Raw genomic sequence first — 230,686 nt, 5'->3', positions numbered from 1 at the left:
AATCCATCAGCAATAATAAAATATGGAGCCTGCTTACTGATAGCAGGGGCAAGGTTTGGGTAGGTACTGATGATGGTTTTAACCAGTATGTAGAAGGTACCCGTAAATTTATAGTTTATCAGCCTGATGCCTCGTCGGCAACGGCCATGAAGGGTAAATCAGTTAACGCAATTGTTGAGGATAAACAGGGTAACCTATGGCTTGGCAACTGGAGCAGCGGGCTGAACAAGTTTGATGTTAAAACCCGCCGGTTTACCAGTTATAACCAGCCCTATACGCCCGGCGATAAAAATCCGAACGATGTATGGTCGTTATGTTATGATGATGAAGGTCGTATATGGATAGGTACCTATTGGAAAGGGCTTTTTAGTTTTGATCCGCTGACTAAAAAGTTTACGCATTACGCATCTACCTCGGGCAATAATCCATCGGTATTCAGTATTATGGCGGCCGGTAAAAACAGTTTGCTGATAGGTGGTACCGAGCATTATTACTGGTTTAACACCGCTAATAAAACCTGGCAGGTACTGCCTGATGTCACTAATTTTTCAAATGGGAGTAGTTATACTGATCGGAATGGCATTATCTGGATATGCTCAAACAGTGGGCTAACCAAAATTGATCGCGGACAATATAAATTTAGTTTGTTTAAACTGGGCCTTGGCGGGCGCCCGGTAAAAGCCATGCTGGTTAGCGATTCGTGTTTGTGGATAGGAACCAGCAGCGGGCTGTTTAAGTATGATTACCGCACCGGTAAAAATCAAATATACCTCAGTTCACAAGCTAATGGCGCTTTGCACAGCGATGATATCATTAAGCTTTACCGTGATACCAAAGGTGATGTATGGGTACTAACCGAAAATGGGTTTGACCGTTACGATCAGCAAGCTAACAAATTCATCCACCACGAACACCATTCGGCCATTGGCAGTTTGTTTAATGAGGATGTTTACCGCGACATTATCGAGGTTGATCCCGGCGAATACTGGCTGGCTACCGATGCGGGCCTTAAAATTTATAACAGCCATACCGGTAAGTTTACACACTATTTTAACAACAAAAACGATAAATATTCCATCAGCAATAACCACCTGTACACCTTGTTTAAGGATGGCGATAATACCGTATGGATTGGTACCTACGGCGGCGGCCTTAACCGGTTTGACAGGCGGACGCACAGGTTTTATTCATATACTACTAACAACAATGTAAAAGGCAACATCAGCAACAATATTGTTAAAACCATATTGGCTGATTCGGGCGGAAACTTGTGGGTATGTACGCCCGACGGTTTAAATAAGCTCAACAAAAAGAAAGGCACTTTTGAGGTATACTCCCGCAGTAATGGCTTTGCCAGCAATGTGTTCAATGATATAACTACAGATAAGGCGGGCAATATATGGGTACTTACCGAAAAAGGCGCATCGGTGTTAGACCCTGTGAAAAAGGTGGTCAGGAATTTTGATGAGGCCGATGGCTTGTTTGTGAACAGCGTTATGTTTAATGACCGCCGCACCGGTATATACCTTGCCGGTACTGATGGCGTGATATTTTTTGATCCGCTTAAAATACGGTACAATAAGCATGTGCCGCCGGTCTATTTTTCAGATTTTCAGGTATTCAACAAAACGGTGATTCCAGGTGCCGATGCTCCGCTAAAAGAGAATCTTAACCTGGCGCGCGAGGTAACGCTGAACTACAGGCAAAGCGTATTTTCGGTTGATTTTGTGGGACTGAGTTTTACGCATCCCGAAAAAAATGAATATGCGTACAAGCTATCCGGCTTTGATAAAAAATGGAACTATGTGGGCAGGCAACGTAAAGCCACTTATACCAACCTTAACCCCGGTACCTATAAACTTTTGGTAATCGGCTCCAATAACGATGGCGTTTGGAATAAAAAAGGCAGCCAGTTAATTATTACCATTTTACCACCCTGGTACCTTACCTGGTGGGCTTACACCTTATACGGTTTGGCTGCGGTGGGTATAATTTATGCCTATATATTATACCGTGAAAGACAGGCCAGGCTGGAATACGAGATCCGGATATCGCATATAGAAAATGAGAAGGAGAAGGAATTGAACGAGAAAAAGCTGTCGTTCTTTACCAACGTTTCGCATGAGTTTCGTACCCCTTTAACGCTTATCATCAACCCGGTAAAGGAGCTCTTATATCGTGATGACAAGAATGTGGACACTACCAACCTTAACGTGGTATACCGCAATGCCAGGCGCTTACTGGGTTTGGTTGATCAGCTATTGCTCTTCCGCAAGGCCGACCTGAAAGCCGACAGCCTGAAAGTAGCCCGTTTAAATGCCGTAAACCTGAGTAAAGAGGTGTTTTTGTGTTTCAGCCACCAGGCACGCTCCAAAAAAATTCAGTTTGATTTTGATGCTAATACCGATAACGTTGAACTGTATGCCGATCGCGAAAAATTGGAGATCGTGTTGTTCAACCTACTGTCAAACGCTATAAAATTTACGCCGGAAGGGGGTAGGGTGAGTTTTGCTATTAAAGATCAGAGTGATGAAGTGCTGATCGGCATTGCCGATACCGGTTGCGGCATACCCGAAACAACCGGCGAAAAACTTTACGACCGCTTTTACCAGGAGCCGGGCATCAACAATTCGTTAAAAGGCGGCTTTGGTATAGGCTTGTATTTAGTGCGAACCTTTATTGAAAAGCACAAAGGCACCATTACCTACCAAAGTAAGGTAAACAAGGGTACAACATTTACTATTGTATTGCCAAAAGGCAAGGAGCAGTTAACTGATTGTGAGATTATTGAAGACGTTGATACACGCTCAGAGTTTTTAAAGGAACTGATTGAGGACGAAATAACCGCCAACGCCAAAGTGGAGGCTGCCGAGGAGTTGCTGTTTGATGATAAACTGGCATCAGATGTAAAGGCGTTGTTGCTGATTGATGATAACGATGATGTGCGCGAATACCTAAAACAGATATTTAAACTGGAGTACCGTATTTACGAAGCGGATAACGGGGAGGATGGCTTGCGGTTGGTTAAAGAATACCTGCCGGATCTGGTGGTGAGCGATGTAATGATGCAGGGCATGAGCGGTATTGAGCTTTGCAGCGTAATGAAGGAGGATGTATCCATATCGCACATACCTATTATACTGCTTACGGCCAGTTCATCGCACGAAATTAAGCTGAAAGGCATTGAGGGAGGTGCCGACGATTATATCAGCAAGCCATTTGAAAAGGAAATATTAAAAGCACGGGTAGCCAGCATCCTGAAAAGTAAAAACAACCTGCAAAAGTATTTTTACAACGAGGTAACGCTTAATTCCAACAACCTGCGCATATCCGCCGAGTACAAGGAGTTTCTGGATAACTGTATCAGCGTGGTTGATAAGCATATTACCGACCCTGACTTTAATATACAGGTACTGGCTGATGAGATCGGCATGTCGCGATCTAATCTGTATAAAAAAATAAAGTCGGTCTCGGGGCAGTCGTCAAACAGCTTTATCAGGTTTATTCGCTTGCGTAAGGCTGCCGAGATATTCATCAATACCGATAACACCATTCTGGAAACCTCGTACCTGGTTGGTATTAATGATCCGAAGTACTTTCGGGAGCAGTTTAACAAGCTGTTTAACATGAACCCATCGCAGTATATTAAAAAGTATCGCAAAAATTTCTCAAACAAACTGGTTGTTAATCCCGATTTGATGAAATACAGGTAAGTGTTTGATTGTTAATACATAAGATAGAATTTTAATAAATACAGCAGGGGGTAAATTATCAGTTTACCCCCTGTTTTTTGCCTATTGCCCCCTTTGGCGTACACCTTTTTACCCTCAAATTAGCTCCATAAACCTGAAGTAACCGCTTTGATTTTACAGCACATTGTTTAGTGCAGGCCATTGCCTCACTGGTGCCTACTATCGCGGATATTTTACCAATTAGTAATTTTTAATAACCATTTATGAGCATGAGAAAAAATCTACAAAAAGAATTGTCGCCTCCATGTTTATCGTCAAAAGCCGTATTGGCCGCAGCATTCTTTTCGCTGGCGGTAATGGCGGTAAGGCCGGTACATGCGGCTGTAGTTAACCCTTTACACAAGGTTAGCGCGGTGATGAACAAGTTTCCCGTTAGCGGTGTGGTAACTGATGAAAAGGGAGCACCGCTGCCGGGCGTAAGCGTTATGGTTAAAGGCACCACGGTTGGTGTAGTTACCGACGCAGATGGCAAGTACACCATACAGGCCAACAGCGAGAGCGATGTGCTGGTATTTTCATTCATCGGCTTCCAAACCATTGAAAAACCTATTGGTGGAAGCGGCAAGGTGAATATTCAATTAGCAGCAGATAACAAAGCATTGAACGAGGTAGTGGTAGTAGGTTACGGTACGCAAAAAAAGGCAACTTTAACCGGTTCCATATCGCAGGTTAAAGGCTCGGATCTGGTAAAGAGCCCGCAGCCCAACTTATCAAACTCATTGGCCGGCCGTTTTTCGGGTGTGGTAATTAATAACCGCAGCGGTGAGCCGGGTTACGATGGTTCAAACATCAATATTCGTGGTTTGGCAACAACAGGCAGCAACAATGTGTTGGTGGTTGTTGATGGTATACCAGGCCAGATAGGTGGTTTGGAGCGTTTAGACCCGAATGATGTGGAGAGCGTATCGGTACTAAAAGATGCATCTGCGGCTATTTACGGTAATCGTGCAGCTAACGGTGTAATTTTAGTAACCACTAAAAAAGGTAAAACAGGTAAGCCAACCATAAACTATAGCTTTAATCAAGGCTTTAGCTCACCTACCAGGTTGCCAAAAATGGCTGATGCAGCTACTTATGCACAGATCATGAATGAGATCAATTATGATTCAAACCCGGCAGGTGGCTTAAATCAATCTTTTTCTGAGGAGCAACTGCAAAAATTCAGAGATGGGTCTGATCCGTTATTGTATCCTAATACTGACTGGATAGATCAAACTTTGAAAAAGGTTGCCTTACAAAATCAGCAAAACTTATCGGTAAGTGGTGGTAGTGAAAATGTAAAATACTACACCTCATTGGGTACTATCTATCAGGATGGTTTATACAAAGATGGGGTTACCAAATATAAGCAATATAACTTCCGTTCAAACATTGATGCCAATGTGTCAAGCCGCCTAAAAGTAGGCCTATCATTAGCGGGCAGGCAGGAGAACAGGATGTTCCCGCAAACAGGTGCTGGTGATGTATTTCGCTCTGTATACCGCGCTAAACCTACAATTGCGGCCTTTTATCCAAACGGGTTACCTACAACCGGTATTGAATTTAATAATCCTGCAGTACAGGTTACCGATGCCGGTGGCACAGTTAATAATACAACTCAGGTATTTAACGGTATCTTGAGGGGTAGTTTTCTATTACCTGGTGTAGAGGGTTTATCTTTAGATGGTTTTTTCTCAGTTGATAATTCAGCTGCCTTTAATAAAAGCTATTCAAAACCTTACAACTTGTATACTTACGATAGCGGTACTAATATTTATTCACCCGTAGTAACGGGAGGAAATAACTCAAAAGCTACCTTGTCAGAAAGTCAAACCAATCAGTCGCTTATTACTTCAAACATCAAATTGAACTATGCGCGCAAGTTTGGCAAGCATGATATTAATGCTTTTGTAGGATACGAGCAAAGCAAAAACCATCTGGAATATTTTGATGCGCAACGTTTTAACTTCCTTTCAACACAGTTGCCGGAGTTATCACAAGGTGGTGTGGCTGCTACTGATTACCTGAACTCAGGTTACAGCACTAATTATACCCGTCAAAGTGTGATCAGCCGTTTGGCCTACAATTATGATGAAAAGTATTTATTTGAAGGCCAGTTACGTGTTGATGGTTCATCTATATTTCCGGAAGGAAAACGTTGGGGTTACTTTCCTTCAGCATCTGCCGCATGGCGCATATCTAAGGAGGGATGGTTCCAGGATAATGTAAAAGCGATAAACGATCTGAAGATACGTGCATCTTACGGTTCATTAGGTAATGATAATGTTAATGGTTTCCAGTTCTATGATAATTATGTATTGGTAAACAATGGCTTTGTTGCCATACCTGCAAATTCTACCACTGCAACCATACAACCGGGTGTAAACCTAGTAAAATTGGCTAACCCCAATATTACTTGGGAGGTGGCACGTAAGCTTGATATAGGTATCAATGCTACGGTTTTTAACAATTTCACTATTGAAGCTATATACTTCCAGCAAAAGCGTTCGTCTATTTTAACACAGCGTAATGCATCGCTTCCGGGTTCATCTGGTATTGTAAACCCTTATGGCAGCGATCCGCTGGTACCTTCAGAGAATATTGGTAAAGTAAACAGCACCGGTTTTGAAGGTACTTTAGGTTACAACTCCAATAATAAAGATTTTAACTGGGGTATATCAGGTAACTTTACTTATGCTAAAAGTAAGATCATATTTATTGACGAGGCAAGCGGTACGCTTGATTACCAACGTCAAACCGGATTGCCTTTAAATACTTACCTGCTGTATAATTCAATAGGGATATTCCGTACACAGGCTGATCTGGATGCAAATCCTCATGTAACCGGTGCCAAGGTGGGCGATTTGATTTACGAGGATTATAATAAAGACGGTAAAATTACTGCTGACGATCAAACACGTACTAAATACGGTAATATTCCACAAATCACTTATGGTTTTACCATGAATGCATCATACAAAAACTTTGATCTGTCGTTATTATTTTCAGGTCAGGCACAGGTTAGCCAATACGTATTGCCTGAAGCAGGTAGCGTAGGTAACTTTTACAGTACCTGGGCTGATAACAGGTTTAGCCCAACTAACACTAACGGTACCTACCCACGTGTAACAGAGCGTGCCTCAAACGCTATTAGCGGCGGCCAGTTTAATAATACTTTTTGGTTAAACAATGCATCATTCCTGCGCCTAAAAAATGTGGAGTTAGGTTACAATGTGCAGGCGTCATTCTTGTCTAAGCTTAGTATTTCAAATCTGAGATTATATGCGAGCGGATTCAATTTATTCACTATAACTAAGGTGAAAGATTATGATCCGGAAGGCTCAAGCGGCAGCGGGCAGTTTTATCCGCAGCAGCGTATTATAAACATAGGTGCAAGTGTTAAATTCTAACTACAAAGTAAATAAGTTATGAAATCGAGATATATAAAGCCGTTTTACTTTGCGTTATGTACTGTAGCGCTGGCGGCCTGCAAAAAAGATTATTTAGATATTAAACCAACAAATATAATATTAACCGAGAATGTTGAAACGGATACGGCAGTTTTTGAAGCCTATGTAACCAATAGATATATAGGGGCTAAATTGCAGGATAAAGAAGGAGAAGGTACCAATCCTGGCTTTGGCCGTGCCTTTGAATATAGTATGATGAGTTCATTCACTGACGAATCTATCTACAATAATGATGATGGTAGCTGGTTGATACAACGCGGGCAGCTTGCTCCCGAAAACCTGGGCAGCGTGGGTACATTTTGGGCACGTAGCTACCGTAGCATAAGGGAATGTAATTACGCGCTTAGTGTTTTAAGCCGTATAACCATGAGTGCGGGCCACAAAAAGCGCCTGGATGGTGAGCTTAAATTTATACGTGCATACCGGTACCATGATTTGCTGCGTAATTACGGTAAAGTAGTACTTATGGGTAACCGCATATTAAACCTGACCGATAATTTACAGGACCCGACACTATTTGAAAGGGCTACAATTAAAGCAGGTATGGATTATGCCATTGCACAGCTTGACTCGGCCGCGGCTGAATTACCGGTTAACAATGGCGATCAATGGTTGCCTGGCAGGGCTACAAAGGGTGCGGCTCTTGCACTTAAAGCTCGTCTTGCCCTTTATGCAGCAAGCCCGCTATATAATGCTGGTACCTGGGCTGATGCTGCAAAAGCGGCACAAGAGGTTATAGCACTTAACAAGTATAATATCTATAATGGGGGGTATGCCAATATGTTTTTGGTTGATCAAACGGATGAAGTTATCTTTCAACGCCTGTATACCAAAAATGCCAACCACGTGCATTTAGAAATAGCTAACGGCCCTAATGGTTATGGTGGCTGGGCTGGTAATACACCATTACAAAACCTGGTTGATGATTATGAGATGGCTAATGGTAAACCTATTACTGATAACACATCAGGCTATGATGAGGATAACCCTTACGCTAATCGCGACCCGCGTTTTTATGCAACTATATCATATAACGGTGGTGCCTATCGTGAACGTAATATTGAAACCTTTATTCCGGGAGGTAAGGATAGCCGTGATGGTGATAGCAACTGGAATACCACTAAAACAGGTTACTATCTCAAAAAATTCATGAATGACGCTTATCCGCTGCAAAATCCTTGGGGTAACGCGGGCTTTCAGCCGTGGATTTATATACGTTACGCCGAAGTGTTGTTAAACTTTGCTGAGGCTGCTAACGAGGTTGGCGGGCCGGATGCGGTACCAACAGGTGCCACCATGTCGGCAAGGCAGGCGGTAAACATGATCCGCAAACGTGCGGGTGTAAATATGCCTGATGTTATTGCCAGTGGTAAAGACGATATGCGTGAGGCAATTCGCCGTGAACGCCGCGTTGAGTTGGCATTTGAGGAACATCGCTTTTATGATGTGAGGCGCTGGATGATAGCTAATGTTACTGAAAATAAACCTGCGGCCGGTGTAATTATCACCAAAACCGCTACGGGATTTACTTACACGCCTAAAGTTGCTCTTGATGGACGCCACTTTGAAACCAAACATTATTGGTTGCCAATACCGAGATCTGAAATTCAGGCTTCGGGCGGTAAATTGGATCAAAACGATGGGTATTAGTAAGTGATTGGTTGGATGAGGGCCGGGGCATGCTCCGGCCCTTTGTTTATAAGCATTCAGCCGATGTTAATCAATGCAAAAAAAACCAATTAAATATTTATCATTCTCAAATTAACATTATGAAGCAATTTTCCTGCTCATTAATTATTTGCCTGCTTGCCGCCTCGCTGCTTGGCGGATGCTCGTCTGAAAAAAAGCAGCTCCATACTTTCGCGCTGGGCGATAGCACTTTTGTGCTTGATGGTAAGCCATTCCAGATCATATCCGGCGAGATGCATTACCCGCGTGTACCGCGCGAAGCCTGGCGTTCACGTATGAAAATGGCTAAGGCTATGGGCCTGAATACCATTGGCACTTATGTATTCTGGAACCTGCACGAACCTAATAAAGATCAGTACGATTTTACCGGCAATAATGATGTAGCCGAATTTGTGCGTATTGCCCAACAGGAAGGCTTGTGGGTAGTATTACGCCCAAGCCCTTACGTATGCGCCGAATGGGAGTTTGGCGGGTACCCTTACTGGCTGCAAACTGAAAAGGGCCTTGAAGTGCGCAGTAAAGAAAAACAATATTTAAAAGAATACCGCGAGTATATCAATGAGATAGGCAAGCAACTTGCGCCGTTACAAATAAACCATGGCGGTAACATTTTAATGGTACAGGTTGAAAATGAGTATGGCTCATACGGCAGCGATAAGGAGTACCTTAAAATTAACGAGCAAATGTTTCGTGAAGCGGGTTTTGACGGCATACTTTCAACCTGCGACCCGGTGCCGGCGCTTGAGGCTGGACATTTACCCGGCTTGCTGCCCGGCGTAAACGGTATTGATAACCCAAAACAGGTTAAAGAGCTGGTTAACAAATACAATAAAGGCAAAGGCCCGTATTTTGTTGCCGAGTGGTATCCGGCCTGGTTTGACTGGTGGGGCACGCCGCACCATACCGTACCGGCTAAAGATTATGTAAATCGTTTAGATTCAGCCTTGAAGGGTGGCATATCCATCAACATGTATATGTTTCATGGCGGTACAACACGTGGTTTTATGAACGGGGCTAACTATAAAGATACTACGCCTTACGAGCCGCAGATCAGCAGCTATGATTATGATGCCCCGCTTGATGAGGCCGGTAACGCTACCGATAAGTTTATGCAGTTTAGGGCCGTAATTCAAAAAAACCTGCCTGCCGGGCAGCAGATACCTGATGTGCCAGCGGCTAAGCCATCCGGTGCAATGCCTGCTATCAAAGTTCAAAAGCAGATTAGTGTGTTTAATGTATTAGGAACGCCTAAAGAAAGCAAATCGCCCCTTACTTTTGAGGATATGAACCAGGCTTATGGTTACGTGCTTTACCGTACTACCATAAAAGGCGGCAAAAGCGGCCTGCTTAAAATTAAGGACTTGCGTGATTATGGCGTAGTATTCATCAACGGCAAAAAAGTGGGTACACTTGACCGTCGCTTAAATCAGGACAGTATGCAGGTAAGCCTGCCCGCAGGTGACGTAACGCTTGATTTACTGGTTGAAAACATGGGGCGTATTAACTTTGGCCCATACCTGCTAAAAAACAAAAAAGGTATAACCGAAGCCGTAATGCTTAATGGTGCACCGGTTTATGGCTGGAAAATGTTCCAGCTACCATTTGATAAGGTTGAAACCGAAAAAATAAGCGGTAACGATGTTGTTAAAGATCAGCCGGTATTAAAATACGCGGAGTTTGAGTTAAGCAAAGCACAGGATACTTATCTGGATATGCGCAAGTGGGGTAAAGGCGTGGTATGGATCAACGGGCATAACCTTGGCCGTTACTGGAGCATTGGCCCACAGCAAACTATATATGTACCTGCTGAATGGCTAAAACAAGGCAAAAACGAAGTGGTGGTTTTTGAAATGATCAAACCCGATCAAACCGAAATTACCAGTTTAGCCAAACCGATACTTAACGATTTAAAATAAATATCCCCCTATATTAAGCGTGGTCTGTTTACAGGCCGCGCTTTTTTGTGAATAGTAATTTGCTAAATACGGATGATTAATTGCTTTTTGAATGTATAGGCTGGGGCTGGCTTTTGATAATGATATTATGAATAACCTCATCCAACTCATTTGCCGAGATGGTAAGGTATTCCAGCATTAGTTTTCTGTCATTGTCGCAATGGCCATTGTTCAACAGGTCAAGCAGGCCGAGTATACGGGCAAGCGGAGCCCGTACTACATGCGATTGTGTCCAGGCTATTTCCTGTAACATGGCGTTGTGCTTTTCAATGGCGTGAATGTAATTCGTCCTCTCTGTAATATCCTGTATAGCGCCGATCATCCGCACCGGGCTACCATCATCATCAAATATTAAAAAAGCACGGTCTAAAACGGTTTTATAGCTATTATCGGCACAGCGAAAACGGTATTCGCTCGTCCACCTCGAAAAACGGTTGATGATGCTGCGGTTAACAACGGCTGTAGCTTTTTCAATATCATCCGGGTGTACATGGTTATACCACCACTGGTAATCATTCTTCAGTTCCTTATGCCCGAATATGCCGATGATGCCATGGTTCCAGGTGATCTCGCCGCTAACAATGTCCAAATCCCAGATCGCGTCACTGGTTGCTTTAGATACACTGTTGAACCGTTCCAGGTGTTCTTTAATAACACTGTCCTGCTGCACACGTTGTGTAACATCGCGCGAGTTAAGCACAATACCATCTACAGCCGGGTCGTCACGCAGGTCAGTGATAACAGTTTGCAGCCAGCGGCTTTCGCTTTTATTGTTATTAAATAAAAAAGGCGGCAGTTCTACACGCTGGTGCACTTTAATTTTTGACAGTTCAGCAGCCAGTAGCTCAGCATCAGCCGCGAGTAAATAATTGCCAATTTTGTTACCGGTCAATTCATCAGCATCAATGCCTGCTACAAAGGCGGCATTAGGACTTACGTATTTGCATACTCCCTCCTTATCAGTAATGCATATCAGGTCAGACCCTTCCTGTATCAACGCCCTGAAACGGCGCTCACTCGCTTTCAGCGCATCCTCCGCTTTCAGTTTATCCGTATAATCAATAGCTATGGCTATCCGGGCGGCCTTGCCATCGTAATTAATAGAATTGCCGCGCGTCATCACCGTTATTATTTCGCCGTTGCGTTTTACATGCCTGGAGAGTCCGGTATGTTGTACGCCCTCTTTGATGTCTTTATTTAGCATATCCCTAAATAAAGGGATATCTTCCTGCGGCCTTATCTCAAACAAAGTCATGGCCCTGAACTCCTCTTTGCTGTAGCCATATATTTCAATGGCGGCATCATTTACGTCCAGATATTCCAGGGTATTTACATCGTAAACAAACATAGGGTGCGGGCTTAGCTGAAAAAGATCGCTATAACGGTTCTTTAACGCTTCCAGATCCTGATGCACCAGTTTGCTTTCGGTAATATCAAGGCAGGCACCAATCATTTTAAGTGGCGCGCCGTTACTGTCACTTTTAAGCGATCCCCATGATCTGAGGTACCTTATCTCGCCGTTTGGCCTTATAATACGTTCTTCAAACGTAACATCCTGCTTGTTGGCAAGTACGCCGGATATGATATTATAAACACGCTCCCTATCCTCGGCGTGCAGGAGTTCCTGGTAACCTTCAAACGTGGCCTTAAATTCATCCTTATTAAGCCCGTATATTTTATACAAGGTTTCTGACCAGCTTACTTTATTTTCCCTAACATCCCAGGCCCAGTTGCCAAAACGTGCCAGTTCCTGCCCCAGCGTCATTAAATGCATGGTATCCTGTAGGGTGGCGGCGTATTGCCTGTTCTCAATAATTACTTTGAGCAAGGCCGCGGCACGTTCAATTATCTTTACTTCGTGCTCTTCTGGTAATCGTACTTTATTATAATAAAGGCCAAATGTAGCTATAGCCTCATTTGCACTGTTGAGTATAGGGTATGACCAGCAGGCAAGCAGGTTATTGGCAAGCGCGATATCCCTATACTTTACCCAGTGTATATTAGTAGCGATATCACCGGCTATCACCGGCTTTTTTAAGTAAGCGCTTGTTCCGCATGAGCCGGCATTATTACCTATTGGTGAAGCCTCAATGCCGTCTACATAATTTTGCGGCAGGGTAGATGTAGCCCAGTTATAAACTTTGTTATCATGCACACTCATTACCGAGCAGGTCATCTCCGGGAAAATAGATTCAATGCCTGTATTGTAACTGTTAAGCACCTCTAAAATTGGTGTACCGGGTTGTGAACTTAACTCGAGTATGCTTCTTTCAAGACGTTCAAGTTTATGTAATAGTTCGGCACTTTGTGTTGATCTTACTTGTTCTGTAACATCATTGGCCATAAAAATACGCGTATGCGGCCCCCATGATGGTAAAGGGGCTGATGTAACGTGTGTATTGAGTAGTTGGCCATGCTTGTTAACCAGGCGCATTGCCTGGCTGTTTGGTAACCCTTTGAGTACAATGTTATCCAAAGCCTGCTGCAATAGCTCTGCATCCTCGGTATACCATAGATCTTTAACAGTAAGTGTAAGGTATTCGTCAAGCGTGTAACCAAAGGTGTTTTGTGCCGCCTGGTTAGCCGCCAAAAATTTAAGTGATTGTGTATCATAAGCCCAGGTGGGTAGTGGACTATAGTTAAACAAGTCAAAGCTTTTTTGCCACTCCAGTTTTTTGATAACATTTAGCGGCTGCGGCGTAAAGTTTTGCGCCAGGCATACTATTTCGCCGGCCGCGTTTAACATTGGGTAAGTATCAACAGCCAGTATCGTGTTGCCGGTATTTAGGGTAGTTATTAACTTTTCGGGATGGGGTTGTAACGTATTACCAGCGGCCTCCAGCGCGTTTTGCAATGTGCCGGCTGATCCGGATGCAAAATACCGTGTCGCGAAATCAGCGTAAGGCAAGCCTGTTAATGCCTCTTGAGCAATATTAACAATATCTAAAAATGCCTTATTAGCAAATTTTATAGCATATTGCCGGTTTGTATTAATAAGCAAACACGGTACGGGCTGTGCATCAACAATAACCTCGATTTCCCTCAACGTCATAATTTAATTAGGTTGTATGAAGTTAATGCTTTTAATTTCAAAAGATAACTAAAAATAAACTGACTTTTACAAAGTTAGTTCAGAGCTTTTTTAATGGCCTCGTCGGTAACCTTCGCCATAATTTCATAACCTTTATGATTGGGATGAACGCCATCAAGCGTTAACTCCGCTTTTTGCCCGTTTTTGTCATTAACCAGTGGGGTAAAATAATCTAATATTACAAGTTTGTTTTGCTGTGCATACAGCTTAATGGCTTTGTTCAAATTTATAATTGGCTCGGCAGCGGGGTAACCCTTACGCCATGGGTATTCGTTAACGGGCAAATAGGCGCAAAGTATCGGCTTTATATTATGCGTTTTTGCCAGCTCCACCATGGAGCGTATGTTGTTCATGATTGTTTCAATAGTTACATGCCCGGTTGAGCCGGCCAGGTCATTACTGCCCGCAAGTATAATTACGGCTTTTGGTTTTAGGTCGATCACATCCTGCCTGAAACGTATGAGTAACTGCGGTGATATCTGTCCGCTTATGCCGCGGTCGATGTAGTTTTTATTACGGGCAAAGTATTCGGGCATCCGTGTTTTCCAGAATTCAAATATGGAGCTGCCCAAAAACACCACTCGTTTTTCGTTAGCGGCGGGCGGGGGTAAAGCACTATTTTCAGCAGCGTAATGGCGCAGGTCAGCCCAGTCATCCTTAAAATCTTCAGCGGCCGGCTTATCCTGTGCAAACAGAGCCGACGAGCACATGACGAATGCGATGAGAGTCAATTTTATTTTCATATCAGTACAGGTATTTAAATGGTTGGTAAAAGGTAGTAAAATATTTATTACTTGTAAAAGCAAAATCCGCTCAACTTTGTAACTATTAGATAAACTACAACTTCAAGCTGCATTTAGCTAACCAATTTTGTAACCTATAGCACGCTAATGCGTACACCCATGCATAAGCGTATTTATTGATATTGTGTATGAGGCATGGTGCTGTAAAAATAGCCCTGATTTTTGTGGTAATAAGCCTGTTATGGATCACCTTTAGCGACCGTTTACTTGTTTATTTATTAAATGATACTAACAGCAGGTTCATTTTAACGGTGAGTACCGTTAAGGGGTATGTATTTATTATCTGTACAGGCTTATTTTTATATATTTTAATACGTGCTGATGATAAGGCGCTCAAAAGGAGTGAAAGCCAATACCGGGACATGTATGAAACCAACCATACACCCATGTGTATCTACGATGCCGAAACAGGCCGCATAGTTTCGGTGAACAAAGCAGCCATAACGGTTTACGGCTATCCGCATGAGGCTTTTTTAAAGAAAAAAATAACCGACCTTATTTTTAATGATGACCGGGAAAAGCTACCCGAACGACAGGCTAATGCCTTAGCTGAAGCTGATTTGCAACATATTAAAACAGATGGGTCATTATTTTATGTGAACCAATCTTTACATAAAATACAGTTTAACGGAAAGCCGCACATGCTGGCCATGATGCGTGACATGACCGAGCAGATACGTTACCAGCAATCGCTGGATAAATTTAACAGCGACCTGCAAGCCGAAAAGAAAAAACTGAGCGAAACCCAATTGATGGCTAAAGTAGCCGGTTGGGAGTTTTACCCCGTAACGAGTAAGCTCATCTGGTCTGACGAGTTTTATGAGATATTCAGTTTAAACAAGGCCGATACCCGCCCTGCTTTTGAAATTTATGTAAGCCACATATTTACAGAGGACAGGCCGATGATGCTTAAAGCTTTGCAGGAACTGGTGACCCAGGGAAAACCATTTGATGTTACCCACCGCATAAACGCCCTTGATGGCAGCATACGTTATGTGCGCCAGTTGGCACGGCTCGAAACAACAGAGCCGGAAGTGAAAGTTGTAGGATCGGCACAGGATATTACCGAGCTAAAGCTGCTCGAAATGGAGCGCAATAAGTATCAATACAATTTTGAAGATACGCTGAACAGCATATCCGATGCGTTTTTTGCATTAAATGATGATATGCGTGTGTTGCGCATCAATGAGGCCTTCAGGCAGATGACCAGGCAACCAACGGATTCGGTTTTGGGCGAAAGTATTTTTAAGATCTTCCCGAAAGAGCGAAACCGCTTTTATGAGTATTACGGAAGAGCGTTACGCGAAAGGGTGATCGTTAAACACGATGATTACTCAGAAGTGCTGAACAAATGGATACGCATGGCAGCCTTCCCTACAAACGATGGCGTTTCGGTTTACTTTTCGGATATAACTGAAGACAGGCTTAAAGACATCAAATTAAAAGAAGCGGTTGAGCGTTACGAGCTTGTAGCCCAGGCCACAAAAGATGTGATTTATGACCTGGATATATTAAACGACACTATTATTTACAATACCAGTTTAACCCACCTGGTAAATATTCCGTTTGATGAGATCCGGTATAACCTGGCCTGGTGGCGCGGGCTGATCCACCCTGCTGATGTGGAAGAAGTGGTATCAAGCCAGGAAAGGGTAAAAAATCTGCGAAAACCTAACTGGGAGTGTGAATATCGTATTTATTGCGGTAACGGCGAGTATAAGTACATTATGGATCAGGGCTATTTTGTATTTAACGAGCAGCACGAGCCTGTAAGGTTGATAGGTGCCATGCGGGATATTGATGCCCTTAAACGGTCAACTCAGGAAAATAAGCGCCTTGCCGATATTATAACCCGGGTAAATAACATGATACTGGTTACTGACCGTGATGATAAAATTGCCTGGGTTAACAATGCCTTTGAGCACATAACAGGTTATCAGCTTAGCCATATCCGGGGTAAAAAGCCACGGGAGGTACTGGGCAGACCCGGTGAGGATGAAACAATGCACGAAGAACTGGGTAAACTAGTACAGCAGCGTGAGCCTTTTACAACCGATCTGATCATGTACACGGTTGATAAGCAGGTGGTTTGGGTTTCGGCGGAGTTTGCCCCTTTTTACGATGATGATAACAGCTACAATGGGTACATAGCCGTATTGCAGAACATCACTTCGCGTAAGGAGAAAGAGTTTGAAATACAACGGCAGAATAACTTTTTACGCGAACTGGCCTGGATGAGTTCGCACCAGATGCGCAGGCCGGTGGCCACCATGCTTGGGCTCATGAATTTAATTGACATAGCCGAAAAGGACGAGGATAAAGAAGAGATACTACCCATGCTGGATGCCAGTATTAAGGAAATGGACAGTATCGTGCACAACATCCACCTGAAAATTAATGATGCCCTGCAAAACGAGCCTATTAATACGAACGATGGTATTGATAAGATAGATTAGAACACTGATTTTGCGCCTGGTAACAAAATCTTTAGGTTAAATATGGGCATTTCTATTGCTTACTAAAAAAGGCATGGCTATCATTGCTTAATAAATGCTTTTAGCTGACCGTCAATTATCATAAGCTGCAATGAAAAAAATTAACTATGTCCTTTGGGCTGCCTATGCTTTGTCGCAATTTTTTATCGCTACAGCAAGCGCGCAGTACGGGAGCGCTAACTCAGATCCTGCAAATTCAGTAAATGTGTTTCTGGGTACATCGGGAGATCACGGGCAGTTATCGCCCGCGGCATCGTATCCATTCGGGATGTTGAGCATCGCGCCGCAAACTTACCCTAACCTGCATGCGGGTTATGAGCATAACGCTAAAAAGGTGCTTGGCTTTACCCATAACCGTTTTGAGGGTGTGGGCTGTATGGGCAGCGGTGGCAGTATCCTCGTTAAACCTTTCACTGGCGATAATGCGGATGATACCGAACTGCTTAAATCATCAGAAGCTGCCGGTCCGGGCTTTTACCGTATCGGCTTTGAGAATGGCATCAGCGTAAACATCGCGGTAAATAAAAACTCTGGTACCGAGGCTTATACTTTTCCGGCCGGGGGCAAGCATGGCTTTTACATCAACCTGAGCCACACATTAGCCAATGGCTTTGTGGCCGAGGAGCATACTGCCGTTAATAACAGTTTAAGCGGTTGGGTTGATGCGCATACTACCTGTGGCGCGGGTGTGTACCGATTATATTATTACATTATTTTTAGCGCACCGGTAAAGTTTGAAGAGGGTGCCGATCATCAACTGATCGCGCGGGTTGCAGGGGCTGATAGAACGGTGATGCTGAATGTCGGCATATCATCAGTTGATGTGGCTCACGCACAGGCATCATCCAAAACCAATGGTACCGATGCTTTGCAAACCGCCAGTCATGCCGACTGGAACAAAACTCTTGGCGCGGTTGAGGTAAGCGGCGATGCCGAAACACAAAAGCTGTTTTACTCGCTGCTGTATCGTACGGTACAGTCACCATACATAATTTCAGAAGCGGATGGCGCATATAGGGGTACTGATGGCTCGCTGCAAAAAACCAATAGAACGGTGTATAACGGCTGGTCGATATGGGATAATTACCGTACGCAGTTGCCGCTGATGTCCTTACTTTATCCGGATAAATATGCTGATATGGTTACGTCCATCGCATCCATGTATAAATACGGCAAAAAGGATTACGCCACACAGCACGAGCCATCCAATACCGTACGCACTGAACATGCCATGGTGGTATTGCTTGATGCCTGGCGTAAAGGCTTTAAGTTTGATGTTAAAGGCATTGCCGATTCGCTGATAGCCGAGGGCAACAGCTTGGATTTTGCCAAGCCGGATAAAGCGTTGGAGTCGAGCTATGATGCCTGGGCGCTATCGCACTTGATGGAGATTGCCGGCCGTAAAGCGGAGAGCGCTAAATTCCGTGAGATCGCCCTGAAGTATAAGGAATACTGGGAAAAGGACTTTAAGGACGTTACCAAACGCGATGTCGACCGTATGCAGGCACGCGGGCTATACCAGGGTACTATATGGCAATACCGCTGGTTTGTTCCGTTTGATGTTAAGGGTTTAATTAACATGGTTGGGGGGGAGCAGAAATATGTCGAACAGTTGGATTACTTTTTTGCCAACGACTTATACAACCATGCCAACGAGCCCGACATACAAGCGCCGTTTATGTACAACATGACCTTGCAGCCCTGGAAATCGCAGCAGATGGCCCATAAATACGCGGCTGATACCGTGGTGCAGTATTATTTTAATGATAACAGCCGGGGTATTGATCCGTTTGTGAACCGCATATACCGCAACCAACCTGATACTTATGTACGTACTATGGATGATGATGGCGGCGCAATGTCCGCTTGGTATGTGTTTACGGCCTGCGGTATTATGCCCGCCTGCGTTGGCGAACCGGTGTTTTACCTGAACGCGCCATTGTTTTCAGGTGTAAAATTCAATTTTCCGGATGGAAAGAAATTCAATATCACGACCACGAATTTTACCGGGAAAAACATTTACATCACCTCGGCCACGTTGAACGGCAAACCACTTGAACGTAACTGGTTAACCTACGCCGAGCTCCGCAAAGGCGGAACGCTCAACCTGACATTGAGCAGCCAGCCCGATAAAACCTGGGGCACAAAAAACCAGTACATCACTGATATAAAAGCCAAATAACACCAAAGGCGCTGTTTATCAAAACAGCGCCTTTGGTGTAAATTCTAAGCTCTTAACTCTAAATCCTAATTTCTAAAATTTAAAACTCATCTCAATCTTCTATTACTATTCACCAATCTCTGGCTACTAAACCCTCTACTCACCACTCACCACCTCACTGTATCACTTTAACCGTGCGTCCGCCACGGCCATCGGCGTTGAATACCCTGAGGTTAAGTAGCGGGGAATAGGTCACACTGTCGGTAAATAGGCTGCTGTTTACATCAGGCTCGGTACCATCGGTAGTGTAACGGATGGTAAAGCCGGGTAGCTGCACGTTGGCTTTAACCAGTCCGTTCTCAATAATAAAACCAGGTGTTGGTATGCGATAGGCAAACCCACCCGCGTAATGGTCGAGCTTAGGCAATTCAGTTTTGGCTATTTTATTGGCAAATGCTGCCCAAGCCTGGTTGTATAAGGCTTCGCTTTTAGCGATCTCAGGCTCGGTAGCCCATTGCGGATCTACAGCCCAGGCACGTTCGGCTACGCCTAATAATTTAGGCAATAACAGGTATTCTTGTTTTTCGGGAGAGGTGATCACCTCGGCCCAGAGCGGCGCTTGTATACCTACAATATTTTTACGGCCGGCATCAGTTAATTGCTCCTTGCCATCAAAGTAGCCGGCTTTAAGCGGCTGGCCCTGCTCATTCTCTTTCTGGTTTTTATAATAATTGTAAGGTATCAGCGAAAATGGTTTGTTTACATCCACATAGCCGCCCCAATACTGGCCACGCTCATAAAAGCTGGTGTTATAAGCCAGGTCGAGGTACAGGTTGGTAACATTGGTTAAAACAACTTTATAGCCCGCGTTAGCCAGCTTGTAGGCTAAATCCTCATTACCGGCAAGGTTATTCCAAACATCGGTATGAAAGTTCTCGTTAGCGAAGCGGGGGTCGATCACCAAACGTTTGCGGCCGTTAACTACACCACTGGTCAGGCCGATCTCTTCCCAGCCCGATAGGTAAAGGCCCTTACTTTTCAGTATGGTGTTTAGCTTGCCAAAATAGTAAAACCATACGTCAGATGTATTTTTAATGCTCGAATCCTTTTTCATCAGGTCGTCAATAACCGGCGATTTTTCCCAAACGCCGCCGGGTACTTCATCACCTCCAAAGTGAATGGTTTGCAGCGGGGCACCCGCTTCTTTGTACATGGCTATCAATTCATCAGATACCTTTTCTAAAAAAGTATATACTGACGGTAGCCCGGCATTGATCACATTATCACTAAAACCCTGTACCGAACGGTAGCTTGATCTGTCGTTCAGGTCGCGCAGCAAATACTGTTCAGCTTCGGCTTTTTTGCCCAACTTATTCAGGCGCTCGTAACGGGCGTTCATGGCCTTAATGACGGCGCGTGCATGGCCAGGTGTCTCGATCTCGGGTATTACTTTAATGTGGCGGTCATTAGCATAACGCAGTATATCTAAAAACTCCTGCCTGCTGTAGTAGCCGCTGCCTGCCTGGTTGGTAGTATCAGGGCCTGAACCGTAAGCCGGGTTAATGCTATTTAACTCATTACTGCTATGGCTGCGGGTTGCGCCGGTTTGCGTAAGCTCGGGCAGGCCGGGTATTTCAATGCGCCAGCCTTCATCATCCGTAAGGTGCAGGTGCAGTACATTGAATTTATATAACGATAGCAGATCGATCACCTTCAAAACCTGTGCTTTGGGCTGAAAGTTACGGGCCATATCAAACAGAAAGGCGCGGTGCTCAAAGCGCGGCGCATCGGTTATGCTGATGCAGGGGATATCAAAATTCTTTTGCGTACCTGCCCATGCCGTAGCCGGCAGCAAGTTTTTTAGCGATTGCAAGCCGTAAAATATACCCGAACCATTGGTAGCCGTAATGGTGATACGGCCGGGAGCTACCTGTAGCTGGTAACCTTCGGGGCCGTTGTTGCCGCCTTTTTGCAATACAATAACATTGTATTTTTCGGTAAAGCCGGTTTGTGGCTTGCTGCCAAATACTTTGGCCAGTTCGTCCTTAAAATAAGTGGCTTCTTTAATAAAAGCCGGGTCGTTGATGATCTTAACCTGTGGGGTTAGCTTAAAATTACCGGCGGTACGCTTATACGTAACCGGGGTAGGCAATACCGGCGATAAATTAGCCGCGGGTATATCGGTAATTACCTGGTTTTGGCGATAGATCTTTTCGGCCAGTGCTTTTTCACTCTTATCAATATTTACCTGGTTGCTTATATCGGTAAGCAGGGGATAGCCTTTTTCCGGATCAGTATCAAATACGATATAGAAGCCTTTGGGGAAATCTGTCACATCCTTTACATGGCTCTGTAGTACGCTTGATGAGATGGAATCGCCGGCGGCAACGCTCCTGAAACCACTGCCCGGATATAAAATGAAAAGGTCGCCATTAACACGGTCAACCAGCAGGTTTTTATCCAGTCCGCCGCTGCGGGTGGTGGTAGCGTTAAAGTATATTTTCCAGCCTTTTGCAGGTACGGGTTTATCACCTTTATTAACCAAAGTAACCTTTGCCCTGGCTTGTGTGGTGTTGGCATACGGGTTCTCCACAATTTGCCAGGTAAGCCTTACATCAGCGGCATTGAACGGGGTTTTGGTTTGAGCCATTGCCGTAGCAGCCATTATCGTCGCCAAAAAAAATACTAAAGCCGTTTTTCTCATAAATAGATGTTTAGGGGCAAGCCCCATGATTTTTAAATATATGCTACAGGCGCAAAAAACCTGCCGATAAAAAAGTAAAAGCCAGTTTTGCCTTATGCCGAAGCTTCATTCACGCCGCCCGGCGGCTGAACGGTCGCTTTGGAATGGTAATTTATCAAGCCTTCGATAGGTGCCTTAATAATGTTACCGGTACGCATACCATAGCCTTTAGCCACATCGGTCAGTATCGCCGAAAACATATAGCCTATTGATCCGACACAATTTAGCGAGTATAGTTTAAAATCAGGGTATAATGAGATCATATTTTCAAAGCAATCCGTAAATGCTTTTCTGATGATCCCGGCGATGTAAGGATGTTCCATGCGCGGTGCCATAAAGCGTACAAAACTCGCGCAAAACCGGTTAGGTAAGGGTTTGGAGTGGGCATGTTCCACAATATCATCAGGTGTAAGCCCGTATTCGTTCCAAAAGGCTATGCGCAGATCTTCGGGTAACTGGCCGCGGCCGTAGCTTACCAGCAGTTGCTTGCCAATATACGCGCCGCTACCTTCATCGCCCAGCATAAAACCCAGCGAATCTATTTGATGGGTGATGGTTTTGCCATTGTAAATACAACTGTTTGCTCCCGTACCCAATATGGCCACAAAGCCGGTATCGTTACCCAGTACAGCCCTTGCCGCAGCCAGCAGATCGTGCTGTACTTCGATATGCGCATGAGAGAATATGCGGCTTAGCGCAGTTTCAATAATGTAGTTTTTATCGCCACTGCACCCTGCGCCGTAAAAATATATTTCGCTTACCTTATGGCTATCAACAGTTGCAGGCAGTTTTGATAATATGGTGTTGTGTACATAATCGCTATCAACATAGTAAGGGTTAAAGCCTTCCGTATCAAAATAAGTGATCGAGTTGTTGTCGCCCAACAGGCACCAGTCGGTTTTTGTAGAGCCACTGTCTGCAATAAGTTTCATTTAATGATTAGTTTAATTTTGCAAATGCCTTTGCCATAGCAGTGATGCCGGCTAAAGCTACGTATCATGCTACACAATCTCTGAGGTGAAGGGAAACAACTTAGTTTATGGTAGGCAATAAACCAAAACTAATAAAAAGCTGCATAAACTTTAAAATAATTTTAAAAAGATTTTTTATGTTTTATAATATTTGAATGGCTTTAATAAATATTGTAACGGCTGTACGTATATTAGCGTCATATATATATTTATAGTTAATAGCTGATGTTTTGCCGGTAATTGTGAACCAGGCAGAATAATAGCTAAGTATTGAGTATTTAAGCCCATATGTTTAACGCTAACAAAAAAACCGCTAAGCTTTATGCCGAAATAATACAGCAATTGTATTATGGTGAACAATTATCAAGCGCTGAGCTTAGCGCCCGTATTGATAAAAGTATTCCGCTGGTTACCAAAGCGGTTAACCATCTTATTGAGGCCGGTTTTGTGGTTGAACAGGGATATGCCCCATCAAGCGGTGGGCGCAGGCCGCTAATGTACTCGGTACGGCATGACAGGTTGTATATTGTTACCGTGGCTATGGATCAGCTTTCAACCCGCATCGGTATAGTTGACCTGCTTAATAATTTTGTTTCCCCCATCGAGATCATCAGCCTTAAATTACAGGATAATACCCAGGCGCTCGATTCGCTTGTAGACCTGATCAACAAGCACATCGAACAATCGGGCGTTGATAAGGAGAAGGTGATAGGCGTAGGTATAGGCATGCCGGGTTTTGTGAACGTAAACGAGGGCATTAATTACACTTACCTTGATGCGGGCAAAAAAACGCTTACCGAATACCTTTCGGACGCGGTTGAACTCCCCGTTTATATTGATAACGACTCCAGTTTGATCGCACTGTCTGAACTTAAATTCGGTATAGCTAAATCAATAAAGGATGTAATGGTGATCAACATAGGCTGGGGAATAGGCCTGGGCATGATCATTAACGGGCAGATATTTCGTGGTGAAAATGGTTTTGCCGGTGAGTTTAGCCATATACCCATTGCCGAAGAGGGGGCATTATGCGCCTGTGGCAAGCAAGGCTGCCTGGAAGCAGAAGCTTCGCTGATGGCGGTAGCTCAAAAAGCGATAGAGGGGGTTGAAAGCGGCCAGAAATCAAGCCTGCAACAATATATTACCGACGATCATTCAAACCTCACAGTAGGTAGTGCCCTGATGGATGCCGCTAATAAAGGCGACCAGTACGCGATTGAATTACTATCAAACGCGGCTTATAAAATAGGGCGTGCGCTTTCCATATTGATACACATACTCAACCCTAAAGCTATTGTATTAAGCGGCAGGGGAGTTAAGGTGGGCAAATTGCTGCTGGCACCCATCCAGCAAGCACTTAACAAATACTGTATACCAAGGCTTGCCCAAGGCACCGAACTTTTTATATCAGAGATAGGGTTTGATGCCGAACTGATTGGCGCGGCCATATTGGTGATGGAAAGCTTTAACAAGGTACGTGATGTAAGTACAAAGGCTTCCGCCTTAACTTTATAATTATTGAAACATAGTAAATTCTGCTGCGTTTAAATAAAATATCACCGCTTGGTACTTTGTAAAAAATTTAATAAGTTTTATTTTATATTTAAAAAATATAAGTAAGTTTGTTTAATTTGCACAGTAACCAACAACAACCCCATATATGTCACGACTCAATCTGCTTGAAGAAACCCGTTACGAAAAACTCCCGGTTACGGTATTTTCTGATTCAACAGCCGCCTCAAATAGTGTTGCCGCACGCATAGCCGCACTGATACGCGACAAACAAAGTCGTAAAGAAACCACAGTTTTAGGTTTGGCAACAGGTGCAACCCCCGTTAAGGTTTATAAAGAACTGATACGCCTGCACAAAGAGGAAGGATTGAGTTTTAGCAATGTGGTGACCTTTAATCTGGATGAATACTTCCCGATGCAGCCTGATGCCGAACAGAGCTATGTTACTTTTATGAAGCAACAACTGTTCGATCATATCGATATTGATCCGGCTAACATCAATATACCTGACGGTACTTTGGCCGAAGATGAAGTAGCACAGTTTTGCATCAACTACGAACAAAAAATAAACTCATACGGCGGGCTCGATCTGCAAATACTGGGTATAGGCCGTACCGGTCACATCGGTTTTAACGAGCCGGGCTCGGCACCAAACTCCGGTACCCGCCTGGTAACCCTGGATGATCTGACACGCCGCGATGCTTCGCGTGATTTTGGCGGTAAGGAGAATGTGCCAACTAAAGCCATCACTATGGGGGTGGGCACCATATTCAAGGCCCGCGAGATAATTTTGATGGCCTGGAACCTTAAAAAGGCCAGCATTATTAAAAAAGCGGTTGAAGGTTCGGTATCAGCCGAAGTGCCGGCTACTTACCTGCAACTGTCAGACAAAGTAGAGTTCATCCTCGATCAGGATGCCGCTGCGGAGCTGACCCGTTTTGATACGCCATGGTTGGTGCGCGATTGTGTTTGGGACATACAACTGATAAAAAAGGCCGTTGTCTGGCTTTCAAAAATAACCGGTAAGCCAATATTAAAACTTACTGAAGAAGATTACAACAATAATGGTATGGCGCAACTGGCTACCGAAAAAGGGCCGGTTTACAATATCAACATTGATATATTTAACAAGCTGCAGCATACCATTACCGGCTGGCCGGGTGGTAAGCCAAATGCTGACGACAGCCAGCGGCCTGAACGTAAGGACCCGGCTAAAAAGCGCTCTATCATATTCTCTCCGCATCCTGATGATGATGTGATCTCGATGGGGGGTACTTTCATCCGCCTGGCCGACCAGGGGCATGAGGTACACGTAGCCTACCAAACATCGGGCAATACCGCCGTTTGGGATGATGATGTGCTGCGTTTTATGGAATTTGCCATTGATTTTAACAAAGCGCAGGGGCTTGATACCAGCGTACTTGAAAATACTTATCGGGTAAGCCGCGAGTTTGCCAGCAAAAAGCTGCCAAACCAGCCCGATCAGTTAGCCATACGTGAGGTTAAAGGGTTGATCCGCAAAGGCGAGGCTATTGCCGGAGCCCGATTTGCCGGTTTGCCTGACGAAAATATCCACTTCCAGAATCTGCCGTTTTACGACAGGCAGAAAACCAGCAACAAGGTAAGTTTTGAGGATGACATACAGCAAACCGTAGAGCTGCTGCAAAAAGTAAAACCACACCAGGTGTTTGCCGCCGGTGACTTTGCTGACCCGCATGGCACGCACAAAGTTTGCTTTGATGTAATACTGGCCGCTTTAAAACGCCTTAAAGGCACAGAAGCCTGGGTTGATGATTGCTGGCTGTGGTTGTACCGCGGTGCATGGCACGAGTTTGAGATACATGAAATACAAATGGCCGTTCCGCTTTCTCCGCAGGAGGTAATGCGTAAACGTTTGGCTATATATAAACACCAGTCGCAAAAGGATCTGCCGGTATTTCCGGGTGATGATGCACGCGAGTTTTGGGTACGTGCCGAACAGCGCACTGCCGAAACAGCCCGTGTGTACGATGAACTTGGCCTTGCCGAGTACGAAGCCATTGAGGCTTTTGTTCGCTGGGATTTTTAAAGAGCTTTTTTTAGTTAAGGGGTTAATTAAAAAAGAAGCCTGGTGTTCCGCTTAATTGCAGAACCCAGGCTTAATTGTTAATTAGGGTGGGTAAATCTTAAAGGTACTTTTAGTGCCTTTTTGTATTTTTTTATTATTGTGAAAGTGTCATCTCGCGCGGTAGCGAGAGATCTGTCCGCGTTCATAGCAAAGCGACAGATTTCTCTTCGTACCTCATCGAAATGACACTTAGGGATAACTCATTATTAATTAACTAATAGCACCTATCTTCTTTAACAACTTCCTGTTCTCCCGGCGGTGAATCAGCCTGTACACTATGGCATAAATAACAGGCAGTATCAGCAGGGTAAGTATGGTTGAGGTAACCAGGCCGCCAATTACTACAATGGCCAGTGGCTTTTGCGTTTCAGAACCGATGCCGGTTGATATGGCCGCGGGCATCAGGCCAATGGCTGCCATCAGGGCGGTCATTACCACGGGGCGTACCCTTGATATTACGCCATCAAGTAGTGCCTGATCAAGGTGCATACCCGCCTGTAGGTTTTTGCGGAAAACCGATATGAGGATAACTCCATTCTGTATACATACACCAAACAAGGCGATAAAGCCAATACCTGCCGATATACTAAAGTTAATATCGGTAATATGCAGCGCCAGTATACCGCCAATTAAAGCGAATGGTACGTTCAAAATAACCAGCAGGGCATCTTTAGCATTGCCGAATGTGATGTACAATATCAAAAATATAACCAGCAAACAAACAGGAACTACACGGGCAAGCGTATTCGATGCACGTATCTGGTTCTCAAATTCACCATTCCAGGTAAATGAGTAGCCATGCTGTAGTTTTACATCAGCATTTACTTTTTGCTGCGCTTCGGCTATAGTACTGCCCAAATCGCGCCCGCGGACAGAAAATTTTACAGCGATGTAACGGGTGTTGTTATCGCGAAAAATAAATGCCGGGCCGGTTATTTCCCTGATGTTGGATATTTCTTTAATAGATATTTTGGAGCCGTTAAGCGTTGGCACCATCAGGTTTTGAATTTTATCCTGTGTATCCCGATACTGTTTCTGGTAACGTACCCTTATATCAAATTTGCGCTCGCCCTCATACAATTGGGTTGCCGCTTTACCGCCTATCGCCATCTCGATCACAGAGTTGGCATCGGCGGTGGATACGCCGTACAGTGCCATCTTGCGCTGGTCAAGCTCTATCCTGAATTCGGGCTGGCCAAGGTTGCGCAGTACGCCCAGGTCATCAACACCTTTTACGTTTTTTAAAATATTCATTACCTGGTCGGCTTTGGCATCAAGCTCATTGAAATCCGGCCCGAATATTTTAACAGCCATACTGGCGTTAACACCGGCAACGGCCTCGTCAACATTATCACGTATTGGTTGCGAGTAATTAAATACGATGCCCGGCAACTTGCGGAGCTCCTGGTCCATGTGGTCAATCAGAGCTTCTTCTGTCAGTCCTTTTGGCCAGTCTTTTTTATTTTTCAGGTCAACCTGTATCTGTACGTTAAAAAAACCTTTGGGGTCAGTACCATCATTTGTGCGGCCAACCTGTGCAAGTGTCTGCTTAACTTCGGGGAATTTTTCCAGTATCTGCATCATTTTCTGGTTAATCTCCTCAGCCTGGTTAAGCGATACGCTCATAGGCAATTCCGCTTCAACCCATAGCGCGCCTTCATTAAGGTCGGGTAAAAACTCTGTACCTAAAAATTTAGCCGATACAAAAGTGAGCAGCATAAAAATAAGCGCCGCGGCAAGGCTCAGTTTTTGATTACGATAGGTAAAGCTGAATAGCTTGCGTATGCCCCGCTCAAAAAATAACACTACCGGATTATGCTTTTCACGCACATTCTTTTTAAGCAATATGCTGGATAAGGCAGGCACAAGGGTAAGCGTAAAAAGTAAAGCCCCTAATAAGGCAAAGCCCAAGGTATAAGCCAGCGGCGAAAACATTTTACCCTCAACTTTTTGAAAGGCAAAAATTGGTATAAGGCAGGTAATGATGATGAGTTTGGAGAAGAAGATGGCCTTACCCATTTCGGCACCTACGTTTTTAAACAGGCCCAGTTTGGCAAGCCCGTTAAACTTTTGCATGCCAACTTCCTTCGCCTTATGGTCAAGGGCAACAAATATACCTTCAACCATTACCACCGCGCCATCTATAATAATACCAAAATCAACCGCGCCCATGGAGAGCAGATTGGCCGTCATGCCCTTTATGCGCATACAAATAAACGCGAACAACAGTGCCAGCGGAATAATTATGGCTACGGTAAGCGTGGTACGCCAATCGGCCATAAATAAAAATACAATTACAGTTACCAGTACAATGCCCTCCAGCAAATTGTGTATAACCGTTTCTGTACAAAAGTCCATCAGGTTGGTACGGTCATAAAAAGTATCGATCTTTACGTCGCTTGGTAAAACGTTAGCGTTCAGGTCAGTCACTTTATCGCGTATGCGCTGTAATACTTCGGCCGGGTTTTCGCCTTTACGCATCACAATAATGCCCTCAATAACATCCTTCTGTCGGTCGCGGCTTACCTGGCCAAGGCGTGGCAGGCCGCTCTCCTTAATATCGGCAACGTTGCGGGTTAAAATGGGTACATTGTTTACGTTTTTAATAATGATGTTTTCCATCTCGCTGATGTTGTTGATCAGCCCGATACCCCGTACAACAAACGCCTGGTTATTTTTCTCTATCACATCGCCGCCTACATTGATGTTGCTGCGGTTTATCGCGTTATAAACATCCAGCGAGGTAAGGCCATACTTTTGCAGCAGCGATGGGTTAACGCTCACTTCATAAGCTTTTTCTTCGCCGCCAAAGCTGTTCACATCAGCTACGCCGGGTATGGCCTTAAACTGGCGGTCAAGCACCCAATCTTGTATGGCGGTAAGCTCATGCAGCGATTTGGTGCGGCTTTTCAGGGTGTAGCGGTAAATTTCGCCGGTTGGGCCATAAGGTGGTTCAACCTCGGGTTTTACTCCGTCGGGCAGTTCGGCATTGCTTAAACGGCTTAGTACCTGCTGGCGTGCAAAGGCATCATCTACATCATCATCAAATATTATACGCACATACGATAAGCCAAAAGCCGATGTTGTACGCAGGTTAGCCTTTTTTTGCACCGAGTTTAAAACGGTTTCCATGGGTATGGTTACCATTTTTTCAACTTCCTCGGCACTGCGGCCGGGCCATTGCGCTATAATGATGATCTGGGTATTGGTAACATCCGGAAAGGTTTCAATAGGGGTATTAGTGTAGCTCCATATACCTACTACGGCAAGTACCGCTGTTAAAAAAAACACAAACGCGCGGTGCCGTAACGAAAAATATATAATGCCTTTAATGAAGTTATTCATTGTATATAGTATTAAAGGGGGATAAACCCGTAGTAATTATGTTATTTGTTGGCTATTACCTTATTCTTCAGTAAGCGCGTTATAAAGCATCAACTGGTTTTTGGTTATTACCCTTTCGCCTGCTTTTATGCCACCCGCCACATAGGTTATGGTATCAACCGTTTTTACAGGGTTTACCTGGCGTACCTCCATGTTGCATTTATTATTATATACTACCACAAAGTTTTTACTGTTATCAAATATGATAGCCGATGCGGGGAGCGCGACAGCCTTGGCCGCTTCGTTATTGGTAATAATTACATTGGTAAACATTTCGGGCTTTAACAGCAGATCAGTGTTGGGTAGCGAGATGCGTACGTTCATCACCTTGCTGTCCGGGTCGAGCACGGAGTTCACCAGGTCTATCTTACCGGTAAATACCTTGTCGGGATAGGCAATTGTGGTTACTTTGGCCGTGTAACCCTGTTTTACTTTGGCAATATCGCTTTCAAAAACGTTGGCGTTTATCCAAACATCCTTCATGTCTGATATGGTGAACAAGCTCTCATTATTATCAGGCCTGATAAAGTTGCCTGCCGATATGTTCTTTTCAACTACATACCCCTCCCGCGGGGCGCGGATAACCAATGTACCGTTCGCGCTAGTATTGCCGCCGCCGTTAATGGCTATCTGCTGTTTTACCTTATCATTAGCGGCCAGGGCTTTGGCATAATTCTCTTTAGCTTCGGTATAGTCACGCTCGCTTGATATGCCGTTTTTGTACAGGTATTCGGCCTGTTGTAACTGGCGTTTGCTGATGGCCACATCGGCGCGGGTTGATTGCTGATCGGTATAATTACCGGCCACATCGGCGCTGCGCAGTACGGCAAGCACTTGTCCCTTAGTTACTTTATCACCTAATGATACCTTAACATCCGTAACCTGCCCGCCTGCAAAGGGGAATACCTTTACTACTTTATTTTCATCAAATGATACCTCGCCGGTAAGCGAAAGCTCATCCTTAACCTGCGATACCTTAACGGTGTCTATTTTGATCATGCGTGCCATGGAATCACTTACGCAAACCTTTTTGGTTTCCATGGTGCCGGTTTTATGCTGCTCGCAGGCGCTGAGTGCCAAAACCAGGGCGATGGCGCCATATGCAAATTGCTTTTTCATTGTGTTTTTATGTTGTTTATAGAGGATCAACTACTGTGGTGCCCACCGCGAAATTCAGATCGGCAATGGCTTTATTGAGGTTAAATTGTTGCTGTAATATTTTGAGCTTGGTGTCTTTGTACGAGTCAAAAAAATCCACAAACTCGGGCAGGCTGATCTGCCTTTGCTTAAAGCTCTTGAGCATACTGGTGTACAACTGGTCATAACGGTCGTAAAAATCAGTTTCGCTTTGGCCAAGCAACTGGTTGCTGAGGCGGTATTGGTTTACAGCCGAATACACATCGTTTTGTAGTTGCAACGCATTGTTCTGTACTATAAACTGCTGGCCCTGCGCGCTGAGTTTGGCTGCTTTAATATTGCCCTGATTGCGGTTAAAAAGGGGTAGCGGAACGCTGATCTGTAAGCCTACATATTGCGGCGCGTAGCTGCTGTTCTGGTCATAGGCCACGCCAACGGTAACGTCGGGTTTGGCTAAGGCTTTTTGCAGCGCTACATTATCATTGTTTTGTTGTAGGGTAAACTGGCCGGCCAGGTAATCGCCACGCAGGGTTTTTGCCTTTTCGGCAAGCTCTGCGGCGTTAAGCGGTGTATCTGTTATTTTAAAATTAATAACGGGCGCTACAAACTTATCAGCGGGTACGCCAAGCAACGTTTTAAGTTCGCTTTGCAGTTGGGTAAGCTGGCGGTTATTCTCCACCAAATCATTCTGCAAACTAAAAAGCAACGCCTTTAAACGCACCACATCTTTAAGGGAATTATTACCCGCCTCGTACGATTTTTGAATGGCATTCACCAGGTTCTGTGCCGATGCTATTTCGGTTTGGTAAACCTTGCCCTGTTCAATCAGGTTTGATGCCTGTGCAAAATCAAGCAGCAGGTTGTAGCGCAGGTTGCGCAGCAGGTCGTCAAATTCGGCTTGTTGTATGCTGGCATCATCCTTGGCTACCTGTACCTGTTTGCCACGCTTACCGGCAGTGGTAAACACCTGGCTGAGTTGTAAAAATATCTGCCCGTTGTTTTTACTGTGATCAAAAAACTTGCCCGACTTATCGGTAATGTTCTGATCGGTGCTTAATACCGGGTTATCCCACAAACCGGCCTGTTTAATGAGCGCCTTTGAGGCATCTACATTATACTTTTGGGCCAGTAAGGTGAGGTTGTTTTGTAAAAAAAGTTTTTCACTGTCCTTAAAGTTCAGCTTAAGGGTGTCTGTCTGACTGTAGGCCTTCGGGGCGCTGCATATTGCCAGTACGGGCAGCAGTAGTTTGAATAAATTTTTATAAGGTGCCATTTTTTGTTCTGATCTTTCGATAGATCAAAACTATAATGGCCGAATTGGAAGCGAATTAAACCTGCATTAAAATGCCATTAGAATTTATAACGCGCCATTTTTAGCGAATTGAACTATAAATGTACTCCCTTTTTCAGCGGCAGGCAGAATTTGTATGCTGCCGTGGCACAACTGGATTATTTTATCGGTAATGTAAAGGCCGAGCCCGCTGCCGGGCAGTTTTTTAACATTACCCGCGCGGTAAAAGGGGCGAAGAATTTTCTGGCGGTCAGCCTCCGCTATGCCCGGCCCCTGATCGGTGATGGCTATACTCACCCGGGTTGGCAAGGCTTCAAACTTAATACTCACGTGCTCACCGCCTGAGTATTTAAAGGCGTTATCAATAATATTATTCAGAGCGATGTAGAGCAGGGGCTTGTTGCCCTGAATTTCAAGTTCGGTATCATCATCGGGCATATTGCCTAAAGTAAGATGCACTTTGCCGGGGCCTTTCTTTTCTGTCCAGCTTTCGTGCAATTCCCAAAGTAATTCATCAACCCTGATTGGTGATATTTTGGCCTGGGTATAATTCATATCTACCTGGGCCAGCTCCATCAGGCTGGTGATGGTTTCCTGCAGGCGCAACGCATCAGCAGATATGGATGCCAGGATGCGCTCATATTCATCGGTATTACGTATCTTGGTTAAGGCTACTTCTACCTCGCCCATAATACTGGTAAGCGGGGTGCGCAACTCGTGCGAGGCATTGGCTACAAAGGTTTGCTGTAGCTCAAATGCGTTTTCAAGCCGCTCCAGCAGGCTGTTAAAGTTGCTGATCAGTTCATCGATCTCATCTTTGTTTTTAGCACCCTCTACCCGCATGTGCAGGTTGCTTGAGCGTATCTGCCCCATTTGGGTGATCACCTTTTTAATTGGGGCGAGGGCGCGGTTAGCGAATATCTGCCCGGCAAAAAACAATACCGCTGTAAATACGATAAACAGCACCACAGCCGCCTGGCTCAGCATGGTAACGCGGCGCGCGAAACTTCGGTCAACGGCTGATACCAGTATCACAAAATCGCCCTGGTTATCATGATAGAGTTTACCTACCACCTGGCGGCTGCCATCCTGGTATTTGAGGTACTTATCCTTACGTACCTGTTCAATAATGGTATCCGTCCAAAAAATATTATTGTGGGTATTAAATGCCGACCGGTTATCATCATCATACACTTTTATTACCTCGCCGTTCAGCTTGTCAAGGTACTGTTGCTGTACCTGCACCAGCGAGTCGGCATTGATCTCGTCGGCCTTTAAATAAAGTTGCGAGGCTACGTTGGCGCGGTCGGTAAGGCGGTCATAAAAGTCCTCGCGGGAGAATGAATACACCGCCAGGTACAGCGCCACCAGTACCAGCAGCAAAGCCCCCGAACTAATGAGCGTAAAGTATAACGACAGGCGGGTTTTGATCTTCATGGGCTGTTATTGCTCCTTTAAAATGTAGCCCATGCCAATAACGGTATGTATCAGCTTTTTATCAAACCCTTTTTGAATTTTGTTGCGCAGGTAGTTCACGTATACGTCAACCATGTTGGTTTGCGTATCAAAATTGATCCCCCAAACCTTTTCGGTGATGTACTCACGTGATAACAGCTTGTTGGCATTGCGGATAAAAAGCTCAAGCAGGGCGTACTCCTTGGCGGTCAGGGCTATCTGTTTACCCGCACGCTCAGCGGTTTTATTCCAGATGTTCAGTTTCAGATCGCTAAAATTAAGGTAGTGGCTGCCTGCCGCATCAGCAGGTTGCCTGCGGCGCATCAGGGCCTCAATACGGGCCAGCAACTCCTTAAAGTGAAAGGGTTTTACCAGGTAATCGTCAGCACCGGCGTGCAGGCCGTTCACCTTATCGTCAATAGTACCAAGGGCGCTTAGTATCAGTATAGGGGCATCCTGTTGTTTTTGACGTATCTGCCGGCAAAGCTCCATGCCGCTAAGCAGGGGCAGCATCATATCCAGAATAAAAAGGTCGTACTGTTTTTGCAGCATCATGGTAAGCCCGGCCACACCATCGGCGGCAACATCAACGCTGTAGTTATGCTCTTCCAATCCTTTTTTTATAAAGGATGAAACCTTTTCTTCGTCTTCAACTAAACAAATACGCGTCATATAAATTAATGCAGGTAGCGGTTTGCAATTTTAAGCAATTATAGCCTACTATAATAACCCGCTGTAAATTATAACGTAAGGTTTAATTTTTGGTGCTAAGTTTGATACTAATAAGAAAAACTACCATTATGAATACAGCCGATTTTGAGATCAAAACCAATATACAGATCAGCAAACCCGCCGCTGAGGTGTTCGAGGCGATTATCGATCCCGAAAAAATGTCGAATTACTTTATCTCGAAAGGCAGTGCCCGTTTAGAACAAGGCAAGCAGGTGATGTGGAGCTTCCCTGAATTTGAGGGTGAATACCCGGTGAATGTAAAGGAGATCGAAGCTGATAAACGAATAGCCCTTACCTGGGATGTTGAAGGCACGCCATTTTTAGTGGAGATGCTATTAACCCCACAGGGCGATAGTGCTACCAAACTTACCGTTACCGAGAAGAGTTCAGCAGAACAGGAACCTTCACTACAATGGCTGAAAAATAATACCGAGGGCTGGGCTAATTTTTTAGCTTGCTTAAAGGCTTACTTGGAGTATGGCATCAACCTGCGTAAAGGCGCGTTTGATTTTATGAAGAATGGTAAATAGATCACGGGAGAAATTTATCTATCAGCCTCAATAAAAATAGGATAGTTGCTATACAAAGCACTATTTTTAACGCGCTATGAGTATACAAGTTATCGCGTTTGATGCCGATGATACCCTTTGGGTGAATGAACCCTATTTCAGGCGTACCGAAGAGGCGTTTTATATACTGCTTAATGAGTATTTGCAGCAGCACTCGCTTGAACGTGAGCTGCTGAAAACCGAAATAGGCAACCTTAAATTATACGGTTACGGTGTAAAGGGTTTTATCCTCTCCATGATCGAAACGGCCCTTGAGGTTACCAATAATACCATCCCTGCTCAAATTATCGGGCAGATTATCAACCTGGGCAAAGGCTTGCTTGATGAGCCTATTGAACTGCTGGATGGTGTGGAAGATGTATTGAGCGCGCTTAAAGGGCGCTACCGCTTAGTGGTTGCAACCAAAGGCGACCTGCTGGATCAGGAACGTAAACTCAAAAAATCAGGACTGAGCCATTACTTTCATCATATCGAGATCATGTCTGAAAAGGATGATGCCAATTACCTTAAACTGGTAAAGCACCTGGATATTCAGCCTGATGAGTTACTGATGATCGGTAATTCCCTGAAATCGGACATTATGCCGGTGCTCAACATCGGCGGCTCGGCCATTCACGTGCCTTACCATATTACCTGGGCGCATGAGCAGATTGAGGGCGTTATTGATAATGAGAAGTTTGAAAGTATAACCAGTATCAGGGAGATATTGGAAATGGTGTAAAGCCTATCTTTTTATGTAAAAAAAGTGTCATTTCGAACGAGGTACGAGGAGGAATCTGTCGTCCGGCTATGAACGCGTACAGATTTCTCGCTAACGCTTCGAAATGACAAATAGAAAAAACGAATAAAACCCGCAAGTACGAGGGGCCAATCTCCGAGCAACTTATCCATAAGCTTATTCCGAAGAGATTTCTCCGGGCATTCTAATGCGGATATTAAGTGTTATTTACAGATTGTGCGTACAAGATTGTTATTCCGAACGAGGTACGAGGAGGAATCTGTCACCCGGCGATGAACGCTTGCAGATTTCTCGCTAACGCTTCGAAACGGCAGAAAAAAAGAGTTCAAACAAAAAAGCCCCTCTCCTTTGGAGAGGGGTTGGGGTGAGGTATCAATCGTGCCGGTACAAAACCATACCTGCATGATACAATATTCCGTTCCTGAAGTCGCCGTCGGCGGTAAAACCGGTATCGTCTACATACTCAATATGGTCGCCTTCAATGGTGTAGTTGCCCTGGTAAGCGCTTTCGCGGTCGCCGCGGGCTTCGTCATAACGGCCGTTGGGTAATAGTTCATGGCGTATATAGCCATCTTTGGTTACCCACATGCCTGCATACTTATTATCCATGTTAATTTGATTATTTAGATCAGGCATCAAAACCGGTTGATACGGTAACTTCTTTCCAGGCTTCCAGCTCTTTTTTTACATTCTCCATTTTTTTGTAAGCCATGTTGTAAGCATCCTCACCTAAAAACAAATGTACCGGCGGATTTTCTGCTTCGCTTACCTTGATCATACCAAGGGCCGCTTTTTCAGGATCGCCACCCTGGTTGCCGTTCATGTCGTTCTCGTGAAAGTTTTGTGAATCACGAACGCTTTTATATTCAGCTATCGGATTTTCAGGAACAGCCATTGAGCCCGCGGTTAAAAAGTCGGTACGAAAATAACCCGGAGATACTACCGTAGCATGTACGCCAAACTCTTTAATTTCGGCAGCCAGCGATTCGGTAAAGCCATGCACCGCGAACTTGGTAGCGCAGTAAATACCAAAGCCGGGGAAGTCGCCGGTAAAGCCACCGATAGAGGCAATGTTGAATATATGGCCTGAACCCTGCGTACGCAGATGCGGCATTGCTTTGCGGATCACATTCAGCGAACCAAATACATTTACCGCGAAGTTATCATAAGCCTCGTTTTCGCTCAATTCTTCTAAACTGCCCAGCATACCGTAACCGGCGTTGTTTACCACAACATCAATTTTACCAAAGTGCTTTACAGCTACATTGATAGCTTCGGCTACGCTTTGCTCGCTTTTGATGTTCATTTCAAGCGGCAAAAATTCATCATTAGGGTTGCCTACTGCCTGGTTAAGCTCGGCAGCGTTGCGTGAGGTAGCAGCTACATTGTAACCTGCCGCCAGTAATTGTTTTACCAGTGATAGCCCCAAACCTTTTGAAGCCCCGGTTACAAACCATGTTTTTTGCTTGTTCATTTTTTATAGTTTATTTAGTGATTACTTAATAGTCGGTTGATTTGGTTAACGTTTCGTGTTCTTTAAACTCGGCGTTCATTCTTTCAACCTTTTCGTTAGCGCGGGCGTAAGCATCGCTGCCCAGCAACAGGTAGAGTGGCGGGTTTTCCATGGCTGCCAGCTCGATCATGGCGGTGGCTGCCTTGTCGGGATCGCCGGCTTGGGCACCGCTCATTTTCAAATACCTTTCGTGTGTGGCACGCACCGCGGTATAGTCGGCTATCGGGTTTTGGCCGATGTAGATAGAATCAGGCTCCAGGAAATTGGTGCGGAAGCCACCCGGCGCTACTACGGTAGCCTTAATATCAAACTCTTTAATGTCAGCGGCTAATGATTCTGTTAGCCCTACAATGGCATATTTTGTGGCGGCATAAATAGCCCAGCCGGTATTGGCGGTTATACCTGCTATGGATGATATATTGATGATATGCCCTGACCGCTGTGCACGCAAATAAGGCATGGCCTGGCGGATTACATTCAGCGTGCCGAATACATTAATGTCGAAGTTTGCACGGGTTTCCTCATCGCTTAACTCTTCAATGCTGCCGCCTATGCCATAACCGGCATTGTTAACGATTACATCTACGCGGCCAAATTTTTCAACTGTGCTTTTTAGGGCTGTCGCAATGGCTGTTTCATGCTTAACATCGGCCTGTAGCGGTAAAAAATTATCGTGAATGCCAACTGCGGTAACCAGTTCGGCCAGCTTGCGCGATGTTGCGGCTACAGCATGGCCCGCATTTAAAAGGTTCTTTACAAGTGAAAGGCCTAAACCTTTTGAGGCCCCGGTTATAAACCATATTTGTTTGTTTTCCATTGTGCTGTTATTTTTATTAACAGTACAAAGGTAATATGGTATTAAAGGGGGGCGATAGCGTTAATCAAACCAAAAATTGCAAAATTCACACATTGCGATAGGCTGATGGCGTAAGCTGGGTTTGTTTTTTAAAGAAGTTGTTAAAATGCGCGGGCTCATCAAAGCCGAGGGTATAGCTGATTTCGGAAATGTTCCAGTTGGTGTGTTTAAGCAGCACGCGGGCTTCGTTAGCCAGCCGCTCAAATATATGACTGCTGGTAGTGCGCCCCGTAGTTTGGCGGATGGCCCGGTTGAGGTGGTTAACGTGTACCGATAGCTTGTCGGCAAAATCATTGGCAGAGCGTAGGGTAAAGCGCTGTGAGGTAGACTCGATAGGGAATTGCCGCTCCAGCAATTCGGTGAATATGGATGTGATGCGCGAGTTGGCATCTGGATGACTATATAATGTTTCGGTAGGTTGCAGCTTTAACGCGTAGTGAATCACCTCGTTGGTGTAACTGTTAAGCAGATCATACTTAAAGCGATAGTCGGAGCTGATCTCTTTAAGCATCTTTTCAAAAATAGTGGATAGCTCCTGATACTGCTCACTGTTAAGGGTATACAATGGTTTGCCACCGGGTGTAAACATAAACAGATCGTAGATATTGGTACGCAGGCGCTCGGTAAAAAAACCTTCCTTAAATATGCAGAAGTAACCCTCCATATCTTCAGACAGTAATTCAAAGGTATAAGGCACATTTGGGTTGAAGAACATGAGTGCCATGCCGTCAACATCTACACTTTTATCGGCATAATGATAGCGGCTTTTGCCTGTGTACAGGGTGATCTTATAATAATCCCGACGGCTATATTTTACCGGTGTTTTGTTTGGCCCATGGCAATCCTCCAGTCGAAAAACATTAAAATGCCCTATGTCCTGGCTCAGGTTATCGGGTAGCCAGTTAAACTTTTGCTGATAAAAATCTTCTAATGATTCTGTTGCGGCTATCATAGTGCAAACTTACGTAATTCAAACTATTAAATGCAAATGTCTGTTTGTGCTGGTCATGGTAATATGTAACAACATTGCAATAAGCCTTAATTAGTAACATGCAGTTAAACATACGCTTAATATAAATTGTTAAGTTAGCATTGTTTAAATCATAATTCATACATCATGGAAAACAACAGCCGTCGTAAATTTATACAAACCTCGCTTGCTGCCACTGCCGCGGTAACCGTAGGTAACTCATTTATTACTAATGCTATAGCAGGTGAGCCGAAACCAGCCGCTTTTGCTTTTAAACAAGTGCCGCTGCCTTTTAAATATGCCGACCTTGAGCCGAGCATTGACGCGCTTACCAATGAGATACATTACACCAAGCACCATGCTTCGTACATAAAAACGATCAATGAGCTAATAGTAAGCGAAAAAATACCATATACAACCGAAAAGGAATTTTTTGCCAATGCTTCCAAATTATCTGCTAAGGCACGTAACAACGCCGGTGGGGCCTGGAACCATAACTTTTTTTGGGAGACCCTGAAAGCGCCATCAACGTCGGCCGCGCCAACAGGTAAGGTTGCTGATGCGATCAATGCCTCATTCGGCTCGTTCGATAAGTTTAAAACTGAATTTGCTGATGCCGCTACCAAACGCTTCGGCTCCGGCTGGGCATGGCTGGTTAAGGATGGTGCTAAATTGAAAATAGGTTCAACCGCAAACCAGGACAATCCTTTATTTGATAACTCAGAGATTAAAGGTACCCCGCTTTTAGGCCTTGATGTTTGGGAACATGCCTACTACCTCAAATACCAAAACAAACGCCCCGACTACATCAACGCCTGGTGGAACGTAGTAAACTGGGACGCGGTTGCTAAAAGGATGGTTTAGTCATTCACTGCGTTGTCATTGATCATTCGCTTCGCTGTCATTGGTCATTCGCTTCGCTGTCATTAGTCGCTGTCATTGGTCATTCGCTTCGCTGTCATTAGTCATTGGATTAATTATTTTCCAATGACTAATGACTATTGACCAATGACTAAATGGTCGTCGGCTTATCTGAAACATTCTTCTTTTTGCGAAAAACCGGGAAATTCATCGGACTAAGATTCGGCCTTTCGTCGCCAAGTAGCACGCCCCATTGTTTAAACTGTTCCGATCTGTCGAACATGATCTTTAATACCGCTATGATCGGCAGCGCCAAAAACATTGCAGATATGCCACCCATTGTGCCCGCCAAAATTACCCCGACGATAGCTGCCAGGGCATTTATCTTTACTTTTGAGCCTACAATGCGTGGCATCAGTATATTGTTATCCAAAAACTGAACTACGGCTATTGCACCTAACACGATAAAAATAGGCAGTATTTCCTGTGAGGAGGCCAGCGTGATCAGCACACCCAATACATTGCCGATCAAGGCTCCCAGGTAGGGGATGAGGTTTAAAAAAGCGAATATTACCCCGATCAGCAGCGCATGTTTTATACCGAATAAAAACAATATCAACCCTAATAGCACGGTGATATAAGTGATCTGTATCAGCAGACCTATCAGGTAGCTTTTAATGATGCTCTCGGTAGCGCGCATGCCTTCTTCTACTTTGGTATGCTGCTCAGGTTCAAACCACATAAATACAAAGCGTACCAGCAGGTTTTTGTAAAGCAATATCAGGTAGATGTAAATAGGCAACAAGCCAAAAAATAACAATATGTTACCTACCGAACCAGCCGCGCCGCCTAAAATATTACCTAAAGAACCAAGCAGTTTGTTGCTTTGCTCGTCAATAAATTTCAATTGTTCTTTGGCAGAATAGTCAAACTTTTGCGCTATCCATAAGCTGAGAGAGCTGAGGTGCTTGGCCACATTTTTTTCAATCTGCGGAAAATCAGCAACCAGCGACCCGATCTGCGCGGAGAAGAACCATACAATCAGGCCAAGAAAAATAAATAGTAATAGGATAGGTAAAAATATGGCTATCACTTCGGGCACCTTTAACCGCCGGAAAAACCGGAGCACGGGCAACAGCATCAGGCTGATAAAAAATGCCATCAGCAAGGGCATAATAAGGTTTTGACCGATGATGAACAGCGCACCTAACAGCGCCAGCCCAAGCAACTCGATTGACCGTTTAACGGTGATCGGAAGTTCTTTCATGATTGAAGTAAAAAGTTACTGTGATAAGCATAATACCTGCCATTTTGTTTAGTATATGGCATTAATAATTAGCGCTTTTACAAACGTTTATTACACCAGTGTAACGTTGCGTGCAAAAACATTATTTAACTTTGCTGATGATGGCAGCAGATAAGGATATATTTAACCTGGGCGATATAAAAAATCTGGTGGATACCTTTTATGGCAAGGTGCAGCAAAACCCCTTAATCGGCCCTGTTTTTAATGAGCGCATTCAGGACCGATGGCCGCAGCATCTGGAAAAAATGTACAGCTTTTGGCAAACCATATTGTTAGAGGAGTACACTTATTTTGGCCGCCCGTTTCCGCCACATGCTCAACTACCAGTTGAGCGCGAACATTTTGAAACCTGGCTCGGCATCTTTAATGATACCGTTGACGAACTTTTTACCGGCGATAAAGCCACCGAAGCCAAATGGCGGGCAGGCAAAATGGCCGAGATGTTCCAGATCAAGATCACTCACTTCCGCAATTCAGGTCATAACATCCTGTAACAATCAGGCGATTTGCAAAAACGTTTTTTCAATAATTTTTATCTAAAAGTTTTTTATCTGTATGTTTAACAGCTAACCAATGCTAATTAAACATGTCTCTTAATTTCCGCTTACGCGAGTTTCTTTGTCTCATTGTTTTATCCCACATTTCTGCATTCGCCGTTTTTGCGCAGCAAAGGCAAATAATTGAGGTTGCGCCGGGGGTGAAAAAGATAACCATAGGACAAACAGACCCGTTAACACCCTATAGTTTTTGCGATGAAAAACCGCAGTTAGCTGCCATGCAAAAGCTACCAGCCGGTAAGCTACCGTTTGATATCAATAATATTGGTATCAACATCAACGAAAGGGGCGTACTGGTTGAAGTGCCATTGGATGATAAGGAACAACTTTATGGCTTCGGCTTGCAGATAGGCTCATTTAACCAGCGCGGCTTACGTAAAAAGCCAATCGTTAATGATAATCCGTCCACCAATTTAGGCTATACACATGCGCCGACAACCTTTTACGTATCAAACAAAGGGTATGGCATACTGGTAAACACCGCCCGCTACACTACTTTTTATTGCGGCACTACCGCTAAAAATATTAACGAGGTAAAGACAACCACGCAAAGCAATGGCGGCAATTCGGTAAATGAGTTGTATGCTAACAAAGGCGGTTCGGCAGGCTATGTATCGGCTGATGTACCGGGAGCCAAAGGCATTGAGATCTACATTTTTGAAGGGCCGGATATGCTGAGCGTTATGCAGCGTTATAACCTTTTTTCGGGCGGCGGTGCCTTGCCTGCCATTTGGGGCTTAGGCGTAAAATACCGCGTTAAGGCTGATTTTAAGCAGGATCAGGTTAAAAAAATGGCCACGTATTTTCGGGATAATCATATTCCCTGCGATGTGCTGGGGCTTGAACCCCGCTGGCAAACGGCATCGTACTCATGCTCGTACGTTTGGAACAACGAGTTTTTCCCTCATCCGCAAAACCTGATCGATAGCATGAAACGGCAGGGTTTTCATATCAATTTATGGGAGCACGCCTTTGTTAATCCTAAATCGCCGCTGTATACGCAGTTAAAAAATAAATCAGGCAATTATTTGGTATGGAACGGTTTGGTACCTGACTTTGCTGATAAGCAGGCTACTAAATTATTTGCCGATTACCATCAAAACACCTTTGTAAAACAGGGTATATCCGGTTTTAAGATGGACGAGTGCGATAACTCCAACATTACCATGGGCGATGCCACCTGGAGTTTCCCCGAGCATAGCCGTTTCCCTTCGGGGCTGGATGGCGAGCAAATGCACCAGGTATTTGGTGTGCTGTATCAAAAGGCTATTTACAATATCTACAAGCAAAACAACATTCGTACTTATCTTGATGTGAGGGCTTCAAGCTCGTTCGCGTCATCATATCCGGCAGCTTTATACAGCGATACTTACGATCATAACGAATACATTGATATGGTGGTCAACTCCGGTTTTTCCGGGCTGATCTGGTCGCCTGAGGTGCGGGAGTCAAACACCGTGAAAGATCTGATGCGTCGCAGTCAAACGGCCGTATTATCAGCACAGGCGTTGTATAACTCCTGGTACCTGCAAAACCCGCCCTGGTTACAAATCAACATCAAGCAAAATAACAACAACGAGCTGATGGCCAATGCCAAAGAGGTAGAGGCCGATGTGCGCAAGCTGCTGAACTTCCGCATGAGTTTGGTGCCATATCTGTATAATGCCTTTTCCGATTATCATTTTAAAGGCATCCCACCGTTCAGAGCTTTGGTGATGGATTATCCGGATGATGAAAAGGTGTATAACATACCCGATGAGTATATGATAGGGCAGGGCATTTTAGCCGCCCCGCTTACCGAGAAGCAAAACGAACGCAAGGTTTACCTGCCTGCCGGTATCTGGTATGATTATAATACCGGTAAAAAAATGGAAGGCGGTAGGGAATACACCATCAATACCTCGTTTACTGATTTGCCCATCTTTATAAAAGAGGGCACCGTTTTGCCGATGGCTAAACCGGTTGAATATGTAGCGCCCAATACCAAATTTGAAATAACCTGCTATGTATACGGCGAAAAAGCCACAGGTAGCTTATTTGAAGATGACGGCGTTACCTTTAATTACGATAAAGGCAATTACAACAACATCAGCCTGAACTATGAGGGTGCAAAGGGAAAAGCGGAACGTAAAGGCAGCTTTAAAAACAAACGGTTCATTATTAAAAAATGGGAAGTAATTAAATAACGGTCCACCGATACTAAATACATCACTTAATATAAGCACATGAAGAAACAAATTCTACTCACCACGTTACTGCTCTCGGCAGGTGTGAGGCTGATGGCGCAAACCATTGATCTGACCTCGCCCGATAACAAGATCAAGCTGACGGTTGATCTTAAAGACCGGATCAATTACTCAGTTAGCGTCAACGGCGATGCCTTGTTGAGCAACTCGTACCTGCAACTTGACCTGGGCAAGCAAAAGCTTGGCGAAAAACCAAAGCTGATTAAAAAAGCGGTTACTACAGTCAATACGGTTTTACACCCGGTGGTATCCTTAAAAAACAGTTCGGTGCCTAATAATTATAACCAGTTAAGGCTTGATTTAAAGGGCGATTACAGCGTGGAGTTCCGTGCTTATAATGATGGGGTGGCGTATCGTTTTGTTACCAATAAAAAGGATTCTATCGCTATCAATAACGAGGATGTTCATCTGAACTTCGCGGATAACGTGGAGGCATCGTACCTGGAAACCGGGGGCTTTAAAACTTCATACGAGATATTATATCAGCGTAAACCTTTAGCCGATGTAAATAAGGGTAAAATGAGCGTGCTGCCTATTTTGTTCGACAATAAAAAGTACAAGGTGCTGCTATCTGAGGCTGATCTGTATGATTACCCTTGTCTTTTCGTAAAATCAACCGGTGATAAAAGTGTTGATGCCATTTTCCCTAAAGCGCCGCTGGCCTTTGGTCCGGATGGCGACCGTAGTTTGAAGATTGAGAAAGAAGCGCCTTACATTGCTAAAACCGCGGGCAAGCGCAACTTTCCCTGGCGCTTTGTGGTGATCACCGATCAGGATAAGGAGTTAGTTGCGAACCAGATGGTGGCACGCCTTTCAACCCAAAACCAGTTAAAAGATACCAAGTGGATAAAACCCGGCCAGGTAACTTGGGAGTGGTGGCACAATGCGTATGTATATGGTGTCGATTTTAAGTCAGGCTATAACCAGGATACTTATAAATACTATATCGATTTTGCTTCAAAATATGGCATCCCATATATTATTATGGACGAAGGCTGGGCCAAAACTACCGAGAACCCTTTTGAGCCTAACCCAACCATTAACCTGCACGAGTTGATTGATTATGGTAAAAAAAAGAACGTGAAGATCATTCTTTGGTTTACCTGGCTATCGGTTGAAAACCATTTCGACATATTTGAAACCCTGAAAAAGTGGGGCATCGCCGGCATGAAGATCGACTTTATGGATCGCAGCGACCAGTGGATGGTTAACTATTATACCCGCGTTGCTAAAGAAGCCGCCAAGCACCAGATATTGGTTGATTTTCACGGCGCGTTCAAGCCTGCCGGTTTGGAGTATGCGTATCCTAACGTATTGTCGTACGAGGGTGTTATCGGTATGGAGCAAAACATCGGCGGCGGTTTAGCTACGCCGGACAATAATTTGTACCTGCCTTTTCTGCGTAATGCTGTTGGTCCGATGGATTACACGCCGGGTGCCATGCGCTCAGCCCATAAAAAAGATTATAAACCAACCTGGGTAAATACCATGAGTATTGGTACACGCGCGCATCAGTTAGCGATGTATATAGTGTTTGAAAGTGGCCTGCAAATGCTGGCAGATAACCCGTATAACTACTACCGCGAGCCCGAAGCCATCAAGTTTATCACCAGCGTACCTGTTACCTGGGATGAAACGAAGGTGCTTGATGCTTCATTAGGCGAATATGTGGTTACTGCCCGCCGCAAAGGCGGCAACTGGTTTATAGGCGCTATGGGCAACAGTAAACCGCACGAGCTAACCATCAACACCAGCTTTTTAAAGCCGGGCGTTACCTACAACATCACACTGATTAAGGATGGCATCAATGCCGATTTTCAGGCGATGGATTTTAAACAGGTGGTTAAAACTATTAAAGCCGGTGAAGCTATTGATATTAAGATGGAAGCTGATGGCGGTTGGGTTGCACGTATTGAACCGGCCAATTAAACCATTTACATCTAACACATCTAAGAAGAGGATAGGCGAAAGCTCATCCTCTTTTTTATTTATTTTTGTCAGTTAGACATTTATTATAACTTTACGGCTTACAGTTAAACCAAATTAAATTAATTCTATACTTTACAAGCAATGAAAAAAATTAGTTTTCGTTCTATTGCGCTCGCCTGCCTTTTATCGGCGGGTGTGGCACATGCCCAGGACAGAAAGGCACCTTCGTACCCCTTAGTAACACACAATCCGTATTTCAGTATCTGGTCAAACACCGATAAGCTGACTGAATCATCAACCAACCATTGGACCGGCGCAACGCAATCATTATTAGGCGTTATCAGCGTTGATGGTAAGTTTTACCGCTTTTTAGGCCAGGCTGCTGATAAGTACAAAACCATATTGCCGGCATCTGATGAAAAAGGTTACAGCGTAAAATATACTGAAACCAAGCCTGCCGATGATTGGAACAGCGCGAACTTTAACGATGTTTCATGGAAAACAGGCGCAGCACCATTTGGTGATAACGACCAGGTGAAAACCAGTTGGAAAAGTCATGACCTGTGGGTGCGCCGTACATTCAGCTATACCAAAACTGATCTGAATGAGCTGTATCTGAAGATAAACCACGATGATAATGTTGAGGTATATTTAAATGGTGATAAGATATTTGACCGCGAAGGCTGGACTAATGATTTTAAAATGATCAAGCTGAGCAATAACGTTAAAGGCAAACTTAAAGACGGCGAAAACGTGCTGGCCATCCACGTAGCCAATACCGCCGGTGGCCGTTACCTTGATGCAGGCTTGGTTGAAAAGGTAAAAGATAACAGCAGCGATAAACTGGCCGTAGCTAAGCAAAACGCGGTTGCCGTTAACGCTACCCAAACCATTTATAATTTTACAGCAGGCGGTGTTAACTTGGATGTTACCTTTACCTCGCCGCTATTAATGAGCGATCTGAATCTGATTGCAAGGCCGGTAAGCTATATAGCCTACAAAGCCAAAGCTAATGATGGCAAGAGCCATGCGGTTAAAGTGTTGTTCAGCGCGTCAACAGATGTAGCAGTTAATACGCCGGTGCAGGAGGTTAAAGCTACCAAATACGCTACGCCAAAACTATCCATCCTGAAAGCCGGTACCACCGCGCAGCCGGTGTTGAAGAAAAGTGGCGACGATTTACGTATCGACTGGGGATACATGTATGTTGCAGCCCCTAAGGCGGAGAACGTATCACAATTTATCACTGCCGAAAGCGAAGCAGCTACCGCATTTGTTAGTGGCAGCCGTACATCAACAGCACAGCAAGGCCGTTCGCTGGCGCTTAATACGGTTATCCCATTTGGTACAGTAGGTGCAACCGCTGTCGAAAAATATGTTGAGCTGGGTTATGATGAGGTATATGCTATCCAGTACTTCAAACAAAACCTGCGCCCCTGGTGGAACAATTCAGGCAAGCAAACCATTGAAGGCCAGTTGGCTTTAGCTGCCGATCAGTATAAATCGGTGATCAGTAAATGCCAGGCGTTCGATAAAAGTTTATATGCCGACACTAAGAAATCAGGTGGTGCAAAGTATGCCGACCTTTGTGTGCTGGCTTACCGACAAAGCATCGCGGCGCATAACCTGGTAAAAAGCCCGCAGGGCGATCTGCTTTGGTTATCAAAAGAGAACTTCAGTAACGGATCAATCAACACCGTTGATATTACCTATCCATCAGCGCCAATGTACCTCATTTACAATACCGGTTTACTTAAAGGTATGATGAACGGGATATTCTACTACAGCGAAAGCGGCAAATTCCCTAAAGATTGGGCAGCGCACGATTTGGGTACCTATCCGCTGGCTAACGGCCAAACCTATGGTGAGGATATGCCGGTTGAAGAATCAGGCAACATGATCATCCTTACGGATGCTATTGTAAAAGCAGATGGTAACGCGGCTTATGCTAAAAAACATTGGGATGTATTAAGCAAATGGGTTAATTATCTTGTTCAGGATGGTTTTGATCCTAAAACACAACTATGTACGGATGACTTTGCAGGTCACCTGGCGCGTAATGCCAACTTATCAGCAAAAGCTATTGTAGGTATTGCCTGCTATGCCGATATGGCCCAGCGTTTAGGTGATACTAAAACTGCCGATAAATACCGCGGAATAGCTAAAGGCATGGTAAGCAAATGGATGGAGCTTGCCGGTGATGGCGACCACTACACCCTTACCTTTGAAAATAAAGGCACCTGGAGCCAGAAATATAACATTGTTTGGGATAAGGTATTAGGCCTGAACCTGTTTCCGCAGGAAGTGTATAACAAGGAAATTAAATTCTATCTTACCAAACAAAACGAGTTCGGTTTACCGTTAGATAGCCGTAAAACCTACACAAAATCTGACTGGATATTATGGACAGCAACCCTGGCCAACAATCAAAAGGATTTTGAAGCATTGGTAAACCCGATATGGAAATTCGCTATGGAAACCCCATCACGCGTTCCGTTGAACGACTGGCACGAAACTACCGATGGCAAAATGGTAGGTTTTCAGGCACGTAGTGTGGTAAGCGGTTACTACATGAAGATGCTTTACGATAAGATGAAATCAAAAAAATAAACCGGTTATGTGTTTACCTGAATTGAGAAGAACCTGGCTTTTAGCACTGCTGGCATTGCAGGGGGGCAGCCTGATGGCGCAAACCGCAACGGCCATTAAGCAGGTTGATAACAGCAAGGTTAATAGTTACTACACATCAAACAAGGCCCCGTTACGGCAGCAATACTTTGTAAAGCTGCCGGTAACGGCCATTAAACCCGGCGGCTGGCTGTTAAAGCAACTCGAGTTGCAGCGCGATGGCCTGACGGGTAACCTCGGCGAGATCAGTATATGGTTGTCAAAAAAGGATAATGCCTGGTTAAGCAAGGATGGCAAGGGCAAGTACGGTTGGGAAGAACTGCCGTACTGGTTAAAAGGATACGGCGATATGGCCTATGTGCTTAAAGACCCGAAGATGCTGAAAGAAACCAAATTCTGGATAGAGGCGGTGCTTACCAACCAGCGCGATAATGGTGATTTTGGTCCGGATGTAGAAAAAGGTCCCGGCAAGCGCGACTTGTGGACGAACATGCCGATGCTTTGGTGCCTGCAATCATATTACGATTATTCAAAAGATCCGCGTGTGCTTGATGTAATGACCAAGTACTTCAAATGGCAGCTAAGCATTCCGGATGATAAATTTTTAGAGGATTACTGGGAGAAAAGCCGCGGCGGCGATAACATGCTGAGCGTTTACTGGCTGTATAACCGTACCGGCAATAAGTTTTTGCTTGACCTGGCTACCAAGCTGGATAAAAACACATCCGACTGGCGGCAAAAGGGCAACCTGCCCAACTGGCATAACGTGAACATAGCGCAATGCTTTCGCGAGCCGGCTACTTATTACCTGCAAAGTAATAACCCTGCCGACCTGCAGGCTACTTATGATGTATTTAAACTGACACGTGATATTTATGGGCAGGTGCCCGGCGGTATGTTCGGTGCGGACGAAAATGCCCGTAAAGGTTATGATGACCCGCGCCAGGCCGTTGAAACCTGCGGACTGGTAGAGCAAATGACATCAGACCAATACCTGCTGCAATTTACCGGCGATACCTTTTGGGCCGATAACTGTGAGGACGTAGCCTTCAATACCTTCCCGGCGGCATTTACGTCGGATTATAAGGCCTTGCGATACCTTACCGCGCCAAACATGGTCGTAAGCGATAGCAAGAACCATTCGCCTGGTATTGACAACACCGGTCCGTTTTTGGCCATGAACCCTTTCAGCAGCCGTTGCTGCCAACATAACCACTCGGCGGGGTGGGTGTATTATAACGAGAATAGCTGGATGGCTACGCCTGATAATGGTGTCGCGGCGCTGCTTTACGCTCCTGGCGAAGTTACCGCCAAGGTAGGTACGGGTGGCTTAACCAAGATCATCACCACAACGCAGTACCCTTTCAATGATGTGATCGACATGAAAGTGATCACCTTTGATAAAAACGCTTTCCCGGTTTATTTGCGTGTACCTGCCTGGTGCAGCGCTCCTGTAGTAAAGGTTAACGGCAAGGTAGTAAAGGTTACCGCGCAGGGCGGCGAATACATTAAGTTGGATAACACCTGGAAAAACGGCGACAAGATAAGCCTGCAACTGCCTATGAAGATAGCGGTTAGGCAATGGGCTAAAAATAAGAACAGCGCCAGCGTAAATTATGGGCCGCTTACTTACTCGCTTAAAATAGATGAGCGTTACGAGAAAAAGGACAGCAAGCAAACCGCCATTGGCGATTCGCAATGGCAGGAGAATGCCGATCCGGTGAAATGGCCAAGCTGGGAGATCTACCCCGCATCACCCTGGAACTATGGGTTGTTGCTGAACAGTCAAAAGCCGGAGCAATCATTCACGGTAGTAAAAGGCACTTGGCCCGCGGATAATAATCCGTTCACCAACAAATCCGCCCCCCTTATGCTAAAGGCAAGCGGTAAGCAAATACCGGGCTGGCAGATAGATCAGTATGGTTTATGCGGTGTATTGCCGCAAAGCCCGGTTAAAACCGAGCAGCCGCAAACCAATCTTACATTGGTGCCTATGGGCGGAGCAAGGTTACGTATCTCATCCTTCCCGGTGGTGGTACAATAATCTGCAAATAGTAGGATAATTCATTTCAGCAAGGCGTGAAAGTACATACTTTCACGCCTTGCTTGTTTATGCACGGTTTATCAGTAACAAATAAAGTACAACATAAATCGGTACTAAAAAATACATACATTAGCGCAAACCCAATTATAACCGTTACCTTTTTTATGGATCAAAAACCCAAACTAACCGACAAAAAATATCTTGTTGTTTTTGCTTTTGTAACCTCATTATTTATGCTGTGGGGTATAGCCATCACCATGGGCGATGTACTGAACAAGCATTTTCAAACTGTACTAAGTTTGAGCAAATCACAATCGGCCTATGTGCAGGTTTCTATATTCGGTGCCTATTTTATTATGGGTATACCGGCAGGTATCTTCATGAAAAAATTCGGGTATAAAAATGGGGTATTGCTGGGGTTATTTTTATACGCTTTAGGGGCGTTTTTATTTGTACCTGCTGCAGGTGCCGTATCCTTTACGTTTTTTAGGGTGGCCTTATTTGTTTTAGCCTGCGGCCTGGCTACATTGGAAACTGTTGCTCACCCGTTTGTTGCCGCCCTGGGCGATCAGCGTACGAGTGACCAGCGTATAAACTTCGCGCAATCTTTTAACGGTGTTGGCGCCATATTAGGCCCATCAATAGGTAGTTACTTTATATTGAGGGGAGTGGATGCCGGTTCGGTAGATTTAACATCGGTAAAGGTTTTATATGTAGTAATTGGCGCTGTTATAGCACTGATAGGTATTATCTTTTCTTTTGTAAAGGTACCTGTGTTGAATGATCCTCATGTTATAGCTACAGATACCTACGCGATAGACGCGAACGAAAATGTAAAGGAAGGTTTTTGGCAGGAGTTAAGCTGGTTGTCAAAAAGAAAGCATTATGTTTTCGCGGTAATAGCGCAGTTGTTCAATGTTGCGGCACAGGGTGGTACCTGGGCATTCTTTATAAACTACGGCGAAGAGGTGATGGGTTTTGATTCTGAAAAAGCCGGTTATTTTTTGTCGTTAAGTATGGTGATGCTCATGGCTGGCCGGTTCATCGGTACCTTGTTAATGAGTTACATTGCTCCAAATAAGCTGCTGGCCATATTTGCAACCGGCGCTATTGTAATGTGTGTGGTAGCCGCGCAGGGTTACGGCTGGGCATCATACGTGGCATTGATACTAATCAATTTCTTCTTCAGCATCATGTTCCCAACCATATTTAGCCTTGGGCTGAAGGATCTGGGTAAGCATACTGAGCAGGCTTCTTCATTCATTGTAATGGGTGTTGTTGGTGGTGCGCTGTTCCCGCCAATTATGGGTTTAATTGCCAATACCGATGTTGCAAAAGCTTACTATCTGCCTATAATATGTTACACGGTTATCGGCCTTTTCGGGTTTCTGTATCCAAAGCTGAACAAGAATGTTAAGGGTGCTTAATAATTGTATTTGTTACAGTTGATGTAAATATTTATAATTACACCTTTATTAACCTACAGTTCATAATTCATGCATAAGTATACGGGTGAAACTCCGGTTTTGGTAGCTGCCGATTGTATCATTTTCGGTTTCGACGGATGGAACATCAAGCTGCTGCTGGTTCAGCGTAACCTCGATCCCGAAAAAGGTAAATGGAGTTTAATGGGCGGTTTTATGCAGCCCGGCGAATCGCCCGATGATGCCGCTAACCGTGTGCTTGAGCAGCGTACCGGCCTCAAAAATGTTTACATGGATCAGTTGCGCGTATTCGGCAAGCCCGACCGTGACCCCGGCGAACGTGCCTTGTCAATTGCCTACTACGCGCTGATCGACATCAACGAGTACGAAAAGCAACTGAACGATGAGCACCATGCCGAGTGGTTTTTACCCGAGGAAATGCCAGAACTGATATTCGACCATACCGAAATGGTGAAGCTGGCCCGCAGGCAGTTAATGTATAAGGCGGCACTGCATCCCATATTGTTCCAGCTACTGCCCGAAAAGTTTACCATCCCCCAGTTGCAGGCTTTGTATGAGGGTGTTTATCAAACCAAGTTTGACGACCGCAACTTCAGCCGTAAGCTGCTTTCAACAGGTTTGCTTATCAAACTGAGCGAAAAGGACAAGCAATCCTCCAAAAAGGGCGCGTTCTATTATACCTTAGATCAATCGCACTACGAGGAAAACTTTGAATCATTCCTGAACCTGGTACCTAATCCGAATAAATTTTTTCTGTAAACGTAATATTCACTATATTTATTAACCAAGCAATTATAACCGGTTAATAAACTTACGTGCGTTTTCTTCATTACACTTTCTTGTTGTGCCTGCTGATAGCCTGCACCCAGTTAGCCGGTGCGCAGAGCTATACTACCAGCAGGGGCACCAAATTCTGGGTGGCCTACACCGAGCATATATCCGCTACGAGTACGCGAGCGAGGGATAGCCGGATGGTATTGTATATCGCTTCCGACGTTGGGACGTCAGGCAAGGTAAGCATTGCCGACGGTGGCTTCAGTACAAACTTTACCGTGCCCGCCAACGGGGTAGCTGAGGTAGAGATACCGGCTTATGCACAGTTAATAGGCACGGGTACAAAACTAAAGGGGATATATGTGGAGGCTAAAAAGCCTGTAGCGGTTTACGCGCATATCTTCGCCTTATCGGTATCAGGGGCTACGCTGGTGTTGCCTGTTAACACGCTTGGTAAGGATTACTATACCATTAATTACACCCAAAAATCCAATTCGTTAGATAAGGATCAGGATGAAAGTGTAAGCTATTCGCAATTCGCCGTTATTGCAACCGAGGATAATACAACCGTAGAAATTACGCCCAGCCAGACACTCAGGGATGGTAACGCCGCCCGTGTGCCCTTTTCAAAAAAACTTAAAAAGGGCGAGGTTTACCAGGGCCAATCAGAAACGGACCTGACCGGTACCCGCATACGTTCGATAAGTACTAACAACGAGGGGTGTAAAAAAATAGCCGTATTTGCAGGCAGTACCAAATTGGCTATAGGGTGCGAACGGACAAATTATTCATCAGACAACGTAATTCAGCAGGTTTACCCAACAGCAACATGGGGTAAAAGTTATATTACCGTACCGCTTAAAGGCAGGGCATATGATATTTTCAGGGTGGTACTTAGTGAGCGGAACACGGCTATAACCCTTAACGGCACGCTCATGAACCCGCCGCCGACAGGCGTTAATTACATTGAATTTTCATCATCCCGAACTAATGTGATTAGTGCCGATAAACCCATACAGGTGGTGCAATACGCGGTTACACAAACACAAACCGAAAATTGCATACCCAATAACGAGCGGCTTGGCGACCCGGAGATGATCTACCTGAACCCGCTTGAGCAAACGCTTGACAAGGTTATACTGTACTCCGCAAGAAACTATAATATACAAGCCAATACCATCAATGTTGTTATAAAAACTGCTTATGTGCCTACATTTAAGCTGGATGGTCAGCCTTACACGAGTTTTACTACGGTACCCGCCAATACCGCTTATTCCTACGCGCAGATAGGTGTATTTAGCGGGGTGCATAATCTGTCGGCAGCAAGCGGCTTCAATGCCACGGCCTATGGTTTCGGGCAGTTTGAATCCTACGGTTATGCGGCGGGTGCCAATGTTGAAAATTTAAATGAGCGGATAGTACTGACCTCGCCAGCAGGTACTGATACGCGTTTGGCGGGCTGCTCAAAAGTTGATTATGGTTTACAGCTAACATTACCCTATCCAACCAATGCCATCAAGTGGATTTTGCATGATAGTACCGAGGTAAATCAAAATAACCCGGCTTTTACTATAGCCAATGTTAACGGCAATACAGTTTATAATTACCGTTTTACTGATGTTGTGCAGTATAAGCCGGGTGATTATGTAGTTAAAGCCCTGGTAAACCCCGCCCTGGATGATGATTGCGGCTCAACCCGCGAAGTGGAGTTTTCATTTAATATATCCGATCCGCCTAAGGCTGATTTTAAGGCACCAAACGTATGCCTTAAAAACGAGATGCTTTTTGCGGATAGCAGCAAGGCTCCCGGCAATGCCATAAAAACCTGGTACTGGGATTTTGGTGATGGCAGTACTTCTGATGTTCAGTCGCCCACGCATTTATATACCACGCCCGGTACCTTTAAGGTAAGGCTGATGGTGACTAACGAAAACGGTTGCAGTGACGAGCTTACAAAACCCGTTACGGTATTGCCTTTACCTGTAGCCGATTTTACCTATCCCGCGTTATTATGCTCGGCAGGGCAAACAGTTCGGTTAACAGGTACATCGCCAACATTGAATGATATTGCCGAGTGGCAGGTTGATTTCGGCGACGGAGCGCCCTTGGTTTCATTTGTTGATAATAAGCTCGCTCATCAATACAGCAGGGGTGGGGTGTATAAAGTAACGCTGTGGGTGCGTTCAAAGTTGACAGGCTGTTATAGTGATGCTGTTACCCGCAACTTAATCATCAATACATCGCCGATACCGGCTTTTACCGTGCCCGAGGTTTGTATTGCCGATATAGCAAAGTTTGAAAATACCACCTTGCTGGCCGATGGTACAGCCGGGCAAATTACCTATTTATGGAATTTCGGCGATCCTGCATCGGGTACAAATAATAGCAGTGCCGCTAAAAACGGCGAACATAGATATGCCGTACCGGGGCGTTACAAAGTTACGCTTACGGCTATGAACGATAATGGCTGCATGTTGAGCCACGAGGACGAAATAATAGTAAACGGCAATACTTTTGGCGGCGGTATCGATGTAGATAACCGTAACAATCTCTGCGTAATTGAACCAGTAGCGTTTATCAATAAAGCCACCCTTAACAGCGGCGAAATATTAAAGGTAGAATGGTATTTTGATGTGCTGAATAAGCCCAATGAAAAGGTAACTTATACAAAAGATAATATGCCTGCCAATGATAGGGTAACCTACTTATATGAGGCATTTTCGGCACCTGCTACTAAAACGGTACGTGTTAAAATGGTAACTTATTCGGGGCAGGATTGCCGGGAGGAGTACATAACGGATATAACCCTTTACGCCCAGCCGCAAATAACTATCTCCTCATCCGCGGGGTTTGCCGTATGTGAAGATGCCGCGCCGGTGCAGTTTACAGCAGATTTTAACGGACTAAACGGCACAGGTACATTCACAGGAGCCGGTATTACAGCGGCAGGTACGTTTAACCCGGCCGGTGCGGGTGCCGGTACGCACAGCCTCACCTATACCTTTCAATCCGTAAATGGGTGCCCGGCTATCAAAACTTTTGAGGTAGTGGTTAGTAAATTGCCTGTAGTTACTGTACCTGATGCGGTGAATGTATTTTACAATCGCCCGATGCAGGCTAATTTGCAAGCCTCAGGCGATAACTTAACCTACAAATGGATGCCATCCATCGGTCTGGACAGGGATGACGTGCTGAATCCCCGCATTACACTTAATGGCGATATGAGCTACAGGCTTACCGTAACCTCGGCAACTTGCAGTATTACCAAAACCGTTAATGTAAAAGTTCACCAGGAACTAACCATACCCAATACCTTTACACCTAATGGTGATGGTATAAACGATACCTGGAATATCGACCTGTTAAAAAGCTTTCCGGATTGTGTGCTCACGGTAGTTAACCGCAACGGCGTTAAGGTATTTGCCTCCAAAGGATACCCAACACCGTGGAATGGCACCATCAATGGCAACCAGTTACCGGCAGGCACTTACTACTATACACTCGATCTGAAAGATGGTACCAGGCCTTACAGCGGTTACCTTACCCTGCTTAAATAGTATTACAACTCCTTACGCAACCGGGCTACGGGTATGTTCATCTGCTCGCGGTATTTGGCTACGGTACGTCGTGCAATGTTGTAACCGGCCTCTTTAAGTATATCGGTCAGCTTTTCATCGGCCAGCGGGTGGCGTTTATCTTCCCGGCCAATGTGTTCTTCCAATATTTTTTTAACCTCTTTGTTTGATACTTCTTCGCCGCTTTCGGTTTGTATCGCCTCAGAGAAGAACGATTTTAGCAAAAAGGTGCCATGCTCGGTTTGTACATATTTTGAGTTAGCCACCCGCGATACGGTTGAAATATCCATGCCGATCTTATCCGCGATATCTTTCAATATCATGGGGCGCAGGTTTTTATCATCACCCGTTAAAAAAAAGTCGTACTGGTATTGCATTATGGCATTCATGGTTTTAAGCAGGGTTTGCTGGCGCTGCTTAATGGCATCAATAAACCATTTGGCCGAGTCGAGCTTTTGCTTAACAAACTGCACCGCCTCTTTCATTTTTTTATCCTTTTGGGATGCCTTGTCATAATGCTGAAACATCTCCTGGTAAGATCGGCTTACCTTTAGTTCAGGCGCGTTTTTAGCATTCAGCGTAAGTATCAGCACCCCATCATTATTGCTGATGTGAAAATCAGGTATTACCTGCATCTGCTTGGTATTCACCTCGCTCGAGTCGCCCGGTTTGGGGTTAAGTTTCAGTATCTCATTTACAACGGCCCGCAACTCGTTCGAGTTCATGTTTAGCGAACGCTCCAGTTTATCGTAATGCTTGCGTGTAAACTCGGCAAGGTAGTTTTCAACAACCAGGATAGCCTTTTTTACGATAGGATCATTCGCGTCTTTTTTTCGCAATTGTATCAGCAGGCACTCCTGCAAGGTACGCGCGGCTACGCCCGGGGGGTCAAAGCTTTGTATTACCTTCAGCATGTCCTCAACCTCTTCGTCCTCGGCCATCACGTTTGCCGAGAAGGCCAGGTCGTCGGTAAGCGACATGATAGGCCTGCGCAGGTAGCCATCATCATCAAGGCTGCCGATGATCTGCTTTCCTATTAAAAAATCCTTGTCTGACAGCAGGAGCAGGTCCAGTTGTGCCTGCAGGTTTTCAATAAACGAGCTTTGAATGGCGATAGGCATCTCCTTCTTATCTTCCTCATCATCCCCATTCTGGTCATAGCGCGATCCGTAATCGTTTACGCTGTCGTCCTGCAAATAATCATCTATATTAAACTCATCAGCCTCACCGCCTTCGTGGTCCGAACTGCTAAAGTCGTCGTCCGGGTCGCGGTCAGGGTATTGTTCTTCAGGTTCACTCAGTGTCAGGCTAAAATCTTCAAGTGCCGGGTTATCTTCCAGTTCCTCTTTAATACGGGTATCTAATGAAACAGTAGGCACCTGCAACAACTTTATAAATTGTATTTGCTGCGGCGAGAGCTTTTGTAATAGCTTTTGTTGAAGGTTTTGTTTTAACATAATCAGTAAGGCCAAAATTACATCAATTAGGCATAACTTTATAAAAAGTTACATTATTGACCGGGTAATGATGTAAAAGGTTAAAACGAATACATTTGTTTTAACATGATATTATTTTTTACCTTAGTTAAAACTTAAATTATTTGAAATATGGGCTTTGCAAAGGAATTTAAAGAATTTGCCATGCGTGGCAACGTGGTTGACCTTGCAGTAGGTGTTATTATTGGTGCCGCTTTTGGCAAAATTGTAACCTCGCTGGTTAACGATGTAATTATGCCGCCAATAGGTTACGTAACCGGCGGAGTTGATTTTTCTGATAAGAAGATCCTGCTCAAGGCGGCTGATCCGCTTACAAAAACAGCCGAAGTTTCTATACTGTATGGTAACTTCATCAATACCATAATTCAGTTTCTGATTGTTGCTTTTTGTATTTTTATTGTGGTTAAAGGCATCAATTCCCTTAAAAAGAAAGAGGAGGCTGCCCCCTCAGCGCCATCTGCGCCAAGCAAAGAAGAAGTTTTATTGGCAGAGATACGCGATATTTTGGCCAGCAAATCAGCATAATACGGTATATGTTGATAAATACCTAAGTATACTACAATTATTAGTCGGCAGAGTGTTTGATAAAAACAAAAAAAGCACTACATTTGCGCTCTTGTTTTAAAAACGATATAACGACGAATAACAATATACAGCGATGAAAAGAACGTTTCAGCCATCTCAAAGAAAAAGAAGAAATAAACACGGTTTCCGTGAGCGTATGTCAACTGCTAACGGCAGAAGGGTTTTAGCTTCAAGAAGAGCTAAAGGCAGAAAAAGATTAAGCGTGTCTGACGAGCGTCGTCACAAAGCTTAATTCCGCTTACACCAGTTGCGGTTATCCGGGGCTTAGCCGTTTATTATTTATTTGGTTAAACCGCTGCAACTACAACTATGTATACTTTTAAAAAAGAAGAACGGTTATGTAATAAACGGCTTATTGTCGGTTTGTACCATAACGGTTCTTCTTTTTTATGTTACCCCTTCAAGGTATCATGGATGCCATTACCTACTGATGAGCAACCGGTTGCGCCTGTACAAATACTTTTCTCGGTACCTAAAAAGCGTTTTAAAAGGGCGGTAGACCGTAACATGCTTAAACGCCGCTCGCGCGAGGCATACCGCCTGCACAAGCAGCAGCTTCTTTACAGCCAGCTATCCGGCAAACAGATCATACTTTCATTAACCTATATAGGTAAGGAAATTGCCGAATATACGTTTATTGAAAAAAAGATGGTTAAGTTGCTTGCACAGTTAAGCGGAGAGGTACTTAAATGAAATGGCTGGTAAATTTGTTTAAAAGCGTTATCGGCGCTTTTTTTATCCTGCTTATTCGTTTATACCAGTATTTACTGTCGCCTTTATTGGGTGCCGCCTGCCGGTATACGCCCTCATGCTCGCAATATGGGGTAGAGGCTGTAAAAAAGCATGGTGCTTTTAAAGGCGGATGGTTAACTTTGAAGCGCATTGCACGGTGCAATCCCTGGGGCGGCCACGGGCACGATCCGGTACCTGATTGATTTGTTTTTTATGAATACCATACTCCAGATTGAAACTGCTACCACAGCCTGTTCAGTAGCCATAGCTGTAAACGGCGAGGTAACGGCGGTAAAAACCATAAACCAGCGTAACATACATGCCGAGGTTATTACCCTGTATGTTGATGAACTGCTTAATAACGCGGGCATTGATTATAGTGCGCTTGATGCGGTAGCGGTTAGTGCCGGGCCAGGCTCCTATACCGGTTTACGCATTGGTATTTCCACCGCTAAAGGTTTATGTTTCGCATTGGATAAGCCGTTGATAGCTGTTGAAACGTTAGAGGCCATGACGCATGGTTTTATCAGCTCAGGCTTGGTTGAAATTACTTCCGAAACCCTGTTATGCCCCATGGTCGATGCCCGCCGGATGGAGGTTTATACCGCTATATTTGATGCGCAAGGCAACCGTCTGAAGGAAACATCGGCAGAGATCATAGATACGGACAGTTACACCACAGAACTGGCGAATAATAGGATAATATTTTTTGGTGACGGGGCTCCTAAGTTTCAGGATGTGTTAACGCATAACAACGCGGTGATCGTGCCTGAATTTATTAACTCAGCGGCCTATCTTACCAAAACCGCTCTGCAAAAGTTCAATGCCGGGCAGTTTGAGGATGTGGCTTATTATGAGCCCTTTTACCTTAAAGATTTTATTGTCGGTAAAAAGGCGTTATAATTCGCCGCCGCCTTTACGCTTCCCGAATATTTTATCAAAGAACCGGGCGAAGAAGCCCTTTTCTTCGCCCATAGGTATATAGCTGGCATTGAGCGGACTCTCAATCGGCCTGCCAAATTTAAGCGAGAAGCCTAAAAAGAAATCAGCACCCGTATAAGGCGTATTGTAACCCGTACGCTGTAAAATTATACGCCCGGTAGGTAACAGCCTTTCCGAGCCGATATAGAATTCAGCATTTGGAGATTTATACATTAACTGCCCGCCAAAGTTGAATAAGCGCAGATCGTTATAAGAAAAAGTAGTAGTGGCCGTAAAGTTATTGTATTGCAAATGATTGACCAGTGCGCCGGTAAGGCCGGAATAAAACAGGTTTTTCTGAACGATCAATGTTGGCAACAGGCCAAAGGTACGGTCGTAATTAAAAAAGAACTTTTTGGCGATGCTGGCCTCGGCAATACCATCAGTAGCTGTGGTAAACGAGCCGGTATACAAATAGCCCGATTTCAGCAGGTTTGATAGCTGTGTTTTTACACTGTCTTCGCGCCAGGGCTTAGAAAGATCGGTAAGCGTGGTTGAGCCTAATACCCGGTAAGTATTTGATTTTCCGCTCCAATGTATAAAACCGAGGTCTTTCACGTTGCCCTGTAATATATAACCTTCTTCTGTTTTATAAGAGCCGCCAATGGATACCGAAGCACCCGGATTGCGGAAGTTTGGCTTAAAAGTACTGGCTTTAAACTGGCCCGCGTTTTTGCTGGCATAATACAGGCCATCCAGAGAGATAGAAGCCTGGTCGGCCGGTTTATCAAACGCGATGCTTGACCGGTTCATGACAACCTCCTGGTACTGTAAACCCATCAAAAAGTTTACCTTAAAGCCAAATGCCGCCCGTTTGCTTAGCTTTTCGCGGTACGAGAAACCTAACTGGTGATAGGTTTGATAACGCCCGCTGCTATTCAGCACATCATCATACGCGCGGTTTTGAAAGTTTGCCGAACCGTTAAACAGCGCTATGGTTTCATCGGTAATGGTGCCTTGCGCTTCGCCTTTTGTTTTAAAGGAAAGGCCCATCTCCTTATCACCCCTCATATCGGCATACCATTTAAACATCAGCAGGTAAACGCCGGTATTGCCTGCCACATGGTTTAATCTGCCGTTGCCTACTTCCAGTTTGGAGTTATCATAACGTTCGTCAAACAAGCGGGTTTGTATGGAGCGTTGGGCGTTACCGGTTAAAAAAGCATAGCCTCCAAAATTGGGTATCAAAAAGTTGGATGCCATGTTGTAACTGGAGTCACGAATAAAAGATCGCTGCGATGGGTTTTCGAACGAATCAAAAAGTGTACCGGTATTGTATTGTGAAAACTGCTGCGCTGCTGCAAACAAAGGGGCCGACAGTAGTAACAGTAGTAGAAGTTTCTTCATATAAAAGCTTGGATTTTAACCCCGTATGTGTGCGCGTTTTGCTTGCGGTATTGCTGCCAGTTAAACGCTTATCTGCCGTTATGGTTGTTAAAAATATTAAATACTTGGTTAGTTTGCAACAAGAGGCTCCACATCGGCCTTTTCGGGGTTGGCACCTATGCAAAAATTGGTGTAAAAGCTGTTGCCCGCAGCCGTTAACTGGTACGATGCACCGTACACATCCTGCCAACCCGATTTATCGTCATTAAATGCACGGTAGGTTTCCTTACGCATACTGCGCCTGAAAACGTACCGTGCGTTTTTGCTGTTTACAAAATAACATATATTGCTGCGTTGCGTCATCAGGTTATCAAAGTTGGTATAACCATCCGCTTTTACCAAAAATTTGCGGTTGATGTAGCTTTCATAATAACTTTGAATCTCCTGGTAGGTGGTAGCCAGTATCAGGTAATTATCAATAATCATAAAGTATGGTTTGCGGAAACCGCCAAAGGCATCGCCCAGCAAATAATACATCACCCGGTCATAATTCAGGCGGCCGCTGTTCTCGCTCATACCTGTGCTGATGTTTAAAAAATGCGGTAATAGTTTTGATCCATCCTTTAAAGCCACTATGGCCACCTTTTCCTGAAAGCGGGTGGTAAGTACGGCAAACTCATTCCCGGCTAGTTTATTAAAAGCCTGGCGTATGTTCACACCTGTTTCAGTTTTTATGGTATTGTATAAGCTGTTTTCTTTTTTGCTGATGCCGGTATTTTGCTGCCACTTATCCAGGTCGGTAAAAAATTGCTGCGGGTTTGACAGGGCAAAGCTGTTATAATAAGCCGTGGTTGAGGGTAATATGCCTTTTAAATGGTTATCAACCGGTTTCTGGTTAATAAAAACATTAAGGTAACCGTGCCTGCCGCCCGGTATCAGGGTTGATGTACCGTTAAACATCAGCGCGTCGCTTTTATAATTCAGGCTTAATATAGCGGTTGATGCCAGTCCATAAACTTCGGCGGGTAAGTTATTCGTGCTTGTAAAATAGCTTTTTAGCAATGGGTTGAACTGCTGGTAATTAACGTACAAATTAGCCAGGGCGTTGCTGTTTTGCTGGGAAGGGGCAACAGCGTAATTAGTTTTATCGGCCTCGAAACCGGCCGCTGCCTGTATCAGCTCTTTTGAAAAACTGCCCGAGTAAATGCCACGGCCCTTGGTTATTATAAAAAAGCGTTTTTTTATCGGCTTTATATAAATAGCGTAACCCTTGTGCTTATTTAAACTGTAGGGTGATACCAGTAATTGCCGGTTACTTTTCAGTAACTCTAAATTAGCGGCTTTAAAACCCTTTGGCGCAACAGCTGTTAGCAGTAGGGTGGTACCGGTATCTGATGGGTGTACGGATATAAAAACATGCTGATTGGCAAACAACGCGCCAGTATCGTTAGTGGTCGTCAGTACCTTGCGCAGGGTGTCCAGTTCGTCAAGGTTTTCCTTGCCGGATAGCGCGGTAAGCAGTTTGTTGCTTTTAAATATATCGTAAAAGCTTTTATCGTTCGGAAACTCAAATACCATTGCGGCATTGGCCGGTATGCTGCGCATTACCTGGCTGGTATGCTGGCCCGGCGGATTCAGGTTTTTAAAATAAGCCACCGTAATATAGCCGCAGGCAACAAGCAAAATAACCGTAATAAAAATTATCCGTTTCATTTATATGTTTGCACGTGCAAGTTATGTAAATTATGGCACTGCGGTAAACGTTTACTTGCCAAAATTAAGCTAACTTAGTTTTTTTATCTGTCAATGAATAAACAAATCATTTTTACAGCCGCAGTATTTGGGGCGGTTGCTGTTATACTTGGTGCCTTTGGCGCGCACGGCCTGCGTGCGTTAATTGCCGAGCGCCAGCTTGAGGTTTGGCAAACCGGCGTACAGTATAATTTTTACCATGTGTTCGCTTTGTTGTTTCTCTCTACATTTACACGCTTTAAAAACAAATTAATTGCCGCTGCCTATTATTTATTTACAACGGGTATCATATTTTTTTCAGGCTCACTATATCTGCTCTCGTGCCGCGAGTTGCTGGGCTGGAGCTGGTTGAGCGTACTTGGCCCCATTACACCGGTTGGGGGGTTATTATTTATTGCCGGTTGGGTATGCCTGGCACTGGCCGCCTTGCGTTACCGTTAATATTATTACATGCTCGAGTTCGCATCATCAAATACATCCGATAGGAAAACGCTTTTTGTTGAAGTTATTTTGCCGCTGGCGATAGCCAAAAACTATACTTACCGCGTGCCTTTTGAAATGAATGATGCCGTTGCCATAGGCAAGCGGGTGGTGGTGCAATTTGGTAAAAGCAAGCTGTATACGGCTATTGTTGCCGGGATAGGTTTGCAGGCACCGGAGAAGTATGAGGCTAAGTACCTGTTAGAGGTGCTGGATGAGCAGCCCATAGTTACGCCATACCAGTTACAGCTTTGGCAATGGATAGCCGAGTATTACATGTGTAACGTAGGCGAGGTAATGAACGCCGCCCTGCCTGCGGCACTAAAGCTGGCCAGTGAAACCAAGATCGTACTGAACAAGGAATATCCTATTGACCGTGCCCAACTGCATGATAAAGAATTTTTAATAGCCGAATCACTCGACCTGCAGCCGGAACTTACGGTGAGCGACATTGCCAAGCTGTTGGGCCAAAAAACGGTGTTGCCGATATTGAAGGGGATGTTTGAAAAAAACATCATCAATATATCCGAAGAGGTGAGCGACCGGTATAAACCCCGCAAGCGTACTTTCATCACACTAAACCCTGTTTATCATAACCAGGATAACCTGCGCGAGTTGTTCAGTATTTTAGAGCGTGCACCTAAACAGGCCGATGCGCTGCTGACGTATATAAAACTGGCCCGTCATCAAAAGGCGGTATCAAAAAATGATATTGTTGAGGAAAGCGGGGCGGGGCCTGCGGTTATAAAGGCACTGATAGAAAAAGAAATATTTTTTGCCGAGGAGAAGAACGTTAGCCGCCTGCATTACGAAAAGGAAAACGATACCGGGATATTTGACCTGAGCGAACAGCAGCAAACTGCCCTTGCCGATATACAGCGGCAGTTTGAGGATAAGGACACCGTATTGCTTTACGGGGTTACTTCATCGGGCAAAACACAAATTTATGTGCGGCTGATTGAGGAGATGATCAACAGTGGCAGGCAAGTGCTTTACCTGTTGCCTGAGATTGCCCTGACCACGCACATCATCGAGCGTTTACGCGCTTATTTTGGCAATAATATAGGCGTATATCACTCTAAATTTAATGATAACGAGCGCGCCGAAGTTTGGCAAAAAGTGTTGAACGGCGATTACCGGGTAATTTTAGGCGCACGTTCATCCGTTTTTTTGCCGTTTGATGATCTGGGGTTGATCATTGTTGACGAGGAGCACGAAACATCCTACAAGCAATTTGACCCGGCACCTCGCTACAACGCCCGCGACGTGGCCATTTATCTTTCGGCTATGTATAAGGCTAAGGTGCTGCTGGGTTCGGCTACACCATCGTTCGAGAGTTATTTTAACGCCCGTGTACATAAATACGGGTTAACCGAGCTGGTGCAGCGTTATGGCGGGGTTGAACTGCCGGATATAGAAGTAGTGAGCATAGCCGAAGAGACCAAGCAAAAAACCATACAATCGCACTTCACCAGCGTGCTGATGAAGGACATGCGGCAGGCCATTGCGGATAAGGAACAGGTGATCCTGTTTCAAAACCGCAGGGGTTACGCGCCCTTGCTGATGTGCCGTACCTGCGCGCATACGCCCAAGTGCATTAATTGCGATGTAAGCCTTACCTACCATAAAAGCAGCGGTAAACTGCATTGCCATTACTGCGGTTATAAAGAAGATTCGCCGTCTGTTTGCCCGGCCTGCGGTTCAACGCACCTGGAGTACAAGGGTTTTGGTACCGAAAAGATAGAGGATGAGTTAAGCTTGTTACTGCCCGAAGCCCGCCTCGCCCGGATGGATATGGATACCACACGCTCGCGCAACGCGCTGCAAAACATCCTGAATAATCTCGAAGAAAAAAAGATAGATGTGCTGGTGGGTACGCAAATGGTAGCCAAGGGGCTTGATTTTGCCGGGGTAACCGTTATCGGTATCATCAATGCGGATAGCCTGCTTAAATTTCCTGATTATAGAGCCAATGAACGCAGCTACCAGTTACTATCGCAGGTGAGCGGCAGGGCAGGGCGAAGGGGCAAACGTGGTAAGGTGGTGATACAAACCTATGATACCGGGCACCGTGTGATACGGCAGGTTATCGAGAATGATTACCACGACCTGTACTTTACCGAAATGGAAGAGCGGCGCAGCTTTAAATATCCGCCGTATTACCGCATTATCAACCTGGATATTAAGCATAAGGATCCGGATGCGTTGTACAACCAGTCGGTTTACCTGGCTAATGAGCTGCGCAAGCAGTTTGGCGATAGGGTAATAGGCCCGGAGGCTCCGCTGGTAAGCCGCATCCGTAATTATTATATCAAAAGCATTATGCTCAAGTTTGAAAAGGACGGTATATCTATCAATAAGGCCAAAGCCGTTATCCGCGAGGTGATCACGCAATTTCAAACCACCAAATTAAGCAAGGGCAGTATCGTTCAGCCGGATGTTGACCCTTATTAAGCCTACTTTTTGCTGATGTTTTTTAGATGGATCTGCGGGAAGCCGGTGTTGGCGATCATGCCGCAGCTAAACCTGCTTTCCAGGTTGTTGTAATACACTTTTACTTTTAAACTATCCTGCATAAAGCTGGCAGGCAGATTATCGGGGCTGTACATTACTTTGTCAATCTCTATCAGCCAGCCGCAACCATCCGCCGCCGGCGAACCGGTGTTGATCAGTAAACCCTCCGCCTGCTTTTCATTCTTGTCCTTTTTACAGGCGGTTACAACGGTTGTTATGGCAACAGCCAGTACCATAAAAATGGTGTTTGATTTTAAAGTTGTTTTCATGCCTTGTTTGTATAGCCCATACGTTTAATTTTAACGTTATGCTACACAAACAGATAAATTATACAAGGCCTGTATAGCCGGGTAATAACGTGGTAACACGGTACTTTTTAGTTAACTTTGGCTCAAATGGCCTATAAGAGTATTGATAACTATCGTGAAAAAGGTGCGCGTAAGCGGTTGGTAGAACTTTTAAAAAAGAAGGGCATTGATGATGAAAATGTACTTAACGCGATATGGGAAGTACCGCGGCATTACTTTTTTGATGAAACCTTCTGGAACCAGGCTTACAAGGATATCGCCTTTCCGATAGGTGAGGGGCAAACCATATCGCAACCCTATACGGTTGCCTACCAAAGCCAGTTATTGCATATCAGCAAAGGCGATAAAGTGCTGGAGATTGGTACCGGAAGCGGCTACCAAACGTGTATATTATTAAAATTGGGCGCAAAGGTTTATACCATTGAACGCCAGCAGGCACTGTACGAACGCACGGTTGACGGCCTTACCCGTTTAGGCTACAAACCTCACTTTTTTTTTGGCGATGGTTCAAAGGGTATACCCGAACATGCGCCGTATGATAAAATAATTGTTACCGCAGGCGCACCCACCGTGCCCGATGTATTGTTGCAGCAACTCAAAATAGGCGGTATTTTAGTGATCCCCGTAGGAGATGAAAACTCCCAGCAAATGGTAACCATCCTTAAAGTTGGCGAACATGATTACGAAAAAGTAGTTCTGGACACCTTCAGGTTTGTACCGCTGGTGGGGGATAAGGCTTGGTAATAGCCCCAACCCCTAAAGGGGGAGCTCCAATGTTATTAAATTAAACGTATTTTCTATTTTTACTTAATAGCAGTCTGTGAGGTTTAAAAATAAGGTCGAACTGGTTACAGCTGGTTCGACTTTTATTTTTTAGATTTTATAATTATTTTTAAACTGTGGAAGTTTTATATCTATTAATAAGTTTTATCAATGGCATTTTTATAAAAAGTCTTTTTATTAGCATTATATCCATAATGCTAATTGGTAAAGTTTTAAATGCAGAGAACCGAAATGCATTTTTAATTACTAAGGCAATTATTTTAATTTATGCTGTATTGAATATTATTTATTACATAGCAGTCTATATTTCGCCTGCTGCAATGGATAGCTTTCTGGGTAGAGCGACTGGTACCTATAATTTCGCATTTTATATTATATTAGTGCCCAACACTATTCTCCCTTTACTATTGTTGTTCAAAAGACTGGGCAGTAATAAGTATGTGTTGTTAATCTTTTCGTTTTTAATGAATATTGGATGGTTATTTGAGTTGTTGATTATTTATAGTACAAATATGCACAGAGATTATACAGCTACTCGACCGTCATTCAACTCTTTGTGGTTCGTTCTATTAAACGGTATTCTCATTGGCTCCGTAATATATGCCGTTGGCAGAGTATTCAAGCACAAAGTACTTAATATTGATATCCCATGAATTATATATTCGGATTTATACAGATGCAAATAGTAATTTAATAATAGGGAACGCTTCTTCTGCAACATGTCGAACCTTTTATACCTAATCGAAAATATACCCATCACCGAGTATCACCAAAAGCAAGAAGCAAATGTGAGGCGCTAAACAATTATAAAAGAGGTTTAGCTTAATTTAATGACATTTGGAGGAACCCCCAGCCCCTAAAGGAGAGTTTGTATTGCAAATGATTATCAAGTTTCCCCTTTAGGGGACGGAAGGGGCTAACTTTTCATCACCCTGTCCAGTTCGCGTTTGCTGTCGCGTTCTTTCATGGTTTCGCGTTTGTCGAAGTCTTTTTTACCTTGTGCCAGCGCTATTTCCAGCTTGGCAAAGCCCCGCTCGCTGATAAATAATGCCAGCGGAATAATGGTAAAGCCTTTTTCTTCGCCCTTGGTAAGCAATTTCTTTAATTCCTTTTTGTTGAGCAGCAGCACACGGTCGCGCTTGGCCTCGTGGTTGTAGAACGAGCCGAAAGAATATTCAGAAATATGCAGGTTGCGCACATAAAGCTGCCCGTTTATAAAGCTGCAAAAAGCATCGTTAATATTGGCCTTGCCCTGGCGTATTGACTTTATTTCGGTACCCAGCAGTTGAATACCGGCAACATACTTATCCAGTACGTGGTATTCAAAATAGGCTTTTTTGTTTTTTATGTAGATCTTATTCTGGCTCATGTCTCTCTGTCGGTGCAAATATGCGAATTTATTTTGCTTGGGGCTTAACAACCAATACCGGAACCTTCACCATGTGCCGTACGGTATTTACGGTGGTACCGAATATCAGATCTTTAAGTACCCGGTGCCCGTGCGATCCCATCACCATAAAATCGATACCCTCATCGTTCACAATTTTAGCGATAGCCTTGGCGGGTATGCCGTAACCAATGTAACCGCGGGCATTGTAGCCCATCCGTTGCAGGTCATCAATATACAGATCCAGGTTTTTAACGTCGCTTTGTGTTTCACGGTCCATTACCTCGGTTTCGTGGTAGCGGGCGGCGGCAGTTTCAACCACGTGGATCAAAGTATAAGCCGCATCCTTACCCCCCTGCATAATAGCATGGCGAATGGAATCGCGGTCGTTAGCGCTAAAATCAATGGTGATGGCGATGTTATTATAAACAATCGGACTAATATCGCCAATAGAAGTCGCCTCGCCATGCGGTACCCGGGCAGGCCTTTCTTTCAGCTTGAACAATAACGGCCTCACAAAAATATAGAGCAACAATACACCGATGCCTAATATAAGCGGCACCACAATGGCATATATCTCAATCCGGGCGTTGGGGTAGCCGCTTATCCAGTCGTTCACCTGGTCAATAACCAGTTTTACGTTTAGGCCAACAATTAGTACGGCGCTGATCCAGGCCGCTGTTTTTGCAAGGGGGCCAATGGCAAAACCATGCATTTTGGTTTTGTCGGACGTAAAGTGTATCAGCGGGATAATAGCGAAACCCAGTTGCAGGCTCAATACCACCTGGCTCAATATCAACAGATCGCTCAGGGCATCCTCACCAAAATATAAAATGGTAAATACTGCCGGCAATATGGCTAACAGGCGGGTAAGTAAACGGCGCATCCAGGGGGCAATACGCAGGTTAATATGGCCTTCCATAATGATCTGCCCGGCAAGGGTACCGGTAACGGTAGAGCTTTGTCCGGATGCTATTAAGGCTACGGCAAACAGCACCGGGGCTATCTTACCAAAAATATTTTCGAGCAATTTATAGGCATCCTGTATCTCGGCTACTTCAAAATAACCATTCTTAAAAAAAGCACCGGCAGCTAATATCAGTATGGCGGCATTTACCAAAAAGGCCAGGTTAAGCGCTATCACGGTATCAAACATGTTGAACTTCAGCGATGCTTTAATGCCCTCTTTAGTACGGTTGATTTTGCGTGTTTGCACCAGTGATGAGTGCAGGTACAGGTTGTGCGGCATTACCGTAGCGCCAATAATGCCTATGGCGATATAGAGCATTTTATGGCTTACCGCATCGTTTTTAAACAGGTTGTTCGGGATAAAGCCTTTGGCTATCTCTACCACATCCGGCTTAACAATGAACATCTCTGTTAAAAAAGCTATGCCGATAACGGAGATCATCGATACAATAAAGGCTTCCAGCTTGCGCATACCTTTGTTCATCAAAAACAGCAGCAGCACGGTATCGGTAATAGTAAGTATCACGCCCCATAGCATAGGAATGTGAAACAACAGGTTAAGGCCGATGGCCATACCGATGATCTCCGCCAGGTCGCAAGCCACGATGGCTATTTGGGCCAGGATGTATAAGCAAAAGTTGACAAACCGGGGATAAGCGTTTTTTGAAGCCTGCGCCAGGTCCAGCCCGCGCACAATACCCAAACGCGCGCTTAACGATTGTAACAGCAAGGCGATGAGATTAGATGCCAGCAGTACCCATATCAGCCGGTAGCCAAATGCGCTGCCGCCGGCAATATCGGTAGCCCAGTTGCCCGGATCCATATAGCCTACGCTTACCAGGTAGGCGGGACCTAAAAACGCGAATATCTTTCGCCAGCCTGTGCGATGTTCAGTATTTACCGTTCCGTGTACATTGCTTAATGATTCGCTGTGCCTGGCATCCATAATTATATTTTGTGGCTCCCGTATCTTTTTTGCTTTTGCTAACGTTAAACAAAAGCAGATGTTTTTAAAAAGTATATTTTATCAAATCTAATTAAAAAAATTAGTTAAGACTAATAATTGAAATAAAATATACTTTTGAATGACTGCACGTTATAAAAATATTATTTCGCTAATATTTTTATAGTATATATTTGTACCACCATGGCTGCCGAATTAGATAAAATAGATCTACAGATACTAAAGATTTTACAGGAAAACGGAAGGATAACCAACCTTCAGCTTTCAAACGAGATAGGGCTTTCGCCGGCACCAACCCTGGAGCGTGTGCGCAAACTCGAAAATTCGGATTATATAAAAAGCTATCATGCCCTGGTAGATGAGGAAAAGCTCGGCCTTGGCATTAAAACCTTTATACAGGTATCGCTCGATTTTCATAAGAGCAATACCATCCAGGTTTTTTTAGAGGAAATACAAAATATTAAAGAGGTAACCGAATGCCACCACGTAACCGGGCAGTGCGATTTTCTTTTAAAGGTTTACGTGCGCGACATTAAATCGTACGAGCGCCTGATCATGGACAAGATAAGCCGTATTGGTGTGGTAAAAACATTCCACACCATGATGATCATGTCAACCAATAAAAAGGAACCTATCATTCCTTTAGAGTATTGATCTGTCTTATTAAGCAGATTAAAAGTATATTATTCTTTTAATTTATACACTGAATATTATTCCGCATCTAATGCGTATATGTATTCAGTGGCCTTTTGGTAAAGCTAAAGGTTAAATTAGTATTTAAATTGACTATATGGAGATAAATAACCGCCTTTAGGTGGAATGATACTGTGAAGAAAAGTAAATGGATGGCAATTGAAGCGATTGTGAAATTGCCATCCTATTAACCAATCTTCAACAAAAAATTGTACTGAGTTTAGTATTGCTGCTACGAATTACGACCTCAAAGCACCAGACAATACAAAGCATTAAGTACGCCAGTAGTGGCGTGGCTTTGTCTTTGTGTCTGGTAGGGCGTCGTAACCCTGTAGCGGCTGAAGATATATAGTCCACGCCATATTTTTTGCTACAAATTACGACAACATAATGAAAAAACTAAGGTGTTATTTAGGCTGGCATAGTTGGCTTTATAACGATGACGGTAATTACCGGCGATGTAAAAATTGCTCACATAGACAAAGATTAAAAATAACAGATCAATCGGGCGGATGGGGAACTAACTGGTATTGGGAAAGTTATTAAAATGAAAAAGCGGATCAATTTCCGCTTTTTCATTTTAATATAGTAGCACACAAAGTTATTCTTCTTTGTTAGCTGCTGCTAATATTGCTCTCACCCGATCGGTATTGGTAACTATTACGCTGTACTCATCCACATCGGCGTTGCCCATTAATATATGGTCGTTACGGTAAAGCATGTGGCTGCTTACTCTTGTTTTGGCAGTGGAGTGCACTTCTTTAGCACCGGTAAAGCGCACAATATCGTTCACATTATTTTCGTCGACACCGCAACCGGGCATAATGCTGATGCGCCCGGCAGATTGCTGCACCAGGCTGGCTATAACGCTTGCACCCTCAATAGCGGTGGTTTTACCGCCCGAGGTAAGCACGCGCTCGCAGCCTATCTCAATAATATCCTCTAAAGCCTGGTGAATATCGGCCGCCATATCAATAGCCCGATGGAAGGTTACACCAAGGCCCCATTGTTTGGCAATTTCCACCAACTCTTTGCAGCGGGGTTTGTCTACATGCCCTTCGGGTGTTAGCATGCCGATCACTACACCATCGCAGCCGGCTTCAATGCAATACCGTATATCGGCTTTCATGATCTCGAACTCCAGGTCGTTGTAAAGGAAATCGCCACCCCGGGGGCGTATAAGCGCATATATTTTAATGTGGAGCAGTTTGCGGGCAAGCAATATTTGCCCGGCTGATGGGGTAGTACCGCCATCGCTTAAATTATCGCATAGTTCAACGCGTATCGCGCCGCCTTCCTGCGCCGCCACTGCCGATACGGTGGAGTTGGCGCATACTTCAAGTGATATCATTCAGGAATTTGCTAAACTATAAATATACTACTATAATATGATTACTTCTTATAATAGTACTTTCCTTTGATAAGCTTATCCTGCTTCTCGCTGTCGCAAACAGCATAGCTAAAGCCATCCTGCAGGGCGAAAGCGCCGTATTCACCTTTTTTGTTGATAGCTAAAAAGCCCACCTGTATTTCTTTAGCGGTATCAGGTTTCTTTTTTACGATGCGCATAACAGCTTCTTTACAGGCTGCTTCGGGCGTGTAACCCTGGCGCATCAGTTCTACTACCAAAAAGCTGCCCACGTTGCGGATCACTTCCTCGCCAACACCGGTTGAGGTAGCACCGCCCACTTCGTTATCAACATACAATCCGGCACCAATGATCGGGCTATCGCCCACACGGCCGTGCATTTTAAAAGCCATACCGCTGGTAGTACATGCGCCTGATATGTTGCCTTTGGCATCAATGGCCAGCATGCCAATGGTATCATGGTTATACTGGTTGCCCGGTTTCTGGCTGTTCTCAATATTCATTACGGGCTTATACTGTTTAGTCTCAAGCCACTTTTTCCATTCTTTTTCAGATTCCGGCGTGAGCAGCTTTTCCCGTTTAAGGCCCTGCTCAACCGCGAACTGGGTAGCCCCCTCGCCAACCAGCATTACGTGCGGCGTTTTTTCCATCACCATACGTGCTACCTCTATGGGGTGCGCAATGTATTCCATGGCCGCAACCGAGCCGCAATTACCCTTTTCGTCCATTATGCAGGCATCAAGGGTTACATGGCCGTCACGGTCAGGGTAACCAGCGCGGCCAACAGTATGGTTGGTTAAATCCGCCTCTGGAATTTTTACGCCTGCTTCAACCGCGTCCAGCGCGCGGCCGCCTTTGCCTAAAATGGTCCAGGCCTCTTTGTTGGCGGCAATGCCAAAATCCCAGGTAGATATTACCACCGGCAATTTAGGAGCAGCAAGGCTTAATGGTTTAGCAAAACTTGTTGATATTGAGGCGCAAGCAGCGCTTGCAGATGATATTTTAATAAAATTTCGACGCGATAACATGGTTCAATATACTTAAAATATGTTAGCGGCAACGGATTGGTGTAAAATGTAAGCGATTTTTTACCCGGACGGCTGTTGGTAAAAACACCCCGTTATACCAACCTTTTTTAATTAATTTCGGTGCGATGAATCGTATCGACCGAATATCAGCCATCCTGATACAGCTACAATCACGCAGGGTGGTAAAGGCTGCTGATATTGCCGAGCGTTTTGGCATCAGCCTGCGTACGGTTTACCGCGATGTTAAAACCCTTGAAGAAGCCGGTGTACCGCTGATGGGCGAGGCCGGCGTAGGCTACTCCATTATGGATGGCTACCGTTTGCCGCCGGTTATGTTTACCAAAGACGAAGCCACGGCATTTTTAACCGCCGAAAAATTCATCGAAAAGCTGACGGATAATTCAACCACGCTATCACACCGCTCGGCCATGGATAAGATACGCGCCATATTGCGTACGGCTGAAAAAAATACGCTGGAGGATCTGGATGGCAGCATAGCCGTTATTAAGAGCCATAGCCAGCGCGGGGCCGACAACCAGGATCACATCCAAACCACATTGAACGCTATTGCGCAAAAACGCATACTCGCGCTTGATTATTTTGCCATGCACAGCCAGCAGCAAACCAACCGTATGGTTGAGCCGGTGGGCATTTACTACCTGGAGAGTTACTGGCACCTGATAGCCTATTGCCGTATGCGTAACGATTACCGCGATTTTCGGCTCGACCGTATAAAAGGTATCAGTATTACTGATGATGTTTTCGCGGGCCAGCATCCGTCGCTCAAGGATTATATTGCCCAAACCGCCCGCGAGCATAAGCTGGAAACCGTGATCATGCGTATAAAAAAGCGGGTTTACCCATACCTTACCAGCCAAAAGTACTACAACGGCTTCGTGTCCGAAAAGGAAGATGGTGATGAGTGGGAGATGACCTTTTTAACCACCTCCATTGAAGGTTTTGCCCGCTGGTTTATGATGTACGGCGATATGGCTGCCATTGTTACCCCCGATGTTTTAAAGGACCGTATTCAGGAGATCGCACAGGCCATCGTTAAAAAATAAATTTCTATAAATTTTACTGTTGACATAGGGTTGTCACCCGGTGGATGTTTTTTTGCACAAAACAGCAATTAAGCTGTTGTACATATTACCATAACATACCATCATCATGACAGACATCACTTTAACCACCACTGTTGACTTTACTTCATCCAAAGAAAAAGTTTGGCAAGGACTTACTGACCCCGCTTTAATTAAACAATACTTTTTTGGCACACAACTCATTACCGACTGGACCATCGGCAGCCCGATAATCTGGACAGGAGAGTGGGATGGTGTTGTTTATAAGGACAAAGGCACTGTGCTGGAAGTTATCCCCGGCGAATTTGCCAAATACACTTACTGGAGCAGCATGTCGGGAACGGAAGATGTGCCCGAAAACTACCAGGTAGTAAGCTATCGCCTTAGCGACAACAATGGCGGTACCCGCCTTACCATTACGCAGCAAAACATTGCCGACGAAGAGAAGAAACAACACTCCGAACACAACTGGCAAGCCCTGATGGCCGAGCTTAAAAAACTGATCGAGTAATTAAGCCTGCGGATTGAACGCCATGCGCTGGCCGGACAGGTGATGGTTCACAAAATGGCCGCCATCCCATACCAGGTTGCCCGATACAATGGTACTTACCACGCTCGATTTAAAGGTAGATCCTTCAAAGGGGCTCCAGCCGCATTGGTATAAAATATTGTCCTTTTCAACCGTCCACGGTTTGTTCAGGTCAACCAATACCATATCGGCCCAGTAACCTTCACGTAAAAATCCGCGCCTGTCAATACGGAAACAGGTGGCCACGTTATGTGCCATCTTTTCTGTTATTTGCTCAAGGGTGATCTTTCCCTGGTGGTAAAGCTCCAGCATGGCCGTAAGGGCGTGTTGCACCAGCGGGCCGCCTGATGGTGCCTGCATATATGGCTGCGCTTTTTCTTCGATAGTATGCGGGGCATGGTCGGTAGCGATAACGTCAATACGGCCATCCAACACCGCTTTAAGGATGCCTTCGCGGTCGGCGCCGGTTTTAACGGCCGGGTTCCATTTTATCAGGTTGCCCTTGGTTTCGTAATCCGCATCGCTAAACCACAGGTGGTGTATGCAGGCCTCAGCCGTAATTTTTTTATCCGCCAGCGGGATGCTGTTATCAAATAGGTGTGTTTCCTTTTCGGTTGATATATGCAATATGTGCAGCCTGGTGCCATGCTTTTTAGCCAGCTCAACCGCCAGTGACGATGACAGGTAGCAAGCCTCGGCGCTACGGATCACCGGGTGTAATGATATGGGGATATTTTCTTCGCCCAGCGTCATTTTGTAATGGTTGAGGTTATGCCTGATGGTGGCCTCGTCTTCGCAATGCGTAGCGATCAGCATGGGCGAGTTGGTAAAAATATTTTCTAACGTAGTGCGGTTATCCACCAGCATATTACCGGTTGATGACCCCATGAAAACCTTGATACCGCAAACGTTGCATGCATCGGTGCGCAAAACTTCGTCCAGGTTATCATTGCTGGCACCCATAAAAAACGAGTAGTTAGCCAGTGAGCTATTGGCGGCGATGGCATACTTATCGGCTAATAGATCCTGCGTAAGCGTATTAGGTACGGTGTTCGGCATTTCCATAAAAGAGGTGATACCACCTGCAACCGCCGCCCTTGATTCCGAAAAGATATTGGCCTTATGCGTTAGCCCAGGCTCACGAAAATGCACCTGGTCATCAATACAGCCCGGCAGCAAGTGCAGCCCCCCGGCGTTGATCTCAGTACCAGCCTTAGCGTCGATACTGGTATCAATGTGTTCAATAAAACCGTCTTTGATCAGGATATCGCCAATGAATTGCTTGTTCTCGTTAACAATTGTAGCTGCTTTTATCAGGATGGATGCCATGGGAGCAAAGATATTAAAATTACGATTTGCTAATCAAGTAAGTCAGTTAGTTATCGCTTTATTACCTGTCCCGAATTTCTTTTGAGCGATCAAAAGAAACAAAAATCGCCGGCTACGTCCTGCCCGGTGAAAGTATCTGTTAGGCTATGCCTGTGCTACTCCGGGCATTACTAATGCCGGTATATTAGGTTATTTGCGGTTTGTGCGTTTATCTTAATGGATCTTTGTTAAGAGTTAGATGAGCGTCAGCCTGCCGGAAAACCGGGCCAGGGAGTATGGCCTGTGCGGCTGAAGGTTTTTTCCGGCTTGACGTTATTCACATCATTATTTGTTTTTTAAGGCGTTCATGAGATCGCTACGCTTAGTATGGTTACTTTGTGTCTAAGACAAAGTAACTGGCCTCTGCGGCCAAGAGCAGACTGATAATGTCAAAGCACAACTTCTTGATCAAAGCACTTCATAGCGTATTCTTTACTTGTCCTGAATTTCTTTTGTACGAACAAAAGAAACAAAAATCGCCGGCTGTTTAATTTTCTGTGAAAGGCAGTGCATCATCAGTGCTACCCGAAAATTAAAAGGCCGGAATAATAGCTTATGAGAGGTTTGTGCTTTCAATATTTTGTTATACATGAAGAACTAAACAAAGCACAACCCCTAAATATACTAAAATTCCGGCATCAGTAATGCCCGGAGTAGCACAGGCATAGCCTAAGCAGGTACTTTCACCGGGCAGGACGTAGCCGGCGACTTTTGCTTCTTTTGTTCGTACAAAAGAAGTTTAGGACAAGTAATTATCTTTCAAAAAAACTATTATCGCTTCAAACCAAAAACTTCGGGATAAGCCAGCGCGGTTTTAAATATCAGGTTGAGAGAGTCGGTTACCCAGATATCGCCGTTGATGGCTTTCTGTAATACCTCGGGGGCGGGTAGGGTGAGCACCCGTATATCTTCGGTAATATCTAACTTTTGTTCGGAGTTAAACTCCGCGTCAAACAGAACAAAACCGTAGGTAATTTGCCTTAGTTTGGTTGGGTTGTTGGCTATTTTGCCCATGGGTATCAGGCGGTCGGCGGTGGCTTTAATGCCTGTTTCTTCTTCCAGTTCGTTCATTGCCGATTCAACGATGCTTTTGTTTTTTTGCTGCATACCGCCGGGTAATTCAAGCAATACCTGGCTTAGGGCATGTTTGTATTGCTCAACCAATACCACCTCGTTGTTTTTGGTGATGGCCAGCACCTGTACTACATCGCCGAGGGGCGAAAAATAATAATCGTCAACAATAGTGCCGTTAGCCAATTCAACAGCATGTTTTAGTATGGGGAACCACGGGCTTGGCGAAACATTCTCTTCGCTCAATAGCTTCCACGACTTTATTTCTTTATCGGTCATTTTTTATTTTCAGGCTGATTATTGGCCTAAAATATTAATTACGGCCGAACAAACGGCTATTTATCATCATATCATCAAATAGCGGGTGGTGTTATCGCGGGTAAGCGCACCTTAAAAGAAAAAACTATCTTTGCGGCATGGCAGCAACCTTTGATGATTTTGATTTTAACCGGCAGATATTAAATGCCATTACAGATGCCGGTTATGAGCAGCCTACGCCCATACAGCAAAAGGCTATTCCGCCAATAGCCAACGGGCAGGATGTAATGGGTATTGCCCAAACCGGAACGGGCAAAACGGCCGCCTATGTGCTGCCCATCATCATGAAGCTGAAATACGCGCAGGGTGAAGATGCGCGGGCATTAATTATAGCGCCAACCCGCGAGCTGGCCTTACAGATAGAAGAGAATGTTAAAACCTTCGCCACCTACACCGATCTGCGGGTAGTGGTACTGTACGGCGGCATAGGCCCCAAAACGCAAATTGAGAATATAAATAAAGGCGTTGATATTATTGTAGCCACGCCCGGCCGCTTTATGGATGTTTACCTGGCGGGGCATATTGTTACCAAAAACCTGCAGGTGCTGGTGCTTGACGAAGCTGATAAAATGATGGATATGGGCTTTATGCCGCAGCTTAACCGCATTTTAGAGGTGGTGCCGCGCAAAAGGCAAAACCTGCTGTTCTCGGCCACCATGTCTGACAAGATACACCAGCTATCGGCCAACTTCCTGGAATACCCAACCGTGGTGGAGGTTACGCCGCAGGCCACACCGGCCGCAACGGTAACGCAAAAGCTGTATTACGTGCCCAACATCAAAACCAAAATAAACCTGCTTAAAAAGCTGCTGGAAGAGGATGGCGAGATCAAAAAGCTGATCATCTTTTGTAAAACACGTACATCGGCAGAGGACGTGTTCAGGTTTTTATCGCGTAAGTATAAAGAGAATGAGGTTAGGGTACTGCACGCTAATAAAGGGCAGAATACCCGCATCAACTCTATCAACGCTTTTAAGGCTGATGAGGTAAAGATACTGGTTGCTACCGATGTGGCAGCCCGCGGTATTGATGTGAATGATGTGAGCCATGTAATTAACTTTGACGTGCCGATAGTGATCGAGGATTATGTGCACCGCATCGGCCGTACAGGCAGGGCCTATCAATCGGGCGAGGCTATTACCTTTTGTAACCCGGCCGAGGAGTATTATATCCGCAAGGCGGAGAAACTCATCAGGCAGCAGATACCGGTGCAGACTATCCCGGCTGATGTTTTTATAGAGGAAACCCCGTACGAGGAGCGCCAGGATCAGGCTAAAGAGATCGACATGCAAAAGCGCCGTGAAAACCCTGACTTTAAAGGAGCTTTCCACGAGAAGAAGACGCTGAACCAAAAGAAAAAATTCGAGGCCGAAAAGGCAAAGCGAAATCCTCGCGTAGCCAAAAAACTGAGCACCAAACGCTCTTCAAAACGAAAATAGATACTGATGAAATTCAGGATAACACCATTAAACATCGCCTCGGCATTTTTAATTGTGCTTGCAGGTTATATCTGGGTATACGGAGCAAGCATAACCGGCAGCCAGTACGAAAGCTGGAGCGGTACCATTGTTTGGATATTTTTGTTGTTCGCCTTTGTGGTGGCCTTTCTGGATATCACCTTTCGCAATTTTTTTAAGGATACCCGCACGCTATGGATCATAGAGATGAGCTTTATAGCACTGGTTATTATACTATTACTACTTGTTAAATAAATTATAAAAATGAAAAAAGCCGAAATAAAACTGACTATTGAACTGGATGATAACAACGTGCCCGAAAATATTTTATGGGAGTCTACCGACTCGGCAAATAAAGAGGCGCTGCCGGTAAAATCAATTATGCTTGCCCTGTGGGATCAGAATTTTAAAAACACCCTGCGTATTGACCTTTGGACCAAGGATATGCCGGTTGACGAAATGAAACGCTTTTTTTACGAAACCCTGCAAACCATGGGCGACAGCTTTTTACGTGCCACCGGTGAAACCAATATTGTGGAAGACCTGCGCGACTATTGCGCCCACTTTGCCGAAAAAATGGAAATAACCCGATAATACCGTTATGCGCATACCTTCATTACTTTCTCTTGTAGGTTTTATTATAGTGATAGCGGCAACCTATTGCCCCATGCTGCGCCCGTTCGGTCTGTTCAGCATGAATGTTTATGATATGAATAAGCCCTTCGGCATCGTGATACTGCTGGTAGCGGTTATCGGCATGATCGGGGTGGTGTTCAATCAGCTTAAAGTTGCCAGGCTTGCTGCCTGGGGCACACTGGCACTTGCCGCGCTGCTATTTGTGGGGGCATATTTAAAGGTTCACACTTCGTTCAGCTTTTTGCCTATGTCGTCGGTAGCGGCGTATCTCACCTCGAAAATAAAATTTAAGTGGGGGTGGTATGTACTGTTTACCGGGGTTGTGCTGTGCTTATCAATACTATTAAGTAAAAAACCGGTGAGGATAAACCCCGGTAACGAAGTTGTTTCGTAAGCAAATACCGGCAGATGCGTTTAACCTTTTGCAGTGTTTTGCGTATTACAGTATCTCAGCTTTTTTTAAACATATTTGCAGTAAATAAACCGATCAATGTTAAAATTTTCTTTCCGTAACCAGGTACTTGCAGGCTTCGCGATATCCATACTGCTGGTTTTTGTTGTTGCCATACTATCCTACACAAGCATTAATCAGCTTGAGGATGATAACGTTAAGGTTGAGCATACGCAGCAAGTAATTAAAACATCAACCAGCCTGTTGCAGCAACTTGTTGATGCCGAAACAGGTATGCGCGGTTATTGCGCTACCGGTAAAAAACCATTTTTAGAGCCCTATAATTCGGCTTTGCCAAGTATAGAAAGCGATTTGGATAAGCTGCGCGGACTTATTGAGGATAACCCGGTACAGGTAAAACGTGTTGAGGCTTTATATAAGCTGATAGGCAATCAGCTCGGCATACTAAGTAATAACATTAAAACCCGCGACGATAAGGGGCTGAGCTACATGGTAGCTAATGATATGCTTATCAATGGCAAAGCCAATATGGATAAGGTACGCGCGGTTATTACAACCGTTGTTGAAACCGAGCAGGCTTTACTGGTTAAACGTAAAAATGCTACACAGGCTTCGTCTACTCAAGCCATTTTTATCATAGTGGTAGGTTCGGCTGTATTCTTAATAATCATTATCATCCTGTTCTATTATATTCAAGGCACCTTTAATCGCCAAAAGAAAATTGAGCAGGATATTACCGATGCCAATGTGCAGTTAGGGGTGGTACTGCGTGAAAATGAGGGTAAAAACTGGTTGCTTACCGGCACCGCGCAGCTCAATGAAACCATGCAGGGCCAGCAAACCGAGAAGGAGCTTGCTGCTAACATCATCAACGAGTTATGCAATTATACCAAAGCGGTAACCGGTACTTTTTATTTGCTTAACGATCAGGACGACAGGCTCGACCTGTATGGTTCTTACGCGTTCCATAACCCGGATCTGCTTAAAAAGAGCATCCGTATGTCCGAAGGGGTGCTTGGCCAGGTAGCGGTTGAGCAAAAAGCGGCTTTGGTAAAGGGTAAGCTTAACAGCAAGCTTGAGCTATCAACCTCCGTATTACAGCATGAACTGGTAGAAAGCTTTGTGGTGCCTTTCTTTTATGATAAAAAACTAAAAGGTGTTATGGAACTGGCCTACCAGGGCGCGGTTAGCGAGGCGGTTAGCAACTATATCATCGCTATAGCCAATGATGTGGGTATAGCCGTTAATACCGCGCAGGCACGCACCATTATGCATGATCTGTTTGAGGAAGTGCAGCAGCAGGCCGAGGAACTGGAAGCGCAGCAGGAAGAAATGCGCGTTACCAACGAGGAATTGCTCAACAAAACCGAAATGCTGCAAGCCTCCGAAGAAGAACTGCGTGTACAGCAGGAGGAGTTGCGTACCATCAACGCCGAACTGGAAGAAAAAGCCAGCCTGCTTGAAGAAAAGAATCAGGCTATTGAGGAAGCGCGCCAGGCCATCAACCTTAAAGTTGATGAGCTGGAAACAACCGGTAAATACAAGTCGGAATTTTTGGCTAATATGAGCCACGAGCTGCGTACGCCGCTTAACAGTATACTGGTGCTGGCCCGGATACTTAAAGACAATAAATCAGACAACCTGAGCGAAGACCAGATAAAATATGCCAGCGTAATATTTAACGCCGGTAATGATTTGCTTACGCTGATCAATGATATACTTGACCTCTCTAAAATCGAGTCAGGAAAGCTTGAGATGCAAAATGAGCATGTGCGGGTGAGTGATATCCTGAAGGATATGGAGATGATGTTTGGCGAGGTTGCCGTTAACAAAAAGATCAGTTTTACAACAAGCGGAGCGGCCAATACACCGCCAACCATATTTACTGATAAAGTTAGGGTTGAGCAGGTTATAAAAAACCTGCTATCCAACGCGTTTAAATTTACGCAGGAGAACGGCAGCATTATGGTAAACGCATCAGCCAATACATTTGCCGGCACGATCAGCTTCCATATTAAAGATACCGGCATCGGCATACCTGCCGAAAAACAGAAACTGATATTTGAAGCCTTCCAGCAGGCCGATGGTTCAACCAGCCGTAAATACGGCGGTACCGGTTTGGGGCTATCAATCAGCCGTGAGCTGGCCTTCCTGTTGGGTGGTAATATATCCTTGCAAAGCGAGCCGGGGTTAGGTAGTGAATTTACCCTTACCATACCTTTCGCGGCAGAACAAACCAAAAGTGCTGATGAAGATGTACTGCCAACCGTTGAAACATTTACGCCGCCTAAAGAATTTTTAAAACCTGCGTCGCAACTGGCTAAAAAGCCAAATGCTGAGCCACTGGTGGTTATAGTGGAGGATGACAAGAACTTTGCTGACATATTAAAGGATTACTCGCGCGATCATGGCTATAAATCCATCATGGTGAATGAGGGTACTAATGCCGTACAGATCATCAAGGACAATCAGCCCGACGCGGTGATACTGGATATTATGCTGCCCGGTAAAGATGGCTGGCAGATATTGCGCGAGTTAAAGCACGATGAAGCTACGATGCACATACCGGTGCATTTAATGTCGGCAGGGGAGGCCGCCGCCAACCGTGTACGCCGCGAAGGGGCCATCAGCTTCCTGAAAAAGCCTATTGATACCAATGCGCTCGATAAGCTGTTTACGGATATTATGCAGCAGAGCGGCTCTAAATTCAAGCAGATATTATTGGTTGAGGATCATCAGGCCCAAAGCCAGGCATTAAAGGATATGATGCAGGCGCAGGGTATTGAGGTTGACCAGGCCTTTGACGGCGAATCAGCCTTCAGGATGCTGCATGAAAATGAGTACCAGTGCGTGATCCTTGACCTTAACCTGCCCGATATTTCAGGGCTCGACCTATTGGATAAAATTAAGGCGGTTGATAAGTTCCTGGAGTTACCGGTAATCATTAATACCGCTATGGAGCTTGATAAGACCTCGGTAACCAGGCTGATGCAGTACGCTAATGCCATGGTGATCAAAACCAATAAATCGTCAGACCGGTTGATCGATGAGGTTAATTTATTCCTGAATAAAATAACGGAATCATCAAAATCAGATGGCGACGGTGCTTCATCAAAATCGAAATCAATATCAAAAGGCAAGGATGTTATTAAAAACAAAAAAGTGCTTATTGTTGATGATGATATGCGTAACATATTTGCCCTCAGCAGTGCGCTGCAAAGCTATGATATGCACGTAGAAATAGCTAATGATGGCGAGGAAGCGCTAACCAAATTAGAGGAAGTGCCCGATGTTGATATTGTGCTGATGGATATTATGATGCCGAAAATGGATGGCTACGAAGCCACCCGGCAGATACGTAAGCAAAACAAATGGGCCCGCTTGCCTGTAATTGCTTTAACAGCCAAGGCCATGAAGGATGACCGTGAAAAATGTATTGCTGCAGGTGCTAATGATTACATTACCAAACCCGTTGATATGGACAGGCTGGTAGCCCTGATGCAGCTTTGGCTGGAGAGCTAATAGATAATGAAGGTACAGATAAGCGGAATATTGCCCGAAGAGTTAAATGAGCTGATCATCCTGATTAAAGGGGCGCACGGCTTTGATTTTAATGACTATGGCAAGGCATCCCTTACCAGGCGGGTAAGCCGTATAATGAGCCTGAAAAAGCTTTCGTTTTATGATTTAAAACACAGGCTGGTTAATGAAGATGGGTTTTTTCAGCATTTTTTAGAGGAAGTTACGGTTAACGTTACCGAGATGTTTCGCGACCCCAACTTTTACCGCTCGGTTAACGAGCTGGTTTTGCCTTACCTGTCCACCTATCAGCATGTCAAGATCTGGACGGCGGGTTGCTCATCAGGCGAGGAAGTTTACTCCTTAGCCATATTGCTGCGCGAAGCAGGTATCAAACAAAAATGCTTTATTTACGGAACAGATATTAATACCGAAGTATTAAAGGAGGCCCGTAAAGGCATCTACAGTTTTCGTAAAATAAAAAGCTATGCCGAAAACTATGTGATGGCTGGTTTAAAAGGCTCGCTTACCGATCATTTTACTATTATGTACGATGCCGCTACCATACATAGCGAGTTAAAGCAGGATACCTTGTTTTCGGTACATAACCTGGTGTCTGACGGGGTTTTTAATGAGTTTCAACTGATTACCTGCCGCAACGTGTTCATCTATTTTGATAACCCGCTGCAGGAGCGCATACTCGATCTTTTTTACAACAGCCTTGCACCACATGGCTTTTTATGTCTCGGGTCAAAGGAAACCATACGGTCTGAAGTGTTTCGTAAAAAGTTTAAGGTAATAAACGCTAAAGAAAATATATATCAGAAAATTGGCACTTGATACGCACATATTGCAACGTTGGCAAAAGGCAGAAGTGCTTTTAATTGGTGGTTCTGCCGGGTCGTTCAAGCTGTTTTTTACGCTGGTAAAAAGTATGGACGCGGACATAAATAAAATAATTATTTTGATTATGCACCGAAAAAAGAACTTTTTTAGTGAAATAGAAAAACTCTTTGCAGATCATTCTCGTATATATCTCAAGGAAATTGCGGACAAGGACGAGCTAAACAAAAACACGATATACATAGCCCCGGCCAATTACCATACATTGATCGAAAAGGGCGGCTATTTTAGTCTTGACGTTTCTGACCCTGTATGGTACTCAAAACCCTCAATTGATGTAACTTTTGAAAGCGCTGCCGAAATTTTTGAAGGGCGTTGCGCCGCGATATTACTTTCAGGTGCCAACCAGGATGGTGCTGAAGGTTTGCTGAAATTGCGGCAGTGCGGGTCGCTTACTATTGCTCAGGACCCCGCGGAAGCTGAAATGGCAGAAATGCCCCGTTCGGCAATTGAGTTGGACGCCGCCGAATACATTTTGACGACAGACGATATTATACAATTAATACGAAATTAGCCATACCCCTACACAATTAGCGAATGACTCCTGTTAATATTCTTATTGTAGATGACAGAGAAGAGAATATTGTTGCACTTGAAGCTTTACTCAAGCGCGATGATATTCGCTTGTACTCTACAACATCCCCTAACGAAGCCCTCAAAATTGCCTGGGAAAACCCGATATCAATAGCCCTCATCGATGTGCAAATGCCCGAGATGGATGGCTTTGAATTGGTGGAGATGCTTAAATCAAATCCGCGTACGCGCAACATCATGGTAATATTTGTTACCGCGATATCTAAGGAAGCCAAATACGTGGTAAAAGGTTTAGCCGTAGGTGCTGTTGATTATTTGTATAAACCGCTTGATCCTTATATCACCTCAGCCAAAGTGGATTCGTTTGTTCAACTGGCCCGCTCGCAGGATGAGATCAAGCAAAAAAGCGAGGAGTTGCAGAATTACGCTACCGTAGTTAAAAACTCCGCTGATATAATTTGTACTGTTGATGCGCAAACGTTACGCATTATGAGTATAAACCCCGCCGCCGAGCAAATATTAGGCTTTAAACCTGCCGAACTGATTGATGCCAGCATAATTGACCGGGTGATAGAAAGCGATCAATCCGCCTTTCGCCAAAAACTGGCCGAAGTTATTAAGGACAGGCTAACGTTTGCGGTTTTTGAATTTCAGTTTGAAACCTTCAACAAAAACATTATCTGGGGCGAATGCCGGGCATCATATCGTAATAAAATGCTGTTTTTGAATATTAATGATGTATCGCCGCAAAAAAGTTATCAGCAGCAGCTTATTAAATCAAAGGAAGCTGCCGAGATGGGCAAAAAAATAAAGGAAAACTTTTTGGCCAACATGAGCCATGAGTTGCGCACGCCTATTAATGGTATTTTAGGTATAACTAACCTGCTGCGTAAAACCGAGGTTAACGAGCAGCAAATTAATATGCTCAATTTGCTTGAGGTATCATCACAATCATTGCTTGGTGTAGTTAATGATGTGCTGGATATTTCAAAGATAGAAGCGGGCAAGTTCAGCATTATACGTGCGCCGCATAATTTGCATGATATTGTAAAATCGGTATACGGCCTGCTTAAATTTAAAGCAGACGAAAAGAATATCGAATTTATTTCTGAACTGTCGCCTGATGTGCCTGAGTATGTTATGGTTGACTCGCTGCGTGTTAATCAGGTTTTAATGAACCTGCTTAGCAACGCCATTAAGTTTACAGAGCGTGGATTTGTAAAGCTGAACGTTAAGGTACTTGAACGCACCGCCAGCCGGGTAAAAATTGAGTTTTGCATAGGCGATAGCGGTATAGGCATAGCTGCCAACCACCTGTCAAAAATATTTGATTCGTTTGAACAGGCTGAGGATGATACCTCAGTTAAATATGGTGGTACCGGCCTGGGCCTGGCCATCGTAAAAAAGCTGGCCGAACTTAAAGGCGGCGAGCTAAAGGTAAGCAGCAAAGTGGGCGAGGGCAGCGAGTTCAGGTTTATAAACTGGTATGACCTTGCCGAAATGCCAAAGGAAAAGCAGGTACGCAGGCCGACCGAAAACCTGTTACCATTCAATAACGTGCGTATTTTAGTTGCCGAGGATAATATGGTGAACCAGTTTATGATCAGTAAGCTGCTTAAAGACTGGAACGTTAGCGCGGACATTGTTGACAATGGCCGTAAAGTGCTCGAAAAACTAAATCAAAACGATTATGATATGATCCTGATGGATACCCACATGCCCGAAATGGATGGTTACCAAGCCGCGAAATCAATCAGGCTGGACTTTGAAGACCCTAAACGCGCGGTACCTATCATATCATTATCGGCCGCTACGTTAGATTATGAGCAGAAAGAGGCCCTGGCCGCGGGTATGGATGATGTATTGTCAAAACCATTCCAGCCGTATCAACTGCACGAAAAAATCAATAAGCTGTTAAAAAGCAGCCCGGTTAAAAAGTAAGCCGGGTTTGGCCGGTACCGGCAATGCGCGCTTCATGTTCAAGCAGCCATTGCTTGCGCCACAGGCCGCCCGCGTAGCCGGTAAGGCTGCCGTCTGAGCCTATTACCCGGTGGCAGGGCACCACTATCCATAAATTATTCTTTCCGTTTGCTGACGCGATGGCGCGTATGGCAAGCGGGCTTTTCATCTGGTTTGATAATGCTGCGTAACTGATGGTATTACCATAAGGTATTTGTAACAGTTGTTGCCAAACCTTTTGCTGAAACTCGGTACCTGCCTGTTTAACCGGGAAATCAAAAGCCTTACGCTTACCTGCGAAATATTCGTCAAACTGCCGGGCTGCCGTTTTCAGTAGTTCTGTTTCAGGCTCATTTACTTCCTGTTCCTCATCACGTATGGATATAGCGCTGATGTAACCATCGTCATCAGTAATGCGGGCAATGCCAAGCGGCGTACGGTAAAACAGGTTAACTGGCATAAGGTAAAGTTAAAGCTTTTTAAATATGGCGGCAAAGGTAAATCACAAACCTGCGCTTATTATATTTGCAACTGATGGAATTGATAGATCAAACACTTAACCTGTTAAAAAAGGAGATATTGCTGGAGTGGCGCTCTAAGTACGCGTTTAACGGCGTGCTGCTGTACGTGGTATCAACCGTGTTTGTGTGTTACATCGCGTTTAGCCTGAGCGCAGGCTTTGCGGGCAGTACGGGTTACCCCATAGTTTGGAATGTGCTGTTCTGGATCATTATGCTCTTCGCATCGGTAAACGCCATAGGCAAAAGCTTTGTACAGGAGAGCAAGGGGCGTTTGCTTTATTATTATTCCATTGCCAGTCCGCAGGCTATCATCCTGTCAAAAATCATCTATAATATGTTGCTCATGTCGCTGTTAAGCACGTTGGCGATTATGGTGTACGTGGTTTTTTTTAAGAACGTAGTTGGCGACCCATTACTGTATTTTGCTTCAGTTATTATCGGCAGTATCAGCTTTTCAACGGTTTTTACCATGATCTCTGCCATCGCCTCAAAGGCGGGTAACAACGGTACGCTGATGGCCATATTAAGTTTCCCGGTTATCATCCCGGTAATACTGATCCTCATCCGTTTCAGCAAAAATGCCATGGATGGGTTAGATAGAAGCCTTAACTATGGGCATTTAGGCGCATTGGCGGCCATTAACGCAATAGTTATCGCAACATCGCTGTTGCTATTTCCTTATCTATGGCGCGATTAAGAAAAATCTTTTCCAGGCTGGTTATTATTTGCCTGCTTGCATTGGCAAGTACAGCGTTTGCGCAGGATGGTACCATTACCGGTAAAATTACCACCGCCGGTGGTAAGCGGCCCTTAGCCAAGGCCAGTGTGTTCTTAAACAATGCCACTTTTGGCACCACTTCGGCAGATGATGGCACCTATACCTTGCGCGGCGTTAAGCCGGGGCAATATCAATTGGTAGTTACCAGCGTAGGCTACCAGGAGGATGTGCAAACCATTATGGTAAGCAATAAAACCCTTAACCTGGATATCGATCTCCGCCAAAAATCAATGATGTTGCGCGAGGTGGTCATCATGACGGATGCCGACTGGAAAAAGAACTACGAGATATTTAAACAGGATTTCATCGGCACGTCCGAAAACTCAAAGAAGTGTTACGTAGCCAACCCAAGGGTAGTCAGCCTATCCTACAAAAGCTCAAAAAAACTGTTGGAGGCTTATACGGATGAGTTTTTGGTGGTTGAGAACCGCGCGCTGGGCTACCGGGTGAAATACATGATCAATGATTTTAAAACCGATAAACTTAACGGCATAGTATCTTACGAGGGCAGGGCGTTATTTGAACAGTTGCCCGGCAGCGAATCGCAAAAACAAAAATGGCGCGAAAAGCGCAAGGAGGCTTACTATGGCTCAGCCAAGCATTTTTTTCGCTCAGTTTATTCGGATACATTTGAGGAGGAGGGATTTATTGTTAAACCCTTTGTGCGCGAGCTTAACCCCGAACGTGCCCCCGAGGATGTAATACAGCGAAAGATCAAGCGGTTTAGTACCACTAACCGCGATTCGGCAAACTATTGGATCAACATGTCAAACATGCCCAAGTACTACCATGAAATGCTGGGCAAGGAACCGTTGAAGCTTAACCAATTCTTTTTTAAAACCAAGGACCCCGGTATATTCGGCATGGGGGTAAATAAATACCTGCTTTATGTGATCTACACCAAAAAGCACGAGGAAACCAACTTTAGGGATTTATACCGCCCGCTGGATATGGAGAACTTTGAAACCAGCGTAATGACCTTCTCTAAGCCGGTGCTGTATTTTGATATGAACGGCCGTGTATTACAGGACGCGCCTTTGCTGGAGGGCACATGGTCAAAAGCCAAGCTGGCCGAACTGCTGCCGCTGGATTATATGCCCGGCGATTGACACCGCATTACTAATTTGGCATAAAAGTTACCCAATACCGACAAGCCTGGCGCAGGCGTTGTACACTAAAAATTACTACATTTGTGCCCACAAGCTAATTTATGAAGTTTATTTATCAATGGTGGTGGAAGGCATTGGCAGTTATCGTTATCCTTTACACGCTGATAGCCGGTTTTTTAATAAACGTGCCCCGTTTACCTATCGTTCACGAAACTATACGCAATACTTATTTCCATGTGCCTATGTGGATGGCCATGTTCACGGTGTTTACCATATCGGTTATCTACAGTATTAAATACCTCAAAACATCAGACCCGAAGCACGATTTAATTGCTGTCGAATGCGTTAACGTGGGTGTTTTCTTTTTTATATTAGGATTAGTAACCGGTATGATGTGGGCCAAGTATACCTGGGGCGAGTATTGGAGTAACGACCCGAAACAAAACAGCGCCGCTATAGCCTTTTTACTTTATTGTGCCTATCTGGTGTTGCGTAACGCTATTGACGAAGAACAGAAACGCGCCAAAATATCAGCCATATATAATATTTTCGCTTTCCCGGTATTGATCGTACTGATTATGGTATTACCGCGGATGACGGATTCACTACACCCTGGCAATGGTGGTAACCCGGCTTTCGGAAAGCTTGACATGGACAATAAAATGCGTTGGATATTGTATCCGGCATTTATCGCATGGAGCTTATTTTCCGTGTGGATAGCTACCCTGCGCTACCGCATCCGCCTGATAGAGTACAAACAAAATTCCCTTGATTAAATGATGAAGAAAGTATTATCCCTTATTGTATTGCTATTGAGTTTTACCATGGTTTTCGCTCAAAACGGTGTAGATATTGAAATGGCCGATACCCTGCGCAGTTCGGGCAAAATATACGTTGTAGTGGCCACATTGGTCATTATTTTCCTTGGATTGGCTATTTATCTGTTCGCTATTGATAAAAGATTAAAAAAAATCGAAAATCAAAAGTAGTTCAAAAATTTATCCTATGTTGTTTAAACATTGGTTTAAGTTGGTTGTTATGTAGTGTAGTCAAAACACTATGGTTTTTAACATTTGCAGTTGTGGTAAATTTTACGTCAACTTTGCGCATGTTTTAACACCCAATTATTAACTAATACCAACTGTTATATGTCAGATAATTCGTTATTAGATCAGAATACCCACTTTTTTGGCGACGTATGTAAAAACTTTGATTACGCCGCTAAGTTTACCAAACACGATGCCGGTTTGCTCGATCAGATCAGGTCATGCAACAGTGTTTACCGTTTCCGTTTTCCTATACGCCGTGGCAATGGCTTTGAGGTTATTGATGCCTGGCGTGTAGAACATTCGCACCATCAATCGCCAACCAAGGGTGGTATACGTTACAGCGAGTTTGTGAACGAGGATGAGGTGATGGCCCTTGCCGCGCTAATGACTTACAAATGCGCCATTGTTAACGTGCCGTTCGGTGGTGCGAAGGGCGGTATCCGCATCAACCCTAAAAGCTACAGCGTACAGGAGTTGGAGAACATCACCCGCCGTTACACTGTCGAACTGATTAAAAAGAATTTTATAGGCCCAAGTATTGACGTACCCGCGCCCGATTATGGTACCGGCGAGCGTGAGATGAGCTGGATAGCCGATACCTACGCCACCATGAACCCCGGCCAGTTAGATGCCATGGGTGCTGTAACCGGTAAACCAATTGCTTTGCATGGTATACAAGGCCGCCGCGAAGCTACCGGTCGTGGTGTGGCCATCGCCATACGCGAGTGTGTTGGCGTTGCCGAGGATATGCAGAAGTTAGGTTTACCAACCGGTATTTCGGGCAAGCGCATTATTGTGCAGGGCCTGGGTAACGTAGGTTTTTATACCGCTAAGTTTTTACAGGAGTACGGTGGCGTTATTGTAGGTATTTGCGAATTTGAAGGCGCTATTTATAATGCCGATGGCTTAGATGTAGAGGCCGTATTTCAACACCGCAAAGCAACCGGTTCAATTTTAGGTCATCCCGGTGCCAAACAGGAGTTCAAAAACTCAGGTGAAGGCCTGGAGCAGCCATGCGACATATTAGTGCCTGCCGCTTTAGAGAACCAGATCACTGCTGAGAACGCTGGCCGCATACAGGCGAAAATTATTGCCGAAGGTGCCAACGGACCAACTACGCCCGAAGCCGAAGAAATATTTTACGCCAAAGGAGGCCTCATCATTCCGGATATGTATGCCAACGCCGGTGGTGTTACCGTATCCTACTTCGAGTGGTTAAAAAACCTTTCGCACGTGGCTTTCGGTCGTATCAACCGCAGGTTTGAGGAAAATAACAACCTTAACCTGGTGAACATGATCGAAGGCATTACCGGTATATCACTTACCCCAACGCAACGTGCAACCATCGTTAAAGGCTCGTCAGAGCTGGAGCTGGTTAACTCGGGTTTAGAGGACACCATGATCCGCTCGTACCACGAAATTCGTGAAACTTACAAGATAGAAAAGATTGACACCCTGCGTACAGCGGCTTTTGTTGGCGCTATCAATAAAATTGCCGTATCGTACCAAAACCTGGGTGTTTGGCCGTAATTACAGTCGCAAATACCAATTTCAGCGCCGTTGCATGGTAATGCAGCGGCGCTTTGTTTTTACCGCAAATTATAACCCTTGCATGATGATGTATTCATCCGTTTAGTTCAGATTTGCATTTCGCTAAAACAAATTGCCGCCTATCAAATTTATATTAAATGAACCATCTGGCTAATTCAACATCACCCTACTTACTACAGCACGTTAATAATCCGGTCGACTGGTACCCGTGGGGACCGGAGGCTTTGCAAAAAGCAAAGGACGAAAATAAGCTGATCCTGGTGAGTATAGGTTACTCGGCCTGCCATTGGTGCCATGTAATGGAGCACGAAAGCTTTGAGGACGAACAGGTGGCAACAGTAATGAACGAGTACTTTGTTTGTATTAAGGTTGACCGCGAGGAACGCCCCGACGTTGACCAGATATATATGAGTGCCGTGCAACTGATGACCGGCCGCGGCGGCTGGCCGTTAAACTGTATCTGCCTGCCCGATCAGCGGCCTATTTACGGAGGTACCTATTTTCCAAAAAAGGAATGGGTTTCGTTATTGTTTAACCTGGCCGATTTTTATAAGCAAAAACCGCAGGAAGCAGAAGAATACGCTGTTAAGTTAACGGAAGGCATCAACCAGTACGAATCAGTTGATTTTATACCGAAGCAGGAAGCGGATTACACCACTCAGGATCTGCGAACCATCATCAACAACTGGAAAAAATATTTTGATAAGGCAGAGGGTGGCTTTGGAGCCGCGCCTAAATTCCCGATGCCTAACAGTTGGATCAGCCTGATGCGCTATGCCCATTTAAGCAAGGATGCCGAAGTTGCCGCGGCAGTGGAACTGACATTGAAAAAGATGGCTTACGGCGGTATTTACGATCATGTAGGCGGCGGCTTTGCACGTTACGCGGTTGACGGCCACTGGCATGTACCACACTTTGAAAAAATGCTGTATGATAACGGCCAGCTATTAAGCCTGTATGCCGAAGCCTATACTTGGAAACCCGAACCGCTTTACCGGCAGGTAGCAGGCGAGATCACGGAGTTTGTGTTGCGTGAACTGACCTCAAACGATGGTGGTTTCTACTCCGCCCTTGATGCCGACAGCGAAGGGGTAGAGGGTAAGTTTTATACCTTTACCAGGCAGGAATTAGTACAGATTTTGGGTGAGGACGCGGATCTGTTCAATATTTATTACAATGTTACTGAAGATGGTAACTGGGAAGAGGAGCACACCAACGTATTTTTCCGTAACCGGGATGATGAATCATTAGCGGTGGATCTTGGGCTTAGCGTGGATGAACTCCAACAGAAGATGCATACACTTCGTCGGCGGGTACTTGATGCCCGCGGCACACGCATACGGCCGGGGTTGGATAATAAAATTTTAGCCTCATGGAATGGGTTAATGCTAAAGGGCCTTTGCGATGCTTACCGCGCGTTCGGTGAAACGAAATATCTGCAGTATGCTTTATCAAATGCCAACTTTATGGTAAATAACCTGGTTACTTCTACAGGTAAATTATCCCGGTTATACAAAAAGGATATTCCGGGCGGCGATGGTTTGGCTTTTCTGGATGATTATGCCAATGTTATCGATGCTTTTATTACCCTGTATGAGGTTACGTTTGATGAACAATGGCTAACCAAAGCACGTAGCCTTGCTGATACGGCCATAACCAATTTTTATGATGAAGAGGGTGGCATATTTTTTTATACCGCTGCTGATGATGAAATGCTGATCGCCCGTAAATCAGAGATAATGGATGGAGTTACCCCGGCATCTAACTCAACCATGGCCCGTAACCTTAAAAAACTGGGCTTATTATTTGATGAAGAACGGTACACCGAAATATCGGCCCAGTTACTGCGCAACATTGTGCCTTACCTGGGTAAGTATGGCTCGGTTTACTCAAACTGGATCATGCTGCTTACTGATGAAGTTTACGGCGTTTATGAGGTTGCGGTAACCGGCAATGAGCACGAAAGCTATCGTAACGAAATTGAAAAAACATACATTCCTAATAAAATTATGTTGGGCGGCACTGCAGGAAGTTTACCTTTGCTGCAAGGCAAGTTTAGCGGTGATACACAAATTTTTGTGTGCCGTAACAAAACCTGCGGCTTACCGGCCGGCAATGTTAACGAGGCTTTAAAACAAATTGAAGCCTGAATACTTATAAATAAAAACGACTATAATGAAAATTGAACCAAAGCACGTAGTGTCATTAACATATGATTTGTATGTTGATAACAACGGTACCGAAGAAAAAGTAGAAAGCGCGACCGAGGAGCAACCACTTACCTTTTTATATGGTGCAGGCCAGATGTTACCAAAGTTTGAAGAGAATTTAAGCAGCCACTCAGCCGGTGATGCTTACGAATTTCGCCTGACTGCAGAGGATGCCTACGGTGAATATGACGAAGAAGCAGTAGCTAATTTGCCTAAAGAAATGTTTCAGGGTGCTGATGTTCCCGAAATAGGTACCATCATTCCTTTGCAGGATAATAATGGCAACCGTTTCCAGGGCCAGGTAGTATCAATAGCCGAGGATGCTGTTATTGTTGATTTGAACCACCCTATGGCAGGGCAGGAACTGCACTTTAAAGGCACTGTACTAAACGTACGCCCTGCAACTGAAGAAGAACTATCTCATGGCCATGCGCACGGCGCTGACGGCCACCACGGCCACTAAGAAATAATGTAACATAACAAAGGCGCTCAAAGCGCCTTTGTTGTTAAAAGTATATCCGCCCGCGGCTATCAAACCGGCAGGTTATCAAAACGGTCATCCCTACGTTATTGCCATTTTTTGAGGCCGGTAAAAATACCTTATCCTCTTCAGATAAACTATCAAGAGGCATATCAGCCACCTTATTGATAAAGCCGCTTGGAGATACTATACGTATCTTAAAATCGGCCAGCCTGCCACCGGGGCTAACCAGCAACTCAACTACACCGGTCAAAATTGAATAATCAACATCTCCTAAATCAGGCGGTATAGCAATTTGCTTTACATAGGCCATGTAGCCAAAATATACGCTGCCCGGCTTTACCGGTGCTGCTATGGTATCATTTGGCTTTATTTCATCATCAATTATATAACGTACGGCACGCATGGTATCAACCGGAGATGAAAACAGGATGGCGTGTTTATCGTAATCATAATTTTGAAGTAATACGCCTTTTTTACTGTAATAGTGCCAAATGCCAACACGCTTGCCGCGGTTGTAACGGCCGCTGGCAATGGCTGTCTTTTTTTTGTAAACCGCCTGGTAAAGCCCGTGTTTTACGGAGGGGCTGTCGGCCAATACGGAGTATTGCTCCTGTACGTCCTGTATCAGTTTTTCATCCTTTTTTTGTGTTACCTGGGCCACGGTGCTTAATGTAACAGCGCATAGTAAAAAGGTAAAAAGGTATTTCATCATCATTAGAGTAAAAAAACGGGCTTAGGTTTATTTCGCAAAAAATAAATTCGGGAGATTAGCCTCTGCGGCCGCCTCCACCGCCGCCGCCATTGCCGCGGCTACCACGGTCAAAGCCACCTTCACGGCGCTCACCACGACCGCCGCCCATACCGCCGCCTGCAAATTTGCGAAAACGGTAGCTAAAAGTAAATAAAAAGTATCGCCCTAAACGGTTGGTGCGCGAGTCGACCGTTACGTTGCCGTTTACCGTACGGCTTATACCTGTGTTTTGATTAAGCAGGTCAAACCCCTGTAGCCTGAACGAGGCCGAGTTTTGCGCCAGGAACTGGTACTCAATGTAAGTGCCTATAATAGCAGGATTCACACTGCGCGAGCCAAAGCCGGTGTTTATTTGCTTGTATATATTATAGCCTAATATCCATCCGTCAAAAAAATAACTGCGGCCATCAAGCCCTATGTTCCAGGTATTTACATTGCGGTTTAGCGGGCGTTCGTCATTAGTTAAGCTGTTTTTTGAGGTGTTGATACTGTAGCTGCCGCTAATCTCGGTATCCATCACACTGTCAATATCCGCACGGAATTTTAATCCTTGCGTTAAAACAAGGTTCTTTACAAGGTTGCGTTCATCCTCAATAAACGTTACCTGGTTGTTATAATTGCTGCTGCCGTTAAGCGATACCGTGAACGACTTGTTGGTAAATGGCTTGGTGGTAAAAGCATAATTTCCATTAATGGAGTAGAAGCCATCAGTATTAAGGTAACGGGTTTCCTGAATTAACCGGCCATTGCTTTGAGTTGAGGAAGTATCATCGAGCCTTACCGGTTTGGTGTTTGATACAATGTTGTTAGCGGTGGTATTATAATCTACATTTACAAATAGTGAATTGCCGCTTTGCACATTAAACTGGTTAAAGCGCAGGCTATAACGCATGTTAAACTCAGGCTTCAAATCCGGGTTGCCATACACCCGGTTCTGCGGGTTTGACAGGTCGGGCTTGGGTTGTAACTGGTAAAAGCTGGGTTGCTGATTTGAGCCGTTAAAGTTGAAGGTAAGCGTACGGTTAGGTGTAAACTTGTATATGAAATTAGCGTTAGGTATATAATTCACCGTATTGCGCGATGTACGTGTGCCCTGAAACTCGCCCTGCAAAGTAGTAGGCTGAAAGCCCATGCCCAACGTTAAATTGTATTTTGTTTTTATGCTGCGCAGATTTAAACCAAACCGGTTATTAATAAACTGGTAATTGTAAACCGTGCTTAACGAGTCGACATAAGTAAGCTCATTGGTATACGGATTAATGCGGTAGTTAAAGCGGTCGTTCTTGTTATCAATATAATTGTAGTTATAGTTAGCTTCTAAAAATGTGGTTTGGCCAAGCGGCTCCGTGTATGACAGGCTTGCTCCAAAACGGTCTGTTGAACCTGCGGTATTTATTTGCTGGTATATGGTATCGCGCAAGCCGTTTTGCTGGTTTTGGGCATTATACAAGTCTTGCGACCGGTTGGTATTATCAGATGAATTCGCGTTCAGGTTAACACTTAAATTGCGCCCCTTTTTTTTGAACCGGTGATTAAACAAAAAATTACCCCCGTAGTTAGGTGATCGGTTGCTGCCGTTATTGTACTGCTGACCAATATCGGTGATGCCATTGCGGTTATTTATAAAGTCGAGCTTATTGTCATTGCCTGATGTGCTGAGGTTAAAGTTGGGGCTTATCTTAAAAAAATTAAGGGTGTCCGGTTTATATTCCAGGTTAAAGTCAACATGGTGGCTGGTGTTCCAGTTGGTATTATTGCTTTGGTTGTTACGGGTAATAGCGCCCGAGGTATAGAGTTCTTCTCTTAATGAGGATGTGATGGTGTTGCGGTCGTTATCGTCAATGCTGTAGCGCCCGTCAAATTTAAACTTTTTGGCAAACTCATCGCTAAACCGTACCTGGCCTGATCGTTGGGTGTTGGTTCCGTTTTGGTTACCATCTGTATTATTAAAATTCCCTAATACTGATATTTGCTGCTGATTATTAAAGTGATTGGCAAATACACGGGTATTAAAACGCTTCTCGTTACCCACGCCGGCATTTACGCGGCCAAAGTTGCCTACGTTACGGTTCTTTTTAATGGTGATGTTCAATATTTTAGCCGGCTCGCCGGTTTTTATGCCGGTCAGGTTAGCCTGGTCGCCATAATCGTCAATTACCTGTATGTTCTCCACAATGTCGGCAGGCAGGTTTTGCGTGGCCAGCTTAGGGTCTCCCGCGAAAAAGTCCTTACCGTTTACCCTTACCTTGGTAACCGCCTTACCATGCGCGTTGATGTTGCCATCCTTGTCCACCTCAATACCCGGCATTTTTTTCAGCAGGTCTTCGGTAGGGGAGCCGTCGCGCACCTTGTAGGCCGCGGCATTATACTCCACCGTATCCTGTTTTATGGTGATGGGGGGCTTTAACGCGGTAATGTTTACTATGCCCAAAATGTTGATCTGTGTTTTTAGCCTGATGGGCTTTAAATTGGCTGAAGCCGCGTCGGTAAGTTTATAATCACCTTTAAAAATTTCATAGCCAATACCCGTTACGGTTAGTTTAAAAGCGTTGCCCTTAACTGCCGGGAATTTGAATTTGCCTTCCAGGTCGGTAGCGACAGACATGCTGTCGGTAGCGGTAACCAATTTTACGCTGATGCCGGGTAGGGTAACGTTGGTGCTGTCGACCACGCTGCCGGTTACCTCCCGCTTTTGTGCGAGTGCTGCATGGCTTATAACAAGTGCGAAAATGATAAGTATAAGTTTTTTCAATGGATAGCAGGGGTTAAGTTGGTGTGTTCGACAATGAAGGTAACTTATAGTTTAACAGCCCTGTTATGTGTAATATAAATGTTGCAGTAATTATTAAAAAAGGCAATTTAATTGATATTACTGCGTTTAATACCCGAAATCTCTCAGCATGCTAATTCACACGGGTTGTAAAGATTTTTACATTAGTGTGATATATTATCCTTATCTTCCACCCTTTCCTAACAGTTTAAATTTTTAACCCATTTTAATATATATGGCTTTTATCCATACGGTACTTGAAGCGCCTGCATACGGTTGGCAGGACAGTGAGGGCAACCTTTCAAAACCCTCAACCGCTCAAATCCTCAGTGCTTTTGCCGGCCGGATGAATATTTTTAAAGACCGCCGTAACTGGCTGCCCTTAATGAGCTGGCTGATGGTTATAGCCTTAACCCCCTTCTTTCTATTATTCATCTTTAAATACTTCAGCTTAAAGCTGCTGCTGATAACCTTTTTGTACAGCATGGTAGTTATGGGCACGCATGGCACTATCTGGTACCATCGTTACTGCACACACCGCGCGTTTAAATTCCGCAATAACTTTTGGCGTTTTGTTACGCAAAACCTTACCCTGAAAATCATCCCGGAAGAAATATATGTGATCTCGCACCACGTGCATCACGCGCTTTCTGATCAACCCGGCGATCCGTATAACGCTACAGGCGGCTTTTTATATTGTTTTTTGGCCGATGCCAATCATCAGCCTATCAACCGCAACATGAGCGAGAGCGATTATAACCGTTGCGTAACCCTCATGAAACACACCGGCATAAAAGCCAATACTTATGCGCAATACAAAAAATGGGGCACAGTAGCCAATCCTTTTTATACCGTAGCCGGCGTATTATTAAGCTGGGGCTTTTGGTTTACCGTATTTTACCTGCTTGGTGGTGTAGCTTTGGCTTGCGCGCTGCTTGGTGCCGCCGGTTTTTGGGCGGTAGGCGTGCGTACCTTTAATTACGAAGGCCACGGTAAAGGTAAGGATATGCGCCGCGAAGGTGTTGACCATAACCGTAACGATATGTCTGTTAATCAACTATGGCCGGGTATAGTAGCGGGCGAGTGGCATAACAATCACCACCTGTTTCCTAAAAGCGCACGTTCTGGCTTTAAGCCATACCAGGTTGATATGGCGTGGTATTACATAAAGGCTATGCACTTTTTAGGTGCGGTAACCTGTTATAACGATTCAAAGAAGCGCTTTTATCAGCAATATTATAAGCCAGTACCCGTGGCGGATAACATCTGCCCGAAAACAGGATTGCTTCTTACCAAGGTTTAAAACATACAGCCACCCGAAAGGTGGCTTTTTTTATGCGCTTGGGTTTTGAGGTAATAAGTTGGAATTTAAGCATCAAAATAGCTACTTTAGTAGGGCATAAGCCGCTGTGATGGGTTTGTTAACGCGGTATTGCTTTAACCAGTTTAAGCCATGAATAATTCCCGTAGAAACTTTATAAAAGGTGCCGCCGTATTTGCTGCCGCCGCCACAGCGCCTGTTCAACTGTTTGCTGCCGGTAATAAGTTACAGCGGACCGTTCTTCAGCTTTATTCGGTTCGTGATGAAATGCGGGCCGACCCTAAAGCGACCCTGAAACGCCTGGCTGAACTGGGCTATCGCCATGTAGAACACGCCAACTATGCCGACCGCAAGTTTTATGGCTTTACGGTGAAAGAATTTAAAGCTATTTTAAGTGACAACGGCCTTACTATGCCAAGCGGCCACATCACTATGGCCCGGCAGGACTGGGATGCATCCACTAATGATTTTACTGACAAATGGAAACAAACTATTGAGGATGCCGCGGCCATTGGCCAGCGCTTTGTGATCAGTCCGTCATTATCAGGCGCTGCCGTAACGGTAGAGGAGATGAAACCCTACATGGAGCAGTTTAACAAATGCGGCGAACTTTGCAAAAAGCACGGCATGAAATTCGGTTACCACAACCACGATTTTGAATTTGAGCAGCGTGTAGACTCTATGCTTTTATTTGATTACATGCTACAAAATACCGACCCGGCACTGGTTGCCCAGCAACTGGATATGGGGAATATGTATATGGCCGGTGCCAATGCCATGGATTATATCAAAAAATACCCCGGCAGGTTTGAGCTGATGCACGTAAAAAACATGATACGGGTTGGCGAAGAAAAAGGTAAACCTAAGTTTGAAAGCTGCCGGTTGGATAAGGGATTACTGCCATTAAAACAGATACTTAAAGCTGCACAAAAAACCGCGAATACATCGTATTTTGTAATTGAGCAGGAAGAATACCAGGGGCTTGGCCAAAGCGAAAGCGCAGGCATTGACCTGGCGATAATGAAAAAGTGGGGCTATTAGTAACTTATTTATCGCATAATACTTTTTTAATAATAAAGTTATTAAGTTTGAAAAGCACGGCTTACCACGGCCGAACCTAAGTTTAACGCCCTTTAGCGTTGAATGATCAACACTGATAAGAGTTTAATGGATAGAAGAGTTGCAATAAAAAATCTGGCGTTAGTTTTAGGCGGAGCTACGCTTTTCCCTAAGGATATGCTTGCAGGCGGCGCAAGCCAGATACAGTTAAAGAATTTCAGTATCACCCCGGCGCAGGAGAAACTGCTGGCCGAGGTTGCCGAAACCATTATACCTAAAACAGCATCGCCTGGTGCCAAGGATCTGGGCCTGCACCTGTTTGTATTGCTTATGCTTGATGATTGCTACAGCAAAAAAGATCAGCAGCAATTTACCGATGGCTTAAAACAATTCGCGGCGCTTACCGCCAAAAATAATTCTAAGGCATTTGCCCTGTGGCCGCAGGCGCAGCGTGAGGCGCTTTTGCTTTCTATCCAGCAAAAAAATAATTTTCCGGAAGAGTTAAACAGCTTTTATCGCATCACTAAGGATAAAACAGTACAGGGTTATACCCAATCAAAATATTTCATGACAAAAAAGGTTGTTTACGAATTGGTACCGGGCAGGTACAATGTAAACGTACCTGTAAAAACAAAAAACACAGCAGTTAAGCATGGCTAATTTGAACATCGACAGCGTTAAGGAACGCACATTTGATGCCATTGTTATTGGATCAGGAATAAGCGGGGGATGGGCTGCTAAAGAACTTACAGGCAAGGGCCTTAAAACACTGGTGCTTGAGCGTGGGCGCGATGTTAAGCATAACATTGATTACCCAACCACCAGTATGTATCCCTGGGAGTTTAAACACCGTAATGAAATGCCGCTGGCCATACGGGAAGAAAACCCTATCGTTTCACGTTGCTACGCTTTCCATGAGGATGCGGCTCATTTTTTTGTGAAGGATAAGGAGCACCCTTATGTACAGGAAAAACCTTTCGATTGGATACGTGGCTACCAGGTTGGCGGTAAATCGCTGCTATGGGCACGCCAAACCCAGCGTTGGAGCGACTTTGACTTTGAAGGCCCGGCGCGCGATGGTTTCGCGGTCGACTGGCCTATTCGTTATGCCGACATTGCGCCGTGGTACAGTTACGTTGAAAAGTTTGCCGGTATATCGGGCAATAAGGATGGCATTGCCGAACTACCCGATGGTGAGTTTTTACCGGCTTTCCCTTTAAATACCGTTGAGCAGTTTTTTAGTTCACATGTTAAAAAGAATTATCAAAACCGCCATGTAATCAGCGCGCGTTGCGCGCACCTTTCTAAACCGGAGCCGATCCACTTTGAGCAGGGCAGGGTACAGTGCCAAAACAGGGTGCTTTGCCAGCGTGGTTGTCCGTTTGGCGGCTACTTTAGCAGTAATGCCTCTACCATCCCCTGGGCCATGAAATCAGGCAACATGACCTTACGCCCATTCTCGGTTGTGCAATCGATTATCTACGATGAAAGCAAGGGTAAAGCTACCGGCGTACGCGTGATAGATACCAATACCAAAGAAGTTATAGAGTATTATGCCCGCATTATTTTTGTTAACGCAGCAGCATTAAATACCAACATGATACTGCTTAATTCTACCTCAAACCGTTTCCCTAACGGCTTGGGTAATGATAGCGGCGTGCTGGGCAAATACGTAGCGTTTCACCTTTATACCGCTACGGTTAATGCCGATGTGGATGGGTTTACCGAATTTAAAACCGAAGGCCGCAACCCGGCTGGTGGCGGTTACATGCCACGCTTCCGCAACGTTTATAAGCAGGAAACCAACTTTTTACGCGGTTACGCCGCCGGATTGGGTGCTTACCGTTCAACCCATGCCGATAGCTCCGGCGTAGGCAGCAACTTGAAAGCCTCTTTAAGTAGCCCTAAAATGGGCGGCTGGGGTGTAGGCTCGCACATGATGGGCGAAACCATACCGAAAGAAAGCAACTACGTTAAGCTGGATAAAGATCAGAAAGACCAATGGGGTATGCCGCTGCTGCGTATCTCGGTTGATTATGATGATAACGACCGTAAAATGACCGACGACTACCTGGAGCAGGTAAGCGAAATGTTTGACACCGCGGGCTTTAAAAACATCCGTAAGAGTGTAGCCCAGGGCAAGGCGCCGGGGCTTGACATACACGAGATGGGGGGCGCACGTATGGGGCATGATCCTAAAACATCCATCCTTAACAAATGGAACCAGGTGCATACCTGTAGCAATGTGTTTGTTACCGATGGTGCCAGCATGACCTCAACCGCCTGCCAAAACCCTTCACTAACTTACATGGCCTTTACCGCCCGCTCGGTAGATTATGCCGTAAACGAAATGAAAAAAGGAAACCTTTAAATCAATTAAGTTAAAATAAACTATACATCAGTACTTACCATGACAAAAGAAACTGAAAACAATTCGAGAAGAAGTTTTATTAAAAGCGGGGCGATCGCGGCCGCCTCATTCATGATTGTGCCACGCCACGTGCTTGGTGGCAAAGGGTTTACCGCCCCAAGCGATAAGCTTATTGTAGCCGGCGTAGGTGCGGGCGGCAAAGGCAAAAGCGATATCGCTAACTTTTACAAAAGCGGTAAGGCTGAAATAGCATACCTCTGCGATGTGGATGATCGCGAAGCAGCGGAATCCGTAAAGAATTTCCCTAAAGCTAAATACTATAAAGACTGGCGTAAACTGCTGGAAAAAGAGCACAAGCATATCGATGCCGTATCGGTTTCAACGCCGGATCATAACCACGCCATTATCGGCCTGGCGGCTATGCAGCTTAAAAAGCACGTATATATACAAAAACCTTTAACCCACGATATTTATGAAGCGCGCGTTTTAACCGATGCCGCAAAAAAATATAAGGTAGTAACCCAAATGGGTAACCAAGGTTCATCAGGCGATGGTGTAAGGCAGTTAAAGGAATGGTTTGATGCAGGCCTTATCGGTGATGTAAATACCATTTACTGCTGGACAGACCGCCCCGTATGGCCGCAGGGTATTCCATGGCCATCAAACAAAGCCGCAATACCAAAAGAACTGGATTGGGATCTATGGCTGGGTACCGCTCCAAATAAGGATTATATTGAAAAATTAGTACCGTTTAACTGGCGCGGCTGGTGGGATTACGGTACAGGCGCCTTAGGCGATATGGGTTGCCACATCATGGAACCTGCCTTCCGTTTGTTAGATTTGACCTATGTTAAGGACGTACAATCAAGCGTGGGTACAGTTTATACTGACATCTTCAGGAAAGGTTATTTCCCTGAAAGCTGTCCGCCGTCAAGCCATATCACCATGACGTTCCCAAAAACGGCCAAAACCAAAGGCGATGTAACTATCCACTGGATGGACGGCGGCATTCAACCGGAAAGGCCTGCTGAACTTGGCCCGAACGAAACTTTTGGCGATGGCGGTAACGGTATGTTGTTCGTGGGTTCAAAAGGTAAAATGATGGCCGGTACTTACGCGGTTAACCCGCAGTTATTGCCATTATCTCGCACCAAAGAGGCCAATGTCGCTAAAACCATTAAACGTGTACCGGGTGGTGATGAAGGCCACTACGCGCAATGGGTTGAGGCTTGTTTAGCCGGTTACGGTAAAATGGAAGTGAGCTCACCGTTTGAGATCGCCGGTCCGTTAACCGAGGCATTGCTAATGGCTAACCTTTCTATCAGGGGCCATGCGGTTGAGGTTAAGGATGCGCAGGGCAGAGGCTCATTCCCAGGTAACGATATTAAACTGATCTGGGATAACCAGAACATGAAGGTGACCAACTTTGATGCTGTTAACCAATACGTAAAACGCGAATACCGTGAAGGTTGGAAGCTGGGTGTATAATTACACCCGCCGCCTGAGCGAATAAATATCTGAGAATATAAACACAACCGATGAAACTGAAATTAGCAATGATTGGCGGTGGGCAAGGGGCTTTTATTGGCGCTATCCACCGAATTGCCTCACGTATTGACGACCATTATGAACTGGTAGCCGGCGCTTTCAGCAGCAATGCCGAAAAATCCCGCGCCAGCGGTTTAGCACTTGGTGTATCGCCTGAGCGTGCCTACACTTCGTACCAGGAGCTTATCGAAAAAGAAAAGCAATTGCCCGAAGATGAACGCGTGCAGGTGATCAGCATAGTAACCCCAAACCACGTACACTTTGAGCCAACCAAACTGGCTTTGGAGAATGGTTTTCACGTGATATTGGATAAACCCATGACCTTCTCGCTCGACGAGGCTAAGGAACTGGAAAAGGTAGTAAAAAGCAGTGGCAAGCTGTTTTGCTTAACACACACTTACACCGGTTATCCAATGGTAAAAGAGGCTAAACAACTTGTTGCTTCAGGTAAAATCGGTAAAGTGCGTAAGGTGTATGTAGAGTATCCGCAGGGATGGCTAAGCACCTTTTTAGAGGGAGAGGATAACAAACAGGCCTCATGGCGTACCGATCCGGGTAAAAGCGGAATAGCAGGTGCCATGGGCGATATCGGTACCCATGCCTTTAACCTGGCCGAATATGTAAGCGGTTTGCAAACCACCAAGCTGAATGCCGATATCAACGTAGTAGTTGAAGGCCGTAAGCTGGATGACGACGGTGCCGTGCTGTTAAAATATGATAACGGTGCCAGCGGCGTACTGATGGCTACGCAAATTGCCGCTGGCGACGAGAACAACGTTAAAATTCGGGTTTATGGCGAAACCGGCGGCATTGAGTGGCAGCAGGATATAGCCAATACCTTATTGGTTAAATACCTGGATAAGCCAACCGAAATATGGCGTACCGGCGGCGGTTACACCAGCGGGTATGTAACCAGCAACATGCGTGCACCGGCCGGTCACCCTGAAGGTTACCTGGAAGCTTTTGCCAACCTGTATAAGAACTTTGCTTTAACCGTTAAAGCCTCAATTGAGGGCAAAGAAGCGAAGCCTGAATGGCTTGATTTTCCGGGAGTGGAAGAAGGCGTACGCGGGATGGCGTTTGTGGAGAACGTGATCGCTTCGGGCAAGTCGGATAAAAAGTGGACTGATTTTGTGATCTAATAACCTATAAAAAATATGAGAACCATTAAAGGACCCGGAATATTTTTAGCCCAGTTTGTTGGCCCTAACGCACCGTTTGATAACCTGAAATCTATTTGCGATTGGGCAAAAGGTTTAGGCTACAAAGGGGTACAACTGCCAACCAATGATCCGCATTACATCGACATACAAAAAGCGGCCGAAAGCCAAACCTATGCCGACGAGATAAAAGGCATTGTTAACGAGGCCGGTTTAGAGATCACCGAACTTTCAACCCACCTGCAAGGTCAGTTGGTTGCCGTTAATCCGGCGTACGATCAGTTGTTTGATGCATTTGCGCCCGAGCAATACCGTAATAACCCGAAGGCTCGTCAGGAGTGGGCGGTACAGCAGTTAAAATACGCTGCCAAAGCCTCACAAAACCTGGGTTTAAATGCCCATGTAACCTTTAGCGGCGCGCTGATCTGGCAAACTGTTTACCCGTGGCCGCAACGCCCCGCGGGTTTGGTTGATACCGCCTTTACCGAACTCGCCAAACGCTGGGAGCCTATCCTAAATGTGTTTGACGAGCATGGTATTGACCTTTGCTATGAGATACACCCGGGCGAGGATCTGCATGATGGTATTACTTATGAGATGTTCCTTGAAAAAGTAAACAATCATAAACGCGCCTGTTTGCTGTATGATCCATCGCACTTTGTACTGCAATGCCTGGATTATCTGGAATATATCGACATCTACCACGAACGCATCAAAATGTTCCATGTTAAGGATGCCGAGTTTAACCCAACTGGTAGGCAGGGCGTATATGGCGGCTATCAAAACTGGGTTGACCGCGCAGGTCGTTTCCGCTCATTAGGCGACGGGCAGGTTGACTTTAAGGCGATCTTCAGCAAAATGGCTGCTTACGATTTTGAAGGCTGGGCAGTATTAGAATGGGAGTGTGCCCTTAAACATCCGCAGGATGGTGCGCGCGAAGGTGCCGAGTTTATCAAAAACCACATCATCCACGTAACCGATCACGCATTCGACGACTTCGCATCAGCAGGCGGCGATGATAGCTATAACCGCAGATTATTAGGTTTAGAATAAAACCAACTAAAAGCCCGCTTCTAATGAAGTGGGCTTTCAATAACAGTGTTATTGAAACAAATTGTCTTTTTGAACGGTAATGTTAATTGACAATTTAAATACCATACCTATGAAAAAGCTTTTTATACTACTTACCGCGGGTGTACTGTTTGCATCATGCGGAGGCGAAACCAAAACCAAAACTGAGGATGCTGATACCACTGCAGCCGATGCTACTGAAGTGGCGGCAACGGATTCGGTAGCGGGTAATGATACCACGGCAATTACCGAAAAACCTGAGCCACAAGAAAAGAAAGAAAAACCGGAACAAGCCGAGAAGCCTGAAAAAAAGGAGAAACCCGAAAAAGCTGAAGCGGTAGCCGGTTCAGTAAAGGGCGGCGAACTGATTAAGGCCAGTGACTGCCTTACCTGCCACAAGGAAGATGTTAAGCTGGTTGGCCCGGCGTATGCCGATGTAGCTAAAAAGTATAAACCAACCACGGCTAATATTGATATGCTTGCCGATAAGGTAATAAATGGTGGCTCAGGCAACTGGGGCCAGATACCGATGAGCCCGCATCCTAATGTGTCAAAAAATGATGCAAAAGAGATGGTAAAGTATATATTAGCGGTTAAATAACAATTAAACCAAAATCAACCAATAAAAATGACCTTTACTAACCGCTTTAAATTATCAGCCATGATGTTCCTGGAGTTTTTCATCTGGGGTAGCTGGTTTGTTACGCTGGGAACTTATTTAAAATCACTTAACGCTACCGATTTTCAAAACGGTGTTGCTTACGCTACGCAATCATGGGGCGCTATTATTGCTCCGTTCATTATCGGTTTAATAGCCGATAAGTATTTTTCGGCACAAAAAGTATTAGGTGTATTACACCTGATAGGAGCCGGCTTGCTTTGGTATGCTACCACCATAACTAATTTTGAAGGCTTTTATCCGGTTATATTAGCATATATGATTGTTTATATGCCTACGCTGGCGCTGGTTAACTCAGTAGCGTTTAAGCAGATGAAAGATCCGAGCAAGGAGTTTCCGCCCATCCGTGTATTAGGCACCATCGGCTGGATCATTGCGGGCGTTACTATCGGCTGGTTAGGCTGGGAAAAAAGCAACCAGTTAGTACTTACCTTTAAAATGGCTGGTACAGCGTCCTTATTATTAGGTTTATTAAGCTTTACTTTGCCTGATACCCCTCCGGCTAAAAAAGGTCAAAAAACTACTTTTGGCGATATCATAGGCCTGGATTCTATCGGCTTACTTAAAAATAAATCATACCTCACCTTCTTTTTAGCGTCAGTAGCTATCTGCGTTCCGCTGGCATTTTACTATAACTTTACCAACCGCTTTTTAAATGAGGTGGGGATGAAAGGCGCGGCAGGCGTGCAGGCTTTTGGTCAGGTATCTGAGTTCTTGTTCATGATTTTGATGCCTTTATTCTTTGTGCGTTTGGGTGTTAAAAAAATGCTCGCGTTGGGTATGGTTGCCTGGGTAATACGTTATATCTTTTTTGCCTATGGCAATGCCGATACCAATTATTATATGCTGATTGCAGGTATCGTCCTGCATGGTATCTGTTACGATTTCTTCTTTGTTACCGGTCAGATTTATACGGATAACCTGGCAGGCGAACGCTTTAAAAGTGCCGCTCAGGGCTTCATCACATTAGCTACTTATGGCGTAGGTATGTTGATAGGTTCTTATATATCCGGGCCGATAGTAGATCACTGGAAAACCGGGGCTGATACGCATAACTGGCAATCGATCTGGTTAGTACCGGCAGGCATTGCAGCAGTAGTATTAATTCTGTTCCTGTTATTTTTTAAAGATAGAAAACACGTTGAAACACAACCGGGCGTTAATGCCGAGGATGCTGAAATTGTTTTGTAATTAAACTAATCGACTAATACTTAATCAAAGTAATAACAATAAAAATATTGCACATGACAAACAGACGTACATTTTTAGGTCAGGCCGGTTTAATGGGCGCTGCCATGCTTTTAAAGCCCGATCTGTCATCGGCCAAAGGCGTAAGTAAAGTTGGCTTACAGCTTTACAGCCTGCGCGACTACCTGCCTAAAGACGTTAAAGGCGTAACTGAAAAGGTTGCCAAAGCAGGTTACAAAGAAGTTGAAACCTATGGTTACTCCAAACAAAACGGTTTTTGGGGTTTAGATGCCAAAGCATACAGCCAGTTGTTAAAAGCTAACGGACTGGTTTCGCCAAGTGGGCACTATGGTATTGAATCATACTTTCGCGATGGTAGCGATAAGGAGATAAACGAAGCTATTGAGGCGGCTAAAACAATCGGCTCAACCTACGTAATTTTACCATGGATGGGCGGCGAACTGATCGACACCGTTGATAAGTGCAAAGCCATGGCGCAAAAATTTAATCAGGCCGGCGAGCTGGTTAAAAAAGCAGGTTTAAAATTCGGTTACCATAACCACAACTTTGAGTGGAAACCGGTTGGCGATACCTCTTTTTATGATGTATTACTAAAAGAAACCGATGTAAACCTGGTTACCCTTGAGCTTGATTTGTACTGGGTTTACCGCTCAAACCTTGATCCGGTTAAAATGCTTACCGAGCACCCGGGCCGCTTTAAACTGGTACATGTAAAGGATGCCGATAAAGCCAACAAGGAACTTAATACCGAAATAGGTAAAGGCCTTATCGACTATAAATCAATATTCGCTATCGCGCAAAAAGCGGGCATTAAGCATTTTATAGTTGAGCAGGAAAACTTTACTAATATTGATCCTTACGTTAGCATAAGCGAAAGCATAGCGCACGTTAAAACATTATCTATATAATTTAATAAGTACTGTGAATAATAAAACAATTTTAACCCTGATGCTGGCTTTTGGCAGCGTATCGGCCTTTGCGCAAAACGCCAAGCCCGAAGATACCGAGGTGTGGGAGCCTGTACCAAAGGTAGTAACCGCAGGTAAAACTACCGCTGATGCACCGTCAGACGCTATTATCTTATTTGATGGCAAAAACCTGAACGAGTGGGCATCGGCCGATGATACCAGCAAACCCGCTAAATGGGATATTAGCGGTGGCGCTTTTACTGTTAAAAAGAGCGAAGGCGGTATAGTAACCAAACGCAAGTTTACCAATTATCAATTGCACGTAGAATGGCGCGTGCCGGCTAACATTACCGGTACAGGCCAAAGCAGGGGTAACAGCGGTATCTTTTTGGCCTCAATAGGCAAAGGCGATGCAGGTTACGAGTTACAGGTACTCGACTCATACAACAATAAAACCTACGTGAACGGACAAGCGGGTAGTATCTACAAGCAATTTCCGCCGCTGGTTAACCCCACCTGTAAACCCGGCGAATGGCAAACTTACGACGTGATCTGGACCGCGCCGACCTTTAACGAGGATGGCAGCGTAAAAACCAAAGCGTATGTTACCGCCATTTTAAACGGCGTATTGGTACAAAACCATACCGAATTGTTGGGCCCAACGCAATACATTGGCAAGCCATCATATGTTAAACATGGCCCGGCACCAATTTACCTGCAAGCGCACGGCGACCCAAGTGAGCCTTTGAGCTTCAGGAATATCTGGGTGAGAGAACTATAATATTCGTATCAAGAATTTAACAAGGCCATGCTTTATGCGTGGCCTTTGTTGTGTAAGCAGGTTAATAAGTATCAGGTTAGTGTATCAAACTTAACGTGTTCAGCATTGTTATTAACCAATACACTAACAATGAACCGCCTTCAAAAAAAGCTCGAAAAAATAGGCCGCGATCCTAAAAACACCGCAAAGGCCGTAGGCTTACGCTATGTGGCCGATACCATGCCCGGTTATACCCGCAAAAAATCAGGCAAGGGCTGGAGCTTTTATAGTGCCGATGGCGAACTGGTTAAGGATAAGGAGCTGATCGCGAGATTTAACAAGCTGGTTATACCTCCGGCTTATACCAATGTTTGGATATCCCCGCATGAAAACGGGCACCTGCAATTTACGGGCGTTGATGCCGCCGGGCGCAAACAATACCGCTACCATGCCGAGTGGAACAAAATACGCAACCAATCCAAATACTACCGCCTGCAAACATTCGCGGCGCATTTACCAACCGTGCGCGAACAGGTAGATAAGGACTTGGCACGGCGTAACCTGGGTTATGAAAAGGTAGTAGCCCTTGTTGTGCGTTTAATGGAGCTAACCAGCATCCGGGTAGGTAACGAGTCGTACAAGAAATTATATGGCTCATTCGGCCTTACTACCTTGCAGGATAAACATGTGAAGATAGAGGGTGCAAATATGCGCTTTGAGTTTAGAGGTAAGAAGGGCGTATATCAAAAAATATCATTGGAAAGCAAAAAACTGGCAAGGCTGGTTAAGCAATGCCGAGATATACCGGGTAAAGAGCTTTTCCAGTTTTATGACGATGAAGGCAAGCGTTGTACCGTTGATTCGGGCGATATAAATACCTACCTTAAAAACATCACGGGTGAAGACTTTACCGCGAAGGATTTTCGTACCTGGGCGGGCAGCGTAAGCGCCCTATTTGCCTTTAAGGAAGCAGGTGAGTATGATAACGCTTCGGACTGTAAAAAGAAGATAGTGAGCGTGCTTGATGAGGTAGCGGTTGTTTTAGGGAATACCCGTACGGTTTGTAAAAAGTACTATGTGCATCCATCCGTAATTAAAAGTTATGAGGATGGTACCTTGTTTAAATATATAGGCCATCTGGATGAGGATAAGGAAGAAAAGGCATCAGAGCTTAGGGCCGCCGAAAAAGCCTTGTTAAACATCCTCGAAAATGAAAAGCTGGCACAGGCCAGTTAAACTGAAATATTAACTTTACTACGCATTATACAAAGTTGGCAGCTATAACAACCGTTATTACCGGGGCAACCTCGGGCATTGGAAAAGAAACCGCGCTTGCACTCGCCAAAAAAGGGCAAGGACTATATTTGCTGGTACGGGATGTAGTAAAGGGCGATGAACTGGCGCGGCAACTCACTCAGCAAACAGGTAACAAGGAAATATTTTGCGTAAAGTGCGACCTGGGCGACCTGCACAGTGTATATACCGCTGCCGAAAAGTTGAAGAGCAAGCTATTCGCCATTAATGTGTTGATCAATAACGCGGGTGGTATGTTTCCGCAGCGTGAATTAAGTACGGATGGATTTGAAAAAACCTTTGCCGTAAACCATTTGGGGCATTTTGCTTTGTTTAACCATCTGTTGCCACTGCTCGAAAAGGGGCAGGCACGGGTAATCAGCCTCAGCTCGGAGGCACACCGTATAGGCAAGGCAAATTTTGATGATATCAACAGCGAAAAAGCGTACGCGCCGATGAAGGTTTATGGCATGGCTAAGTTGTTCAATATCTACTTTACCAAATCTATTGCCGAAAAATATAAGGATAAAGGCATTACCGCCTTCGCGGTGCATCCGGGTGTGGTGAATACCTCATTTGGCGCGGGCGCAGGCGGGTTTACGGGCTTCCTGCTTTCACTGGCAAGGCCATTTATGATCACGCCCGAACAGGGCGCGCAAACACCGGTTTATCTGGCCACGCAAAATACATTGCACGCAAAAAGCGGCTTGTATTTTAAAAAATGTAAACCTGCTAAAACGGCATCAGCGGCTAATGATGCCGCCGCCCGCGAAAAATTATGGCAATTAAGCGTGGAGTTATTAAGCCGGCACCAGCCTGTGTAACAGTGTTAGTATAATTTATGTAATCGGGCTGCAAAGTAGCGGCTGCTCGTTATATTTACTGCTCAATCACACCTTATATGTTAATCAGCAAAAAAGCATTTATCACCATTGGATTACTGGCGGTTGTAGCCGTTACATCCATGATGTCGTTTAAATCTGAAGCCCCTGCCGAAGAGAAGAAATTTAAAAACCTTAAAGTTTTACCTAAAAACATTACCGAGGATCAGATGCATGAAGTGATGGAAGAGTGGGAGCACGCCCTTGGCGTACGCTGCAGTTTTTGCCATGTGCGCGATACCGCCACCAAAAAAATGGATTGGGCGAATGATGCCAAGCCCGAAAAGGAAATGGCCCGCAATATGTATAAAATGACGGCCATGCTCAACAAAAAATATTTTCATGCTAAAAAGAACGAGCTGGGTATGATGGCCGAAGAGGGTGTAAACTGTAACAGTTGCCACCGCGGTAATGCCCATCCGGAAGTGGAGCCCGCAAGTAAGAAAAAGGAACAATGATATTACCTGCTGTTCGTATAAACTTTACAGGCGATATTAATTAGTAGTAAAAATATAAAACAAGCGGCATGTTAAACAGGTTATAATAGCGTAAAGCAGCCCGCAACCAAGTTGTAATTATCACTAAAATATATACACCGCCATGGAAAATTACGAAACATTAGTGGATGCCACTAACGACCTCCTGAAAAGAGGATATACAGCAAACCTGAGTATGGATGAGGACTCGGTAAATGATAAAGAACGCGGCATCGAGATGTTGCCTGATGAGTTTGAGATTGATGAATTCTATCGTTTTGAGGGGCCAAGCAACCCTTCGGATACGTCTATCGTTTATGCCATCAGTTCAGAAAAATATAGCTTAAAGGGTGTACTGGTTAATGCTTACGGCGTGTATGCCGATAATGCCACCGGCGCACTGTTAGCCAAATTGCACCATAACCAGGTAAGTGATAACCTGCGCGGTGAGGACAGGCCTAAGGCTTAATGCTCCAAACAGGAGCTGAAATGAATATTAAGCTTTATGTAAAAATAGCGACGGATTTAATATCCGTCGCTATTTTGCTTTAGGGGAGTTGAGTTTGGTCAATATTTTTTTGCCGCGTGCCTGGATGGCTGCGGTACCATCGCGCATTAAAAATTTCATTTGGTTGGCCAGTTCATCAGCTATCCAGCTATAACGGTCACAAAGGTTAAGCAAAGCCTCGGCGGATGAGGCTTTTACAGCTACCAGCACTTCAGGGTCTATCAGCCAGTCAAAAAGCTTTTCAACCACCGGCTCCATATCAAGGGGACTTAATTTTTCTTTAACACTTGCCGATGCTTTTGCGCCGGTAAGCCGTATCATGGTATTGGCATAATGCCGCTGGCTGCTGGGGTAGGTAACCCCGGCAAAGCGTTGCAGCAAGTAGGGCAGGTCATCAACATATTTATCCGTGTGAGCTATCAAAAGGTTTTCGAGCAACCATGATGCACGGAAGGCAATATTTTTATCGGCATGGAAAGTAATATCGATCAACTCCTTCAATGGGAATTGGTGCTCTCGCATAAGCGCTGTAAGCGATAGCACCCTGGCTTTGCCGATAGTTGCTGATATATGTTTAATAAGTTCGCCTTGTGTAAGCATCATATCCGGATATGCTCAATATTACAAAAACTAAAATACGCTTTTAATAAATCAGTAAATTGCTGGTGGAATTTATACCTGTAGCATTATGTCAAACATCAGCCTGATCATCGAAGAACGCCCGCGCGATATCGGTAACTTTTTAGTTGGCCGTTTGCTGCCTTTCAGTAGTAAGCGTATGGTAGGGCCGTTCATTTTTATCGATCACATGGGGCCTGCTAAACTGAGTGAGTATCAAAATATCGACATTGCGCCGCATCCGCACATTGGCTTGTCAACGCTGACTTATTTGTTTGAGGGCGCTATTATGCACAAGGATGGCATGGGCTCGGAGATGGAGATAAAACCAGGCCAGGTAAACTGGATGACCGCCGGCAAAGGCATAGCGCACTCGGAGCGCACGCCTGAATACCTGCGCACATCCGAAAAGCAATTGCATGGTTTACAGATATGGGTAGCCCTGCCCAAGCACCTGGAGCAGATGGAACCGGAGTTTTACCATGCCGAAGCCGCTGACCTGCCCGAATGGGAGCAGGATGGTGTGAGTTATAAATTGATAGCCGGTGATTTTGCAGGCAAACAATCGCCGGTACCGGTTTACAGTCCGCTTTACTTTCTGGAATTAAAAAGCCGCAGCAGGCAAAGCGTTAAAATAGGCAACGAACTTTACGGCGAATGCGGGCTGTATATTTTAGAGGGAAGTATTGAAAGCGAAGGCACCACCTATCAGCCTAAAGAATTACTGGTAGCTAAAAACAGCCGGCTTTGCGAATTTACCATGGCTGCATGTACCACCATTTACTTTTTTGGCGGTGAGCCTTTCCCGGAGGATCGCTTTATTTACTGGAACTTTGTGGCTACCTCGCAGCAACTCATAGAGCAGGCCAAACAAAAATGGCGCGACCGGCAGTTTGCCCCCGTGCCCGGCGAAACGGATTTTATACCCTTGCCGCCCGAGCCCAGGGGATTAAAATTTAAGTAAGCTTAATCAAAAGCTAAAAAATCGTTACTTACCCATTTGCTGTCCATGCCTATGCGGCTCCAGTTATTCTTTTGTTCGATGATGAACAGCTCTTGCCCTTTGGTATAAGCGCCAACTTTATCAAACGAAGTGGCCGGCCCGGTACGCACGTTTAGTGTGTTAGCCGTAACCGTGGCATGTTTAACCTCGGTAGTGTATTTTGCCGCTACCCAGTGCTGTTGGCTTGCCGATATACGGTACCATCCGCTTTTCTCTTCGTAAATCCGCAGCACGGCACCCAGTGTGGCGGCAGCCCTGTCGGTGGCCTTAGCGCTGCCCGCGTCGGGCTTGGTACGTATATTCAGCGAGCTGGTGGTAACCATAGCGTATCTGATGATCTGCCCGGTGCCTGGTGCCGCGGGCTGTGTAAGCACCGACACTAGGGGCAAAAAGTTATTCTCGCAGTCGCTTACCTTATTGCCGCCAAAAAAGGCGGTGCCGGGGCAGCTCTTGTTGTTTTTGGTGCCGTTATTGCGCTGGCCGCTGCTCAAGTCAAACCAGTGGTGGTAAACTATGGCGTTGGTGTTTACCGGCAGGCTAAAGCGTGTGCAAAGCTTGGCGGTAAGGCGTACAATGGTATCGCGGTGTGCAACGCTCATCTGGTCTTTACCCATATCAAAATTCCCCAGATTTTCAATACAAATGGCATTGGCATTCTGGCCGGTGATACAGGCCGGAGATTTTTCAAGCGAACGGCCGGTAAGTATCGTTCCATCCGGAAAGGTGGTAAAATGCTGTCCTATGGCTGCCCAGCCGTTATGGCTAATGTGATAATCCTGCATGCCCTTTTGCAGTTCAAAGTGGTTGTTGCCCTTAAACAAAGCGTACGAAGGGCTGTAGGTGTGGTGTTGCTGTATGGTTAGCACGGTGCGTGCTACTTTAAGCGCGTCTATCCAGGCTTCAAATTCCTGAATATCCATTTTGGTAAAGCCAAATTTTGTGGTCATGGTGTATGGTTTTATGTGAGATTTAAGTGAAAAAAGCAGGGCAGGCCCTGCGATAATTGTTATAAAGTTTGGGTTTTTTGAAGAAATTCGGGGCTGAGAACCGCTGTAAATTGTTATGCTAACATACCTAAAATTTAGCGGAAGGCAAAGTAAAAACACGCGAATTTAACCGTGATTACACGGTAAACAGGAGTTAACATGGCTTAACAAAACCTTAATGCTTATGGCTTATAATGTTAACAATGCACACATAGTTTTGGCGCTTACATTAAGTTCAAATTATGAAGTATCCTTTACTATTTATCTCATTGCTGCTAATTGGGTTTACAAGCTGTACAAAAGACGACACGGCCCCTGAAACTGAAAAACCCGAAGAAGAGTTTTTTGTGAATGAAAATGCCGCTACGTTTGCTGAAATAGGTTCAATTGATATTGGCGATGTTGGCGCTGCCGAGATCTCAGCGTTCGACCCGTTAACCAACCGCCTGTTTGTAGTTAATAACGATGAAACAAAAGGTGAGGTTAACCGGATCGATGTACTTGATTTCAGCGATCCTAAAAATATGAAACTTATTCACACCATCAGCATGCAACCTTACGGCGGCGCGGTTAACAGCGTAGCTGTATTTGATGGTAAACTGGCGGCCGCTATCGAATCAACCGATAAGCAGGCTAACGGTAAAGTAGTTGTTTTTAAAACCGGCGATTACAGCAAGATCAGCGAAATAGGCGTGGGCGCATTGCCGGATATGGTTACCTTTTCGCACGATGGCAAATTTATAATTACCGCAAATGAGGGTGAGCCTAATGCCGATTATACTAACGATCCTAATGGTACTGTATCCATCATCACGGTTGATAATAACTATGCCGTTACCACGCTTGATTTTTCGGCTTTCGCAAGTAAACAGGCTGAGCTTGCCGCTAAGGGCTTCCGCATATTCGGGCCGGGCAACAGCTTTGTAAAAGATATAGAGCCGGAGTACATCACCGTATCTGAAGATTCAAAAACAGCTTGGGTAACCTTGCAGGAAAACAACGGTATAGCTAAGATCAATCTGACAACCAAAACCATTACGGATATATTTCCGCTTGGCTTTAAAGATTACAATGCCGACGGTAACGAGATCAACGTAAGCGATAAAGACAATAACAGCGTAGCGTTAGCTAAATGGAATGTAAAAGGTATTTACATGCCAGATGCTATTGCCCTGGTTGAAGCGAACGGTACGCCATACCTGTTTACCGCTAACGAAGGGGATGCCCGTGAATACGATGCTTTTAAGGAGGCTGAGCGTGTAGGTAAATTAACGCTTGATCCTGCCGCGTTCCCCAACGCTACTGACCTGCAAACTGAAGCGCAGTTAGGGCGTTTAAACGTTACTAAAACGCTTGGCGATACTAACGGCGATGGCAAGTACGAGGCGCTTTACTCATTTGGTGCCCGTTCCTTCAGCGTATGGAACGGTAATACCGGTGCCCAGATATTTGACAGCAAAAATGAACTTGACGTTAAAGCCATTGCAGCCAATGCTTACGATGATGGCCGCAGCGATGATAAATCAGTAGAGCCTGAAGGTATAACTACCGGCAAGGTTGGTAATAAAAAAGTAGCCTTTATAGGTATGGAACGCGCGGACGCGGTTGCGGTTTATGACGTTACCGATCCGGCCAAGCCAAAATTTCTCCAATTCTTTAAATGCGGCGACGCGCCGGAAGGGGTATTGTTCATCCCTGCTAAAAACAGCCCGACCAAAAAGAGCTTGTTAGTAGTTAGCAGCGAGAACGATGGCGTGGTAAAAGTATACACACCGAATACCATCTAACTTATCCTTAACCTTAATACATTGAAAAATGCCTGCGAAAGCGGGCATTTTTGTTTGCCGTAATTAATTGCGCACAAAGGTTTTTTGATAACCCAGCGGACTTTTGCCCGTAATCTGCTTAAAGTATTTATGAAAGCTGGCAAAATTATAAAAGCCGCTCTCGTAACATATTTCCTTAACGTTCAGGTGGTTGTCAATTAGTAATTTACAGGCGTGCCCAACCCTTATCTCGTTGATGAATTGCGAGTAGGTTTTATGGCTGCGCGATTTAAAGAAGCGGCAAAACGAGTTTGGGCTCACATTGGCAATGGCGGCTATTTCCTCCAGTTTTATTTTGTTTTTAAAGTTGGCAATGGTATAGTTGTAAATGGCGTTAATACGGTCTTTCTCCGCTTCCTGGAAGTTGTAATGAAAACCCATGGATGCCAGTTCCTGCCGTTGCTTATGGCCGCCCAGGGCTATGAGCACCTGCATCAAAAATATAATTTTGGCAGGCCCGTCATGCGCTATAATGTTTTCTATGAGTTCACCTATTGGCCCGCCCGCGTCGCCGGTAAGCCTGATGCCCCGTTTTGAGTGATCGAGCGTATCCTTGATTGCTTTATTCTCGGGCAGGTTTAAAAATACATCGCCCCAAAAATTCTCATTAAAATGTACCACAAAAACATCCGCTGTTGATGGTGCCCCGGCAAAATACGCGTCATCAAACTTCCAGAAATGCGGCAGGTTAGCCCCAACCAGCACGACATCACCGGTTTTAAAATGCTCAATGCTGTCACCTATAAATTGTGTTCCGCTGCCGCTTTTAAAATAAACCAGTTCGGCCTCCTGGTGGTAATGCCAGTGGCTGTTTACATCAGGCTCCGTATCGCGCCGGGCGCTAAAGGAGTGTACAATATTGGTAGATACTTTTAATAATTGGGGCTTCATTATTATATAATCGGTTTATAAAGATATAAAATAAGCATAAAATACCTGCTAAACAAAAACTAAACCTTATATACTACAATATCACTTAATAATAGGATAAAAAACAATAATTTTTAATTTATGTGTTTACCTTTATTTGTAACATTACTTTTATAAATCCTCCCTTCATAACCGGAGCTACTATAAACTATCCAAACGCGTGAAAAGATATTGCCTTACAATTGATCTGTATGATGATCCCGGCCTTATAGCCGCTTATGATGACTGGCACAAAAAGGTTTGGCCTGAGGTGCTGCAGAGCATTACCGGTAGCGGGATTGAAAGTATGGAGATTTACCGCCTGGATGGCAGACTGTTCATGATAGTGGAAGCGAATGATAGCTTTAGTTTTGAGGCAAAGGCAGAAGCTGATGCGAACAATCCGAAGGTACAGGAGTGGGAGCGCCTGATGTGGAAATTCCAGAAACCTATGCCGCAGGCTAAGCCCGGCGAAAAATGGATGCTGATGGATAAGATATTTGAATTGAAATAAAACACCCCGATGCCCGACAGTAATTATATAACTTATATACAAATACACCCTGCCGATAATGTATTAGTTGCACTTACCGACCTCGCGGCCGGTACACCGGTACATTTTAAAGGCAAAGATTTTTCGCTTATTACCCCGGTTGCCGCTAAGCACAAATTCACTATTAATGATTTAAACAGCGGCGACGAAATATTTATGTATGGTGTGCTGGTTGGCAAAGCAAACCAGATGGTACCACAGGGCACGGCCATTACTGTTGATAGCGTGGTGCACGCGGCTGATGAATACGCGCTTGGCGAACGTAAAACAGCCTGGCATCAGCCCGATGTGTCAGCTTACCAGGGGAGTACATTTATGGGCTATCATCGTGCGGATGGCTCGGTTGGTACGGGTAATTACTGGCTGGTTATTCCGCTGGTATTTTGTGAAAACCGTAACATTAATGTACTTAAAGAGGCCCTTACCGAAAAGCTGGGCTTCACCAGGCCACGCGGTTATACCAGCGAGGTTGATAAACTGGTTGATATGTACCGTACCGGCCAGTCGGTTGAAGAGATATTACAGGCCGACCTGGAACTAACGCCGGAAAGTAAAGGTACCAATAAGTTATTCCCCAATATTGATGGAATAAAATTCATTAACCACGATATGGGCTGTGGCGGTACGCGTATTGATTCGGACGCGCTTTGTGGATTGCTTGCAGGATACATTACGCACCCTAACGTGGCCGGGGCAACCGTATTGAGTTTGGGTTGCCAGCATGCACAGGCCAGTATTTTACGTAACGAGATAGCTAAACGCGATGCTAACTTTAGCAAGCCATTATATGTTTTAGAGCAACAGCAATTGGGTACCGAAAGTACCTTATTGCAGCAAGCCTTAAAGCAAACCTTTGCCGGTTTAATTGAGGCCAATAAAATTGAAAGGCAACCTGCCCCATTGTCTAAACTCTGTGTGGGTTTAGAGTGCGGCGGATCAGATGGTTTTTCAGGCATATCAGCTAACCCGACGCTCGGCTATCTGTCGGATATTTTAGTGAGCCTGGGCGGCAGCGTTATCCTGGCCGAATTTCCGGAATTGTGCGGGGTAGAGCAGGAGCTAAGCGACCGCTGTGTTGACGTGCCGACTGCCGAAAAATTTATGCACCTGATGCGTACCTACAACGCCCGTGCCGAGGCTGATGGTTCAGGCTTTTATGCTAATCCATCACCGGGCAATATAAAGGATGGTTTGATCACTGATGCTATAAAATCCGCAGGCGCGGCCAAAAAAGGCGGCACTTCGCCGGTAACAGCCGTGCTGGATTATCCGGAAAAAGTAACCAAACCCGGCCTTAACCTGTTGTGCACGCCCGGCAGCGATGTGGAAAGCACTACGGCCGAAGTGGCTTCGGGAGCAAATATCGTATTGTTTACTACGGGTTTAGGTACACCAACCGGTAACCCGGTAGCGCCGGTTATCAAGGTAGCTACCAATACGGCGTTATACAAACGCATGCCCGATATTATTGACATAAACTGCGGTACCATCATCGAGGGGGAAGAAACCATTGAGCAGGCTGCTAACCGTATGCTTGATTACGTAATTGAAGTAGCCAGCGGCAACATTACACCCAAAGCGGTAAAATTAGGTCAGGACGATTTCATCCCCTGGAAAAGAGGGGTATCATTATAAGTATAAACCATGTTCAGCTTAAAAAATAAAGTAGCGGTAATTACAGGCGGCGGCAGCGGTATCGGCAAAGCCATAGCATTGCTGTTTGCCAAACAAGGGGCCGCGGTACATATTATCGAACTAAATGCCGATGCGGCCGCGGGCGTAGTAAACGAGATAAATGAGGCTGGTGGTATAGCCGTGGCACATGCCGGTAATGTGACCGACCAGGCCGGTATAGCCGCTATATTCAATAGCATCGGCAAGGTAGATCTGCTGGTTAACAACGCGGGCATAGCGCATGTAGGTAACATTGAAAATACCAGCGAGGCTGATTTTGACCGTGTATACCAGGTAAATGTAAAGGGTGCCTATAACTGCCTTTCTGCCGCTGTACGTTTAATGAAACATCATGGTGGTGGCGCAATATTAAACATGGCATCCATAGCCGCGCATGTGGGTATAACTGACAGGTTTGCCTATACCATGAGTAAGGGCGCTATTTTCGCCATGACGTTATCTGTAGCGCGCGATTACTTGTCGAGTAACATTCGCTGCAACAGCATATCCCCGGCAAGGGTACATACGCCATTTGTGGATGGCTTTATCGCCAAAAATTACCCGGATAATCAGGCGGAGATTTTCGAGAAATTATCAAAAAGCCAACCCATAGGCCGCATGGCCAGGCCGGATGAAATAGCTTCGCTTGCCCTGTACTTATGTTCGGACGAGGCCGGGTTTATAACCGGTACCGATTACCCTATTGACGGGGGCTTTATTACGTTGAATAATTGATTTTTTAGCTATGAAATTAATAAGATATGGTGCCGCCGGTCACGAAAAAATCGGGGTACAGATTGATGGTGTTAACTACAGTACTGCCGGTTTTGGCAGCGACTATAACGAGCAGTTTTTTGAAGCAGGTGGCATCCAATCACTGTCGGCTTACCTGAAAGATAATCAGGATAAGCTGGAAAAGATTGATGAAAGCGAGCGCCTGGGCAGCCCGATAGCACGCCCGTCAAAAATTGTATGTATCGGCTTAAACTATGCCGATCACGCGCACGAAACCAATGCTCCGCTGCCGCCTGAGCCGGTGATCTTCTTTAAGAGTACCACTTCGCTGGTTGGTCCGTATGATAACGTGGTGATCCCTAAAAATTCCGTAAAAACAGATTGGGAAGTGGAGTTGGCTGTGGTTATCGGCAAAAAGGCATCATACGTTGAAGAAGCCGAAGCGGCTGATTACATAGCAGGTTATGTGCTGCATAATGACGTATCTGAACGTGAGTTTCAGTTAGAGCGTAACGGTACCTGGGATAAAGGCAAGGGCTGCGATACTTTCGCGCCGATGGGCCCGTTTTTGGCTACGCCGGATGAATTGGGCGATATTAATAACCTCAGCCTGTGGCTAAAGATTAATGGTGAAACCATGCAAAACGGGAGCACCTCGAACCTGATATTCAACATTCCGTTCCTGGTATCGTATGTAAGCCAATTCATGACTTTGCTACCCGGCGATGTGATCTCAACCGGAACACCGGCTGGTGTTGGTTTGGGCTTTAAACCGCCAATATATCTTAAACCCGGCGATGTAATGGAACTGGGTATTGACGGATTAGGCTCATCAAGGCAACTGGTAGTGGCGTATGAAAAAAATTGATTCGCACCAGCACTTTTGGTTGTACAGTCCGATAAAAGATGCCTGGATAACTGATGATATGTCGGTAATTCAACGTGATTTTTTACCAGCGGATTTAGTGGAACTGCTGCAATACAATAAAATTGACGGTTGTATTGCGGTGCAGGCCGACCAAAGTGAGGCGGAGAACGATTTTTTATTAGATCTCGCAAAAACAACGCCTTTTATAAAAGGGATTGTCGGCTGGATTGACCTGCGTGCGGATGATGTAGAGGAAAGGCTTGATCATTACCGTCAACAGAAACTGGTAAAGGGTTTCAGGCATATACTACAGGCAGAGGATGCCTCATTTATGCTAACCGATAATTTTAAAAGAGGTATATCAAAACTGGCTCAATTTGGCTTTACTTATGATATACTGATTAACGCTCATCAACTGAAGGCTGCCACTGAACTGGTAGCTGAATTTCCTGAACAAAAATTTGTGGTAGACCATTTAGCGAAACCCGGAATTAAAGCGGGCGAAATTGATACCTGGAAACAAGATATTGAGGCCATTGCATCTTACAAAAATGTATATTGCAAAGTATCAGGCTTTGGTACCGAGGCGGATTGGTACCACTGGAAACTGGAGGATGTTGTGCCTTACCTTGATGTGGTTTTTGCCGCTTTTGGCACCGGTAGGGTAATGTATGGTTCGGACTGGCCGGTGAGTTTACTGGCAGGTGGTTACAACCGCGTTATTCAAAGCCTTGAAAAATATGTACAGCGCCTTACCCCACATGAGCAGGAATTGTTTTGGGGTGGTAATGCTGCTGATTTTTATAATTTAGATAGATAAAGCTGACCTTGATGGATCTGCAACTTAAAGATAAAGTTATTATAGTAACCGGCGGTGCACGTGGTATAGGTAAGGGTATAGCTTTGGTATTAGCCCAAGAGGGGGCAACGGTAGCCATTGTTAGCCGTACCGAAGCCGAGAACCTGAAAACACTTGCCGAAATTGAAGCGGCCGGAGGGCAAGGCTTCCAGGTAGTGGCCGAACTATCAGACCCATTGGCAAGCCAGCGCGCTATTGATGCCGTTGTTGCTCAGTTTGGCCGGATTGATGGCCTGGTAAACAACGCCGGCGAAAATGACGGTGTCGGTTTACAAAACGGCGGCTATGAAAAATTCATGCAATCAATGCATAAAAACCTGGTGCATTATTATATGATGGCGCACTACGCGCTGCCATATCTGATAGAGAGCCAGGGGAGCATTGTAAATATCACCTCAAAAACAGCCGAAACCGGTCAGGGTGGTACTTCAGCTTACGCGGCTTCAAACGGGGGCCGTAACGCGCTTACCCGCGAGTGGGCGGTTGAGCTATTGCCGCATAACATCCGTGTAAACGCTGTTGTAGTTGCCGAGTGTTATACACCACTTTACGAGCGTTGGATACAAACCCTGGATAATCCGCAGGAAAAACTAAAAGAGATCACCTCAAAAATACCGCTGGGCAACCGGATGACGACTACCGAGGAATTGGGTAATACCGTAGCATTCCTGTTATCACCGGTATCAAGCCATACCACTGGTCAACTGATTTATGTGGATGGTGGTTACGTGCATCTGGACAGGGCCATATCGTAAATATTTGTACAGATGAAAGTTGGGTTATTTGTTCCGTGCTATATAAACCAGTTTTACCCCAAGGTAGCTATTGATACGCTGGAACTATTGGAGAAACTGGGAATTGATGTGGGTTATCCGCTAAACCAAACCTGTTGCGGGCAGCCTATGGCCAATTCGGGTTATGAGCATTTAACCGGTTCAACCAACGAGCTGTTTACCCAAAACTTTGCCGGGTACGATTATATTGTTTCGCCATCCGGTAGCTGTACGCTGCATATTAAGGATCATTTACACTCAGATAAAGCTCCTGCCGAAGCGAAGAACATCCGCTCACGAATTTATGAGCTGACCGAGTTTTTAACCGATATCATCAAGATTGATAATATTAAAGCCAGCTTTCCGTACCGGGTAGGGCTGCACCAAAGCTGCCATGGGCAACGTGGATTAAAACTCGCGCAAATGACGGAGCTTACCGCGCCTGCCTTTTCCAAACCCGAGCAACTGCTTAAAATGGTTGAGGGTATTGAACTGGTGCCCTTAACCCGTGCCGATGAATGCTGCGGCTTTGGCGGTACGTTTTGCGTGGCCGAAGAAGCGGTATCCGTAAAAATGGGTAAGGATAGGGTGGCTGATCACATAAAAAATAACGCCGAGTACATTACCGCGGTTGATATGAGCTGCCTGATGCACATGGAAGGCATCCTGAAACGCCAGAAAAGCCCGGTAAAAGTGGTGCATATTGCTGAAATTTTAAATGCGGCCATGGCATGAGTGCAGTAAAGGATCACGCGGCATTAGCCCAGGTTTTTAACAACGACGAAAACCGTGTAGACTGGCATGATGAAACCCTATGGTTTGTGCGTGCCAAGCGCGACCGCGCCAGCCATGGTATACCGGATTGGGAACTACTGCGCGAAACCGCATCGCAAATAAAGCATAACGTACTCTCAAACATGCATAATTATTTAGTGCAGTTTGAAGAAAACGCCCTTGCCAACGGCATCAAAGTACATTGGGCCGCTGATGCTGCCGAGCATAACGCCATTGTGCTATCCATCCTGAAAGAAAAAGGGATTGACCGCATGGTGAAAAGCAAATCCATGCTTACCGAAGAGTGCCACCTGAATGATTTTTTGCAGGATAATGGTGTAGAGGTAATTGACTCTGACCTGGGTGAACGCATCGTTCAACTGGCTAAGGAACCACCAAGCCATATTGTATTACCCTGCATCCACAAAAAGAAAGAGGAAATTGGCGACATATTTCACGAACATTTGGGTACAGCGGCCGGCGAATCTGACCCGCAGATATTGACCGAAACCGCCCGCCAGCACCTGCGCGAAGTATTTTTAACCCGTCGTGCCGCCTTAACCGGTGTAAACTTCGCCATTGCCGAAACCGGTGAGTTTGTGGTTTGCACCAACGAGGGTAATGCCGATATGGGCGCCCATTTAGCCGATGTACACATTGCCAGCATGGGCTTTGAAAAGCTGATCCCGCAGCGTAAACACCTTAGCGTTTTTCTACGTTTGCTTACGCGTAGTGCCACGGGGCAGCCCATTACCACGTATTCAAGTCATTTTAAAAAGCCGCGCCCCGGCCAGCAAATGCACATCATTATTGTTGATAATGGCCGCAGCATTCAATTAGGGCGTGAGGATTTCCGCAATTCGTTAAAGTGCATCCGTTGCGGCGCTTGTATGAATACCTGCCCGGTTTACCGGCGTAGTGGCGGGCATAGTTACCACACCGCCGTTGCCGGACCGATTGGCTCTATACTGGCACCCAACCTGGACATGAAAAAGTACGCCGACCTGCCATTCGCGTCAACGCTATGCGGGTCGTGTTCCAACGTTTGTCCGGTTAAAATTGATATTCACGATCAGTTATATAAGTGGCGGCAGGTGATCGTAAAAAACGGTTATTCCACCAAAACCAAAACCGCCATGATGAAGGGCATGACCCTGGCTTTATCATCTCCGGCAATATTTAACCTATCGGGCAAGGCAGGCAGGCTCGCCTTGAAATTTATTCCGTTCGCGGTAAATAATGGCCTTAACCCCTGGTACAAGCAGCGCGATATGCCCACTCCGCCCGAGGGTTCATTTACCGACTGGTACAAGAAGAACCGGAAAGGAGAGAAGCCATGAGCCGTGAAAGTATCCTGAAGGCAATCAAACAAAATCAGCCTGAACTAAGCCCTTTACCAAACCTGGTTGACTTCTACTTTGAAGATATTAATCCGGTAGAAAAATTTAAACAGGTATTAGAATTTATTGGCGGCAAATTGCACGCCGTAAGTAACTATGCTGAAGCTAAGGAATATCTCGATTCGGTAATGCCACCCGCAGGGCGATGGATAACGGCTGTTCCTGAATTCCGTGATCATGCTACTGTTATCGAGCCCGGAGATCCGCACCTGCTTGAAAATGTGGATGTAGCCATTATAAAAGGCCACTTTGGCGTTGCCGAAAACGGCGCGGTTTGGGTAACTGAGGATTTGATGGGTGCACGTGCTTTGCCGTTTATCACCCAACACCTTGTCATCCTGTTAAATAAAAATAATATTGTGCCGCTAATGCAGCAGGCTTACCAATTAATAGCTGATAAAGCGTACGGTTACGCCGCATTTATTGCCGGTCCGTCAAAAACGGCAGACATTGAGCAATCACTGGTGATAGGCGCGCATGGGCCGCGTAGTTTAACTGTAATTTTAACAGATTAGCAATATCAAAGCATTGTCCGCCAGTTATTTACTTAATTAAAAAAATTAAGGTTAAATTTTTATATTTTCAAAATATATGTAAATTTGACAGTTAACACAATTATAATGACCGTAACAGATATCTTCAAAAGCATTTTTGAGGCGGAGCCTTTAGTGGTGCAATCGCCGGGGCGTATTAACCTTTTGGGTGAACATACCGATTATAACGAAGGCTTTGTATTGCCTGCCGCCGTAAACAAATATGCTACGGTTGCTATAAGCGCTAACGATACCGGCAATATTGTAATGCACTCGGTGCAGTTTAATAAAACCATTACCGTGCCCCTAGCAGAAATTGCCCCGCAAACTGAAAATTCATGGACCAACTATGTATTAGGCGTTACGGACGGCTTGATACATGGCGGAAAAAAGGTAACCGGTTTTAATATCGCTGTTGATGGTGATATTCCAATCGGCGCGGGTATGTCGTCATCGGCAGGTATTTCATGCGCGGTGGCTTTCGCGCTGAACGAATTATTTGGCTTGGGTTTAAGCCGCGAGCAGTTGGCCCGCACCGCCCAATGGGCCGAGCATAATTATGCCGGTGTGGCCTGCGGTATTATGGATCAGTTTGCAAGCCTTTTCGGCAAAGCCAACCACCTGATTCAACTGGATTGCCGCAGCATTGAATATAAATACGTGCCTATCGAGATGGAAGGTTACGCGCTGGTATTGTTTAATACCAACGTAAAACATAACCTGGCCTCAACCGAATATAACCAGCGCCGCCAGCAATGCGAAAAAGGCGTTGCCCTGGTAAAAGAAAAACATCCGCAGGTAAACAGCCTGCGCGATGTAACGATAGATATGCTGCATGAACTGGTTGAACCGGTTGATGTATCAACCTATACCCGCTGCAAATACGTGGTTGAAGAGAATGAGCGCCTGCTTACCGGTTGTGATGATTTGAGCAAAGGCGATCTGGTTGCCTTTGGTAAAAAGATGTTCGCTACACACCACGGCCTGTCGCAGGAGTATAATGTGAGCTGCCCTGAGCTTGACTTTTTGGTTGATGCCGTACGCAATGATGCAGATGTATTAGGCGCACGTATGATGGGCGGCGGTTTTGGCGGTTGCACCATCAACCTGATCAAGGAAGAAGCGATAGACAGGATAGCTAAAGACCTGGCACCAAAATATGAAGCCGCTATGGGTAAACCGCTTACTACCTATGTGGTATTAACCGGCGATGGTACATCAATTGTATCAAAACCCGTAGTTGCCGCTTAACCGCTAACGCTGTAAAAACTAAGGCCGGATGTTTAATACATCCGGCCTTTTTTAATGGTATAGGGTTTGGGTTATTTGGCTTCATTAATTTGCAGCACCACGCTGTTGCGGCCTGCTTTTACATCGGGGTTGTAACCAATAGTCATCAGGAATTCGCCACTGTAGGTTTTAGTGGCATCCAGCGATGAATTGCTGCCGGGGTACAGGTTGATCTCCTTTAAAGTATAACGCTTTGCCGCATCCAGGCCTTTAAGTTTAATAGGGAGTTTGCTGCCTTCGTCATAACGGTTGTTCACCAGATAATTGAACATTACACCGTTGCTTTTTGCCTCATCAATATACATAATAGCGGCTACGCTGTTTTTACGCGGATCAGCCAAACGGTATTGTTCGCCATGCCAGATAATATCTTTCAACTGGTTATAATTTTTGATGGCATCCTGGCAAAATTTGAGTTCATCGCCGCTGAGTTTACTTACTACGATATCAAAACCCAGTTTGCCCATCATGGCCACATCCACACGGAATTTTATAGGCTGCTTGCCCCAATCGGTTACGTGGTTTGAACTTGCAATGGCAGGGTAGAAGTAAGAGTATTCCCATTGAATGAATATACGTTCCAGCGGATCGGTATTATCGCTCGGCCAAAACTCGGTAAAATATTTAAGCGCGGCATAATCAACCCGGCCGCCGCCGCCCGAACAAAGCATCATAGGTACTTTAGGATATTTGGCACGAATGCGCTCCAACACCTTGTAAAGCCCGCGCATGTACTCGATATAAAAATGCGACTGGTTTTTAAGATGTGCCGAATAGGCGTTAAAAATCACCGCGTTACAATCCCATTTAATATAAGCCAGTTCCGGATTTTTGGTGAAAAGGTCGTCAACAATACTGAATACAAAATTCTGTACCTCCGGGTTAGCCAGGTCAAGCACCAACTGGTTACGGAAGTAATGTTCGGCACGTTTGGGTTGTTTAATTACCCAGTTGGGATGCTTTTCGTAAAGTTCACTTTTAGGGTTCATCATTTCAGGCTCCAGCCAAATGCCGAATTTAACGCCATTGTTGGTAGCTTCTTTCACTAAGGATGCTACACCGTTAGGCAGCTTCTTTTTGTTTTCCTGCCAATCGCCAAGGCCTGCATTGTCGCCATTGCGGGGGTATTTGTTGGCAAACCAGCCATCATCAAGCAAAAACATATCAACGCCCAGCTTTTTGGTGTCTTTTATCAGTTCAAAAAGCTTTTGCTCCTCAAAATCAAAATACGTAGCCTCCCAGTTGTTAAGCAGGGTAAGGCGATTGCCGTTGCCATCCAGTATGCGGTAGTTGCGTGCCCAATGCTGCAGTTTTCTGCTGGCATCACCTTTACCCTTATCACTCATGGTGTATAAAAAGGCAGGTGTGGTAAACACCTCGTTCGGTTTTAAGGTATAGGCTGACGCGTAATTATTGGCACCGGCTATAATACGCAGGTTATCCTGGTTATCCAGTTCCAGGTCCGTACGGAAATTGCCGCTCCACTCCACCGAGCCGTAAATTACAGTGCCTTCGTCTTCGGTAGCGGGTTTATCTAACGATACCATGAAAACCGATGGCTGAAACAGGTTGGCCCGTGTGCCCAGCTTGGTATCCAGAGTTTTGATGCCGTGGGTAATCAGGCTTTCCTCGGGCTGCATCTCCTTAGCCCAATCACCGTGGTATTGCGTGAGGTAATACTTGGCTGCCTTTAAATAGAGGTTGGCCGAAGCGAATTTTTGCAGCACTACATTGCCCTTTTCGGTATGTTTAATGCTGCTCCATTGCTCCACCACATCCTCATTAAAGTAGCTTTTATAGTAAAGGGTAACCTCAAAATTGTAAACCGGATCTTTAAGCACCACACTTAATAACGATACATTGTTATCCGTCTTGGTCACTTTATGGCTCACATACCGCAGATCTAGCGAGTTGTTGCCATCGGCATGGGTAACCGTAATTGCCGGTTCAAAATAGCCGCGGGAGCCGGAAGTAGAATAGGCGGAGTTCGTGGTATTGTCCGTATAGTCGGCCGTTTGTTTATATACAGATGGTATTTGCGCGTAAGCCGCGGCATCATTAAGTTTTTTGCCGAGATAGATGGTGCCTACGTCTTTCTTACCGTCAACCTGTAAAACAAGTGCGTTATTTTTGGTTTCAACAGGGATGGTGATATTCTGGGCCCATGTGGTACAGGAGATGCCGAGGGAGAGCGCGAGCGTAGTAAAAGTTTTAAAGTTGATAATTGGTTGGTTAGTGTTCATTCTATAAAATTAGTATTTAATAGGTAATTACTGTCGTTTATACGGATAATTGGCAAATTGCTTTTACAGCAACAACATAAGCCGATAGGTTACATCGGACACGCTCAAACCTAATACCTGCGGCCGGGTAATCAAATGGATAATCCTATAAAATAAATGGATTATTAAGCTGCGTTTAAACTGTGAAAGCCCCGGATAGTTGACAATCCCACTTTTTAGGAATGGTATTGTCCATCAAAAAAACGGAATACTCTATTCTAAATCCTCATGCCGGGCTGTTACTTTGAAACCGTCAACAAACCAGTTAATTAACCAGTATATCCGGTAGCATTAATTTTTAAGCATTAATACATGGCGCTGCTATGTATGCTTGTTGGCAATCATCTCAAACCTAAAAGCAAGCATAAAATGCATTTATTAAAAGATAAGGTAGTTTTTATAACCGGCGGTACCGAAGGTATTGGCTTTGAATGCGCCAAAGTGTACCGCGATGCCGGGGCGGCACTGGCTATTGTATCAAACAACCCGGAGAGCATACAAAAGGCAGCACTTACGCTTAACGGTGATGACGTGTTATACCTCAATGCCGATGTATCAATGCCTGAGCAAATAGCGCAGGCAGTTGAAACCGCTGTAGCAAAGTTTGGCCGTATTGATGTGGTGCATAATAATGCCGGCATATCTGACCCGTCCAAAAACCTGCACGAAACTACTGATGACGAATGGCAGCGCCTTTTTGATGTAAACGTTAAAGGTATATTTAATACCACGCGCCATACCATACATCAGCTTATAAAAAACAAGGGCAATATTTTAAATACGGGCAGCATGGCGGGCGAAATAGGGCAGGAGATCCATGCCGCCTATAGTGCCACCAAGGGCGCTATCAGCGCGTTAACCAAATCAATGGCTATTGATTACGCCCCGCATGGCATCCGGGTGAACGCCATAGCACCTGCCGGGGTGTGGACACCCATGCTGCGCAGTTGGAGCGAGCAGCAGCCCAGCCCAGCATCTATTGAAAAATACCTGGATAGCATACATCTGCTGGGCTATTGTCCTGATGCTGATGTAATTGCCGATGCCTGCCTGTTCCTGGTATCAACGCCATCAAGATTTATAACCGGCTGTATTTTACCGGTAAGCGGCGGTGCCGAGTTGGGTTATCGTCGTAGTAATTAACCGCTTAACGCTAATTTAAATGATCAAAACTATACAAATAAAAGATGCCCGTTACCAGTTGGATGGAAACGCGGGGAGTGATGCCATTCATCGTGATCCGGTATACTCCTACGCGGTAACCTTGCTGCATGATGATAGCGGCCTTACCGGTACCGGCCTGGCCTTTACCGTGGGTAAGGGTAACGAACTGGTTTGCGCCGCCGCTAAGTTTTATGCTGATAAACTGAAGGGTTTGGATATTGAAGAGGTGATGAGCAACTTCGGCATATTGTTTAACAAGCTGGCTAACGAGCAGCAGTTCAGGTGGCTGGGGCCGCATAAGGGGGTGGTGCACCTGGCACTGGCCTCGGTAACCAACGCCTGTTATGATCTGTGGGCCAAAAAACGCGGCGTGCCGCTGTGGAAACTGCTTATTGAGCTATCGCCCGAACAAATAGTTAACACACTCGATTTAAGTTATTTAGAGGATGAGCTAACGGCTCAACAGGCGATACAACTGATTTCGACGCAGCAAAGCGGGATAACCGATCGGGAACAGATCATCCAGCGGGGCTATCCTGGTTATGATACCTCCATCGGCTGGTTTAATTACAGCGACGAAAAGGTGCGCGAAAACTGCCTTAAAGCCGTAGCTGAGGGCTTTACCGCCATGAAACTGAAGGTAGGCTCGTCTGATCCGCAGCGTGATATCCGCCGGGCGCATATCGTGCGCGAAACCGCCGGCGATGCGGTTAAGGTGATGCTTGATGCCAACCAGCAATGGAACTTACCCCAGGCCATCAGTATTTGTAACGAATTGAAAAGCATGAACCCTTACTGGGTGGAGGAGCCAACGCATCCCGATGATGTGCTTGCCCATAAAACCCTGGCCGAAGCCATTGCACCGGTAAAGCTTGCCCTTGGCGAGCATGTACCTAACCGGGTAATATTTAAAAACTATTTGCAAACCGGCGCGGCATCATTCATCCAGGTTGATGCGGTGCGCGTGGGTGGGGTGAGCGAATTTATTACCGTTAGTTTGCTTTGTAAAAAATATGGCATACCGGTGGTGCCACATGTGGGCGATATGGGGCAACTGCATCAGCACTTGGTTTTATTTAACCATATAAAACTTGGCCACGAAGCCTTATTTTTAGAGCATATTCCGCACCTGCAAAAGCACTTTGTTAACCCGGTGGTTATTGAGGGCGGATTATATAAAACACCACAGGCACCCGGCAGTAGCTGCGACCTGAAACCATTATAACCAACGGCATGATAGGTTCAGTAGATATTATAATTACAGTGCTGTATATTTTGGGCATTGTTATAATTGGCTTATGGTCGGGCATCAGGCATCAGCATAAAAGCAAGGCAAAGGGTGCCGCGGGCGAATATTTTTTAGCCGGTAAAACCCTGCGCTGGCCAACTATCGGGCTGGCCTTATTTGCTACCAATATATCATGCGTGCATTTGGTAAGCCTTGCCCAAAGCGGGTTTGATACCGGCCTGCTCAACGGCAACTTTGAGTGGATGGCATCGTTCACGCTGATATTGCTGGCGCTGTTTTTTGTGCCCTTCTATATCCGTTCGGGCGTTACCACCTTACCGGATTTTCTGGAAAAGCGGTATGACCGTGCCAGTCGGGATTGGCTGGCCTTTGTGTCGGTACTTTCAGCTATCATTATACACATCGCTTTTTCGCTTTTGGCAGGTGGTATTGTGTTACAAACCCTTTTCGGGGTTGATATGTATACCAGCGTCATCATTATTTCCTTATTAACCGCTCTATATACCGTTGCCGGGGGCTTAACAGCCGTGGTGGTTACCGAATCTATACAAACCATTGTTTTATTAGTGGGTGCCGTGATCATGTGTGTAGCGGCATGGGTAAAAATGGGTGGCTGGGAGCCGATGGTTGATGTGTTGCAGCAGCATGGCCAAATGAGCAAACTATCCATGATGCGGCCGCATGGCGATAGCAGCGGCATGCCCTGGTACTCGGTATTTTTAGGTTATCCTGTATTGGGCATCTGGTATTGGTGCGCCGATCAAACCATTGTACAGCGTGTTTTAGGCGCAAAGGATCAGGATCATGCGCGTGTAGGATCATTATTCTGCGGATTTATCAAGATACTGCCCGTATTTATCTTTGTGCTGCCAGGTTTGTTCGCGTATGCGCTATCACAAAAAGGACTGCTGGATGTATCGGCCCTGCAAACCATGGTTGATGGCAAGCAGGTGGTGAACAGTAAAGGCGTTTATACCTTGATGATAACGCAGCTCATCCCCAAAGGCTTGGTTGGGGTGTTGGTAGCAGCATTGTTATCCGGTTTAATGAGCCAGATCTCGGGCGCGTTAAACTCCATATCTACCCTGGTAAGCTATGATATTTATAAACGCTATAAACCACAGGCGACCGACAGACAATTGGTAAAAATGGGCAAAATAGCCGCTGGTGTAGCTATGCTGGTGTCGTTGTTCATGCTGCCGTTATTAAACAGTTACGAGAGTATTTTTAACGGCCTTAATGATATCATCGCTCATATAGCGCCGCCTATAACCTGCGTGTTTCTGTTAGGCATATTCTGGAAAAGGGCATCCGCGCAATCATCCAAACTTACTTTGTGGCTGGGCTCCCTTTTAGGGGTGGTGGTTTTTGTTACATCTAAACTAATGCCTGCTTCAATGATAGGGCAAATACCTTTTATGATGATGGCCTTTTACTTGTTTTGCGCTTGCGTGCTGATGCAGGTACTGTTCTCGTACGTTTACCCTGTCCGCCATACTACGGATAGCGAAACCCTATATTGGAATTCACCGTTTGATGCATTAAAGGGCCCAAGCTGGAAGGGGATAGGTAACTACAAGGTGCTGTCGGTATTGTTGCTGGTTATCATGTCGGTACTGTTTTATTTATTCAGATAAATGATGAAGCATATTATTTACGGCATCGCGCTTTGTGTGCTTACTGTTTTTGCGGGTTGTGGATCATCTGCGACAAAAGCCAAGCGCTATGGTATGGTTACCGGGGTAAAGCCTGATAAGATAGCTTATTATAGAAAGCTGCATGCCAACCCATGGCCGGGTGTGATTAAAAAAATAGCGGAATGCAACATCCATAACTATTCCATCTATCTGCAAAAAATAGATGATAAGTACTACCTGTTTAGCTACTTTGAATATACGGGTGCCAATTTTGATGCCGACATGAAAAAAATGGCTGCCGACAGCCTGACTCAAAAATGGTGGCGTGAAACAGACCCTACGCAATTGCCCTTACCCGAAGCGCTGGCACGCCACCAGGTGTGGACCGCCATGGAAGAGGTTTTTTATACGCCCTGAAAATTTATTTTAAAAATTAACCGTTTTAGCATTTTTAGGTTGTTATTATGCAATCGATTTTAGTTAATTATTGCTAAAATTTTAGCGCTATTTTATCTGAAATAGGAAAAAGGGTTTACCATAATGGAATAATCCATTATAATAAAAGGATACGTCATTTATCCGGGTAAGTAGTTGGTATACATTTGTTTCATAAGCCAAAATAAAATAAGAACAACTTAGTGTAAAAGCATTGGTACAGCCGGTGCAACCCCAATGTAGGATATAAGCCTGCACGGGCATTTTATTGCGTTTTTTTAACCAATTATTCACCACTTTTATGAGTAAACTTTACAAATTAAGTAAGCGCCTTCTGGTGTTTAAAATTCCTAAAAAACATTTACCGCTGGCCTGCTGCCTGGTGCTTTTTACATTCCTGATGGCATCGGTACAAAGTAGTATCGCACAAAGCAAGATCACGATCACAGGTAGTGTTACTGATACTACAGGCGGTATTATTGCCGGTGCTAACATTACTTCGCTAAACAAAAACGGCAAGGCCACCTCAACCGATGCAAACGGTAAGTTTGTGCTTGATGTTGAGCCGGGCACTGTTTTAAAAGTATCATTTGTAGGTTATCAGGATAAACAGGTAACTGTAAGTGCCGATCAGCGTACGTATAAAATTGTTATTAAAGAGAATGTAGCCCTTGCCGAAGAGGTAATTGTTACCGCTTACAGCCGTAAGCAAACCCGCGAAGCGCTGGTAGGTTCAGTTACCACGGTAAAACCCGGTAATTTAAAAATACCGGCAAGTAACCTGACCTCGGCCCTTGCTGGGCAGGTAGCCGGTGTAATTGCCTATACCCCAAGCGGGCAGCCGGGGCAGGATAATGCCAACTTTTTTATCCGCGGGGTAACTACCTTTGGTTATAAGCGCGATCCGCTGATTTTGGTAGATAACGTTGAACTTACCTCGTCAGACCTAGCCCGTATCCAGGTTGATGATATTGAAAGCTTCTCGATACTTAAAGATGCCAGCGCGACAGCCCTTTACGGCGCACGTGGAGGTAATGGTGTTATTTTGGTGAAAACCAAAGAGGGTAAAGTAGGTAAGGCACAGATCAATTTCAGGCTGGAAAATTCCATATCCCAATCAGCCAAAACTATTGAACTGGCCGACCCGATCACCTATATGCGTTTGTTCAATGAGGCTACCGTAACACGTAATCCGCTGGCACCACGCCCGTTCACTCAAAACCAGATTTTGAACACGCAGGCTACATTGGCCGGAGCGCCGGGCAGTAACCCATACGTTTATCCTGCGGTTGACTGGATTGACATGCTGTTTAAAGACCGCACCAACACCCAGCGCGCCAACCTGAACGTGAGCGGCGGCGGCGGTGTAGCTAAATATTATATTGCCGGTTCATACGCAAATGATAATGGTATTCTGCGTACCGATATCAGAAATAATAATAACAACAACGTTAAGTTTACCAACTATCAGTTACGCTCCAACATCAATATCAACATTACCGACAAAACGGAGCTGGTTTTAAGGCTGTCGGGTAACTTTAATGAATACAACGGCCCGCTTACTAATGATGCATCCTTCTCTACCGATTTGTATAATGTAGCGATGCATACCAGCCCGGTATTGTTCCCGGCGTATTATGAGCCTGATGAAGCCAACAAAAATACCCAGCATATTTTATTCGGTAATACACTGGCTAACGGTGGTTCACCGTCAAATAACAGCATCGGGCAAATAAATCCTTATGCCGCCTTACTGCGCGGGCATAAAAACTTTGTTGAATCGAGGATGCTGGCTCAGCTTGAATTAAACCAGGATTTGAATTTTATTACACCCGGTTTAAACTTTCACGGCTTGTTCAGCACCAACAGGTACTCATACTATACCTCTGATATGAGCTACTCTCCGTTTTATTACAATGTGGCCAGTTATGATAAACCAAGCAATGTGTACACCCTGCAATGGCTTAACCCGCAGCCGACAGGCAGTAATGTGGCTACCGAGTATTTAACATATAACCGTAATGTTGGCAGTGATAACATTAACACGTTTGTTTACTTTCAGGGTGTACTTGATTACAGCAAAAAGATAGGCGAAAATCACAACATCAGCAGTTCCTTAATAGGCACCCGCCAACAGCAGGTGTATTCTGATGCTAAAGATCCGCGATCAAATTCAACCACACTGCAATATTCATTGCCTTACCGTAATCTTACCTTGGCAGGACGTGCCACCTACTCTTATAAAAGCCGTTACTTTTTGGAATTTAACTTTGGGTACAATGGTTCCGAGCGTTTCTCAGAGGAGCACCGTTACGGTTTTTTCCCGGCGATCGGCGCGTCATGGATCATTTCCGAAGAGAAATTCTGGGGCGATCTGTACGAGGTGTTTGACAGGGTGAAGATCAGGGCCAGCCATGGCTTAGTAGGTAATGACGCTATTGGCCAGCAAAGGTTCTACTACCTGTCAGACGTTAATCTGAACGGCGGAAACTCAGCCGTATTTGGTACCAATAACGGTTATGGCCGTAACGGGGTAAGCATCCGTAACTACGAAAACCGTGATGTAACCTGGGAAACCTCGCAGCAAACAACATTGGGCTTAGAATTTACGCTGCTTAAAAACCTGAACGTAATTGCCGAGGTTTATAAAAATCACAAATACAATATTTTACAAAACAGGGCATCCATACCAACTACTATGGGCCTGGAGGCACCTATTGCCGCTAACATAGGCAAGGTTGATTCAAAAGGTATTGATCTGTCAATAGATGGAAAAAAACAATTCTCCAAAAACGCGTCGGTTTCATTACGCGGTAACTTTACTTTCGCCCAAAATAAATTTACACAGTTTGAGGAGCCGAACTATATAGAACCATACCGTTACAATGTTGGCCAATCATTAAACAGGCAGTACGGTTACGTTGCCGAGCGTTTATTTGTTGATGATAATGAGGCGCGCAACTCGCCGCAGCAGGTATTCAGCACTAATGGGCAGGCACCAATGGGTGGGGATATCAAGTACCGTGATCTTAATAACGATGGCCGTATTGATGGTGCCGACCAAACCTTTATTGGCTTTCCAACCGTACCTGAAATTGTTTACGGTTTTGGTATAACGTCACAAATAAGCAACTTCGATTTTTCTGCCTTTTTTCAAGGGCAAACAAGGGTATCCTTCTTTATTGATCCGGCCCGTACCAGTCCTTTTATCCAGAGTCCGGATTCATGGCTGCCGGGTAATACCCAGTTGTTAAAAGCCTACGCTGATAACCATTGGTCCGAAGAAAATCAAAACCTGTATGCACTTTACCCACGCCTTGGCGCTAACGGCGCGCAAATAGAAAACAACCGCCAAAACAGTACTTGGTGGATGCGCGACGGCAGCTTTTTAAGGCTGAAACAACTGGAAATAGGCTATTCCATTCCAAGAAAGTTTGCCCAGTCACTCAAGCTGCGTAACGCGCGTATTTATTTCAGCGGCCTGAATTTAGTTACCTGGAGCCCTTTCAAGCTATGGGATCCGGAGATAGGCGGCAATGGCTTTAATTACCCTATTCAGCGCGTATTTAACCTGGGCCTGAATGTCAATTTATAAATCTGAGATAAAGATGAGATCATATAAAATATTAATCTACCTGGCAGCTATTACTATGCTGGGTACATCGTGTAAAAAGTTTCTGGATGTTACGCCCGAGAATGTGGGTACTATTGATTACGCCTTCCGGAACCGTAACGAAGCCGAAAACTACCTGTTTTCATGCTATGCTACTTTGCAGCAATTCCAGTATCCGCAAAACGACCCAAGCTTTACCAGCTCAGGCGAGATCATATTCCCGAACAACCTGACCGATAACCAGGGGATAGACCCCACCGGCTTTAACCTGATAAGGGGTACACAGAACGTTCAAAACCCTGGCCTTAACTATTGGGATGGTGAAAACGGCGGGCAGGCTATTTTTACGGCGCTGCGCCGCTGCAATACCATGCTCGAAAATATCGACAAACCGATTGACCTGACCGCATCAGAGAAAGCCCGTTGGATAGCTGAAGTGAAGTTCCTGAAAGCTTATTACCATTACTACCTTTTCCGGATGTATGGGCCGATACCTATCTCTGACAAGAATTTGCCTATCACCAGCTCAACTGAAGAGGTTAAGGTAAAACGTGATCCGGCGGACTCGGTAGTAAACTACATTGTGCGTTTGCTGGATGAATCGGCACCTGACCTGCCTGTGGTGATACAAAACCAAGTGCGCGAGCTTGGCCGCATTACCCGCCCTATAGCGCTTGCTGTAAAGGCGGATGTACTGGCAACCGCTGCCAGCCCCATGTTTAACGGCAACCCCGACTTTGCCGGTTTAGCCAATAAAGATGGCCAGGCTTTATTTAGCAATACCTACGATGCCACCAAGTGGGATAAGGCTGCCGCGGCCTGCCAGGCAGCTATACAGCTATGCGAGGCAAACGGATTTGCCCTGCATACTTTTAACGCCCCCGCAAATATTCCTACTAATTTAAGTGATTCGTTAAGGCGGGTGCTTACCCTGCAAACCGCTATTACCGAAAAGTGGGAACTGAACAAGGAACTGATATGGGCGCTAAACCCGGTATTTGGTTACGGCAGGCAGGAGTATAATATGCCGCGCCTTACAGCCAAAGCCGCCGCTAACCTGATTGCCCAGGGCACTTTTGCCGCGCCAATAGCTCAGCAGGAGCTGTTTTATACCAATAACGGTGTGCCTATTAATGAGGATAAAACCTGGGATTATAACAACCGTTACAACCTGCGCACCGGCGATGAGGATAACCGCTTTTACATTCGCAATGGCTACCAAACCGTAAGGGCGCACTTTAACCGCGAGCCGCGCTTTTATGCCGATTTGGCTTTTGATGGCGGTATATGGTATGGTAACAACGTGTTTAACCAGGAGAATGCTTTATATGTACAGGCACGCAGCAGCAGCTCATACGCCGGGCCAAAAGATAACATCCGCATAAACGTAACGGGTTACTGGGCCAAAAAGCTGGTTAACTACCAAACCGTTTATGATGAGAACATGACCTGGGTTGATTTCAGGATGCCGCTTATCAGGCTGGCCGGGCTTTACCTGCTGTATGCCGAGGTGCTTAACGAGCAGGGTAAACCCTTTGCCGAGGTTGTGCAATACATTGACCCTGTGCGCCAGCGTGCCGGTTTACCCGGCGTGGTTAATGCCTGGAGCACTTATTCGCGCAATGCATCAAAATATGCTACGCAGGATGGTATGCGCCAGATCATACACCAGGAACGCCGCATCGAGCTGGCTTTTGAAGGCCAGGCCGGTTGGGATCTGCGCCGCTGGAAAGAGATTCAGAACGTAATGAGCAGGCCAATGCAGGGCTGGAATATTTATGAGGAGCAGGCGCTTAACTACTACCGTCCGCGTACCATACTTACGCCGGTGTTTAACGTGCGTAACTACCTGTGGCCAATAAAAAATAACGATTTGATAGTGAACGGAAATCTTGTACAAAATCCTAACTGGTAAACAAGGTAAATCTCAAATAATATGAAACGTATTAAATATTATATAGCGGTTACAACAGCCCTGGTTTTACTGGTTGTTGCTGCCTGCAAAAAAAACGAAGGGTACAATACCTCCCCTATATCCGGCGATACTACCAAGCCGGGCGTGGTAACTGATGTTAAGGTGGATAACTTTAACGGTGGCGCGTATATTACTTATGACTTGCCCAACTCCGAAAATATATTGTATGTGCTGGCACAATACAATATTCGCGATGGGGTAAAACGCGAAACCAAATCATCATACTATACTGATACGGTTACGGTAAACGGTTTTGCCGCTTCTGCCGATTATGATGTAACACTTTATACAGTATCAAGGGCCAACGTAATGTCTGATCCGGTTAAGGTTACGGTGCATCCGGACACACCTGTTTACCAGTTGATCAGGCCGTCTATTGATGTAAATGCCGATTTTGGTGGTGTAAACGTACAAGCCTTAAATCCCCTCAAAAAGGAAATAGGCATTATTATTACCGCGTTTGACCCGACAACCAACTCCATGGAAGTGCAGGATCAGTTTTTCACCAAGTCCGACACGATCAATTATTCCATCCGGGGCTACAGTACCGATCCCCGTCAGTTTGGGGTTTACGTAACCGATCAGTGGGGCAATATATCAGATACCCTGAAAAGAGAGATCAGCCCGCTGTATGAGGAGTTGTTGAACAAAGATTTGTTTAGTGCCTTTAACCTTCCGAGCGATACGCCGATAGGTTACGGCTGGCAGCTACCAAACCTGTGGAATGGTACCGAGAACGGTGATGGCTGGCATACGCTGCCGGGTGAAAAACCACCGTTCGTATGCTCATTTGATGTTGGCAAGGTTTACAAATTAAGCCGATTTGTAATGTGGGAGCGTTTTGGCGAGTGGGCTTACGGCCACGGCAACCCGCGCGATTTTAGTTTATGGGGCACCAAGGTTGCCAATCCGCGCGATGCGCAACTGCCGGTTTCATCGCCTGCCGGTACTGTGGTGGGCGACTGGATAAACCTGGGCAACTTCCATTATCCTGATCCGCCGTCAGGCTCGCCGCCGGGATCAACCACGGCATCTGACGAGGCCTTTGTACGTGCCGGCGTAAACTTTAACGTTCCGTTTGATGCGCCTACGGTAAGGTTTATTCGCCTGGCGGTTAACAAAACATGGTCCGGTGGTGATATCGCCCACGTTATGGAGCTCTCATTGTATGGAAATCCACAGTAATAATCAATAAAAACGACTAAGATGAAGACCCTGAAATATTGTTTAATTATCTGTGCAACGTTCGCTGTTATTTACGGCTGCGGAAAAAAGGATACAGAATTCCGTGAATTTTTCGACGGTAAGGAAATCACCTACACCGGTGCCGTGGGCGATGTTACCTCGCAACCCGGTGACCTGCGCGTTGGCCTTAAATGGAAAGCCAGTACCGACCCAAGCATTACCAAATATATTGTATATTGGAATAACAAAGCCGATTCGCAAATTGTAAACCTGACCCAAAAGCAGGATACCATCAGCACCGTGATCAGCGGCCTGCGCGAATATGTTTATTCGTTTGCTATCTATTCTTTTGATGCAAAGGGTAATAAATCCATTGCTAAAGAGGTAAACAACGTAAAGGTTTACGGGCCAATTTATAATGGTACGTTGCTTAATAGAGCTTATGATGTTGAAAACGCTTTTAACATTAACCGTGATGGATCGGTTAAGTTGAATTTTATCACACCAGATACCATCAACATCACAACCGAAATAAAGTATACTACCAATGCCGGCGAAACCAAAACTGCCCAGCTAAGCCCTGATAGCAGTAGCATAACCCTGCCAAACGTAAAAATAGGCTCAGTGGTAACTTATAAATCATTTTTTATACCTGAAAGAACATCAATTGATACATTCGCAGTTGCCGATTACAGCGATTATCCAACTATTGAGTACAGGTATGTAAAATGTAATAAAGGACTATTTGCAGAGGTAAGCCGATCACTTAGTCAATATGATGTAGGTGTTTTAAGTGCAGATGAAACTCCTTTTAAAAAACTATGGGACAATTCTAATGGACCTCAAGGTTATCCTAATATCTTTCATAGTAACGACCAGCCTCTGCCACATCAAATAACTTTTGATTTAGGACAACAGTATGAAAATCTTGGTCAAATGGAAGAAACAGGCCGGAATTGCTGCCATAATCCTGATCGGTTTGAAGTATGGGGTATCAGTGAACTGAAAGAACATGATACATCTTTAAAACCAAACGATGCCGGCTGGGCAGATGAAATGCGTTCTAAAGGTTGGTCCTTGTTAAAAGATGTGGTTAGAAATGATGATGGTCAGCAAGCCTTAAAATTTGATTTGAATACTGCGCAAACATCCATACGTTACATCAGAATACGCATAAAACATAATGCTAATGGTAACGACTCTAACAGCAACATGAGTGAAGTGACTTTTTGGAATAAACAATAAACTAAACAGGCCTGCGCAGAATTAAATCTGTGCAGGCTTTTTATTTTTTGCTATGCGACGACTCCTCATCCTTTTTTGCCTCTGCCTAACCACGGGTGCATTTGCTCAAACCCCAGTTAAAACGCCGCCATCAGCCATAAATAGTTTTATGGATAAGCGGTTCGGTATGTTCATTCACTTTGGGCCGGTTACCCTGCGTGGTACCGAGATAGGGTGGAGCCGCAATAAGGAAGTGCCCGAGGCGGATTATGATTCGCTGTACCGTGAGTTTAATCCGGTTTTGTTTGATGCTGACCAGTGGGTAAAAACTGCTAAAGATGCCGGCATAAAATACCTGGTAATAACCGCCAAACACCACGACGGCTTTTTGCTATGGCCTTCTGCAGTATCAGCCTATAACATTAGCCGTACGCCTTTTAAAAAGGATATGGTAGGCTTGCTGGCAAAGGCCTGTAAAAAGCAGGGCATCTCATTTTGTATCTACATGACGGTGCTTGACTGGCACGACCCGGATTACCCGATCCACAGTTCGTACGATACATTGCATAATGTGAAAGGCAACATGCCCCGGTTTGTGAACACGATGAAAAGTGAACTTACCGAATTGATTACCCGCTATAAGCCCGACATGCTTTGGTTTGATGGTTATTGGGAAAAGCCCTGGACCAATGCGTATGGCAATGAGATCTATCAGCATATTAAAAAGCTCGACGCCCGTATCGTAGTAAATAATCGTCTCGGTAAAGAGAGTGAGAAGCTGAATGAAAATTCGGTAGGCGATTTTTTGACACCGGAGCAACGGATCGGCACTATCAATATGCTGGAACCCTGGGAGAGTTGCATTACCATTTGTAACCAATGGGCCTGGAAGCCTAACGACCAGATGAAGCCGTTAAAGGAATGTATACAAACGCTGGTAAAAACAGCGGGCGGTAACGGTAACCTGCTGTTTAATGTTGGCCCCATGATGGACGGACGAATAGAACAACGCCAGGTTGACCGGCTTAAAGAAATGGGTAGCTGGCTATCCCAATACGGCGAAGCTATATACGGTACTAAGGGCGGCCCATATCTCCCAAATGATGTTTATGCCGCTACACGCAAAGGCAATAAAATATACATTCATATATTTAAGCCGGTTGGTAACAGCCTTACACTGCCTGTACTGAAAGGCGTTACCGTTAAAAGTGCCGGCCTGTTGGGTGGAGCCCCTTTAAAATTTACAACGGCAAACGGCCTGCAAATTACCATGCCGGATAAATTGCCTGATGATAACTGTACCGTTATCGCCTTAAATATTATTGGAGACGCGGAACAATTACCGGTTGTTAAGTAGCCGCTACTACATCGCGCTTAGCTGTAGACCGGTATTGCTCGGGCGACATACCCATGAATTTTTTAAATAGCCGCGAAAAATAGTATTGGTCTTCGTAACCCAAACTATTGGCCACTGTCTTTATCCTGGTTTCTTCTGAAAAAAGGAGCTGACAGGCCTTCTGCATCTTCAGGTTGATAAAATAGTCAATAGGCGGCATGCCCGTTGCTTTACGGAAAAGTATGGAGAAATACGAGCTTGACAGCTTATGCTGGTTGGCCATATCATCAACGCTGAGTTTTTTATCAAGGTTGGCGCGCATATGGTTTATGGTGAGAGTAATTACATCTGTGCTTTCATCACGCGCTACCGCGATGTGCCGTTCGGGGAATAAAAAATTAGCGATAAAGTTATACAGGCAAAAATTGGCGTTGCATAAATTTTCGGTACTGTAACCCATCTCCAGGCTGTCGTACATATTGTTCCAAAGGTCAATAGCCTTGGCATTAAAGGGTATGGTTACCGCGCCTTTTGTATTATTTACGTTTAAAAACCGGTTAAAATCGAGAATATTGATGCCGTTAAAGTGTACCCAGTAAATGGTCCACGGTGTTTCGGCATCGGCCCAGTAGCGCATGTATTTATCGGTAGCGGCCACTAGTATGTATTGATTGGCGTTTACCTCGATACGCTTATCATCGATCACAAAGTAACCTTTACCCTGCACGCAGTATATCAGTATATTATCCTCACAGCCCTTGCGCCGCTCGCGGTAATGGTATGATGCACGTGGGAAATAGCCTATCTGGGCAACATATATCTGGAAAAAGCCGGGATCTTTCTTAAAAACATCCTTCCATATTTTAGGGGGGATGCTAATGATCTTTTCACCCTCAAAGCCATCTCTTCTCTTGAAAGCAATGTTGTTCATCAATATACTGAATTAAAAAAGCAGGATTGCTACGCAGGGTTTATAGCTGCGATGTGCTATTATAGTACATTTGTATATTCCATCAAAAACCTGATGGCAGTTTAGCTAAAATCAAATAATAGTTGGTATATATCGCTTATTCGCTACGCTTACAGTTAGCTGATATTATTAAATCCGATTTTTAAAAAATAGTATAATCCATCTAATTTAATGGTTTATCCATTTTAAGGGTACATGCCCGGCTATAACTTTATCTCAACCAATATATGACCATTTACCGCCACAGATTTATTGTATACCGCAGGTTTGTTTTAATAGTACTGTTAAGTGTGCTTTACACGGCATCAGTAACCGCGCAAACTACCTGGAAAGGTTTTGTGCAAACGCATGTAACCATAGCCGGGCATCAGGCTTATTATGTGAAGCCCAAAATAGCTTTGCCGGGCAGGCCCTGGGTATGGCGCGCCTCATTTGCCGATTGGCATACCGGTATAGATAGCTTGCTGCTTACGCGCGGCTTTTATGTAGCTTATATTAGTGTTGATGATCAGTACGGCAGCCCCTATGCCATGCAGGTATGGGATAGGTTTTATAACTATTTAACTGATACGGTGCAGTTTGCACCAAGGGCAGCCTTAGAGGCGGTTAGTCGTGGTGGTTTGTATGCTTTGGGCTGGGCAAAACGCAACCCCGATAAGGTTAGCTGCATTTATGCAGAAACTCCGGTTTATGATATTAAAAGCTGGCCGGGCGGCAAAGGCAAAAGCCCGGGCGATACAACTGCATGGAAACAATTAAAACAGGTTTATCATTTTACGGAAGCCGAGGCGTTGGCTTATAATGATAACCCATTAGATAACCTGGAAGGGCTGGCATCGTTCAGGGTGCCGGTGTTGAACATGATCGGGTTGGAGGATAAGTTGGTGCCGCCTGCTGAGAATAGCCTGCCGTTCGCTCAAAAATATATTGCTGCCGGTGGGCCGGTAACAACCTACCCGGTAACCGAAGGCCCGCAGGAGCTAAACGGCCATCATGTGCCCGACAAGCATAACGACGAATGGGCCGATTTTATTTACTATAATTCTTACCCCGTAAAAAAGATACTGCCTTATACCGATTACTATAAATTGCGAAACGGGGTGAATAATTTTTATCACGCGGCGGCCATCAACAAGAAAGCAACGGTAGCTTTTTTAGGGGGATCAATCACCTTTAACCCCGGCTGGCGCGATAGGGTGTACCAGTATTTAAAGGAGCGTTTTCCGCAAACCAAGTTCAGGTTTATTATGGCGGGCATTCCATCGCTGGGCAGTTTACCGCATGCGTTCAGGCTACAACGCGATTTGCTGGATAGCGGCAAGGTTGACCTGTTATTTGTTGAAGCCGCCGTAAACGACCGGGTAAACAAAACGGATAGCCTAACACAGGTGCGGGCTTTAGAGGGCATTATTCGCCATGCCCGTAAAACCAACCCGCAAATGGATATGGTGATGATGGCGTTTGCCGATCCGGATAAAACTAATGATTATAACGCGGGTAAGCAACCCGTCGAAATAACCAATCATGAACTGGTAGCTGAACATTACTGCCTGCCATCCATCAACATTGCCAAAGGTGTTAAGCAAAAACTGGCCAACAAGGAATTTAACTGGAATGATGATTTTAAGGATCTGCACCCGGCCGTTTTCGGGCAGGAACTTTACTTTGCCTTTATCAAGTCGCTGCTCACGGATTGCTTTGCTAATGTATCTGCGAAAGCGAAAAAATATACCTTGTCCAAGCCGCTTAATGGATATGCTTTTGAGCGCGGACAATATTACAACATCACCAATGCCAGGCACGATGATAAATGGAAGATAGACCCTAACTGGCAGCCTGCCGATGGCTTAGGCACGCGGCCAGGTTTTGTAAATGTACCCATGTTGGTGGCAACCACGCCCGGCGCTACGCTCAACCTTTTGTTTAAGGGTAATGCCATCGGTATTGCCATAGTTTCGGGTGCTGATGCGGGTATCATTACCTACTCAATTGATGGTGCGCCGGTTAAGCAGGCCGACCTGTATACCGAGTGGAGCGGCTTTTTACACCTGCCCTGGTATGTGTTGCTGGGCAGCGGCTTAAAAAACGGCGACCATACCCTGCAAATAAAGGTAAGTGCCGACAAGAATGCCAGAAGCAAAGGCAACGCCTGCCGCATAGTTAATTTTCTGACCAATAAATAACCCCATTATACATGAGATTTTACACAAGGTATCTGCAGCTTTTTGCCTTATTGATTTTGGTAAGTACGTCAGCCGTTAACGCGCAATCGTTAAAGCTGTGGTATGATAAACCCGCCCGCGTTTGGGAGGAAACCCTGCCGCTGGGCAACGGTCGTTTAGGCATGATGCCGGATGGGGGCGTGAGTAACGAAAAGATCGTGCTGAATGACATCACGCTATGGTCGGGCGCACCGCAGGATGCCAACAATTATGAGGCTTACAAGTACCTGCCGCAGATACGCCGACTGCTTGATGAAGGCAAAAATGAAGAAGCGCAGGATCTGATCGATAAGAACTTTGTGTGTAAAGCTCCCGGTTCGGGCGATGTGCCGTTTGGCTGTTACCAAACGTTTGGCGATCTAAATATCAAATTCAACTATGCTGACGGTAAGGAACCGCAATACAGCAATTACAGGCGCGAGCTATCATTGGAAAGAGCTGTAGCAATGGCCAGCTATACCGTAAACGGCGTAACCTACCGGCGCGAATATTTTACCAGCTTTGGTACTGATGTAAGCGTTATCCGCCTTACGGCAGATAAAAAAGGAATGCTGAATTTAAGCGTATCGTTAAGCAGGCCCGAACGCGCCGAAGTAAGCGTAGCAGGCAATACCCTGCAAATGGCAGGTGGACTAAAAAGCGGCACCGATAAACCCGGTATGCAGTTTTTGGCGAACGTTAAAGCCGTATTAAAAGGTGGCACGCAAAGCACTACTAACAATACGCTCGAAATTAAGGATGCTGATGAGGTTACGCTTTTTATATCGATGGGTACTGATTATAAAGATTCGGCCTACAAACAGAAGCTTACGGATTTACTTAACGCGGCGGTTAAAAAGCCTTATCCTCAGCAAAAGCAGCAGCACATAACCAGGTTTCAAAAGTTATTTGGCAGGTTAAGCTTGTCATTAGGGCAAAGCAAGGCGGCTGATGCTTTACCCACTAATCAGCGGTTGATCGCCTTTCATAAAGATCCATCGGCAGATAAGGGGTTGCCTGCTTTGTTTTTTCAGTTTGGTCGATATTTATCTATTAGCAGCACCAGGGTAGGGCTGTTGCCGCCAAATCTGCAAGGCTTGTGGGCCAATCAGGTGCAAACCCCATGGAACGGCGATTACCACCTGGATGTAAACGTACAAATGAACCATTGGCCGGTTGAGGTAGCTAACCTGTCCGAACTTAACCTGCCGCTTGCCGATTTAGTGCAAGGCATGATAGAACCGGGTAAACGCACAGCCAAAGCTTATTACAATGCCGACGGCTGGGTAGCCCATGTTGTTACCAACATCTGGGGCTTTACCGAGCCGGGCGAAAGCGCCTCATGGGGGATAACCAAGGCCGGTTCGGGTTGGTTGTGTAATAACCTGTGGGATCATTATGCGTTTAGCAATGATAAGGCTTACCTCAAAAAGATCTATCCTATACTAAAAGGCTCGGCACAGTTTTACAGCAGCATTCTCACTAAAGATAAAAAAACGGGCTGGCTGGTAACTTCGCCATCATCATCGCCCGAAAATAGTTTTTACCTGCCCAACGGCAAGCACGCCAGCATTTGCATCGGCGCTACTATTGATAACCAGATCATCCGGGAACTATTCAATAATGTAATCATCGCCTCAAAAACATTGGGCATCGACGCAGCTTTCAGCACCCAATTAAAGGATAAACTAAAAAGCCTGCCACCGGCAGTTAACATCGCAAAAGATGGGCGGGTAATGGAGTGGCTGGAAGATTATAAAGAAACCGACCCGCAGCACCGCCATATCTCTCATTTATACGGGCTATACCCTGCACCGCTGATTACGGCGGACGGTACACCTAAATGGGCCGAGGCGGCTAAAAAAACCTTGAACGTTCGCGGAGATGACGGCCCAAGCTGGACGATTGCCTACAAGCTGCTGTTCTGGGCGCGCCTGCATGATGGCAACAGGGCATACAAATTGTTCACCGAAATTATGAAACCTACCGAACGTACTGATATCAATTACGGTGCAGGCGGCGGTATCTATCCCAACTTATTATCAGCAGGCCCGCCGTTCCAGATTGATGGCAACTTTGGCACCACGGCAGGCATAGCCGAAATGCTCATCCAAAGTCATGAAGGATACATTAACCTGCTGCCTGCCATACCTGATAGCTGGAAAGCTGAGGGCACAGCTAAAGGCTTTAGGGCGAGAGGTAACTTTACGGTTGATTTTAGCTGGAAAAACGGGAAGGTAATTAGTTATAAAGTAACATCTTCAATACCAAAAACAGTAAAGCTAAAAGTAAACGGTAAATTCATCACCATTAAAGCCGTAAAAGCCTAAACATGTTTATCAATATAAAGAAAAGCTGGTTATGCGTAGCATTGCTATGCCTGTGCGCCCTCCTGTCAACCGCTGCCCACGCGCAGTCAAAGATCATCCGGATACCGTATGGAACAAACCGGTACATCGCATACAACCTGAGTACCGGATTATATGATGTTCAACAAAATGGCACCCAGGTTCTTGACCGTGTTTCGGCATCAGCGATTGTTAATGGTCAAGCCTTATCATCAAAAAAATATACAAAGCGTACTTACACCAAAGCTGTTGTGAAAACCGGCTTCGGTAAAGGTATGAGGCATGTTATCAGCTTGTCGGGTAAGGGTTTGCCAACCATGCAGCAGGTATTTTACACGTATAATAGCGGGAGCTTTTTTACGCAATTAATTATAAAAGGCAAGGCAATAACCACCAATGACATGGTGCCGTTCGAGGGTGGCTTTAAGCAGATCAGCGGCGATGTGTATTCGCTGTTTATGCCTTTTGATAACGATACTTTTATCAGCTATAACGCTAAGCCATTTAAAGGCAATGAAACGATAACCAGTGCCGAAGTGGGAGTGGTTTATGATAACGATCCCCGTGGCGGGTTGGTGGTTGGCTCGGTTGAGCATATGGTTTGGAAGACCGGCGTAACCACCGCCTCCGCGGAAAGTAATACCATAAAAGTTGTTGCGGGCTATACCGAAGAGGGCGTTACCCGTGATAAGATTGCCCACGGTATGGTAAGCGGGAGTGAGGTACGCTCGCCGCTGATATTTGTTGGCTATTTTTCCGATTACCGAGCAGGTCTTGAAGTATTTGGTAAAGCCAACCGCATAGCCGAACCGCCTTTTGTAGCCAAATGGACAAAAGCTACCCCCGTAGGCTGGAATAGCTGGGGCGTAATGCAGGAAAAGCTGACCTTTGATAAAGCCATTAAGGTAGTCGATTTTTTTGCCGATAGTTTGAAAGGCTTTCGTTCAGGTAATACCGCTTACATCGATCTGGATTCGTACTGGGATAATATGCTGGTTAATAAAAATGGTGAGCGCGATTTTTCAAAGCTGAAGGAGTTTGCCGATCACTGCAAGGCCAAAGGTTTGCAGCCCGGCATTTACTGGGCACCGTTTACGGATTGGGGTTTTAAATCGGGCCCGGACAGGAAGATGGAAGGCAGCAACCATACCTGGGGCGAAGCCTGGACAAAGATAGGCAACCAATACCATGAATTGGACGGCGCACGGGCTGTAGACCCTACACATCCGGGCACCCAGGCACGTATCAATTACATGATCGACCATTTTAAGTCCTGCGGTTTTACGATGATCAAGATCGACTTTTTAGGCCACGCGGCTGTAGAGTCGACCGGCTTTTATGATAAAGGCGTAACCACCGGTATGCAGGCTTACCGTAAGGGCATGGAATACCTGATAAAAAGGATCGACGGCCAAATGCTGATCTATGCCGCTATATCGCCAAGTTTGGCCAGCGGCCGGTACGTGCATACCCACCGCATAGCTTGCGATGCATTTAAATCTATTAAAGACAGCCGGTATACTTTAAACAGCGTAACGTATGGCTGGTGGCAAAGTTATGTGTATGATTATGTAGATGCCGATCATATTGTGTTTTCAACCGAAAGCGAAGGAGCAAACCGCGCACGTTTGCTATCAGGCGTAATAACAGGCACGTTGATTACCGGGGATGATTACTCCGCGGATGGCCCATGGAAAGCTCGTGCCAAGGAGTATCTGCAAAATCCGGAATTGTTAGCCATCGTAAAAAACGGAAAAGCATTTAAACCGGTAGACGGAAACGTGGGTGAGGGCGCATCGTCGATATTCGTAAACAAAATAGGGAGGAGTTACTACGTAGCGGTTTTTAATTATACCGATAAGGAAGCGACTTTTAAGCTGATTGCCAAACGTTTGGGTATACCGGCTAAGTGTACAGTTACGAAGATTTTAGGTAAGCAAACATTCGGTTCGTACCGGGATGAAATGGAGGTGTCGTTACTTCCGGCGGATGCGGTTATTTACCGGTTTGATCCTGACCCTTCCTAAACGGCGAAGCCCTCATGAGCACCGCTAAAAATTATAATAGCGAAAAATCCTCCCCGAGGGGGAGGGCTTTTTTACTATCTCTTAATTAATCTTCGTGGTAAAGTTCACCGGCTTTTTCGGCGGAGAATTTGATGCCTTTTATCATGGCAGAGCTGAAGCCGTGGTGTTCCATCTCGTTCAGGCCGGCAATGGTACAGCCCTTGGGTGAGGTTACCTTGTCTATTTCCTGCTCAGGGTGCGATGATAACTGCAACAGCAGATCTGCCGCGCCTTTAGCGGTTTGTGCCGCCATACGTAAGGCATCCTGCGCGTGAAAACCAATCTCGGTGCCACCTTGCGATGCCGCGCGTATCGACCTTAAAAAGAAAGCGATACCGCAGGCACAAAGCGCCGTGGCTGATGTCATTAGTTCTTCGTTGATCTGTATGGTAACGCCAACGGTGTTAAACAGCGAGCGTACCAGGTTTACGTTTTTAGGTGTGCCGTTGTCGGTAGCAATACAAGTCATGGATTGGCCGATGGCTATTGCTGTATTCGGCATGGCTCTTACCACCTGGATGTTCATCTCCAGGTAACGGCGAATATCATCACAGCTAACGCCCGATATTACTGATACCAGTAGTTGCTTCTCTGATTTCATGGCCGGCTTTATCTCATCCAGCAGTTTGTTTAACTGCTGCGGCAATACGGCCAGCACCACAATATCCGCCTTTTTTACTGCTTTTAAATTGGCCGATGTAGTTTGATAACCCTGCTCTTCGTACTCAGCCAGCGCCTCAATGTTTCGGCGTGTAAGTATCACTTGTGATGGCTGGCATATATTGGCGGTAACCAATCCCTTTGCTAATGATAGCCCGATGTTACCGCTGCCTAAAATGGCAATTTGTTGATTCGCGTTCATAATTAATTACTTAACCTTGTCCCAAATGGTTGTTTCTCCTGCAAACGACCTAAATCGTCTGACCTTCCTATAATCACTGATCGTACACCGCAGGCAATGGCCGAAAAAGCATTATCCAGCTTTGGCAGCATACCGCTGTGTATAATTTGTTGTTCTTTTAATTCCTGATATCTCGCCGGATCAATATCCCGGATGATGGAATCTTCATCATTAATATCATGTAATACCCCCGCCTTTTCAAAGCAATAGATCAGCGTAGTTTCATACAGCCTGGCCAATGATACCGCGAGTGCCGAAGCAATGGTATCAGCATTGGTATTCAACAACTGCCCTTCGCCATCATGCGTAATGGCGCAAAACACCGGTGTAAAACCTGCATCCAGCAAACGGCTTATATTTTCCGGGTTGATGGAGGTTGGATCAATATCGCCTACAAAACCGTAATCGATTGTTTTTACAGGCCTTTTTTTGGTGCGGATTAAGTTACCGTCGGCACCGGTAAGGCCAATGGCGTTGTTGCCAAAGCGTTGCAGTTGCGCTACGATGTTCTTATTGATCAATCCCCCGTAAACCATCGTCACTACCCTTAATGTTTCAATATCGGTAATCCGGCGCCCGTCAACCAGTTTAGCCTCAATACCCAATGTTTCTGATAGTTGGGTAGCTACTTTGCCGCCGCCATGCACCAGTATCTTGTCGCCTTCGAGTGCTGTAAAGTCCTTTAAAAAGCGGTACAGGTTCTCGGAGTTATCAATAACGTTACCGCCGATTTTTATGATATGTAATGATCTCAATTTTTTTCAAGCTGTAATACGGTGATCTGCCAGTCATCCTGATCCGTATTAAAATATACTACAAAAATAACAAATACAACGAATTTTTTGGTTAACAAGATGCGTTTGGTAATTAAATGACGGTAATTCAAAAATTATGTTTTATTTAAAATGTAAACTGTGCATAGTAGATGTATTTAGTAGATAAAATCACAAATAATTGCCAGAAGTTATATGATTTGAATAAAAACCGACTAATTATTCACGAAAACATAATATAGACAATAGGCTGTTATAAATAGATACTGTAATTTATAACAGAAACCTTTTATAAATAATGATGTTAAAGTTTAAACACCTATTAAAATTACCGGATGGAGCTATTTGTAATTATTTCATTACTCATTGTATTAAGCGCGGTCTACTCTTACATCAACGCGAGGTTTATCAAGCTGCCGGGTACAATAGGGGTTATTACAATTGCCATCATCGGGTCTATAGCTATCATCATAAGTAATAAGCTGGATACGGATTGGGCAAAACGGCTTACTGATCTCGCGCATAGTATTGATTTTTCGCGGACGGTGTTGAACATCATGCTGGGCTTCCTGCTGTTTGCAACCGCCTTTAGGGTTGATACCGGTAAGTTAAAAAAGCAGATGCGGCCCGTGCTTATTTTAAGTACAGTAGGGGTAATTTTATCAACCGCCATATTTGGCAGCCTGCTTTATTTTGTAACGGAATTGCTTGAGCTTGATGTGCCATTGCTTTATTGTTTCACCTTTGGGGCATTGGTTTCGCCAACTGACCCTGTTGCTGTATCGGCTATTATAAAAGGTTCAAAACTGCCTCAAAATCTGGAAACCATAGTATCCGGCGAATCGCTGTTTAATGATGGGATAGGGTTGGTGCTGTTTATTACGCTGCTTGAAATTACCGATGCCGGGATAAAGAATATAGACCTGAGCAATGCCGTAGTATTGTTTATACAGGAGGTTTTCGGTGGTATAGCTTTGGGCGCTTTTACGGGTTATATAGGCCACCGGCTCATGCGCTCGGTAACTGATTTTCAAACCATCGTGCTGGTATCCTTCGCCATTGTTATGGGCGATTCGGTTATCGCGTCCTACTGGCACCTATCCATACCATTGGCGGTAGTAACCGCCGGATTGTTTGCCGGCAGCCGTTCAATTAACGCGGCTAAAAACGAGCGTTCGCACCAGGAGCTGGAAAGCTTTTGGGAGCTGGTTGATGAGATGCTCAATACCATACTCTTTGTAATGATCGGCCTGCAAATGATCAACATTCCGGCTATTAATAATTACTGGCTGATTGGCAGCGTTTCGGTAGTGATCCTGTTATCAGCCAGGTGGCTGAGCATTATGCTGCCGATAATCTTTTTGCGCCGGTCGCTCGATGTAAATTATGGCAGTATAAACATTTTAACGTGGGCGGGGGTAAGGGGAGGCATATCTATAGCACTCGCGCTAACGCTCCCGCAATCAGAATACCGGGGGCTGATACTTTCAGCTACCTATTTCATCGTGATATTTTCTATTATAGTGCAGGGTTTAACGCTGAATAAGGTTATAGATGCCTGGTATGGGGATAAGAAGTGAGTCGTCATTACTTAACTCGCTGCAATCACTGGGTTCTATATCTTTCTCTGAACAAGCGCAAAAAGCCGTTAAAAAATAAAAAACCCTCTTTCTGCGTAGCAGCGAGAGGGGTGATCAGCGCAGTCGGGGTGAGTTAAATCGCCTCCAGCATCTGCTTTAATACCGCTTGCGCGGCCCAAACACGGTTACCCGCTTCATGTATCACTACGGAGTTCGGCCCGTCCAGTATCTCGTCAGACAGTTCCAGGTTGCGGCGTACCGGCAGGCAGTGCATTACCTTGGCATCGTTAGTTATCTTCAGCTTATCATTATTCAGCATCCAATCCTCGTTGCCGGGCAAAACTTTACCATAAGGCTCGTAAGCCGACCAGTTTTTCACGTAGATGAAATCAGCACCGGTAAGCGCTTCATTTAGGTTATGGGTGATAGTTGCGCCGTTGGTAAAGTCACTATTCAACTCATAACCCGCGGGATGAGCGGTAGTAAAGTCAACATCGGCCTTGCACATCCACTCGGCAAATGAGTTAGGCACTGCTTGCGGCAATGCTTTAATATGCGGAGCCCAGGCTAAAACAACTTTCGGGTGGGCGGTTTTTTTTAGTTCCTGGATAGTAACCAGATCTGCTAGACTTTGCAGTGGGTGGCGTGTGGCCGATTCAAGGCTTACCACCGGAACGCCGCAATATTGTACAAACTTGTTAAATATGGCCTCACTATAATCCTCCTCACGATCCTTCAACCCAGGGAACGAACGCACACCGATAATATCAACATATTGCCCCATTACGGCCGCCGCCTCGCGTACGTGCTCAACAGTGCCGCCGTTCATAATAGCACCATCCTGTAATTCGAGTGCCCAGCCTTCTTTATCAATATTCAGCACCATAACATTCATGCCCAGGTTAAGCGCCGCTTTCTGCGTGCTCATGCGGGTACGCAGACTGGGGTTTAAAAATACCAGCCCCAGCGTTTTATTTTTACCCAAATGCTGGTGGGCATACGGGTTTTGCTTAAGCTGCAAAGCTTCGGCAGCGAGGGCGTTAATATCGGTTACGTCGTGAACGGAAGTAAAAAGTTTCATTGAATGACTTTTTATAGGGTAAACAAATGCTGTATTAAAAAATTAATTTATGCTTATTACATACAGCATAAATTAATTTTTTAATACAGCGGTAAACGCTTCCAAAAACTGATCGGCGTACGCTTTGGTTAAGTTAAGCGCCGGTAGCAACCTCACCACATTTGGCTTGGCCTCGCCGGTAAATATATGATGCTTAAACAGCAGATCCTTGCGTACGTGGCTAAGTTCTTCCGGCAGTTCAATACCGATCATCAACCCACGGCCTCGCACTTCTCTAACCTGGTCAAATTTCTTCAGTTCGCTTATCAGGTAACCGCCTACTTCGGCAGCGTTTTGCAGCAGGTTGTCCTGCTCAATAACTTCAAGCACTGCCAAACCTGCGGCACACGCCAGGTGGTTGCCGCCAAAGGTAGTACCCAACATGCCGTAAGCCGGTTTTATTTTAGGCGAAATAATGATGCCACCGATAGGGAAGCCGTTACCCATGCCTTTGGCCATGCTGTAAATGTCGGCATCAACACCGGCAAAATCATGCGAGAAGAACTTACCGGTACGGCCATAACCGCATTGTACCGAGTCGGCAATAAATACCGCGTTATGTTCATCGCACAAGCTTCTGATCTTTTGCAAAAAGCTTTCGGTAGCCACTTGTATGCCGCCTACGCCCTGTATGCCTTCTATGATTACGGATGATATTTCGTTATTGGCAAAAGCTTGTTCTAAAGCAGCCTCATCGCACCAGGGCAAAAATATCACGTTATCGGTTTCGTTAACCGGGGCCACTATCTTAGGGTTATCGGTTACGGCAACCGCCAGCGAGGTACGCCCGTGAAAGGCCTTACGGAAAGCGATCACCTTTTTTTTACCATTGTAAAAAGATGCCAGTTTCAACGCGTTCTCGTTAGCCTCGGCACCCGAGTTACATAAAAATAACTGGTAATACTCTTTGCCCGATACATGGCCCAGCTTTTCAGCCAGTTGCTTTTGCAGCGGTATCTCAATAGAGTTTGAGTAAAAACCGATCTGGTGCAACTGGTCTTCCAGCCGCTTTACATAATGCGGGTTGGTATGGCCAATAGAGATTACGGCATGACCACCATACAGATCAAGATACTCCGTGCCCTTGTCGTCATATACAAGGCTGCCGGTACCCTTTACTATATTGATTGGATTAATGGGATATACGTCGAATAAATTCATTCTTTATTAAGGTTAAAGGAGAAAGGTAAAAGGATAAAGGTTACTTTTCGTTTCGCAAAAACTTAATGAATGCGATTAACATAGCCTTCACTTCATTTGTCTCCTGATTAATATTATCATACTTGTCTTTTGGAATATAACCCAAATCGAAAATCAAATAACAAGTATATTCTACTTCATGTGCCGAACCTAAAGCATTATCAAGATAATGCGCGAAGTCCTTGTTTGTATTTTTACCGCAACCTTCAACAATGTTTAAAGGTATTGAGTAAGCTGATCGTCTTAATTGGCTGGATAAAGCAAATCTTTCTTCAACAGGTAACAAAGGTATGATCTCAGTATAAACTCGCTTGGTAAGCAAGTGGGCTTTTAACCAAACATCCAGTTTCTTATAATCCCTCATGTCCTATAATAATTTTCTGTAGCTACCTTTTTCCTTTCACCTTTATCCTATCGCCTCAATTAAAATCCTATCGCTTTCAATCGTAAGCCGGCGCGTTCATCCAGGCCAAACAGTAGGTTCATGTTCTGAACCGCCTGGCCCGACGCGCCTTTGAGTAAATTGTCTATAATGCTTATTATTAATAGTTTGTTGCCATGTTTTTGTACCTGTATAAAGCACTTGTTGGTATTTACCACCTGCTTTAGGTCGATATTACGATCGGTAACATGGGTAAACGCCTGATCGTTATAAAAGTCGGTGTATAACTCCAACGCTTCTGCTTGTGTTAAGTCGCTATCGGTATACATGGATGCAATGATGCCACGTGTAAAATCGCCGCGGTAGGGGATGAAATTCAAGGCTCCCCAACCGGTTGAAGGCGGAGTGAAATCTGACTGTAACTGATTAAGCGACTGGCCGATCTCATTCAGATGCTGATGGTCAAACGCCTTGTAAACCGACAGGTTATCATTTCGCCAGCTAAAGTGCGATGTGTTTGAAAGGCTTTGCCCCGCACCTGTTGAACCGGTTGTGGCTGTTATGTTTACCTCGCCGGTTAACAATCCTTTTGATGCAAGCGGCAGCAAGCCCAATTGTAAACAAGTAGCAAAACAACCCGGGTTAGCAATGTTCTGCGCTTCGCGGATGGCTTCCCTGTTTAATTCGGGCAGGCCGTAAACAAAGCTTTTAGTGCCGATGGTCGCTTTGGGTTTAAGGCGAAAATCCTGACTCAAATCAATGATCTTTACCGTGTCCGGGATAGTGTTGGCTTCCAGAAATTTACGTGCGTCGCCATGGCCTACACATAAAAATAATACATCAATATCTGTAGATAGCTCTGATGCGAATTTTAAATCGGTATCACCAAACAGGTCGGCGTGTACCTCGTATACATAATTGCCAGCGTTGCTGTTGCTATGAACGAAAGAAATCTCAACATTAGGGTGATTAATGAGGATACGCAACATTTCGCCGCCGGTGTAACCGGCACCGCCGATGATGCCTGCACGGATGCTCCCCGTCCCTAAAGGAGAGTTGTTGGTGGATATATTTGAATGTAACTCAGTCATTATTATACATTTTAGTTCCCCTTTAGGGGTTAGGGGTTAACCCTGTCATTTTTTGTAGATGGGTAGGAGTACAAAATAAATTCCAGGTCGGCATCCCACTTATTAGTGATATAATGTTGCTGGCCCGGCTTAATTTCGATGCCTTGCTGCTCGCGTAAGGCATGTTCGTTACCATCAATAACAAAGGTTGCCCTGCCTTTCAGTATGAAGAACAGTTGCGTTGCCTTTTCATGGTAATGCAACTGCTCAGCCGTATCAGGCGGCATTAACTCCTGCTTAACCGATAATCCGTCAGTATCAACAAAGGTCCAGCCGTGGCAACCATCGCCCCATGTGTAATGGTTAAGGCATTCGCTTTTTGAAAAAACAAGAACCCCCTGACCCCCTAAAGGGGGAACATTGTTAGCGCTATTGTTTTCTGTTGATGACATAGAAACTTTTTAAGCCCTGTTTAGGAGTTTTGAGGGTTAACTTTATGGTAGATCATTACCTGGTTGCCAAATATTTTTGAGAACCCCTTAACATCCTCACCGCTCCAGGCATTGTTCATTTCGCCGTAGCTGCCAAATTTGTTCGACATCAGGTCGTGATCAGACTCAATACCTACTACATGAAAACGGTAAGGATTAAGCTGAACGTATACCTTGCCGCTAACTGTTTTTTGTGTATCGGTTAAAAAGGCTTCCATGTTGCGCATAATCGGGTCGTGAAACTGCCCTTCGTGCAGCCAGTTGCCGTAAAAGGTAGCCAACTGGTCCTTCCAGGTTAACTGCCATTTGGTAAGCACATGTTTCTCTAAAGTATGGTGAGCCTTGATGATGATCACTGGCGCGGCAGCCTCAAAACCAACACGGCCTTTAATGCCGATGATGGTATCGCCCACGTGTATGTCGCGGCCAACGCCGTAAGGCTGGGCAATGGCTTGCAGTGCCTGTATTGCTTTGGTAGGGTGATCGTACTGCTGGCCGTCAATAGCAACCAGTTCGCCTTTTTCAAAGGTAAGCTCCAGGTTTTTTTCTTCAGTGGCGGTAACCTGTGTAGGCCACGCATCTTCGGGCAAACCTAAGTTAGAGGTCAGGGTTTCCTTACCACCGACAGATGTACCCCAGATGCCTTTGTTGATTGAATATTTGGCTTTTTCAAAATTCATTTCAACGCCATGCTTCTTCAGGTAGTCTATCTCTTCCTCGCGGCTTAATTTAAGATCGCGGATAGGCGTAAGTATTTTAACTTCTGGCACCAGTATGTTAAAGATCATATCAAAACGTACCTGGTCGTTACCGGCACCGGTACTGCCATGCGCTACGTATTCAGCGCCGATCTCTTTGGCATAGTTGGCAATGGCGGTAGCCTGGCTAACCCGCTCGGCACTTACTGACAAGGGGTAGGTATTGTTTTTTAACACATTACCATAAACCAGGTAGCGCACGCAGCTATTGTAAAAGTTGGTAGTTTCATCAACCACGTGATGGCTGGTTACGCCCATTTTAAAGGCGCGTTCTTCAACGCTCTTCAGCTCTTCATCGCTAAAGCCGCCGGTGTTTACAATTACCGAGTGCACCTCCATGCCTAGGTCGCGGGTTAAATAAATGCAGCAAAACGATGTATCTAAACCGCCGCTGTATGCCAATACTACTTTTTTCTTCATTATAAATGTTTGTTCAACCGGGTTAAAAGTTTAAACCTTTACTAATAGTGCAATAATTTTTGATGATCCGCGCAGGGCGTTTTCAATACGCTCAAGCAGGGTTGCCTTGTGGGTTATCTTCTTCAGTTTATTTTCAGCCTGTTTGGCTTTATCCGCCGGGTCAAAAAGCATGGCGGTGCACATGCAGTTTTTACGGTCCTTGCTCATTAAAATATCGTAATTAACGCAGCTTTTGCAGCCCTTCCAAAACTCTTCGTCCTGGGTAAGTTCCGAGTAGGTAACCGGCTCGTAACCAAGGTCGGAGTTTATTTTCATCACCGCCAGGCCCGTGGTAAGCCCAAATAACTTTGCATCGGGGTACTTGGTGCGTGAAAGCTCGAATATTTTTTCTTTAATAGCCTTAGCCAAGCCTACCTTACGAAAATTAGGGTTAACAATAAGCCCCGAGTTTGCCACAAACTGGCTGTGGCTCCAGGTTTCAATGTAGCAAAAGCCGGCCCAGGTGCCATCCTTGTGTAAGGCAATAACCGCTTTGCCCTCAAGCATTTTATTGGCCACATATTCGGGCGAACGTTGTGCTATACCGGTACCGCGTGCTTTAGCTGATTCAGCCATTTCATCACATATTTGCTGCGCAAAATCAACATGCTGTGCTGATGCAACTAATATATCAAAATCTTGTATGGTCATTAAAAAGTAGAATGATTGCTGTAAACCAAATGGTTAATTAAAACCTATTAAGTAATCAGGTGCTTTAACAGTGCTTACATCAAGCGCTGTAATTGGGTTGCAGAAGTATGGTATTAAACCCGGGGAATAAATAATCGTCGTCGAGACGCGATACATATAAAAACTACTGAAACCAAAGCATTGGCAACAGGAGCGAGAACTGCTCTTGTAACTGGCTTAAAAAAGCTTTGCTGGTTCATTTTTACTGTATTGTTTGTTTTTTTAAATTTTGTGCAAAGTATCGTATTAATTTTTATTTATGCAAGAAAAAACTGCACGAATTAATAACTTAACAATGCATAATTACATTCAGTTGAAAATTAGGAATAATCACACTCCCAGTCAGGTAGTTAGGCTGCGCTGATTTTTGTTGTAATTTCTATAAAAACACAAGCCATATTTTACCTGTTGCCTGTGATATAAGATCAAAAAAATGCAGCCTGCCGAACCGCTTATTTTAACACTTAAAATTGATGCTGAAGCACAGGCTATGTTTAATAATCTGCGTCGGCAGTATTTTCCGCCCGAACGTAATTTTATCGATGCCCACCTAACGCTGTTTCATCACTTGCCGGCCGGAGAGAGCGGGGTGTTTAATTTATTGGATGCATTATCATCGCGGCAGCAGTCTATTAACATCTGCGTAAGCAAAGTGGTTACCATTGGTAATGGTGTTGCCTACAAGTGCGAAAGCGCCGAATTGCAAGATTTGCACAAACACCTGCAACAGCAATGGGCGCAATGGCTTATACCGCAGGACAGGCAAAAGCTGTGGCCGCATATCACCATACAAAACAAGGTTAATGTTGATGTTGCCCGTGCTACGTTAAATGAGCTTTCGGCAAAATTTGCACCGTTTAATGTAAGCGTAACCGGACTTAGCTTATGGAAATACCTTGGCGGCCCGTGGGAATTTGTGAGCGATTTTTTATTCAAATAAAAAAGGCTGCCCAATAAAATTGAACAGCCAGATGTATGTGTGAATCTAAAATTTCTTAATCCTTGCCACCAAATATCGAGAAGCTTACGTAGCGTTTAGGGTGGGCTTTCAAATCAATAAACAGGTTATTTAAGTTAGCCGAGGCATTGCTCAGGTTTTTGTACATGGTACTGTCGTTAATCAGTAAACCCAGGCTGCCATCGCGGCTGTTGATCTTGTTAGTAGTAGTTTCCAGGTTGGCCATGGTTTTATCTACATTATCCATGGTTTGTTTCAGGTTGGTAGATGCCAGGTCATTACTGAACTTTTTAAAGTTAAGCGCGATATCATTAAAGTGAGCCGTTGTACCTTTAAGGTTACCGGATATAGTTACCGCGTTGCCCATAACGGCGTTAATATGCCCTGATTGCGCGCCTACCAAAGCATCGATCTTTTTAGTTGTACCTTCAAGCGTTTGCAGGGAGTTGGCAATGCTGGCAAAACTGCGGTCAACGTTTTTTTCAAAGGCCGGGTTCATAATCCGGTTGATAGATGCCAGCGATGAATCCATTTTAGTGATCAGCGCCTCCGCCTTTTTTTGTATCGGTTGCAGGCTTTCAGCTAAACTGCCCTGTATATCCGCACGCAATGTATCTTCATCCTGTGCGGGTTGTGAGCTATCTCCCAAATCAAAAACAATAGCTTTACCGCCTAACAAGTCGGTGCTTTGCAGTTGTGCTAATGTGTTTGAGGGTACGTTATATTTTTCGTCAACCTTAAATTCAACCACGGTACGGCCATCAGGCTGCAGATCCATTTTTGATACGCGGCCTACCTGGAAACCGTTAACCAGTACCGGTTTTGATACGGACAATCCGTCTACGTTCTTATAAATAGCATAATATTTATTCGATCCCGAAAAAACATCGTTACCGCTGAGGTAGCTATAAATTAAAAGCAGGGCAGTAATCGCGATCGCGGTAAAAACGCCTATTTTGGTTTCGTTTGATATTTTCAAGGTATAGCGTGTTGAATATGTGTTAATTTTCTAACTGTTTTTTATAACTCTTTAATGCACTTAATATTGAATTTACTATCTCTGTTTGCCCTTCGTTTGATGTAAGATAATCCTCATCATCGGGGTTATTGATAAACCCGGTTTCAATAAGTACTGATGGCATGGCTGTATGATCCAGCACCAAAACCACCTGTTCTTTTACACCGTGGCTCTCGCGATTGTAAGTTCCGGTAAGTTCATTGTCTATTAAACTCGCAAAGCGTATACTTTGTTTACGATATTTATCTCTAAATGTGTTTAACATGATAACCGATGCCGGATTATCAGGATCATAGCCTGCGTAGTTGTCCTTATAGTTCTTTTCCGTAAAGATAACCGCGTTCTCGCGCAACGCTTCTTCCTGCGCGCCAACACGCCTCGAACCATATACCAGTATCATGGCTCCTTTGCCGGTGCGGTTAGCAACCGTGGTTGTTTTGTAGATGGGTATTTTTTTGCCTTTGCGCTTGCGGTAGCCTACCACATCGGTAACCTTACGGTTAGCCAGCGAGTTGCAATGTAATGATATAAATAGTTGTCCTTTGGCTTTGTTGGCCATATCGGCACGTTTGTGCAGCTCCACAAAGGTATCGTTGCTGCGGGTCATGATGGTGTTAACGCCGGGCAGATCACGCTCTATGGCCTTTTGCAGTTTTAGGGCGAGGGCCAGGGTTACGGTCTTTTCGTTGGTGTTGGGACCAAAAGCGCCGGGGTCCTTACCGCCGTGGCCGGCATCAATAACTACCGTACGCAGCCTGAACCCTTCGGGAGCCTGTACCGAGTCGGTAGTTTGCTGTTCAAATGCCCTTGCAGGCTGAACCGCGTAAAAAAACGAAATTAACAGGGCTGAGAATGTATAGATGTGCTTCCTTGAAATTTTTATCATCATTTGCAGTAAACGAACTAAACTTAATTTTATTGGCAATAAACACTAAGCTTCCACTTCGGTTTTAAGAGTTTTTAACGAGCGTATGATTGTAGCTACAATTTGGTCCTGTCCTTCTTCCGAGTTCAGGTAATCTTCCTCATCCGGATTGTTAATATAACCGGTTTCAACCAGCACGGCCGGCATGGCGCTGTGGCAAAGTACCAGCACGCCCTGCTCGCGGATGCCCTCGCTGCGGCGGCCGTCGGTTTGTGTAAATTCCTGGTTTAATATGCTGGCAAACCTTACGCTTTGTTTGCGGTATTTGCGTTTATATTCATTCATTAATATCATGGCCGATGGATCGTTCAGGTCAATCACGGCATCCATTTCCTCTTCATCGCCAAGGCGGGTTTCCTTAATGGCCTTTTCTTCTTCCTTAGTGCGATGAAAACCATATACCAATAATAGTACCCCTTTGCCCGAACGGTTGGCCACACTCGTTTTTTTGCCCGAAGCGGAACGTATTACTTTATTAGGCAGTGAGTTACAATGTATTGATATAAATATATCGCCCTTGGCATCATTGGCGATGTCTGAACGTTTTTGCCACAAAATATCATCATCGGTAGTGCGTGTCATCACCACCTTTACATCGCTTAATTCTTTTTCTATCGCCTTTTGCAATTTAAATGCAATTTGCAGCGTTACGTTCTTTTCAACAGAGTATTTGCCTGATGCACCGGTACGAAATCCGCCATGTCCGGCATCAACAATAACCGTTTTTAGTTTAAATTTATTAGTTTGATTAACCGTATCTTTGGGGGCGATATTGGTAGCCGCCCACATCATTTTAAATGAAAAAAATGGAAGGAATATAAACAGGAACCGTAAACAATAATTCAATCTGTTCAGTGTTTTCATTAAGTTTGAACGCTGGTTAACCATATCTGCAAAAATACTATTCATTATTAACTTTGAAATTCGTTAGGCCTTTTTTTCTGCTTGCAATTATATTAACGGTAAATGCGGTGGCTGTTGCATACAGAAGCGGATATAAAAGTAGCCCCCGTATTGCCAGAGATACCATTATCAAGCTTGATAGTAATAACGCTACCGAGCGCCGCCTCATTAACGGGCCCTTTCGTAAAAAAACTCCGCCGCCTGTTAAGCAAACTGTTACTGCCAGAAAAGACACCATTCCGAAAGATTCGTTGCGCCGCGATACGTTATCGCAGGACTCCGGCCGTATGGCAGTTGGTTTACCCACTGATACCGGCCGCAAGTCAGCCAACGGCCTCGAATCGGAAGTAAAGGCACATGCCGAAGATAGTATTATTGTTGATAACGAGCGCAATTTGATGTACCTGTACGGTAAAGCACGCGTAACTTATGAAGATGTAGAGCTGGATGCGGACTACATTCGTGTGGATAAAAAAAATCACCTGATATATGCCAGCGGGCGCAAAAGCCCTAAAACAGGCCGTTACATAGGCCGCCCGATTTTCCAGCAAAAAAATGACAAGCCATCTTATGCCGATTCGCTGCTGTTTGATTATACCAGCAAAAAGGGTAAGATATTCAACCCCGCGTCTGAGCAGGATGGCAACTTTATATCAGGCGGGCAGGCCAAAAAGCTGAACAATGAAGAGGTAGCTTACAAAAACGTTATCTACAGTACCTGTAACGAGCCGTTTCCGCATACGCACTTTGGTATTGTGATAACCAAAGGTATAGGCGAGAAACACCGCATTATATCAGGCCCCGCTTACCTGGAGATCGCCAATATTCCTTTACCTTTGGGCGTACCTTTCGGTTTCTTCCCCAAGCCGGAATCAAGGGCATCCGGTGTAATATTCCCTACTTTTGGTGAAGATCAGCGCCTTGGCTTTTTTATCCGTAACCTGGGCTACTACATCGCGCTTAACGAATATATGGATCTAACCAGCAACGTATCCATCTATTCACGCGGATCGTACGAGTTAAGTACAGCCGCGCGTTATTTAAAGCGCTATAAATACCAGGGTAACCTTACCCTGAGCTACGGTTCGCACAATTATGGCCTGCCCGGCGACCCGGCTGCCAAGGATTTTAATATCTCCTGGTCGCACAGCCAGGATGCCAACGCGCATCCGGGTAGTACGTTCAGCGCTTCGGTTAACGCGGGTACCTCAAGCTTTTACCAAAATTCGCCTGCGGGGCAAAACTATAGCCTTACGCAATTAACGCAAAACAACATGCGGTCAAGTATCGCCTATGGCAAAACCTGGGCCGGTACGCCGTTCAACTTAAATGTAAGTTTGGGCCACAGCCAGGATATTACGCAGAAACGCGTAACGCTTGACCTGCCTACCGTATCCTTCAACATGTCAACCCTTAGTCCGTTTGATAGCAAGAACAGGGTAGGCGAGCAAAAATGGTATCAAAAAATTACGGTGGGCTACAGCATGCAGGCGCAAAATAAGCTGAATAACATACCCGAGTCGCAACTGTTTACCAGCGAAACATTAACCAAGCGCTTGCAAAACGGTATGCAGCATACCATACCGGTAGCGTTGAGCTTGAATTTTCTTAAATACTTTCAGTTCAATACATCAGCCAACTATACCGAGCGCTGGTACCTGCAATCCATACGTAAACGGTATGACCGCAGCAACCCTGACGTTGCACCCGGTACGGCGGTTATTGATACGTTAGGTGGCTTTGCCAGGGCAGGTGAGTATAACCTGAACGCCGGCATGTCTACCAAAATTTACAGCCAAGCAAATTTTAAAGGTAAGATCAAGGCTATCAGGCACGTAATGACACCGTCGTTAACCTTTAGTTACCGCCCTGATTTCTCAGACCCGAGCTATGGCTACTACCGTACCATAGTGAGCGAGGCTTCTATCCCCTATACTTACACCGCGCAAACGTATTCCATATTTGAGCAATCGGTTTACGGTGGCCCGTCGGCAGGGCGTTCGGCAGGTTTGGGTTTAAATATTGATAACGTAATAGAGGCCAAGATCAGGCCAAGCGCTACCGATACTTCAAAAACGGATAAAAAGATAGCCATACTACAAGGTTTTTCGGTATCAACCTTCTATAATTTCGCGGCCGACTCTCTCCGGTTATCGCCCATATCTTTTTCGGGGCACACCGCTTTATTCGGGCAAAAAATCAACGTTAGCTTTAATGGTTCATTAAACCCTTACGTGGTGCAAACCAGGGATTCCATATCCAACGGCGCTATTGTGCGCTACTCGCGCGCGCTGTCACGCTATAGCTGGCAGGATGGTAAATTCCCGATGCTGACCAACCTGGGTTTATCTATGAGCGGGAGTTTAAACTCCTCGTCATTCAGCCCTAAAAAGCAGGCCCAGCCCAATACTCTACAGGGCATGACACCCGAACAGTCAAAGCAGCTATCGCTCATAAACAGCGACCCCGGTGCTTATATTGACTTTACCGTACCGTGGAATATATCATTCAGTTACAACTTTAACTATAATAACAGCGGCGTAGTAACCACTACAACCAATACCATGATGATAAGCGGTGACGTAAGTATATCGCCCAAATGGAAGGTACAATACTCCACCAATTTTGACTTTAATGCCATGAAACTGGCGGATGCTACCTCGTTTGCGATATACCGCGACCTGCATTGTTGGGATCTCTCGGTACAGTGGCTGCCGTTCGGTTATTATAAATCGTACAACGTTACTATTAAAGTTAAATCATCAATTTTACAGGACCTTAAACTAACCAAACGAAGCGATTATACCAGCAACAGGTATTATGGCGGCGGATTTTAATTATGCTGGCAGAAATAATAACCATTGGCGACGAGATACTCATCGGGCAGATTGTTGATACCAACTCGGCCTGGATGGCGCAGCGCCTGAATGAAATAGGGGTGCGGGTAAAGCAGATCTCATCCGTGTCTGACGATCGTGAGCATATTTTAAAGGCTTTTGACGAAGCCAGCCGCCGTGCCGATATTATACTGATAACCGGCGGCCTTGGCCCAACAAACGATGATATCACCAAAAAAACATTGGCCGAATACTTTGGTGTCGGGATGGTTGAAAGCGAAGTAGCTTTGAACAATGTATTCGAGATATTTAAACGCTATAACCGCCCGCTTTTAGATACCAACCGCCAGCAGGCATTGGTGCCCGCAAATTGCGAGGTGATCAACAATAACAACGGAACCGCGCCGGGCATGTGGTTTAACCACAATGGTAAGGTTTACATGTCAATGCCGGGGGTGCCTTTCGAGATGATGTATATGATGGAGGAGCAGGTGCTGCCCAAAATTAAGGCCACCTTTAAGCTATCAACCATCGTACATAAAACTATATTAACGGTGGGCGAGGGTGAGTCATTCCTTGCGGAACGTATTGCCGATATTGAAAATGAATTGCCGCCGCACATTAAACTGGCTTACCTGCCAAAGTTGGGGCAGGTGCGTTTACGTTTAAGTGGTTACAGTGATACTGCCGCTGAAACAGAACTACAGCACGAGGTTGATACTTATGCCGCACGTATTGCCGAAATGGTGAGCAATGTTGTGGCCGCTTTAGAGGATATCCCGGTTGAAAAGGCCATACTGAACGTAATGACGGAACGCGGCCTTACACTTTCTACAGCCGAAAGCTGTACGGGGGGATTCATATCAAGCCTGTTAACGCAGCATGCCGGGTCATCAAAGGTGTTTTTAGGCGGAGCGGTATCGTACTCAAACCTCTTAAAGCAAAGCATTCTTGGCGTGCAATCCGAAACCCTGCAACAGTATGGCGCGGTAAGCGAAGAAACCGTTATCGAGATGGCTAAAGGCGCGCTTAACAACTTCGCGTCAGACTATGCTATTGCCGTAACAGGCATCGCGGGACCTGATGGCGGTACGCCTGATAAGCCTGTTGGTACAGTTTGGATAGCGGTAATTTCAGCATCTAAACAGTTAGTTAAAAAATTCACGTTCAGAGGCAAACGCCAGCAAAATATAGAGCGCTCAGCCATCAGTGCGTTAGGCATGTTAAATACTTTACTTAACGACAAGGTAATTTAATCGCAGATTTAGTTATTTTTGGCGAACCAACTGTTTACATCATACTATGGCTAAATTTCAGTTAATATTACCCAAAATGGGGGAAAGTGTTGCCGAAGCGACTATTGTAAAGTGGGTGAAAAAGCCCGGCGATACGGTAGAAGTTGACGACACGATAGCCGAAATTGCGACTGATAAAGTAGACTCCGAAATTCCATCACCCGTAAGCGGCAAGCTGGTTGAAATACTTTTTAAGGAGGACGATGTAATAGAGGTAGGGAAAATAATTGCCGTTATTGAAGTAGAGGGCGAAGATGTGGTTGAAGAACCACAACAACCAGCCGCACCGGTTTCTGAACCGGAAAAGGTTGCTGTAGTTGAGCCGCAGCCTGAACCGGTAACGCCAATTGCCGAACCGGAAGCTATACCAGGCACCGAACAACTGGCACAGCGGGAAACACAAACCGCTCCCCACACGTCATCATCATCTGTACGTTTTTACTCGCCCCTGGTACGTAATATTGCCGTTGCCGAAGGTATTGGTAATGATGAACTGGAAAGTATACCGGGTACCGGTGCCGATGGCCGGTTGACCAAGGATGACCTGATGGCTTATCTGGATGGGCGGGCAAAAGGCGCAGGGCAGTCGCCATTACATACTACCCGTTTTGAACAGCCGCAGGCGGCATCTATGCCTCAGCCTGAAAAACCGGTTTATACTTCACCAGTAAGTTCATCATCAGGTAACGAAGAGATCATTGAGATGGACAGGATGCGCCGCCTGATTGCCGACCACATGGTGATGAGCAAACAGGTATCGCCGCATGTAAGCTCATTTGTTGAGGCCGATGTTACCAATCTGGTAATGTGGCGCGACCGCGTTAAAAACAGTTTTGAGCAGCGCGAAAACGAAAAGATAACCTTTACCCCGATATTTATTGAAGCCGTAGTAAAAGCCATTAAGGATTTTCCGCTCATTAACGTATCGGTAAAAAATACTCAGATCATCCGTAAAAAGGATATCAACATCAGCATGGCGACCGCTCTGCCAAGCGGCAACCTGATCACCCCAGTTATTAAACGCGCCGATCAGCTTAATTTGGTTGGATTGACCCATGCCGTTAATGACCTGGCTAAGCGTGCCCGTAACAATAAGCTTAGTCCGGATGATGTAAGGGAGGGTACATTTACTATCACCAATATTGGTACATTTGGCAACATCATGGGTACGCCTATTATCAATCAACCGCAGGTAGCTATTTTGGCCATAGGTGCTATAAAAAAGAAGCCCGCCGTTATTGAAACCCCGCAAGGGGATATGATCGCCATCAGGCAGATGATGTACCTCTCGCTATCATACGATCACCGTGTGGTTGACGGCATGCTGGGCGGCTCGTTCCTGAAACGTATTGCCGATTACCTGGAAAACTGGGACGTTAAGCGCGAGGTATAACTGTATCATTTATATCGCTTATGTTGATATGTTAAGAGTTTATCTTGGCAGCAATCAACCGGTGTAGTTAACTTCGACTAATTCGTTGTTTTACATCATTAAATATATTGCCGTAAATTTTTTAATCAATGAGATCAGCGTTAGCAGGTAAGTACACAATCATGTTTGTATTAGCAGCATTTATACTGTCATCATGCAGCAGTATCAAAAAAACGCAACGGCCGGTTTATGGTAATAATAATGGCGGTGTAGCTGCTGCCCCTACAATAAAGCGCTCAGGTCCGTATGTAATGGAAAAGCCGGATAAGGACGATGTAGAAAAATACTCCGCCATTATGAACGTAAATAAGAGCGACATCCGGAACGGTAGGCTTTACAGCTTTATTGACGAATGGATGGGCACGCCGTACAAATTTGGCGGTTTGGATAAGGATGGCGTGGATTGCTCAGGATTTGTATACCGTTTGCAGCAGGAGGTTTATGATATTGAGAACATGCCGCGCTCAACCAGCACGCAGATCAATTTTATCAAGCGCAAATACGAGGAAGAACTAAAAGAGGGCGACCTGGTGTTCTTTGATTTTGACGGTAAGCAGTTCAGCCATGTAGGGGTGTACCTGCAAAACGGCTACGTAGTACATGCAAGTACCCGCAAGGGCGTGATGATAATCAAGCTGAAAGACCCTTACATGTATAAATACTTCTCACGCGGCGGGTCTATTTTAGTTGAGCGTGAAGGTGATGGCGAAAGCAGCGGCCGTTAAGCTTATTTGTTACCTTTGCCATTATGCAAAAACCTAAAGAAGATTACTCATTCTGGACACAGTATAAACGCTTTGCCACTACGGAGATCATGCTGTACGTCATCATGATCGTCGGCATTATAGTAGGGATCGCTATCTTTTCGTAGATAACCCTTCGTCTGTCCAACATGGCAAAGCAAAAAATACTCAAATGGCTCAGTAAGCCCAAACACGTTATAGCGTTAGCCGTATTGCTGATCCTGTTTGTTCTCTTTATCTTCTGCCTGCCTAAGCCACTGTTTAATAAACCCACGTCGTATGTTATTGATGATGATCAGGGGCAGCTTTTAGGCGCGTCCATAGCCTCCGACGGGCAGTGGCGTTTTCCTTACAACGATAGTATTCCTGAAAAATTTAAGCAGTGTATTATCACCTTTGAGGATAAGCGTTTCCGGCATCATCCCGGGTTTGATCCGCTGGCGTTTGGCAGGGCTATAAGCCGTAGCATCAAGGCTGGGCATATAACCAGCGGGGGCAGTACCTTGAGTATGCAGGTTATCCGTATGGCTACTAATCACAGGCGTACGGTTTGGAATAAGCTCATCGAAATATTCATGGCCCTGCGGTTGGAAGCGGGTTACAGCAAGGATGAAATACTGGCGTTATATGCCAGCAATGCACCGTTCGGCAGTAATGTTATCGGGCTCGATGCCGCATCGTGGCGGTACTTTGGGCGTAGTCCGGATAAATTATCATGGGGCGAGATGGCTGCTATGGCGGTGTTGCCCAATGCGCCATCGCTGGTGCACCCTGGTAAAAACAGGACGGTGCTGTTGAACAAACGCAATCGCCTGCTGGATAAAATGGTCGCCGAAAAAGTGATAGACAGCACCACAGCCCGCTTGGCCAAGCTTGAGCCAGTACCTGATCGCCCAGTAGCTTTACCGCAAATGGCACCGCACCTGTTACAGGTGTTTAAAGCCGAGCATAAAAAACACCAACAAACCGGAGATACACGCATAACAACCACCATCAAAGCCGACCTGCAACAACAGGTAAGTAATATTTTGGAACGGCACCACCAGGTGCTGCGTGCTAACGAGATCAATAACATTGCCGCCGTGGTGCTTGATGTGGAAACGGGCGCGGCATTGGCCTATGCAGGCAATATCTTCCATCCGGGCGAAAGCCAGTTAGAGAGCGATGTTAACGTGGTGAATGCGCCGCGTAGTCCGGGTAGTACGTTAAAGCCATTGCTTTACGCCGCCATGCTTAACGATGGGTTTATATTACCCAACAGCCTGATACCCGATGTGCCCACACAAATAGCCGGTTACCATCCTGAAAATTTCGATTTGGGTTATGATGGAGCGGTTACAGCATCGAAGGCGCTGTCACGCTCGCTGAATGTGCCCGCGGTAAAAATGCTGCAGCAGTATAAATACGAGCGGTTTTACGATTTTTTAAAGCAAACCGGCATCACCACCTTAACCAAGCCTGCCGACCATTACGGCCTCGCCCTCATATTAGGCGGTGGCGAAAATACCCTGTGGGAACTTACCGGTAATTACGCCGCTATGGCGCGCGTTTTAAATCATTATAATAAAAATGGGGGCAAGTATAACCCTGCCGACTGGCATCACCCGGTTTACTCAACATCACCGCAAAATAAAGCGGAGCTTGAAAAACACGGTCTACTGGATGCCGGCTCCATCTACTACACCCTGCAAGCCATGGAGGAGGTGATGCGGCCGGGTGAGGAGTTGTTGTGGCAGCAGTTCAGCTCATTACAGCGGGTAGCCTGGAAAACGGGTACCAGCTTTGGCTTTCGCGATGGCTGGGCAATAGGTATCACGCCTAAATATGTAGTGGGCGTTTGGGTGGGTAATACCGATGGTGAGGGCAGGCCGGGTTTAACGGGCATCAGCACCGCAGCCCCTGTATTGTTTGATATTTTCAGGCTGCTGCCTTCGGCGCGCGATTGGTTTGAGATGCCCGTACGTGATATGGTAAAAATAAGCGTGTGCCCCGAGAGCGGTTACCGAGCAGGGCAGTACTGCGACCATGCCACAGAGCAGTGGGTACCCAAAGGTGGGTTAAAAACCAGGGTTTGCCCCTGGCACCAGTTGGTGCATCTCTCTATGGATGGTAAATGGCAGGTAACTACCGATTGCGAATCGCCGGAACGTATCCTTAATAAAAGCTGGTTTGTGCTGCCGCCATCTATGGAGTATTATTACAAATCAAAAAGCTATCAATACCATGTATTACCACCTTTCAGGGCGGGGTGCACGCAGGAGAATGTAAACCCTATGGAGGTGATCTACCCTAAAAACGGAGCTAAAGTTTATGTGCCGATAGAGGCTGATGGTTCGCGCGGGCGGATGATCTGCAACGCCGCGCATCGCGAAGCAGGGGTAAAAATATACTGGCACCTGGATGATAAGTACCAGGGCGAAAGCCACGACCTGCACCAGATGGCACTCAACCCATCGCCCGGAAAACATAAGCTAACGCTGGTTGATGCTTATGGCAATACCACGGTCATAAATTTTGAGGTGCTGGATAAGGATAAGTAAAACCGGGGCGAATGCTTATCTTGCCATTAAAATGCTACTAACCTATGCTTGAGCAGTACGATCTGTATAACATAATGGTGCTTGATATTGAAACTGTGCCGCAATACGCCAGCTTTGATGAGGTGCCTGCAAATATGCAAAAGCTATGGGATGCCAAAACGCAGTATCAACGTAAGGATGAAACCCCGGCAGCTTTTTACGAGCGGGCCGGTATCTGGGCTGAGTTTGGTAAGATAGTTTGTATATCAGTAGGTATTTTTACCGGCGGACAAAGGGTCGGTTTGCGCATCAAATCCTTTGCCGGGCATGATGAAAAGGAGCTGCTGCATGATTTTGCCCGCTTGCTCAATAGCCAGCCGCCCAACCAGGTATTATGCGCCCACAACGGCAAAGAATTTGACTTTCCGTACATCTGCCGCCGTATGCTGATCCACGGCATAAAACATCCTTCACAACTGGAGCTATCAGGCAAAAAGCCCTGGGAGATAAATCATATTGATACGATGGACTTGTGGAAGTTTGGTGATTACAAAAGCTATACCTCACTAAGCTTGCTTACGGCTATTTTTGATATCCCCACCCCAAAGGATGATATTGACGGCAGCCAGGTAGGCCATGTATATTGGGTGGAAGATCAGTTAGAGCGTATTTGCACCTATTGCCAAAAGGATGTGGTGGCTACCGCGCAACTGCTAAGGCGTTTTCGTGGCGAGCCTTTAATTCCTGACGAAAATGTAACCATAGTAGGCGGCTGATGCTAAAGGTTGAGGACTTACATATCAGTTTTAAAACACAAGCCGGTTTTTTTGAAGCCGTTAAGGGGATATCCTTCCAAATAAATAAAGGCGAAACACTGGGTATTGTAGGCGAATCCGGCTCCGGCAAATCCGTTACCTCATTAGCTATTATGCGCCTGCTGGACAGGCAGGCAAAGGTGAACGGTAAGGTGTTTTTGAACGGTCAGGATGTATTCGCGCTGAATGAGGATGAAATGCGCGAGGTGCGCGGCAACCGCATGGCCATGATATTCCAGGAACCCATGACCTCGCTAAACCCGGTGCTTACCTGTGGTTTCCAGGTAGCCGAAGCTATAATCACCCATCTAAAAAAAAGCAAAGCTGAAGCCCGTGAGGCTGCCATCGCTCTGTTTAAGGAAGTGCAACTGCCACGGCCCGAAGCAGTGTTTGACAGCTACCCGCATCAGTTATCGGGCGGACAAAAGCAGCGGGTGATGATCGCCATGGCTTTATCCTGCAACCCGCAACTGCTGATAGCCGACGAGCCGACCACCGCGCTTGACGTAACCGTGCAAAAGAACATCATTGAGCTGCTGTTAAAGCTGAAAACCGAGCGGGGTATGAGTCTCATCTTTATCTCGCATGATCTGGGTGTGATACGGCAGATAGCCGACCGTGTGCTGGTAATGTACAAAGGCGAGGTGGTTGAAGAAGCAAACATCAACACATTGTTTGAAAATCCGGCGAATGCCTATACCAAAGGCTTGCTGGCTTGCCGCCCCTCGCCACACAGGCTGCTGAAAAAACTACCCACGGTAGCCGATTTTTTAGAGGCAGGCGAGGAGCTTTGTGTCAACGAGATGTGCGGCCGATACGCTTACGAGCCCGGCGAATTGCAGGCACGGCGGCAACAGCTTTACGCTGATGAGCCTATCCTAAAAGTTGATGGATTAAGTACCTGGTACCCGGTTAAAAAGGGGCTTTTTGGCACAAGTCATGAGGTGATCAAAGCGGTGGATGATGTGAGCTTTGACGTTTACCCCGGTGAAACATTAGGATTGGTGGGTGAGTCGGGCTGCGGGAAAACTACGCTTGGCCGCAGCATTTTAAAGCTGATAGCGCCAACACATGGCCATGTACATTTTGAAGGTGCTGATCTTTGCAAATTAAGCAGTGCCGAAATGCGCCGTATGCGCCGCGATATACAGATCATATTTCAGGATCCATACTCGTCGCTTAACCCGCGTTTAACGGTAGGCCAGGCTTTGCTTGAGCCCTTGCAGGTACACCGTTTATATACCAATGACGCTACACGGCGGCAAAAAATAAAGGAAGTGCTGGAGCGGGTAGGCCTGCTGCCCGAACATGTTAACCGTTACCCGCATGAATTTTCGGGCGGGCAACGGCAGCGCATCGTAATCGCGAGGGCGCTGGTGTTGCAGCCCAAGTTTATTATTTGCGATGAATCCGTTTCCGCGCTGGATGTATCGGTGCAGGCACAGGTGCTTAACTTATTGCGTGATCTGCAGGAAGAATTCAAACTGAGCTATATCTTCATCTCGCACGATCTGGCGGTGATCAAACACATCTCCGACCGCATGATGGTCATGAATAAAGGCCGTATTGTTGAGCAAGGCTTCCCCGAGGAGATTTATAATAACCCTAAGGAAGAATATACACGTTTACTTATTTCTGCAATTCCCGATTAGTAACTTAGCAAAACACTTTAACTATATTTGGGTGTTAAACATAAAGGACTGTTTAATTAAACTGGCCAATTACTGAACATATAACTGTTCTGAAATCTACTACATGTCAAAAAAGAAAAGTACATCTACCATAAAACAAGTGCTCACACAAATGGTGCTGGGCGTATTTGAAGAGAACGGCAATACACCGTTAAATTACAAGCAGGTTGCTGCTAAACTGAATGTGCGCGATCCCGAATCGCGCGAAATTATCCTCGAAATACTAAAAGAGGAATCTAAAAAGGATACCATTAAACAGATATCTCCGGGTAAATTTCAAATTCTTGAGCTCAAAACTTTTATTGAGGGCAAGGTTGATATGACCAATGACGGCTCGGCGTTCATCGTTACCGATGATGCCGACGAAAGCGATATTTTTGTTGCTCCCCGTAAGCTGCGCACCGCCCTTAATGGCGACCGTGTAAAGGTTTATGTGTATGCTAAAAGCAAGGGCCGCCGTAAAGAAGGTGAGGTGATCGAGATACTGGAGCGCCGCAAAATGGAGTTTACCGGCATCGTAAAACTATCTGAGCATTACGCCTTTTTTATGCCGGACGACCGCAAGATGCTCCAGGATATATTTATCCCTTTAGAGCATTTAAATGGGGCGCGTAACGGTGTAAAAGCGGTTGCTCAGATAACCGACTGGCCTGCCGGTGCAAAAAATCCGGTAGGAAAGATCAAACATATTTTGGGCAAACAGGGCGAGAATGATACGGAGATGAATGCTATCCTGGCCGAATATGGCTTCCCGCTGTCGTTCCCGGCGGAGGTAGAGCACGAGGCGGAATCTATATCTGATACGATAACTGAAGAGGAAATAGCCAAACGCCGTGATTTCAGAGAGGTGCTCACCATCACTATTGACCCTTATGATGCTAAGGATTTTGATGATGCCATCTCCTTTAAAAAGCTGGAGAACGGCAATTACGAGGTTGGCGTTCACATTGCCGACGTGGCCCATTACATTGAGCCTGATTCCGCATTGGATAAGGAAGCCTTTGAGCGCGGTACCTCGGTGTATCTGGTTGACCGGGTAATACCGATGCTGCCTGAAAGATTATCGAACGGGCTTTGCTCGCTTCGCCCTAATGAGGATAAACTGTGTTTCGCCGCTGTTTTTGAGCTGGATGAAAATGCCAATATTATTACCGAGTGGTTCGGCAAAACGGTGATCCACTCCAACAGGCGCTTTACTTACGAGGAAGTACAGCAAATTATTGAAGATAAAGCAGGCGAATTCAGCGAAGAAATATTAAAGCTGAACGAGCTGGCATACATACTGCGCGACCGCAAGTTCAAGGCCGGTGCCATCAGCTTTGAAACTACCGAGGTTAAATTTAAGCTGGATGAGCAAAGCAAACCTATAGGCGTGTATGTAAAGGAGCGCAAGGATGCCCACAAGCTGATTGAAGATTTTATGCTGCTGGCTAACCGCAAGGTAGCCGAGTTTGTGAGCAAAATGGGTAAAGGCAAAAACAAGTTCACGTTTGTATACCGTGTGCACGATGCCCCTAAACCCGAAACACTGGCCAACTTTGCACAGTTCGCGGCACGGTTTGGTTATAAAATAAATACCAAGAGCGATAAGGAGGTGGCCCGCTCACTAAACCATTTAATGGAAAGCGTTGAGGGTAAAAAGGAGCAGAATGTGCTTACCCACCTGGCTATCCGTTCAATGGCTAAGGCAATTTATACTACAAAAGGCACCAGTCATTACGGTTTAGCGTTCGATCATTATACGCACTTTACCTCACCCATTCGCCGCTACCCGGATGTGATGGTGCACCGCTTACTATTGCATTATCTAAACAAAGGCCAGTCGGCCAATGCCGAGCATTACGAGAAGCTGTGTGTACACAGCTCCCAAATGGAGAAAAAGGCTTCGGATGCCGAGCGTTCGTCCGTGAAATATAAACAGGCTGAATACCTTGCCGATCAGGTGGGTAATACTTATAGCGGTATTATATCAGGCGTTACCGAGTGGGGCATGTATGTAGAGATCATTGAAAACAAATGCGAGGGCATGATACGCCTGCGCGATATAAGCGATGATTTTTATACTTTGGATGAAAAAAATTACGCCATTATTGGCCAGCGTAAAAAGAAGGTTTACCAGCTTGGCGACGAGGTGCGGGTGAAGGTGAAGAACGTTGATCTGACAAAAAAGCAAATTGATTTTTCATTAGTGCAGGAGTAAGTATATTTGCCGGGTGAAGAAACTTGCCGAATTGCAGGATATTATATCCGAAGCGCTGAACCGCTATACCTTACCTGCACAACCTGCCGAACTTTATGAGCCGATACGCTATATCCTGACGCTGGGCGGCAAGCGCCTGCGCCCGGCCCTTGTGCTGATGGCCTGCGATATGTTCGGCGGCGATGTTTACGGTGCCGTACAGCCTGCGCTGGCCATTGAGGTGTTCCATAATTTTACGCTGATGCATGATGATATTATGGACAATGCCCCTTTAAGGCGAGGCAAGGCCACCGTGCACGAAAAATGGAACAGTAACATCGCCATCCTTTCCGGCGACGTGATGATGGTAGAGGCCAACAAGCTGATGATGCAGGTTGATGACCCCATACTGCGCCCGGTACTGGACATTTTTAATGAAACCGCCCAGGGCGTATGCGAAGGCCAGCAATACGATATGAACTTTGAGCAGCACAACACGGTTGCCATTGATGAGTACATCGAAATGATCCGCCTTAAAACGGCCGTGCTGTTGGGTGGTGCTTTGCGCATAGGCGCGCTGATAGGCGGGGCAAGCATTGCCGATGCGGAGAACATTTACCACTTTGGCGTTAACCTGGGCATAGCCTTTCAGTTGCAGGATGATATACTGGATGTTTACGGCGATCCGCAAAAATTTGGTAAGCAGGTAGGTGGTGACATCTTATCCAACAAAAAAACATATCTGCTCATCAAGGCACTTGAACTGGTTAAGGATGATGCCGCTATTGACCTGCACAACTGGCTTGCCGCACGCACTTATGAACCGGCAGAGAAAGTAGCCGCTGTAACTGCAGTTTACAATAAGCTGCAAGTAAAGCAACAAGCCGAAGAGGCCATGAACAGCTATGCCGAAAAAGCCTATCAATATTTAAACGCCATCAGCGTAGCCGAAAACCAAAAGCAGTTTTTACATGAGTTTGCCGATGGGTTGATGGTAAGGGATTATTAACAATTCTATAAAATACTAAAGGCCGATCATTTGATCGGCCTTTAGTATTTTATCCCTTTTTAAACTTATCAGCTAATAGCTTCAGCATATCATCGTTAACAGGTTTTGCCGGAGTATCATCCTTTTTAGGATAATTGGTATTCGGGCGATTGTTTTGATATTGCTGCGGTTTAGCAGGCTGATCTTTCTTTACAAAATTTTGTTGCTGTGCAGGTTGCTGCTGTGGTTTGGGCTGCTGCGGGCGGCTTTGCCTTTCAACGGCTTTTTTGGCGCTCCAGCGTTTATATACTTCTTCCAATTTGCGTTTAGTATACAGTGGGAAATCGCCTTGCATCATCCAGGCGTAATAGCTTGGTTCGGCATCAAATACATCTTCCACACGTTTGCCTTTGTGTTTGCCAAAGTTTATCAGTTCTTCACCGTCCTCGTTGTAAACCATGCGGCCGGCAAAATCAACCGGTCTGCTCAGGTTGGTGAATTTATGCAGTGCTTCCACATCGCCAACAACAGGTACGCTGCGTACGCCTTTTTTATCTTCCCATTCGGTACCGTGGTAACGGGCTACCTGGGCTAAAAGCACTTCCATAGTAGCACGGGTATCAGCCTCGGCGCTGTGCGCGTTAATAATATCTTTGCTGCAGTAAAACTGGTAGGCGGCTTTTAAAGTGCGCTGTTCCATCTGGTGAAAAATGTTCTGCACATCTACAAAATGGCGGTTCTCCAGGTCAAAGTTCACTTTGGCACGTAAAAATTCCTCCATCAGCATGGGTATATCAAACTTGTTGGAGTTATAGCCGGCCAGGTCGCTTTCGCCTATAAAGTCGGCAATTTCCTGAGCCAGCGCTTCAAAGGCAGGTTCATTAGCGATGTGCTCATCATAAATACCATGTACCAGTGATGATTCCAGCGGAATAGGCATGCCCGGGTTTACGCGCCAGGCTTTCACTTCTTCGGTATCGTCAGGGTGTAGTTTTATAACGGCTATCTCTAATATACGGTCGGAACCAAGGTTGGTGCCGGTAGTTTCCAGGTCGAAAAAGGCCAGCGGGCGCTTCAAAATCAATTTCATTGGCAGCAAAGGTCATAAAAAACTTTTAGTTAGTTGTATTTATTTGCAGATATGAATTTTTGAACGGTATTTACTTTTTATAATTCCGCGGGATTGTAGTATTTTCATCCCCGGAAAAGATCGGACTTTATCACTTCATGAAAAAATTTTTACTCGCACTGGCTCCCGCCATTTTAGCACTTGGCAGCCTAACCCCCGCAAATGCCCAGGATTTTGATTACGGCAAATTTTCATACGACGAATTGAACAGCAAATCGTACAAAAATGATACATCAGCACACGCGGTAGTGTTGCAGGAGTATGGCAACGCGCGCATAGGCGATGCCGACCGGATCACGGTTGAATTTGACTACCATACCAAGATCAAAATATTCGATAACAAAGGTTATGATGAGGGTAACATAGAGATCCCGATACGTGTAAATTCAGACTCGGGAGAGGAGGTAAGCGATATTGAGGGCGTTACTTATTATATTAACGAAAAAGGCGAGGCTGTAAAAGAGGTATTAAGCCCTAAAAATATTTTTACGGTAAAGCAAAATACGTATTGGAGCACCGTAAGGTTCGCTATGCCAGCGTTACATAATGGCTGCGTTATTGAATATAAATATCATTTACGCAGTCCATACATATTTAAATTTAAAAGCTGGGATTTTCAATCGGATATTCCTAAAGTATCGTCAAAATACAATGTACGCTTACCGGCTGTGTACAACTATAAAATATCGTTGAGGGGCTTTTTGCCCTTGCTTGAAGGAAAGGAATACCAGGCCAGCGTTGAGAACGATTGCTTTAGATTAAACGGTATAAAAGCGGATTGCTCGAAGTTTTTGTTCGCCATGAAAGATATACCCGCGTTTAAGGAAGAGGAGTACATGACCTCAAAACGCAACTTTCTTTCAAGTATTAACTTTGAACTGGAAGATTATACCAACCTGAATACCGGTTCAAAGGTAAAGGTAACCAAGGAGTGGAAGGATATTGACCGGGAGATGAGAACCGACGAAAGTTTTGGCAGTCAACTCAAAAAAAAGGATTATTTTAAAGAAAAGCTAATACCTGTACTTGCCGGTAAAACCACAAATATTGAAAAGGCACAGGCTGTTTATCACTTCATTCAAAAAAATATAAAGTGGAACCAGTTTTATTCGCTTTACTGTGATGAAGGGATCAAAAAATCATTTGAAAAGCATACCGGTAACGCGGCCGATATTAACATAGCACTGGTGGTAGCCCTGAAGAGTGCAGGTATTGATGCCGACGCGGTGATGGTATCAACCCGCGACCATGGGTTAATTACCAAAATCTATCCGGTATTAAGTGAATTTAACTATGTGGTGGCCAAAGCCGAAATTGATGGGAAAACCTATTTTTTAGATGCTACCGATCCGCTTTTGAGTTTCGGGATATTGCCTATACGATGCATTAATGACCAGGGCAGAGTGTTCAGTCTGGAAAAGCCATCCTATTGGATTGACTTCGCGATACAAAAGGAAACAACTACTTACGCGCTTGATTTTAAATTGCAGGAGAACGGTAAGTTAAAAGGCGTTATCACCAGCTTTTTAACCGGGTATGATGCGTATAGCAAACGCGTACAGATCAAAAAATTCAATACGGTTGAGGAGTTTATAGAGAATTACGACGAGAAGATGCCCAAAACCAAAATACTTACAGGATCTATCAGTAATATTGACAGTTTGGATGCGGCGCTTATTGAAAGATACGAGGTTGAAATTGATGTGTATGATAACCTGGATGCCAAAAGGTTTACCTTTAACCCCTTTTTGTTAAACAGGATCACCGAAAATCCATTTAAGCTGGAAGAGCGCAACTATCCGGTAGACAGGGGGGTAGCCTCAACCGAACGCGTAACACTTAAAATAGAGCTTCCGCAAAATTATAAGGTAGAGTACTCGCCAAAAAATGTGGGACTGGCATTGCCTGACAATGGGGGGCGTTTTGTTACCGGCTTTGATACAAATGGCAATGTGTTCACCTTTTCGCATATCATACAATTAAATAAACCGGTATATACCGCCGCGGAGTATCCGTATATCAAGGAGTTGTTTAACCAGATCATCCTTTCGCAAAAGGTAGATCTGTTATTTACAAAGGGTTAATATTAACAATGAAGCGTATAATTACCGCGATATTATTGCTTGCAGGCAGTATGCTGGCCAAGGCACAGCAAAGTTTTGATGTATCGTTAATCCCTAAAGAGATATTGCCTTACGCCTCGTCGGTTGTGCGTTACAGCGATGAGGCCATTGAAGTAAGTGATATAGGTTCGCAAACCCATCGCATTAAAAAGGCCATAACCATTTTTAACCGCAGCGGCGATGATGATGCCGAGATACTGGTGTGGTATGATAAAAGCACTTCTATAAGATCCATTAAGGGGATGGTGTATGATGGCAGCGGCAAAATGATCTCGAAGTTTAGCGAGCGCAACTTTGAGGATGCCTATGCCGGGAATAATTTTTCGGTTTTTGAGGATACACGGGTGATGCATTTCAGGCCCGCCGTGGTTGATTATCCTTACACGGTAGAGTATGAGTATGAAACCAGGGAAAAACAAACGCTTTCATTTAACAGTTGGATTCCGGCCAACGGCACTAATATGGCCGTTGAGCGCAGCTCATTTACGTTTATCTGCAAACCAGGCTTTAAGGTAAGGTATAAGGAGATAAACCTGCCTGGTAAAGTACAAACGGGCGTTAACAAAGCCGGGATGAATACCCTTACCTGGCAGGTAAACAACCTGAAAGCAACCCGTGAAGAGCCATATAACCCAAACCCCGAAACTTTTTTGACAATGGTAAAAATAGCACCGGTTGATTTTAAATACGGCGCTTTAACCGGCAGCTTCAGTAATTGGAACGAGCTTGGCGGGTGGGTATATAGCCGGTTACTTACAGGCAGGCAAACACTTGCACCTGCTACAGTAGCCGAGGTAAAGGAGTTGACCAAAGACATTACCGATGAAAAGCAGCGAGCTAAAAAGATATACGAGTTTATGCAGCAGCGTACCCGCTATATAAGTATACAGGTGGGTATAGGTGGTTTTCAGCCTTTTCCGGCAGCGGAGGTTGACCGGTTAAATTACGGCGATTGCAAGGCATTGGTTAACTACACACAGTCGCTGCTTGCCGCGGCTAACATTAAATCGTACTACTGCGTGGTTGAGGCCGGCGGGCGTAAGGTAAACTTTGATCCGGCTTTTGCTTCTATGAACGAGGGCAACCATATTATACTGTGCCTTCCTTTTAAAAATGATACTACCTGGCTGGAGTGTACCAACCAGAAAAAGCCTTTTGGCTACCTGGGCGATTTTACGGACGACCGCACCGTATTGGCCTGTACACCCGAAGGCGGCATATTGATGCATACGCCAAAATATACCGCCGAAAAGAACTTACAGATACGCAAAGCCGTGCTTAAACTTGATACAGCCGGGGATGTGGCGGGCGATATGAAAACCGTTTACAAAGGTACCCAGTATGAAAACCAGGAGAGCCTGACCTATGAGTCGCCGGCCGACCAGCTTAAAGGGTTTAAAAAAGCTTACGCCATTAATAATCTTGATGTTAGTATGCTGAAGTTTGATAAGGTAAAAAACATTGATCCGGAGCTGACAGAGGAAGTTCAGTTTAGTGCCCGCAGTTATGCATCAGTGGCTAATAGTAAGCTGCATTTTACACCTAACCTGGCTAACCGGAGCCATAACCTGCGTGAGGTGCGTAACCGTAGTACCAATGTTTGCATTCAGCGCGGTTATATTGATGAGGACGAGGTAGTGTATACCTTACCCGCCAATAATTACAGGCACGAAAAAATGCCGCTGTTGGTTAACATTGATAAACCTTTTGGTAAATACACCGCCTCGCTTAGCCTTGTCGGCAACAAGTTGATCTACAAGCGCCGTATAAAACTGATTGACGGCACATACCCTAAAGAAACCTATGCCGAACTGGTGAAGTTTTTTGAAGATGTAACAGATGCCGATAATTACAGCACCATATTGGTTAAGCAATAATTGTTTAGCTTAAAAACTACCTAACAGCAAAGGGTGCCTCATAGTGAAGCACCCTTTGTTGTTTTTATCTATGTTATGATGTTAATTATCCTATCACTTCGTTAATGCTCATCTCCCTGACCTCTTTAACCTCGTTAGGGCGGCCGTTTTTAAAGGCTTTACGTGGGGTAAGGCCTAACAGTTCAAACATCGCCATATCATCCGCAAAAGCCGGATTTGGCGTGGTCAGTAATTTTTCGCCGGCGAATAAGGAGTTAGCGCCTGCCATAAAACAGAATGCCTGTTCAATGGTACTCATTTCTGTACGGCCTGCTGAAAGGCGTACCACCGTGCGTGGCATAATAATACGGGCAGTGGCTATCATGCGTACCATATCCCAAATGGCTACACGCGGCTGATCGGCCAAAGGCGTGCCCTTTACAGGTACCAGCGCGTTGATCGGCACTGATTCCGGGTGCTTAGGCAGGTTCGACAGGGTTTTCAGCATCGATATGCGATCCTCAACCGTTTCGCCTAAGCCAATAATGCCACCGCTGCATACGGTGATCTTAGCTTTACGTACGTGTTCCAGCGTTTGTAAACGATCGTCATACGTACGGGTTGTGATAATGCGCTTGTAATCATCCTCTGAGGTATCCAGGTTATGGTTGTAGGCGTATAAACCCGCATCGGCCAAACGTTGTGCCTGGCTTTCAGTAAGCATACCCAGGGTACAGCAAACTTCCATATCCAGTTCATTAACGGCTTTCACCATATCGATCACCTTGTCAAAGTCGCGGTTGTCGCGCACTTCGCGCCAGGCGGCACCCATACAAAGGCGCGATGCACCACCGGCTTTAGCCCTTTCAGCAGCGGCAACCACTTCGTGCTTGGGCATCATGGCGTGCACTTCAACACCGGTATTGTAACGGGCGGCTTGCGGGCAATACGCGCAATCCTCGGTACAGCCACCTGTTTTAATGGATATTAACGAACTTATTTGTACTTCTGAATAATCTTGATTTTCGCGGTGAATAGTAGCCGCGCGGTAAACCAGGTCAAGCAATGGCGAGTGGTAAATCTCGGCAATTTCTTCCTGTGTCCAGTTATTTCTTACCTCTGTCATCTCTTCAATTTTGATGGTTCAAATTTATAATAAAAGCTTTGAAGCTACCCATAAAGGCAGCAAAAAACCAAAACAATCTGTAAATGTGGTTATTATGATGGATGATGCCACCGCCGGATCAATGCCGACCCGTTTAAGTATCAATGGTATGGATGCCCCGGTAATGCCCGCGATGAGCAAATTGCACGTCATTGCTATAAAAAGTACCAAACCGAGCATCGGGTTGGCATCATAAAATAAGGCCACCAGCAGCACGATCAGGCCGTTGGATGCACCGTTGATCATACCCACCAATAACTCCTTTAAAACGGTACGGTAAGCCTGGTTATCGGTCAGGTCGCTTAGTGAGATACGCCTTACTGTAACGGCCAGCGCCTGGGTAGCCGCGTTGCCGCCCATACCGGCTATAATGGTCATGTAGGCCGACATGATGGGGAGCGCCTTTACCGTATCATCAAAACTGCGGATGATGGATGCTGCCAGGAAAGCCGTGCCCAGGTTGATCACCAGCCAGGGCAGGCGGCTCTTTACCGCGTCCTGCCAGCTACCGCTCAGTTCCTCATCTTCTGATACACCGGAGATCTTCAATATATCCTCGGTGTTCTCCTCCTGCATTACGTCAATAATATCATCGATGGTAATGCGGCCGAGCAGTTTCATGTGTTCGTCAACCACGGGGATACTGTTGATGTTATATTGCTGTATCAGGCGGGCAACTTCTTCCTGGTCAACATCAGCCTGTACATGTACAAACTCGGTAACCACCAGTTCGCTCACCATAACATCATGGCGCGCTTTAATAATGTTTTTGAGTGATACGATGCCTTGCAGTATATCATGATCATCAACCGCGAAAATGGTATAAAACTCCTCCTGCTCTTCAGATTGGCGAATGATGGCATCAAGTGCCTCCATTTTGCCCAGCTTAACGTTTACCGTGGTTACATCAGTGGTCATCAAGCCACCGGCTGTATCCTCGGCGTAGCTTAAAAGGGTACGTATGTTGCTGGCATCCTCGTGGTCAAGGTCGCTTAATATTTCCTGCTGTTCATCCTCGTCAAGCTGGGCAATAATATCGGTGGCTACGTCATCATCCAGCTCCTCAACAATCTCGGTACGCTTTTCGGGGTCAAGGTTAATTAATATATCTTCCGGGTGATGCTCCTCGTCCATCTCGGCAATAACATCCGAGGCAAAGTCGGCCGGGAGTACGGAGATGATTTTTTCCTTAGCTTCCTGCGGCAGTTTTTCAAACAGTATGGCAATCTCCGAGGCATGGTACTCATTCAGAATTTTCTCTAAATCAGCATCATTACCTTCAAGCGCGGCTTTTATGCGCTGAAGGTCGGTTTTATCAAGTTCAAAGGATTGCATACCTGCCTAATGTAGCTAAAATAGTAGCTATATAAAAATAAAAAAGGCGGTAATAAACCGCCTGCGATAATGAATGCTGTTAGTAGTTAAGCTACTTTTTTTAGCTTGTAAGAGGTATTTTCATGGTTGATCACTAATTCATCCAACCCAACAGATTCAACCATTATGCGGCGCTCGCCGGAGCGGTCGTAGTTGTGGACAACCAGGCAAAGGCCGTTATCCGTACGCATGATGCGGAAAGGTGATACAATGGTGCCGGATATTTTGGCATCCTTAAAATAGCTGATCTTTAAAAGATGGCGCACAAAGTCAAACTCAAATCTTTTCTCATTTTCGAGATAAATTCCCAAAGGCAGGCTGTTCATGTTTAAATAGGTAATTTATGATTAATGAACAGGGTTTCCCGCACTAATGTTTTACGGTATATAACTATTTTTGAGCCTGATATGATTAAGCCTGTTTAGTTCTGATGCAGGAACTTAACTTTCACGCCTTCAATGCCGTTTAACCGGCCAAGCACTTTATTAACCCCTTGTTGCCTGATGGATAGAGTGATGCTGCATTGATTGTCAAAAGCCTGCTCGAGCACTTCCGTATCCTCATCTTTAACAATGCGCATCACATCGTTCATCTGCAAATAATCAAAGTTGATGCGGTAAACATCATTAACTGTTTTTTGTACGATGGTTGCCAGTTTGATAGCTTCTTCGGTAGCGGTTTTGTAGGCGTTAATTAGTCCCGGTACACCCAGCAAGGTGCCGCCAAAGTAACGTACCACCACTACAAATAGGTTGGTGATATTGTGCGATAGCAGGGTGTTTAATATAGGCCTGCCCGCAGTGCCCGATGGCTCGCCGTCATCATTTAAACGAAAGATGGAACGGTCGGGCGTTAAGCGCAATGCCCAGCAATGATGGCGGGCTTTGGGGTGTTCGTGCTTTACCTGCGCCAGCAAAGCTTTAACCTCATTTTCGGATTTTATAGGGAATAGATAACCAATGAACTTACTGCCGCGATCGCTGAATACGCCCTCGGCGGGTTTTTCAATGGTTTGGTAGGTATCGTCAAAAAGCATCAGGGGAAAATTTAAAAGGCCGTGGCGTTCAATAAAATTCTTAACCGGTCGTCACCCACGGCTTCCTCTGAGTGTAGCGTGCCGCTGATTGTAGGCGCTTTAATTCCGCTGATCAGGCTGTTGCTGCCGGTAAATATGCGTGCCTCATCCCACAGGCCGGCCTCAATAAAGCTATTCAGTGTATGCACGCCACCCTCAATAATAACCGACTGCACATCCTGCATGTAAAGCTGAAACATCATATACTGTGGCACAAAGCGGTCAAAATCCTCCAGGGCGATGTATTTGATGTTGCCGTCAATATCCGTCTTAATCTCATTGAATATCATCGTCTCCACAGATCGATCGAACACGTGCAGCGAATGGTCAAGATCCAAACGGCGGTCAATGATCACACGTTTTGGCGATTTGCCCTGCCAGTAACGTACGTTCAACTGCGGGTTATCAATGGCAACGGTGTTTTTTCCGGCAAGTATGGCATCTTCCTCGCTGCGCCATTTGTGTACCAGTTTGCGTGCTTCGGTGCCGGTTATCCAGTACTGGCATTTATCGGCAGGGGCGAAAAAGCCTTCGTGCGTTTGCGCCCACTTTAAAATAATATAAGGGCGGTGTTTTTGTACCCGTGTAAAAAAGCGGCGGTTAAGCCACTGGCATTCCTGCTCTAACACGCCGGTTTCAACATCGATACCGGCGGCTATTAATTTTTCGATGCCTTTGCCATCCACCTGCGCAAACGGATCGCGGCAGCCAACTACTACTTTGGGTATGTGATGCTTGATGATGAGATCAGCACAGGGCGGTGTTTTGCCATGATGCGCGCAGGGCTCCAAGGAAACATAGATGGTTGCCTGTGCTAACAGTTCGGCATGGTTGGGATATTTGGCGATAACACTGTTTATGGCGTTTACTTCGGCATGAGGCCCGCCATAGCGCTGGTGCCAGCCCTCGCCGATTATAGTGTCGTTATGTACGATCACCGAGCCAACCATAGGGTTGGGGCTAACCGCCCCGGCACCTAAACCTGCCAGTTGCAGGCAGCGCTGCATATATTTTTGATGCCCAAGCATGGTGCAAAAGTAGCTTTTATGTTACTTTGTTGCATGGAAACTGTAAAGGATGTGTTCAATAATTTCAGGCAAAGGCTCGCAGCGGTGTATGATGCGCAAGAAAGAGAGGCGCTTACCCTCGCCGCCGTTGCCGAAGTAACACAACTGGGCCGGGCGGGTATCAAAGCATTTCCGGAGCGTGAACTGAGTGACGAACAGGCTGCAACGCTTAATGATATAGCCACCCAACTGCAAAGCGGTAAACCTTTACAGTACATTTTAGGCAAGGCCGAATTTTATGGTTTAACATTTAATGTAAACCCATCAGTCCTTATTCCGAGGCCCGAAACGGAGGAACTGGTGGAGTGGGTCATTCAGTCAGTGGTCAATGGTCAATGGTCATTGATGCAGCATGTAAATATATTAGATATTGGTACGGGGAGTGGCTGTATCGCTATCAGTTTGAAGAAGAATCTGGCAGCCGCTATAGTGTCGGCTATGGATATTTCGGCTGATGCCTTACAAACAGCAAGGAGTAATGCAGCGCTCAATGGGGCAGAGGTGAATTTTATGGCGACGGATATACTTTCGGCAGTGCCGGATGCGGCGAAGTATGATATCATAGTATCTAACCCACCCTATGTTACTTCGGTTGATAAGGGGCAGATGCATACCAACGTTACCGATTTTGAACCGCATACCGCGCTTTTTGTGCCCGATGAAGAGCCGCTGTTATTTTACAAAGCCATAGCCGACTATTCGTTGCTGAGCTTAAAGAAGCCAGGTATGCTTTTCTTTGAGATCAACGAAAGTTATGGTGCCGAAACGGTGGAGATGTTAGCGAAAAAAGGCTACAAGGATATTGAGCTAAGAAAGGATATGAGCGGCCGAAACCGTATGATAAAAGCGTTGTTATAGTGTTGCTATTGGGTTATTTACCAGTAATTTAATGGCGATTAAATTAAACTGCTTTTTAACACACCACCATCATGAAAAAAACACTGCTGCTCATCGGCATTGTGCTGGCTGCTGCTGCGCGATTGCCGGCACAGATCATAAAAGGTAACTATGCCATAAAAAATGCCGAAACCGGATTGCTGCTTCGCGTAAAGGATGCCAATAGCAAGAATGGTACGCCGCTGGTTTCCTACTATCCGCAAAACTGGAAGTGCATGACCTGGGCTTTTAAACACAAGGACGGCAATACTTACCAATTGCAAAACCTGTTCACGCATAAAACTTTCCAGCCGCAGGCGGCACCTGCCGCTAATGTATCGCTCGAAGAGCAACCCCTGGCCGCTGATGCCGACAATCAGCAGTATGAATTTGTAGCTGCCGGTAAGGATAGTTACTTAATTAAGTTGAAAGGCGCTGATCTGTATTTAACACCCGGTGATAAACAAGGTGAGGCTAATGTGTCGGTAGTGTTAGCCCAAAAGGATGGCGGCAAGCACCAGCTTTGGACAATTTACCAACAGGCACCAAACATGTAACCGTTCATCAGCATGAAGATAAAAATATTATTGGTTGCGGTGGCGGCGGTAGGTTTACTTGCCGCGAGCGGTTTTACACATCAGGATAAAAATACGGTAGATCAATTACAGCAATCGGGTTACAAAATAGATACGCTGGCCACCAATTTGGTAGTGCCCTGGCAAATTACCTTTTTGCCTGATGGTGCAATGCTTTTTACCGAGCGGGCAGGGCGTGTACGTTTATACCGTGCCGGTAAGCTTTTGCCCGAGTCAGTCTTTACAGTTGACGACGTAGCCGCCGACCGTAAGATGGGGCTTTTAGGTTTAGTGCTACATCCCGATTTTAAAAAGAACGGGTTTATATATGTCGCCAGTAATTATACCCGGCAAGGCGATATGAAGCTGAAAGTAGTACGATATATATTTAAGGCCGGTAAGTTTCAAAATCCGCTTGCCATTATTGAGGGCATCCCGGCCAATCAAAACCATACCGGTTGCAGGCTGGTTTTCGGGCCCGACCGTAAATTGTACATAACCGCCGGTGATGCCGATAAACCCGCCCAGGCGCAGGATTTGAAAGCGTTGAACGGAAAGATACTCCGCGTAAATGATGATGGCTCCATACCGGCTGATAACCCTTTTGCAAAAAATGATACCGCCCGCAGGCAAATATGGAGTTACGGGCACCGCAATCCGCAGGGGCTGGCCTTTCAGCTCGGTACCAATACATTGTTTGATACCGAGCATGGCCCTACGGGCGGAGATGAGGTGAACATTATCCATAAAGGCGAAAACTATGGCTGGCCGGTTATTCATCACAAGGATACGCGCCAAGGTATGAATACGCCATTGCTTGAATATACGCCCTCTATCGGTCCTGGTGAAGCGATGTTTTACAACGGCAATGCTTTCCCGGAGTTAAAGGGCGATCTGCTGGTGGCTTGCTTGCGTGGCGAGGGGATATTGCATTTTAAGCTGAAAGGCACACAAGTAGTAAGCCAGGAAATGCTATTTAAAAAACAGTTTGGGCGTATACGCTCATTGGTTACCGGGCCCGATGGTAGCTTATACCTTTCTACCTCAATGGTTGATATGCCCGAAAGTAAAGGCAACCCACCGTTTGATATGATCATTCGTATCAGCCTAACAGCCAAGCAACACCGGTTTCCGGCGGAGCCAATTGCCGGTAATTCGGTAGCAGCTAATGTTAAGCCAACAACGGCACAACTATTCCAGCAACTTTGTGCAGCCTGCCATGGCGATAAATTGCAGGGGACGGAAAAAACCAAAGCGTTAGCAGGGGGTAACTTTGCTCACGGCAGCGATAAAAAGTCGGTAGTGAATAACATAACCAACGGGATAACGCAAAAAGGCATGCCCGCCTGGCATGGCGCTATCAGTGATTCCGATATTGATAAACTGGCGGATTTTATATTGACAACCGCTAAAAAGCCTTAACCTATTATTCCTGCCAGCTCTTAATAAAATTATAAATTACTAAAAATATTAGTAATTTTGTTTGGGATGAATTTAGAGCGGATAACAGAAAAGCTTAATATACTGGCTGATGCAGCTAAGTACGATGTATCATGCGCGTCAAGTGGTAGTAAGCGAAAAAACGAGAATAAAGGTTTAGGTAATGCCAGTAACGGGATTTGCCATTCCTATACCGAGGATGGGCGCTGTGTATCGTTATTAAAAATACTGCTGACCAATCATTGCATTTTTGATTGCGCCTATTGTGTCTCGCGCAAGAGCAATGATATTAAGCGCGCCGCCTTTACCGTGCAGGAGGTGGTTGACCTCACTATCAACTTTTATCGCCGTAATTATATCGAAGGCTTGTTTTTGAGTTCAGGTATTTTTAAGGATGCCGATACCACAATGGAGCGCCTGGTGCAGGTGGCTAAAAAGCTGCGCACCGAACATAAGTTCAATGGCTATATTCATTTAAAATCAATCCCCGGTGCCAGCGACGAATTGATGCGGGAGGCAGGCCTGTATGCCGACAGGCTCAGCGTAAACCTGGAAATGCCTACCGAAGAAGGATTGAAACTTTTGGCTCCGGATAAGGACAGGAAAGATATGATACAGCCGATGGGCTTTTTGCATAACGAGATCATTCAGCGTAAAGAAGAAAAAAAGCTGTTTAAAAAAGCGCCCATCTTTGCCCCGGCAGGCCAAAGCACGCAGGTTATCATTGGAGCTACCGACGAGGACGACCGCGCCATCCTTTATTCTGCCAGTCATTTTTATAAAAATTTTAACTTAAAGCGGGTTTATTATTCAGGTTATGTACCCGTATTGGCCGACAGCCGCTTGCCCGCCTTAAACACCGCTGTGCCCATGGTGCGCGAAAATCGACTGTACCAGGCCGATTGGCTGATGCGCTTTTACGGCTTTAAGGTGAACGAGATCGTAAACAATGATCAAAAGCATCTCGACCTGGATATCGATCCTAAATTAAGCTGGGCCTTGCGCAATATGCATGTGTTCCCCGTTGATATTAATAAAGCTGATTTGCAGGTTATCCTGCGCATTCCCGGTATCGGCTTGCTATCGGCACAAAAAATAGTAAGTGCCCGTAAGTTCAATAAACTTAACTGGGATCATATTAAAAAACTGGGCGTAGCGGTTAACCGTGCCCGTTACTTTATTACCTGCAACAGCAACGCTTATGAGCGGCGCGACCTGACCGGCACACGAATTAAGCAATTCATACTGGCCGAATCGCAAAGTAAATACCTCAAAAATAAACCCGATCAGCTAAGCCTTTTTTAACATGACAACCACCTTAGTTTATGATGGTACGTTTGAGGGCTTGCTTACCGCCGTGTTTGAGGTATATGAGCATAACCTGCAATACGTAAAGCTGGTAAAAGGCGAATGGCGCAGCACCGCGCTGTTTGATGACGTAATGCAAATTATTACAGACGAACAGCGATACGGCCGGGTATTAAAGGGCCTGCAAAAAAATCTGTCGCCTAACGGGATGCAGCGCTTGTATGTGGCTCACCTGGCAAACATTGATGATGCCGACGCGGCGGTGTTGGGGTACATTCGCTATGTGTTTGACGCGAAGGAAAACATCGAAGAGGATTACGGCAACCGCTACGTAATGCGCGTATCAGAAATTGTGAAAATGATGCGCCGCGAAAAGCACCGGATGGAAGCCTTTGTACGTTTCCAGAAATTGCAGGATGGTCTGTTCTATTCCGTTATCGAACCTGATTTTAACGTGCTGCCCATGCTGATCCGCCATTTTAAAAACCGTTATGCCGATCAAAAGTGGATGATCTATGACCTGAAAAGAAAGTACGGTATCTATTACGATCTGCATCAGGTTGAATATATGGAGATGGATTTTAGCGAAGGGCAGGGGGCAGGCAACGTTATCAATTCATTTACTGATGATGAAGATGGCTACCAGCATTTATGGAAAAACTATTTTAAAAGCGTGAACATCGCATCCCGCAAAAACACCAAACTGCACATCAGGCATATACCTAAACGCTATTGGAAGCATTTAACCGAAAAGATTTAGCAAAACAAACCGATACTTTTTTGTGTGTTGTAAAAGCTTGTTAATCAATAAATTTGCTACTTTTGTAAAATTAATACTTAAGCCTGATGAAACGCTTTTTACTCATTTGCTCTGTATTGAGCATGTTGTTTTTCTCCTGTAAAAAGGATAAAACAGCCAGTCCTGCACCCTCTGATAACAAAACGTACCCGATAACTTTTAATGTATCGGGTTTTGGACAAACTTATGTACCATTAGGCTTGGGCGGCAATTCCGATAAAAGTACAAATGCCACTGATACCATACCGGTAACAAGTTTGAACTATTCTCTTTATAAAGATTCATCATTAACCCCTATAGTTTCTAAGAGCGTTAAAAAAACAGAAGCTGGCTTTGGCATTTTTAAAGAAAACTTGCCTCCGGGTAACTATACTATAGTGTTTACAGGCGAATCTCAACCGGCTTATCCTGTAGTAACAGGCATAACAACCTATAATAACACAGAAATTTTCTACAAAAAGATAAATTTTGCAGTCACAACCTCAGCCATATCACAAAGTGTGGAATTAGAAAGGCTTAGTAGTCAATTAGTACTTAATATTAATGATGCTATACCTGTTAATACCAAAAAGATAACAATTGATTTTCGCACTTTCAATTATAACTATAGGTTAGGTATAAAAGAAGATGGTTATGGATTCAGAACAGAAACATTTATGTTAACAGCCGCTGATGAAGGAAAAAACAATTATCGGCACACAATCAACCTGCTTGCAGATAGTGTGCCTTTTAAGGTCACTATTAAATATTTTAAGACTAATTTGACAACGCCTACAGGTAGTGTAACAGTTAATGATGTGGTATGTAAACCTAATGTCAGAACCATACTTTCGGGTAATTTATTTACCAACGATCCACCTTTAGGTGGATCTGAAAATTTCACTTTAACCATTGACCCCACCTGGAATACTCCGGTAACTACCGAATTTTAATAGATATATCATGAAAAACAACATACTGATATTTGCGATGATATGTTTTGCCATCCTATCATGCAAAAAAGAAAATAAGGTAAAAGAGCAGCCTGATGATGGTAAGTTATATCCTGTTGAATTTACTATCAGCGCATTTACACAAGAGCAAGAGCCAATAAACAATTCAACAAGTAAAAGATTACTTGCAGATACTCCTTTAAGGTCACTTACTAAACGTATTATTTATACTATTTACAAAACAGATGGTACACCATTAAAAACCCGCAGAAATATAAAAAATACTGAGGCTGATTATAATAAATTTAAAGATAGCTTGGTCGCTGGTGAATATGTGGTAACCTCTTTAGGCTATGACCAAACTAATAGCAGTTATGGAATAGATGTAAATGATGTTTTTACACTTGGAGGGCGTGTCTTTCAACCTATGGAATGCACTATTTTTTATAAAAGAATAAGCTTAACAGTTGCATCAGGTGGTATTAATTCAAGAGCGGTTAATTTAGATAGGGTTACTGCCGGATTGCAGGTAATAATAAAGGATTCTATACCGCCGGCGGTAACAAGTTTAAGAGTTAATTATGAAGATTATAATGGATTTTCAGTATTCAAAAATATGCCTGTTCAAAATTGGGACTTTGAAAATCCGCCTGAATATAGCAGAATAGATCATTCTTTTGCTAATCCGGTAACTGTTGGTAAAGTAAATTCAACAACCCCGGTTTGGCCATACATTCTTAATACTGAAACACCGATGAAAATTGAAATCATGGCTCAAAATGCCTCAGGAGGTATAATTGCTTTGAAAACAATTTATAATGTTCGGTTTTATCGAAATACTAAAACCATTTTAACAGGCAGGTTATTCAGTAACGATCCTTCAGGTACCGGTAACGCAGGCTTTCAAACAACTTTTAAAACTGCGTTTGATGCAGATAGCATAGTTAAGAATTTTTAAGTTAAAGGAAATGAAAAACGTAAGTAAAATTATTTGTTTGATGTTGTTTTTTGGCACTGCATGCAAAAAGCAAGGTGATGTGAAACCTGTTGAAAATAATGCAACAGTGCCCGTAAAATTTACGGTTACTAATAACAGCGTTTTAAATAACGCGGATGGAATGAAGGTCAACAACCTGAAAAATTATGCCTTGGCTGATCATGCCAAGGTATTATTTTATAACGTATACAATAGTGCAGGCAATCAGGTAACCCAACTTAGGCAATCAGTTTCTGATGCAGGCTTTGGTGTAATTAATGATAATTTACCGGCAGGCACTTATACCGTTGTTATATCAGCCGGTGGTACTGATTTAGAACAGGGGCAGGACAATTTAAACGGTGTCTATTATCCGCTTAGCAGCATATTTTATATTCCAAAACCAAATACATATCCAATTTGGGGTGATACTTTTTACAAAAAAATATCCATTCAGGTGTCAAATTCACCTATAGAGCAGCCGGTTGTTTTAGATCGTATAGTATCACAATTTGAAATAGTAGCTACAGACGCTATTCCGGCTAACGCTACAAAAATTATTGTGAAATATAATGATGAGGCTATATATTATGATTTGTTAGAGGATAAGGCTGTTTTTGATGAAGATAGTGATAACAGCCGTAGTTTTATGGTTGCAATACCTGATTCGGTAAAGGGTACTACTAACTTTACTATCAAAAAAATAACAGCGAATATAACCAAACCGCTCACCATTCGTGTAATCAGTTATGGTGCTAACAATGCTATCATTAAGGAAGCTATTATTCAAAATGTAGTTTGTGAAAAAAATAAACGCACTATTATATCAGGCAAGTTATTTGGTGCCAGCACCTCTACTTTTCAGTTGGGAGTAGATTCGGTTTGGCTGCCTGATGAAACAATAAATTTTTAATAACCACGATATACAGAAATAATGAAAAATATAATTTTACTTATCAGTTTTGTTGCTTTATCGCTTGTGTCGTGCAAAAAAGATAATAGCCGGCCCCAGGATAATCCAAAAGGCACACCGGTTGTCAGATTTAAAGTTACACCATTTACCCAGCAGATAACTGATTTTGAAACCAGTGCTAAAGCCAATGGCTTAAAATCACAAAGCCTGGGCGATAATATAAAATTACTTTATATTGTAATATATAATAATAATGGTACCCCTGTACGTACAGTAAAACAAAACAGTACCGACAATGGATTTGGTGAATTTGAGGCTGAACTTGCCACGGGTAGTTATACAGCGGTATTTGCGGGTGGCCAAAGCGGGTTAACCTATAAAGCAACCTCGCTTAATGCCGATGTATTACAATACATCAAGAACAGTAAAGCAAGCCCGTTTGAGGATACTTTCTTTAAAAAAATACCATTTACGATAACAAATAATACACAACAAGATATATCGGTAGAATTGAAACGGATTGTAGGTAAGTTAACGCTTAACCTTCAGGCAACAGTACCGACCGGGGCACTGGTAGTTTCATGGTATTTTGAAGATAAGGCGGCTTACTCCATCGCTAATGAAGCACCATTAAATACAACTTTGAATAGTGGAGGTGATTTCAACGTTAGGCCCGGCGATACTGTACTTACTAAATCATTATTTGTGCTTGGTGTAGGGCAACCCACCATGCATAGGTTAACTTGCTATAGATACGCGCTTGATGAAACAGAACCTCACATAAATTATGCAGAGAAACGAATTGTATTAGAAAGCGAAGTAAATAAACATATCACCGTTTCCGGAAGTTTGTTTGGTAATACGTCAGGCAATACCGGCATCGGGGTTGATGTTAATGCTAACTGGGATGCTAATACAAATACCTATACTTTTTAAGTATCTTTACTAAATAAGAAAAGCGATAGGAAACTATCGCTTTTCTTATTTATAGATGTTTTTATCTTAAAATGGTGCTTCATCGTCCATATCATCCATACGGGATGGGCGAATGATAAAGTTGCTCGGGTTAGGGTTATCAAAACCTGGCGACGGCGTTAGGCCGGCAAAGGCATTATTGGCAGGCATGCCAAAATCGTTCCCTTGTTCCAGATCTTCAAACTTAACATATTTACCCACAAATCTCAAGCGTACACGGCCGGTTTCGCCGTTACGGTGCTTGGCAATGATAACCTCACCAACGCCCTGTGTAGGGTTATTATCCTCATCCACATCCAGGCCATAATACTCGGGGCGATAAAGAAACAATACCATATCCGCATCCTGCTCAATGGACCCCGATTCACGTAAATCCGAAAGCATAGGCCTTTTTGAACCACCCGGCCGGTTTTCAACCGCACGGCTCAACTGCGATAAGGCAATTACCGGTACATTCAGCTCTTTAGCTACCGATTTTAGCGCGCGTGATATGCTACCGATCTCCTGCTCACGGTTGCCGCCTTTGCCATCGCTTTTGCCATGCATTAGCTGCAGGTAATCAATAATTATCAGTTGGATATCATGCTGGGCCTTTAAGCGGCGACATTTGGCACGAAATTCAAATATGTTAAGTGCGGGTGTATCATCAATAATCAGCGTAGCCTGCTCCAGCTTACGTACCTTGCTGTGTATCTGCTCCCACTCCCAGGGCTCCAGGTTGCCCTTACGAATTTTTTCCTGCTCAATTTGTGCCTCGCCGGATATTAAACGATTAACCAATTGTACGGATGACATCTCAAGCGAGAACACAACAACAGGTTTATCAAAATCAACCGCGGCGTTGCGTGCGCAGCTTAATACAAAGGCGGTTTTACCCATCGCGGGGCGGGCCGCTATAATCACCAGGTCAGATTTTTGCCAGCCCGAGGTCATGCGGTCAAGGTCAGTAAAGCCTGATGCTACACCGGTAAGGCCATCGGTTTTATCTTTTAACGCTTCAATATCACGCAGGGCCTCGTGCATCAGGTCGTCCATTTTGCGCGAGTCGCGGCGGAGGTTGTTCTGCGCTATATCAAACAGGTTTTTTTCCGCTTTATCCAACAGATCCAGTACATCTGTAGTATCCTCATACGCGCTGTTGATTACATCCGTTGAAATACGGATCAGCTCGCGCTGGATGTATTTTTGGATAATGATACGTGCGTGGTACTCAATATTGGCCGCCGATGCTACACGATTGGTAAGCTCAGTAATATAGTAGGCGCCGCCTATCATTTCCAATTCGCCCTGTGCACGTAAATGCGCGGTAACGGTCAGGATATCAACGGGAGATGTTTTCTCAAACAGGATACGTATAGCCTGGAATATTTTCTGGTGGCTGTCTTTATAAAAAACCTCCGGTTTAAGTATGTCAATTACAGATGATAGGGCATCCTTTTCAAGCATCAGGGCACCCAATACGGCCTCCTCAAGGTCAATAGCCTGCGGCGGTAGTTTACCCAAACCGGTGTAGGTATTTCCGGCGGTAAACCGGCTCCGGCGTTCGTTAGTGTTCGGCTTATTAAACTGGTTATCGTTATCAGGGATCATAGCCTACAAAAATATACAAATAAATCTCGCATTAGCTAACATTATGCTGAAAATTGCAGCACCTAACGTTGAAAAAAAATGGTTTAGCAAGTTGTTATAATTAACACGTTATGTTAATAACGTGTTGATTACTGGTTTATGTTGTTGTGTATCAATAGTGTTGATAACTATTTAATGCTGTTAACATACCGGTGCTATACCCAAAGCGCACATCGGTTCAATAAGTGCATAATCAAATTAATATAGCTACTTTTGACCCTTAAATTTTTGCGATGGCATTTAATTCAAAACCTGTACGAGAAAGCAACCAGATGGTGTTTGGCATACGTGCCGTAATTGAGGCGATACGTGCGGGCAAGGAGATAGAATCAATATATATACAGCGCGGCATAAGCGGCGGACTGATGAGTGAGCTTAAAGGCCTGCTTAACGAATACCAGCTTACCGCGCAACAGGTGCCGGTTGAAAAACTTAACAGGCTTACACCCAAAAATCACCAGGGTGCGGTAGCCTTTATTTCGCCGATAATTTATCAAAAAATAGAGGACATTATTCCCGAGATATTTGAAAGGGGAGAAGTACCGTTGATACTGGTGCTTGACAGTATTACTGATGTACGCAATATGGGCGCTATTGCCCGTACGGCCGAATGTGCCGGTGTGCACGCTATTGTAGTGCCGGCAAAAGGTTCGGCGCAAATTAACCCGGATGCTATTAAAACTTCGGCAGGCGCGCTGTACAAAATACCGGTTTGCCGCCATGCTAATCTTTTACAAACAGTAAGATTTATACAAGAGTCGGGCCTGCAACTGGTTTGCTGTACCGAAAAAACTAACGACTATTTATACAAACCCGATTACACCGCGCCAACAGCTATCATCATGGGGTCTGAAGAAGACGGCATCCGTAACGAGATCATCCGTATATCCGACCACCTTGCCAAAATACCGATGTTTGGCGAAATAGAGTCGCTTAACGTAAGTGTATCCGCAGGCATCATTATATATGAGGCCGTAAGGCAGCGTAGCAATATGTAAGTATGAAATTCAGCCCGCTTACGCTTAAATTAGTTGTATTTGCGATCTTTCTTTTATACGCGGAAAGGTTGAATGCTCAGGATTTTTATAATGATTATCAGGCTTACTTGGATAATCATCAAATATTTGGAGCAAAGCCAGCAAAGAGAGATGTTAAAGAGCTGAAATTTTTTATTAAAAAAGCTGAGCGAACTTCCGGCAAATCATTTTTTTTAAGTGATACCATCTATATTATCAATTTTAGGCAGATCGAAAACGGACTGCAATCGACTGTAGTTTGGAACCGCTTTAACAAATGTTATTATGTGGGTTCTTTGATTGAAAATATTAATAGTAAAAAGAAAGGAAAACGTGTTGCTGTTTCAGGTGATGCGGTTTCTATTTTACAGTCATTTGCGAAAGACTTTAGATTGTCAATCGAAACGATAGACACTGCACGTTACAAAAAATTTGCGCTGGCAAATCAAGTATTAGACGGAGAAATTGTTTCTCCATTAATCGCTATTAGGACAAAGCATAGATGGCATTTTGTTGATATGGCTTTCGGTGTTTTTCAGATCAATTACATACCGTTGAATAAATAAGGCCGGTTGAATGTTCAACCGGCCTTTGCTTTTTACTAAAGCTCCCCTTTAGGGCTAGGGATTTAAATGTATTTTGCTCCAAATTTCTGTTTTACATCGGCAACAACCTGCTTTACGTTCTGCTCCTGGTCGCGCGGGCAGATCAACAGGGTATTGTTTGATTCTACTACAATGTAATCATGCAGGCCTTGTAAAATAACCAGCTTTTCATCCGGTACGTTAACCATACAGTTTGATGAATCGTACATAATTACTTTTTCAGCAGGAATAACGGCATTGCCTACGTAATCTTTGTCAGCCAGATCATAAATAGAGGCCCAGGTACCCAGGTCAGACCATCCGAACTCCGATGGCAACACATATACATTCTCAGCTTTCTCCATAATCCCGTAATCAATAGAGATATTGGTGCAGCGCTGATAAGCCGTACTTACATGCTTGCGTTCATCATCGGTGTTGTAAACCGAACGCGCATCGGCAAATATTTCAAACATATCGGGCAGGTGTTTGCCAAAAGCATTTACAATAGCCTTGGCTGACCATACAAAAATACCTGCATTCCACAAAAAGTCGCCGCTTTGCAAAAAGGTACGGGCAAGCTCCAGGTTTGGCTTCTCGGTAAAAGTTTTAACCTTATGAAAATCGTTGTCGATAACGTTATCAGTAAACTGGATATAGCCGTAACCGGTATCAGGCCTTGATGGTTTAATACCGAGGGTAACCAGGCACTGGTGAGCCGCAGCGGTTTCAAGCGATTTTTCAATAGCGCTGATAAATGCCGCTTCGTCCAGTATCAAATGGTCTGAAGGTGCAACAACAATGGAGGCATTCGGGTTAAGCGATTCTATTTTGAAACAGCCGTAAGCCACACAAGGCGCGGTGTTGCGCATAACAGGCTCGGTAAGTATCTGGTTATCGCCCATATCCGGCAATTGCTCTTTTACCAGTTCGGCATAATTTTCATTGGTAACAACGTAAATGTTCTCCTTAGGGCATACCTTCAAAAAACGGTCGTAAGTATTTTGTATGAGTGTTTTACCGGTGCCTAATATGTCAATAAATTGTTTAGGGTGGGCTGTTCTGCTTATCGGCCAAAAGCGGCTTCCGATGCCGCCTGCCATTATTATCGCGTAATAATTACTGTTCATTGAAAAGGTTGAAATATGTTAAATGTGACATGCCGCGTAAAAGTGAACAATTATTTGCAAAGTCTGCGTTAAATATTCAAATAACGGCATAGGTTTTAAAAGGCCGTAATTAACCATTTTGTTTTCAATAATTAAATCATTTTTGTATAATATTTTGGTTTGTAACTAATGATTTTACAAAATAATTTGTTATTTTGAACTTTTATTTTCAAGCACTCAACAAAATAATGATAGAGACTAAGAAGTCGCTTTTTGATAATCTTCAAAACTTTTTTGGATTCGATAATTTTAAGGGCGACCAGGAGGCAATTATTACCAATATATTAGCCGGGAGGGATACGTTTGTTATAATGCCTACAGGTGGCGGTAAATCAATGTGTTACCAGTTGCCTGCACTCATGAGCGATGGTACGGCCATCGTAATTTCACCACTAATAGCGTTAATGAAAAACCAGGTCGATCAGCTTCGTGCTTTCGGCGGGTCAGACAGCATCGCGCACTTTTTAAATTCATCCCTAACTAAGGCTGATATAGCCCGTGTAAAAGAGGATGTACTGGCGGGCAAAACCAAGCTTTTATACGTTGCCCCCGAATCATTAACCAAACAGGAAAATATCGACTTTTTGCGCCTCAACCATGTATCATTTGTAGCGGTTGACGAGGCGCATTGTATATCAGAGTGGGGGCATGATTTTCGCCCGGAATACCGCAAGATCAGGCAGGTGATCAGCAATATTGGTGATAATATTCCCATTATAGCGCTTACCGCTACGGCTACGCCAAAGGTGCAGCACGATATTCAGAAAAACCTGCAGATGAACAATGCAACGGTTTATAAATCATCATTTAACCGTACCAACCTTTTTTACGAAGTGCGTGCCAAGCGTAATGTAATAAAGGAGATTGTAAAGTTTGTAAAGCAAAATACAGGCAAATCAGGCATTATATATTGCCTGAGCCGTAAAAAGGTAGAGGAAGTGGCCGAGGTGTTAAGCCTTAACGGCGTACGCGCCCTGCCTTACCATGCCGGGCTTGATGCCAAAGTGCGTGCCGATACGCAGGATAAATTCCTGATGGAGGATGTTGACGTTATTGTGGCTACCATTGCCTTTGGTATGGGGATAGATAAACCCGATGTTCGTTACGTAATTCACCACGATGTGCCTAAGAGCATGGAAGGTTATTACCAGGAAACGGGCCGTGCCGGACGTGATGGGGGCGAAGGCGTTTGCGTATCATTTTATTCGCAAAAGGATATTGACAAGCTTCAGAAATTCATGAAGGATAAGCCGGTATCTGAACGTGAAATAGGTACGCAGATACTGAAAGAGGTGATAGATTATGCCGAATCATCCGTATGCCGCCGTAAACAGATACTGCATTATTTTGGTGAGAGTTTTGACGAAAGCAATTGCAGCAAGATGTGCGACAATTGCTGTGCGCCAAAAACACATTTTGATGCCGAAACCCACCTGCACAGGGCTTTAAGTCTTATTAAACACCTGGGTGAAAAATTTGACGACCGCTATATCATCGATATACTCATAGGTGCCGATAACCCGCAGATACGCAATTACGGCCATGATGCACTGCCTTACTTTAACTCGGGTAAAGAGGACGGCGAAAACCTGTGGAACTCGGTATTGAGGCAGGCTTTGCTTGATGATTTCCTTTCAAAGGATATTGACCAGTATGGTTTGCTGCATGTAACTGAAAAGGGCGCAGACTTTATTGATAACCCGTACAGCATCAGGTTTTTGATCAACAGGATAATTGAGTCTGCCGATGATGATGATAACGAGGATGGGCCAAAACAGGGTGGCGGCGCGCTTGATACGCAACTGCTGCAGATGCTTAAAGACCTGCGTAAAAAGATAGCCAAGCAAAAAAACCTGCCGCCGTTTGTTATCTTTCAGGATCCATCATTAGAGGAAATGTGTACGCATTACCCGGTATCTATTGATGAGTTGAAGCAAATATCAGGGGTTGGTGCGGGCAAGGCCATGAAGTTTGGCGCGCCGGTTATCGAACTTATTAAAAAATATGTAGATGACAACGATATTGACCGCCCGGTTGATATGGTTATTAAAAGTGCTGCCAATAAATCAGCGTTAAAAGTATACATCATCCAAAATATTGACAGGCACCTTAACCTGGAGGATATAGCCGCTTCAAAAGGCTTAACTTATGAGGAAATATTACGCGAGGTGGAATCCATAGTAAATTCGGGCACCAAGCTAAACCTTGATTATTATATTGATGAGGTGATAGATGAGGACAAGCAGGACGAGGTATTTGATTACTTTAAAACCGCTGAGGTTGACTCCATAGACAATGCCCTGGCAGATTTAGGCGCGGATGATTATACCTACGAAGAGGTACAGTTAATGCGCATCAAGTTCATGTCCGAACTGGGTAACTAAGCTTTAAGCGATACAATATAGCAGCGGCGGTAAATTAACCGCCGCTTTTTTTATGCCTTGAATTGTGTATAATGCTCAATTACATCAGCAGGTATGGGTATGCCACGGTTGGTATTCAGGTCAATCAGTACAAAATCAAACCAGCCATCGCAGCTTACTTTGCCGTTAGCTTTGTTTAGTATGGTGAATTTAATACGGCAGTTTTTTGCCGATACGTTTTCAATATGCGTACGCACCAAAAATGCATCGCCCATTTTAAGAGCCCTTTTATAGTTCATGTGCACGGTTTGTACCAGCCAGCCCAGGCCGCGCTCCATAAATATTTCCATGCTCATACCGTAATAAATATCCATCTGGTCATACCGGGCAGCTAAAACGTAATCAAAATACTTGCTATGTACGTGCTTGTACATATCAATATCATCGGGCCTAACTCTTAATTCTGTTTCAAAAACTTTATACATTCTTATATTATGTGTTATAGCAGCTCACTATTAATGAGCCTCGTAACTATTTTATCAAATATTGATAAAACGTTTTAGGATTAATTATATTTATCGCGGATTAATACTTTAACCATTACCAATTAAACATGAAAAAAATATTTTTACTGGCATTATTAGCTGTAGTAATATCCACCGCAAAAAGTTATTCGGGCGGTATCGATACACTAAAGAAAAACGGTTACACCTTAATTGTTTCAGGAAACGACGAAAATTTTGATAAGGAGCTTACCCAAAAGCTGATTAATACCTTTTTTATAGTTTACCCTAAACTGGCTAAAGAGTATAACAAGAACACCGATAAGGTGGTCACCTTTTTTATTGATACCGCTTATCATGGCGTTGCGGCAACCGGCGATGGCAAGGTAGTGTTCAGCGCGGAATACATGACCAGGCATAAAACTGATATTGATGTGGTAACCCACGAGGTAATGCACGTGGTACAAGGTTATGGCGATACCAACGGCCCGTGGTGGGTAACAGAAGGTATTGCCGATTATGCCCGCTACAAATTTGGCGTAGCCAACGCGGCAGGTAACTGGACACTGCCGGACTACAAGGCAACCCAAAACTTTGATAACAGCTACCGCATTACCGCACGCTTTTTAGCCTGGATAGAAGCTAAGGTAAAAAAAGGTACGGTGAAAAAACTGGACGATGTAATGCGCAGGCATGCCTACACTGATAATACCTGGAAAGATATCACAGGTTACACTGTAGAAGATCTGTGGAAGAAATACGCGGAGAACCCCGCTATCTAATTAGCGTCGGAATTAATTGATAAATGAAGAAGGAGCGATATTAATCGCTCCTTCTTCATTTATACTGATATAGTTTTGATTTAATGACAAACAGGTTGACTTATAACGCGCCTTCAATCAGCATACCATAAAAATCGCCTACCTGCATGCCCATGGAACGCACCTGTTGCGGTATCAGGCTGTTGGCGCTTTGGCCGGGTGTGGTGTTTACTTCAATGAAATAAAAATCGCCGGTGCCCTCCTGTATAATAAAATCAATACGCACCATGCCGCGGCAGTTAAGGCGGCTATAAACATCTTTTACAATGCTTGCTACCAATTCATTTTGTTCGCTGGTCAGGTCGGCAGGGGTAACCTCGTTGGTAACGCCGGGCGTATATTTGGCTTCGTAATCAAAAAAGTCCTTTGAGCTGATGATCTCCGTAGCAGGCAGCACGGTTACTTTGCCATTCAAGCGTGCAATACCAATGCTAAATTCACGGCCCTGTATAAATTCCTCGATCAGGATCTGGTCATCCTCATGAAAAGCTTTTTCTAACGCGGCCGGTAACGCGGCGGCGTTATACACTTTGCTCATGCCCACACTGCTGCCGCCATTATTTGGCTTGATAAACAGCGGAAACTTTAAGGTAGCTGCAATGGTAGCCACATCATGCGCGTCGTTTTTTAATAATTTGATAGAACGGGCGGTATGCAAGTCATGTATGCCCTGAACCAAGGTTTTGGTGTAAGCCTTGTTCATGGATATGGCTGATGTGGTGGCATCGCAGGTGTTGTATGGCACGCCGATCATATCCAGGTAGCCCTGCATCTTGCCATCCTCGCCGGGCGTACCGTGTATGGTGATGAAAGCGAAATCAAACTTAATTTTATCGCCGTTTAAGGTAATACTAAAGTCGTTCTTGTCAACATCCACATTGCCGTTATGGGTTTCATGCAGCCAACGGTTTTTATCAACCAAAATGGTATAAACTTTATACTTTTCCGGGTCGAGATTAGCCGCTATGTTTTTAGCGCTGTTGATAGAAACTTCATATTCGCCGGTATATCCGCCGGCTAAAAGGGCGATGTTTTTTGCTGACATAGGGTCAAATATAAGTTTTTAGCTGATACCTGCAGGTGCATTAAAAATACAAAAATGCAGGGTTAGGCAAGGCTGTTTTGTAAGCTCGGATTATCAGCCACTTGGGCGGCGATTCGTGCTTGTGCTTCCTTAATTAAAATATTTCACCTATGTTTGATAGCTAATAGCTACCCCTGCTTACAACATGAGTAAATTTGGTGCATACATAAAATCTGCCTCTTTCGGTAAAACAATATTATTCGCGGCGGCCGCCATTCTGGCCGTTGTGCTGATAGCCTTTTTTAGTTTGAGTTATTATACCCGCCATGGTTCGGGCATACCGGTGCCTAAGCTGAAAGGTATGAATATCGACCGTGCCATCAGCCTGCTTGAAGAGCAGGGTTTTGAGTATAAAATTGATTCGGCCTACATAGGTGATCAGCCTCCGGGTACTGTAATTGAGCAGGACCCTGACCCGGAAACCAATGTTAAAGAGGGTAGGGTGATCTACCTCACCATAGTTACTACGCAAGCCCCGATGGTATCACTGCCGGACATGGAGCAGAACAACTACCGGGAGGCTTTAGCTACACTGGCGAATTACGGCTTGAAACTGGGCGATACCAGTTACCGCTCAGACATTGCCCGCGACCGTGTGCTGGAGATACGTTTTGGCGGCAAGGTAATAACGCCGGGTACAAAGTTACCAAAAGGCTCATCGGTTGACCTGGTGCTGGGCGATGGCCAGGGCGCGAGCGAGGTTGATATTCCCGATCTGCTTAACCAGGATCTGGATGCCGCACGTTTCGCCATTAAAGGCGCGGGGCTTTCATTGGGTACGGTTACTTATGAGGGTACTATAACCGATTCATCAAACGTTATTATTGTGTCGCAATCACCTATGCCTACTGATTCGGCCTCGAAAACAAGTATAGGTACGCGTATTAATGTAACGGTATCGCAAGGTACAGCAACACCACTGCCACCTGATGAGCAAAACCAAAATTAGTGCTGCCGAGTTGCTGGAACTGATTAACAACGGCCCGCAACCCACTATAATTGATGTGCGGGAGAGGATGGAATATCATACCCATAACATTGGCGGTATTAATGTGCCCCTGGCGCAACTGCCGGCGTATTTGGAAGAAGCCGAACACAACAAAACCGACGAGATTGTTGTTGTGTGCAAAGCCGGGCTAAGAAGCCGCACCGCGCAGGTGTTATTACAGCAGCAAGGCTACACAAACGTATTGAACTTAACCGGCGGATTGATCGCCATTCAAAAAATAAATAATTCGTTATAAATAAAATGGATCAGCAGCAAAAACCTGCATCGGGCAAGTTTAAAAAATTCATTATCGCTTTTATAGTCATCGTCGTTATCGGCCTCAGCGTAACAGGTGTTTTTTATTACCTGCGCTTTTTTGGCCCCAACGTAACTGATGAGCAGGAGTACCTGTACATAAAAACCGGCTCAAACTTTAATGATGTTTACAATACCATTAAAGAGCAGCATATTGTTAAGGATACCTTCGCGTTTGCTTCAACAGCCCAAAGTATGGATTACCCGGCCAAGGTAAAGCCTGGCAAATACCGCTTAAAAGGGGGAATGGGTAACCGTGCCTTCATCAATATGTTAAAGGCCGGCAACCAGGAAGCCGTAAAACTAACCATACGTAATATCAGGCTCAAAAATCAGTTCGCGGCATTTGTATCCAAACAGTTGGAGCCTGACTCTACAACGATCATCAGCCTGTTGGATTCAGCTAAATATGTTGAAAAATTCGGCCTGAACACGGACAATGTTTACGTAATGTTTTTGCCCAATACCTACGAGTTTTACTGGAATATATCTGCCGATAAATTTTTGGATAAGATGTATGGCTACTACAACGAATTTTGGACACCCGAACGCAAAGCCAAAGCGCAGGCGCTGAACCTTACACCGGCACAGGTATCCATATTAGCCTCAATTGTTGATTGGGAAGCTATGTATGATGATGAGATGCCTGCTATTGCCGGTTTATACCTTAACAGGTTACGTATGGGCAAAAAATTACAGGCCGACCCGACAGTGATCTTCGCTACGGGCGATTTTACCATCAAGCGTGTGCTTAACCGCCATTTGGTTACCAATTCGGCATATAACACTTACCTGCACGAGGGATTGCCTCCGGGCCCGGTTATGATGCCGTCTGTAAACGCGATTAAGGCGGTGCTTGATCCGTTGAAGAGCGATTATATTTACATGTGCGCCAAAGAAGATTTTTCCGGCTATCATAACTTCGCGGTTACCGAGGCAGAGCACTTAAAGAACGCGCGCAGGTTTCAGCAGGCGCTTAACGAAAGAAACATCAAGAAATAATGTTTGAGCACTCCACCAAAATACGTGTACGCTATGGTGAAACAGACCAGATGGGTTACGTTTACTATGGCAACTATGCCGGGTTTTATGAGGTTGGCAGGGTAGATATGCTGCGCTCGCTGGGCATGACGTACCGTAATATGGAAGAAACCGGTATAATGATGCCCGTGCTCGAGATGAAATGCAAGTACTTAAAACCGGCATTGTATGATGAGGAACTGACCATACGCGTTATTATGGACAAGCTGCCTGCTGTAAAAATGCATTTTAGGTACGAGTTGTTTAATGAGAAACAGGAATTGATTAATGTTGGCGAAACATTGCTTGTGTTTGTTAACATGAAAACCGGCAGGCCTTGTATGGCACCTGCCGAATTAATTGAAAAGACCAGGCCGTATTTTGAGTAGCTTTGAGTAAATGGAGTGGCTGCACAACTTTTTATTCCGCTTTGCATTTTACCGCAGGTTTATTGATTGGACAAAAACACTCATTCTACCCGGTTTTCGTCCGCTGCCGTTATATACCGTAGTCGTTTTTTTTATATTGGAGATCAAGCAGGGGTCGTTAGGCAACCGTGCATCATCATTAGCTTACAGCTTTATGCTGGCTATTTTTCCGGCACTGATCTTTCTCGTATCAATGATCCCGTTCATACCCGTTATTATCCCTTATATCCCCGAATATAAGTTCCAGCGGGAGTTGTTATCCATATTTAAACTTATACTGCCTGACGATGCCTATCAGGCCTTTAAACTCACACTGGTTGACCTAGTGAAGAACCGTAACGGTGGGTTGCTTTCCTTCGGTTTCTTTTCGGCACTGTATTTCGCCACAAACGGCATTAACAACCTGATGCGGGCGTTTAATAAATCATCCTTACAGTTAGAAACCCGCACCTGGTTAAAGCGCCGCTGGACAGCCCTTTTGCTAACGCTTGTTTTAAGCTTCGCGATGTTTTTCGCGATCATATTGATGATAGCGGGGCAATCGGTAATCAGCTTTTTACAGGAGCATATTTACAGCACAAGCAATTTTTGGTCATACATCATAGCCTTTTCAAGATGGATCATCATCGTGGTCATCTTTTTTGTAACCCTTGGCGTGCTGTACCGCTATGGGCCGGCACATAAACAACGCTGGAAATTTATTAACCCCGGCTCGGTACTGGCAACATTTTTAGGGCTGCTTATATCCATAGGCTTCGCTTACTACATCAATAACTTTTCGGCCTACAACAAGGTGTACGGATCTATCGGCACTTTGATCGTTATCATGATCTGGATGTACCTTAATTCACTTGTTGTGCTTATCGGCTTTGAATTAAATGCCAGTGTCGACCTCTCTAAACGTAATATTAAGATCGTAAAGCCCCTTTATAACACATTTAGAGACGCGGTTAACAAGCCAAATGAAAATTAATCTGCTTGGTTATCAAAGTGTTTAATCAAAATGCTGATTTTTTAAGGAAAATTTAACATTGAAATTTGGCAATTCAAGCCGGTTTTGTACTTTTGCCCCCGGAGAGCTGGCAGAGTGGTCGATTGCGGCAGTCTTGAAAACTGTTGACTGTAACAGGTCCTGGGGTTCGAATCCCTAGCTCTCCGCAGACAAAGTATATCAAAATTTAAAACGCCTCGGGTTATTAACCTGAGGCGTTTCTGTTTACTGGCAATACCGGTAGGGACTGTACATGCGGATACAGATACTCATCTGACGCACGGAATTAAACGTATGGATGCTTACGATTGCTCCGTTGTAATAAAATTAGCAGGATAACATAAGCGGTTAAGATAATTTCAGGAATTTCCTCATAAAAAAACCACTTATTTAATCGAATTAAATAAGTGGTTACTAAAATTATTATTGCAATTAGCGTTGCCTTAGATCAGCTTACATCTTCAAAAACCTTTTCGTTCTCTCTGAAGTATCAGCCTATTTAACGTTAGCATTGGTTATCAGGTGAGGGTACAAACTACAAGGTAGAAATCGCTTTATTCGCATCGCCCACTCCCCAATTGGTTCCGGGTTTAGGTCCCATCGTAATTTCCAATACACCACCGTTCATAATATCAGTATGTTTAAAGTAGGTTTTTGTATAGTTAACGCCATTAAGTTTCATGGCATTGATGTACTTATTCTCGGGGTTATTGTTTTTTACTTTAACGCTGAATGTTTTGTTTTTGCCTAACATTATTGTAGCCTCATTAACAGTCGGGCTGCCAAACACATAATACCCATTTGCCGGATTAACGGGAAAAAAGCCTAAGGCTGATAAAACGTACCATGCTGACATCTCGCCAACATCCTCATTGCCAATAATGCCGTCAACTTTGTCGGTGTAAAAGTTGTTTAAGATGAACCTGACCCTCTCAGCGGTTTTCCATGGTTGGCCGGAGTAGTCATACAAATAAGCCATGGAATGCCCCGGCTCGTTACCATGTGCATACTGGCCTATTAATCCGGATACGTCCGGCGATTTTGATTCACCCATGTCACCTTCGGCAGTGAATAATGAATCGAGCTTTTTGTTGAACTTGGTTTCACCGCCTAATAAGTTAATCATGCCCTCCACATCATGCGGTATCATAAAAGTATATTCCCAACCATTGCCCTCGCTAAAATCACCATGCTCATGTATGGATATAAAGGGACTATAAGGGGTACGCCACTGGTTTTCGGACAGCCGGCCGCGCATAAATCCGGCTCTTGAATCGTAATAATTTTTATAATATCCGGCACGCTTGCTAAAATAAGCGTAATCATCTTGTTTGCCCATTTTTTTGGCTACCTGTGCTACACACCAATCATCAATAGCGTATTCCAGCCCTTTTGAAACAGACTCCGCTACGCTGTCGGCAGGAATATAGCCGATACTTTTTACAAATTTAAGGCCCCTGGCATCATCCATGGCGGTAGCTTTCAGGGCTTCGTATGCCAGGTTGGTATCAAAACCTTTGTAACCTTTTAACACGGCATCGGCAACAACCGGAAGCGCGCTGTTTCCCGGCATGGTATTGGTTTCGTTGGCCATGAGGTGCCAAACTGGCAATGTACCTTGTTGTTGATAAATGGCTAACATGGAATTGATCATATTATTCACATGCCCGGGCTGAATAATGGTGAAGAGTGGGTTATTTGCCCTATAGGTATCCCATAAAGAAAAGGTGGTTACGTTGTTAAAACCTGCATTTTTATAAACCTTTTTGTCTGTGCCCCAATAGTCGCCGTTTACATCATTAAAAATGGATGGCGCGATCATGGTATGATACAGGGCGGTATAGAATTTTTTTAATTGGGCTAACGAATCAGTTTTGATATTGATCTTGGCTAATTGCACATTCCAGGCTTTATCAGCATTTTTAATTACCTTGTTAAAGTCCCATCCCGGAATTTCGGCTTTAATATTCAGCATAGCATTGGCTGAACTTACCGGCGAAATACCAACTTTAACATAAACTATCTCGTTGTTTGCTGTTTCAAAGGTTAGCACTCCTTTAACTTTTTTACCCCTGAGTTCTGTATTTTGCTTGTTTTCGGCATCGTCATATACAGCAAAGTGTTTTATGGGTTTCGAAAAGACTGCAGTAAAATATATACGTTGCGCTTCAGCCCAGCCATTTGAAAAGCGATAGCCCTCGATCGTGTTCTTATCAACCTGTTTAATATAAGTATCTGCCGATTCGTCCCATCCAATTCCCTCTTTGAGGTCAATAACAATGTGCGCGCTCTTTGAAGCAGGAAAGGTGTATTTATGCATGCCTACGCGTGTAGTTGACGTAAGCTCGACACCGATGTTGTATCGTTTTAACTTAACTTTATAATAACCGGGCTTAACCACCTCATCATTATGGCTAAACGTAGAAGTGTAACCGCTTTGAAGGTTTTCCATTGTGCCCTTGGTTACTTTAATGTCGCCGGTTGTTGGCATAAATGATAGGTCACCAAGATCTCCGATACCCGTACCGCTAAGATGGGTATGCTGAAAACCGATAATGGTGGAATCGGAAAAGTTATAGCCGGAAGACCAGTCCCAGCCTTCAGACATGTTGGTTGGCCCTAATTGAACCGCGCCAAACGGTACACTGGCACCCACAAATACGTGCCCGTGTGAGCCGGAACCAATATACGGATCGACATACTTAGTGAAATTCGCATCGGCCCGCTTATTAGTTTGACTAAACAAGTTGGATGTTAAAATTGCCAGCATTGCAGCCGTACAAATAAGATTTTTCATATTTAATTAATTGGTTTTGCTAAGGAATATTGATGCCGACTGTTATAATGGAAACTCATTAATAACAATCAATGCCAACAATATCAGGCCAATGCCTTCTATTTTACCAAATGTATAAATTATGTAAATCAGCACCATCCTGCACTGTCTTGCCAATGGAAAGTAATACAGCCCTGAATCAGGGTAGCATCGGTACAATACATCTCAATGTAAGGTTTAGGGGTTAGATGAAACTATATGTGCTATTGTATGTATTATTTATTCAGTTAATTAATACTATTCCATGTCAATCAAATATTTTATCCTGTTTTGCTGCCTGTTGCCCCTTGGTGTAGCGGCTCAAAACGCACCCACTATAATTCCGCAAACCAAACCTTTAAAAGATACTGCCCGGCAAACCGATTTGATCGACATAGCCAAAAGCTTATTCAGTATTGAAAAAAAGAAAGAGGGCAGGGTAGATACGCCACGGGAAAAGAAAGTGTTTTTCTCTTTCTTACCGTTTGGTACAACCGTTCCGGGTGGTAGCGGCCGCGCGCTGATCACCAGTACTACCGCAGGAATGTATTTAGGGCCACGTTCAAACACCAATATATCTACTGCCGTATTTGCACCTTACTGGAATTTAAAGAGCCGCTTTGGTTTGCCGTTGCGTACCAGTATATGGCTGCCGGGCAACACCTGGACCATACAGGGAGATACACGCTTTTTAGTTTACCCGCAATACACCTGGGGCTTAGGCAGCAGAAACGGCGAGGATAATAAAACCCTGGTTGATTATAAATACATACGCTTTTACCAAAGTGCGTTAAAACGCATTAAGCCTTACCTTTTTGCCGGGGTAGGTTATAATCTTGATTACCGTATCAATGTTAAAAGTGATAACCCAAATGTCAGCCTTAAAGATTTTACGGGCTATGCTTATGGTACTGACCGTAATTCGTTTTCATCGGGCTTGAGTTTAAATTTACTGTATGATACCCGCAACAATTCAATAAACCCGTTGCCGGGCTCGTACGCTAATATCATCTACCGTGTTAACCCTACATTTTTAGGGAGCAATAACAGTTGGCAATCGTTATATTTTGATGTAAGGAAATATTTGTCACTTAATAAGGAGAAGCCTAATCAGCAAAATACGCTGGCATTCTGGTCGTACTTTTGGACAACCCTGAGTAAAGGCACGCCATACCTTGATCTGCCGAGCACCGGCTGGGACCCGAATAACCGTTCGGCAAGGGGTATTGACCAAAACCGCTATAGGGGTAAAAGTCTGCTATACTTTGAAAGCGAATACCGCCGGGACATTACCAATAACGGTTTGCTTGGCTTTGTGCTTTTTGCTAATGTTAATACGGTTAGCGGGTCAGGTACCATGTTTACATCATGGCATCCGGCGGCAGGTACCGGGCTTAGGGTTAAATTTAATAAGGCCACGGGCACAAACATTGGTATTGATTATGGCTTCAGTAAAGGGTATAGTGCCATACTGCTTAACGTTGGCGAAGCGTTTTAGCATCTTAAAGTCATAACAAGGTATAAGGTTGCCGTATTTTTTAATTATTTTACCCAAAAGAAAATTATTCCGATTATTATACTTACCTTGTGGACTTAATTAAAATATAATATAATGCAACAAGGAACAGTAAAATTTTTTAATGAAACTAAAGGTTTCGGATTCATCACTCCAAGCAACGGTGGTAGCGAGATCTTTGTTCATACTACAGGCCTTATTGACAACATCCGTGAGAACGATGTAGTTAATTACGAGGTTGAAGAAGGTCGTAAAGGACCTAATGCAATTAATGTAAAAGTAGCTTAACACACTATAAATTATTGTATGGCATTCTCCTGATTAGGGAGAATGCTTTTTTTGTTATAATAAGTACGAGTTAATTAACGAAGCTTTTAAAGGTAAAAGTTTTAAAGTAACACATAAATTTAAATATGGGTAGATCCACCGAAACATTCAACAAAAAAGAACGAGAAAAGAAAAAGCTTAGAAAGCAGCAGGATAAGAGAGAAAAATCTGAAGAGCGTAAAGCTAATGCTGTTAAAGGCCAGGACCTGGATGATATGATGGCTTATGTAGATGAGAATGGTAATTTAACATCTACACCACAAATACCGGGTAAACGCAAAGCTGTATTGGCTGAAAATATACAGATAGGTATAGCAAGACAAGAGGACATACCTGTTGAAGTTGTTAGAACAGGAAAGATAACTTTCTTTAACGACTCAAAAGGTTATGGCTTTATAAAGGATTTGCAAACTCAGGAGAGCATTTTTGTGCACATTAACGGCATCCTTGAGCAAGTTAAAGAGAACGACAAAGTTACCTTTGAGGTTGAACAAGGGCAAAAAGGCCTGAACGCCATCAAAGTTAAAAAGGCGGTTTAATTAGCCATTCAAAAAAAGGCGAGCACTGTTAAAAACACCACTGTAATAGCAGCCTTCGCACCTTGATAGCTATTAAAATATTGATCATCTGTGAAAAGAATTGAAGGTGATCAATATTTAAAATAGCATTCTGCATTATTTTTGCTCAATTGATCTGATTGCAGCGAATTTTTTTATACTACTACTTCGACTCAAGAAGCGTTTCTGCTGCATTTACTATTAATGATGCAGGTGGGTGAGGTATATCCTCTGCATATAGGGTATTGCTCAGGTAATTGACCACTTCATTTTTACTCCGGAGCTGTTGTGAAATGGAAAATGGCAGTACCACGTTAGGTACCTTCCAGGGTGTATGCTGCGGATTGGTTTGAGCGTATAGCACCACAACAGGTGTTTGGGTAGCCGCCGCTATATGTATAGTGCCTGTATTTACGGAGATCAGCAGCGGCGCGTTACTTACCAGGCAAATAAATTCTTCTAAACTAAAAGCCCCACCGGCAGAATGGCTGCCATCGCCAATTTTACCAGCCAATTCATCCGTAAGGTGCTTTTCTGATAGTGAGCCTGTAATCAATAACTGATAGCCTTTTTGAATAAGTGCTTTACCGGTTTCTGCCCAGCTATTTATCGGGTACTCCCGTTTTTTTTCGCTCACTCCGGGATGTAGTATCAACCATGGGAGGGAAGTATTAAGTCCAAACTGCTCAAGTAGCTTTTGGGATAGCGTTGGCCATAAAGCATCATTGATGTTTAGTTGTAAGCAGTCATTACCGGTAGTTGCTCCAACTGATCTCACCAAATCCAGATCACGCTCTACTTGGTGTTTGATGTATTGATAAGGCTCTTTATCAGATACCCAGTAATTAATAAGTTCGTAAGGATTTTCACGGCAGTAGGCCAATATACGCGGGATGCCTGCCAAATAAGCCAGCATAGCGGTTGGTAATGGGTTTTGGCTAAATACGGTAAAAACTACGGCAGCATCAAAGGCTTTTTGCTTTATAAGCTCAACAGTGTGATAAAAAACTTCGGGCTCAGTTTCTATTGCTGACTTAACCCAAGGCACATCAAATATTAAAACCTCATCTATCTCGGGCATAAAGCGGGCAATACCGGCAGCCATGCTCGATGTTAGTATGGTGATCTTAGCGTTAAAGCTTTCTTTTAAAGCGCGTATAGCAGGGCCGCTCATAAGCAGGTCGCCCATGTTATCCGGCCGGATACATAATATATTTTTGCACTCGCCCCAGCTCATACCAGTAAACTTGCCAGTATAAAGGCCGCCGCCTGGTTAATGTTTTTACAAGCACTGTCAGGATTACGCATAGATCCGGGCAGCCATTCGGTTTCGTTGCCGTTATCAATCAGAATCGTTTTGCAGCCGGCACGTTTACCTGCTTCTACATCGTTCAAAATATCACCTATCATCCATGATCTTTTTAAATCGATATCATGATCAGCAGCGGCTTTAATAATCATGCCCGGTTCGGGCTTGCGGCAATCGCATTCCACATTGTAACCCGATGTATTACCACCCGGATGATGCGGGCAATAATAGAAACCGTTTAAATTTAGATCATGTATGCCCAAAAGTTCATTTAAGCGCGCGTAAACGGCTTCTAATTTATCTTCGGTAAACAAACCCCTTGCAACACCCGACTGATTGGATATTACGATAAGCAAATATCCTTCGTTCTGCAATAGTTTAAGTCCATCAATACAATCCGGTTGCAGGTTAATAAGCTGCGGATCGATGTTATAGGGTATGTCCGGTATCAGCGTACCATCCTTATCTAAAAAAACAGCTTTATTCATTTAATATGGATAACTAAGCCGCTTCATGTTTGTTTTGGTGTATAACCATTGGTTTGGTAGTAAACGTTGGCATAAGCCTGCGGTAAAGCTGATGCATCTGCCCGGCCACCTCTGCCCATGTAAAGTGTTCATTAACCCGTTTAATGGCATTGTTACCGGCGGTATATAATAAGGTTTCGTCGGCTATCAGTTCATTTATCTTTTCTGCAAGCGCCATAGGTTGATGCGGAGGTACCAGCCAGCCGGTTTCGCCATCTGCAATGCTGTATTTTATACCGCCTACATTAGCACCAATAACCGGTGTGCCGCAGGCCATCGCCTCAAGTGGTGTAATACCAAACGGCTCGTACCAGGGGGTAGTGATAAATATATCAGCGGCAGCATAATAATATTTAAGCTGATCGCGGTTTTTACGGCCGGTAAAAATAACGGATGTTTCCACGCCATTTTCACGGCAGATGCTTAACAACCTTGCAAATTCAGGGCAGCAATCCTCGTTCAATACTTCGGCTTCGCCACCTACAACCACCAATTTAACCGGTTTTCCGGTTGATTTAATGTAAGCCATGGCCTGTATCACGTTATCAATACCTTTACGCGGCACCATGCGCCCTAATTGTAATAGCAAAAATTCCTTTTGTGGTAAACCAACAATACGGCGGGCGCACTCCTTATCAAGCGGATAAAACTCTTTGCTGCTAAAACCGCAGGGCACAATGCTTATTTTATCCTTCGGCGCGTTATAGTAACTGATCAGGTCGTCCATATCCTGCGGGCATTCGGCTATGATCTGATCGGCTTCCATCACCGCCTGCTCTTCAATGGATAACCTTTCCACCGGGAATTTATCCTTTTCGGCCTGATGAATGCGGCGCACATGCCCTAAGGCATGGAATGTAACCACAAACGGTATATTCAACTCCTTTTTGATGCCCATAGCAACTAAAGCTGACATGAAGAAGTTGGCATGTATAAAGTTGTAATGGATGTGCTGGTTAATAATAAAGGCTATCATATTATCCTTAAACTCATCCATGTATTGCAAGATGTTTTCTTTAATGATAACCTTTGCCGGGCCTGCATCAACATGGATAACCCTCACGCCACGAACCAACTCCACTATCTCGGGCACCAAAGCATTTTCACGGCGGGTAAATACATCAACCAGGTAGCCCGTGGCTGCTAAATGTTTGGCCAATTGTGCTACGTATACGTTTTGGCCGCCGGTATCAACGCCGCCTAATGATGCCAGGGGCGAGGCATGTTCACTAATAAATGCTATTTTTTTCTGCTGAAAGTTCATAAGCTGTGGTGTTAGCTTGCGTAACGCGATTGGTGTTGTTATTAGTCACTTCGGCAAATAAGTTTTCCCAATCATTGGCAAAACGGGTTATGTTGAAGCGCTTTAAAGCCACTTCGCGACCGTTTTGCCCGATCTCGCGGGCATGGTCAGGATCAGCAAGTAATAAGTTCATTTTATCGATCAGGTAATTGATGTCAGTATGTATATAACCTGAATTTTCATTATCAATAACGGCGGATAGTTCGGTAGTAGCCAAGCCAACCACCGGTATGCCCATCATCATGGCTTCGCAAATAGCCAGGCCAAGGCTGGTATAGCGTATCGGGTTAAAAAAGAAACGGTAATGGCTTTGAAAAGCGGGTAACTGCGGATGCAGTACTTCGCCCAAACCATATTCGCCGGTACCCATGCCAACCAAATCAAGCGGTACATGTTGCCTTGCTTCCTTAAACAAGTCAAAACCAAGCAAACGCCCGCGGGCGGGTAAGTTATTAATCACTACAATACCCTTGGCAATATCTCCGGAGTAAGTAACGTTGGGTGCGGTTACGCCATGTTCTATAACACGGGTAGGGGTGTTATTGCTATCCCACATCAGCTTATTAAAGTGGGTAACATGTACCAGCGTAATACCCGGATCATTAACTACATGTTTAGTATCCGTTGGATGCTGGCGCGGCGGATCGTGTTCAATGTATATTTTGGGTAAGGCACGCTGGTCATCACTCAGTATCTCAAACTGATCTACCAGGTAGTTTTGGTTAGTTTGATAAACAATGCAGTCGAATTCATGGTTTTTTACTTCTTCCGCGGGAATTTCGACAACGTTGCTGCCAAACGGAAAAGTTTCGCCCCGGCCATAATAGCCTTCTGTTTTTTCTGCTTTAGTGGGAATGTAAATTGTGTAATTACCTTGAGACAGGTAAAATAAATAACTGCCGTGGATGTGCCAGGTAAATACTTTCATAATGTTTAGAGTAAATGTGTGAGCTTACCGTAGCTGAACAATTAAAGAGCCATTTTTTTCTTATATGTTATGTTGTTATTATTTATAATTAATTTTTTGTCTGTTTAAATGATGTGTTACAGTTTAATACGCTTATGATAAGTTATTTTATATTATTAATTAAATAATATCATAAAAAATAAAAAGCGTATACTTTTAAAAAATACTGCACCATAAAACAGGCATTATGGAATCTGGATGTATAGTGGAGTGAACGTTTGTACTTTAAAGTTCAAAAAAAAGCCCCTTTTTACAGGGGCTGAATTTGTTATTTGTCAACAGGTTTCTGTTGTTCGTTCATCATGTGTGCAAGTGTGGTATCAGGCGTTACATTACTCATGGCCATCATCGCCTTGTTTTTAAAACCGGATACTACTTTATCCTTACCGGCCATTAATGCCTCATAACCATCTTTTGCAACATCAGCAGGATCTGACAGGGAACTTTTGTCCTGCACTATCCGGCTATCCAGCATATCTGCCTTATTGAAAAAGTCGGTATCAGTGGCACCGGGTTGTAACGCGGTTACCGTGATATTGGTATCTTTTAATTCTTCGCGTATGGCTTCGCTGAATGACAATACAAAGGCCTTTGTAGCATGATAAACAGCTTGCCAAGGCCCCGGCGTTTGGCTGGCGATGGATGCAAGCTGAAGTATTTTACCCTCGTTGCGGGCAACCATATCCTGTAAAAACTGCTTGGTAAGTATTACCAGCGATGTGATGTTCAGATCGATGATCCGCAGCTCACGCTGAATGTCGTTATACTTAAACTCACCATAAGCACCTTGCCCTGCATCATTAACCAATACATCTATATGGATGCCTTTGGCCTTAACCTCATCATAGAGATCAAAAGCTGCCTGGCGCTCAAACAGATCTTTAGCAATAGTAATAACCTCTATATTATGCTGCCTTAATTCGGCGGCTACATTGGCCAGTTTTTGCTGATCGCGAGAAACGATAACCAGATTATATTCATCCGCGGCAAAAAGTTTAGCTAATTCATATCCTATACCGGTTGAGGCACCGGTTATAAGTGCATATTTTCCTTTGTTTGACATGGTAGATAGATTAGATGTTATTAATTATAAACCTGGTTTTAAAACCACCTTTGTACAGTCGTCCTGTTTCTTTTGAAATATCTCATAGCCTTTAGCAGCTTCGCTTAATGGTAAGGTATGGCTAATGATATCATCAAGCACGACCTTTTCGTCTTTCACTAACTCTATCAGGTGATCGATGTAGTTCAGCACCGGTGCCTGACCTTGTTTAATAGTGATACCTTTATCAAATATGCGGTACATCGGGAAGTTGTCATAAGGCGATCCGTAAACACCAACTATACTTACCGTACCACCGCGGCGTACGGCCTCAAAACACATATCCAACACCTTCATGCTGCCTACCTCAAAATTCACAGCAGATTTTACCCTGTCCATAAAGCTGCGGTCGGGCTCAAAGCCAACGGCATCCACGCAAACATCGGCACCACGGCCACCGGTTTTCTGGCGGATGGCTTCAATTACATCAACATTTTTTGGATTAAGTGTCTCAACGTTGTTTACGGCTTTTGCTTTTTCAAGGCGGTAATCAACCACATCAATAGCTATTACACGGCTCGCACCATTAAGCCATGCGGCTTTTTGAGCCATCATGCCAACAGGGCCTGACCCAAATATGGCTACTACTTCGCCACCTTTAAGCTGCGCCCAATCAATAGCCGACCATCCGGTAGGGAAAATATCTGTCAGAAAAAGTACCTGCTCGTCGGTCAAATTATCAGGCACAACCCGCGGACTAATATCCGCATACGGCACCCTTACATATTCTGCCTGGCCGCCTGAATAACCACCGTATAGATCGGTATATCCATATAATGCGCCGCCTTTTTTGTCGGCAAGGTTGCCTTCAGGGCCGTAATGCTCGTAGTTTGAATTTTCGCAATGCGGAGATGCGCCATGCGTGCAAAAGAAACAACTGCCGCAAGCAATAGGGAAGGGCACAACTACACGGTCGCCTTTTTTAAGCTTGGTAACGCCTGAGCCTATTTCTTCAACAATGCCCATAAATTCATGACCCATTATTAAATCGGTGGTTTGCGGTACGCCACCACTCAGTATGTGTAAGTCTGATCCGCAAATAGCGGTTGAAGTAACTTTTAAAATAACATCGCCCGGATGTAATATACGTGGATCATCAACGGTGTCAACACTGATGTCGCCTGGTTTGTGGAATACTGCTGCTTTCATCATTAAAAATTTAAATGTTTTTACGTGTGATTAATCAACAGTGCGATTATAAAATAAGTTTTAATGATTTTAATTATATGTAAAATAGATTTCCACATGTTTAAATATATTTCCTATTGAATGAATGTGTTGTGTTTGTCCAATTAAAACGTGGAAGTGATTTCCGGGGAGCGTTTCCTCAAATTGTAGAAATTTTTGCTCTCGGAAAATCAATCTGAACTTTCAGGTAAGCTTAACTTTCAATTAATAACTAATTTAAGTTCAGGAGAAAATTTATCACCTGTATTTTTATCCCGGCAAGTAGTTTGTAATGGTATACATGCAGGTCCCCGCCTGCAAGCTTTAAACTATTGATTAACATAAAAACGCATCCGTGTGGTGCATGAGCATGAATTTACGTCCGTCAGAAAAAATTACGAATACCCAATTAAACAAAGGTTTAAACCTGGTAATTGCCGACGGCCTGTCGGCCGAAGCGATGGTGGTATTTACCAGTGGCACCTTTTTAACAGCCATGGCGTTGCACATGGGCGCTAGCAACTTTCAGTTAGGTATGCTGGCCGCATTGCCAACTTTTACTACCATGTTTCAACTGGCTGCTATATGGATGGTGCAGCGTTTTAACAACCGTAAGGCAATAACCGCTTTGTTTAATTTGCTGGCCCGTTTGCCGCTATTAGCTATCGGTGTTATTCCGTTTGTTTTTAGCGGCGGAACAAGCGTACAGGTACTCATCCTGCTATTGTTCTTTCAGCATATTTTTGGTGACATTGGCGGTGCTGCCTGGAATTCCTGGATGAAGGATCTTATTCCGGGTGAGCGTTTAGGCTCGTTTTTTTCACAGCGAAGCCGTATGTCGCAAACACTTAATGTAACGTTGAGCCTGGCAACAGCCATAGGTATTGATTATGTAAAAACGCATTATCCACAGCACGAAATTGTTACCTATAACCTGCTGTTTATGCTGGGCGGGATATTGGGTATGGTAAGCGTTGGACTTTTATTGCGCACGCCCGAACCTAAAGCTAAAGTGATCAATGATAAACTCTTTACACTATTCAGTAAGCCTTTAAAAAATAAAAACTTTCGTAACCTGCTTATATTTAATTCTTTTTGGGCTTTCGCACTCAACCTGGCAACGCCATTTTTCGCCGTGTACATGATGCGTACACTTGGGCTGCCCGTAGCCTATATTATTGGGCTGGGCATTGCCGGGCAGTTAAGCAGTATATTTTCACTCAAGCTTTGGGGTCGTTATTCAGACCGTTTTAGCAATAAGAATATAGTAGCTGTTTGCGGGCCGTTGTATGTACTATGTATTGTAGCTTACGCGTTTACCGGCATGGCTGCAAACACTAATGTAACTTTAACCATGCTGGCGGTGATACACATATTAAGTGGAGTAGCTACGGCAGGCATTAACCTGGCCTTATCAAACATAGGTATTAAGCTTGCCCCTAATAGCGAGGCCATTGCTTACATCTCTACCAAAAATATGCTGGTGGCATTCTCCTCAACCATAGCCCCGATGATAGCCGGTTTAATGGCTGATTTTTTCGCGACGCATGAATTGGTTTGGGCAATAGAATTAAAAGGTGCCGCAGGCATCCGTCATATACAAATACTGCACCTGCAGGGCTGGAGCTACTTTTTTGTGATAGGAGGCTTGCTGGCAATAACCTCACTAAAAATGCTAAGCCGTGTAAAAGAGCACGGGGAAATAGCCGGGCACCGTATGAAGGTGCACATGCGCATAGGCTTTCGTAATCAACTTCGCGCCAACCTCGGGCGGCGCGTTGCGGATGGTATTTCAAACCCATCAGCGACAGTCAAACGTAAAATACACCGCTTTTTCAAAGCCGGTAGCGGCAAATTAAGAGCCGCCTGAATTTCAGTCGATATTGTTAATTTGAACTAAATAACATATTAATTATTTTAATAAATTATTGAACTAAATTAATATTAATTAAAATATTTAATTAAATGTAAACAACCGCCGCCATCTGTTGTAATAGTATAACATCTAACACAACTGTTAAACTATTACACTTTATTACAATGTACGTATTGGGTATCAATGCCGTATTTCACGACTCGGCCGCGTGTATCATCAAAGACGGTGTTTTATTAGCCGCTACTGAAGAGGAGCGCTTTACACATTTTAAGCATGGCAAAAGGCCTGTTCCGTTTTCAACCTGGGAGTTGCCTTTTCACGCTATTGACTATTGCCTTAAAATAGCAGGCATCCATATAAATGATGTTGACCACATTGCTTACTCCTTTGATCCGTATTTATTGATCGGTGAAAAATACCGTGGAAAATCAACCATCGAAATACCTTTTGAAGAAGGTGCTTCGCATTTGGGTGATGATTTTCGTAACGTTTGGGATCCGCTGTTCATATCATCAATGATCAATGCGCCGGGCCAGTTGCGCGATGGCTATCCGCATCATTTGCAAAAGCGGTTTATCGGCTATAATATTCAGCGCGATAAGTGGCACTTTGTTGAGCACCACATATCGCACGCGGCAAGCGCTTTCAATTGTTCGCCGTTTGCCAATGCCGCTGTTATGACGGTTGATGGCCGGGGTGAGCTGGCTACTACCACCTACAATGTTGGCGCTGGCCAGCAGCTAAACCGCATTGGCCAGGTTAATATGCCGCATTCATTAGGCTTATTATATGAAGATGTTACCACGCATCTGGGTTTCCTGCACTCGTCAGACGAGTATAAGGTAATGGCTTTGGCTTCCTACGGCAAGCCTGAGTTTGTAAAGGATTTCAGGGAGATCGTTCAGATAGGAGAGCGGGGGCAGTATACCATAAATAATCAAAATCTGGAAGAACGCTTTGGCCCTAAGCGTTTACGCCATGAGGAATTTACTTCGTTTCACTTTAACATTGCGCATTCGCTCCAATTGGTAATTGAAGAGAGTATGCTGGAGCTAACCGGTTGGCTGCAAAAGGAAACGCAGGAAGAAAACCTTTGCCTTGCCGGTGGTGTAGCGTTAAATTGTGTAGCCAATGCCCGCATTCGTGATAGGGGAGCCTTTAAAAATATATGGGTGCAACCTGCATCTGGCGATGATGGTACCGCTTTGGGAGCCGCCTTGTGGGTTGATGCGCAGCAGCGTAAAACCAATGAGCGTAGTTTTGAAATGACGCATTGCTACTGGGGGCCTGAATATACCGATGAGGAGATTGAAAAGTCGTTAAAATTATGGAAAGTACCATATCGAAAACTAAATAACATAGCCGAAGAAACCGCCGACATATTGGCGCAGGATAAAATTATCGGATGGTACCAGGGGCGTATGGAATTTGGTCCGCGCGCGTTAGGTAGCCGTTCCATATTAGCATCGCCTATTAATCCACAAATGCAGGCCCGGTTAAACGAGGTTAAAGACCGTGAAGATTTTAGGCCTGTAGCCCCGGTAGTATTGGAAGAGAAGGCCGCCGAATGGTTTGAGAATGCACAATATTCACCCTTTATGTTGTTTATTTATGACGTAAAGCCTGACAAAGCAGATAAGATACCGGCTGTTAGGCATACTGACGGAACGGCTCGTATACAAACCATTAATGAGCAGCAACACAAAAATTATTACGATCTGCTTAAAGCATTTGAGCGAAAAACAGGCGTGCCGGTGTTGGTGAATACCTCATTTAATACACTTGGCAAGCCCATTGTATGCACCCCCCGTGATGCTGTTGAGTGTTTTTGGACATCGCCGTTCGACGCTTTGGTGATCGGTTCATTTGTTATTGAAAAATGAGTATAGTGATCTCTGTTGTTATACCTACTTATAAGCGTACACAGCTTTTGGCCCGTTGTCTTAAAGCGCTGCTGCAGCAAAGGTTTGAAAGGGACAGGTATGAAATTATTGTGGTAATCGATGGCCCTGATGAGGAAACCGGGCGAATATTCAATAATTTTGCCGGCTATGATTATCCATCATTACGTTATCTGCCGCTGCCTGAAAAAAAAGGGCCGGCAGCCGCGCGTAACCATGGCTGGCTAAATGCGAAGGGTTCCATGATCGCTTTTACTGATGATGATTGTATCCCTGATGTGCATTGGCTCGACCAGGTTTATCAGCATCTTAAAAATAAAGAATACGCTGCTATTACAGGGAAGGTAATAGTGCCGGTTAACGAGCGCCCTACAGATTTTGAAAAAAATACCGCAGGCTTACAGTTTGCCGATTTTATTACCGCTAATTGCGCATGTACCAAATCAGCACTACTTAAAACCGGCGGCTTTGACGAAGACTTTAGTATGGCCTGGCGCGAGGACAGCGACCTGGAATTTAAACTTATTGCCAACAACATTCCGGTAACCCGAATTAATACCGTAATCGTAACACATCCGGTGAGGCAAGCCCCATGGGGCGTTAGCATCCGCGAACAAAAGAAAACCATGTACAATGCTTTGCTGTATAAAAAATATCCGCTCTTATACCGTAAAAAAATACAGCCTGTTCCTCCGGTACTATACTATAGTATTATAACAGCAGTTTTAACTTTACTGGCAGGAGCGGTGTTTACCAATGCGATGATGATTATGGCAGGTGCTGCTTTATGGGCGGGGCTTACCTTGTATTTTATATATAAACGATTACAAACCACCAGCCTTGCCCCGGCGCACGTTGCCGAGATGGTAGTTACATCCGTAGTGATACCATTTGCATCTATCTATTGGCAATGGTATGGCGCTGTAAAATATCGTGTTTTATTTATTTAATGATGAAATTACCAGTATCCGAAATAAAAAGTATAGCCATCTTCAGGGCATTGCAATTAGGTGATATGTTGTGTGCCGTGCCGGCTTTCCGTGCCTTACGCGCGGCATATCCGGCGGCTAAGATCACCCTGGTGGGTTTGCCCTGGGGTCAATCATTTACACAACGGTTTAATAAATATATTGACGATTTTATTCACTTCCCCGGTTATCCGGGCCTGCCCGAGCAAATATTTACACCATCCGCCTTTACCGGCTTTTTAACTGAAGTACAAAGCCGCGAGTTTGATTTGGCTATTCAGATGCAAGGTAACGGTTCGGTTGTAAATCCTATGGTAGAACTGTTTGGTGCCAGATATACAGCAGGCTATACCATTGAAGGCCATTATGCACCTGATAATGATTTGTTCATACCTTATCCTGATGAAGGGCACGAGATAGAGCGCCATTTAAAATTGATGGAATTTTTAGGCATCGAATCGCAAGGGCTGTCGTTAGAATTTCCTGTAACCCATGAAGATGAAGCTGCGCTTAAACAATTAGACCTGGATATTGAACCGCAACGCTACATTTGTGTACATCCGGGTTCGCGCGGCTCGTACCGGCAATGGCCTGTGCAATACTTTGCCGCCCTGGCTGACTATTGTGCGGAGCAAGGCTATAAAGTTGTTATTACCGGCACATCCGAAGAACAAAATATTATTGACCAGGTAAAAGAACACATGCGTTATGATGTTATTGATACGGCCGGTAAAACAAGCATGGGAGCAGTGGCCGTATTAATTAAAGATGCCGCAATGCTTATTTCTAACTGTACCGGGGTATCACACATAGCATCTGCTTTTAAAACGCCAAGTATCGTGATCAGTATGGATGGTGAACCACACCGGTGGGGGCCGCTTGATAGCCGCATCCATCGCACTATTGATTGGCTGCAAAATCCGGATTTTCATTTAGTATTCAGAGAAACAGTAGAAATGGTGGCTTAATTACCACCATCTCTATATTACTTTCTTAGCAAAAGCCAGGTAGCCGCAAAGCCAGCTAATGCCGCTCCCATAAATAAATTTCGTTTTTGCCTTGGTGCCATAGGCATATTGAAACCACCATGCACACCATTACCAAAATCAACCGTGTTATACGTATTGCCATCGGTTAAAGCTATATCATCAGCCACTTTAAAGTAACGGCGCATAACCCAACCGGTAATATTGGTAGTAGTTTCAGGCGCTATGGCATGGGCTAACTTAAGCAGTATAGATGCGCCACCTATATAAGTATTTGATTTTGGTTGAGCCGTTAATTGTACCATAGCCCGGGCAACCATAGCCGGATCATACACCGGCGGAGCGGGCTTTAGCATTTTGCCGGTATAATTAGCCGCATGATAGATGCCCGGCGTATCTAAAAAAGCAGGGAATAAATCGCACACATGTATATCAGGCCAAACCTTTAATTCTGATTTTAATGATTCTGAAAAGCCACGTAACCCAAACTTGCTGGCCGTATACCCAGCACCATAAGGTACCGGCAAGTAACCCCCTATAGATATGTTGTTGATCAGGATACCTTTTAGCTGAGCCTTAAATATAGGCAGTATAGCATGTGCGCCATTCATATAACCCAGCAAATTGGTGCGGATGATCTGCTCGTGCGTTTCCATCGGTGTTTCATCAAAATTACCTGCACCCAATATGCCCGCGTTATTGATCCAAACATCTACGCGGCCAAAATGATCGTTTGCTGTATTGGCTAAGTTGATCATCGCTTTAATATCGGTAACATCAGTAACTACCACTAACACCTCGGCACCTAATGCACGGCATTCGTCAGCCACGTTTTCCAACGCTTTTTCGTTTCGTGCAGCTAAAACCAGTTTAGTATGAAGGCTTGCAAACTCCAGCGCCGCCGCTGTGCCAACACCGCTTGACGCACCTGTTATTATTACAACTTTTGATTTCATGTAAATATTAACCTTTAGTAAGGATAGATTGTTCTGTTTATTTACACACCCTTGTATTGTTACGCAATGAAGTATTTTATAGTGTTATTGTATGATGATATTCCTAATCTCCAAAATGTTTGCCCCCTCATTAATTTTTTTCTCCTTGAATCACAGTGACTTTAGGTGTTTAAGCGAATAAAAGGCGGATGAGTGTTTGGAAAGGCGGGAAAAGGGGTTACCTTTGCAGCCGCTTTAGAAAGCTAAGGCGGACGTTATTTGAAGGGATAAACAGTATTACAGGGGGCGGCAAAAAGCAGCATTAGCGGCAAAAAGCGACCCGGAAGCAAGGCGAGAAATTA

Annotated in this window: 185 protein-coding genes and 1 tRNA gene (1 of these 186 cut by a window edge); 124 read left to right on the top strand and 62 right to left on the bottom strand. The window is 44.8% G+C overall.

What is annotated here, in order from left to right:
- The 4 genes from AC3WJC_RS11110 to AC3WJC_RS11095 form a co-directional block, all read left to right on the top strand.
- A protein-coding gene (locus tag AC3WJC_RS11110) for a hybrid sensor histidine kinase/response regulator transcription factor (RefSeq protein ID WP_492399176.1) crosses the window boundary here: on the top strand, positions 1–3,713 show its 3' portion. The gene continues 418 nt to the left of window position 1, outside the view; the window shows 3,713 of its 4,131 coding nt (coding positions 419–4,131); its start codon lies off the left edge, out of view; the stop codon is at positions 3,711–3,713.
- Positions 3,714–3,961: 248 nt separating this feature from the next.
- Positions 3,962–7,141, top strand: a complete 3,180-nt coding sequence (locus tag AC3WJC_RS11105; protein ID WP_492399175.1) for a SusC/RagA family TonB-linked outer membrane protein — start codon at positions 3,962–3,964, stop codon at positions 7,139–7,141.
- A gap of 18 nt (positions 7,142–7,159) precedes the next feature.
- Positions 7,160–8,851 (top strand): RagB/SusD family nutrient uptake outer membrane protein, encoded by a 1,692-nt coding sequence (locus AC3WJC_RS11100; RefSeq protein WP_492399174.1) that lies wholly within the window; start codon positions 7,160–7,162, stop codon positions 8,849–8,851.
- A gap of 119 nt (positions 8,852–8,970) precedes the next feature.
- Positions 8,971–10,806 (top strand): glycoside hydrolase family 35 protein, encoded by a 1,836-nt coding sequence (locus AC3WJC_RS11095; RefSeq protein ID WP_492399173.1) that lies wholly within the window; start codon positions 8,971–8,973, stop codon positions 10,804–10,806.
- Positions 10,807–10,882: 76 nt separating this feature from the next.
- Here AC3WJC_RS11095 and AC3WJC_RS11090 read toward each other — a convergent pair whose 3' ends face one another.
- A complete protein-coding gene (locus AC3WJC_RS11090) occupies positions 10,883–13,897 on the bottom strand; it encodes a PAS domain-containing protein (protein ID WP_492399172.1) in 3,015 nt (1,004 codons plus the stop codon).
- Positions 13,898–13,971: 74 nt separating this feature from the next.
- The gene (locus AC3WJC_RS11085; protein ID WP_492399171.1) at positions 13,972–14,679 is read right to left on the bottom strand and encodes a GDSL-type esterase/lipase family protein; all 708 of its coding nucleotides are present in this window, start codon (positions 14,677–14,679) and stop codon (positions 13,972–13,974) included.
- Between the two features lie 188 nt (positions 14,680–14,867).
- Here AC3WJC_RS11085 and AC3WJC_RS11080 point away from each other — a divergent pair, with 188 nt between their 5' ends.
- Both AC3WJC_RS11080 and AC3WJC_RS11075 read left to right on the top strand, forming a co-directional pair.
- Positions 14,868–17,195 carry a PAS domain S-box protein gene (locus AC3WJC_RS11080; protein ID WP_492399170.1) on the top strand — a complete coding sequence of 776 codons (2,328 nt, stop codon included), beginning with the start codon at positions 14,868–14,870 and terminating at the stop codon, positions 17,193–17,195.
- 130 nt (positions 17,196–17,325) lie between these two features.
- Positions 17,326–19,416, top strand: a complete 2,091-nt coding sequence (locus tag AC3WJC_RS11075; protein WP_492399169.1) for a glycoside hydrolase domain-containing protein — start codon at positions 17,326–17,328, stop codon at positions 19,414–19,416.
- Between the two features lie 154 nt (positions 19,417–19,570).
- On the opposite strand, the gene AC3WJC_RS11070 is transcribed toward AC3WJC_RS11075, so the two are convergent.
- Positions 19,571–22,099 (bottom strand): family 20 glycosylhydrolase, encoded by a 2,529-nt coding sequence (locus tag AC3WJC_RS11070; RefSeq protein WP_492399168.1) that lies wholly within the window; start codon positions 22,097–22,099, stop codon positions 19,571–19,573.
- Positions 22,100–22,191: 92 nt separating this feature from the next.
- On the bottom strand, positions 22,192–23,070 hold the full coding sequence (locus AC3WJC_RS11065; RefSeq protein WP_492399167.1) for an N-acetylglucosamine kinase: 879 nt from the start codon (positions 23,068–23,070) through the stop codon (positions 22,192–22,194).
- A gap of 327 nt (positions 23,071–23,397) precedes the next feature.
- On the opposite strand from AC3WJC_RS11065, the gene AC3WJC_RS11060 reads away from it, so the two are divergent.
- Both AC3WJC_RS11060 and nagB read left to right on the top strand, forming a co-directional pair.
- The gene (locus AC3WJC_RS11060; protein ID WP_492399166.1) at positions 23,398–24,624 is read left to right on the top strand and encodes an ROK family transcriptional regulator; all 1,227 of its coding nucleotides are present in this window, start codon (positions 23,398–23,400) and stop codon (positions 24,622–24,624) included.
- A 145-nt stretch (positions 24,625–24,769) separates the two neighbouring features.
- Positions 24,770–26,689 carry a glucosamine-6-phosphate deaminase gene (gene nagB / locus AC3WJC_RS11055; RefSeq protein ID WP_492399165.1) on the top strand — a complete coding sequence of 640 codons (1,920 nt, stop codon included), beginning with the start codon at positions 24,770–24,772 and terminating at the stop codon, positions 26,687–26,689.
- Between the two features lie 249 nt (positions 26,690–26,938).
- On the opposite strand, the gene AC3WJC_RS11050 is transcribed toward nagB, so the two are convergent.
- From AC3WJC_RS11050 to AC3WJC_RS11030, 5 genes are all read right to left on the bottom strand, one after another.
- Complete coding sequence (locus AC3WJC_RS11050) at positions 26,939–30,073, bottom strand: efflux RND transporter permease subunit (RefSeq protein ID WP_492399164.1); 3,135 nt, start codon at positions 30,071–30,073, stop codon at positions 26,939–26,941.
- 60 nt (positions 30,074–30,133) lie between these two features.
- Entirely contained in the window at positions 30,134–31,231 is a 1,098-nt protein-coding gene (locus AC3WJC_RS11045; RefSeq protein ID WP_492399163.1) for an efflux RND transporter periplasmic adaptor subunit, read from the bottom strand.
- A gap of 16 nt (positions 31,232–31,247) precedes the next feature.
- Positions 31,248–32,522, bottom strand: coding sequence for a TolC family protein (locus AC3WJC_RS11040; RefSeq protein ID WP_492399162.1), 1,275 nt, complete (start codon positions 32,520–32,522; stop codon positions 31,248–31,250).
- A gap of 84 nt (positions 32,523–32,606) precedes the next feature.
- The gene (locus AC3WJC_RS11035) at positions 32,607–33,977 is read right to left on the bottom strand and encodes a HAMP domain-containing sensor histidine kinase (protein ID WP_492399161.1); all 1,371 of its coding nucleotides are present in this window, start codon (positions 33,975–33,977) and stop codon (positions 32,607–32,609) included.
- Positions 33,978–33,983: 6 nt separating this feature from the next.
- Complete coding sequence (locus AC3WJC_RS11030) at positions 33,984–34,667, bottom strand: response regulator transcription factor (RefSeq protein WP_492399160.1); 684 nt, start codon at positions 34,665–34,667, stop codon at positions 33,984–33,986.
- A 128-nt stretch (positions 34,668–34,795) separates the two neighbouring features.
- On the opposite strand from AC3WJC_RS11030, the gene AC3WJC_RS11025 reads away from it, so the two are divergent.
- The gene (locus AC3WJC_RS11025; RefSeq protein WP_492399159.1) at positions 34,796–35,257 is read left to right on the top strand and encodes an SRPBCC family protein; all 462 of its coding nucleotides are present in this window, start codon (positions 34,796–34,798) and stop codon (positions 35,255–35,257) included.
- A 76-nt stretch (positions 35,258–35,333) separates the two neighbouring features.
- Positions 35,334–36,017 (top strand): HAD family hydrolase, encoded by a 684-nt coding sequence (locus AC3WJC_RS11020; RefSeq protein ID WP_492399158.1) that lies wholly within the window; start codon positions 35,334–35,336, stop codon positions 36,015–36,017.
- A 390-nt stretch (positions 36,018–36,407) separates the two neighbouring features.
- Here AC3WJC_RS11020 and AC3WJC_RS11015 read toward each other — a convergent pair whose 3' ends face one another.
- The 4 genes from AC3WJC_RS11015 to AC3WJC_RS11000 form a co-directional block, all read right to left on the bottom strand.
- A complete protein-coding gene (locus AC3WJC_RS11015) occupies positions 36,408–36,644 on the bottom strand; it encodes an Atu4866 domain-containing protein (protein WP_492399157.1) in 237 nt (78 codons plus the stop codon).
- Between the two features lie 19 nt (positions 36,645–36,663).
- Positions 36,664–37,509, bottom strand: a complete 846-nt coding sequence (locus tag AC3WJC_RS11010; protein WP_492399156.1) for an SDR family NAD(P)-dependent oxidoreductase — start codon at positions 37,507–37,509, stop codon at positions 36,664–36,666.
- A gap of 25 nt (positions 37,510–37,534) precedes the next feature.
- The gene (locus tag AC3WJC_RS11005) at positions 37,535–38,365 is read right to left on the bottom strand and encodes an SDR family NAD(P)-dependent oxidoreductase (protein ID WP_492399155.1); all 831 of its coding nucleotides are present in this window, start codon (positions 38,363–38,365) and stop codon (positions 37,535–37,537) included.
- 85 nt (positions 38,366–38,450) lie between these two features.
- Entirely contained in the window at positions 38,451–39,356 is a 906-nt protein-coding gene (locus tag AC3WJC_RS11000; protein ID WP_492399154.1) for a helix-turn-helix domain-containing protein, read from the bottom strand.
- A gap of 165 nt (positions 39,357–39,521) precedes the next feature.
- Between AC3WJC_RS11000 and AC3WJC_RS10995 the strand changes: the two genes are divergently transcribed.
- Positions 39,522–40,238 (top strand): superoxide dismutase, encoded by a 717-nt coding sequence (locus AC3WJC_RS10995; protein ID WP_492399153.1) that lies wholly within the window; start codon positions 39,522–39,524, stop codon positions 40,236–40,238.
- Positions 40,239–40,386: 148 nt separating this feature from the next.
- Here the strand turns inward: AC3WJC_RS10995 and AC3WJC_RS10990 are convergent, their stop codons facing one another.
- Positions 40,387–41,502 (bottom strand): AI-2E family transporter, encoded by a 1,116-nt coding sequence (locus AC3WJC_RS10990; protein ID WP_492399152.1) that lies wholly within the window; start codon positions 41,500–41,502, stop codon positions 40,387–40,389.
- Positions 41,503–41,639: 137 nt separating this feature from the next.
- Between AC3WJC_RS10990 and AC3WJC_RS10985 the strand changes: the two genes are divergently transcribed.
- The 8 genes from AC3WJC_RS10985 to AC3WJC_RS10950 all read left to right on the top strand — a co-directional run bounded on the left by AC3WJC_RS10985 (position 41,640) and on the right by AC3WJC_RS10950 (position 56,721).
- Positions 41,640–42,035: a group III truncated hemoglobin gene (locus AC3WJC_RS10985; protein WP_492399151.1), complete on the top strand. Its 396-nt coding sequence runs from the start codon at positions 41,640–41,642 to the stop codon at positions 42,033–42,035.
- A 203-nt stretch (positions 42,036–42,238) separates the two neighbouring features.
- Positions 42,239–44,284, top strand: a complete 2,046-nt coding sequence (locus tag AC3WJC_RS10980) for a glycoside hydrolase family 31 protein (protein ID WP_492399150.1) — start codon at positions 42,239–42,241, stop codon at positions 44,282–44,284.
- A gap of 39 nt (positions 44,285–44,323) precedes the next feature.
- A complete protein-coding gene (locus tag AC3WJC_RS10975) occupies positions 44,324–46,273 on the top strand; it encodes a glycoside hydrolase family 97 protein (protein WP_492399149.1) in 1,950 nt (649 codons plus the stop codon).
- 141 nt (positions 46,274–46,414) lie between these two features.
- On the top strand, positions 46,415–48,883 hold the full coding sequence (locus AC3WJC_RS10970) for a glutaminase family protein (RefSeq protein ID WP_492399148.1): 2,469 nt from the start codon (positions 46,415–46,417) through the stop codon (positions 48,881–48,883).
- A gap of 7 nt (positions 48,884–48,890) precedes the next feature.
- Complete coding sequence (locus AC3WJC_RS10965) at positions 48,891–50,945, top strand: beta-L-arabinofuranosidase domain-containing protein (RefSeq protein WP_492399147.1); 2,055 nt, start codon at positions 48,891–48,893, stop codon at positions 50,943–50,945.
- 164 nt (positions 50,946–51,109) lie between these two features.
- Positions 51,110–52,372, top strand: a complete 1,263-nt coding sequence (gene fucP / locus AC3WJC_RS10960) for an L-fucose:H+ symporter permease (protein WP_492399146.1) — start codon at positions 51,110–51,112, stop codon at positions 52,370–52,372.
- A gap of 69 nt (positions 52,373–52,441) precedes the next feature.
- Complete coding sequence (locus AC3WJC_RS10955) at positions 52,442–53,149, top strand: NUDIX hydrolase (protein WP_492399145.1); 708 nt, start codon at positions 52,442–52,444, stop codon at positions 53,147–53,149.
- A gap of 56 nt (positions 53,150–53,205) precedes the next feature.
- Positions 53,206–56,721: a PKD domain-containing protein gene (locus AC3WJC_RS10950; RefSeq protein WP_492399144.1), complete on the top strand. Its 3,516-nt coding sequence runs from the start codon at positions 53,206–53,208 to the stop codon at positions 56,719–56,721.
- 2 nt (positions 56,722–56,723) lie between these two features.
- On the opposite strand, the gene rpoN is transcribed toward AC3WJC_RS10950, so the two are convergent.
- Positions 56,724–58,196: an RNA polymerase factor sigma-54 gene (gene rpoN, locus AC3WJC_RS10945; RefSeq protein WP_492399143.1), complete on the bottom strand. Its 1,473-nt coding sequence runs from the start codon at positions 58,194–58,196 to the stop codon at positions 56,724–56,726.
- Between the two features lie 150 nt (positions 58,197–58,346).
- Between rpoN and mscL the strand changes: the two genes are divergently transcribed.
- The 5 genes from mscL (at position 58,347) to tsaB (ending at position 60,455) form a co-directional block, all read left to right on the top strand.
- On the top strand, positions 58,347–58,760 hold the full coding sequence (gene mscL, locus AC3WJC_RS10940; RefSeq protein ID WP_492399142.1) for a large-conductance mechanosensitive channel protein MscL: 414 nt from the start codon (positions 58,347–58,349) through the stop codon (positions 58,758–58,760).
- Positions 58,761–58,893: 133 nt separating this feature from the next.
- Positions 58,894–59,052: a 50S ribosomal protein L34 gene (gene rpmH, locus AC3WJC_RS10935; protein WP_092390256.1), complete on the top strand. Its 159-nt coding sequence runs from the start codon at positions 58,894–58,896 to the stop codon at positions 59,050–59,052.
- A 77-nt stretch (positions 59,053–59,129) separates the two neighbouring features.
- Positions 59,130–59,513, top strand: coding sequence for a ribonuclease P protein component (locus AC3WJC_RS10930; protein ID WP_492399141.1), 384 nt, complete (start codon positions 59,130–59,132; stop codon positions 59,511–59,513).
- Positions 59,510–59,755 (top strand): membrane protein insertion efficiency factor YidD, encoded by a 246-nt coding sequence (gene yidD / locus AC3WJC_RS10925; RefSeq protein ID WP_492399140.1) that lies wholly within the window; start codon positions 59,510–59,512, stop codon positions 59,753–59,755. Before AC3WJC_RS10930 ends, yidD begins: the two co-directional genes overlap by 4 nt.
- Before the next feature lie 10 nt (positions 59,756–59,765).
- Positions 59,766–60,455 (top strand): tRNA (adenosine(37)-N6)-threonylcarbamoyltransferase complex dimerization subunit type 1 TsaB, encoded by a 690-nt coding sequence (tsaB, locus tag AC3WJC_RS10920; RefSeq protein ID WP_492399139.1) that lies wholly within the window; start codon positions 59,766–59,768, stop codon positions 60,453–60,455.
- Here tsaB and AC3WJC_RS10915 read toward each other — a convergent pair.
- Both AC3WJC_RS10915 and AC3WJC_RS10910 read right to left on the bottom strand, forming a co-directional pair.
- Positions 60,450–61,880: a DUF5723 family protein gene (locus tag AC3WJC_RS10915; RefSeq protein ID WP_492399138.1), complete on the bottom strand. Its 1,431-nt coding sequence runs from the start codon at positions 61,878–61,880 to the stop codon at positions 60,450–60,452. The two genes, tsaB and AC3WJC_RS10915, sit on opposite strands and share 6 nt — an antisense overlap.
- A 108-nt stretch (positions 61,881–61,988) precedes the next feature.
- Positions 61,989–63,572: a hypothetical protein gene (locus tag AC3WJC_RS10910; RefSeq protein ID WP_492399137.1), complete on the bottom strand. Its 1,584-nt coding sequence runs from the start codon at positions 63,570–63,572 to the stop codon at positions 61,989–61,991.
- A gap of 93 nt (positions 63,573–63,665) precedes the next feature.
- Between AC3WJC_RS10910 and AC3WJC_RS10905 the strand changes: the two genes are divergently transcribed.
- Both AC3WJC_RS10905 and priA read left to right on the top strand, forming a co-directional pair.
- On the top strand, positions 63,666–64,052 hold the full coding sequence (locus AC3WJC_RS10905) for a DUF423 domain-containing protein (protein WP_492399136.1): 387 nt from the start codon (positions 63,666–63,668) through the stop codon (positions 64,050–64,052).
- Between the two features lie 9 nt (positions 64,053–64,061).
- On the top strand, positions 64,062–66,545 hold the full coding sequence (priA, locus tag AC3WJC_RS10900; protein ID WP_492399135.1) for a replication restart helicase PriA: 2,484 nt from the start codon (positions 64,062–64,064) through the stop codon (positions 66,543–66,545).
- A gap of 2 nt (positions 66,546–66,547) precedes the next feature.
- Here priA and AC3WJC_RS10895 read toward each other — a convergent pair whose 3' ends face one another.
- A complete protein-coding gene (locus AC3WJC_RS10895; RefSeq protein WP_492399134.1) occupies positions 66,548–66,874 on the bottom strand; it encodes a hypothetical protein in 327 nt (108 codons plus the stop codon).
- A 126-nt stretch (positions 66,875–67,000) separates the two neighbouring features.
- On the opposite strand from AC3WJC_RS10895, the gene AC3WJC_RS10890 reads away from it, so the two are divergent.
- A complete protein-coding gene (locus AC3WJC_RS10890; protein WP_492399133.1) occupies positions 67,001–67,657 on the top strand; it encodes a protein-L-isoaspartate(D-aspartate) O-methyltransferase in 657 nt (218 codons plus the stop codon).
- A 955-nt stretch (positions 67,658–68,612) separates the two neighbouring features.
- Here AC3WJC_RS10890 and smpB read toward each other — a convergent pair.
- Complete coding sequence (smpB, locus tag AC3WJC_RS10885; RefSeq protein ID WP_492399132.1) at positions 68,613–69,065, bottom strand: SsrA-binding protein SmpB; 453 nt, start codon at positions 69,063–69,065, stop codon at positions 68,613–68,615.
- A gap of 28 nt (positions 69,066–69,093) precedes the next feature.
- Entirely contained in the window at positions 69,094–70,998 is a 1,905-nt protein-coding gene (locus tag AC3WJC_RS10880; protein ID WP_492399131.1) for an Nramp family divalent metal transporter, read from the bottom strand.
- Between the two features lie 201 nt (positions 70,999–71,199).
- On the opposite strand from AC3WJC_RS10880, the gene AC3WJC_RS10875 reads away from it, so the two are divergent.
- Positions 71,200–71,670: an Lrp/AsnC family transcriptional regulator gene (locus tag AC3WJC_RS10875; protein WP_492399130.1), complete on the top strand. Its 471-nt coding sequence runs from the start codon at positions 71,200–71,202 to the stop codon at positions 71,668–71,670.
- A gap of 640 nt (positions 71,671–72,310) precedes the next feature.
- Here AC3WJC_RS10875 and AC3WJC_RS10870 read toward each other — a convergent pair.
- Positions 72,311–73,060, bottom strand: a complete 750-nt coding sequence (locus tag AC3WJC_RS10870) for a copper homeostasis protein CutC (protein ID WP_492399129.1) — start codon at positions 73,058–73,060, stop codon at positions 72,311–72,313.
- A 41-nt stretch (positions 73,061–73,101) separates the two neighbouring features.
- The gene (locus AC3WJC_RS10865) at positions 73,102–74,106 is read right to left on the bottom strand and encodes a glycosylasparaginase (protein WP_492399128.1); all 1,005 of its coding nucleotides are present in this window, start codon (positions 74,104–74,106) and stop codon (positions 73,102–73,104) included.
- 125 nt (positions 74,107–74,231) lie between these two features.
- Between AC3WJC_RS10865 and AC3WJC_RS10860 the strand changes: the two genes are divergently transcribed.
- Positions 74,232–75,170: a helix-turn-helix transcriptional regulator gene (locus AC3WJC_RS10860; protein WP_492399127.1), complete on the top strand. Its 939-nt coding sequence runs from the start codon at positions 74,232–74,234 to the stop codon at positions 75,168–75,170.
- A 106-nt stretch (positions 75,171–75,276) separates the two neighbouring features.
- The gene (locus AC3WJC_RS10855; RefSeq protein ID WP_492399126.1) at positions 75,277–75,699 is read left to right on the top strand and encodes an SRPBCC family protein; all 423 of its coding nucleotides are present in this window, start codon (positions 75,277–75,279) and stop codon (positions 75,697–75,699) included.
- Here the strand turns inward: AC3WJC_RS10855 and AC3WJC_RS10850 are convergent, their stop codons facing one another.
- Together AC3WJC_RS10850 and AC3WJC_RS10845 are read right to left on the bottom strand one after the other, a co-directional pair.
- A complete protein-coding gene (locus AC3WJC_RS10850; RefSeq protein WP_492399125.1) occupies positions 75,700–77,046 on the bottom strand; it encodes a dihydroorotase in 1,347 nt (448 codons plus the stop codon).
- Positions 77,047–77,856: 810 nt separating this feature from the next.
- A complete protein-coding gene (locus AC3WJC_RS10845) occupies positions 77,857–78,435 on the bottom strand; it encodes an NUDIX hydrolase (protein ID WP_492399124.1) in 579 nt (192 codons plus the stop codon).
- 137 nt (positions 78,436–78,572) lie between these two features.
- Here AC3WJC_RS10845 and AC3WJC_RS10840 point away from each other — a divergent pair, with 137 nt between their 5' ends.
- The 8 genes from AC3WJC_RS10840 to AC3WJC_RS10805 all read left to right on the top strand — a co-directional run bounded on the left by AC3WJC_RS10840 (position 78,573) and on the right by AC3WJC_RS10805 (position 87,876).
- Positions 78,573–79,913: a DEAD/DEAH box helicase gene (locus AC3WJC_RS10840; protein ID WP_492399123.1), complete on the top strand. Its 1,341-nt coding sequence runs from the start codon at positions 78,573–78,575 to the stop codon at positions 79,911–79,913.
- 6 nt (positions 79,914–79,919) lie between these two features.
- Positions 79,920–80,186, top strand: coding sequence for a hypothetical protein (locus AC3WJC_RS10835; RefSeq protein ID WP_492399122.1), 267 nt, complete (start codon positions 79,920–79,922; stop codon positions 80,184–80,186).
- Between the two features lie 9 nt (positions 80,187–80,195).
- The gene (gldC, locus tag AC3WJC_RS10830; RefSeq protein WP_492399121.1) at positions 80,196–80,525 is read left to right on the top strand and encodes a gliding motility protein GldC; all 330 of its coding nucleotides are present in this window, start codon (positions 80,196–80,198) and stop codon (positions 80,523–80,525) included.
- Between the two features lie 7 nt (positions 80,526–80,532).
- The gene (locus AC3WJC_RS10825) at positions 80,533–80,961 is read left to right on the top strand and encodes a hypothetical protein (protein WP_492399120.1); all 429 of its coding nucleotides are present in this window, start codon (positions 80,533–80,535) and stop codon (positions 80,959–80,961) included.
- A 96-nt stretch (positions 80,962–81,057) separates the two neighbouring features.
- Positions 81,058–84,501 carry a response regulator gene (locus AC3WJC_RS10820; RefSeq protein WP_492399119.1) on the top strand — a complete coding sequence of 1,148 codons (3,444 nt, stop codon included), beginning with the start codon at positions 81,058–81,060 and terminating at the stop codon, positions 84,499–84,501.
- A 6-nt stretch (positions 84,502–84,507) separates the two neighbouring features.
- Positions 84,508–85,338, top strand: a complete 831-nt coding sequence (locus AC3WJC_RS10815) for a CheR family methyltransferase (RefSeq protein ID WP_492399118.1) — start codon at positions 84,508–84,510, stop codon at positions 85,336–85,338.
- Positions 85,339–85,348: 10 nt separating this feature from the next.
- Positions 85,349–85,915, top strand: a complete 567-nt coding sequence (locus AC3WJC_RS10810) for a chemotaxis protein CheB (RefSeq protein ID WP_492399117.1) — start codon at positions 85,349–85,351, stop codon at positions 85,913–85,915.
- A 23-nt stretch (positions 85,916–85,938) separates the two neighbouring features.
- A complete protein-coding gene (locus tag AC3WJC_RS10805; RefSeq protein WP_492399116.1) occupies positions 85,939–87,876 on the top strand; it encodes a hybrid sensor histidine kinase/response regulator in 1,938 nt (645 codons plus the stop codon).
- Here AC3WJC_RS10805 and AC3WJC_RS10800 read toward each other — a convergent pair.
- Positions 87,866–88,354 carry a methylated-DNA--[protein]-cysteine S-methyltransferase gene (locus AC3WJC_RS10800; RefSeq protein ID WP_492399115.1) on the bottom strand — a complete coding sequence of 163 codons (489 nt, stop codon included), beginning with the start codon at positions 88,352–88,354 and terminating at the stop codon, positions 87,866–87,868. The two genes, AC3WJC_RS10805 and AC3WJC_RS10800, sit on opposite strands and share 11 nt — an antisense overlap.
- A 74-nt stretch (positions 88,355–88,428) precedes the next feature.
- On the opposite strand from AC3WJC_RS10800, the gene AC3WJC_RS10795 reads away from it, so the two are divergent.
- The 7 genes from AC3WJC_RS10795 (at position 88,429) to AC3WJC_RS10765 (ending at position 95,575) form a co-directional block, all read left to right on the top strand.
- Entirely contained in the window at positions 88,429–89,112 is a 684-nt protein-coding gene (locus AC3WJC_RS10795) for a heme exporter protein CcmB (protein WP_492399114.1), read from the top strand.
- On the top strand, positions 89,100–90,302 hold the full coding sequence (locus AC3WJC_RS10790; RefSeq protein WP_492399113.1) for a carboxypeptidase-like regulatory domain-containing protein: 1,203 nt from the start codon (positions 89,100–89,102) through the stop codon (positions 90,300–90,302). Before AC3WJC_RS10795 ends, AC3WJC_RS10790 begins: the two co-directional genes overlap by 13 nt.
- A 101-nt stretch (positions 90,303–90,403) precedes the next feature.
- Entirely contained in the window at positions 90,404–91,078 is a 675-nt protein-coding gene (locus tag AC3WJC_RS10785) for a cytochrome c biogenesis protein (protein ID WP_492399112.1), read from the top strand.
- The gene (locus AC3WJC_RS10780) at positions 91,079–91,291 is read left to right on the top strand and encodes a CcmD family protein (RefSeq protein ID WP_492399111.1); all 213 of its coding nucleotides are present in this window, start codon (positions 91,079–91,081) and stop codon (positions 91,289–91,291) included.
- A gap of 159 nt (positions 91,292–91,450) precedes the next feature.
- A complete protein-coding gene (locus tag AC3WJC_RS10775) occupies positions 91,451–92,881 on the top strand; it encodes a Glu/Leu/Phe/Val family dehydrogenase (protein WP_492399110.1) in 1,431 nt (476 codons plus the stop codon).
- 158 nt (positions 92,882–93,039) lie between these two features.
- Positions 93,040–95,052 (top strand): thioredoxin domain-containing protein, encoded by a 2,013-nt coding sequence (locus AC3WJC_RS10770; RefSeq protein ID WP_492399109.1) that lies wholly within the window; start codon positions 93,040–93,042, stop codon positions 95,050–95,052.
- A 25-nt stretch (positions 95,053–95,077) separates the two neighbouring features.
- Positions 95,078–95,575, top strand: coding sequence for an FKBP-type peptidyl-prolyl cis-trans isomerase (locus tag AC3WJC_RS10765; protein WP_492399108.1), 498 nt, complete (start codon positions 95,078–95,080; stop codon positions 95,573–95,575).
- Positions 95,576–95,618: 43 nt separating this feature from the next.
- Here AC3WJC_RS10765 and AC3WJC_RS10760 read toward each other — a convergent pair whose 3' ends face one another.
- Together AC3WJC_RS10760 and AC3WJC_RS10755 are read right to left on the bottom strand one after the other, a co-directional pair.
- Positions 95,619–96,311 carry a hypothetical protein gene (locus AC3WJC_RS10760; RefSeq protein WP_492399107.1) on the bottom strand — a complete coding sequence of 231 codons (693 nt, stop codon included), beginning with the start codon at positions 96,309–96,311 and terminating at the stop codon, positions 95,619–95,621.
- A gap of 52 nt (positions 96,312–96,363) precedes the next feature.
- A complete protein-coding gene (locus tag AC3WJC_RS10755) occupies positions 96,364–99,099 on the bottom strand; it encodes a TonB-dependent receptor domain-containing protein (RefSeq protein WP_492399106.1) in 2,736 nt (911 codons plus the stop codon).
- Between the two features lie 253 nt (positions 99,100–99,352).
- Between AC3WJC_RS10755 and AC3WJC_RS10750 the strand changes: the two genes are divergently transcribed.
- The 15 genes from AC3WJC_RS10750 to AC3WJC_RS10680 all read left to right on the top strand — a co-directional run bounded on the left by AC3WJC_RS10750 (position 99,353) and on the right by AC3WJC_RS10680 (position 114,322).
- Positions 99,353–100,420: a fatty acid desaturase gene (locus AC3WJC_RS10750; protein WP_492399105.1), complete on the top strand. Its 1,068-nt coding sequence runs from the start codon at positions 99,353–99,355 to the stop codon at positions 100,418–100,420.
- A 150-nt stretch (positions 100,421–100,570) separates the two neighbouring features.
- Positions 100,571–101,479 (top strand): sugar phosphate isomerase/epimerase family protein, encoded by a 909-nt coding sequence (locus AC3WJC_RS10745; protein WP_492399104.1) that lies wholly within the window; start codon positions 100,571–100,573, stop codon positions 101,477–101,479.
- 126 nt (positions 101,480–101,605) lie between these two features.
- Positions 101,606–102,157: a gluconate 2-dehydrogenase subunit 3 family protein gene (locus tag AC3WJC_RS10740; RefSeq protein WP_492399103.1), complete on the top strand. Its 552-nt coding sequence runs from the start codon at positions 101,606–101,608 to the stop codon at positions 102,155–102,157.
- Entirely contained in the window at positions 102,150–103,868 is a 1,719-nt protein-coding gene (locus AC3WJC_RS10735; protein ID WP_492399102.1) for a GMC oxidoreductase, read from the top strand. Before AC3WJC_RS10740 ends, AC3WJC_RS10735 begins: the two co-directional genes overlap by 8 nt.
- A gap of 39 nt (positions 103,869–103,907) precedes the next feature.
- Entirely contained in the window at positions 103,908–105,356 is a 1,449-nt protein-coding gene (locus tag AC3WJC_RS10730; RefSeq protein ID WP_492399101.1) for a Gfo/Idh/MocA family protein, read from the top strand.
- A 50-nt stretch (positions 105,357–105,406) separates the two neighbouring features.
- Entirely contained in the window at positions 105,407–106,558 is a 1,152-nt protein-coding gene (locus AC3WJC_RS10725) for a Gfo/Idh/MocA family protein (RefSeq protein WP_492399100.1), read from the top strand.
- Positions 106,559–106,573: 15 nt separating this feature from the next.
- Positions 106,574–107,629, top strand: coding sequence for a sugar phosphate isomerase/epimerase family protein (locus AC3WJC_RS10720; RefSeq protein ID WP_492399099.1), 1,056 nt, complete (start codon positions 106,574–106,576; stop codon positions 107,627–107,629).
- A gap of 109 nt (positions 107,630–107,738) precedes the next feature.
- The gene (locus AC3WJC_RS10715) at positions 107,739–108,248 is read left to right on the top strand and encodes a c-type cytochrome (RefSeq protein ID WP_492399098.1); all 510 of its coding nucleotides are present in this window, start codon (positions 107,739–107,741) and stop codon (positions 108,246–108,248) included.
- Between the two features lie 27 nt (positions 108,249–108,275).
- Complete coding sequence (locus AC3WJC_RS10710; RefSeq protein WP_492399097.1) at positions 108,276–109,517, top strand: nucleoside permease; 1,242 nt, start codon at positions 108,276–108,278, stop codon at positions 109,515–109,517.
- 53 nt (positions 109,518–109,570) lie between these two features.
- Entirely contained in the window at positions 109,571–110,443 is an 873-nt protein-coding gene (locus tag AC3WJC_RS10705; RefSeq protein WP_492399096.1) for a sugar phosphate isomerase/epimerase family protein, read from the top strand.
- Positions 110,444–110,456: 13 nt separating this feature from the next.
- The gene (locus AC3WJC_RS10700; protein ID WP_492399095.1) at positions 110,457–111,224 is read left to right on the top strand and encodes a 3-keto-disaccharide hydrolase; all 768 of its coding nucleotides are present in this window, start codon (positions 110,457–110,459) and stop codon (positions 111,222–111,224) included.
- A 129-nt stretch (positions 111,225–111,353) separates the two neighbouring features.
- A complete protein-coding gene (locus AC3WJC_RS10695) occupies positions 111,354–112,439 on the top strand; it encodes a DNA topoisomerase IB (RefSeq protein WP_492399094.1) in 1,086 nt (361 codons plus the stop codon).
- A 35-nt stretch (positions 112,440–112,474) separates the two neighbouring features.
- Positions 112,475–113,320: an SDR family oxidoreductase gene (locus AC3WJC_RS10690; protein WP_492399093.1), complete on the top strand. Its 846-nt coding sequence runs from the start codon at positions 112,475–112,477 to the stop codon at positions 113,318–113,320.
- Positions 113,321–113,397: 77 nt separating this feature from the next.
- Positions 113,398–113,835 carry a c-type cytochrome gene (locus tag AC3WJC_RS10685; protein WP_492399092.1) on the top strand — a complete coding sequence of 146 codons (438 nt, stop codon included), beginning with the start codon at positions 113,398–113,400 and terminating at the stop codon, positions 113,833–113,835.
- A gap of 142 nt (positions 113,836–113,977) precedes the next feature.
- Positions 113,978–114,322: a phosphoribosylpyrophosphate synthetase gene (locus AC3WJC_RS10680; protein WP_492399091.1), complete on the top strand. Its 345-nt coding sequence runs from the start codon at positions 113,978–113,980 to the stop codon at positions 114,320–114,322.
- A gap of 69 nt (positions 114,323–114,391) precedes the next feature.
- Here AC3WJC_RS10680 and AC3WJC_RS10675 read toward each other — a convergent pair whose 3' ends face one another.
- On the bottom strand, positions 114,392–114,964 hold the full coding sequence (locus AC3WJC_RS10675; RefSeq protein ID WP_492399090.1) for a HEAT-like fold family protein: 573 nt from the start codon (positions 114,962–114,964) through the stop codon (positions 114,392–114,394).
- 85 nt (positions 114,965–115,049) lie between these two features.
- Here AC3WJC_RS10675 and AC3WJC_RS10670 point away from each other — a divergent pair, with 85 nt between their 5' ends.
- Positions 115,050–115,943, top strand: coding sequence for a pirin family protein (locus AC3WJC_RS10670; protein ID WP_492399089.1), 894 nt, complete (start codon positions 115,050–115,052; stop codon positions 115,941–115,943).
- Positions 115,944–115,945: 2 nt separating this feature from the next.
- Here the strand turns inward: AC3WJC_RS10670 and AC3WJC_RS10665 are convergent, their stop codons facing one another.
- Positions 115,946–116,929 (bottom strand): SH3 domain-containing protein, encoded by a 984-nt coding sequence (locus tag AC3WJC_RS10665; RefSeq protein WP_492399088.1) that lies wholly within the window; start codon positions 116,927–116,929, stop codon positions 115,946–115,948.
- Between the two features lie 281 nt (positions 116,930–117,210).
- Here AC3WJC_RS10665 and AC3WJC_RS10660 point away from each other — a divergent pair, with 281 nt between their 5' ends.
- Positions 117,211–118,755, top strand: a complete 1,545-nt coding sequence (locus tag AC3WJC_RS10660; protein ID WP_492399087.1) for a choice-of-anchor I family protein — start codon at positions 117,211–117,213, stop codon at positions 118,753–118,755.
- 63 nt (positions 118,756–118,818) lie between these two features.
- Here the strand turns inward: AC3WJC_RS10660 and AC3WJC_RS10655 are convergent, their stop codons facing one another.
- A complete protein-coding gene (locus AC3WJC_RS10655) occupies positions 118,819–119,685 on the bottom strand; it encodes an AraC family transcriptional regulator (RefSeq protein ID WP_492399086.1) in 867 nt (288 codons plus the stop codon).
- Between the two features lie 199 nt (positions 119,686–119,884).
- Here AC3WJC_RS10655 and AC3WJC_RS10650 point away from each other — a divergent pair, with 199 nt between their 5' ends.
- From AC3WJC_RS10650 to galK, 10 genes are all read left to right on the top strand, one after another.
- A complete protein-coding gene (locus tag AC3WJC_RS10650) occupies positions 119,885–120,217 on the top strand; it encodes an L-rhamnose mutarotase (protein ID WP_492399085.1) in 333 nt (110 codons plus the stop codon).
- Positions 120,218–120,226: 9 nt separating this feature from the next.
- The gene (locus AC3WJC_RS10645) at positions 120,227–121,891 is read left to right on the top strand and encodes a UxaA family hydrolase (protein ID WP_492399084.1); all 1,665 of its coding nucleotides are present in this window, start codon (positions 120,227–120,229) and stop codon (positions 121,889–121,891) included.
- Between the two features lie 9 nt (positions 121,892–121,900).
- Complete coding sequence (locus tag AC3WJC_RS10640) at positions 121,901–122,665, top strand: SDR family NAD(P)-dependent oxidoreductase (RefSeq protein ID WP_492399083.1); 765 nt, start codon at positions 121,901–121,903, stop codon at positions 122,663–122,665.
- Between the two features lie 10 nt (positions 122,666–122,675).
- Positions 122,676–123,533 (top strand): fumarylacetoacetate hydrolase family protein, encoded by an 858-nt coding sequence (locus tag AC3WJC_RS10635; RefSeq protein ID WP_492399082.1) that lies wholly within the window; start codon positions 122,676–122,678, stop codon positions 123,531–123,533.
- A complete protein-coding gene (locus AC3WJC_RS10630) occupies positions 123,520–124,353 on the top strand; it encodes an amidohydrolase family protein (RefSeq protein ID WP_492399081.1) in 834 nt (277 codons plus the stop codon). The genes AC3WJC_RS10635 and AC3WJC_RS10630 overlap by 14 nt, the downstream gene beginning before the upstream one ends.
- 11 nt (positions 124,354–124,364) lie before the next feature.
- Positions 124,365–125,147, top strand: coding sequence for an L-fucose dehydrogenase (locus AC3WJC_RS10625; protein WP_492399080.1), 783 nt, complete (start codon positions 124,365–124,367; stop codon positions 125,145–125,147).
- Positions 125,148–125,159: 12 nt separating this feature from the next.
- A complete protein-coding gene (locus tag AC3WJC_RS10620) occupies positions 125,160–125,900 on the top strand; it encodes a (Fe-S)-binding protein (protein WP_492399079.1) in 741 nt (246 codons plus the stop codon).
- Entirely contained in the window at positions 125,897–127,279 is a 1,383-nt protein-coding gene (locus AC3WJC_RS10615; RefSeq protein ID WP_492399078.1) for a lactate utilization protein B, read from the top strand. Before AC3WJC_RS10620 ends, AC3WJC_RS10615 begins: the two co-directional genes overlap by 4 nt.
- Positions 127,276–127,854: a LutC/YkgG family protein gene (locus AC3WJC_RS10610; RefSeq protein WP_492399077.1), complete on the top strand. Its 579-nt coding sequence runs from the start codon at positions 127,276–127,278 to the stop codon at positions 127,852–127,854. Before AC3WJC_RS10615 ends, AC3WJC_RS10610 begins: the two co-directional genes overlap by 4 nt.
- 105 nt (positions 127,855–127,959) lie before the next feature.
- Positions 127,960–129,123 carry a galactokinase gene (gene galK, locus AC3WJC_RS10605; protein WP_492399076.1) on the top strand — a complete coding sequence of 388 codons (1,164 nt, stop codon included), beginning with the start codon at positions 127,960–127,962 and terminating at the stop codon, positions 129,121–129,123.
- Between the two features lie 71 nt (positions 129,124–129,194).
- Here galK and AC3WJC_RS10600 read toward each other — a convergent pair whose 3' ends face one another.
- Positions 129,195–131,405, bottom strand: coding sequence for an alpha-galactosidase (locus AC3WJC_RS10600; protein ID WP_492399075.1), 2,211 nt, complete (start codon positions 131,403–131,405; stop codon positions 129,195–129,197).
- A 408-nt stretch (positions 131,406–131,813) separates the two neighbouring features.
- On the opposite strand from AC3WJC_RS10600, the gene AC3WJC_RS10595 reads away from it, so the two are divergent.
- The 9 genes from AC3WJC_RS10595 (at position 131,814) to AC3WJC_RS10555 (ending at position 145,283) form a co-directional block, all read left to right on the top strand.
- Entirely contained in the window at positions 131,814–132,587 is a 774-nt protein-coding gene (locus AC3WJC_RS10595) for an SDR family NAD(P)-dependent oxidoreductase (protein ID WP_492399074.1), read from the top strand.
- Between the two features lie 19 nt (positions 132,588–132,606).
- Entirely contained in the window at positions 132,607–133,833 is a 1,227-nt protein-coding gene (locus AC3WJC_RS10590) for an enolase C-terminal domain-like protein (protein WP_492399073.1), read from the top strand.
- Between the two features lie 8 nt (positions 133,834–133,841).
- Complete coding sequence (locus AC3WJC_RS10585; protein ID WP_492399072.1) at positions 133,842–135,494, top strand: sodium:solute symporter; 1,653 nt, start codon at positions 133,842–133,844, stop codon at positions 135,492–135,494.
- Complete coding sequence (locus AC3WJC_RS10580) at positions 135,495–135,911, top strand: L-rhamnose mutarotase (protein WP_492399071.1); 417 nt, start codon at positions 135,495–135,497, stop codon at positions 135,909–135,911.
- 319 nt (positions 135,912–136,230) lie between these two features.
- A complete protein-coding gene (locus AC3WJC_RS10575; protein WP_492399070.1) occupies positions 136,231–139,524 on the top strand; it encodes a SusC/RagA family TonB-linked outer membrane protein in 3,294 nt (1,097 codons plus the stop codon).
- A 13-nt stretch (positions 139,525–139,537) separates the two neighbouring features.
- Positions 139,538–141,457, top strand: coding sequence for a RagB/SusD family nutrient uptake outer membrane protein (locus AC3WJC_RS10570; RefSeq protein ID WP_492399069.1), 1,920 nt, complete (start codon positions 139,538–139,540; stop codon positions 141,455–141,457).
- A 21-nt stretch (positions 141,458–141,478) separates the two neighbouring features.
- Positions 141,479–142,702 carry a DUF5000 domain-containing lipoprotein gene (locus AC3WJC_RS10565; RefSeq protein WP_492399068.1) on the top strand — a complete coding sequence of 408 codons (1,224 nt, stop codon included), beginning with the start codon at positions 141,479–141,481 and terminating at the stop codon, positions 142,700–142,702.
- A 21-nt stretch (positions 142,703–142,723) separates the two neighbouring features.
- The gene (locus AC3WJC_RS10560) at positions 142,724–143,947 is read left to right on the top strand and encodes a DUF4998 domain-containing protein (protein ID WP_492399067.1); all 1,224 of its coding nucleotides are present in this window, start codon (positions 142,724–142,726) and stop codon (positions 143,945–143,947) included.
- Positions 143,948–144,095: 148 nt separating this feature from the next.
- Positions 144,096–145,283 (top strand): alpha-L-fucosidase, encoded by a 1,188-nt coding sequence (locus tag AC3WJC_RS10555; RefSeq protein WP_492399066.1) that lies wholly within the window; start codon positions 144,096–144,098, stop codon positions 145,281–145,283.
- Here AC3WJC_RS10555 and AC3WJC_RS10550 read toward each other — a convergent pair.
- Entirely contained in the window at positions 145,276–146,193 is a 918-nt protein-coding gene (locus tag AC3WJC_RS10550; RefSeq protein WP_492399065.1) for an AraC family transcriptional regulator, read from the bottom strand. The two genes, AC3WJC_RS10555 and AC3WJC_RS10550, sit on opposite strands and share 8 nt — an antisense overlap.
- Before the next feature lie 266 nt (positions 146,194–146,459).
- Here AC3WJC_RS10550 and AC3WJC_RS10545 point away from each other — a divergent pair, with 266 nt between their 5' ends.
- From AC3WJC_RS10545 to AC3WJC_RS10535, 3 genes are read left to right on the top strand one after another with little or no spacing between them, the layout of a single operon-like run.
- Positions 146,460–148,415, top strand: a complete 1,956-nt coding sequence (locus AC3WJC_RS10545; RefSeq protein ID WP_492399064.1) for an SGNH/GDSL hydrolase family protein — start codon at positions 146,460–146,462, stop codon at positions 148,413–148,415.
- 11 nt (positions 148,416–148,426) lie between these two features.
- Entirely contained in the window at positions 148,427–150,763 is a 2,337-nt protein-coding gene (locus AC3WJC_RS10540) for a glycoside hydrolase family 95 protein (protein WP_492399063.1), read from the top strand.
- Between the two features lie 2 nt (positions 150,764–150,765).
- Complete coding sequence (locus tag AC3WJC_RS10535) at positions 150,766–152,808, top strand: alpha-amylase family protein (RefSeq protein ID WP_492399062.1); 2,043 nt, start codon at positions 150,766–150,768, stop codon at positions 152,806–152,808.
- An 85-nt stretch (positions 152,809–152,893) separates the two neighbouring features.
- Here AC3WJC_RS10535 and proC read toward each other — a convergent pair whose 3' ends face one another.
- Both proC and argB read right to left on the bottom strand, forming a co-directional pair.
- Complete coding sequence (proC, locus tag AC3WJC_RS10530) at positions 152,894–153,709, bottom strand: pyrroline-5-carboxylate reductase (protein ID WP_492399061.1); 816 nt, start codon at positions 153,707–153,709, stop codon at positions 152,894–152,896.
- Positions 153,710–153,711: 2 nt separating this feature from the next.
- A complete protein-coding gene (argB, locus tag AC3WJC_RS10525) occupies positions 153,712–154,503 on the bottom strand; it encodes an acetylglutamate kinase (RefSeq protein WP_492399060.1) in 792 nt (263 codons plus the stop codon).
- A 353-nt stretch (positions 154,504–154,856) separates the two neighbouring features.
- Here argB and AC3WJC_RS10520 point away from each other — a divergent pair, with 353 nt between their 5' ends.
- Positions 154,857–156,101, top strand: a complete 1,245-nt coding sequence (locus AC3WJC_RS10520) for a cation:proton antiporter (protein WP_492399059.1) — start codon at positions 154,857–154,859, stop codon at positions 156,099–156,101.
- Positions 156,102–156,234: 133 nt separating this feature from the next.
- Here AC3WJC_RS10520 and AC3WJC_RS10515 read toward each other — a convergent pair whose 3' ends face one another.
- From AC3WJC_RS10515 to AC3WJC_RS10485, 7 genes are all read right to left on the bottom strand, one after another.
- Positions 156,235–157,182 (bottom strand): N-acetylornithine carbamoyltransferase, encoded by a 948-nt coding sequence (locus AC3WJC_RS10515; RefSeq protein WP_492399058.1) that lies wholly within the window; start codon positions 157,180–157,182, stop codon positions 156,235–156,237.
- A gap of 72 nt (positions 157,183–157,254) precedes the next feature.
- Entirely contained in the window at positions 157,255–158,382 is a 1,128-nt protein-coding gene (locus tag AC3WJC_RS10510) for an aspartate aminotransferase family protein (RefSeq protein WP_492399057.1), read from the bottom strand.
- A gap of 40 nt (positions 158,383–158,422) precedes the next feature.
- Complete coding sequence (locus AC3WJC_RS10505) at positions 158,423–158,785, bottom strand: four helix bundle protein (RefSeq protein WP_492399056.1); 363 nt, start codon at positions 158,783–158,785, stop codon at positions 158,423–158,425.
- A gap of 59 nt (positions 158,786–158,844) precedes the next feature.
- Positions 158,845–159,894 carry an N-acetyl-gamma-glutamyl-phosphate reductase gene (gene argC, locus AC3WJC_RS10500; protein ID WP_492399055.1) on the bottom strand — a complete coding sequence of 350 codons (1,050 nt, stop codon included), beginning with the start codon at positions 159,892–159,894 and terminating at the stop codon, positions 158,845–158,847.
- A 29-nt stretch (positions 159,895–159,923) separates the two neighbouring features.
- Positions 159,924–160,325, bottom strand: a complete 402-nt coding sequence (locus AC3WJC_RS10495; protein WP_492399054.1) for a cupin domain-containing protein — start codon at positions 160,323–160,325, stop codon at positions 159,924–159,926.
- 20 nt (positions 160,326–160,345) lie between these two features.
- Complete coding sequence (gene argG, locus AC3WJC_RS10490) at positions 160,346–161,542, bottom strand: argininosuccinate synthase (protein ID WP_492399053.1); 1,197 nt, start codon at positions 161,540–161,542, stop codon at positions 160,346–160,348.
- Positions 161,543–161,572: 30 nt separating this feature from the next.
- Positions 161,573–162,232, bottom strand: coding sequence for a GNAT family N-acetyltransferase (locus tag AC3WJC_RS10485; protein ID WP_492399052.1), 660 nt, complete (start codon positions 162,230–162,232; stop codon positions 161,573–161,575).
- Between the two features lie 472 nt (positions 162,233–162,704).
- On the opposite strand from AC3WJC_RS10485, the gene AC3WJC_RS10480 reads away from it, so the two are divergent.
- Positions 162,705–163,211, top strand: a complete 507-nt coding sequence (locus tag AC3WJC_RS10480) for a 2'-5' RNA ligase family protein (RefSeq protein WP_492399051.1) — start codon at positions 162,705–162,707, stop codon at positions 163,209–163,211.
- A 55-nt stretch (positions 163,212–163,266) separates the two neighbouring features.
- Here AC3WJC_RS10480 and AC3WJC_RS10475 read toward each other — a convergent pair whose 3' ends face one another.
- The 3 genes from AC3WJC_RS10475 to AC3WJC_RS10465 are packed head-to-tail and all read right to left on the bottom strand — an operon-like array spanning position 163,267 to position 166,081.
- A complete protein-coding gene (locus tag AC3WJC_RS10475) occupies positions 163,267–164,208 on the bottom strand; it encodes an MlaD family protein (RefSeq protein WP_492399050.1) in 942 nt (313 codons plus the stop codon).
- Positions 164,209–164,230: 22 nt separating this feature from the next.
- Positions 164,231–165,136 carry an N-acetylmuramoyl-L-alanine amidase family protein gene (locus tag AC3WJC_RS10470; RefSeq protein ID WP_492399049.1) on the bottom strand — a complete coding sequence of 302 codons (906 nt, stop codon included), beginning with the start codon at positions 165,134–165,136 and terminating at the stop codon, positions 164,231–164,233.
- A 42-nt stretch (positions 165,137–165,178) separates the two neighbouring features.
- Positions 165,179–166,081: an N-acetylmuramoyl-L-alanine amidase family protein gene (locus AC3WJC_RS10465; protein WP_492399048.1), complete on the bottom strand. Its 903-nt coding sequence runs from the start codon at positions 166,079–166,081 to the stop codon at positions 165,179–165,181.
- Between the two features lie 62 nt (positions 166,082–166,143).
- Here AC3WJC_RS10465 and AC3WJC_RS10460 point away from each other — a divergent pair, with 62 nt between their 5' ends.
- From AC3WJC_RS10460 to AC3WJC_RS10415, 10 genes are all read left to right on the top strand, one after another.
- Positions 166,144–168,912 (top strand): putative LPS assembly protein LptD, encoded by a 2,769-nt coding sequence (locus AC3WJC_RS10460; RefSeq protein WP_492399047.1) that lies wholly within the window; start codon positions 166,144–166,146, stop codon positions 168,910–168,912.
- A gap of 2 nt (positions 168,913–168,914) precedes the next feature.
- Positions 168,915–170,168: a competence/damage-inducible protein A gene (locus AC3WJC_RS10455; protein WP_492399046.1), complete on the top strand. Its 1,254-nt coding sequence runs from the start codon at positions 168,915–168,917 to the stop codon at positions 170,166–170,168.
- A gap of 46 nt (positions 170,169–170,214) precedes the next feature.
- Positions 170,215–171,600 (top strand): dihydrolipoamide acetyltransferase family protein, encoded by a 1,386-nt coding sequence (locus AC3WJC_RS10450; protein WP_492399045.1) that lies wholly within the window; start codon positions 170,215–170,217, stop codon positions 171,598–171,600.
- A 128-nt stretch (positions 171,601–171,728) separates the two neighbouring features.
- Complete coding sequence (locus AC3WJC_RS10445; protein WP_492399044.1) at positions 171,729–172,364, top strand: C40 family peptidase; 636 nt, start codon at positions 171,729–171,731, stop codon at positions 172,362–172,364.
- Between the two features lie 23 nt (positions 172,365–172,387).
- Positions 172,388–172,510 carry a hypothetical protein gene (locus AC3WJC_RS10440; protein ID WP_492399043.1) on the top strand — a complete coding sequence of 41 codons (123 nt, stop codon included), beginning with the start codon at positions 172,388–172,390 and terminating at the stop codon, positions 172,508–172,510.
- Between the two features lie 21 nt (positions 172,511–172,531).
- Positions 172,532–174,922, top strand: a complete 2,391-nt coding sequence (pbpC, locus tag AC3WJC_RS10435) for a penicillin-binding protein 1C (protein WP_492399042.1) — start codon at positions 172,532–172,534, stop codon at positions 174,920–174,922.
- A gap of 44 nt (positions 174,923–174,966) precedes the next feature.
- Positions 174,967–175,677, top strand: a complete 711-nt coding sequence (locus AC3WJC_RS10430) for a 3'-5' exonuclease (RefSeq protein WP_492399041.1) — start codon at positions 174,967–174,969, stop codon at positions 175,675–175,677.
- Positions 175,677–177,368, top strand: a complete 1,692-nt coding sequence (locus AC3WJC_RS10425; protein WP_492399040.1) for an ABC transporter ATP-binding protein — start codon at positions 175,677–175,679, stop codon at positions 177,366–177,368. The genes AC3WJC_RS10430 and AC3WJC_RS10425 overlap by 1 nt, the downstream gene beginning before the upstream one ends.
- A 103-nt stretch (positions 177,369–177,471) precedes the next feature.
- The gene (rnr, locus tag AC3WJC_RS10420) at positions 177,472–179,607 is read left to right on the top strand and encodes a ribonuclease R (RefSeq protein WP_492399039.1); all 2,136 of its coding nucleotides are present in this window, start codon (positions 177,472–177,474) and stop codon (positions 179,605–179,607) included.
- Positions 179,608–179,620: 13 nt separating this feature from the next.
- Positions 179,621–180,595 (top strand): polyprenyl synthetase family protein, encoded by a 975-nt coding sequence (locus AC3WJC_RS10415; RefSeq protein WP_492399038.1) that lies wholly within the window; start codon positions 179,621–179,623, stop codon positions 180,593–180,595.
- Positions 180,596–180,644: 49 nt separating this feature from the next.
- Here AC3WJC_RS10415 and AC3WJC_RS10410 read toward each other — a convergent pair whose 3' ends face one another.
- The gene (locus AC3WJC_RS10410) at positions 180,645–181,664 is read right to left on the bottom strand and encodes an exonuclease domain-containing protein (RefSeq protein WP_492399037.1); all 1,020 of its coding nucleotides are present in this window, start codon (positions 181,662–181,664) and stop codon (positions 180,645–180,647) included.
- A 137-nt stretch (positions 181,665–181,801) separates the two neighbouring features.
- Here AC3WJC_RS10410 and AC3WJC_RS10405 point away from each other — a divergent pair, with 137 nt between their 5' ends.
- Together AC3WJC_RS10405 and AC3WJC_RS10400 are read left to right on the top strand one after the other, a co-directional pair.
- A complete protein-coding gene (locus AC3WJC_RS10405) occupies positions 181,802–183,787 on the top strand; it encodes a DUF3858 domain-containing protein (RefSeq protein WP_492399036.1) in 1,986 nt (661 codons plus the stop codon).
- 8 nt (positions 183,788–183,795) lie between these two features.
- Positions 183,796–185,703 carry a DUF3857 domain-containing protein gene (locus tag AC3WJC_RS10400; RefSeq protein ID WP_492399035.1) on the top strand — a complete coding sequence of 636 codons (1,908 nt, stop codon included), beginning with the start codon at positions 183,796–183,798 and terminating at the stop codon, positions 185,701–185,703.
- A gap of 85 nt (positions 185,704–185,788) precedes the next feature.
- Here AC3WJC_RS10400 and bioB read toward each other — a convergent pair whose 3' ends face one another.
- The 5 genes from bioB to ribD form a co-directional block, all read right to left on the bottom strand.
- The gene (bioB, locus tag AC3WJC_RS10395; protein ID WP_492399034.1) at positions 185,789–186,808 is read right to left on the bottom strand and encodes a biotin synthase BioB; all 1,020 of its coding nucleotides are present in this window, start codon (positions 186,806–186,808) and stop codon (positions 185,789–185,791) included.
- Between the two features lie 24 nt (positions 186,809–186,832).
- Complete coding sequence (gene mgtE / locus AC3WJC_RS10390) at positions 186,833–188,182, bottom strand: magnesium transporter (RefSeq protein ID WP_492399033.1); 1,350 nt, start codon at positions 188,180–188,182, stop codon at positions 186,833–186,835.
- Between the two features lie 86 nt (positions 188,183–188,268).
- Positions 188,269–188,547 (bottom strand): hypothetical protein, encoded by a 279-nt coding sequence (locus AC3WJC_RS10385; RefSeq protein WP_492399032.1) that lies wholly within the window; start codon positions 188,545–188,547, stop codon positions 188,269–188,271.
- Between the two features lie 95 nt (positions 188,548–188,642).
- A complete protein-coding gene (locus tag AC3WJC_RS10380) occupies positions 188,643–189,257 on the bottom strand; it encodes an IMPACT family protein (RefSeq protein WP_492399031.1) in 615 nt (204 codons plus the stop codon).
- Between the two features lie 11 nt (positions 189,258–189,268).
- The gene (gene ribD / locus AC3WJC_RS10375; RefSeq protein WP_492399030.1) at positions 189,269–190,324 is read right to left on the bottom strand and encodes a bifunctional diaminohydroxyphosphoribosylaminopyrimidine deaminase/5-amino-6-(5-phosphoribosylamino)uracil reductase RibD; all 1,056 of its coding nucleotides are present in this window, start codon (positions 190,322–190,324) and stop codon (positions 189,269–189,271) included.
- A gap of 33 nt (positions 190,325–190,357) precedes the next feature.
- Here ribD and prmC point away from each other — a divergent pair, with 33 nt between their 5' ends.
- The 9 genes from prmC (at position 190,358) to AC3WJC_RS10330 (ending at position 199,118) form a co-directional block, all read left to right on the top strand.
- Positions 190,358–191,221, top strand: a complete 864-nt coding sequence (gene prmC / locus AC3WJC_RS10370) for a peptide chain release factor N(5)-glutamine methyltransferase (RefSeq protein ID WP_492399029.1) — start codon at positions 190,358–190,360, stop codon at positions 191,219–191,221.
- A gap of 71 nt (positions 191,222–191,292) precedes the next feature.
- Positions 191,293–191,796, top strand: coding sequence for an RICIN domain-containing protein (locus AC3WJC_RS10365; protein ID WP_492399028.1), 504 nt, complete (start codon positions 191,293–191,295; stop codon positions 191,794–191,796).
- A gap of 12 nt (positions 191,797–191,808) precedes the next feature.
- Positions 191,809–193,236: a PQQ-dependent sugar dehydrogenase gene (locus AC3WJC_RS10360; protein ID WP_492399027.1), complete on the top strand. Its 1,428-nt coding sequence runs from the start codon at positions 191,809–191,811 to the stop codon at positions 193,234–193,236.
- Between the two features lie 66 nt (positions 193,237–193,302).
- Positions 193,303–194,559 (top strand): putative DNA modification/repair radical SAM protein, encoded by a 1,257-nt coding sequence (locus tag AC3WJC_RS10355; RefSeq protein ID WP_492399026.1) that lies wholly within the window; start codon positions 193,303–193,305, stop codon positions 194,557–194,559.
- A 1-nt stretch (position 194,560) separates the two neighbouring features.
- Positions 194,561–195,322, top strand: a complete 762-nt coding sequence (locus AC3WJC_RS10350; RefSeq protein WP_492399025.1) for a TIGR03915 family putative DNA repair protein — start codon at positions 194,561–194,563, stop codon at positions 195,320–195,322.
- Between the two features lie 86 nt (positions 195,323–195,408).
- Positions 195,409–196,293 carry a hypothetical protein gene (locus tag AC3WJC_RS10345; RefSeq protein WP_492399024.1) on the top strand — a complete coding sequence of 295 codons (885 nt, stop codon included), beginning with the start codon at positions 195,409–195,411 and terminating at the stop codon, positions 196,291–196,293.
- A 10-nt stretch (positions 196,294–196,303) separates the two neighbouring features.
- Positions 196,304–197,251 (top strand): hypothetical protein, encoded by a 948-nt coding sequence (locus AC3WJC_RS10340; protein WP_492399023.1) that lies wholly within the window; start codon positions 196,304–196,306, stop codon positions 197,249–197,251.
- A 10-nt stretch (positions 197,252–197,261) separates the two neighbouring features.
- Positions 197,262–198,182 carry a DUF6562 domain-containing protein gene (locus AC3WJC_RS10335; protein ID WP_492399022.1) on the top strand — a complete coding sequence of 307 codons (921 nt, stop codon included), beginning with the start codon at positions 197,262–197,264 and terminating at the stop codon, positions 198,180–198,182.
- Positions 198,183–198,203: 21 nt separating this feature from the next.
- Positions 198,204–199,118 (top strand): FimB/Mfa2 family fimbrial subunit, encoded by a 915-nt coding sequence (locus AC3WJC_RS10330; protein ID WP_492399021.1) that lies wholly within the window; start codon positions 198,204–198,206, stop codon positions 199,116–199,118.
- Positions 199,119–199,184: 66 nt separating this feature from the next.
- Here the strand turns inward: AC3WJC_RS10330 and dnaB are convergent, their stop codons facing one another.
- A complete protein-coding gene (gene dnaB / locus AC3WJC_RS10325; RefSeq protein ID WP_492399020.1) occupies positions 199,185–200,747 on the bottom strand; it encodes a replicative DNA helicase in 1,563 nt (520 codons plus the stop codon).
- Positions 200,748–201,019: 272 nt separating this feature from the next.
- On the opposite strand from dnaB, the gene rlmB reads away from it, so the two are divergent.
- Entirely contained in the window at positions 201,020–201,784 is a 765-nt protein-coding gene (rlmB, locus tag AC3WJC_RS10320) for a 23S rRNA (guanosine(2251)-2'-O)-methyltransferase RlmB (RefSeq protein ID WP_492399019.1), read from the top strand.
- A 2-nt stretch (positions 201,785–201,786) separates the two neighbouring features.
- Positions 201,787–202,368 (top strand): hypothetical protein, encoded by a 582-nt coding sequence (locus tag AC3WJC_RS10315; RefSeq protein WP_492399018.1) that lies wholly within the window; start codon positions 201,787–201,789, stop codon positions 202,366–202,368.
- 62 nt (positions 202,369–202,430) lie between these two features.
- Here the strand turns inward: AC3WJC_RS10315 and AC3WJC_RS10310 are convergent, their stop codons facing one another.
- Positions 202,431–203,516: a mannose-1-phosphate guanylyltransferase gene (locus AC3WJC_RS10310; protein WP_492399017.1), complete on the bottom strand. Its 1,086-nt coding sequence runs from the start codon at positions 203,514–203,516 to the stop codon at positions 202,431–202,433.
- A 230-nt stretch (positions 203,517–203,746) separates the two neighbouring features.
- Here AC3WJC_RS10310 and recQ point away from each other — a divergent pair, with 230 nt between their 5' ends.
- Complete coding sequence (gene recQ, locus AC3WJC_RS10305) at positions 203,747–205,939, top strand: DNA helicase RecQ (protein WP_492399911.1); 2,193 nt, start codon at positions 203,747–203,749, stop codon at positions 205,937–205,939.
- Between the two features lie 50 nt (positions 205,940–205,989).
- Here the strand turns inward: recQ and AC3WJC_RS10300 are convergent, their stop codons facing one another.
- Positions 205,990–206,403 carry an acyl-CoA thioesterase gene (locus AC3WJC_RS10300; RefSeq protein WP_492399016.1) on the bottom strand — a complete coding sequence of 138 codons (414 nt, stop codon included), beginning with the start codon at positions 206,401–206,403 and terminating at the stop codon, positions 205,990–205,992.
- Between the two features lie 128 nt (positions 206,404–206,531).
- Between AC3WJC_RS10300 and AC3WJC_RS10295 the strand changes: the two genes are divergently transcribed.
- The gene (locus tag AC3WJC_RS10295) at positions 206,532–207,203 is read left to right on the top strand and encodes a basic secretory protein-like protein (protein WP_492399015.1); all 672 of its coding nucleotides are present in this window, start codon (positions 206,532–206,534) and stop codon (positions 207,201–207,203) included.
- A gap of 100 nt (positions 207,204–207,303) precedes the next feature.
- Here the strand turns inward: AC3WJC_RS10295 and AC3WJC_RS10290 are convergent, their stop codons facing one another.
- The gene (locus AC3WJC_RS10290) at positions 207,304–208,287 is read right to left on the bottom strand and encodes a D-alanine--D-alanine ligase (RefSeq protein ID WP_492399014.1); all 984 of its coding nucleotides are present in this window, start codon (positions 208,285–208,287) and stop codon (positions 207,304–207,306) included.
- 184 nt (positions 208,288–208,471) lie between these two features.
- Between AC3WJC_RS10290 and AC3WJC_RS10285 the strand changes: the two genes are divergently transcribed.
- The 6 genes from AC3WJC_RS10285 (at position 208,472) to AC3WJC_RS10260 (ending at position 212,235) form a co-directional block, all read left to right on the top strand.
- Complete coding sequence (locus AC3WJC_RS10285; protein ID WP_492399013.1) at positions 208,472–209,275, top strand: PASTA domain-containing protein; 804 nt, start codon at positions 208,472–208,474, stop codon at positions 209,273–209,275.
- On the top strand, positions 209,256–209,570 hold the full coding sequence (locus AC3WJC_RS10280) for a rhodanese-like domain-containing protein (RefSeq protein WP_492399012.1): 315 nt from the start codon (positions 209,256–209,258) through the stop codon (positions 209,568–209,570). Before AC3WJC_RS10285 ends, AC3WJC_RS10280 begins: the two co-directional genes overlap by 20 nt.
- Before the next feature lie 5 nt (positions 209,571–209,575).
- Complete coding sequence (gene mltG, locus AC3WJC_RS10275) at positions 209,576–210,631, top strand: endolytic transglycosylase MltG (protein WP_492399011.1); 1,056 nt, start codon at positions 209,576–209,578, stop codon at positions 210,629–210,631.
- Positions 210,631–211,038 carry an acyl-CoA thioesterase gene (locus AC3WJC_RS10270; protein WP_492399010.1) on the top strand — a complete coding sequence of 136 codons (408 nt, stop codon included), beginning with the start codon at positions 210,631–210,633 and terminating at the stop codon, positions 211,036–211,038. The genes mltG and AC3WJC_RS10270 overlap by 1 nt, the downstream gene beginning before the upstream one ends.
- Before the next feature lie 10 nt (positions 211,039–211,048).
- Positions 211,049–212,050, top strand: a complete 1,002-nt coding sequence (locus AC3WJC_RS10265) for a YihY/virulence factor BrkB family protein (protein WP_492399009.1) — start codon at positions 211,049–211,051, stop codon at positions 212,048–212,050.
- A 100-nt stretch (positions 212,051–212,150) separates the two neighbouring features.
- A tRNA-Ser gene (locus tag AC3WJC_RS10260) sits at positions 212,151–212,235 on the top strand.
- 368 nt (positions 212,236–212,603) lie between these two features.
- Here the strand turns inward: AC3WJC_RS10260 and AC3WJC_RS10255 are convergent.
- Entirely contained in the window at positions 212,604–214,865 is a 2,262-nt protein-coding gene (locus AC3WJC_RS10255; RefSeq protein WP_492399008.1) for a GH92 family glycosyl hydrolase, read from the bottom strand.
- Between the two features lie 283 nt (positions 214,866–215,148).
- On the opposite strand from AC3WJC_RS10255, the gene AC3WJC_RS10250 reads away from it, so the two are divergent.
- From AC3WJC_RS10250 to AC3WJC_RS10240, 3 genes are all read left to right on the top strand, one after another.
- The gene (locus AC3WJC_RS10250; RefSeq protein ID WP_492399007.1) at positions 215,149–216,381 is read left to right on the top strand and encodes a BamA/TamA family outer membrane protein; all 1,233 of its coding nucleotides are present in this window, start codon (positions 215,149–215,151) and stop codon (positions 216,379–216,381) included.
- A gap of 114 nt (positions 216,382–216,495) precedes the next feature.
- Positions 216,496–216,687: a cold-shock protein gene (locus AC3WJC_RS10245; RefSeq protein WP_228954508.1), complete on the top strand. Its 192-nt coding sequence runs from the start codon at positions 216,496–216,498 to the stop codon at positions 216,685–216,687.
- 125 nt (positions 216,688–216,812) lie between these two features.
- The gene (locus AC3WJC_RS10240; protein ID WP_492399006.1) at positions 216,813–217,265 is read left to right on the top strand and encodes a cold-shock protein; all 453 of its coding nucleotides are present in this window, start codon (positions 216,813–216,815) and stop codon (positions 217,263–217,265) included.
- 181 nt (positions 217,266–217,446) lie between these two features.
- Here AC3WJC_RS10240 and AC3WJC_RS10235 read toward each other — a convergent pair whose 3' ends face one another.
- The 6 genes from AC3WJC_RS10235 to AC3WJC_RS10210 form a co-directional block, all read right to left on the bottom strand.
- Positions 217,447–218,472: a glycosyltransferase family 9 protein gene (locus AC3WJC_RS10235; protein WP_492399005.1), complete on the bottom strand. Its 1,026-nt coding sequence runs from the start codon at positions 218,470–218,472 to the stop codon at positions 217,447–217,449.
- Positions 218,473–218,516: 44 nt separating this feature from the next.
- Complete coding sequence (locus tag AC3WJC_RS10230; protein WP_492399004.1) at positions 218,517–219,080, bottom strand: D-glycero-alpha-D-manno-heptose-1,7-bisphosphate 7-phosphatase; 564 nt, start codon at positions 219,078–219,080, stop codon at positions 218,517–218,519.
- A gap of 13 nt (positions 219,081–219,093) precedes the next feature.
- Positions 219,094–220,383: a glycosyltransferase family 4 protein gene (locus AC3WJC_RS10225; RefSeq protein ID WP_492399003.1), complete on the bottom strand. Its 1,290-nt coding sequence runs from the start codon at positions 220,381–220,383 to the stop codon at positions 219,094–219,096.
- Complete coding sequence (locus tag AC3WJC_RS10220; RefSeq protein ID WP_492399002.1) at positions 220,349–221,350, bottom strand: glycosyltransferase; 1,002 nt, start codon at positions 221,348–221,350, stop codon at positions 220,349–220,351. The genes AC3WJC_RS10225 and AC3WJC_RS10220 overlap by 35 nt, the downstream gene beginning before the upstream one ends.
- A 307-nt stretch (positions 221,351–221,657) precedes the next feature.
- Positions 221,658–222,452 carry an SDR family NAD(P)-dependent oxidoreductase gene (locus AC3WJC_RS10215; RefSeq protein ID WP_492399001.1) on the bottom strand — a complete coding sequence of 265 codons (795 nt, stop codon included), beginning with the start codon at positions 222,450–222,452 and terminating at the stop codon, positions 221,658–221,660.
- 24 nt (positions 222,453–222,476) lie between these two features.
- A complete protein-coding gene (locus AC3WJC_RS10210; protein WP_492399000.1) occupies positions 222,477–223,643 on the bottom strand; it encodes a zinc-dependent alcohol dehydrogenase in 1,167 nt (388 codons plus the stop codon).
- A gap of 379 nt (positions 223,644–224,022) precedes the next feature.
- On the opposite strand from AC3WJC_RS10210, the gene AC3WJC_RS10205 reads away from it, so the two are divergent.
- The 4 genes from AC3WJC_RS10205 to AC3WJC_RS10190 all read left to right on the top strand — a co-directional run bounded on the left by AC3WJC_RS10205 (position 224,023) and on the right by AC3WJC_RS10190 (position 229,371).
- Positions 224,023–225,528: an MFS transporter gene (locus tag AC3WJC_RS10205; protein ID WP_492398999.1), complete on the top strand. Its 1,506-nt coding sequence runs from the start codon at positions 224,023–224,025 to the stop codon at positions 225,526–225,528.
- Between the two features lie 170 nt (positions 225,529–225,698).
- Positions 225,699–227,417 carry a carbamoyltransferase family protein gene (locus AC3WJC_RS10200; RefSeq protein ID WP_492398998.1) on the top strand — a complete coding sequence of 573 codons (1,719 nt, stop codon included), beginning with the start codon at positions 225,699–225,701 and terminating at the stop codon, positions 227,415–227,417.
- Positions 227,414–228,385 (top strand): glycosyltransferase family 2 protein, encoded by a 972-nt coding sequence (locus AC3WJC_RS10195; protein WP_492398997.1) that lies wholly within the window; start codon positions 227,414–227,416, stop codon positions 228,383–228,385. Before AC3WJC_RS10200 ends, AC3WJC_RS10195 begins: the two co-directional genes overlap by 4 nt.
- Positions 228,385–229,371, top strand: a complete 987-nt coding sequence (locus AC3WJC_RS10190; protein ID WP_492398996.1) for a glycosyltransferase family 9 protein — start codon at positions 228,385–228,387, stop codon at positions 229,369–229,371. The genes AC3WJC_RS10195 and AC3WJC_RS10190 overlap by 1 nt, the downstream gene beginning before the upstream one ends.
- A gap of 17 nt (positions 229,372–229,388) precedes the next feature.
- Here the strand turns inward: AC3WJC_RS10190 and AC3WJC_RS10185 are convergent, their stop codons facing one another.
- The gene (locus AC3WJC_RS10185) at positions 229,389–230,345 is read right to left on the bottom strand and encodes an SDR family oxidoreductase (RefSeq protein WP_492398995.1); all 957 of its coding nucleotides are present in this window, start codon (positions 230,343–230,345) and stop codon (positions 229,389–229,391) included.
- Positions 230,346–230,686: the final 341 nt, after the last annotated feature.

The organism is Mucilaginibacter sp. FW306-07-L (genome assembly GCF_058782065.1).
The sequence above is the reverse complement of the archived record's forward strand: the minus strand, read 5'-3'. Positions and strand labels throughout refer to the sequence as shown.

Excerpts from the sequence above, each read along its gene's own strand:
- AC3WJC_RS11105 (WP_492399175.1), top strand. The coding sequence starts at position 3,962 with ATGAGAAAAAATCTACAAAAAGAATTGTCGCCTCCATGTTTATCGTCA.
- AC3WJC_RS11100 (WP_492399174.1), top strand. The coding sequence starts at position 7,160 with ATGAAATCGAGATATATAAAGCCGTTTTACTTTGCGTTATGTACTGTA.
- AC3WJC_RS11095 (WP_492399173.1), top strand. The coding sequence starts at position 8,971 with ATGAAGCAATTTTCCTGCTCATTAATTATTTGCCTGCTTGCCGCCTCG.
- AC3WJC_RS11090 (WP_492399172.1), bottom strand. The coding sequence starts at position 13,897 with ATGACGTTGAGGGAAATCGAGGTTATTGTTGATGCACAGCCCGTACCG.
- AC3WJC_RS11085 (WP_492399171.1), bottom strand. The coding sequence starts at position 14,679 with ATGAAAATAAAATTGACTCTCATCGCATTCGTCATGTGCTCGTCGGCT.
- AC3WJC_RS11080 (WP_492399170.1), top strand. The coding sequence starts at position 14,868 with ATGAGGCATGGTGCTGTAAAAATAGCCCTGATTTTTGTGGTAATAAGC.
- AC3WJC_RS11075 (WP_492399169.1), top strand. The coding sequence starts at position 17,326 with ATGAAAAAAATTAACTATGTCCTTTGGGCTGCCTATGCTTTGTCGCAA.
- AC3WJC_RS11070 (WP_492399168.1), bottom strand. The coding sequence starts at position 22,099 with ATGAGAAAAACGGCTTTAGTATTTTTTTTGGCGACGATAATGGCTGCT.
- AC3WJC_RS11065 (WP_492399167.1), bottom strand. The coding sequence starts at position 23,070 with ATGAAACTTATTGCAGACAGTGGCTCTACAAAAACCGACTGGTGCCTG.
- AC3WJC_RS11060 (WP_492399166.1), top strand. The coding sequence starts at position 23,398 with ATGTTTAACGCTAACAAAAAAACCGCTAAGCTTTATGCCGAAATAATA.
- nagB (WP_492399165.1), top strand. The coding sequence starts at position 24,770 with ATGTCACGACTCAATCTGCTTGAAGAAACCCGTTACGAAAAACTCCCG.
- AC3WJC_RS11050 (WP_492399164.1), bottom strand. The coding sequence starts at position 30,073 with ATGAATAACTTCATTAAAGGCATTATATATTTTTCGTTACGGCACCGC.
- AC3WJC_RS11045 (WP_492399163.1), bottom strand. The coding sequence starts at position 31,231 with ATGAAAAAGCAATTTGCATATGGCGCCATCGCCCTGGTTTTGGCACTC.
- AC3WJC_RS11040 (WP_492399162.1), bottom strand. The coding sequence starts at position 32,522 with ATGGCACCTTATAAAAATTTATTCAAACTACTGCTGCCCGTACTGGCA.
- AC3WJC_RS11035 (WP_492399161.1), bottom strand. The coding sequence starts at position 33,977 with ATGAAGATCAAAACCCGCCTGTCGTTATACTTTACGCTCATTAGTTCG.
- AC3WJC_RS11030 (WP_492399160.1), bottom strand. The coding sequence starts at position 34,667 with ATGACGCGTATTTGTTTAGTTGAAGACGAAGAAAAGGTTTCATCCTTT.
- AC3WJC_RS11025 (WP_492399159.1), top strand. The coding sequence starts at position 34,796 with ATGAATACAGCCGATTTTGAGATCAAAACCAATATACAGATCAGCAAA.
- AC3WJC_RS11020 (WP_492399158.1), top strand. The coding sequence starts at position 35,334 with ATGAGTATACAAGTTATCGCGTTTGATGCCGATGATACCCTTTGGGTG.
- AC3WJC_RS11015 (WP_492399157.1), bottom strand. The coding sequence starts at position 36,644 with ATGGATAATAAGTATGCAGGCATGTGGGTAACCAAAGATGGCTATATA.
- AC3WJC_RS11010 (WP_492399156.1), bottom strand. The coding sequence starts at position 37,509 with ATGAACAAGCAAAAAACATGGTTTGTAACCGGGGCTTCAAAAGGTTTG.
- AC3WJC_RS11005 (WP_492399155.1), bottom strand. The coding sequence starts at position 38,365 with ATGGAAAACAAACAAATATGGTTTATAACCGGGGCCTCAAAAGGTTTA.
- AC3WJC_RS11000 (WP_492399154.1), bottom strand. The coding sequence starts at position 39,356 with ATGATAGCCGCAACAGAATCATTAGAAGATTTTTATCAGCAAAAGTTT.
- AC3WJC_RS10995 (WP_492399153.1), top strand. The coding sequence starts at position 39,522 with ATGGAAAACAACAGCCGTCGTAAATTTATACAAACCTCGCTTGCTGCC.
- AC3WJC_RS10990 (WP_492399152.1), bottom strand. The coding sequence starts at position 41,502 with ATGAAAGAACTTCCGATCACCGTTAAACGGTCAATCGAGTTGCTTGGG.
- AC3WJC_RS10985 (WP_492399151.1), top strand. The coding sequence starts at position 41,640 with ATGATGGCAGCAGATAAGGATATATTTAACCTGGGCGATATAAAAAAT.
- AC3WJC_RS10975 (WP_492399149.1), top strand. The coding sequence starts at position 44,324 with ATGAAGAAACAAATTCTACTCACCACGTTACTGCTCTCGGCAGGTGTG.
- AC3WJC_RS10970 (WP_492399148.1), top strand. The coding sequence starts at position 46,415 with ATGAAAAAAATTAGTTTTCGTTCTATTGCGCTCGCCTGCCTTTTATCG.
- AC3WJC_RS10965 (WP_492399147.1), top strand. The coding sequence starts at position 48,891 with ATGTGTTTACCTGAATTGAGAAGAACCTGGCTTTTAGCACTGCTGGCA.
- fucP (WP_492399146.1), top strand. The coding sequence starts at position 51,110 with ATGGATCAAAAACCCAAACTAACCGACAAAAAATATCTTGTTGTTTTT.
- AC3WJC_RS10955 (WP_492399145.1), top strand. The coding sequence starts at position 52,442 with ATGCATAAGTATACGGGTGAAACTCCGGTTTTGGTAGCTGCCGATTGT.
- rpoN (WP_492399143.1), bottom strand. The coding sequence starts at position 58,196 with ATGTTAAAACAAAACCTTCAACAAAAGCTATTACAAAAGCTCTCGCCG.
- mscL (WP_492399142.1), top strand. The coding sequence starts at position 58,347 with ATGGGCTTTGCAAAGGAATTTAAAGAATTTGCCATGCGTGGCAACGTG.
- rpmH (WP_092390256.1), top strand. The coding sequence starts at position 58,894 with ATGAAAAGAACGTTTCAGCCATCTCAAAGAAAAAGAAGAAATAAACAC.
- AC3WJC_RS10930 (WP_492399141.1), top strand. The coding sequence starts at position 59,130 with ATGTATACTTTTAAAAAAGAAGAACGGTTATGTAATAAACGGCTTATT.
- yidD (WP_492399140.1), top strand. The coding sequence starts at position 59,510 with ATGAAATGGCTGGTAAATTTGTTTAAAAGCGTTATCGGCGCTTTTTTT.
- tsaB (WP_492399139.1), top strand. The coding sequence starts at position 59,766 with ATGAATACCATACTCCAGATTGAAACTGCTACCACAGCCTGTTCAGTA.
- AC3WJC_RS10915 (WP_492399138.1), bottom strand. The coding sequence starts at position 61,880 with ATGAAGAAACTTCTACTACTGTTACTACTGTCGGCCCCTTTGTTTGCA.
- AC3WJC_RS10910 (WP_492399137.1), bottom strand. The coding sequence starts at position 63,572 with ATGAAACGGATAATTTTTATTACGGTTATTTTGCTTGTTGCCTGCGGC.
- AC3WJC_RS10905 (WP_492399136.1), top strand. The coding sequence starts at position 63,666 with ATGAATAAACAAATCATTTTTACAGCCGCAGTATTTGGGGCGGTTGCT.
- priA (WP_492399135.1), top strand. The coding sequence starts at position 64,062 with ATGCTCGAGTTCGCATCATCAAATACATCCGATAGGAAAACGCTTTTT.
- AC3WJC_RS10895 (WP_492399134.1), bottom strand. The coding sequence starts at position 66,874 with ATGAAAACAACTTTAAAATCAAACACCATTTTTATGGTACTGGCTGTT.
- AC3WJC_RS10890 (WP_492399133.1), top strand. The coding sequence starts at position 67,001 with ATGGCCTATAAGAGTATTGATAACTATCGTGAAAAAGGTGCGCGTAAG.
- smpB (WP_492399132.1), bottom strand. The coding sequence starts at position 69,065 with ATGAGCCAGAATAAGATCTACATAAAAAACAAAAAAGCCTATTTTGAA.
- AC3WJC_RS10880 (WP_492399131.1), bottom strand. The coding sequence starts at position 70,998 with ATGGATGCCAGGCACAGCGAATCATTAAGCAATGTACACGGAACGGTA.
- AC3WJC_RS10875 (WP_492399130.1), top strand. The coding sequence starts at position 71,200 with ATGGCTGCCGAATTAGATAAAATAGATCTACAGATACTAAAGATTTTA.
- AC3WJC_RS10870 (WP_492399129.1), bottom strand. The coding sequence starts at position 73,060 with ATGATATCACTTGAAGTATGCGCCAACTCCACCGTATCGGCAGTGGCG.
- AC3WJC_RS10865 (WP_492399128.1), bottom strand. The coding sequence starts at position 74,106 with ATGTTATCGCGTCGAAATTTTATTAAAATATCATCTGCAAGCGCTGCT.
- AC3WJC_RS10860 (WP_492399127.1), top strand. The coding sequence starts at position 74,232 with ATGAATCGTATCGACCGAATATCAGCCATCCTGATACAGCTACAATCA.
- AC3WJC_RS10855 (WP_492399126.1), top strand. The coding sequence starts at position 75,277 with ATGACAGACATCACTTTAACCACCACTGTTGACTTTACTTCATCCAAA.
- AC3WJC_RS10850 (WP_492399125.1), bottom strand. The coding sequence starts at position 77,046 with ATGGCATCCATCCTGATAAAAGCAGCTACAATTGTTAACGAGAACAAG.
- AC3WJC_RS10845 (WP_492399124.1), bottom strand. The coding sequence starts at position 78,435 with ATGACCGATAAAGAAATAAAGTCGTGGAAGCTATTGAGCGAAGAGAAT.
- AC3WJC_RS10840 (WP_492399123.1), top strand. The coding sequence starts at position 78,573 with ATGGCAGCAACCTTTGATGATTTTGATTTTAACCGGCAGATATTAAAT.
- AC3WJC_RS10835 (WP_492399122.1), top strand. The coding sequence starts at position 79,920 with ATGAAATTCAGGATAACACCATTAAACATCGCCTCGGCATTTTTAATT.
- gldC (WP_492399121.1), top strand. The coding sequence starts at position 80,196 with ATGAAAAAAGCCGAAATAAAACTGACTATTGAACTGGATGATAACAAC.
- AC3WJC_RS10825 (WP_492399120.1), top strand. The coding sequence starts at position 80,533 with ATGCGCATACCTTCATTACTTTCTCTTGTAGGTTTTATTATAGTGATA.
- AC3WJC_RS10820 (WP_492399119.1), top strand. The coding sequence starts at position 81,058 with ATGTTAAAATTTTCTTTCCGTAACCAGGTACTTGCAGGCTTCGCGATA.
- AC3WJC_RS10815 (WP_492399118.1), top strand. The coding sequence starts at position 84,508 with ATGAAGGTACAGATAAGCGGAATATTGCCCGAAGAGTTAAATGAGCTG.
- AC3WJC_RS10805 (WP_492399116.1), top strand. The coding sequence starts at position 85,939 with ATGACTCCTGTTAATATTCTTATTGTAGATGACAGAGAAGAGAATATT.
- AC3WJC_RS10800 (WP_492399115.1), bottom strand. The coding sequence starts at position 88,354 with ATGCCAGTTAACCTGTTTTACCGTACGCCGCTTGGCATTGCCCGCATT.
- AC3WJC_RS10795 (WP_492399114.1), top strand. The coding sequence starts at position 88,429 with ATGGAATTGATAGATCAAACACTTAACCTGTTAAAAAAGGAGATATTG.
- AC3WJC_RS10790 (WP_492399113.1), top strand. The coding sequence starts at position 89,100 with ATGGCGCGATTAAGAAAAATCTTTTCCAGGCTGGTTATTATTTGCCTG.
- AC3WJC_RS10785 (WP_492399112.1), top strand. The coding sequence starts at position 90,404 with ATGAAGTTTATTTATCAATGGTGGTGGAAGGCATTGGCAGTTATCGTT.
- AC3WJC_RS10780 (WP_492399111.1), top strand. The coding sequence starts at position 91,079 with ATGATGAAGAAAGTATTATCCCTTATTGTATTGCTATTGAGTTTTACC.
- AC3WJC_RS10775 (WP_492399110.1), top strand. The coding sequence starts at position 91,451 with ATGTCAGATAATTCGTTATTAGATCAGAATACCCACTTTTTTGGCGAC.
- AC3WJC_RS10770 (WP_492399109.1), top strand. The coding sequence starts at position 93,040 with ATGAACCATCTGGCTAATTCAACATCACCCTACTTACTACAGCACGTT.
- AC3WJC_RS10765 (WP_492399108.1), top strand. The coding sequence starts at position 95,078 with ATGAAAATTGAACCAAAGCACGTAGTGTCATTAACATATGATTTGTAT.
- AC3WJC_RS10760 (WP_492399107.1), bottom strand. The coding sequence starts at position 96,311 with ATGATGATGAAATACCTTTTTACCTTTTTACTATGCGCTGTTACATTA.
- AC3WJC_RS10750 (WP_492399105.1), top strand. The coding sequence starts at position 99,353 with ATGGCTTTTATCCATACGGTACTTGAAGCGCCTGCATACGGTTGGCAG.
- AC3WJC_RS10745 (WP_492399104.1), top strand. The coding sequence starts at position 100,571 with ATGAATAATTCCCGTAGAAACTTTATAAAAGGTGCCGCCGTATTTGCT.
- AC3WJC_RS10740 (WP_492399103.1), top strand. The coding sequence starts at position 101,606 with ATGGATAGAAGAGTTGCAATAAAAAATCTGGCGTTAGTTTTAGGCGGA.
- AC3WJC_RS10735 (WP_492399102.1), top strand. The coding sequence starts at position 102,150 with ATGGCTAATTTGAACATCGACAGCGTTAAGGAACGCACATTTGATGCC.
- AC3WJC_RS10730 (WP_492399101.1), top strand. The coding sequence starts at position 103,908 with ATGACAAAAGAAACTGAAAACAATTCGAGAAGAAGTTTTATTAAAAGC.
- AC3WJC_RS10725 (WP_492399100.1), top strand. The coding sequence starts at position 105,407 with ATGAAACTGAAATTAGCAATGATTGGCGGTGGGCAAGGGGCTTTTATT.
- AC3WJC_RS10720 (WP_492399099.1), top strand. The coding sequence starts at position 106,574 with ATGAGAACCATTAAAGGACCCGGAATATTTTTAGCCCAGTTTGTTGGC.
- AC3WJC_RS10715 (WP_492399098.1), top strand. The coding sequence starts at position 107,739 with ATGAAAAAGCTTTTTATACTACTTACCGCGGGTGTACTGTTTGCATCA.
- AC3WJC_RS10710 (WP_492399097.1), top strand. The coding sequence starts at position 108,276 with ATGACCTTTACTAACCGCTTTAAATTATCAGCCATGATGTTCCTGGAG.
- AC3WJC_RS10705 (WP_492399096.1), top strand. The coding sequence starts at position 109,571 with ATGACAAACAGACGTACATTTTTAGGTCAGGCCGGTTTAATGGGCGCT.
- AC3WJC_RS10695 (WP_492399094.1), top strand. The coding sequence starts at position 111,354 with ATGAACCGCCTTCAAAAAAAGCTCGAAAAAATAGGCCGCGATCCTAAA.
- AC3WJC_RS10685 (WP_492399092.1), top strand. The coding sequence starts at position 113,398 with ATGTTAATCAGCAAAAAAGCATTTATCACCATTGGATTACTGGCGGTT.
- AC3WJC_RS10680 (WP_492399091.1), top strand. The coding sequence starts at position 113,978 with ATGGAAAATTACGAAACATTAGTGGATGCCACTAACGACCTCCTGAAA.
- AC3WJC_RS10675 (WP_492399090.1), bottom strand. The coding sequence starts at position 114,964 with ATGATGCTTACACAAGGCGAACTTATTAAACATATATCAGCAACTATC.
- AC3WJC_RS10670 (WP_492399089.1), top strand. The coding sequence starts at position 115,050 with ATGTCAAACATCAGCCTGATCATCGAAGAACGCCCGCGCGATATCGGT.
- AC3WJC_RS10665 (WP_492399088.1), bottom strand. The coding sequence starts at position 116,929 with ATGACCACAAAATTTGGCTTTACCAAAATGGATATTCAGGAATTTGAA.
- AC3WJC_RS10660 (WP_492399087.1), top strand. The coding sequence starts at position 117,211 with ATGAAGTATCCTTTACTATTTATCTCATTGCTGCTAATTGGGTTTACA.
- AC3WJC_RS10655 (WP_492399086.1), bottom strand. The coding sequence starts at position 119,685 with ATGAAGCCCCAATTATTAAAAGTATCTACCAATATTGTACACTCCTTT.
- AC3WJC_RS10645 (WP_492399084.1), top strand. The coding sequence starts at position 120,227 with ATGCCCGACAGTAATTATATAACTTATATACAAATACACCCTGCCGAT.
- AC3WJC_RS10640 (WP_492399083.1), top strand. The coding sequence starts at position 121,901 with ATGTTCAGCTTAAAAAATAAAGTAGCGGTAATTACAGGCGGCGGCAGC.
- AC3WJC_RS10635 (WP_492399082.1), top strand. The coding sequence starts at position 122,676 with ATGAAATTAATAAGATATGGTGCCGCCGGTCACGAAAAAATCGGGGTA.
- AC3WJC_RS10630 (WP_492399081.1), top strand. The coding sequence starts at position 123,520 with ATGAAAAAAATTGATTCGCACCAGCACTTTTGGTTGTACAGTCCGATA.
- AC3WJC_RS10625 (WP_492399080.1), top strand. The coding sequence starts at position 124,365 with ATGGATCTGCAACTTAAAGATAAAGTTATTATAGTAACCGGCGGTGCA.
- AC3WJC_RS10620 (WP_492399079.1), top strand. The coding sequence starts at position 125,160 with ATGAAAGTTGGGTTATTTGTTCCGTGCTATATAAACCAGTTTTACCCC.
- AC3WJC_RS10615 (WP_492399078.1), top strand. The coding sequence starts at position 125,897 with ATGAGTGCAGTAAAGGATCACGCGGCATTAGCCCAGGTTTTTAACAAC.
- AC3WJC_RS10610 (WP_492399077.1), top strand. The coding sequence starts at position 127,276 with ATGAGCCGTGAAAGTATCCTGAAGGCAATCAAACAAAATCAGCCTGAA.
- galK (WP_492399076.1), top strand. The coding sequence starts at position 127,960 with ATGACCGTAACAGATATCTTCAAAAGCATTTTTGAGGCGGAGCCTTTA.
- AC3WJC_RS10600 (WP_492399075.1), bottom strand. The coding sequence starts at position 131,405 with ATGAACACTAACCAACCAATTATCAACTTTAAAACTTTTACTACGCTC.
- AC3WJC_RS10595 (WP_492399074.1), top strand. The coding sequence starts at position 131,814 with ATGCATTTATTAAAAGATAAGGTAGTTTTTATAACCGGCGGTACCGAA.
- AC3WJC_RS10590 (WP_492399073.1), top strand. The coding sequence starts at position 132,607 with ATGATCAAAACTATACAAATAAAAGATGCCCGTTACCAGTTGGATGGA.
- AC3WJC_RS10585 (WP_492399072.1), top strand. The coding sequence starts at position 133,842 with ATGATAGGTTCAGTAGATATTATAATTACAGTGCTGTATATTTTGGGC.
- AC3WJC_RS10580 (WP_492399071.1), top strand. The coding sequence starts at position 135,495 with ATGATGAAGCATATTATTTACGGCATCGCGCTTTGTGTGCTTACTGTT.
- AC3WJC_RS10575 (WP_492399070.1), top strand. The coding sequence starts at position 136,231 with ATGAGTAAACTTTACAAATTAAGTAAGCGCCTTCTGGTGTTTAAAATT.
- AC3WJC_RS10570 (WP_492399069.1), top strand. The coding sequence starts at position 139,538 with ATGAGATCATATAAAATATTAATCTACCTGGCAGCTATTACTATGCTG.
- AC3WJC_RS10565 (WP_492399068.1), top strand. The coding sequence starts at position 141,479 with ATGAAACGTATTAAATATTATATAGCGGTTACAACAGCCCTGGTTTTA.
- AC3WJC_RS10560 (WP_492399067.1), top strand. The coding sequence starts at position 142,724 with ATGAAGACCCTGAAATATTGTTTAATTATCTGTGCAACGTTCGCTGTT.
- AC3WJC_RS10555 (WP_492399066.1), top strand. The coding sequence starts at position 144,096 with ATGGATAAGCGGTTCGGTATGTTCATTCACTTTGGGCCGGTTACCCTG.
- AC3WJC_RS10550 (WP_492399065.1), bottom strand. The coding sequence starts at position 146,193 with ATGAACAACATTGCTTTCAAGAGAAGAGATGGCTTTGAGGGTGAAAAG.
- AC3WJC_RS10545 (WP_492399064.1), top strand. The coding sequence starts at position 146,460 with ATGACCATTTACCGCCACAGATTTATTGTATACCGCAGGTTTGTTTTA.
- AC3WJC_RS10540 (WP_492399063.1), top strand. The coding sequence starts at position 148,427 with ATGAGATTTTACACAAGGTATCTGCAGCTTTTTGCCTTATTGATTTTG.
- AC3WJC_RS10535 (WP_492399062.1), top strand. The coding sequence starts at position 150,766 with ATGTTTATCAATATAAAGAAAAGCTGGTTATGCGTAGCATTGCTATGC.
- proC (WP_492399061.1), bottom strand. The coding sequence starts at position 153,709 with ATGAACGCGAATCAACAAATTGCCATTTTAGGCAGCGGTAACATCGGG.
- AC3WJC_RS10520 (WP_492399059.1), top strand. The coding sequence starts at position 154,857 with ATGGAGCTATTTGTAATTATTTCATTACTCATTGTATTAAGCGCGGTC.
- AC3WJC_RS10515 (WP_492399058.1), bottom strand. The coding sequence starts at position 157,182 with ATGAAACTTTTTACTTCCGTTCACGACGTAACCGATATTAACGCCCTC.
- AC3WJC_RS10510 (WP_492399057.1), bottom strand. The coding sequence starts at position 158,382 with ATGAATTTATTCGACGTATATCCCATTAATCCAATCAATATAGTAAAG.
- AC3WJC_RS10505 (WP_492399056.1), bottom strand. The coding sequence starts at position 158,785 with ATGAGGGATTATAAGAAACTGGATGTTTGGTTAAAAGCCCACTTGCTT.
- argC (WP_492399055.1), bottom strand. The coding sequence starts at position 159,894 with ATGACTGAGTTACATTCAAATATATCCACCAACAACTCTCCTTTAGGG.
- AC3WJC_RS10495 (WP_492399054.1), bottom strand. The coding sequence starts at position 160,325 with ATGTCATCAACAGAAAACAATAGCGCTAACAATGTTCCCCCTTTAGGG.
- argG (WP_492399053.1), bottom strand. The coding sequence starts at position 161,542 with ATGAAGAAAAAAGTAGTATTGGCATACAGCGGCGGTTTAGATACATCG.
- AC3WJC_RS10485 (WP_492399052.1), bottom strand. The coding sequence starts at position 162,232 with ATGACCATACAAGATTTTGATATATTAGTTGCATCAGCACAGCATGTT.
- AC3WJC_RS10480 (WP_492399051.1), top strand. The coding sequence starts at position 162,705 with ATGCAGCCTGCCGAACCGCTTATTTTAACACTTAAAATTGATGCTGAA.
- AC3WJC_RS10470 (WP_492399049.1), bottom strand. The coding sequence starts at position 165,136 with ATGATGATAAAAATTTCAAGGAAGCACATCTATACATTCTCAGCCCTG.
- AC3WJC_RS10465 (WP_492399048.1), bottom strand. The coding sequence starts at position 166,081 with ATGAATAGTATTTTTGCAGATATGGTTAACCAGCGTTCAAACTTAATG.
- AC3WJC_RS10455 (WP_492399046.1), top strand. The coding sequence starts at position 168,915 with ATGCTGGCAGAAATAATAACCATTGGCGACGAGATACTCATCGGGCAG.
- AC3WJC_RS10450 (WP_492399045.1), top strand. The coding sequence starts at position 170,215 with ATGGCTAAATTTCAGTTAATATTACCCAAAATGGGGGAAAGTGTTGCC.
- AC3WJC_RS10445 (WP_492399044.1), top strand. The coding sequence starts at position 171,729 with ATGAGATCAGCGTTAGCAGGTAAGTACACAATCATGTTTGTATTAGCA.
- AC3WJC_RS10440 (WP_492399043.1), top strand. The coding sequence starts at position 172,388 with ATGCAAAAACCTAAAGAAGATTACTCATTCTGGACACAGTATAAACGC.
- pbpC (WP_492399042.1), top strand. The coding sequence starts at position 172,532 with ATGGCAAAGCAAAAAATACTCAAATGGCTCAGTAAGCCCAAACACGTT.
- AC3WJC_RS10430 (WP_492399041.1), top strand. The coding sequence starts at position 174,967 with ATGCTTGAGCAGTACGATCTGTATAACATAATGGTGCTTGATATTGAA.
- AC3WJC_RS10425 (WP_492399040.1), top strand. The coding sequence starts at position 175,677 with ATGCTAAAGGTTGAGGACTTACATATCAGTTTTAAAACACAAGCCGGT.
- rnr (WP_492399039.1), top strand. The coding sequence starts at position 177,472 with ATGTCAAAAAAGAAAAGTACATCTACCATAAAACAAGTGCTCACACAA.
- AC3WJC_RS10410 (WP_492399037.1), bottom strand. The coding sequence starts at position 181,664 with ATGAAATTGATTTTGAAGCGCCCGCTGGCCTTTTTCGACCTGGAAACT.
- AC3WJC_RS10405 (WP_492399036.1), top strand. The coding sequence starts at position 181,802 with ATGAAAAAATTTTTACTCGCACTGGCTCCCGCCATTTTAGCACTTGGC.
- AC3WJC_RS10400 (WP_492399035.1), top strand. The coding sequence starts at position 183,796 with ATGAAGCGTATAATTACCGCGATATTATTGCTTGCAGGCAGTATGCTG.
- bioB (WP_492399034.1), bottom strand. The coding sequence starts at position 186,808 with ATGACAGAGGTAAGAAATAACTGGACACAGGAAGAAATTGCCGAGATT.
- mgtE (WP_492399033.1), bottom strand. The coding sequence starts at position 188,182 with ATGCAATCCTTTGAACTTGATAAAACCGACCTTCAGCGCATAAAAGCC.
- AC3WJC_RS10385 (WP_492399032.1), bottom strand. The coding sequence starts at position 188,547 with ATGAACAGCCTGCCTTTGGGAATTTATCTCGAAAATGAGAAAAGATTT.
- AC3WJC_RS10380 (WP_492399031.1), bottom strand. The coding sequence starts at position 189,257 with ATGCTTTTTGACGATACCTACCAAACCATTGAAAAACCCGCCGAGGGC.
- ribD (WP_492399030.1), bottom strand. The coding sequence starts at position 190,324 with ATGCTTGGGCATCAAAAATATATGCAGCGCTGCCTGCAACTGGCAGGT.
- prmC (WP_492399029.1), top strand. The coding sequence starts at position 190,358 with ATGGAAACTGTAAAGGATGTGTTCAATAATTTCAGGCAAAGGCTCGCA.
- AC3WJC_RS10365 (WP_492399028.1), top strand. The coding sequence starts at position 191,293 with ATGAAAAAAACACTGCTGCTCATCGGCATTGTGCTGGCTGCTGCTGCG.
- AC3WJC_RS10360 (WP_492399027.1), top strand. The coding sequence starts at position 191,809 with ATGAAGATAAAAATATTATTGGTTGCGGTGGCGGCGGTAGGTTTACTT.
- AC3WJC_RS10355 (WP_492399026.1), top strand. The coding sequence starts at position 193,303 with ATGAATTTAGAGCGGATAACAGAAAAGCTTAATATACTGGCTGATGCA.
- AC3WJC_RS10350 (WP_492399025.1), top strand. The coding sequence starts at position 194,561 with ATGACAACCACCTTAGTTTATGATGGTACGTTTGAGGGCTTGCTTACC.
- AC3WJC_RS10345 (WP_492399024.1), top strand. The coding sequence starts at position 195,409 with ATGAAACGCTTTTTACTCATTTGCTCTGTATTGAGCATGTTGTTTTTC.
- AC3WJC_RS10340 (WP_492399023.1), top strand. The coding sequence starts at position 196,304 with ATGAAAAACAACATACTGATATTTGCGATGATATGTTTTGCCATCCTA.
- AC3WJC_RS10335 (WP_492399022.1), top strand. The coding sequence starts at position 197,262 with ATGAAAAACGTAAGTAAAATTATTTGTTTGATGTTGTTTTTTGGCACT.
- AC3WJC_RS10330 (WP_492399021.1), top strand. The coding sequence starts at position 198,204 with ATGAAAAATATAATTTTACTTATCAGTTTTGTTGCTTTATCGCTTGTG.
- dnaB (WP_492399020.1), bottom strand. The coding sequence starts at position 200,747 with ATGATCCCTGATAACGATAACCAGTTTAATAAGCCGAACACTAACGAA.
- rlmB (WP_492399019.1), top strand. The coding sequence starts at position 201,020 with ATGGCATTTAATTCAAAACCTGTACGAGAAAGCAACCAGATGGTGTTT.
- AC3WJC_RS10315 (WP_492399018.1), top strand. The coding sequence starts at position 201,787 with ATGAAATTCAGCCCGCTTACGCTTAAATTAGTTGTATTTGCGATCTTT.
- AC3WJC_RS10310 (WP_492399017.1), bottom strand. The coding sequence starts at position 203,516 with ATGAACAGTAATTATTACGCGATAATAATGGCAGGCGGCATCGGAAGC.
- AC3WJC_RS10300 (WP_492399016.1), bottom strand. The coding sequence starts at position 206,403 with ATGTATAAAGTTTTTGAAACAGAATTAAGAGTTAGGCCCGATGATATT.
- AC3WJC_RS10295 (WP_492399015.1), top strand. The coding sequence starts at position 206,532 with ATGAAAAAAATATTTTTACTGGCATTATTAGCTGTAGTAATATCCACC.
- AC3WJC_RS10290 (WP_492399014.1), bottom strand. The coding sequence starts at position 208,287 with ATGTCAGCAAAAAACATCGCCCTTTTAGCCGGCGGATATACCGGCGAA.
- AC3WJC_RS10285 (WP_492399013.1), top strand. The coding sequence starts at position 208,472 with ATGAGTAAATTTGGTGCATACATAAAATCTGCCTCTTTCGGTAAAACA.
- AC3WJC_RS10280 (WP_492399012.1), top strand. The coding sequence starts at position 209,256 with ATGAGCAAAACCAAAATTAGTGCTGCCGAGTTGCTGGAACTGATTAAC.
- mltG (WP_492399011.1), top strand. The coding sequence starts at position 209,576 with ATGGATCAGCAGCAAAAACCTGCATCGGGCAAGTTTAAAAAATTCATT.
- AC3WJC_RS10270 (WP_492399010.1), top strand. The coding sequence starts at position 210,631 with ATGTTTGAGCACTCCACCAAAATACGTGTACGCTATGGTGAAACAGAC.
- AC3WJC_RS10265 (WP_492399009.1), top strand. The coding sequence starts at position 211,049 with ATGGAGTGGCTGCACAACTTTTTATTCCGCTTTGCATTTTACCGCAGG.
- AC3WJC_RS10255 (WP_492399008.1), bottom strand. The coding sequence starts at position 214,865 with ATGAAAAATCTTATTTGTACGGCTGCAATGCTGGCAATTTTAACATCC.
- AC3WJC_RS10250 (WP_492399007.1), top strand. The coding sequence starts at position 215,149 with ATGTCAATCAAATATTTTATCCTGTTTTGCTGCCTGTTGCCCCTTGGT.
- AC3WJC_RS10245 (WP_228954508.1), top strand. The coding sequence starts at position 216,496 with ATGCAACAAGGAACAGTAAAATTTTTTAATGAAACTAAAGGTTTCGGA.
- AC3WJC_RS10240 (WP_492399006.1), top strand. The coding sequence starts at position 216,813 with ATGGGTAGATCCACCGAAACATTCAACAAAAAAGAACGAGAAAAGAAA.
- AC3WJC_RS10235 (WP_492399005.1), bottom strand. The coding sequence starts at position 218,472 with ATGGGCGACCTGCTTATGAGCGGCCCTGCTATACGCGCTTTAAAAGAA.
- AC3WJC_RS10230 (WP_492399004.1), bottom strand. The coding sequence starts at position 219,080 with ATGAATAAAGCTGTTTTTTTAGATAAGGATGGTACGCTGATACCGGAC.
- AC3WJC_RS10225 (WP_492399003.1), bottom strand. The coding sequence starts at position 220,383 with ATGAACTTTCAGCAGAAAAAAATAGCATTTATTAGTGAACATGCCTCG.
- AC3WJC_RS10220 (WP_492399002.1), bottom strand. The coding sequence starts at position 221,350 with ATGAAAGTATTTACCTGGCACATCCACGGCAGTTATTTATTTTACCTG.
- AC3WJC_RS10215 (WP_492399001.1), bottom strand. The coding sequence starts at position 222,452 with ATGTCAAACAAAGGAAAATATGCACTTATAACCGGTGCCTCAACCGGT.
- AC3WJC_RS10210 (WP_492399000.1), bottom strand. The coding sequence starts at position 223,643 with ATGATGAAAGCAGCAGTATTCCACAAACCAGGCGACATCAGTGTTGAC.
- AC3WJC_RS10205 (WP_492398999.1), top strand. The coding sequence starts at position 224,023 with ATGAGCATGAATTTACGTCCGTCAGAAAAAATTACGAATACCCAATTA.
- AC3WJC_RS10200 (WP_492398998.1), top strand. The coding sequence starts at position 225,699 with ATGTACGTATTGGGTATCAATGCCGTATTTCACGACTCGGCCGCGTGT.
- AC3WJC_RS10195 (WP_492398997.1), top strand. The coding sequence starts at position 227,414 with ATGAGTATAGTGATCTCTGTTGTTATACCTACTTATAAGCGTACACAG.
- AC3WJC_RS10190 (WP_492398996.1), top strand. The coding sequence starts at position 228,385 with ATGATGAAATTACCAGTATCCGAAATAAAAAGTATAGCCATCTTCAGG.
- AC3WJC_RS10185 (WP_492398995.1), bottom strand. The coding sequence starts at position 230,345 with ATGAAATCAAAAGTTGTAATAATAACAGGTGCGTCAAGCGGTGTTGGC.